This is a genomic window from Mycobacterium sp. MS1601 (genome assembly GCF_001984215.1).
Taxonomy (GTDB): Bacteria; Actinomycetota; Actinomycetes; order Mycobacteriales; family Mycobacteriaceae; genus Mycobacterium.
Map to the genome: position 1 here is coordinate 2040860 of NZ_CP019420.1, position 230686 is coordinate 2271545.

The 230686-nt window shown below is 66.3% G+C and carries 206 protein-coding genes, 5 tRNA genes, 1 other RNA gene and 3 pseudogenes (2 of these 215 cut by a window edge); 107 read left to right on the top strand and 108 right to left on the bottom strand.

All coding sequences use genetic code 11. The features are described from left to right. Nucleotides 1–836 carry the 5' portion of an LLM class F420-dependent oxidoreductase gene (locus BVC93_RS10035; protein WP_083737038.1) on the bottom strand. Its footprint begins 151 nt before the window's first position, so only the first 836 of its 987 coding nucleotides appear in the window; the start codon lies at nt 834–836; its stop codon lies beyond the left edge, outside the window. 36 nt (nt 837–872) lie between these two features. Then, the gene (locus tag BVC93_RS10040) at nt 873–1337 is read right to left on the bottom strand and encodes a GatB/YqeY domain-containing protein (protein WP_083737039.1); all 465 of its coding nucleotides are present in this window, start codon (nt 1335–1337) and stop codon (nt 873–875) included. Between BVC93_RS10040 and BVC93_RS10045 the strand changes: the two genes are divergently transcribed. From BVC93_RS10045 to BVC93_RS10065, 5 genes are read left to right on the top strand one after another with little or no spacing between them, the layout of a single operon-like run. Beyond that, entirely contained in the window at nt 1331–2611 is a 1281-nt protein-coding gene (locus tag BVC93_RS10045) for a hypothetical protein (RefSeq protein WP_442929077.1), read from the top strand. The two genes, BVC93_RS10040 and BVC93_RS10045, sit on opposite strands and share 7 nt — an antisense overlap. 7 nt (nt 2612–2618) lie before the next feature. Further along, nucleotides 2619–3269, top strand: coding sequence for a DUF4129 domain-containing protein (locus tag BVC93_RS10050; protein WP_083737041.1), 651 nt, complete (start codon nt 2619–2621; stop codon nt 3267–3269). Continuing rightward, nucleotides 3266–4405 (top strand): DUF4350 domain-containing protein, encoded by a 1140-nt coding sequence (locus tag BVC93_RS10055; RefSeq protein ID WP_083737042.1) that lies wholly within the window; start codon nt 3266–3268, stop codon nt 4403–4405. Before BVC93_RS10050 ends, BVC93_RS10055 begins: the two co-directional genes overlap by 4 nt. After that, the gene (locus BVC93_RS10060) at nt 4402–5355 is read left to right on the top strand and encodes an AAA family ATPase (protein ID WP_192860252.1); all 954 of its coding nucleotides are present in this window, start codon (nt 4402–4404) and stop codon (nt 5353–5355) included. Before BVC93_RS10055 ends, BVC93_RS10060 begins: the two co-directional genes overlap by 4 nt. Then, nucleotides 5355–6677, top strand: a complete 1323-nt coding sequence (locus BVC93_RS10065; RefSeq protein ID WP_083737043.1) for a DUF58 domain-containing protein — start codon at nt 5355–5357, stop codon at nt 6675–6677. The genes BVC93_RS10060 and BVC93_RS10065 overlap by 1 nt, the downstream gene beginning before the upstream one ends. A gap of 13 nt (nt 6678–6690) precedes the next feature. On the opposite strand, the gene BVC93_RS10070 is transcribed toward BVC93_RS10065, so the two are convergent. Further along, nucleotides 6691–7683, bottom strand: coding sequence for a stage II sporulation protein M (locus BVC93_RS10070; protein WP_083737044.1), 993 nt, complete (start codon nt 7681–7683; stop codon nt 6691–6693). Nucleotides 7684–7743: 60 nt separating this feature from the next. Between BVC93_RS10070 and BVC93_RS10075 the strand changes: the two genes are divergently transcribed. The 3 genes from BVC93_RS10075 to lfrA are packed head-to-tail and all read left to right on the top strand — an operon-like array spanning nt 7744 to nt 10922. Beyond that, nucleotides 7744–8598, top strand: coding sequence for an RDD family protein (locus BVC93_RS10075; protein WP_083737045.1), 855 nt, complete (start codon nt 7744–7746; stop codon nt 8596–8598). 50 nt (nt 8599–8648) lie between these two features. Beyond that, entirely contained in the window at nt 8649–9221 is a 573-nt protein-coding gene (locus BVC93_RS10080) for a TetR/AcrR family transcriptional regulator (protein WP_083737046.1), read from the top strand. A 42-nt stretch (nt 9222–9263) separates the two neighbouring features. After that, on the top strand, nt 9264–10922 hold the full coding sequence (lfrA, locus tag BVC93_RS10085) for an efflux MFS transporter LfrA (protein WP_083737047.1): 1659 nt from the start codon (nt 9264–9266) through the stop codon (nt 10920–10922). Nucleotides 10923–10940: 18 nt separating this feature from the next. Here lfrA and BVC93_RS10090 read toward each other — a convergent pair whose 3' ends face one another. Next, the gene (locus BVC93_RS10090; protein WP_083737048.1) at nt 10941–11279 is read right to left on the bottom strand and encodes a hypothetical protein; all 339 of its coding nucleotides are present in this window, start codon (nt 11277–11279) and stop codon (nt 10941–10943) included. A gap of 67 nt (nt 11280–11346) precedes the next feature. Beyond that, nucleotides 11347–12696 (bottom strand): carotenoid oxygenase family protein, encoded by a 1350-nt coding sequence (locus tag BVC93_RS10095; protein ID WP_083740942.1) that lies wholly within the window; start codon nt 12694–12696, stop codon nt 11347–11349. Between the two features lie 118 nt (nt 12697–12814). On the opposite strand from BVC93_RS10095, the gene BVC93_RS10100 reads away from it, so the two are divergent. The 4 genes from BVC93_RS10100 (at nt 12815) to BVC93_RS10115 (ending at nt 16602) form a co-directional block, all read left to right on the top strand. Then, entirely contained in the window at nt 12815–13525 is a 711-nt protein-coding gene (locus tag BVC93_RS10100) for a GntR family transcriptional regulator (RefSeq protein WP_083737049.1), read from the top strand. A 90-nt stretch (nt 13526–13615) separates the two neighbouring features. Next, the gene (locus BVC93_RS10105; protein ID WP_083737050.1) at nt 13616–15163 is read left to right on the top strand and encodes an NCS1 family nucleobase:cation symporter-1; all 1548 of its coding nucleotides are present in this window, start codon (nt 13616–13618) and stop codon (nt 15161–15163) included. A gap of 54 nt (nt 15164–15217) precedes the next feature. After that, nucleotides 15218–15748 (top strand): PadR family transcriptional regulator, encoded by a 531-nt coding sequence (locus BVC93_RS10110; RefSeq protein WP_083737051.1) that lies wholly within the window; start codon nt 15218–15220, stop codon nt 15746–15748. A 146-nt stretch (nt 15749–15894) separates the two neighbouring features. Continuing rightward, nucleotides 15895–16602, top strand: coding sequence for a PadR family transcriptional regulator (locus tag BVC93_RS10115; RefSeq protein WP_083740943.1), 708 nt, complete (start codon nt 15895–15897; stop codon nt 16600–16602). 37 nt (nt 16603–16639) lie between these two features. Here the strand turns inward: BVC93_RS10115 and BVC93_RS10120 are convergent, their stop codons facing one another. Further along, complete coding sequence (locus BVC93_RS10120; protein WP_083737052.1) at nt 16640–18142, bottom strand: NCS1 family nucleobase:cation symporter-1; 1503 nt, start codon at nt 18140–18142, stop codon at nt 16640–16642. A 189-nt stretch (nt 18143–18331) separates the two neighbouring features. On the opposite strand from BVC93_RS10120, the gene BVC93_RS10125 reads away from it, so the two are divergent. Genes BVC93_RS10125 through BVC93_RS10140 form a run of 4 tightly spaced genes read left to right on the top strand, consistent with a single transcriptional unit; the run spans nt 18332 to nt 22644 of the window. After that, entirely contained in the window at nt 18332–19084 is a 753-nt protein-coding gene (locus BVC93_RS10125) for a class I SAM-dependent methyltransferase (RefSeq protein WP_442929039.1), read from the top strand. 50 nt (nt 19085–19134) lie between these two features. Next, entirely contained in the window at nt 19135–20445 is a 1311-nt protein-coding gene (locus BVC93_RS10130; protein WP_083737053.1) for an MFS transporter, read from the top strand. 17 nt (nt 20446–20462) lie between these two features. Further along, nucleotides 20463–21941: a glutamate--cysteine ligase gene (locus tag BVC93_RS10135; RefSeq protein ID WP_083737054.1), complete on the top strand. Its 1479-nt coding sequence runs from the start codon at nt 20463–20465 to the stop codon at nt 21939–21941. 13 nt (nt 21942–21954) lie between these two features. After that, nucleotides 21955–22644, top strand: coding sequence for a class I SAM-dependent methyltransferase (locus BVC93_RS10140; protein WP_083737055.1), 690 nt, complete (start codon nt 21955–21957; stop codon nt 22642–22644). A 24-nt stretch (nt 22645–22668) separates the two neighbouring features. Here BVC93_RS10140 and BVC93_RS10145 read toward each other — a convergent pair whose 3' ends face one another. After that, on the bottom strand, nt 22669–23157 hold the full coding sequence (locus tag BVC93_RS10145) for a helix-turn-helix domain-containing protein (RefSeq protein ID WP_236950312.1): 489 nt from the start codon (nt 23155–23157) through the stop codon (nt 22669–22671). Between the two features lie 191 nt (nt 23158–23348). Between BVC93_RS10145 and BVC93_RS10150 the strand changes: the two genes are divergently transcribed. Genes BVC93_RS10150 through BVC93_RS10165 form a run of 4 tightly spaced genes read left to right on the top strand, consistent with a single transcriptional unit; the run spans nt 23349 to nt 27758 of the window. Further along, entirely contained in the window at nt 23349–24740 is a 1392-nt protein-coding gene (locus BVC93_RS10150; protein WP_083737057.1) for a purine-cytosine permease family protein, read from the top strand. After that, nucleotides 24737–25705 carry an isopenicillin N synthase family dioxygenase gene (locus tag BVC93_RS10155; RefSeq protein WP_083737058.1) on the top strand — a complete coding sequence of 323 codons (969 nt, stop codon included), beginning with the start codon at nt 24737–24739 and terminating at the stop codon, nt 25703–25705. The genes BVC93_RS10150 and BVC93_RS10155 overlap by 4 nt, the downstream gene beginning before the upstream one ends. Beyond that, the gene (gene add / locus BVC93_RS10160) at nt 25702–26727 is read left to right on the top strand and encodes an adenosine deaminase (protein ID WP_083737059.1); all 1026 of its coding nucleotides are present in this window, start codon (nt 25702–25704) and stop codon (nt 26725–26727) included. The genes BVC93_RS10155 and add overlap by 4 nt, the downstream gene beginning before the upstream one ends. Beyond that, nucleotides 26724–27758 carry an isopenicillin N synthase family dioxygenase gene (locus BVC93_RS10165; protein WP_083737060.1) on the top strand — a complete coding sequence of 345 codons (1035 nt, stop codon included), beginning with the start codon at nt 26724–26726 and terminating at the stop codon, nt 27756–27758. The genes add and BVC93_RS10165 overlap by 4 nt, the downstream gene beginning before the upstream one ends. 81 nt (nt 27759–27839) lie before the next feature. Here the strand turns inward: BVC93_RS10165 and BVC93_RS10170 are convergent, their stop codons facing one another. Beyond that, on the bottom strand, nt 27840–28472 hold the full coding sequence (locus tag BVC93_RS10170; protein WP_083737061.1) for a cyclase family protein: 633 nt from the start codon (nt 28470–28472) through the stop codon (nt 27840–27842). A gap of 26 nt (nt 28473–28498) precedes the next feature. Beyond that, on the bottom strand, nt 28499–29662 hold the full coding sequence (gene mftD / locus BVC93_RS10175) for a pre-mycofactocin synthase MftD (RefSeq protein WP_083737062.1): 1164 nt from the start codon (nt 29660–29662) through the stop codon (nt 28499–28501). Between the two features lie 152 nt (nt 29663–29814). Between mftD and mftM the strand changes: the two genes are divergently transcribed. Then, a complete protein-coding gene (gene mftM, locus BVC93_RS10180) occupies nt 29815–30678 on the top strand; it encodes a mycofactocin oligosaccharide methyltransferase MftM (RefSeq protein ID WP_083737063.1) in 864 nt (287 codons plus the stop codon). Nucleotides 30679–30697: 19 nt separating this feature from the next. On the opposite strand, the gene BVC93_RS10185 is transcribed toward mftM, so the two are convergent. The 7 genes and pseudogenes from BVC93_RS10185 to BVC93_RS10215 form a co-directional block, all read right to left on the bottom strand. Then, nucleotides 30698–31348 (bottom strand): MadR family response regulator transcription factor, encoded by a 651-nt coding sequence (locus BVC93_RS10185; protein ID WP_083737064.1) that lies wholly within the window; start codon nt 31346–31348, stop codon nt 30698–30700. Then, entirely contained in the window at nt 31345–32676 is a 1332-nt protein-coding gene (locus tag BVC93_RS10190; RefSeq protein WP_083740945.1) for a MadS family sensor histidine kinase, read from the bottom strand. The genes BVC93_RS10185 and BVC93_RS10190 overlap by 4 nt, the downstream gene beginning before the upstream one ends. A gap of 5 nt (nt 32677–32681) precedes the next feature. After that, nucleotides 32682–33865 (bottom strand): annotated as a pseudogene (locus BVC93_RS10195) (iron-containing alcohol dehydrogenase). 59 nt (nt 33866–33924) lie between these two features. Then, nucleotides 33925–35445: a VWA domain-containing protein gene (locus BVC93_RS10200; protein ID WP_083737065.1), complete on the bottom strand. Its 1521-nt coding sequence runs from the start codon at nt 35443–35445 to the stop codon at nt 33925–33927. Further along, a complete protein-coding gene (locus BVC93_RS10205) occupies nt 35445–36584 on the bottom strand; it encodes an AAA family ATPase (protein WP_083737066.1) in 1140 nt (379 codons plus the stop codon). The genes BVC93_RS10200 and BVC93_RS10205 overlap by 1 nt, the downstream gene beginning before the upstream one ends. Beyond that, nucleotides 36584–37876 carry an NDMA-dependent methanol dehydrogenase gene (mdo, locus tag BVC93_RS10210; protein WP_083737067.1) on the bottom strand — a complete coding sequence of 431 codons (1293 nt, stop codon included), beginning with the start codon at nt 37874–37876 and terminating at the stop codon, nt 36584–36586. Before mdo ends, BVC93_RS10205 begins: the two co-directional genes overlap by 1 nt. Before the next feature lie 249 nt (nt 37877–38125). Continuing rightward, nucleotides 38126–39490 (bottom strand): cation:dicarboxylate symporter family transporter, encoded by a 1365-nt coding sequence (locus tag BVC93_RS10215; protein WP_083737068.1) that lies wholly within the window; start codon nt 39488–39490, stop codon nt 38126–38128. 113 nt (nt 39491–39603) lie between these two features. Between BVC93_RS10215 and BVC93_RS10220 the strand changes: the two genes are divergently transcribed. From BVC93_RS10220 to BVC93_RS10230, 3 genes are all read left to right on the top strand, one after another. Further along, the gene (locus tag BVC93_RS10220; RefSeq protein WP_083737069.1) at nt 39604–41286 is read left to right on the top strand and encodes a sensor histidine kinase; all 1683 of its coding nucleotides are present in this window, start codon (nt 39604–39606) and stop codon (nt 41284–41286) included. Then, nucleotides 41283–41972 (top strand): response regulator, encoded by a 690-nt coding sequence (locus tag BVC93_RS10225; protein WP_083737070.1) that lies wholly within the window; start codon nt 41283–41285, stop codon nt 41970–41972. Before BVC93_RS10220 ends, BVC93_RS10225 begins: the two co-directional genes overlap by 4 nt. 142 nt (nt 41973–42114) lie before the next feature. Beyond that, entirely contained in the window at nt 42115–42345 is a 231-nt protein-coding gene (locus tag BVC93_RS10230; RefSeq protein WP_157516848.1) for a hypothetical protein, read from the top strand. Nucleotides 42346–42363: 18 nt separating this feature from the next. On the opposite strand, the gene BVC93_RS10235 is transcribed toward BVC93_RS10230, so the two are convergent. The 12 genes from BVC93_RS10235 to BVC93_RS10285 form a co-directional block, all read right to left on the bottom strand. Next, the gene (locus BVC93_RS10235; protein ID WP_083737072.1) at nt 42364–43506 is read right to left on the bottom strand and encodes an ABC transporter ATP-binding protein; all 1143 of its coding nucleotides are present in this window, start codon (nt 43504–43506) and stop codon (nt 42364–42366) included. Beyond that, complete coding sequence (locus BVC93_RS10240) at nt 43499–45214, bottom strand: ABC transporter permease subunit (RefSeq protein WP_192860253.1); 1716 nt, start codon at nt 45212–45214, stop codon at nt 43499–43501. The genes BVC93_RS10235 and BVC93_RS10240 overlap by 8 nt, the downstream gene beginning before the upstream one ends. Continuing rightward, on the bottom strand, nt 45199–46320 hold the full coding sequence (locus BVC93_RS10245; RefSeq protein WP_083737074.1) for an extracellular solute-binding protein: 1122 nt from the start codon (nt 46318–46320) through the stop codon (nt 45199–45201). The genes BVC93_RS10240 and BVC93_RS10245 overlap by 16 nt, the downstream gene beginning before the upstream one ends. A gap of 33 nt (nt 46321–46353) precedes the next feature. Continuing rightward, nucleotides 46354–46680, bottom strand: coding sequence for a VOC family protein (locus tag BVC93_RS10250; protein ID WP_083737075.1), 327 nt, complete (start codon nt 46678–46680; stop codon nt 46354–46356). A gap of 45 nt (nt 46681–46725) precedes the next feature. After that, complete coding sequence (locus BVC93_RS33020; RefSeq protein ID WP_157516849.1) at nt 46726–46989, bottom strand: VOC family protein; 264 nt, start codon at nt 46987–46989, stop codon at nt 46726–46728. Between the two features lie 9 nt (nt 46990–46998). Continuing rightward, nucleotides 46999–47670 (bottom strand): amino acid ABC transporter permease, encoded by a 672-nt coding sequence (locus BVC93_RS10255; protein WP_083737076.1) that lies wholly within the window; start codon nt 47668–47670, stop codon nt 46999–47001. Further along, a complete protein-coding gene (locus BVC93_RS10260; RefSeq protein ID WP_083737077.1) occupies nt 47667–48494 on the bottom strand; it encodes an amino acid ABC transporter ATP-binding protein in 828 nt (275 codons plus the stop codon). The genes BVC93_RS10255 and BVC93_RS10260 overlap by 4 nt, the downstream gene beginning before the upstream one ends. After that, complete coding sequence (locus BVC93_RS10265) at nt 48472–49128, bottom strand: amino acid ABC transporter permease (RefSeq protein ID WP_083737078.1); 657 nt, start codon at nt 49126–49128, stop codon at nt 48472–48474. The genes BVC93_RS10260 and BVC93_RS10265 overlap by 23 nt, the downstream gene beginning before the upstream one ends. Before the next feature lie 8 nt (nt 49129–49136). Continuing rightward, nucleotides 49137–49973 (bottom strand): ABC transporter substrate-binding protein, encoded by an 837-nt coding sequence (locus BVC93_RS10270; protein WP_206780396.1) that lies wholly within the window; start codon nt 49971–49973, stop codon nt 49137–49139. Between the two features lie 35 nt (nt 49974–50008). Further along, nucleotides 50009–50785 carry a maleate cis-trans isomerase family protein gene (locus tag BVC93_RS10275; protein WP_157516850.1) on the bottom strand — a complete coding sequence of 259 codons (777 nt, stop codon included), beginning with the start codon at nt 50783–50785 and terminating at the stop codon, nt 50009–50011. A gap of 132 nt (nt 50786–50917) precedes the next feature. Beyond that, nucleotides 50918–51676 carry an SDR family NAD(P)-dependent oxidoreductase gene (locus tag BVC93_RS10280; RefSeq protein WP_083737081.1) on the bottom strand — a complete coding sequence of 253 codons (759 nt, stop codon included), beginning with the start codon at nt 51674–51676 and terminating at the stop codon, nt 50918–50920. A 196-nt stretch (nt 51677–51872) separates the two neighbouring features. Further along, nucleotides 51873–52757 carry a LysR family transcriptional regulator gene (locus BVC93_RS10285; RefSeq protein ID WP_083737082.1) on the bottom strand — a complete coding sequence of 295 codons (885 nt, stop codon included), beginning with the start codon at nt 52755–52757 and terminating at the stop codon, nt 51873–51875. A gap of 151 nt (nt 52758–52908) precedes the next feature. On the opposite strand from BVC93_RS10285, the gene BVC93_RS10290 reads away from it, so the two are divergent. Genes BVC93_RS10290 through BVC93_RS10325 form a run of 8 tightly spaced genes read left to right on the top strand, consistent with a single transcriptional unit; the run spans nt 52909 to nt 60883 of the window. Then, nucleotides 52909–53181 carry a (2Fe-2S)-binding protein gene (locus BVC93_RS10290; RefSeq protein ID WP_083740946.1) on the top strand — a complete coding sequence of 91 codons (273 nt, stop codon included), beginning with the start codon at nt 52909–52911 and terminating at the stop codon, nt 53179–53181. Then, nucleotides 53178–54587: an FAD/NAD(P)-dependent oxidoreductase gene (locus BVC93_RS10295; RefSeq protein WP_083737083.1), complete on the top strand. Its 1410-nt coding sequence runs from the start codon at nt 53178–53180 to the stop codon at nt 54585–54587. The genes BVC93_RS10290 and BVC93_RS10295 overlap by 4 nt, the downstream gene beginning before the upstream one ends. Further along, nucleotides 54580–55692 (top strand): NAD(P)/FAD-dependent oxidoreductase, encoded by a 1113-nt coding sequence (locus BVC93_RS10300; protein ID WP_083737084.1) that lies wholly within the window; start codon nt 54580–54582, stop codon nt 55690–55692. Before BVC93_RS10295 ends, BVC93_RS10300 begins: the two co-directional genes overlap by 8 nt. Next, complete coding sequence (locus BVC93_RS10305; RefSeq protein WP_083737085.1) at nt 55689–57026, top strand: MmgE/PrpD family protein; 1338 nt, start codon at nt 55689–55691, stop codon at nt 57024–57026. The genes BVC93_RS10300 and BVC93_RS10305 overlap by 4 nt, the downstream gene beginning before the upstream one ends. Next, nucleotides 57023–58222, top strand: a complete 1200-nt coding sequence (locus BVC93_RS10310) for a M24 family metallopeptidase (protein WP_083737086.1) — start codon at nt 57023–57025, stop codon at nt 58220–58222. The genes BVC93_RS10305 and BVC93_RS10310 overlap by 4 nt, the downstream gene beginning before the upstream one ends. Then, nucleotides 58222–59277, top strand: coding sequence for a C45 family autoproteolytic acyltransferase/hydolase (locus BVC93_RS10315; RefSeq protein WP_083737087.1), 1056 nt, complete (start codon nt 58222–58224; stop codon nt 59275–59277). The genes BVC93_RS10310 and BVC93_RS10315 overlap by 1 nt, the downstream gene beginning before the upstream one ends. Then, a complete protein-coding gene (locus BVC93_RS10320) occupies nt 59277–60272 on the top strand; it encodes a dihydroxyacetone kinase subunit DhaK (protein WP_083737088.1) in 996 nt (331 codons plus the stop codon). Before BVC93_RS10315 ends, BVC93_RS10320 begins: the two co-directional genes overlap by 1 nt. A 5-nt stretch (nt 60273–60277) precedes the next feature. Next, complete coding sequence (locus BVC93_RS10325) at nt 60278–60883, top strand: dihydroxyacetone kinase subunit L (RefSeq protein ID WP_157516851.1); 606 nt, start codon at nt 60278–60280, stop codon at nt 60881–60883. Here the strand turns inward: BVC93_RS10325 and BVC93_RS10330 are convergent. From BVC93_RS10330 to BVC93_RS10365, 8 genes are all read right to left on the bottom strand, one after another. Beyond that, nucleotides 60880–62259 (bottom strand): cation:dicarboxylate symporter family transporter, encoded by a 1380-nt coding sequence (locus BVC93_RS10330; protein ID WP_236950313.1) that lies wholly within the window; start codon nt 62257–62259, stop codon nt 60880–60882. The genes BVC93_RS10325 and BVC93_RS10330 overlap by 4 nt on opposite strands. A gap of 2 nt (nt 62260–62261) precedes the next feature. Further along, a complete protein-coding gene (gene egtE / locus BVC93_RS10335; RefSeq protein WP_083737090.1) occupies nt 62262–63383 on the bottom strand; it encodes an ergothioneine biosynthesis PLP-dependent enzyme EgtE in 1122 nt (373 codons plus the stop codon). Continuing rightward, nucleotides 63380–64357, bottom strand: a complete 978-nt coding sequence (egtD, locus tag BVC93_RS10340) for an L-histidine N(alpha)-methyltransferase (RefSeq protein WP_083737091.1) — start codon at nt 64355–64357, stop codon at nt 63380–63382. The genes egtE and egtD overlap by 4 nt, the downstream gene beginning before the upstream one ends. Nucleotides 64358–64369: 12 nt before the next feature. Further along, entirely contained in the window at nt 64370–65050 is a 681-nt protein-coding gene (egtC, locus tag BVC93_RS10345; protein ID WP_083737092.1) for an ergothioneine biosynthesis protein EgtC, read from the bottom strand. Next, on the bottom strand, nt 65051–66340 hold the full coding sequence (egtB, locus tag BVC93_RS10350; protein WP_083737093.1) for an ergothioneine biosynthesis protein EgtB: 1290 nt from the start codon (nt 66338–66340) through the stop codon (nt 65051–65053). Beyond that, nucleotides 66337–67605: an ergothioneine biosynthesis glutamate--cysteine ligase EgtA gene (gene egtA, locus BVC93_RS10355; RefSeq protein WP_083737094.1), complete on the bottom strand. Its 1269-nt coding sequence runs from the start codon at nt 67603–67605 to the stop codon at nt 66337–66339. The genes egtB and egtA overlap by 4 nt, the downstream gene beginning before the upstream one ends. Nucleotides 67606–67700: 95 nt before the next feature. Continuing rightward, nucleotides 67701–68324, bottom strand: a complete 624-nt coding sequence (locus tag BVC93_RS10360) for a sensor domain-containing protein (RefSeq protein WP_083740948.1) — start codon at nt 68322–68324, stop codon at nt 67701–67703. A 16-nt stretch (nt 68325–68340) separates the two neighbouring features. Next, entirely contained in the window at nt 68341–68778 is a 438-nt protein-coding gene (locus BVC93_RS10365; protein ID WP_192860254.1) for an organic hydroperoxide resistance protein, read from the bottom strand. Nucleotides 68779–68987: 209 nt separating this feature from the next. Between BVC93_RS10365 and BVC93_RS10370 the strand changes: the two are divergent. Together BVC93_RS10370 and BVC93_RS10375 are read left to right on the top strand one after the other, a co-directional pair. Then, nucleotides 68988–74434, top strand: a pseudogene (locus tag BVC93_RS10370) (glutamate synthase-related protein). Beyond that, nucleotides 74431–76170 carry a sulfite reductase subunit alpha gene (locus BVC93_RS10375; RefSeq protein WP_083737096.1) on the top strand — a complete coding sequence of 580 codons (1740 nt, stop codon included), beginning with the start codon at nt 74431–74433 and terminating at the stop codon, nt 76168–76170. Before BVC93_RS10370 ends, BVC93_RS10375 begins: the two are co-directional and overlap by 4 nt. 16 nt (nt 76171–76186) lie before the next feature. On the opposite strand, the gene BVC93_RS10380 is transcribed toward BVC93_RS10375, so the two are convergent. Beyond that, nucleotides 76187–76936, bottom strand: a complete 750-nt coding sequence (locus BVC93_RS10380) for an SDR family NAD(P)-dependent oxidoreductase (RefSeq protein ID WP_197687537.1) — start codon at nt 76934–76936, stop codon at nt 76187–76189. Nucleotides 76937–77116: 180 nt separating this feature from the next. Here BVC93_RS10380 and BVC93_RS10385 point away from each other — a divergent pair, with 180 nt between their 5' ends. Further along, nucleotides 77117–77968: a LysR family transcriptional regulator gene (locus BVC93_RS10385; protein ID WP_083740950.1), complete on the top strand. Its 852-nt coding sequence runs from the start codon at nt 77117–77119 to the stop codon at nt 77966–77968. A gap of 12 nt (nt 77969–77980) precedes the next feature. Here the strand turns inward: BVC93_RS10385 and BVC93_RS10390 are convergent, their stop codons facing one another. Further along, on the bottom strand, nt 77981–78232 hold the full coding sequence (locus BVC93_RS10390) for a type B 50S ribosomal protein L31 (RefSeq protein WP_083737097.1): 252 nt from the start codon (nt 78230–78232) through the stop codon (nt 77981–77983). Beyond that, the gene (gene mrf / locus BVC93_RS10395) at nt 78229–79425 is read right to left on the bottom strand and encodes a ribosome hibernation factor-recruiting GTPase MRF (RefSeq protein WP_083740951.1); all 1197 of its coding nucleotides are present in this window, start codon (nt 79423–79425) and stop codon (nt 78229–78231) included. Before mrf ends, BVC93_RS10390 begins: the two co-directional genes overlap by 4 nt. 105 nt (nt 79426–79530) lie before the next feature. On the opposite strand from mrf, the gene rpmB reads away from it, so the two are divergent. From rpmB to rpsR, 4 genes are read left to right on the top strand one after another with little or no spacing between them, the layout of a single operon-like run. Then, on the top strand, nt 79531–79767 hold the full coding sequence (rpmB, locus tag BVC93_RS10400) for a 50S ribosomal protein L28 (protein WP_083737098.1): 237 nt from the start codon (nt 79531–79533) through the stop codon (nt 79765–79767). Then, nucleotides 79767–79937, top strand: coding sequence for a 50S ribosomal protein L33 (rpmG, locus tag BVC93_RS10405; RefSeq protein ID WP_083737099.1), 171 nt, complete (start codon nt 79767–79769; stop codon nt 79935–79937). The genes rpmB and rpmG overlap by 1 nt, the downstream gene beginning before the upstream one ends. 3 nt (nt 79938–79940) lie before the next feature. Next, nucleotides 79941–80246 (top strand): 30S ribosomal protein S14, encoded by a 306-nt coding sequence (gene rpsN / locus BVC93_RS10410; protein ID WP_083737100.1) that lies wholly within the window; start codon nt 79941–79943, stop codon nt 80244–80246. After that, a complete protein-coding gene (gene rpsR, locus BVC93_RS10415; RefSeq protein WP_083737101.1) occupies nt 80246–80491 on the top strand; it encodes a 30S ribosomal protein S18 in 246 nt (81 codons plus the stop codon). Before rpsN ends, rpsR begins: the two co-directional genes overlap by 1 nt. Here rpsR and BVC93_RS10420 read toward each other — a convergent pair. Beyond that, nucleotides 80488–81936 (bottom strand): catalase, encoded by a 1449-nt coding sequence (locus tag BVC93_RS10420; protein WP_083737102.1) that lies wholly within the window; start codon nt 81934–81936, stop codon nt 80488–80490. The two genes, rpsR and BVC93_RS10420, sit on opposite strands and share 4 nt — an antisense overlap. Before the next feature lie 75 nt (nt 81937–82011). Continuing rightward, nucleotides 82012–82383: a hypothetical protein gene (locus BVC93_RS10425; protein WP_083737103.1), complete on the bottom strand. Its 372-nt coding sequence runs from the start codon at nt 82381–82383 to the stop codon at nt 82012–82014. Between the two features lie 177 nt (nt 82384–82560). Here BVC93_RS10425 and BVC93_RS10430 point away from each other — a divergent pair, with 177 nt between their 5' ends. Continuing rightward, nucleotides 82561–82722: a CsbD family protein gene (locus tag BVC93_RS10430; protein ID WP_083740952.1), complete on the top strand. Its 162-nt coding sequence runs from the start codon at nt 82561–82563 to the stop codon at nt 82720–82722. A 151-nt stretch (nt 82723–82873) separates the two neighbouring features. Here the strand turns inward: BVC93_RS10430 and BVC93_RS10435 are convergent, their stop codons facing one another. From BVC93_RS10435 to BVC93_RS10445, 3 genes are all read right to left on the bottom strand, one after another. Next, nucleotides 82874–83941: a DUF4185 domain-containing protein gene (locus BVC93_RS10435; RefSeq protein ID WP_083740953.1), complete on the bottom strand. Its 1068-nt coding sequence runs from the start codon at nt 83939–83941 to the stop codon at nt 82874–82876. Nucleotides 83942–84204: 263 nt separating this feature from the next. After that, nucleotides 84205–85239 (bottom strand): aspartate-semialdehyde dehydrogenase, encoded by a 1035-nt coding sequence (locus BVC93_RS10440; protein ID WP_083737104.1) that lies wholly within the window; start codon nt 85237–85239, stop codon nt 84205–84207. A gap of 2 nt (nt 85240–85241) precedes the next feature. Then, a complete protein-coding gene (locus BVC93_RS10445) occupies nt 85242–86507 on the bottom strand; it encodes an aspartate kinase (RefSeq protein WP_083737105.1) in 1266 nt (421 codons plus the stop codon). 86 nt (nt 86508–86593) lie between these two features. Between BVC93_RS10445 and BVC93_RS10450 the strand changes: the two genes are divergently transcribed. Next, nucleotides 86594–87178 carry a nitroreductase family protein gene (locus tag BVC93_RS10450; protein ID WP_083740954.1) on the top strand — a complete coding sequence of 195 codons (585 nt, stop codon included), beginning with the start codon at nt 86594–86596 and terminating at the stop codon, nt 87176–87178. Nucleotides 87179–87181: 3 nt separating this feature from the next. Here BVC93_RS10450 and BVC93_RS10455 read toward each other — a convergent pair whose 3' ends face one another. Next, entirely contained in the window at nt 87182–87634 is a 453-nt protein-coding gene (locus BVC93_RS10455) for a hypothetical protein (protein ID WP_236950315.1), read from the bottom strand. 34 nt (nt 87635–87668) lie between these two features. Further along, a complete protein-coding gene (locus tag BVC93_RS10460) occupies nt 87669–88682 on the bottom strand; it encodes a hypothetical protein (protein WP_083737106.1) in 1014 nt (337 codons plus the stop codon). Between the two features lie 182 nt (nt 88683–88864). Between BVC93_RS10460 and leuA the strand changes: the two genes are divergently transcribed. After that, nucleotides 88865–90679 (top strand): 2-isopropylmalate synthase, encoded by a 1815-nt coding sequence (leuA, locus tag BVC93_RS10465; protein ID WP_083737107.1) that lies wholly within the window; start codon nt 88865–88867, stop codon nt 90677–90679. A 134-nt stretch (nt 90680–90813) separates the two neighbouring features. Further along, nucleotides 90814–92673, top strand: coding sequence for a YVTN family beta-propeller repeat protein (locus tag BVC93_RS10470; protein ID WP_083737108.1), 1860 nt, complete (start codon nt 90814–90816; stop codon nt 92671–92673). Between the two features lie 10 nt (nt 92674–92683). Here BVC93_RS10470 and BVC93_RS10475 read toward each other — a convergent pair whose 3' ends face one another. Continuing rightward, a complete protein-coding gene (locus BVC93_RS10475; protein WP_083737109.1) occupies nt 92684–93673 on the bottom strand; it encodes a DEDDh family exonuclease in 990 nt (329 codons plus the stop codon). Nucleotides 93674–93805: 132 nt separating this feature from the next. Between BVC93_RS10475 and BVC93_RS10480 the strand changes: the two genes are divergently transcribed. Then, nucleotides 93806–95038, top strand: a complete 1233-nt coding sequence (locus BVC93_RS10480) for a Mur ligase family protein (RefSeq protein WP_083737110.1) — start codon at nt 93806–93808, stop codon at nt 95036–95038. Next, the gene (locus BVC93_RS10485; protein ID WP_083737111.1) at nt 95035–95742 is read left to right on the top strand and encodes a type 1 glutamine amidotransferase; all 708 of its coding nucleotides are present in this window, start codon (nt 95035–95037) and stop codon (nt 95740–95742) included. The genes BVC93_RS10480 and BVC93_RS10485 overlap by 4 nt, the downstream gene beginning before the upstream one ends. Here the strand turns inward: BVC93_RS10485 and BVC93_RS10490 are convergent. The 3 genes from BVC93_RS10490 to BVC93_RS10500 all read right to left on the bottom strand — a co-directional run bounded on the left by BVC93_RS10490 (nt 95739) and on the right by BVC93_RS10500 (nt 97820). Next, nucleotides 95739–96647 carry an endonuclease domain-containing protein gene (locus BVC93_RS10490; RefSeq protein ID WP_157516852.1) on the bottom strand — a complete coding sequence of 303 codons (909 nt, stop codon included), beginning with the start codon at nt 96645–96647 and terminating at the stop codon, nt 95739–95741. The genes BVC93_RS10485 and BVC93_RS10490 overlap by 4 nt on opposite strands. Before the next feature lie 227 nt (nt 96648–96874). Continuing rightward, nucleotides 96875–97486 carry a recombination mediator RecR gene (recR, locus tag BVC93_RS10495; RefSeq protein ID WP_083737112.1) on the bottom strand — a complete coding sequence of 204 codons (612 nt, stop codon included), beginning with the start codon at nt 97484–97486 and terminating at the stop codon, nt 96875–96877. Between the two features lies 1 nt (nt 97487). After that, entirely contained in the window at nt 97488–97820 is a 333-nt protein-coding gene (locus tag BVC93_RS10500) for a YbaB/EbfC family nucleoid-associated protein (protein WP_083737113.1), read from the bottom strand. A gap of 98 nt (nt 97821–97918) precedes the next feature. On the opposite strand from BVC93_RS10500, the gene BVC93_RS10505 reads away from it, so the two are divergent. Continuing rightward, nucleotides 97919–98668, top strand: coding sequence for an Rv3717 family N-acetylmuramoyl-L-alanine amidase (locus BVC93_RS10505; protein WP_083737114.1), 750 nt, complete (start codon nt 97919–97921; stop codon nt 98666–98668). On the opposite strand, the gene BVC93_RS10510 is transcribed toward BVC93_RS10505, so the two are convergent. Continuing rightward, nucleotides 98665–99105 carry an SRPBCC family protein gene (locus BVC93_RS10510; protein WP_083737115.1) on the bottom strand — a complete coding sequence of 147 codons (441 nt, stop codon included), beginning with the start codon at nt 99103–99105 and terminating at the stop codon, nt 98665–98667. The two genes, BVC93_RS10505 and BVC93_RS10510, sit on opposite strands and share 4 nt — an antisense overlap. Nucleotides 99106–99193: 88 nt before the next feature. Here BVC93_RS10510 and BVC93_RS10515 point away from each other — a divergent pair, with 88 nt between their 5' ends. Together BVC93_RS10515 and BVC93_RS10520 are read left to right on the top strand one after the other, a co-directional pair. Then, entirely contained in the window at nt 99194–100573 is a 1380-nt protein-coding gene (locus tag BVC93_RS10515) for an FAD-binding oxidoreductase (protein ID WP_083737116.1), read from the top strand. After that, nucleotides 100570–101883, top strand: a complete 1314-nt coding sequence (locus tag BVC93_RS10520; protein WP_083737117.1) for a class I SAM-dependent methyltransferase — start codon at nt 100570–100572, stop codon at nt 101881–101883. Before BVC93_RS10515 ends, BVC93_RS10520 begins: the two co-directional genes overlap by 4 nt. Nucleotides 101884–101905: 22 nt before the next feature. Here BVC93_RS10520 and BVC93_RS10525 read toward each other — a convergent pair whose 3' ends face one another. From BVC93_RS10525 to ffs, 3 genes are all read right to left on the bottom strand, one after another. After that, entirely contained in the window at nt 101906–103843 is a 1938-nt protein-coding gene (locus tag BVC93_RS10525; RefSeq protein ID WP_083737118.1) for a DNA polymerase III subunits gamma/tau, read from the bottom strand. 53 nt (nt 103844–103896) lie between these two features. Then, entirely contained in the window at nt 103897–105189 is a 1293-nt protein-coding gene (locus tag BVC93_RS10530) for an aminotransferase class I/II-fold pyridoxal phosphate-dependent enzyme (protein ID WP_083737119.1), read from the bottom strand. A 26-nt stretch (nt 105190–105215) separates the two neighbouring features. Continuing rightward, nucleotides 105216–105310, bottom strand: an RNA gene (gene ffs, locus BVC93_RS10535) — signal recognition particle sRNA small type. Between the two features lie 71 nt (nt 105311–105381). Between ffs and BVC93_RS10540 the strand changes: the two genes are divergently transcribed. From BVC93_RS10540 to BVC93_RS10550, 3 genes are all read left to right on the top strand, one after another. Next, nucleotides 105382–105467: transfer RNA gene (locus BVC93_RS10540), tRNA-Ser, on the top strand. A gap of 58 nt (nt 105468–105525) precedes the next feature. Next, nucleotides 105526–106245, top strand: coding sequence for a hypothetical protein (locus BVC93_RS10545; protein ID WP_083737120.1), 720 nt, complete (start codon nt 105526–105528; stop codon nt 106243–106245). 133 nt (nt 106246–106378) lie between these two features. Then, a complete protein-coding gene (locus tag BVC93_RS10550; protein WP_083737121.1) occupies nt 106379–107392 on the top strand; it encodes a S1C family serine protease in 1014 nt (337 codons plus the stop codon). Nucleotides 107393–107395: 3 nt separating this feature from the next. Here BVC93_RS10550 and ligD read toward each other — a convergent pair whose 3' ends face one another. Further along, nucleotides 107396–108454, bottom strand: a complete 1059-nt coding sequence (gene ligD, locus BVC93_RS10555; RefSeq protein ID WP_083740956.1) for a non-homologous end-joining DNA ligase — start codon at nt 108452–108454, stop codon at nt 107396–107398. Further along, nucleotides 108451–109518, bottom strand: a complete 1068-nt coding sequence (locus tag BVC93_RS10560) for an ATP-dependent DNA ligase (RefSeq protein ID WP_083737122.1) — start codon at nt 109516–109518, stop codon at nt 108451–108453. Before BVC93_RS10560 ends, ligD begins: the two co-directional genes overlap by 4 nt. Before the next feature lie 262 nt (nt 109519–109780). Between BVC93_RS10560 and BVC93_RS10565 the strand changes: the two genes are divergently transcribed. From BVC93_RS10565 to BVC93_RS10575, 3 genes are all read left to right on the top strand, one after another. After that, entirely contained in the window at nt 109781–110731 is a 951-nt protein-coding gene (locus BVC93_RS10565; RefSeq protein ID WP_083737123.1) for a sensor histidine kinase, read from the top strand. A 43-nt stretch (nt 110732–110774) separates the two neighbouring features. Beyond that, a complete protein-coding gene (locus BVC93_RS34495) occupies nt 110775–110900 on the top strand; it encodes a hypothetical protein (protein ID WP_257788988.1) in 126 nt (41 codons plus the stop codon). Nucleotides 110901–111180: 280 nt separating this feature from the next. After that, nucleotides 111181–112275: an ATP-dependent DNA ligase gene (locus tag BVC93_RS10575; RefSeq protein WP_083740957.1), complete on the top strand. Its 1095-nt coding sequence runs from the start codon at nt 111181–111183 to the stop codon at nt 112273–112275. On the opposite strand, the gene BVC93_RS10580 is transcribed toward BVC93_RS10575, so the two are convergent. Continuing rightward, nucleotides 112235–113383 (bottom strand): aromatic ring-hydroxylating oxygenase subunit alpha, encoded by a 1149-nt coding sequence (locus BVC93_RS10580; protein ID WP_236950316.1) that lies wholly within the window; start codon nt 113381–113383, stop codon nt 112235–112237. The genes BVC93_RS10575 and BVC93_RS10580 overlap by 41 nt on opposite strands. 70 nt (nt 113384–113453) lie before the next feature. On the opposite strand from BVC93_RS10580, the gene BVC93_RS10585 reads away from it, so the two are divergent. The 6 genes from BVC93_RS10585 (at nt 113454) to BVC93_RS10610 (ending at nt 119043) form a co-directional block, all read left to right on the top strand. Then, on the top strand, nt 113454–114059 hold the full coding sequence (locus BVC93_RS10585) for a TetR/AcrR family transcriptional regulator (protein WP_083737125.1): 606 nt from the start codon (nt 113454–113456) through the stop codon (nt 114057–114059). A 121-nt stretch (nt 114060–114180) separates the two neighbouring features. Further along, the gene (locus BVC93_RS10590; RefSeq protein WP_083737126.1) at nt 114181–114474 is read left to right on the top strand and encodes a hypothetical protein; all 294 of its coding nucleotides are present in this window, start codon (nt 114181–114183) and stop codon (nt 114472–114474) included. A gap of 16 nt (nt 114475–114490) precedes the next feature. Next, nucleotides 114491–115363, top strand: coding sequence for a tRNA glutamyl-Q(34) synthetase GluQRS (gene gluQRS / locus BVC93_RS10595; RefSeq protein WP_083737127.1), 873 nt, complete (start codon nt 114491–114493; stop codon nt 115361–115363). Nucleotides 115364–115407: 44 nt separating this feature from the next. Then, nucleotides 115408–116904, top strand: a complete 1497-nt coding sequence (locus tag BVC93_RS10600; RefSeq protein ID WP_083737128.1) for an ABC transporter permease subunit — start codon at nt 115408–115410, stop codon at nt 116902–116904. Next, nucleotides 116901–117668: an amino acid ABC transporter ATP-binding protein gene (locus BVC93_RS10605; protein WP_083737129.1), complete on the top strand. Its 768-nt coding sequence runs from the start codon at nt 116901–116903 to the stop codon at nt 117666–117668. Before BVC93_RS10600 ends, BVC93_RS10605 begins: the two co-directional genes overlap by 4 nt. A gap of 13 nt (nt 117669–117681) precedes the next feature. Next, nucleotides 117682–119043 (top strand): flavin monoamine oxidase family protein, encoded by a 1362-nt coding sequence (locus BVC93_RS10610; protein ID WP_083737130.1) that lies wholly within the window; start codon nt 117682–117684, stop codon nt 119041–119043. On the opposite strand, the gene BVC93_RS10615 is transcribed toward BVC93_RS10610, so the two are convergent. The 3 genes from BVC93_RS10615 to tgt form a co-directional block, all read right to left on the bottom strand. After that, on the bottom strand, nt 119036–120286 hold the full coding sequence (locus tag BVC93_RS10615) for a cytochrome P450 (RefSeq protein WP_083737131.1): 1251 nt from the start codon (nt 120284–120286) through the stop codon (nt 119036–119038). The genes BVC93_RS10610 and BVC93_RS10615 overlap by 8 nt on opposite strands. A 34-nt stretch (nt 120287–120320) precedes the next feature. Next, nucleotides 120321–122621, bottom strand: a complete 2301-nt coding sequence (locus BVC93_RS10620) for a putative bifunctional diguanylate cyclase/phosphodiesterase (RefSeq protein WP_236950317.1) — start codon at nt 122619–122621, stop codon at nt 120321–120323. A 92-nt stretch (nt 122622–122713) separates the two neighbouring features. Continuing rightward, a complete protein-coding gene (gene tgt / locus BVC93_RS10625) occupies nt 122714–123940 on the bottom strand; it encodes a tRNA guanosine(34) transglycosylase Tgt (protein ID WP_083737133.1) in 1227 nt (408 codons plus the stop codon). A 116-nt stretch (nt 123941–124056) separates the two neighbouring features. Between tgt and BVC93_RS10630 the strand changes: the two genes are divergently transcribed. Together BVC93_RS10630 and BVC93_RS10635 are read left to right on the top strand one after the other, a co-directional pair. Then, nucleotides 124057–124488 carry a lipoprotein LpqH gene (locus BVC93_RS10630; RefSeq protein WP_236950318.1) on the top strand — a complete coding sequence of 144 codons (432 nt, stop codon included), beginning with the start codon at nt 124057–124059 and terminating at the stop codon, nt 124486–124488. Between the two features lie 95 nt (nt 124489–124583). After that, a complete protein-coding gene (locus tag BVC93_RS10635; RefSeq protein WP_083737134.1) occupies nt 124584–125105 on the top strand; it encodes a lipoprotein LpqH in 522 nt (173 codons plus the stop codon). Between the two features lies 1 nt (nt 125106). On the opposite strand, the gene BVC93_RS10640 is transcribed toward BVC93_RS10635, so the two are convergent. From BVC93_RS10640 to BVC93_RS10655, 5 genes are read right to left on the bottom strand one after another with little or no spacing between them, the layout of a single operon-like run. Further along, nucleotides 125107–125565, bottom strand: coding sequence for an NUDIX domain-containing protein (locus BVC93_RS10640; RefSeq protein ID WP_083737135.1), 459 nt, complete (start codon nt 125563–125565; stop codon nt 125107–125109). Further along, entirely contained in the window at nt 125558–126916 is a 1359-nt protein-coding gene (locus BVC93_RS10645; protein ID WP_083737136.1) for a WS/DGAT/MGAT family O-acyltransferase, read from the bottom strand. The genes BVC93_RS10640 and BVC93_RS10645 overlap by 8 nt, the downstream gene beginning before the upstream one ends. Nucleotides 126917–126933: 17 nt before the next feature. Next, complete coding sequence (locus BVC93_RS10650) at nt 126934–127845, bottom strand: M56 family metallopeptidase (protein ID WP_083737137.1); 912 nt, start codon at nt 127843–127845, stop codon at nt 126934–126936. After that, on the bottom strand, nt 127842–128219 hold the full coding sequence (locus BVC93_RS33025) for a BlaI/MecI/CopY family transcriptional regulator (RefSeq protein ID WP_157516855.1): 378 nt from the start codon (nt 128217–128219) through the stop codon (nt 127842–127844). The genes BVC93_RS10650 and BVC93_RS33025 overlap by 4 nt, the downstream gene beginning before the upstream one ends. A gap of 9 nt (nt 128220–128228) precedes the next feature. Beyond that, nucleotides 128229–129395, bottom strand: coding sequence for a L,D-transpeptidase (locus tag BVC93_RS10655; RefSeq protein ID WP_335583131.1), 1167 nt, complete (start codon nt 129393–129395; stop codon nt 128229–128231). A 228-nt stretch (nt 129396–129623) separates the two neighbouring features. Between BVC93_RS10655 and BVC93_RS10660 the strand changes: the two genes are divergently transcribed. Further along, complete coding sequence (locus BVC93_RS10660) at nt 129624–130280, top strand: SGNH/GDSL hydrolase family protein (protein WP_083737138.1); 657 nt, start codon at nt 129624–129626, stop codon at nt 130278–130280. Nucleotides 130281–130310: 30 nt separating this feature from the next. Here BVC93_RS10660 and BVC93_RS10665 read toward each other — a convergent pair whose 3' ends face one another. Next, the gene (locus BVC93_RS10665) at nt 130311–131657 is read right to left on the bottom strand and encodes an NAD-dependent succinate-semialdehyde dehydrogenase (protein ID WP_083737139.1); all 1347 of its coding nucleotides are present in this window, start codon (nt 131655–131657) and stop codon (nt 130311–130313) included. 145 nt (nt 131658–131802) lie between these two features. Here BVC93_RS10665 and BVC93_RS10670 point away from each other — a divergent pair, with 145 nt between their 5' ends. The 5 genes from BVC93_RS10670 (at nt 131803) to BVC93_RS10690 (ending at nt 139932) form a co-directional block, all read left to right on the top strand. Continuing rightward, nucleotides 131803–132738 (top strand): threonine ammonia-lyase, encoded by a 936-nt coding sequence (locus BVC93_RS10670; protein ID WP_083737140.1) that lies wholly within the window; start codon nt 131803–131805, stop codon nt 132736–132738. A gap of 522 nt (nt 132739–133260) precedes the next feature. Next, nucleotides 133261–134943 (top strand): hypothetical protein, encoded by a 1683-nt coding sequence (locus tag BVC93_RS10675; protein ID WP_157516857.1) that lies wholly within the window; start codon nt 133261–133263, stop codon nt 134941–134943. Nucleotides 134944–135291: 348 nt separating this feature from the next. Next, the gene (locus BVC93_RS10680) at nt 135292–137070 is read left to right on the top strand and encodes a hypothetical protein (protein ID WP_083737142.1); all 1779 of its coding nucleotides are present in this window, start codon (nt 135292–135294) and stop codon (nt 137068–137070) included. Nucleotides 137071–137158: 88 nt separating this feature from the next. After that, entirely contained in the window at nt 137159–138910 is a 1752-nt protein-coding gene (locus BVC93_RS10685) for a hypothetical protein (RefSeq protein WP_083737143.1), read from the top strand. Between the two features lie 68 nt (nt 138911–138978). Then, entirely contained in the window at nt 138979–139932 is a 954-nt protein-coding gene (locus BVC93_RS10690) for an alpha/beta hydrolase (RefSeq protein WP_236950319.1), read from the top strand. A gap of 7 nt (nt 139933–139939) precedes the next feature. Here BVC93_RS10690 and BVC93_RS10695 read toward each other — a convergent pair. From BVC93_RS10695 to BVC93_RS10705, 3 genes are all read right to left on the bottom strand, one after another. Continuing rightward, nucleotides 139940–140030: transfer RNA gene (locus tag BVC93_RS10695), tRNA-Ser, on the bottom strand. Between the two features lie 57 nt (nt 140031–140087). Continuing rightward, nucleotides 140088–140540: a nucleoside deaminase gene (locus tag BVC93_RS10700; protein WP_192860255.1), complete on the bottom strand. Its 453-nt coding sequence runs from the start codon at nt 140538–140540 to the stop codon at nt 140088–140090. After that, the gene (locus BVC93_RS10705; protein WP_083737144.1) at nt 140537–141064 is read right to left on the bottom strand and encodes a tRNA adenosine deaminase-associated protein; all 528 of its coding nucleotides are present in this window, start codon (nt 141062–141064) and stop codon (nt 140537–140539) included. Before BVC93_RS10705 ends, BVC93_RS10700 begins: the two co-directional genes overlap by 4 nt. Before the next feature lie 95 nt (nt 141065–141159). Here BVC93_RS10705 and BVC93_RS10710 point away from each other — a divergent pair, with 95 nt between their 5' ends. Then, a complete protein-coding gene (locus BVC93_RS10710) occupies nt 141160–142104 on the top strand; it encodes a prephenate dehydrogenase (RefSeq protein ID WP_083737145.1) in 945 nt (314 codons plus the stop codon). On the opposite strand, the gene BVC93_RS10715 is transcribed toward BVC93_RS10710, so the two are convergent. Genes BVC93_RS10715 through BVC93_RS10735 form a run of 5 tightly spaced genes read right to left on the bottom strand, consistent with a single transcriptional unit; the run spans nt 142067 to nt 146129 of the window. Then, nucleotides 142067–142660 carry a putative glycolipid-binding domain-containing protein gene (locus tag BVC93_RS10715; protein WP_083737146.1) on the bottom strand — a complete coding sequence of 198 codons (594 nt, stop codon included), beginning with the start codon at nt 142658–142660 and terminating at the stop codon, nt 142067–142069. The genes BVC93_RS10710 and BVC93_RS10715 overlap by 38 nt on opposite strands. Continuing rightward, nucleotides 142657–143424, bottom strand: a complete 768-nt coding sequence (locus tag BVC93_RS10720) for an ABC transporter permease (protein WP_157517205.1) — start codon at nt 143422–143424, stop codon at nt 142657–142659. The genes BVC93_RS10715 and BVC93_RS10720 overlap by 4 nt, the downstream gene beginning before the upstream one ends. An 8-nt stretch (nt 143425–143432) precedes the next feature. Then, a complete protein-coding gene (locus BVC93_RS10725) occupies nt 143433–144077 on the bottom strand; it encodes an ABC transporter permease (protein ID WP_083737147.1) in 645 nt (214 codons plus the stop codon). A 3-nt stretch (nt 144078–144080) separates the two neighbouring features. Next, the gene (locus BVC93_RS10730) at nt 144081–145184 is read right to left on the bottom strand and encodes an ABC transporter ATP-binding protein (RefSeq protein WP_083737148.1); all 1104 of its coding nucleotides are present in this window, start codon (nt 145182–145184) and stop codon (nt 144081–144083) included. Beyond that, complete coding sequence (locus BVC93_RS10735) at nt 145185–146129, bottom strand: ABC transporter substrate-binding protein (protein WP_083737149.1); 945 nt, start codon at nt 146127–146129, stop codon at nt 145185–145187. It abuts the gene before it with no gap. A 93-nt stretch (nt 146130–146222) separates the two neighbouring features. Between BVC93_RS10735 and BVC93_RS10740 the strand changes: the two genes are divergently transcribed. Further along, nucleotides 146223–146573, top strand: coding sequence for a LapA family protein (locus tag BVC93_RS10740; protein ID WP_083737150.1), 351 nt, complete (start codon nt 146223–146225; stop codon nt 146571–146573). Here BVC93_RS10740 and BVC93_RS10745 read toward each other — a convergent pair. Further along, on the bottom strand, nt 146570–147373 hold the full coding sequence (locus BVC93_RS10745) for a transglutaminase-like domain-containing protein (RefSeq protein ID WP_083737151.1): 804 nt from the start codon (nt 147371–147373) through the stop codon (nt 146570–146572). The genes BVC93_RS10740 and BVC93_RS10745 overlap by 4 nt on opposite strands. 73 nt (nt 147374–147446) lie before the next feature. Then, nucleotides 147447–148058 (bottom strand): histidine phosphatase family protein, encoded by a 612-nt coding sequence (locus BVC93_RS10750; protein WP_083737152.1) that lies wholly within the window; start codon nt 148056–148058, stop codon nt 147447–147449. 19 nt (nt 148059–148077) lie between these two features. On the opposite strand from BVC93_RS10750, the gene BVC93_RS10755 reads away from it, so the two are divergent. Continuing rightward, nucleotides 148078–149124, top strand: coding sequence for a zinc-binding metallopeptidase family protein (locus tag BVC93_RS10755; RefSeq protein WP_083737153.1), 1047 nt, complete (start codon nt 148078–148080; stop codon nt 149122–149124). Here the strand turns inward: BVC93_RS10755 and BVC93_RS10760 are convergent. Beyond that, on the bottom strand, nt 149114–150991 hold the full coding sequence (locus tag BVC93_RS10760; protein WP_083737154.1) for an alkyl/aryl-sulfatase: 1878 nt from the start codon (nt 150989–150991) through the stop codon (nt 149114–149116). The genes BVC93_RS10755 and BVC93_RS10760 overlap by 11 nt on opposite strands. Nucleotides 150992–151069: 78 nt before the next feature. On the opposite strand from BVC93_RS10760, the gene BVC93_RS10765 reads away from it, so the two are divergent. Beyond that, on the top strand, nt 151070–152368 hold the full coding sequence (locus BVC93_RS10765) for an aspartate aminotransferase family protein (protein WP_083737155.1): 1299 nt from the start codon (nt 151070–151072) through the stop codon (nt 152366–152368). Between the two features lie 62 nt (nt 152369–152430). Here BVC93_RS10765 and BVC93_RS10770 read toward each other — a convergent pair. The 5 genes and pseudogenes from BVC93_RS10770 to BVC93_RS10790 all read right to left on the bottom strand — a co-directional run bounded on the left by BVC93_RS10770 (nt 152431) and on the right by BVC93_RS10790 (nt 159612). Continuing rightward, nucleotides 152431–154301: pseudogene (locus tag BVC93_RS10770) on the bottom strand (ArnT family glycosyltransferase). Continuing rightward, nucleotides 154298–155533, bottom strand: a complete 1236-nt coding sequence (locus BVC93_RS10775) for a bifunctional glycosyltransferase family 2/GtrA family protein (RefSeq protein WP_083737156.1) — start codon at nt 155531–155533, stop codon at nt 154298–154300. The pseudogene BVC93_RS10770 and the gene BVC93_RS10775 overlap by 4 nt, the downstream one beginning before the upstream one ends. 62 nt (nt 155534–155595) lie before the next feature. Then, on the bottom strand, nt 155596–157395 hold the full coding sequence (locus tag BVC93_RS10780; RefSeq protein ID WP_083737157.1) for a glycosyltransferase family 39 protein: 1800 nt from the start codon (nt 157393–157395) through the stop codon (nt 155596–155598). Nucleotides 157396–157439: 44 nt separating this feature from the next. Then, nucleotides 157440–158930 carry a sensor histidine kinase gene (locus BVC93_RS10785; protein WP_083737158.1) on the bottom strand — a complete coding sequence of 497 codons (1491 nt, stop codon included), beginning with the start codon at nt 158928–158930 and terminating at the stop codon, nt 157440–157442. Next, on the bottom strand, nt 158908–159612 hold the full coding sequence (locus tag BVC93_RS10790; RefSeq protein ID WP_083740961.1) for a response regulator transcription factor: 705 nt from the start codon (nt 159610–159612) through the stop codon (nt 158908–158910). The genes BVC93_RS10785 and BVC93_RS10790 overlap by 23 nt, the downstream gene beginning before the upstream one ends. A 163-nt stretch (nt 159613–159775) precedes the next feature. Between BVC93_RS10790 and BVC93_RS10795 the strand changes: the two genes are divergently transcribed. From BVC93_RS10795 to BVC93_RS10815, 5 genes are all read left to right on the top strand, one after another. Continuing rightward, entirely contained in the window at nt 159776–160255 is a 480-nt protein-coding gene (locus BVC93_RS10795; RefSeq protein ID WP_157516858.1) for a hypothetical protein, read from the top strand. 20 nt (nt 160256–160275) lie between these two features. Further along, on the top strand, nt 160276–161025 hold the full coding sequence (locus BVC93_RS10800) for an alpha/beta fold hydrolase (protein ID WP_083737160.1): 750 nt from the start codon (nt 160276–160278) through the stop codon (nt 161023–161025). Nucleotides 161026–161035: 10 nt separating this feature from the next. Beyond that, nucleotides 161036–161395: a DUF1622 domain-containing protein gene (locus BVC93_RS10805; RefSeq protein WP_083737161.1), complete on the top strand. Its 360-nt coding sequence runs from the start codon at nt 161036–161038 to the stop codon at nt 161393–161395. Nucleotides 161396–161410: 15 nt separating this feature from the next. After that, nucleotides 161411–162553: an MFS transporter gene (locus tag BVC93_RS10810; RefSeq protein WP_083740962.1), complete on the top strand. Its 1143-nt coding sequence runs from the start codon at nt 161411–161413 to the stop codon at nt 162551–162553. 75 nt (nt 162554–162628) lie between these two features. Further along, nucleotides 162629–163906, top strand: a complete 1278-nt coding sequence (locus BVC93_RS10815; RefSeq protein WP_083737162.1) for a threonine/serine exporter family protein — start codon at nt 162629–162631, stop codon at nt 163904–163906. Between the two features lie 168 nt (nt 163907–164074). Here the strand turns inward: BVC93_RS10815 and BVC93_RS10820 are convergent, their stop codons facing one another. The 5 genes from BVC93_RS10820 to BVC93_RS10840 form a co-directional block, all read right to left on the bottom strand. Next, nucleotides 164075–165268: an NAD(P)/FAD-dependent oxidoreductase gene (locus tag BVC93_RS10820; protein ID WP_083737163.1), complete on the bottom strand. Its 1194-nt coding sequence runs from the start codon at nt 165266–165268 to the stop codon at nt 164075–164077. Next, nucleotides 165265–166650, bottom strand: a complete 1386-nt coding sequence (locus BVC93_RS10825) for an NAD(P)/FAD-dependent oxidoreductase (RefSeq protein WP_083737164.1) — start codon at nt 166648–166650, stop codon at nt 165265–165267. The genes BVC93_RS10820 and BVC93_RS10825 overlap by 4 nt, the downstream gene beginning before the upstream one ends. Next, complete coding sequence (locus tag BVC93_RS10830) at nt 166647–168062, bottom strand: FGGY family carbohydrate kinase (protein ID WP_083737165.1); 1416 nt, start codon at nt 168060–168062, stop codon at nt 166647–166649. Before BVC93_RS10830 ends, BVC93_RS10825 begins: the two co-directional genes overlap by 4 nt. Then, a complete protein-coding gene (locus tag BVC93_RS10835; RefSeq protein WP_083737166.1) occupies nt 168059–169540 on the bottom strand; it encodes an amino acid permease in 1482 nt (493 codons plus the stop codon). The genes BVC93_RS10830 and BVC93_RS10835 overlap by 4 nt, the downstream gene beginning before the upstream one ends. Nucleotides 169541–169626: 86 nt before the next feature. After that, complete coding sequence (locus tag BVC93_RS10840; RefSeq protein WP_083737167.1) at nt 169627–170397, bottom strand: DeoR/GlpR family DNA-binding transcription regulator; 771 nt, start codon at nt 170395–170397, stop codon at nt 169627–169629. A gap of 186 nt (nt 170398–170583) precedes the next feature. Between BVC93_RS10840 and BVC93_RS10845 the strand changes: the two genes are divergently transcribed. Next, a complete protein-coding gene (locus BVC93_RS10845) occupies nt 170584–171582 on the top strand; it encodes a phosphotransferase family protein (protein ID WP_083740963.1) in 999 nt (332 codons plus the stop codon). A gap of 70 nt (nt 171583–171652) precedes the next feature. After that, complete coding sequence (locus tag BVC93_RS10850) at nt 171653–172414, top strand: SDR family NAD(P)-dependent oxidoreductase (protein ID WP_083737168.1); 762 nt, start codon at nt 171653–171655, stop codon at nt 172412–172414. A 1-nt stretch (nt 172415) separates the two neighbouring features. On the opposite strand, the gene BVC93_RS10855 is transcribed toward BVC93_RS10850, so the two are convergent. After that, nucleotides 172416–173057: a GntR family transcriptional regulator gene (locus BVC93_RS10855; RefSeq protein ID WP_083737169.1), complete on the bottom strand. Its 642-nt coding sequence runs from the start codon at nt 173055–173057 to the stop codon at nt 172416–172418. Between the two features lie 62 nt (nt 173058–173119). Between BVC93_RS10855 and BVC93_RS10860 the strand changes: the two genes are divergently transcribed. Further along, nucleotides 173120–174124 (top strand): 1-aminocyclopropane-1-carboxylate deaminase, encoded by a 1005-nt coding sequence (locus BVC93_RS10860; RefSeq protein ID WP_083737170.1) that lies wholly within the window; start codon nt 173120–173122, stop codon nt 174122–174124. A 66-nt stretch (nt 174125–174190) separates the two neighbouring features. Next, nucleotides 174191–174799, top strand: a complete 609-nt coding sequence (locus tag BVC93_RS10865) for an AAA family ATPase (protein ID WP_083740964.1) — start codon at nt 174191–174193, stop codon at nt 174797–174799. Nucleotide 174800: 1 nt separating this feature from the next. Here the strand turns inward: BVC93_RS10865 and BVC93_RS33030 are convergent, their stop codons facing one another. The 3 genes from BVC93_RS33030 to BVC93_RS10880 form a co-directional block, all read right to left on the bottom strand. Beyond that, nucleotides 174801–177671 carry an Ig-like domain-containing protein gene (locus BVC93_RS33030; protein WP_157516859.1) on the bottom strand — a complete coding sequence of 957 codons (2871 nt, stop codon included), beginning with the start codon at nt 177669–177671 and terminating at the stop codon, nt 174801–174803. Between the two features lie 157 nt (nt 177672–177828). Continuing rightward, nucleotides 177829–177901: transfer RNA gene (locus BVC93_RS10875), tRNA-Arg, on the bottom strand. Between the two features lie 22 nt (nt 177902–177923). Beyond that, a tRNA-Ser gene (locus BVC93_RS10880) sits at nt 177924–178015 on the bottom strand. 88 nt (nt 178016–178103) lie between these two features. Between BVC93_RS10880 and hisC the strand changes: the two genes are divergently transcribed. From hisC to BVC93_RS10895, 3 genes are all read left to right on the top strand, one after another. Next, nucleotides 178104–179153, top strand: coding sequence for a histidinol-phosphate transaminase (gene hisC / locus BVC93_RS10885; RefSeq protein ID WP_083737171.1), 1050 nt, complete (start codon nt 178104–178106; stop codon nt 179151–179153). A gap of 82 nt (nt 179154–179235) precedes the next feature. Further along, nucleotides 179236–179526 carry a hypothetical protein gene (locus BVC93_RS10890; protein WP_083737172.1) on the top strand — a complete coding sequence of 97 codons (291 nt, stop codon included), beginning with the start codon at nt 179236–179238 and terminating at the stop codon, nt 179524–179526. 36 nt (nt 179527–179562) lie between these two features. Then, nucleotides 179563–180387 carry a crotonase/enoyl-CoA hydratase family protein gene (locus BVC93_RS10895; protein WP_083737173.1) on the top strand — a complete coding sequence of 275 codons (825 nt, stop codon included), beginning with the start codon at nt 179563–179565 and terminating at the stop codon, nt 180385–180387. Between the two features lie 13 nt (nt 180388–180400). On the opposite strand, the gene BVC93_RS10900 is transcribed toward BVC93_RS10895, so the two are convergent. Both BVC93_RS10900 and BVC93_RS10905 read right to left on the bottom strand, forming a co-directional pair. Next, a tRNA-Ser gene (locus BVC93_RS10900) sits at nt 180401–180490 on the bottom strand. 18 nt (nt 180491–180508) lie between these two features. Then, nucleotides 180509–181021 carry a MarR family winged helix-turn-helix transcriptional regulator gene (locus BVC93_RS10905; protein WP_083737174.1) on the bottom strand — a complete coding sequence of 171 codons (513 nt, stop codon included), beginning with the start codon at nt 181019–181021 and terminating at the stop codon, nt 180509–180511. A 65-nt stretch (nt 181022–181086) separates the two neighbouring features. Between BVC93_RS10905 and BVC93_RS10910 the strand changes: the two genes are divergently transcribed. Further along, the gene (locus tag BVC93_RS10910) at nt 181087–182070 is read left to right on the top strand and encodes an NAD(P)H-quinone oxidoreductase (RefSeq protein WP_083737175.1); all 984 of its coding nucleotides are present in this window, start codon (nt 181087–181089) and stop codon (nt 182068–182070) included. 3 nt (nt 182071–182073) lie between these two features. Here BVC93_RS10910 and BVC93_RS10915 read toward each other — a convergent pair whose 3' ends face one another. Next, nucleotides 182074–183270, bottom strand: coding sequence for a cysteine desulfurase-like protein (locus BVC93_RS10915; RefSeq protein WP_083737176.1), 1197 nt, complete (start codon nt 183268–183270; stop codon nt 182074–182076). Between the two features lie 308 nt (nt 183271–183578). Between BVC93_RS10915 and BVC93_RS10920 the strand changes: the two genes are divergently transcribed. From BVC93_RS10920 to wzm, 4 genes are read left to right on the top strand one after another with little or no spacing between them, the layout of a single operon-like run. Further along, complete coding sequence (locus BVC93_RS10920; RefSeq protein WP_083737177.1) at nt 183579–184118, top strand: bacterial proteasome activator family protein; 540 nt, start codon at nt 183579–183581, stop codon at nt 184116–184118. Nucleotides 184119–184126: 8 nt separating this feature from the next. Beyond that, entirely contained in the window at nt 184127–184936 is an 810-nt protein-coding gene (gene wzt / locus BVC93_RS10925; RefSeq protein ID WP_083737178.1) for a galactan export ABC transporter ATP-binding subunit Wzt/RfbE, read from the top strand. Next, nucleotides 184933–185823: a galactofuranosyltransferase GlfT1 gene (glfT1, locus tag BVC93_RS10930; protein ID WP_083737179.1), complete on the top strand. Its 891-nt coding sequence runs from the start codon at nt 184933–184935 to the stop codon at nt 185821–185823. The genes wzt and glfT1 overlap by 4 nt, the downstream gene beginning before the upstream one ends. Continuing rightward, complete coding sequence (gene wzm, locus BVC93_RS10935) at nt 185820–186650, top strand: galactan export ABC transporter permease subunit Wzm/RfbD (protein ID WP_083737180.1); 831 nt, start codon at nt 185820–185822, stop codon at nt 186648–186650. Before glfT1 ends, wzm begins: the two co-directional genes overlap by 4 nt. Before the next feature lie 25 nt (nt 186651–186675). Here wzm and BVC93_RS10940 read toward each other — a convergent pair whose 3' ends face one another. The 4 genes from BVC93_RS10940 to BVC93_RS10955 all read right to left on the bottom strand — a co-directional run bounded on the left by BVC93_RS10940 (nt 186676) and on the right by BVC93_RS10955 (nt 190966). After that, entirely contained in the window at nt 186676–187425 is a 750-nt protein-coding gene (locus BVC93_RS10940; protein WP_192860257.1) for an ATP-binding cassette domain-containing protein, read from the bottom strand. Further along, nucleotides 187425–188444 carry an ABC transporter permease gene (locus tag BVC93_RS10945; RefSeq protein ID WP_083737182.1) on the bottom strand — a complete coding sequence of 340 codons (1020 nt, stop codon included), beginning with the start codon at nt 188442–188444 and terminating at the stop codon, nt 187425–187427. Before BVC93_RS10945 ends, BVC93_RS10940 begins: the two co-directional genes overlap by 1 nt. 5 nt (nt 188445–188449) lie before the next feature. After that, entirely contained in the window at nt 188450–189451 is a 1002-nt protein-coding gene (locus tag BVC93_RS10950) for a substrate-binding domain-containing protein (protein ID WP_192860258.1), read from the bottom strand. A gap of 153 nt (nt 189452–189604) precedes the next feature. After that, the gene (locus BVC93_RS10955; protein WP_083737184.1) at nt 189605–190966 is read right to left on the bottom strand and encodes an FGGY family carbohydrate kinase; all 1362 of its coding nucleotides are present in this window, start codon (nt 190964–190966) and stop codon (nt 189605–189607) included. A gap of 122 nt (nt 190967–191088) precedes the next feature. Between BVC93_RS10955 and BVC93_RS10960 the strand changes: the two genes are divergently transcribed. From BVC93_RS10960 to BVC93_RS10975, 4 genes are all read left to right on the top strand, one after another. After that, on the top strand, nt 191089–192096 hold the full coding sequence (locus BVC93_RS10960; RefSeq protein WP_083737185.1) for a ketose-bisphosphate aldolase: 1008 nt from the start codon (nt 191089–191091) through the stop codon (nt 192094–192096). 44 nt (nt 192097–192140) lie between these two features. Beyond that, entirely contained in the window at nt 192141–193232 is a 1092-nt protein-coding gene (locus BVC93_RS10965; protein ID WP_083737186.1) for a LacI family DNA-binding transcriptional regulator, read from the top strand. Next, the gene (locus BVC93_RS10970) at nt 193233–194459 is read left to right on the top strand and encodes an AGE family epimerase/isomerase (RefSeq protein ID WP_083737187.1); all 1227 of its coding nucleotides are present in this window, start codon (nt 193233–193235) and stop codon (nt 194457–194459) included. It abuts the gene before it with no gap. A gap of 96 nt (nt 194460–194555) precedes the next feature. Further along, nucleotides 194556–195245 carry a hypothetical protein gene (locus tag BVC93_RS10975; protein ID WP_083737188.1) on the top strand — a complete coding sequence of 230 codons (690 nt, stop codon included), beginning with the start codon at nt 194556–194558 and terminating at the stop codon, nt 195243–195245. A 15-nt stretch (nt 195246–195260) separates the two neighbouring features. On the opposite strand, the gene BVC93_RS10980 is transcribed toward BVC93_RS10975, so the two are convergent. Further along, on the bottom strand, nt 195261–195695 hold the full coding sequence (locus BVC93_RS10980; protein WP_083737189.1) for a pyridoxamine 5'-phosphate oxidase family protein: 435 nt from the start codon (nt 195693–195695) through the stop codon (nt 195261–195263). Nucleotides 195696–195755: 60 nt separating this feature from the next. Next, the gene (locus BVC93_RS10985; protein ID WP_083737190.1) at nt 195756–196229 is read right to left on the bottom strand and encodes a carboxymuconolactone decarboxylase family protein; all 474 of its coding nucleotides are present in this window, start codon (nt 196227–196229) and stop codon (nt 195756–195758) included. 50 nt (nt 196230–196279) lie between these two features. Here BVC93_RS10985 and pdxR point away from each other — a divergent pair, with 50 nt between their 5' ends. After that, nucleotides 196280–197713: a MocR-like pyridoxine biosynthesis transcription factor PdxR gene (gene pdxR / locus BVC93_RS10990; protein WP_083737191.1), complete on the top strand. Its 1434-nt coding sequence runs from the start codon at nt 196280–196282 to the stop codon at nt 197711–197713. Here pdxR and BVC93_RS10995 read toward each other — a convergent pair. Further along, nucleotides 197705–198328 (bottom strand): HD domain-containing protein, encoded by a 624-nt coding sequence (locus BVC93_RS10995; RefSeq protein WP_083737192.1) that lies wholly within the window; start codon nt 198326–198328, stop codon nt 197705–197707. The genes pdxR and BVC93_RS10995 overlap by 9 nt on opposite strands. Before the next feature lie 231 nt (nt 198329–198559). On the opposite strand from BVC93_RS10995, the gene BVC93_RS11000 reads away from it, so the two are divergent. The 7 genes from BVC93_RS11000 (at nt 198560) to BVC93_RS11030 (ending at nt 212709) form a co-directional block, all read left to right on the top strand. Continuing rightward, on the top strand, nt 198560–198955 hold the full coding sequence (locus BVC93_RS11000; RefSeq protein ID WP_083737193.1) for a GtrA family protein: 396 nt from the start codon (nt 198560–198562) through the stop codon (nt 198953–198955). Between the two features lie 20 nt (nt 198956–198975). Continuing rightward, nucleotides 198976–200337, top strand: a complete 1362-nt coding sequence (locus tag BVC93_RS11005) for an FAD-binding oxidoreductase (RefSeq protein WP_083737194.1) — start codon at nt 198976–198978, stop codon at nt 200335–200337. Continuing rightward, nucleotides 200338–201117, top strand: coding sequence for a decaprenylphospho-beta-D-erythro-pentofuranosid-2-ulose 2-reductase (locus BVC93_RS11010; RefSeq protein WP_083737195.1), 780 nt, complete (start codon nt 200338–200340; stop codon nt 201115–201117). It begins immediately after the preceding gene. Nucleotide 201118: 1 nt separating this feature from the next. After that, complete coding sequence (locus BVC93_RS11015; protein ID WP_083737196.1) at nt 201119–202972, top strand: galactan 5-O-arabinofuranosyltransferase; 1854 nt, start codon at nt 201119–201121, stop codon at nt 202970–202972. Continuing rightward, nucleotides 202969–206202, top strand: coding sequence for an arabinosyltransferase domain-containing protein (locus tag BVC93_RS11020; RefSeq protein ID WP_083737197.1), 3234 nt, complete (start codon nt 202969–202971; stop codon nt 206200–206202). Before BVC93_RS11015 ends, BVC93_RS11020 begins: the two co-directional genes overlap by 4 nt. Before the next feature lie 70 nt (nt 206203–206272). Next, complete coding sequence (locus BVC93_RS11025) at nt 206273–209503, top strand: arabinosyltransferase domain-containing protein (protein WP_083737198.1); 3231 nt, start codon at nt 206273–206275, stop codon at nt 209501–209503. Further along, nucleotides 209500–212709: an arabinosyltransferase domain-containing protein gene (locus tag BVC93_RS11030; protein ID WP_083737199.1), complete on the top strand. Its 3210-nt coding sequence runs from the start codon at nt 209500–209502 to the stop codon at nt 212707–212709. The genes BVC93_RS11025 and BVC93_RS11030 overlap by 4 nt, the downstream gene beginning before the upstream one ends. Here BVC93_RS11030 and BVC93_RS11035 read toward each other — a convergent pair. Next, nucleotides 212706–213341 (bottom strand): TetR/AcrR family transcriptional regulator, encoded by a 636-nt coding sequence (locus tag BVC93_RS11035; RefSeq protein ID WP_236950320.1) that lies wholly within the window; start codon nt 213339–213341, stop codon nt 212706–212708. The genes BVC93_RS11030 and BVC93_RS11035 overlap by 4 nt on opposite strands. A 26-nt stretch (nt 213342–213367) precedes the next feature. Here BVC93_RS11035 and BVC93_RS11040 point away from each other — a divergent pair, with 26 nt between their 5' ends. From BVC93_RS11040 to BVC93_RS11065, 6 genes are all read left to right on the top strand, one after another. Beyond that, nucleotides 213368–214804, top strand: coding sequence for an MFS transporter (locus BVC93_RS11040; protein ID WP_236950321.1), 1437 nt, complete (start codon nt 213368–213370; stop codon nt 214802–214804). A 70-nt stretch (nt 214805–214874) separates the two neighbouring features. After that, a complete protein-coding gene (locus tag BVC93_RS11045; protein ID WP_083737201.1) occupies nt 214875–215534 on the top strand; it encodes a GntR family transcriptional regulator in 660 nt (219 codons plus the stop codon). Next, nucleotides 215531–216790 (top strand): cytosine permease, encoded by a 1260-nt coding sequence (locus tag BVC93_RS11050; RefSeq protein ID WP_083737202.1) that lies wholly within the window; start codon nt 215531–215533, stop codon nt 216788–216790. The genes BVC93_RS11045 and BVC93_RS11050 overlap by 4 nt, the downstream gene beginning before the upstream one ends. Further along, entirely contained in the window at nt 216787–218241 is a 1455-nt protein-coding gene (locus BVC93_RS11055) for an amidase (RefSeq protein ID WP_083737203.1), read from the top strand. The genes BVC93_RS11050 and BVC93_RS11055 overlap by 4 nt, the downstream gene beginning before the upstream one ends. Beyond that, on the top strand, nt 218234–218956 hold the full coding sequence (locus BVC93_RS11060; protein ID WP_083737204.1) for a 5-oxoprolinase subunit PxpA: 723 nt from the start codon (nt 218234–218236) through the stop codon (nt 218954–218956). The genes BVC93_RS11055 and BVC93_RS11060 overlap by 8 nt, the downstream gene beginning before the upstream one ends. A 9-nt stretch (nt 218957–218965) precedes the next feature. After that, entirely contained in the window at nt 218966–219829 is an 864-nt protein-coding gene (locus tag BVC93_RS11065) for an MBL fold metallo-hydrolase (RefSeq protein WP_083737205.1), read from the top strand. Here the strand turns inward: BVC93_RS11065 and BVC93_RS11070 are convergent. The 6 genes from BVC93_RS11070 to pks13 all read right to left on the bottom strand — a co-directional run. Next, nucleotides 219822–220397, bottom strand: a complete 576-nt coding sequence (locus BVC93_RS11070; RefSeq protein WP_236950322.1) for a chemotaxis protein CheB — start codon at nt 220395–220397, stop codon at nt 219822–219824. The two genes, BVC93_RS11065 and BVC93_RS11070, sit on opposite strands and share 8 nt — an antisense overlap. Nucleotides 220398–220427: 30 nt before the next feature. After that, nucleotides 220428–221297, bottom strand: a complete 870-nt coding sequence (locus tag BVC93_RS11075; RefSeq protein WP_083737206.1) for a CheR family methyltransferase — start codon at nt 221295–221297, stop codon at nt 220428–220430. After that, complete coding sequence (locus tag BVC93_RS11080; protein ID WP_083737207.1) at nt 221297–224977, bottom strand: response regulator; 3681 nt, start codon at nt 224975–224977, stop codon at nt 221297–221299. Before BVC93_RS11080 ends, BVC93_RS11075 begins: the two co-directional genes overlap by 1 nt. Next, nucleotides 224964–227603: a two-component system response regulator gene (locus tag BVC93_RS11085; RefSeq protein WP_083740966.1), complete on the bottom strand. Its 2640-nt coding sequence runs from the start codon at nt 227601–227603 to the stop codon at nt 224964–224966. Before BVC93_RS11085 ends, BVC93_RS11080 begins: the two co-directional genes overlap by 14 nt. Nucleotides 227604–227822: 219 nt before the next feature. Beyond that, nucleotides 227823–229379, bottom strand: coding sequence for an acyl-CoA carboxylase subunit beta (locus BVC93_RS11090; RefSeq protein WP_157517207.1), 1557 nt, complete (start codon nt 229377–229379; stop codon nt 227823–227825). Between the two features lie 25 nt (nt 229380–229404). Further along, on the bottom strand, nt 229405–230686 hold the 3' portion of the coding sequence (gene pks13, locus BVC93_RS11095; RefSeq protein WP_083737209.1) for a polyketide synthase Pks13. Its footprint extends 4052 nt past the window's final position; the window shows 1282 of its 5334 coding nt (coding positions 4053–5334); the start codon falls outside the window, past its right edge; it ends in the stop codon at nt 229405–229407.

Consider the following 230686-nt stretch of genomic DNA (forward strand, 5'->3'; position numbering starts at 1 on the left):
TCGGGCCCGCACGGTATCGCCTCGGCGACGTCCTCTGGACGGACGAACTGCGTCGCACCGGCAAACCCCGCGGTGGTCGGCAGGTCGGCGTTCACAGACCATCCGCCGGCAAACCAGCGGAACTGTTCGTGGGCGCGCTGAACTGCCGCCTCGCGGCTGGGATCCCAGCACACCGGGATCTGGCCGACAACGCGTCCGTCACCGGGCAGCCCGGTGCCCTGACGGGCTTCGTGCCACGCCTTGACCCGGTCCGCGGCCGGTTGCACGTCGATGTGGTGGTCGGCCAGCGTCGCGAACCTCTCCACCGCACGGTCTCCGGTCATGGAGATGCCGATACCGATCGGATCTTCCGGAATGTCCCAGATGCGCGCCGAGTCGACCTGGAAGTGGTCGCCGTGCCAGTCCACCAGCGTGCCCGTCCACAGCTCCCGGATGATCTGGATGGCTTCGACGAGCATGTCCTGGCGCGTCTGGATACTGGGCCAGCCCTTGCCGACGACGTGCTCGTTGAGGTTCTCTCCGGTGCCGAGACCGAGGGTGAACCGCCCGTCGGCCAGGATCTGCAGGGTGGCGGCCTGCTGCGCGACGATCGCGGGGTGATACCGCATGGTCGGACAGGTCACATAGGAGTAGAGGTCCACCCGTTCGGTGACGTGTGCCACGGCACCCAGTAGGGTCCAGGCATTCGGAGCGTGGCCCTGCGCTGAGAGCCACGGCGAGAAGTGATCACTGCAGACCTCGAAGTCGAAGCCGACGTGCTCAGCCGAAATGGCATGTTGAACAAGCTCTTTGGGTCCTGCTTGCTCGGTCATGAGGGTATATCCGAACCGGGTCATGCCAGGTCGAATACCCGACCCCTACCGCGACAAACGCTACAACCGGGCCTTGACCGCCGCCGACACCCGCGCGCCGTCGGCTTGGCCCGCGATGATGGCGGCGGCGGCCTTCATCACCAGACCCATCTGACGCATGCCGGGCCGCTCGCCCAGCTCTTCGGCGACCTGCGCTATGGCGGTGTCCACGGCGTACGCGATTTCGTCGTCGTCGAGTTGGGTGGGCAGGTACTCCTCGATGACGGCGGCCTCGGCGCGCTCGTTGGCCGCCAGCTCTCCACGACCGTTGGTGGTGTAGATCTGTGCGGCCTCGCCCCGCTTCTTGGCTTCGCGGGTGAGCACTTTGAGTACCTCTGCGTCGGACAGTTCGCGGGCCTGTTTGCCGGAGACTTCCTCGGCCTGCACGGCAGCCAACAGCATTCGCAAGGTGGCCGTACGAAGCTTGTCCTGGACCTTCATCGCCGCGGTGAGGTCGGTCCGCAGCCGGGCCTTGAGCTCTGCCATGTAGTCGACGCTACGCGGACCGAGCCGACCAGCCGAGCGCGTCGGCTCGTATCGTTGTCTTATCGGGTGGCCATCACCAGGATGGTCACCATGCGCAACGACGGGGGACGCTCACTGTGACCCAGCCGCCGATCGGGCCGGGCTGGCAGCCACCGCCCGGATATCCGCCGCCTGGATATCCACCACCCTCCGCTTATCCCCCTTATCCCCCGCCGGGCTACCCCCAGCAGGGCTATCCCCCGCCGGGCTATCCCCCGCCGGGGTACGGGCAGTACGGGTATCCACCACCTGGCTTCCCGACGCTGCCACCGGTTGCCATGCAACCGGGCATCATCCCGTTGCGGCCACTGACCCTCGGCGACATCTTCAACGGTGCGGTCCGCTACATCCGCGTCAACCCGAAGGCCACGCTGGGACTGGCCGCCGTCGTCGTCATCGTCACCCAGGTCCTCGGGTTGATCCTGCAAATCGGTCCCCTGGCGGCGATGGGCGAGCTCGACGCACTGCGGGGTGAGACCGAGTCGACGGCCGGGCTCATCGGACTGTTCGCCACGTCGGTGGTGGCGGCGCTGATGCAGGCACTGGCAGCGGTGATCCTCAGCGGCATGCTCACCGTTGTCGTCGGGCGTGCGGTGTTCGGATCCTCGATCACCATCGGCGAGGCGTGGGCCAAGATCAAAGGCAGGATCCTGCCTTTGCTGGGTCTGGCTGTGCTCGAACTGCTCGCCGTGATGCTGCTGGGCGGCGTCATCACCCTGATCATCGTCGGCCTGGCCGTCGGCGCCTCCGGTCCGATTGCGGCCCTGGTCGGCATCCCACTGGGGCTGGCGGGCATCGTGGGGATCGTCTACCTGTACACCATGGTGTCGTTCGCCCCGGTGGCGATCGTCCTGGAGCGCATGCCGGTGATGGATTCGATCAAGCGGTCGTTCGCGCTGGTCCGCCACGACTTCGGCCGGGTGTTCGGCATCCGCCTGCTGGCAGGCATCGTGGTGGCCGCGGTGGCCGTTGCCGTCGCGATGCCGTTCACCATCGCGCAGCTGATCGTCGGCACCGCGTCCACCACCGCGATCCTGTTGGGTACGGTGTCCGCCAGCGTCGGCGCCATTGTCGGCCAGGTGATCACCGCTCCGTTCACCGCAGGCGTGGTGGTACTGCTGTACACCGACCGCAGGATCCGGGCCGAGGCCTTCGACCTGGTGTTGCGCACCGGCGCCGCCGCAGGACCCGCCGACACCATGTCGACCGACAACCTGTGGCTGGCGCGGCGCTAGGGACCTGATGCCACCGATAGACATCGATCGTGAATCTGCCCGTGAGGCCGCCGAGAATGAACTCAACAAGCCGATCTATCCGAGGGGTTCACTGACCGATCGGTTCAACGAGTGGTTCCAAGAGCTGATCTTCCGCATCGTCACCAAGGGTGGGCTGCTTCCCGGAGGCTGGTTCACCATCACGGTGCTGGCGATCATCCTGGTGATCGCCGTCGTCGTCGCGATCCGGATCGCCCGGAAGACCATGCGCACCAACCGTGGTGGTGACCGGCAGTTGTTCGGGGCCACCGAACTGTCGGCCGCCCAGCACCGGGAGCTGGCGCGGCAGTGCGCCGCCCGGGGCGACTGGGCGCCGGCGATTCGACATCGTCTGCGCGCCGTGGCCCGTCACCTCGAGGAGGTGGGGGTGCTCACCCCGGTACCCGGCCGCACCGCCAACGAACTGGCCAGGGACGCGGGAGCGTCCCTGCCCCAGCTCTCGGGTGAACTGTCTTCGGCGGCAACTGCGTTCAACGACGTCACCTACGGTGGGTTGCCCGGCACCGAAAGCGCCTACCGAATGATCAGTGACCTCGACGACCACATCGGACGGCAGTCGCTCACCGCGGCGCCATCCGCACCGCACGCACCTGCCGGGGGCTGGGCGGAGGTGCGATGACTTCTGCGGTGACAACAACCAAGACCACCCGGTGGCGAACCGCTCGCTGGGTGGGCGCAGCGGTGGCGCTGATCGTCGCGCTGGCCGCGCTCACCGCGTGGCTGACGGCACCACGACCCGGCGGACACATGGACCCCGCCGCCACCTCCGCTGACGGCACCCACGCCCTGGTGACCCTGTTGCGCCAACGAGGGGTCGACGTCGTGGTGGCCGATACGGTGGCCGACGCCGAAGCGGCGGCTCGGCCCGATTCCCTGACGTTGGTCGCCGAGACCCCGTTCATCGCCGACGACAGCGTGCTGGCCGGACTGGCCGACGGCCCCGGTGACCTCTTGCTGGTCGAGCCCTCCTCGTTCACCCGCGAAGCACTGGCACCCGAGGTGCGGACCGGCCCGTCGGCGACCTACGGTGGCGAGCCCGATTGCACTCTGCCCGAAGCTGATCGAGCCGGAGTGGCACAGTTCGGCCCCACCGGCACCTACGAAGCGGTCAAGGGTTCCTCGGTGGACCTGATCAGCTGCTACTCCGGAGCACTGGTGCGCTACACCGACGGCGATCGCACCGTCACCGTGGTCAGCTCCTCGAATTTCCTGACCAACGCCACCTTTCTCAACGAGGGCAACGCCGCGCTGGCGATGAACCTCACCGGCAGCCAGCCCCGCCTCATCTGGTATGCGCCGCAACGAGCCGAAGGCGAAAACCTGGGCTCGGCAACCATTTTCGACATGATCCCGTACCAGTGGAACTGGGTGGTCTGGCAACTGTGGCTGACGGTTGCACTGGTGGCGGTGTGGAAGGGACGGCGACTGGGCCCGCTGGTGGCCGAACGACTGCCCGTTGTGGTGCGGGCGTCCGAGACCGTCGAGGGCCGTGCCCGTCTCTACCGGGCCCGCAGGGCCCGTGACCGCGCTGCCGACGCGCTGCGGTCGGCGGCCCTGCAGCGCCTCACCCCACGGTTGGGCCTCGGCGTCAACCCCGACCAGACCACCCTGGTCCTTGCCGTCGCCCAACGCACCGGTCTCGATCCGAACACCGTGCACCACACTCTGTTCGGGTCCGCACCGGGCTCGGATGCCGAACTGATGCAACTCGCCCACGCGCTCGACGACATCGAAAGGCAGGTCGCCCACTCGTGACACAGCCAGATTCCGCCCGTTCGGCCCTGCTGGCTCTGCGCAGTGAGATCTCCAAGGCCGTGGTGGGCCAGGATGCCGTGGTCAGCGGCTTGGTGATCGCACTGCTGTGCCGGGGCCACGTGCTCCTGGAAGGTGTTCCCGGCGTGGCCAAGACACTGCTGGTGCGCTCCCTGGCAGCAGCCCTGCAGCTGGATTTCAAGCGGGTGCAGTTCACCCCTGACCTGATGCCGGGCGACATCACCGGGTCACTGGTGTACGACGCGCGCACCGCCGAGTTCGAGTTCCGCGAAGGCCCGGTGTTCACCAACCTGATGTTGGCCGACGAGATCAACCGCACCCCGCCGAAAACCCAGGCCGCGCTGCTGGAGGCCATGGAGGAGCGGCAGGTCAGCGTCGACGGCGATCCCCGTCTGCTGCCCGACCCGTTCATCGTGGCGGCCACCCAGAACCCCATCGAATACGAGGGCACCTACCAGTTACCCGAAGCGCAGCTCGACCGTTTCCTGCTGAAACTGAATGTCCCGCTGCCACCGCGGGATCAGGAGGTCGCGATCTTGAGCAGGCACGCACACGGCTTCGATCCGCGCGACCTGTCGGCCATCCGACCGGTGGCCGGCATCGACGACCTGCGGGCTGGCCGGGAGGCGGCCGCCAGGGTGCTGGTGGCCGACGAGGTACTGGGCTACATCGTCGACATCGTCGGAGCCACCCGGCACTCCCCTGCTCTGCAACTCGGGGTGTCACCGCGCGGCTCCACCGCGCTGCTGGGGACCGCGCGGGCGTGGGCGTGGCTGTCGGGCCGCAACTACATCACCCCCGACGACGTGAAGGCGATGGCACGGCCCACCCTGCGCCATCGCATCGCGTTGCGTCCGGAGGCCGAACTCGAGGGCGCCACACCCGACGGCGTGCTGGACGGGATCCTGGCGTCCGTGCCGGTGCCGCGGTAATGATCCTGACCGGCCGCACCGGGCTGGTGGCACTGGCCTGCATCCTGCCCATCGCTGTATCCCCATGGCCGGCAACAGCTTTCGTGGTTCTGCTGGCAGTTCTGGGGGCGGCGGTCGGGCTGGACGTCGCCTTGGCGGCCAGTCCCCGGAAATTGCAGTACACCCGGTCCGGTGACACCTCGGCGCGACTGGGCGAGCCCGTGCACGTCGGCCTGCTGATTCACAACAGTGGGTCACGAGCTTTCCGCGGGGCGGTGCGCGACGCCTGGGCGCCCAGTGCCCGCGCCACCCCGCGTTCCCATGACATCGCCATTGCCGCGGGCCAACGCCGGCAGGTGGACACCGCGCTGCGTCCCATCCGCCGCGGTGACCAGGTGTCGGCCGCGGTCACCGCACGGTGTATCGGGCCACTGGGCCTGGCCGGTCGCCAGGGCACGCAGCAGGTGCCGTGGACCGTACGCATCCTGCCGCCGTTCCTGTCCCGCAAGCACCTGCCGTCGCGGCTTGCCAAACTGCGCGAGCTCGATGGCATGGTGCCGGTGCTGATCCGGGGCCAGGGCACCGAATTCGATTCTCTACGTGAGTATGTCGTGGGCGATGACGTGCGGTCCATCGACTGGCGTGCCACCGCACGGCGTCACGACGTGGTGGTGCGCACCTGGCGGCCCGAACGTGACCGGCGGGTGGTGATCGTCGTCGACACCGGCCGGACTTCTGCGGGCCGGGTGGGGGTTGATCCCACCGCCGGTGATCCGGGAGGTTGGCCGCGCCTGGACTGGTCATTGGACGCCGCGCTGCTGTTGGCGGCGCTGGCGGCGCGCGCAGGCGATCACGTCGACTTCCTGGCCCATGACCGCACCACCCGCGCCGCCGTGGTCAACGCCTCCCGCACCGAATTGCTGGCGCAGCTGGTCGAGGCAATGGCTCCACTGCAGCCCGAACTCGTCGAATCCGATTCTGCCGCAATGGTCGCCACCATCACGCGCAGGGTTCGGCGCCGAGCACTGGTGGTGCTGCTGACCGACCTCAATGCCACTGCGCTCGACGAGGGCCTGCTGCCGGTGTTACCGCAACTGGCGGCCAAACATCACGTGGTGGTGGCCGCCGTCAGTGACCCACGAGTCGACGATTTGGCTGCAGGCCGGGTTGACGCTGCTGCGGTCTATGACGCGGCGGCTGCGGAGAAGTCACGCAATGATCGCCGCAGGATCGCCTCCCAGCTGCGTGCCGGCGGGGTCGAGGTGGTGGACGCCCCGCCGGAGGATCTGGCTCCCGCGCTGGCCGACGCCTACCTCGCGATGAAGGCCACCGGCAAGCTCTGAGCCCGGTAAACGGTCACGACGTGGGCACCACGTCGGGCGCGTCCTCGGCGTCACCGGTGGCCCCTGCTGCCACTGCCTTGCGGCCGAAGTACACGACGTAGCCCAAGAAGGCGGCTTCGGCCAACACCCCGATCGCGATGCGCACGAAGGTCGGGAACGGCGACGGCGTCACCAGCGCTTCGATCAGGCCGGACAGCAGCAGCACCACCACCAGACCCACGGCTACCGACACCACGGCCCGCCCCTGCTCGGCCAGCACCTGCCCGCGGGGGCGGTTGCCGGGTGCGATCACCGTCCAGCCCAGCCGCATCCCCGCCGCGGCAGCCAGGAACACCGCCGTGAGTTCCAGCAGACCGTGCGGGGTGATCAGGCCAAGGAACACGTCGCCCTGGCCGTGATGGAACATCAGTCCGCCCGAGACTCCGAGGTTTGCCGCATTCTGGAACAACACGTACGGAATCGGGATGCCCAGCAGGATCGCGTAGCCGATGCACTGTGCGGCCACCCAGGAGTTGTTCACCCAGACTCTCAGTGCGAATGACGCCGCCGGGTTCTCGCTGTAATACGCGGCAAACTGGCTGTTGACCAGTTCGTCGATCTCCGAGGGCGTTCCGATGGTGGCCTGCACCTCGGGGTTGCGCGCCACCCAGACCCCGATGATGGCGGCCACGACGAAGAACCCGACGGCCGAACCCAGCCACCAGCGCCAGGCGCGGTACGCGACGACGGGAAAGGACACCGTCCAGAACCGGGCGAATTCGCTCCACAGCGGAGCGTGGGCCCCGGTGACCGCGGCCCTGGCGCGGGCCACCAGCGTCGACAACCGGCCCACCAGCACCGAGTCGGTCGAGGATGACCGCAGCATCGAGACGTGGGTCGAGACGCGCTGATAGAGCTCCACGAGCTCGTCGACCTCGGCGCCGGTCAGCTTGCGACGCTTCTTGACCAGCACTTCGAGTCGGTCCCATGCCGGGCGGTGGGCCAGCACGAACGCGTCGACATCCACGTCCGCCGAGTCTAGTAGCGTCGAAATGTGACCTCCCCGTACCAGCCTTCCCATGGTTCCGTGGTGACCGGAGACGCGGTGGTCCTGGACGTCCAGTTGGCGCAGCTGCCGGTGCGCGCCGCAGGTGCCCTGATCGACCTGACGGTGATGTTCGTCTTCTATCTGCTTGGCCTGTTGATGTGGGCGGCGACGCTGGCCGACTACGACCCGGCGTTGTCGGCTGCGGTGACGATCATCTTCACCGTGCTGGTGCTGCTGGGGTATCCGTTGGTGTTCGAGATGGCGACCCGAGGCCGGTCGCTGGGCAAGATGGCCCTCGGGTTGCGGGTGGTGTCCGAGGACGGCGGCCCAGAACGCTTCCGGCAGGCACTTTTTCGTTCACTGGCGGCAGTGGTCGAGATCTGGATGTTCTTCGGTGGACCTGCGGTGATCTGCAGCCTGATCTCTCCGAAGGGCAAGCGCATCGGCGATGTGTTCGCGGGCACTGTGGTGATCAGCGAGCGCGGTCCGCGCTCGACGCCGCCGCCGCAGATGCCGCCGACGCTGGCGTGGTGGGCCGCGTCGCTGCAGCTGTCCGGCCTGGAGGCCGAGCAGGCGGAGCTGGCTCGGCAGTTCCTGGCTCGCGCCGGCCAGCTCGATCCGGCGCTGCGCGAGCAGATGGCCTACCGGATCGCCGGGGAGGTGACGGCGCGGATCTCGCCGCCCCCACCGCCGGGAACTCCTCCCCAGTTCGTGCTCGCTGCCGTACTGGCCGAGCGTCACCGTCGTGAGTTGGCGCGGCTGGGCAGGCAGGCCGGTCCACCGTCACCGCCGGTGGGACCACCCATGGGCCCGCCGCCGGCGACGTGGGGACCGGCACCGTCGGCTCCCACCGCACCGCCTCCGACCAGCGGGGGATTCACACCTCCGACCTAGAATGAGACACTGGTGTCCCATTTTGGCCGACTTGTGCTATAAATTGAGGCATGGGCGAAGTGGCTTTGATCGAGGGTGGCGCGCGCGGGCGTACGCGCCGCGCGATCATCGAGGCCGCCATGGTGGTGCTGGCCGACAATCCGGCCGCCCCGCTCAGTGATATCGCCACCGCCGCCGGCGTCGGCCGCAGCACCCTGCACCGGTACTTCACCGAACGCGCCGACCTCATCCGCGCCCTGGCACTGCACGTCCACGAGCTGAGTACCGCTGCCATCGTCGAGGCCGAGCCGGAGTGCGGACCCCCACTGGCTGCGTTGCGCCGCGTGGTGGAAGGCCAGCTCGATCTCGGACCGATCGTCGTCTACGTGTTCACCGAGCCGATCGTCAACGCCGACACCGAGTTGATGGCACACCTGGACACCGGCGACGAGGTCATCGCCGAGATGCTGGCCAAAGTGTCCACACAGCCCAGCACTGCACCACCAGGTTGGGCGCGACGCGCGTTCTGGGCCCTGCTGGATGCCGGCAACCAAGCCGCCAAACAGGACGGCACCCCCAAACATCGCATCGTCGACGCCATCATGACCACGCTCACGCAGGGCACCATCAAGTCCGACGTGTAGAGCCCCGCTCCACGTCATCGAAGTTTCACCAGGAGTACACAGATGTCCACGTCCATCGGCCTCGACCGCACGGTCTCGGCCTCCACCCCCCGCAGCGCCTGGTTCGCCCTGGCTGTGCTGATGCTGCCGGTGACGCTCATCGCGGTCGACAACACCGTGCTGACGTTCGCCCTGCCGATGATCGCCCAGGACTTCCAGCCGCCGGCGGCCACACAGCTGTGGATCATCGACGTCTACGCCCTGGTGCTGGCGGCACTGCTGGTGGCCATGGGCGGCCTGGGTGACCGCATCGGCCGCAGGCGCCTGCTGATGATCGGTTCGTCGGGGTTCGCGGTGGTTTCCGTGGCCGCCGCCTTCGCTCCCAGCGCAGAGGCACTGGTGGGTGCCCGCGCCCTGCTCGGTGTCTTCGGCGCGATGCTGATGCCGTCGACACTGTCGCTGCTGCGCAACATCTTCGTCGATGCGTCCGCACGTCGGCTGGCCATCGCCATCTGGGCGTCGGGCTTCACCGCCGGTTCGGCATTGGGACCGATCGTGGGTGGCGCGCTGCTGCAGCACTTCCATTGGGGTGCGGTGTTTCTCATCGCCGTACCGATCCTGCTGCCACTGCTGATCCTGGCGCCACGGCTGGTGCCCGAATCGCGCGACCCGAACCCGGGTCCGCTGGATCTGGTCAGTGTGCTGCTGTCCTTCGCCACCATGCTGCCGTTGGTGTGGGCCATCAAGACCGCCGCCCATGACGGATTCTCGCTGTCCATCGCGGCGGCCGTGGCGATGGGGCTGGCTTCGGGTACCTGGTTCGTGATGCGCCAGAACCACAGCGCCACACCGATGCTCGACATGAAGCTGTTCACCTACGCCCCGTTCACCTCATCGATCCTGGCGAACTTCCTGTCCATCGTCGGGCTGATCGGCTTCCTGTTCTTCATTTCGCAGCACCTCCAGTTGGTGCTGGGCCTGACCCCGCTGACCGCCGGCCTGGTGACACTGCCCGGCGCGATGGTGTCGGTGATGGGCGGACTGGCCGTGGTGCGGTTGGCCAAACGGTACACACCTCAGGCGTTGATGACGTTCGGACTGATCTTGGTCTCCGTCGGGTTCGGATTGATCCTGCTGTTCCGGCACGACTTGACGGTGGTGGCCGTCATCATCTCGTTCGTGGTGCTCGAACTGGGTGTGGGCATCTCGCAGACCATGTCCAACGACACCATCGTGTCCTCGGTGCCGCCGGCGAAAGCCGGTGCCGCATCCGCGGTTTCGGAGACGGCCTATGAGCTGGGCGCGGTCATCGGCACGGCGACGCTTGGCACCATCTTCACGGCGTTCTACCGCAACAACGTGCAGGTGCCCGCAGGCCTCTCTCCCGAACAGGCAGGCGCGGCGACGGAGAGCATCGGTGGTGCCACATCGGTGGCAGCCTCCCTGCCACCGAACCTGGGCGACACCCTGTTGGAATCGGCACGCGTCGCGTTCGATTCGGGAATCGCCCCCACCGCGATCATCGCCGGCACGCTGACGCTGCTGGCCGCCGCGGTGGTCAGTGTGTCCTTCCGGCGCTCATCGGGGGTGGATGCCGACCGGCACCAGGATGCCGAGCAGGGGTGTGTTGGCCCGCACGTGGTTCCACCGTGTCCGCGGACCGTGGTACGCGGCCCGCTGCGTGACCGCCTCACCGGACAGGCGAACGTGGATAAGCAGTAGCAGAGTCTCGCCGGCGTCTCAGGTCTGGAAGCTCACCATGAGCATCACGAGATCTGCAGCCAGCAGCAGCCACGCCACCACCGGCACGACAATCCCTTTCGGTCGCCGGGCGGTGAAGAACGACAGGATCACCGCGGCGGCCGCAACCACCGGCGGCCCGTAGAGCAGCACGGTGAACAGCACCTCCGAGGGCACCTCGCACACCTCGGAGGTGCATGCCGCGCTTGCCATCACCTTGCCGTAGGCCAGGACCACCAGCCCGGCGGCACCCAGGATCGTGGTGAGCGCCAGCACCCAGTTCAGCACGACATTGGCCGGGCGGGTTCGCGGACTCCGATCGATATCAGCGGCGGACATGTCGTACGGCCTACCCGGGAAACGCAACCGCAAACCGGACTACGCCGACCTGGTGGACTTCCCGGCGTCAGGTGGGCTGGCCCGCAATCCAGTTTCCGTGGAAGCCATAGGGTACCCGCCGTGGCAGCCTGATGGTGGCCACGGGGGCGCCGGTGAAGTTCGCGGCGTCCAGGATCACCAGGTCACTGCCGTCGCGCTCGGGGTCGTAGACGTAACCCAGGTGATAGCCGTTGGATTCGTCGGCGGGACCGTCGGCCGACGGCACGAAGACGGCTTCGCCCGGTCGGCCGGTGCCGAACGAATGGCGTTGTGCAGAGCCATCTTCCAGGTCGTAGCGGATCAAGCTGTCACCGGCCACCGAAACGCTGTAGCGGGCCGGTAGCCCGGCCAGGCGATCGTCGATGCGGGGGAACTCGACGGCGACGTCATCGATCTGACGTTCCGATACCGTCCCGGCCGCCAGATCCAGCGTCCAGCTCCACATCACGCCGTCGGCCTCGAAGTCACCGGTGTTTCGCCATAGTTCCGGATAGCGGACAGCCTGCAGCACAAGCGTATTGCCGCGCTCGTACGCGTTGGACACGTGGAAGACATAGCAGGGGTCGATGTCGAACCAGCGGATCTCACCGAACGGGTCATCGCGGCGCAGCACCCCGAGCCGGGCGCCGTAGGCGTCGTCCCACCGATAGGGCATGTCACTCTCGCCCGCCAGGGCGATGTCGAGGTTGAACACGATGGGCAGGTCCATGAAGATCACGTGTCCGGCAGTCATCGCGAAGTCGTGCATCATCGTCAGGGCGGGCACCTCGACGGGCCGGTTGATGACGAGATCGCCGTTGGCGTCGGCGCGGTGGTAGGTGACGTGTGGGGCGAAGATGTTGCCGTAGCCGAAGAAGTGCAGTTCCCCGGTGGTGGGGCAGATCTTCGGGTGCGCCGTCATCGAGTCCACCAGCTTGCCGCCGAAGTCCCAGGCACCGAGGGTCTGCAGGTCGTTGGAGATCTCATAGGGCAGCGACGACTCGACCAGGGCCAGGGTCCTGCCCGCGTGGTTGACGACGTGGGTGTTGGCGACACTGGAGTGCAGGTTGCGGGTGCCGTCGGCGTTGTAGAGCGGGAAGTCGTTGTTGAAGCTGTCGGTCTGCACCCACCGGTTGCGGTACCACTTGGCCTGCCCGTCCTGGATGCGGACACCGTGGATCATGCCGTCGCCGGTGAACCAGTGGGCGGTGGCCTGCCGCGGGTTGGGTCCGTTGCGCAGGTACCAACCGTCGAGGTCCGGCGGGATGCATCCCTGCACCACCAGGTTGTCGTCGGTCAGTTCGTCGGGGACGGGGGCGTAGTTGCCGGTCCGGAAGAACTGGCCGTCGTCGGGCAGGTTGCCGCGGGCATCGGTCCGGATCTCGGATGTGTCGGTCATGTCGAAGACTCCTGGGCTGGATTCGGTGACTTCTCCACCCTGACACTCCATCAGTGACCTGTCAATAGTGGAATGTCGTTGTCTCACGCTCAGCCGCTCGACGTAGGAAGATCGGACAATGCTTGATCGTCGCCACTCCGCCGCATTGTTCCGGGCGGTGCTGGGCCGCGACGGCAGTTCGCAACAGCACATTGTCGACGAACTGCGCCGGGTCATCCTCGACGGCGCGGTGCCGCCCGGCACGCCCATCCCGGTCGGCGAGATTGCTGAGATGTTCCGGGTGAGCCATATCCCGATCCGGGAGAGCTTGAAGACACTGACCGCCGAAGGCCTTGTGCAGCACCGGCCGAACTCCGGGTACGCAGTCGCACAGCTGACTACCAGCGAACTCGCAGAAATGTATCTGGTTCGTGAGACGCTCGAGACCGCGGCCATGGCCGCAGCTGTGCACTCAGCCGGCGACGCAGATCGGAATCTTCTCGCAGAAGTCCACCACACGCTGGAACAATCGCTGAAATTCGATGACGCACAGGCCTATCATCGACACAGCCGTCAGTTCCACATGGCTCTGAGCCGGCCGTCGCGGATGCTGCGCCTGGTACACATGCTCGAATCTGCCTGGAACATCACCGAACCCGTACAGCTGATGGTGCACGTCGAATCCGAGCAGCGCGCATTGTTGCACGACGATCATCGAATTATGCTGGACGCGTTCCTCGCTCGTGACAGTGATGCTTTGCTGGCGGCCGCCGCCGTCCACAACAAACGCCTCAACGGCGTGGTGGCCTCACTGCCCACCGACACCGGCCTCATCATCGACGACCAATGACGTTGCAAATATATCCTCGGCGCAACGGACCGGAAACAGGGCCTTATTACCTTGCCTGCATTGACCAAGGCATCAAGCAGGAGTGTGGCCATGACAGATACCACCCGTGATCTCCCACCTGGCGCCACTGTCGGTGCCGGCGACATCGTCGAAGCCTCAGGACATCCCGTCGGCGGCGGCGTCATCAAACCCGGCTACGACCTACGGCTGACCAACGAGGATCTCGCCCCGCTGGGTAAGCAGAGTTGGACGTCGTACAACATCTTCGCGTTCTGGATGTCCGACGTGCACAGCGTCGGCGGCTACGTCACCGCCGGATCGCTGTTCGCGCTCGGCCTGGCCAGCTGGCAGGTGCTGATCGCGCTGCTGGTCGGCATCGTGATCGTGCAGTTCTTCTGCAACCTGGTGGCCAAACCCAGCCAGCAGGCCGGGGTGCCGTATCCGGTGGTGTGCCGCAGCAGCTTCGGCGTGCTGGGCGCCAACATTCCAGCCATCATCCGCGGCCTGATCGCGGTGGCCTGGTACGGCATCCAGACCTATCTTGCCTCGGCGGCACTGGATGTGGTGCTGCTCAAGCTGTTCCCCGGCCTCATGCCCTACGCCGATCCCGAGCAGTACGGTTTCACCGGCCTCTCACTGCTGGGTTGGTGCAGCTTCGCGCTGCTGTGGGTGCTGCAGGCGTGTGTGTTCTGGCGCGGCATGGAGTCCATCCGCCGATTCATCGACTTCTGCGGTCCCGCTGTGTATGTCGTGATGTTCATCCTCTGCGGCTACCTGCTGTACCGCTCCGACTGGCATGTCAGCCTCAGCCTCGGTGGCGAGAAGGAGGGCAACACCATCGCCATCATGCTCGGCGCCATCGCGCTGGTGGTGTCGTACTTCTCCGGCCCCATGCTGAACTTCGGCGACTTCTCCCGCTACGGCAAGAGCTTCGCTGCGGTCAAGAAGGGCAACTTCCTGGGTCTGCCGGTGAACTTCCTGGTCTTCTCGCTGCTTGTGGTCGTCACCGCGGCCGCCACCGTCCCGGTGTTCGGCGAACTACTCACCGATCCGGTGGAGACCGTCGCCCGCATCGACAACACCATGGCGATTGTCTTGGGGGCGTTGACCTTCACCATCGCCACCATCGGTATCAACATCGTCGCCAACTTCATCTCACCGGCATTCGACTTCTCCAATGTCAGCCCGCAGAAGATCAGCTGGCGGATGGGCGGCATGATCGCCGCCGTCGGCTCGGTGCTGCTGACCCCGTGGAACCTGTACAACAACCCCGAGGTCATCCACTACACGCTGGAAGTCCTCGGCGCCTTCATCGGCCCGCTGTTCGGTGTGCTGATCGCCGACTTCTACCTGATCCGCAAACAGCAGATCGCCGTTGACGACCTGTTCACCATGAGCCCGACCGCCAACTACTGGTACAAGAAGGGCTACAACCCGGTGGCCGTGGTTGCGACACTCGCCGGCGCTGTCCTGGCCGTCATCCCGGTGCTGCTCGGCGGCTCGATCAGCGCCATGGGCGTCGCCGCGCAGTACAGCTGGTTCATCGGCTGCGGTGTGGGCTTCGGGTTGTTCTATCTGCTGGCCACCCGCGGGCCGTGGAAGATGACGCCGCTCCGGCAGGCCGAAGCGGCAGTATGACGTCACGGCCCCGATATTCCACTGTTGGAGTATCGGGGCCGTAGCATTTCTGCCGTGAGTTTGCGCTTCGCCACCCTCGGCTTGTTGGCCCAGCACCCCGCCAGCGGCTATGACCTGTTGAAGCGCTTCGAGGCGTCGATGGCCAATGTCTGGCCAGCCACCCAGAGCCAGCTCTACGGCGAGCTCAACAAACTGGCCGCCGACGGCCTCATCGAAGTGACGGCTGTCGGTGCGCGCGGCCGCAAGGAATACGGCATCACCGACAGCGGCCGGGCCGAACTGTTGGATTGGATCGCCCGGCCGCGTGACAACACCCCGATCCGGCGGCCCGATGTGCTGCGGGTGTTCCTGCTGGGTGAGTTGCCTGTCGATGACGCCCGCACCTATCTCGACGGGATCGCACGCGCCGCCGACGAGACCTTGGCGCACTACGAGGACATCCGCGATTCGGTGCCGTGGCAGGACTGCCCGGAGGACTTCTATGCCAGGGCCGCGCTGGAGTACGGATTGCGCAGTGCGGCAATGGAAGCCGATTGGGCGCGCTGGCTGATCGGTCAGATCGACCCCACTTCTCGACGCGTCTGACGCTGTCGCCCTCGAGCCGGTAGCGCGCGTTGTCGCCACCGGTCGGGAACAAACCGTTGCATCTCGATAGTTATCGATATATCGTAAACGTATCGGAAGCGGTTATCGAGCTTCCTTCACCGAAAGAGAGACCCCATGAACACCCCATTCACTCCCCCAACAGCCCATTCGGCGGACCCCACCGGGGCCCTTTCGAAGGCCAGGACGGCCCCGGGTTCGGCTTCATCCCAGGTGATCGTCGCGCCCTGCACGAACACCGTCGTGCCGCCCGCCGAGAGTTCCGCGAGAACGTCCGCGAACACGGCGGTCCCGGCTTCGGTCCCGGTTTCGGCCGCGACTTCTCCGGCTTCGGCCCCGGCTTCGGTTTCGGCCCCTTCACCGGCCGAGGGGGCCGTCGCGGACCCGGGCGAGGCGGTCGCGGCAAGCGCGGTGACGTGCGCGCCGCGCTGTTGACCCTGCTGGCCGAGCGGCCCATGCACGGCTACGAGATGATCCAGGAGATCGCCGAGCGCAGCAACGGCCTGTGGAAGCCCAGCCCCGGCTCGGTGTACCCCACGCTGCAGTTGCTCGAAGACGAAGGACTGATCACCGCCGCGGAAGCCGATGGCAGCAAGAAGCTTTTCGAGCTCACCGCTGAGGGGCGGGCCGCCGCGGAGAAGGTCGAGACCGCACCGTGGGATGAGATCAACGAGAACGCCGATCCCGCCGCGATGAACCTGCGTTCGGCCACCGGCCAACTCTTCGGCGCCGTCGCGCAATCCGCGCACGCGGCCTCCGAGGAACAGCAGAAGCGGATCATCGAGATCCTCAACAACGCCCGCCGCGAGATCTACCAAATCCTCGGCGAAGACTAGGGTTTTCGGCGTGATTCCCGTCGCTGAGCGACGGGAATCACGCCGAAATCGCCTTTTTGACCGGCTGGGTGCGCATCACCAGCCAGTGCAGCACCGCACCGAGCAGCGCACCCAGCACCCAGGCGAAGCCGGCCAGCGCATGCAGGGCGGGCACCCAGACCGCGGCCACCGCGAAGACAGCGGCGATGCCAAACGCCCACAGCGCCCGCACATTCCAGCCTCTGGTGAAGTAGTAGACGCCACCGGGATTCATCGAGTACAGGTCCTGGGTCTCCAGCTTCTGCTTCCGGATCAGGAAATAGTCGGCGATCATCACGCCGTACAACGGGGCCAGCACCGCACCGAGAGTGTCGACGAACTTCGGCAGGCCGGCGTTGCCGATCACCGAAACCCACAGCGCGCCGATCACGAAACCGGCTGCTGCGGTGATGAATCCGGCCACCCGGAAGTTCAGCTTCTCCGGCTTGAGGTTCACGATGTCGTAGACCGGCGGGATGAAGTTGGCCACCAGGTTGATGCCGACGGTGGCGATGAAGAACGTCACCGCGGCGATGATGCTCAGCCACACGTTGCCGACCTGCCCCACGATGTCGGCGGGGTTGGTCAGCGGATCACCCTGGCCGTCCTGGTAGACGATGTAGGCGCCCGCGGTGATGAACAGCGATAGAAAGGTGAAGAACGCCAGGCTCACCGGCAGTCCCAGGAAGTTGCCGAGCTTCATCTCCTTGTCGCTGCGGGTGAACCGGGCGAAGTCACCGAAGTTGATGATGACCGCCGCGAAGTAGGCGATCATGGTGCCCACGACGCCGACGAAGGCGCTGACTGCGGCCATGCCCGATTTCTCGCCCGCGAACAAGTCGCCGACACCGCTGAGCAGACCTGTTCCGGCCTGCCACCAGATGGCGATCAACAGCAACACCATCACCACGTACACAGCGGGTCCGGCGAAGTTCAGGAACTTGACGATGCCGTCGAGACCTCGCATGAACAGGAAGATCTGGAATCCCGCGACCACGGTGTAGGACACCCAATCCACCCACGTCATCCCCAGCAGGGTTCCCGTCGGGGCTGCGCCGAGGATCGCATTGATGGCCAGTGCCACCGCCGTCGAGGCGAAGTAGGTCTGCGCGCCGTACCAGAAGATGGCGACGATGCCGCGGATGGTGGCGGGAAACATGCCGCCCCGCACCCCCATCGACGCCCGCGCGATCACCGGGTACGGCACACCGTATTTCACACTCGGCTGGCCGGACCAGTTGACTAACACCATGACCAGAGCGCCGGCCAGGATGATCGCGGCCAGTACAAACCACCCGTTGATTCCGGCAGTGATGAACAGGCTGGCGGCCAGGGTGTAGCCGGCCAGACTCTGCACGTCGTTGGTCCACACGTTGAAGATCTCGAACCAGCCCCACTTCCGCTCCGACGGCGGCGTGGGCGCGAGTTCCGCGTTGTGCAGACTGCCGTGAGCGTCCTTGATCACGAAATCGTCGACGCGCACTGCTGCCGGCGATGAAGCGTGGACATGTGGTTCGGTCACGTGTTCCCCTCCCAGGACCTGCCTGTGAACGTGCTGTGAATGAACTCACGCTAGGAGCCGAGCGTTACTTCGATGTAAGTGACGGGTTTCGTCGTGATGATCGGGAAAATATATGGGCCTCAGCACCGCGATCCCGGCCGCATGTCGATTGCTGCGGCGCTCAGCCGGCATCCGTCCATGATGGACTGCATGGATTCACCAACCGCGCAGATCGCGAACATGCCCCGCGGCGGGCCGGACGCGTCCTGCCTGGATCGGCTGCTGGAGACCGACCGCCTGGAGTACCTCGACCGCGACGACATCGACGACTCGGTGAAGCGCAGAGTCATTGGTGCGCTGGACTGGAGCGGACGGGTGTTCGGCAATCATCGACGATTCGCAGAGATCGCGCTGGCCGAGATCGCCGACGTTCCGGATCCGAGGATCCTCGAGCTGGGCGCCGGGCACGGCGCGGTGTCGAAGCTGATGCTGGAGAACCACCCGACAGCCTCTGTGACCGTCACCGACATCAATCCCGAGTGGGTGGCCGGGATGGCCGGGTTGGGCACCGACCCCCGGGCCACCGTGCGACAGATGGATGCGACGGCCATTGACGCGGCCGACGGCGCCTTCGACTTGGCTCTGTTCGCACTGTCCTTCCATCACCTCACGCCGACGCAGGCGGTGCAGGTGTTTGCCGAGGGCACCAGGGTGGCCACCAAACTGGTGGTCATCGACCTGCCGCGACCGCCGGCGCCCCTGCACGTGCTGCAGCTGGCCACCATGGTGCCGTTCGCGCTTCTGCACCCCTTCGCCCATGACGGTGTGATCAGTTCGATGCGCAGCTACAGCCCGTCGGCGCTGCGCGCGCTGGCCGCCGCTGCCGGCCCGAACATCGAGGTCACCCTGCGTCGCGGGTTCACCTCACCACAGGTGGTCGTCGCGCGCCGGTTCAAATCGTGATGAGCGAAACCCTGGTGTGAACCACTGTGCGGGCGGCTACATAGGGCAGCGTGACCGTCGCCGACCCGCCACACGCGCAAGCCACCGACCCCAAGAAGGTGCGCACCGCGCTGTTGGCCAGCCTGGTCGGCACCACCATCGAGTGGTACGACTTCTTCCTCTACGCCACCGCCGCCAGCCTGGTGTTCAACCAGGCGTTCTTCCCGGACCAGAGCTCGTTCGTCGGGACCATGCTGGCCTTCGCGACGTTTGCGGTGGGCTTCGTGGTGCGTCCCATCGGCGGATTCGTGTTCGGCCACATCGGAGACCGCATCGGCCGCAAGCGCACGCTGGCGCTGACGATGTTCCTGATGGGCGGCGCGACGGCTTTGATGGGCATCCTGCCGACGGCCGCGCAGATCGGAGTGTTGGCTCCGATCCTGTTGTTGCTGCTGCGTGTAGTGCAGGGCTTCGCGCTCGGCGGCGAATGGGCAGGGGCGGTGCTGCTGGCCGTCGAACACAGCCCGGCGCATCGAAAAGGCTTCTCCGGCAGCATTCCGCAGGTCGGCTTGGCACTCGGTCTGGCGCTGGGCACCGGCGTGTTCGCCTTCCTCCAAGTCGCCATGTCCGACGAGGCGTTCCTGGCTTACGGCTGGCGGATCGCGTTCCTGGTCAGCATCGTGCTGGTGATCTTCGGCGTGGTGGTACGCCTGAAGGCCGACGAAACCCCGGCCTTCGAGAAGATCCGCGCCGAGGAGGGTCGCTCCGAGGTCCCCATCAAGGAGATCTTCCGCCCACCGGTGCTCAGGACGACCGTGCTGGGCATGCTGTCGCGCTGGGGTGAGGGCGCGGCGTTCAACACCTGGGGCGTGTTCGCCATCTCCTACGCAACGGCCACACTCCACTTCGACAAGGTGCCGGTGCTGGTGGTGGTGACGGTGTCGGCGCTGCTGATGGCCGTGCTGCTGCCGGTGTCGGGCATGTTGGTGGACCGCTACGGCGCGAAACTGATCTACGGCATCGGCATCACCGCCTACGCCGTCGCGGTGTTCCCGGTGTTCGCGTTGTTCAACACTGCCAGCTTGGTCGCGTATGCCATCGGCATGGTGCTGGTGTTCGGCGTCATCCACGCGTTGTTCTACGGCGCGCAGGGCACGCTGTACGCGTCCCTGTTCGACACCCGGGTTCGCTACACCGGCCTGTCGACGGTGTACCAGCTGTCAGGTGTGTACGCCTCGGGTCTGACGCCGATGATCCTGACCGCACTGATCGCCGCCACGGGCGGGACGCCGTGGCTGGCCTGCGGCTATCTGGTGGGCACCGCACTCATCAGCATCATCGCCACCTGGCTGCTGAAACCACGGGCGCTGTCCGAGTTGTAATCACTACCATCAGGGGCGTGGGCGAAGAGGTCACGCAGACCGAGTTCAGCGGAGCGCACCGTCAGGAATACCGGCGCAAGGTGCAGCTGTGCCTCGACGTGTTCGAGGACATGCTGCAGCAGGCCAGCTTCGATTTCGACCGACCGCTGACCGGCATGGAGATCGAGTGCAACCTGGTGGACGGCGACTATCAGCCGGACATGTCGAATTCCGACGTGCTGGCCTCCATCGCCGATCCTGCGTATCAGACCGAATTGGGCGCTTACAACATCGAATTCAACGTGCCGCCGCGCCCGCTTCCCGGCACCTCCGGCCTCGAACTCGAGACCGATATCCGTGCCAGTTTGAATGCCGCTGAGAGCAAAGCCAATTCCAGCGGATCCCACATCGTGATGATCGGCATTCTGCCGACGCTGATGCCCGAGCATCTGGCGTCCGACTGGATGAGTGAGTCCACCCGGTACCAGGCGCTCAACGACTCGATCTTCACCGCCCGCGGCGAGGACATCATGATCGACATCGCCGGACCCGAACCCCTGAGTCTGCAGTCGCCGTCCATCGCTCCCGAATCCGCCTGCACCAGCATGCAATTGCATCTGCAGGTCTCCCCCGGCGAGTTCGCCGACAACTGGAATGCCGCCCAGGTGCTGGCCGGACCACAGCTGGCCCTGGGGGCCAACTCACCGTTCTTCTTCGGCCACCAGTTGTGGGCAGAGACCCGCATCGAACTGTTCGCCCAGGCCACCGACACCAGGCCCGACGAACTGAAAACCCAAGGGGTGCGGCCCCGGGTCTGGTTCGGCGAACGCTGGATCACCTCGATCTTCGACCTGTTCGAAGAGAACGTGCGCTACTTCCCGTCACTGCTGCCGGAGCTGTCCGACGAGGACCCGGTCGCCGAGCTGGCGGCCGGGCGCACGCCCACGCTTTCGGAGCTGCGGCTGCACAACGGCACCGTGTACCGCTGGAACCGCCCCGTGTACGACGTGGTGAATGGCCGGCCTCACCTGCGGGTGGAGAACCGGGTGCTGCCCGCCGGGCCCACCGTTGTCGACATGCTGGCCAACTCCGCCTTCTACTACGGCCTGCTGCGCACCCTGTCGGAGGAGGAGCGGCCGATCTGGACCAAGCTGAGTTTCGCTGCGGCAGAGGCGAATTTCCAGTCCGCGGCCCGCGAAGGGATGGACGCCCGGCTGTATTGGCCAGGCGTTGGGCAGGTGACGCCCGACGAGCTGGTGCTGCGCCGGCTGCTGCCGATGGCACATGAGGGCCTGCGGCGGTGGGGCGTGGCGACCGAGGTGCGTGAACGGTTCCTCGGCGTGATCGAAGGGCGTGCCAAGACGGGTCAGACAGGTGCGACGTGGCAGGTCGCGACGGTGCGGGCCTTGCAGGAGCGCGGGTTGACCCGACCGCAGGCGCTGGCCGAGATGCTGCGGCTCTACTGTCAGCGCATGCACAGCAATGAGCCTGTGCACACCTGGGACGGCCCGGCGTGAGTAGCGTGGTGGCATGCCCGACAGCACCTCTGGAATCGACTGGGACAGCGCCTACAAAGGTGAGAGCGGTTTCGAAGGGCCGCCGCCCTGGAACATCGGCGAGCCACAGCCGGAACTGGCGACGCTCATCGCCGACGGCAGGATCCGTGGCACCGTGCTCGACGCCGGCTGCGGCTACGCCGAACTGTCACTGACCTTGGCCGCGCAGGGTTACACCGTGGTCGGCATCGAACTGACCCCCACCGCAGTGGCCGCCGCGCAGAAGGCTGCGCAGGAACGCGGACTCGACAGTGCGACGTTCGTGCAGGACGACATCACCACGTTCACCGGGTTCGACGGCCGCTTCGACACCATCGTGGACAGCACGTTGTTCCACTCGCTGCCAGTAGATGCGCGCGACGCCTACCAGCAACGGGTGTTCGCGGCAGCCGCGCCGGGCGCGTCGTACTTCATCCTGGTGTTTGCCGTCGGCGCCTTCCCGCCCGGCCTGGAGCAGAAGCCCAACGAGGTCACCGAGGCCGAGCTGCGTGAGGCCGTCGGCAAGTACTGGGCCATCGATGAGGTGCGTCCGGCATTCATCCATGCCAACGCGCCCAACATCCCCGGTGTGCCGGAGCTGCCGTTCGACCGCGATGAGTTGGGCCGGATGAAGCTCCCGGCGTTTCTGCTGACGGCACACAAAGCGCAGCAGAATCAGCTGTGATGTCCGGGGACACCTCGGGCTGACCTATTCGACGATGACCAGCAGCGCATCGGCCGGTTGATTGTCCACCAACAGCCACCGGTGCCGTAGCGGCGAGGGATGGGTGATGAGGTCCCCGGTGGCGATCCGGTAGGTCCCGGCGCCCTCCACGACGACGTCGAGTTGGCCGGACATCATGTACATGGCCAGCAGGCCCGGCGTCTGGAACCATTCGCCGATGTACTGGTCGCGCTCGATTCGGTACTCGACGATCTGCAAGCGCTGATCCGGGCTGAACACCAGCACCCGGCCCAGCGCCGCGTCCGGGCGATCCGCCACCGGCAGCATCCTGCCCTCCGTGCTGCGCACCACGGTCACCTTCGATTCGGTGCTGGTGGGCAGCAGGTCGCCGGGCGTGACGGCCAGGGTCTCCGCCAGCCGGTACACGGTGATCATCGACGGCATGCTCTGTCCGCGTTCGATCTGGCTGAGGAACGGCTGGCTGATCCCAGCCCGGCTGGCGACCTCACGCATCGATAGACCTGACTTCTCGCGTATCGCACGGATCGCACCGCCCGTGCGGATCGCCAGAGCCTGTTCATCCAAGGCGGTCATTAACGTCCTCGCAACACCATTTTGATAACTCTGACATATCGAAAGGCAATTCTGATTGCCGTCACTTATCACCACGTTGACGTCATCATCTCGACGACAGGATTCAGCCGATGACCACGATAGATCAGGATCCGCCTGATGAGCAGATAGGCCTCAGCAATCAGCACGGCCTGCGCGTCGAGCGCCGCGGTGTCGAGTTCATCCCCGAGGCAGAACGTCACGGCAAGCCGTGGCAGCTCGGTGCCATGTGGTCGGGACTGGTGCTCAACGTCCTCACCGTCGTCTACGGCTCATTGCTCGTCACCATGGGCCTGAACTGGTGGCAGGCCCTGCTGGCCATCGTGTTGGGGAACCTGACCTGGATCATCGCCGGTCTGGTGTCCGTCGCCGGTCCCGCAGCCGGGACCACGACGTTCGGCGTGTCCCAGTTGTTGCTGGGACGCCACGGTGTGCGCCCGGTCGCGTTCTTCAACTGGATCATGATGCTCGGCTTCGAGGTGCTCGACTTGGTGGTGATGGTGCTGGCCACCAACGCCCTGTTGGGTATGGCCGGGGTGGAGGTGTCCGCGGGCGGCCAGGTGGCGATCGTGGTGGCACTGTCGATCCTGCAGGCTGTGCTGCCGTTGCTTGGCCACGCGGCCATCACCAAAGTGCTTCGGCTGCTGGCTGTTCCGTTCGCACTGATCTTCCTTGTCATGGCCGCGCTGGTGGCCGACGACGTGCAGTTGACCGACAGTGCTCCCGGCTCGTGGGCGCTGTTCCTCGGTGGTATCGCCTTGGCCGCCAGCGGTTCAGGCCTCGGGTGGGCATCGACGGCCGCCGACTACTCCCGCTACCTGCCCAGCGCGACACCTCGGTGGCGCATCGTCGCGGCGGTGGCACTGGGCGGTGGCATTCCACAGATGCTGCTGATGACACTGGGGGCGGTCATCGCGATCGCCATGCCTGACGCAAGCGATCCCGTGTCGGGTCTGTCCACGGTGTTCCCGACGTGGCTGGTGGTGATCTACCTGGTGCTGGTGATCGTGCAGATGGTGTCACTCAACGGTGTCGACCTATACTCCTCCGGCGTCACGCTGCAGGCGCTCGGCGTGCGGATCTCACGTTGGCAGGCCGTTCTGGTCGACGGTGTGCTGTGTGGAATCGTGGGTGCCGCGGTAGTGCTGTCGGGCAGCTTCTATCAGTTCGTGAGCAACTTCCTGCTGTTCATGATTGTCTGGTTCGCACCGTGGGCCGGCGTCTTCCTGGCCGATCTGGCACTGCGACGCGGCCGTTACCCTCGCGCGTCCGAGGCTGTGCTGCAGAGCTTTTCACGACCCGGCGTCGCGGCGCAGGTGCTCGGCATGGTGGCCTCGGCTTTGTGCATCAGCACTACACTGTTCGTCGGTCCGGTGGCCGCAGCCCTCGGCGGCGCTGACCTCAGCGTCTTCGCCGGGCTTCTGGTCGGCGCGCTCACCTACCTGATCCTGACTACCCTCGCACCCAAAGGAGAATCCGCATGAGCAGTCCCAGCATCCCTCTCGTCGACCTCGAGTTGTGGCGGTCCGGTTCGGCCGACGACCGGGCCGCGTTGGCGGCCACCGTGGATCGGGCGCTGATCGAGAGTGGATTCCTGATGGTCAGCGGCCACGGGGTGGCCCCGGCGTTACGCGCCGGGATCCGCGATGCGGCGCGCGACTTCTTCGGCCTCGGCGCCGCCAAGGAGCCCTACGCCACCACCGTCGGTGGTCGCGGTTGGATTCCGCCGGGCAAGGAGGCCAACGGCTATCTACTGGCTGGCCAGGAGCTGCCCCCGGACCTCAAGGAGACCTTCGTCTCCGGATACGAGTTCCACAGCGGCGACGCCGACGTCGACGCCGAGTGGTACATGCCCAACGTCTGGCCCATCGAAGTTCCTGCGCTCCAGGAACTCTGCGTCACCTACGCCCACACCATGCGTGAGCTCGCCGCAGATCTTCTGGAGCTGCTCGCCACGGCCGCGGGCCTGGAGCCCACCTGGTTCACCGACCGCTGCATGGAGTCGCCGCATTCGTTCAACATCAACCGCTATCCCGCGCTCAATCGGACCGGGCCCGTCGCCGAGGGACAGTACCGCATCGCTCCGCACACCGACTTCGGGACCATCACCATCCTGGACCGCGAAGCCGGCTACGGCGGACTGCAGGTGTGCACCCGCGATGGCGAATGGATCGACGCACCTGTCATTCCCGACGCGTACACCATCAACATCGGTGACCTGATGGCCCGCTGGACCGGTGACCGGTGGACCTCCACCATGCACCGGGTGCTGCCGCCCAGCCCTGACGCCCCCGACGAAGAACTGATCTCGCTGATCTTCTTCTTCGAGGCCAACCTCGAGCAGCTCATCGAATCCTTCCCACCGCCGTTGGGCCGGGACAACGACTACCAACCCGTCACCGCCGGCGACTACCTGCGATCGCGCTACGCGGCCATCTCGGTGCCATGATCAGTCACGCAGTGGCCCAGTCCATTCCGAAGGTGAGTTTGCACTGTCACCTCCTGGGGTCGGTGCCTGCAGCGACGGCCGTGGAGATGGCTGCGCACAGCGGCGTCGCCCTGCCCGGTGACCCCGGACCCGACACCGTCTACGACAGTGCCGCCTACGAGGACCTCGGGGAGTTCCTGTCGATCTACGATCTGATCGGAGCGTCGTTGCTTCACCGCGACGACTACCGGCGGATCACCTACGAATCGCTGACGGTGTTCGGTTCCGACCACAACGTCTGGTACCGCGAAATCTTCGTGACCCCGCAGCCCAGTCCGCTGCCGTACGCCACCGCCTTGGCCGGGATCTTGGACGGGATGCGTGATGCACAGGCCGACACCGGCATCGAAAGTCGCATCATCGTCGCGATCAACCGGGAACACACGGTGGCCGAGGCTGTGTCGCTGGTGCAGGAGGTGATCGACCACCGCGTCGACGAAGTGGTGGGCATTGGCCTTGACTATCAGGAGATCCTGGGGCCGCCGGCGCCGTTTGCACCCGCGTACGCGCTGGCCGAGCAGGCAGGCCTGCACCGCACCGCCCATTCCGAGAGCGGACCGCCGTCCCATATCGACACCATCCTCGACGAACTGCATTGCAGCCGAATCGATCACGGCTATCACGTGGTAACCGACGAGCGTGTCACACAGCGCTGTGTGCAGGAACAGATCCCGTTCACCTGTACACCCGTGAGCTCCGACATCGGACGCTACAGCGGTTCCGGTGATGGCTCCCATCGCAGGATCCGACAGATGGTGGACGCCGGACTGAAGGTCTGTATCGACTCCGACGATCCGCCGATGTTCGGCACCGACCCGTCACACGACTACTTCGCGGTGGGAAACGCACTGGGGTATGAGGTCTCCGACCTGACCCAGTTCACCGCCAATGCCATCGACGCCTGCTGGCTCGACGACACCGACAAGGCGCGGTTGCGGCAGCGCCTTGCATCCTGGAACCACACCACAGGGAGCGATCCATGACCAGTTTCGAAGTTCCGGCCATCAACATCACCCCGTGGGTGGACGGGTCCGATCCGGAGGCTGTCGCCAAGGCAGTCGACGATGCCTGTGCGCGTGTGGGTTTCATGCAGATCTTGGGGCACGGCATCCCCACTGACGTACTGAATGGACTGGGCTCCGCCATGGACGGGTTCTTCGGGTTGGACGTGGAGGTGAAGAACAGCTATCGGATCACCGGCGCCAACCGGGGTTACAGCCCACCGAAGAGTGAGTCGCTCAGTTTGTCCTTGGGTGTCGAGTCAGCCACCCGGATGAACGACTTCTTCGAGGCGTTCAACATCGGTGCCGAGGCTCGTTCGTTCGACGGTCTGGAACTCGACGAAGCCGACTACGGCATCAACGTTTTTCCTGCTGAGGTGCCATCGTTCGAGTCCGCCGTGTCGGCCTACTTCGCCGAGGCCGGTCGGGTGGCCCGGGTGCTGACCGATATCTTCTGTGCGGCCCTGGACCTCGAGCCCGGTTACTTCGAGAAGATCACCGACCATTCGGTGGACGTGCTGCGGATGAACAACTACGCCCTGCCGGAGGGCACCGTCACCTTGGACGGTGATCTCACCGGTATGGGTGAGCACACCGACTTCGGCATCGTCACGGTGTTGTGGGCCGACCAGGTGGCCGGCCTGCAGGTGCTCGGGACCGACCAGCGCTGGCACGACGTCGCACCCATCGACGGTGCGCTGCTGGTCAATCTGGGGGACTTGACCGCGCGGATCACTAACGACTACTGGATGTCGACACTGCATCGGGTGAAACCACCCATCGTCGATGGCACCATCAAGCGGAGGCGTTCGGCGGCGTTCTTCCACGATGGCAACGTGGACGCCGTGATCAGCACCGCACCGGGATACTTGGACGCCGACGCTGGGCTGGCGTACGAGCCGATCACCGTCGGCGCACATATCGCAGCGAAGCTGGCCGGCTCGCGGCAGGGCAAGGCCAATGTGGCCGCTGTACGCGAGGCGGCCAGAGTGCTTTCGGCGCAGCAGAACTGAGGAAGGTCAGCGCACTCATCGCCGACCGGTTCCTCCCGGCCCAGGAACCACCACCATTGCCGCAGTTCTGCTTACACCGAGCTATCCGTCGGCCAACGCCACCGCGCGTACCGGCGAGCCGTCGCACGCGCCCAGCCGCAACGGGAGTCCGAAGAACGTGAAATCCGCACTCGGAATCGCCGCCAGGTTGGTCAGGTTCTCGTAGATCACCCCACCCGCGCCCAGGAAGACCTGGTGGAACGGCAGCGATGTCGAGCACCCGCCCGTCGGGTCGGGGCTCATCAGATCCACGCCCACCGCGGTGACCCCGAGTTCGAGCAGCCGGTGCGCCACCGCCGGCGCCAGGTGCGGGTGACTGAGATAACGCGGAGTACCGAAGTGACGGGACCAACCGGTTGCGATCACCACGATCGTCCGGCCGTCGACACCGTCGAGATCAAGGTCATCGATCGTCGCGCCGGCAGGTGGTTCGGGCACCGACACCATTCGCGCCTGCCCGTGAAACCGGGACAGGTCGAGCCCGTCGAGAGTGGCTGCGCCGTCGACGAAGTGCGAGGGCGCATCCACGTGGGTTCCGCTGTGTGAGCCCAACCCCAGTGCGGTCACGGCAAACCCGTCGGCGGCCACGGTGGCCGCGGACGTGAACGTCACCTCCGGATCGCCCGGATACACCTGGAGGCCGGGCACCATGCGATGGCTGAGGTCGATCAGCATGGGAGCCAGTATCCTCCTGGCGGAGCTCAGAGTCCCAGGTCGCGCCGAAAACCGTCGGGCATCAGGACGCTGGCCGGTTCGAGCTCCTGTACCGAGGACAGCCCGAGGCCAAGCAGTGCGGAATCGATACCGCCGCGCAGGATGTCGAGGACGTTCTCGACGCCGGCCTGCCCGCCGGCGGCCAGGCCCCACAGGTAGGCCCGACCGATCATCACCGCGCGGGCGCCCAGTGCCAGCGCCTTCACCACGTCACTGCCTCGCCGGATGCCGCCGTCCAGCACGATCTCGACGTCGCTGCCGACAGCCTCGGAGATGGCCGGTAGCGCCCTGATGGGCGCCGGGGTTCCATCCAGGTTGTTGCCGCCGTGGTTGGACACCGAGATGGCCGAAACGCCCGCGTCGACTGCTCGTTTGGCGTCGTCGACACGCATCACACCCTTGAGCATGAAAGGCCCGCCCCACTGCTGGCGAAGCCAGGCGATGTCCTCCCAGGTGGGCAGCGGAGTACCCATCCACTCGCCGTAGGCACCGAAGAAGGTCGGGGCAGGACCACCGTCGGCGAGGTTGGGCGCGGTGAGGTCGGGCACCTTGCCGGTCTTGGCGAAGTCGAGGAGCCAGCGCGGCCGTCGCAGCCCTTCTGGGGCGAACCGTGCCATGGCCCGCAGATCCATCTTCTCGGGGATCTTCGGGCTGCCCCAGTCACGTCCGTTGGAGAACGACCAGTCGGTGGTGATGATCAGGCCGACGGCGCCCGCAGCGCGGGCGCGTTCCATCCTGGCGACCAGCTTGTCCCGGCTGCCGGTCCAGTACATCTGAAAGAACGTCTGCGGATTGGCCGCCGCAACCTCTTCGACCGGTTTGGATGCGAACGACGACAGACCGATTGCGGTGCCGCGCGCCGCGGCGGCCCTGGCCACGGCAACTTCACCGTCGGGGTGCACGGCCTGCACACCCGTCGGCGAGATGAACACAGGCAGTGAAATCGATTGTCCCATCACGGTGGTCGCCAGGTCACGCTTGGATGACAGCCCGGCAACGTGCGGCGCGAATCCGAGCTCACCGAAGGCGTCGAGGTTGTCGGAGACGGTGATGCCCTTCTCGGAACCGGCGAGCAGGGCCGCATATACGCTCGGAGGCAGGCGCTTCTTGGCGCGGCGTTGAGCGTCGGCAACGGTTTCGAACCAGGTCATCGTATTCTCCTCTACAACTGCACCGAGATTATGGCACCGAGTGCCATTGAGGCACTGGCCATTCGGGTAGTCACCCACCCCTCCGGGCGGCGCCGGATTGTGCCCTTTCGGGGATCGCGGCGCGATCGGTGCGCTCAATAGCGTTGTCCAACATGGCTATCCTGCTCGATCCATTGGCGCCCGCACCCCGCGGACAATGGAGCGGCCACGGTGTCCGGGTGCGCCGCCGGACCAGCAGTGATCATCACGGTCACGGCGTGTGCACCCCTCGATTCTGTACACACCGCGATGGCACCGCCCTGACGGTGGAACACGACGTCACCCCCGACGAACTGTCCGACGAGTTGGCCGTTCTGCTGGCCGACGACCTGGTCTCCTCCGGCGCATTGCTCGGGCAGGACGAGTTCGAGTTGGTGTTCACCGGCGTGGTGCGCTCCACAGTCGACGGCGGCGCCCCCGCTTGGCTACGGTTCTACCGAAACTCTCTGGCCCGGTTGGAGTCCGGTGACACCGCGTTCGCCCCGGTGCACCAGCGCGCCGAGGAACTCCTCACCGGCACTCAGGTCGTCGACCTCGGGTCCTGCTTCGGCTTCTTCCCATTGCGGTTGGCACATCACGGTTTCGAGGTGACAGCTACCGACCTCAGCGCCCCCACCATGCGACTGCTGGACCTGGCGAGCCGGGCCTTGCGCCGACCATTGCGGACCGCGGTCTGCAACGCTGCCGGGGTGCCGCTGCCGGACCACAGCGCAGACACGGTCACGGCTCTGCATCTCTTGGAGCACCTGGATGACGGCACCATCGGCGCCGTACTGTCCGAGGCGCTACGGTTGGCCCGACGTCGGGTGGTGGTGGCAGTACCGTTCGAAGAGCACCCGCAAGAGTGTTACGGGCACATCCAACGCTTCTCGTCGGCCCGGCTTCAGCAGCTGGGCACCAGACTGTGCGCCGAACATCCCGGCCTGACCGCCACGGTCGACGAATTCCATGGCGGCTGGCTCACTCTCGATCTCTGAGCGGCCCCGCCAGGCAGCCTCATATCAGGCCGCGCTTGCTGGCTGCATACACCGCCTCGGCGCGACGGCTGACTTCGAGCTTGCGCATGATGTTGCTGACATGGAACTTGGCTGTGGTGGCCGAGATGAAAAGCGTTTCACCGATCTTGCTGTTCGACAGCCCGCTGGCCAACAGTCTCAGCACTTCGACCTCGCGGTCGGTGAGCTGCTGCTGCGGCTCGGCCCGCCCGGACAGCGACCGCACCACCGCCGCGGCGCTGCGCGAGTCAAAAGCACTCTCCCCCATCGAGATGGCGCGGATGGCTCGCACCAGTTCCGTCGTATCGACATCCTTGACCACATAGCCTTTGGCACCGGCATGCACGGCACGCATCACCAGACTCTCGTCCAGGAACGTCGTCAACACCAGCAGTCCGCACTCAGGATGGGCGCCGGACAGCTTGCCGCACAACGACAATCCCTCGAAGTCCGAACCCGCCGACAGTTTCAGATCCAGCAGCACCACGTCGGGGCGCATGCTGGCCACCACCGCCTCGGCCTCTGCCTCCGATGCCGCCTCACCCACCACCTGCAGATCGGGTTCACGTTCCAGAATCGAACGCAGCCCCTGTCGCAGAATGGCGTGATCGTCCACCAGCACCAGCCGGATGGTCTTCGTCGTCACTGTCATGCGAGAACTCCTCCTGCGATGGGCCGGGGAATCCTGGCCGTCACCCGCACCCCGCCGATGCGGGAGCGGTACACCTCGAAGGTGCCACCATGCTCGCGGGCCCGGGCCCGCATGTTCGCCAACCCACGGTGATGGCCGTCGACATCGGCAGCCTCGGCCATGCTCAACATCAGCCGCAACCGGTCCGGGTCACCGATGCCGTCATCGGAGATAGACAAGGTGACCGCGGATTCGCCATAGGTCACCCCCAGAATGGCCCGGGTGGCGCTGCCGTGCATGGCGGTATTGAACAACGCCTCCCCCGCGATCCTCAACAGGGCATGTTCGACGTCGCTGGGCAGTTCCACCGGCTTGCCAGATACCCGCAGCTGCACTCGCAGATCCTCGGGCATGTGCACCGTCGCCAACTGCCCCAGCATCTCGGTCAGGCTGGAGCGATCAGCCTCCCCCGGATGGTTCAACGCGTAGATGGCCGATCGCAGCTGCTCGGTGGCCGAGCGAGTCAGATCCTTGGCCAGATCAAGCCGGCTCGCGATCTCCGGGGCATCCACCTCACTGCGGCACACCTCGATCAGCATGCCTGCCGACAGCACGGTCTGAGCCACACTGTCGTGCAGTTCGCGGGCGATGCGGTGACGTTCGTCGTCGAGCACCTGGTGCCGTTGCACCGCGCCGAGTTCTCGCTGGGTGGCCAGCAATTCGGCATTACGTGCCTCCGATTCGGTCAGAAGGTTGACCGATTTGGAGAACAGTGACGAATTCTGCAGAGCCACCGCGGTCTGGCTTGCCAGGATGCGCATCACCGCGGCGTCGGTGGCATCCAGGGTGCGCGGCGGCGCCGTCCACGCGGCGAAGGCACCCATCACCTCGCCGTCGAGTTCGATCGGGACGTGCGCGTGGTGGCGCTCGATCACCGGAAGCCGGAACGGCGCCAACTGGCCACGCAGGATGTCGTTGAGCCGGTTCAGCACGGCGTCCGGCAGGTGCGGTCCGGGATCGTGGGCGTCGAAGAGTCCTTCGAACGCATACGCGCGCCCCGCGGAGTCCAGGATCAGATGCCGCGGATGTGCATCCGGCAAGGCGCCGTCGGCCAACGCCAGCACCACCCACTCGGCGTCCAGGTGCACCCGGGCCGCTTCGGCGACGGCACGCACCAGGTTCTCCGACCCGTGCACCGTCTGCACCAGCGCCCGCGAGATCGTGTCCAGCGCCGCCACCACTCGGTCCAATCGCATTGCAGTAGAGCGGAATTCGCTGTAGAACGATCCTTTTCCCGAACGCAGTCCGGTCAGCCGCTCCAGTTCAGTGGCGGTGACGCGGTCCGGCATGGCACTCACATGGCCGCCCGGAACAGCGCCTGCATCTGCTGCTCGTCAGCCGGGCGCGGGTTGGTGGTCATACAGGCGTCGTGCAGCGCGTTCTTGGACAGGATCGGCACATCGGTGTCACTGACACCGAGCTGAGCCAGCCCGCGCGGCACACCCACCTCGGCGGCCAGGAGGTCGATCCGCTCGGCCAACGCTTCAGCCGCCTCCCGCGCAGGCATCCCGGGGTCGGAAACCCCTAGCGCACAGGCGATCACAGCGTACGGTTCCGGGTCGGCCTCGGCGTTGAACCGGATCACGTGCGGTAGTAGCACCCCGTTGATGACACCATGCGGCAGATCCAGCAGGCCACCCACCTGGTGACTCATGGCGTGGGTGGCGCCCAGGATCGCGTTGGTGAACGCCAGCCCAGCCTCCAGTGCGGCCTGGGCCATCAACACGCGGGGCGGCATGTCGGTGGGACGTTCGATGGTGGCCACCAGATTCTCGGTCACCATCTGTACAGCGCGCAGGGCGTGATGATCGGTCAGCTGGTTGTGCCCCAGCGACACAAAGGCCTCGATGCCGTGCGTCAGTGCATCCAGACCTGTTGCCGCATTGAGGCTTTCGGGCATAGTGGTGAGCAGTCTGGGGTCGATCACGGTGACATCGGGCACCAGGGCGCGCCCCAGGATGCTGATCTTGACGTTGCGGGTGGTGTCGGTGACGATGCAGAACTGCGAGACGTCGGCGCCGGTTCCTGACGTCGACGGCACCACCACCAGCGGCGGGATCGGGACGTGGGCCTTGTCCACGCCCTCGTAGTCGAGGATGTGCCCGCCGTTGGACGCCAGGATCGCGACTCCCTTGGCGGCGTCGATCACCGAGCCGCCCCCCACGGCTAGCAGGACGTCACAGCCACGCTCGACGTACATCTGGTAGCCGGCGGCGATCTCGTGGTCCTTCGGGTTGGGGGTCAACCCGCTCCACACCTGCGCCTCGACGTGTTGCTCGCGCAGATGCTCCAGCATCTCGTCCACCCAGCCGGCTTCGATCAGACCGGGGTCAGTGATCAGCATCGGGCGCAACGCCCCGAGCCGGAGCGCGGCGTGCGCGGCCTCCACCATCGAGTCCACCCGAAGACGATCTCGGGCGCGTGGAACTTGAGGACACGAGTGTCGCTGCTGCGTCGTGTGTGAAGTCTCGCCACCATCCCGCTCTGCCTGTGTGACCCGGATAACATTGTCGGTTCCACAGTACGGCCCCAGCGGGTCATCGGCCCACTGCTTCCGCGGCGAACTCGGCCGCGGTGTGCTCCAGTCCGGTCAGGTCGCGCACCACACGCACTCGGTCACAATATTCTGCGTATCGCGGCAGGTCACAGCCACCCAGGCCCCAGGAGTACCGCGGCTCGGGGGTCAGCCAGATGGTCTCGCGGGCGCGGCGGGTGATCTCCTCGAACGCGGCCAGATTCGGATCCTTGCCGTTGTTGCGACCGTCGCCGAGCACCAGCACCGTGGTGCGCCGCGACAACGCCGACGAGTGCTCGGCGACGAACTCCCCGAACACCGCTCCGCAGTCGGAGTTCGCGTCCACATCGAGCACATCACCACCGAAGATCAACCCCAGCGCACGCTCGCTCGGATAGTCCCGGAACAGCTCGGTCGTCTCCACTACCTGGTCGACGAACGCGAACGATCGAACCTGGGTGAACAGGTCCTGCAAGCCGTGCACCAGATTCAGGGTGAACCGCGACGTGGCCCGCACCGACAAGCTGACGTCGGCCAGCACCAGCAGCCGCGGCCGATCCTCGGACCGGCGGATGGTCACGGGCATGAACGGCACCCCGTCGAAGCGCATGTTGCGTCGCATCGTCTGGCCCGGGTCCACCCGGCCGGCGGCGGAGATCCTGCGGCGATGAGTCAGCGCACCGTGCAGGGAGCGCGCGAGGCGGCGCAGGGAATCCTCCAGATCCGCGCGCTCGGTCTCGGCGATCCGGTCGACTTTCGCTTCCCGTTGCTCGCGTTCTTCGATGATCTTGTTCTCCAGCGCCAGCAGCGCCTCGAGGTGACGCTTGAGCGCTTGCGGAAGGTTCTCCAGCACCCCGGTGAGTCGACGCCGGAGCGCTGCGGCGTCGGATTCGTCGCCCTCGGCGTCCTCGATCTCGTTCAGCCAGCCAAGCAGGGCATCCTGTTCGGCGATGGTGAGATCGGCGTCGACGTTGGTGCCGCCACCTGATGCGAGATCTCCCGGGGGACCCGCCCCGTGCAGGCGATCGGCGGACAGTTCGACGCGGTAGGAGTTCGCGTCGTCGCCCACTTTGTCCTTGGAGAACACGATCTGATCCGTCAACGCCGCCAGATCGATCTTGTTGGCCTCCTGGTGCAGGTTGTACTGCTGGGCGAGGTCCTCCTGTTTGAAGTACTCCCGGATGCTGTGCGGTTTGCCGTGTTCGTGCCCCTCCTGGGGCTTGTCGCTGGGCTCCTCCGACAGCGTGAACGACTCCAGTTCCCCGGTATCGACCAGATCGTCGTGGGCGTGTGAGTGCCCGTGGGCGTCGTCATCGGGGCCGACGCGCACCAATGAGAAGAACGCGTCGAAGATCTGGTCGAACACCGGTTCGTCGCGGTGGTCTTTGACCAACGCGACGCGCAATGCGGTACGCAGGACAGCCCGGGAGGTCAACACACCGGGCTGCCCTGCGCATCGCATCGCGTCCAGCGCCTCGGGAATCGAGACGCGCAGTCCCGCCAGCCGCAGGAGCCGGACGAACCGGTGCAATGTCGCTTCCATCAGAACGGCCTTCGACGACCCAACGAAGCGGTCTTCGGGGTGCCGTAGTACCCGTCTTTGAACCGTCCCGGCTGATCCTTGGCCTCTCGGACCTCCTTGCCGTCGGGCTCGTCGTGATGGTCGTGTTCGTGACCATGGTCGTGACCGTGGCCGTGGTCATGGTTGTGGCCGTGGTCATGACTGTGCGAGTGTCCGTTGTGGTGATGATGCAGCGAATCAGGCACTTTCGCGTTTGGGTCCACCAGCTTGGGCAGCGCATCCAGTGCTTTGCGGACGTCCTTGTCGTACTTGACCACCACCGACACCGTGTCGGCCAGCACTTTGGCGTTGAGTTCGTCGACACCCAGAACCGCCAGGGTGCGGGCCCAGTCGATGGTCTCTGAGATGCTGGGCGACTTGCGCAGGTCGAGTTCGCGCAATCCACGCACCACGTCCACCAGTTGGGTGGCCAGCGACTCGGAGAGGCCCGTGTCCTTGGACCTGACGATCTCCAGTTCCCGTTCCGCGGCAGGGTAATCCAGGAACAGATGCAGGCAACGCCGTTTCAACGCGGCGGCCAGGTCGCGGGTGTTGTTCGACGTCAGGATCACGTACGGGGCGTGCCTGGCCGTGAACGTCCCGACTTCGGGCACCGAAACCTGATACTCACCAAGCAATTCCAGCAGGACTGCTTCCAACGCCTCATCGGCACGGTCGATCTCGTCGATCAGCAGCACCACCGGCTCTTCGGAGCGCACGGCCTCCAGCAGCGGTCGCGGTGCCAGGAACCGGTCGGAGAAGAACACGCTCTCCTGCTTGCCGATCCGCTCCACCGCTTCGTCCAAGGTGCTCGCGTCCGCGACCAGCTGACCGATCTTCTCCTTGAGGATCTGGGTGTACAGCAGTTGCTTGCCGTAATCCCACTCGTAGAGCGCCTTGGTCTCGTCCTGGCCTTCGTAACACTGCAACCGAAGCAGCCGGCGGCCGGTCGCAGCCGCCAGCACCTTGGCCAGTTCCGTCTTGCCGACGCCGGCCGGGCCTTCGACCAGCAGTGGCTTGTCCAGGCGGGTTGTGAGGAAAATCGTTGTCGCGAGCCGCTCGTCGGCGATGTACCCCTCGCCGGCGAGCGTCTCACGAACCTCTTCTACGGAAGCGAACATCAGGACAGCAGGTCGTCCAGGTCGCCGTTCATGCAGTGCTCGACGACGGGGCGGACCAGGTCGAAGGTGCACTCCTTGGCGTTGCCGGGGGTGCACGCGTCGCCCAGGACGTGGTTGGTGATGCGGTCGACGTCGGCCTTGTCGCCTTTGATCACCGGCGCGTTCTTGTAGAACTCCGTGGGGCCCTGGCCGAGGCGGTTCTTCGAGTAGCTGTCCTGCTTGACGTCGACGAAGCGCTCGATGATGTTCACATCGCGCAGCAGGCGGATCGCGGCAGCCAGCGCCGCGTCGGCGGCCTGCACGTCGGTCATGCCGTAGGTGTCCACGCCCATCGCCTGCGCGATGTCGGCGAAGCGCTTGTAGGCCACCGGCATGTTGAACGCCCACACCCGCGGCAGGGCGATCGCGTTGTTGAGGCCGTGGTGGGTGTCGTAGAACGCCGAGACCGCATGCGAAATGGAGTGGATGATGCCCAGGCCGCCGGAGTTGAAGGCCTGTGCGGCAATGTATTGCGCGTACATCATGCCCTGGCGGCCGGCCAGGTCCTGGCCGTTCCAGGTGGCTTCACGCAGGTTCTCGGCGGTCAGCTTGATGGCGCGGATGGCGTTGCCCAGCGACGGCTCGAAGTTCAGCCGGGAGACATAAGGCTCAGAGGCGTGCGCCAGCACGTCGAATCCGCACTGTGCGGTGTAGTCGGTGGGGCAGTCGTAGTAGAGCACCGGATCGTCGACGGCCAGGGTGGCCACGCAGGCGTCGTCGAAGGCCACGTACTTGTGCGGGTTGTTCGGGTCGGTGGTGGTGTCGGTGATGACGTAGGCCCACGAGGTTTCCGAGCCGGTGCCCGCGGTGGTGGAGATGGCGATGTGCGGCGGGTTCTTCGGGTTCTCGCTCATGTTGAAGCCCTCGAAGTCGTTGACGTTACGACCGTCGTGAGCCACCGAGATGCGCGCGCCCTTACAGGCGTCGTGGGTGGAGCCGCCACCGATGGAGATGAAGCTGTCGCACTCGTTCTCCTGGTACAGCTTCACCGAGTCCATCACGTTGTAGTCCTTGGGGTTGGACTCAACCTGGTCATAGACGACGACCTCGAGGCCATGCCATTTCAGGGATTCGGCCATGTTGTGCACGATGTCGGTGCCGCGCAGGCCCGAGCTCATCAGCAGGGTGCGCTTGAAGCCCATCTTGAGCGCTTCCGGGCCCACCATCTCGTGGGCGCCGGGACCCATCATGGCGCGCGGGAAGGGGTGGAACTCCTTGATGGGGAACGGCTTGAGCAGATCTTCGACCTTCATGGGCGGGGCCCGTCCTTTCTCCGATGCAGCAATCGGGTGTCGGACACCAGCCTCATGCACCGGATGTGACCCACGGAACAGCTGCGGGCAGATCCCCCTCGCCTGGCAGTGAAAGTCGGCACGACCGGACAGTGCGATACCTACCCGATCGGGCAGGTCCTCTATGCCGAGCAGACGCAAAAACTGGCCGAAAAAGTGACCGAGCGCCGGCCCATTTCGGGCCGGCGCTCGGCTGTCAGGGGGAGGGTGTCAGACCCCGACGGGCTCCTTCTTGTCGGCCGCAGGCGCCGGGTGGTCGTCGACCATGGTCTGCTCGTCGAAGGGTGCCCTGCCGTCGAGCACCTCGTTGATCCGCGCCTTGTCCAACGTCTTGGTCCAGGTGCCGATGAGGATGGTGGCCACTGCGTTGCCGGAGAAGTTGGTGACGGCGCGGGCTTCGGACATGAAGCGGTCGATGCCGACGATCAGGCCGATGCCGTCGAGCAGCTCCGGGCGATGGCTCTGCAGGCCGCCGGCCAGGGTGGCCAGACCCGCGCCGCTGACACCGGCGGCGCCCTTGGAGGCGACGATCATGAACACCAGCAGCGACAGCTGCTCGGCGATCGACAGCGGGTTGCCCATCGCGTCGGCGATGAACAGCGAGGCCATGGTCAGGTAGATGGCGGTGCCGTCGAGATTGAACGAGTAGCCGGTCGGCACAACGATCCCCACGGTGGTGGGCTGCACGCCGGCGTGCTCCATCTTGGCAATCAGCCGCGGCAGCGCCGACTCCGACGAGGACGTGGCCACGATCAGCAGGTACTCGCGGGCCAGGTAGCGCACCAGTTTGAAGATCGACACGCCGGACACCATGCGCATCAGGCCGCCGAGCACACCGAAGACGAACAACACGCAGGTCAGGTAGAACGCGCCCATCAGCACACCGAGCTGGACCACTGCGGCGAAACCGGTGTCACCAACCACCTTGGCGATGGCGCCGAAGGCACCGATCGGCGCCAACCACAGGATGCCGGCCAGGATGCGGAACACCAGCTTCTGAATCAGACCGATAGCGCGCAGGATCGGCTCGCCGACGTCGCCCATGGCCTGCAGACCGAAACCCACCAGCAGCGCGACGAACAGCGTTTGCAGCACACTGCCCTCGGTCAGCGAACTCAGCAGCGATGTCGGGATGATTCCGGCGATGAAGTCCATGGTGCCGCCGGCTCCGTGCGCCTTCTCTGCCAATTCAGCGCCCGCACTGGGATCCGCTGCGACGTTCAGACCGGTTCCGGGGCTGATCAGGTTGCCGACCACCAAGCCGATCGCCAGCGCCGCGGTGGACATGGCCAGGAAGTAGAGCAGCGCCATGCCGCCGACCTTGCCGACCGATGCCGCTTTGCGGACCGATCCGATGCCCAGCACGATGGTGCAGAAGATCACCGGCGAGATCATCATCTTGATCAGACTCACGAAGAGGGTGCCCAGGATGCCGAGGTCAGATCCGGTGTCCGGGGCGACGAGGCCGACGGCGATGCCGCCGAGTACGGCGATGATGACGCCGATGTAGAGCCAGTGGGTGCGGTCGCGCTTCTTGGATTGTTTCGAAGGCGGTGTGACGGCGGTGTCGGCCATGTCGGCGCTCCTGTGTTGGGGGTCACGTGTGCTGGAGATGACTCTCAGCCCAGAGGTGATTCAAGTCACCAATAAGTTCATTGATTTCAGTTCGCGGGCTTAATCTCGTCACGATGACGACCGACCGGAGTGTCGACAGCTCGACTCCTCAACCGCCTCGTACCTCGCCGGCCTCGTCGTCTCGCAGTGCCGAAAGCTCGACTCCTCAACCGCCTCGTACCTCGCCGGCCTCGTCGTCTCGCAGTGTCGCCGGAGAGCTGTTCGGCTGGCAGTTGGCACTGCTACTGATCTTGATTCTGGGGGCCGGTGGAGTCGCCGTTCTGGACGCCCGGCGCGACGCCGACGAGCTGACCACCCAGAAAGTCATCGCGGTCACCGAGTCGGTGGCCCTGATGACATCGACGGCCGAGGCCATCGGCTCTGCTGACCCGACGGCGCTCCTGCAACCGCAGACCGAGGCCATCCGCAAGGCCACCGGCATGGATTTCATCGTGGTGATGGCGCCGGACCGCACCCGTTTCACCCACACGGACACCACCCGCATCGGCGGCCAGTTCACCGGCAACATCGACCGCGCGTTGGCCGGCGAGACGTTCACCGAGACCTATCCGGGCACACTCGGTCCGTCCATCCGTGCCGTTGCACCGGTACGCGATGCGCAGGGCGCCATCATCGGGTTGGTCTCCGCCGGTGTCACCCGCACCAAGATCTCGCAGTCCGTGATGGCGACGCTGCCCGCCATCGGAATCGCCGTGGGCACCGCACTGATTCTCGCCTTGGCCGGGGCCTACCTGTTGGAACGACGGTTGCGACGACGCACGCTGGGCCTGTCGTTCGGTGACCTGTCCGCGCTGTACGAACAGCGCGAAGCGGTGCTGCACGCCATCGGTGAAGGACTTCTGCTGTTCGACAACGACGGCCGCGCCGAAGTGGTGAACGACGAAGCACGACGGCTGCTTTCGCTTCCCGACGGGCCGGTGACCCGCGCGCAGCTCCCGGGGTCGTTGGGCAGTTCCGGCGGGGAGACGCTGACCGACGAAACCCATGTCACCGCCGACCGGGTCCTGCTGGTCAATCAGCAGCCGGTCTTGTGGGAGGGACGCACCGTCGGCACTGTCATGACCCTGCGGGATCGCACTGATCTGCAACGGGTGTCCGGTGAACTCAGCTCGGTCACGCAGTTCGCGGAATCGCTGCGCTCGCGCGCGCACGAGGCCGACAACCGCCTGCACACCGTCATCACCATGGTGGAGCTGGGCCGTACCGATCAGGCCGTCGAGTTCGCCACCGCGGAACTGGCTGTGTCGCAACATCTCATCGACCGGTTGATGGCCACAGTTGGTGAACCGGCATTGGCCGCGCTGCTGTTGGGAAAGATCAGCCAGGCCCGCGATCACGGCGTCGACCTCACCGTCACCGAGGACTCCCTCCTCGACGACCCCAGCAGCCTCGCGCTCAAGCAGGGCGAACTCGTCACTCTGGTGGGCAATCTTGTGGACAACGCCATCGAAGCCGCGCGGTCGTCGAGCCCCGGGGGGCCTGCCTGGGTGGAGGTGACTGTGCGCGGGACAGCCGACGAGCTCACGGTCATCGTCGCCGACAGCGGTCCCGGGATGACGCCGGACGCCTTCGAGCGGGCCCGGATGCGCGGCTACTCCACAAAGGCGGATGAACCTGGCATGGGAAGGGGACTGGGTCTGGCACTGGTGTGGCAGGTGATCGCCGCGCACGGTGGCACCGTCACCTCGCAGAACACCTACGGCTCGGTCATCACCGCCACGATCGGACGCCGATGATCCGGGTCCTCATCGTCGACGACGAACCCCTGATCGCCGAGGCGCACCGCGCCTACGTCGAACGCATCCCGGGTTTCGCCGTGCACGGGGTGGCAGGCACGGGCAACGCGGCGGTGCGCACCGTCGCCAATGCGGCAGCCGGCGACTCCCCGATCGACCTGGTACTGCTGGATATCGGACTGCCCGACGCCAGTGGCATCGATGTCGCGTCCGCGCTCAGTGGCATCCGCCCCTCCCCCGACATCATCGCCATCACCTCGGAGCGGGATCTGGAGGTGGTGCGCTCGGCAGTGGCCCACGGAGTGGCGCTGTATCTGCTGAAACCGTTCACGTTTGCGGCTTTTCGCGACAAGCTGGAGCGCTACCAGCAGTACCGCGACGCCCTCGGCGCCGGCGGGGCTGCCGCCGGGCAGCACGAGATCGACCGGGCCATCAATGCCCTGCGCACAGCCGACCAGAAAGCCTCGACTCCCAAGGGCGTCTCCGCCGACACGCTGGACTTGGTGGCCGCGGCGATCCGGGGGGCGCCGGCTGGCCTGAATGCCTCGGAAGCAGCTGCCCAAGTGGGGATTTCACGGGTGACGGCGTGGCGATATCTGGAGCGGCTGGCCGACGACGGCGTGGTGGCCAGGTTGACCGAGTACGGCAAGGCAGGCAGACCGCAGGTGCGCTACCGGTTGAGTTAGTCGGCCGGATCGAGGCCCGATCAAGCTCACTCCATGCTGTGCATTACCGGTGGTGTAGCTGATGTTCGCCGTACGGAACGAACACGTCGACCCAGTGTGCGTCCGCCCGCGCACTTCACTGAGCACGCCGCGCGGGTGCCAGATGATCGCACTGACCAACTACCGCGGACAGAAGATCAGCGAGTTGGCGGATGTCGAAATCATCGTCGCCGCTCCCGACGACCGTATTCGCCCGGAAGCGGCCTCCACCCGCATCGCCCACCTCGCCGTTATCGACGCGTTGTGTGTAGCCCTGGCGATGAGAAATCCGTCTGCCGCCAGCGCAGCTCTCGTGGTCGACGACCAGACCAGCGAGGAACTCGGCGAAGCCTGAGTCACACGCTGGGACATCTCATCTGACCGCCTCAGCCTCCAGCTCTTTCACACTGTTGACCTGGTCCTGGTTGGCGCCGAAGAAAACGAGAGTCCTTGCGGAAGTGTAGGAAACATCGACATCACTACCTTCGGGCAGTACGTCGTGCGCGCCGGAGTCGACGGCGTGGAGCCGCTGCCCATCGGCCAACACCAGGCTGTAGCGGACCCAACCACCCCCGAAGATGGTGGAGTCGATGCGCGCGCGGAAACAGGCTGCTGCCGCAGCGCCTCCGAGCGGCCGAACCTGGAGTTCCTCGGGGCGCAGGCCGATGGTGGCTGGTGTTCCGCGACTTGCGTGTACATCTGTCGACGCCTCCACGTCGGTCCCACCGGCGCTCACGGTGACCGACTCGTTGTCGCTGCTGACAACTGAACCGGTCAGGACATTGAGATCACCCAGGAACGTCGCAACGAAGAGATCGGCCGGGTTTCGGTAAATGCGTTCCGGGGTGTCCACCTGCAGGATATTGCCTTCCCGCATCACCGCGATGCGACTGGACAGGACGAACGCTTCCTCCTGATCATGAGTCACGTAGATCGTGGTGATGCCGAGTTCCCGCTGCACACGCCGTATCTCGAGTCCCAGCTGCTGGCGAAGCTGTCGATCGAGGGCACCCAACGGCTCGTCGAGAAGCAGCACCCGCGGCTGGAAAGTGATGGCGCGCGCCAATGCGACACGCTGTTGCTGACCACCACTGAGCTCCGCAGGATGCCGGTGGGCGAGCTCATCCAGGCCCACCAGTTCCAGCGCCTGGCCGACTCTTTCTCGGACAGTTCGCCTGTCCATACGGCGCATTTCCAAGGGAAAAGCCACATTTCGCTGGACTGTCATATGTGGGAAGAGGGCATAGTTCTGGAAGACAAACCCCATGTCGCGACGTTCGGGCGGCAATCCTCTGAGCGGATTGCCGTCGACGGTGATCTCGCCCTGGCTGGGCTCGATCAGACCACCGATGGCCTGCAGCAGAGTCGTCTTTCCCGAGCCACTCGATCCCAGCAGGGTCATGAACTCCGCAGGCTGGATGTCGAGATCGACGCCTTTGAGAGCGTGGAAGCCGCCATAGTGATGGTCGACATTGCGGACGTGGACAGCTGCGCCGCTGATCTTGGACTCAGACATGGCTTGACATTCCTTCGCGACGGTCGAGGTGGCCGCGCCACGCGCGCAGCACGAGCCGCGTCCCCTGGGTGAAGGCGACGTAGGCCAGGAGTGAGGCGAGCAACAACAGCGTTCCCACGGCAGCCACCGTCGGAAGTAGTTGGGAACGAACAAAGATCAGGTACTTGACAGGCAGACTCTGCTGATCGACAGTGAGGAACAGACTGACCACCGCCTCGTCCCAGGAGATCAGGAAGCTGATGAGGGCGGCTGCACCGAGACTGGCACTCACCGCGGGAACAGTGATGCGCACGAACACCTGCAACTGATTGGCCCCCAGCGTCCGTGCCGCGAGTTCGACGTTGCGCGAACTCGAACTCAGTGCGTTGGTCAGGATGATGACGGTCACCGGCAGGGTGAGCACCACGTGTCCGATCACGAAACCCGTGAGAGTACCGGTCATACGCTCACGCACCAGGAGTCCGAAGAGGGCACCGCCGACCAGCACCACCGGAACGATCAGCGGCATGTAGAAGAACGTCGTCGCAACACCTTTGAACGGGAGGCCGCCCCGCACGATCCCGAACGCCGCGCCGAGCCCGAGCGCGGTGGCGATGAGCGCGGTCATAACACCGATCTTGACGCTGAGCCAGGCGGCGTTGAACCACCCACTGTCGGAGAGCACCTCGCGGTACCACCTCAGGGAGTAGCCCGACGGTGGGAACTGCAGGTACGACTCGGAGGTGAACGACGCCCACACCACGAGGACCAGCGGCAACATCAGGAACAGCACCACCGCCGAGGACCACAGGCCCAGGGCAACGTTGCCTCGGGTCCAACGGAACGTTCCTGTGCTACTCGCGCCCTTGCCCGAGCTTGCGGTCACCACCGTCGACAGGCTGAGGGCCCGGCCGGACACCACGAACAGCACCAGAGTTGCCACCAGCAAGGTGATGCCGACAGCACTGGCCGCACCCCACTGATACTGACTGATCTTCTGCTGAATGTAGGTCGACACAACCTGTTTCGTTGGATCGCCGAGGACCGCGGGGGTGAGATAGAAGCCCAGACTCGTCACGAAGACGAAGAGGGTGGCTGCCACCAGTCCCGGCCGTGACAACGGGAACAGCACCCTGGTGAAGACGCGTATCGGTGATGCGCCCATGGTCCTGGCCGCCGGGCCCAGGTTCGCGGGAATCGCAACCATGGCCGCATACAGCATCACGATCATGAACGGCAGCAGATAGGCCACCATTCCCACCAACGCACCCGTCGCTGTCCCCTGCAGTCCGAGCGGGGTCAGCACGGCCTTGAAGGCGTAGAGCCGCACCAGAATCGAGCTGAAGTACGGGATCATGACTGCCAGCAACAGGATCCGGGCGACCTGCCGCGGCGCGCGACTGAGGAAGTAGGCCATGGGATACGCAGCGATCACGGTGATCACCGTGGACCCTGCCGCCAGCACCAGGGTGGCCCGCAGCATCGTCCAGAAGGTGGAATCGGCAAACGCGGAGCTGAAGTTCGCGATGGTCAGTGCCGAGAGATCGAGAGTCGGATCACCAGCAGAATGCAGGCTCCGCAGCAGCAGCTCCCACAACGGGTAGACGAAGAAAACACCCAGAAACGCAACAGCAGGCAGCAACATCCACGCCGTCCGGGCGACCCGCCCCTGCGTCGCAAGCCGGGGGCGGGTTTGCCGAACCGCGGTGGTGGTCATTGCGCCAGCCATGCGTTCCATCGTTGAGTGGCCGACTCCATGTTCTCGGTCCACCAGCCGTCATCTTGGGGCACGACGGTTTCAAGGTCGGCTTCGGTGATGACGTACGGTTGGGCCTGCGGTGATACCTCTGGCAGTGTCTTGAGGAATGCCGGCATACCGGCCAACCTATCGATGTAGTCGACCATCGAGGCGTCGTCGGTCAGCATGAAGCGCAGAAGTGCCATAGCCACTTGAGGATTCGGTGCGTGCTTGGGAATCCCGATCGGCGACGACGACATCATGGCGCCATTCTTCACGTATCCCACCGAGAATGTCGGGTTCTGCTGCGCCATGGCGATGGCGTCACCCTGAGCTCGCATCGTCATGGTGCAGGTGCCGTTGAGGAGGTTCTGGACTGCCTCGGCGCCGCTGGACACAAAGATGGTTTCGCTTCGAATCTGGTCCAGCTCGGCAAGGATGGCGTCGAGGTCCAGCGGATACACCTCGTCGGGGCGCTTTCCGGTGTGCAGGCTGGCTGCCTCGAAGGCCCCGTTGTACTGAGGGTTCGTCAGCAGGCAGCGCTTACCTGGGAACTCGGCGGTGTTGAAGATGTCGACGGTCGACGTCGGCTGTCCGTCGGGGAAGGCATCGGCATTGAACAGCAGCCCCTCGACGTACGGCGTAGCGTCGAAACCGAACTCCGTATAGGTGTTGTCCACCAACACGTCGACCGGGACCAGCTGCGGGTCGATCTCCTGCAGCAGTCCCTGCTGTATCGCCATCAGGTAGTCGGCGGGTGTACAGAAGATCCACAGTGAGGAACTGACGTTCTGGGCCTGCACCATGCCGGCAAGTTTGGTGGTGCCGCAGTCATCGGTCTGTACGGTCACCGTTGCACCGGTGACTTCCTCGAAGGCGGCGACGGTGGTATCCATTTTGGCCTGTACGTCGACACCGCTGCATCCGGCGCAGGTCCACTGGATGGATTTCCCGCTCAGATTGTCGTAGAGGTTCTCGATGGTGAGATCGGTTGGAAGAGCGTTGTCTTCACCTCCCTCGCTCGAACCGCCGCCGCACGCGGCGACGGTCAGCGCGACGGTGAGAAGCGCTGCAGCGCCCGTGAGTGTGCGATTCATAACGGAGCCAATCTGTGGTGGGCTGGGATGTGGTCAGTTCTTGAGGTGGTCGGGTAACTCGCAGAGTTCGACCCGGATGCCGTCCGGGTCTTTCATGTACACGACTTTGAAGCCGGCGTACGGTCCCTGGTCCGCAGTCTGCACGGGAGACACCGAGGTGGCGCCTTGGGCGATCAGTTTCTCGTAGAGGGCATCGAGGTCCCGCACGTAAATGCAGAAGTGCGCGGTCCCCGGGTGGGCGGTCGCCGGATCGATGGGCGTCCGGGGAACCTTGCGGTACTCGAGGATCTCCAGCATGGCCGTCGAATTGGGGATGTCCATCTCGATGATGTACATCTCGACGTCCGGGAAGTAGCCCACCAGCTTCTGGACATAGGGCTGGTTGCGCAGGACGCCGGGCCCCCGTCACTTGAAGCCGAAGCTCTCGTAGAACCTCGCCGACACTTCCGCGTCCCGGACCTGGATCCCGACGTGGTCGAAGCTGAGCGTGAACGGAGAGCCATCCAGGGATGTCTGCTTGATTCCTCCGGTTGGGGAGCCGCACATGGTTTTTGATTTTCCCTTCTGGTTGTGATTGGTTGTCAGATTGATATTCAGAACTCGTCCAGGGCCAAGCGTCGTGCCTGCCACCCGATCTGTCCATACGGTTGACGCGATATCGAGCATCACGATTCGAGATCATCGAGCCGACGCCTCCGCCACGCCCGGGATTCGTCGGCTCACATAGCGCAGTCCGTACTCAGCGGCAAGATTGATGGCGATGAAGATGGCGCCGGCGATGGCGTAGATGGCGAGTGGTTGGTTGATCGTGTTCACACCCAGCCGCGCTTCGAAGAGAACTTCTTCGACCCCGATCAGGAACAGGAATGTCGTCGACTTGATCTGCAGGATGACGAAGGTGGTCAACGGCGGAAGTACCGTTCCAAGCGCCTGGGGCAGAACCACTTTGGTGAAGGCTTGGCGAAGTCCGAGGCTCAGCGCCATCGCAGCTTCAATCTGGCCGTGGGGGACGGTGGTGAGCCCGGCTCGAAGAATTTCGGCCGCGTAGGCAGCGCCTGAGATCGCAAGCCACAGGACTCCGGCGACTTCGGGCGAGAGGTAGACGCCGAACTGCGTGAGACCGAAGTACAGAATGAAGATCTGGATCAGCTGTGGGGTTCCGCGAATCAGTTCGATGTAGACGATTACAACCGCTCGGACAGGCGCTGGAGCGTGCATCCTGCATACCGCCACCAGTGCGCCGCCCACGAGGGCAAGAGCAGTGCCCGCCGCTGCCAGCCACAATGTGGTCGGGACGGCGTGCAGCATCCGTTCGGCGTAGAACCAGACGTCGGTTTCGGCGCCGTTCACTTCGAATCATCCCACTGCCCGGTCGGCGACTCCGGGAGCGCGCCCGACGGGTCGTGATAACGAAGCACACGGCGCAGAAAGGCCTGCGCCCGCTCCGATTTCGGTTGGCGCAACACCTGGTCCGCGGACCCCATCTCGGCAACCCGGCCGTCCGCCATGACGATGATGGTGTCGGCCACTTCTCTGGCGAACTCGATCTCGTGCGTCACGAGTACCGTCGTCATACCCTCGGTGACGAGGCGTTTGATCACATCCAGGACATCTCCGACGAGTTCGGGGTCGAGCGCGGACGTCGGTTCGTCGAACAGCATGACCTTGGGTCCCATCGCCAACGCGCGACAGATCGCCGCCCGCTGTTGCTCACCACCAGACATGTTCTTGGGCAGAGCGTCAATACGGTGCGAGAGTCCGACGGTGTCCAGCAGCTCAGCGGCTTTGGCGTCGGCATCAGCGGCAGACATACCGAGAACCTTGCGCGGTGCCAAGGTGATGTTCTCACGAACGGTCAGATGCGGAAACAGGTTGAAGCCCTGGAACACCATCCCGACGTCCTTACGGATCGCGTGGAGGGTCTTACGAGACGGCTTCGGTTGATCTGGTTCCTCCGTGCCGTACAGAGCATGGCCGAGAACGTCGATCCGTCCTTGTTCGAAGGGGGTCACCTGGTTGATGCATCTGATCAGGGTGCTCTTGCCGGAACCGCTCGGGCCGATGATCGCCACGACCTCACTGCGATGGACCTCGACCGACACCTCGCTGAAGATGGTGCGGTCACCGAACCGCTTGGTAATGGCGGAGATGTCAATTGCGACGTCGTGCGACATGAAGTTCCCATCGGGCCAGAACACGAGAAATCAACAGGTACAAAGCAAAGTAGAAGAGCGCGGCGAGCCCGTACATCTCGAGCGGCTCGTAGGTGTCTCCCGCGGCTTCCGCGGCCGCCGAGGTCAGTTCAGCCACCCCGAGGACGAACACCAGCGAGGTGTCCTTGATGACGTCGGCGACGGTGTTCGTGGAAGGCAGCAGGATCGGCACAAAGGCCTGGGGAAGAACGATCTTCTTGAGACGTTGAAAGGCACTCAGACCCAATGCATCTGAGGCCTCCCATTGGCCACGATCGACGCTCTGCACACCCCCGCGGAAGATCTCGGCGAAGATCGCGCCATGAAACGCGCCCAGTGCAACGACTCCCGCCCAGAATGCGGGCAGCAGAATTCCCATCTCACCCAGCCCGAAGTAGGCGAAGAGGATTATCAGCAACAATGGGGTCGCCCGGACCAGCACGATGTAGCAGGACGCCGGCACACGCAGCGCGGGGTGGCTGCTCAACTTGCAGACCGCCAGCACCGCCCCCAAAGCCACAGCCAATGCCACACTGCAGGCGGTCAACTGCCCCGCCACGAGCAGCCCGTCCCAGAAGAGCCCCAGGTAGTTCCCCCACTGGTTCAGCAGTGTCATTGCCGGACTCAGGGTTTGGCCAGCCCGGGCACATCTGAGGCTTCACAGATTCCGTCGAAGAAACTGGAGTCGGTGACGTCGTAGCGCGCCATGATCGTTTCGAGTGTCCCGTCACATGAGATGTCCTTGAGGTACACGTTGAGCTTCTCGAGGAACGTCTGTGAATACGTGCCCTTTGCGACGGCGAAGTAACCTCGTACCAACTCAGGAGCCGGAGGATCCTGCAACGGTGCGGGACCCAACAAGGCAACGTCGTTTGCAGCCGAACCTGCCCAGGTCGAAATCGCCACGCTCGAGTTCAATGCCGCGTCCACCCGTCCCTGCTTGAGCGCTCCGAGCAGATCGGGCTCGCCGCTGAACTTCACCACTTCGACACCGGGGATCCCCTCGGCTTGATCGACGTAGATGGTGCCGGCGATCACGCCGACCTTCTTGCCGTCCAGCCCCTCGAAGGATGCGCTCCCCACAAGGGGATCAGACCCTCGCACTGCGACACCGTCGACGAAGTTGCCCATCGGGCGACTGAAGTCCATCGCATTGGCCCTGCCTTCGTTCCAGTAGATTCCCATGGAAACGTCGGCCCTCTTCGACTGCACTGCCTCCAGCGTCGCATCGAAGGGAAGAGCAATGAATTCGGGTGTTGCGTTGAGCGTTTCGGCGAATCCCATAAGGATGTCGACGTCATAGCCGGTCCACGATCCGTCGGGGTTCTGGAATGCCTGGGGCGGTCCCGCGAACACGGCCATCCGCAACTGGTGGCCCTCGACACGCTCCAAGAGTGTGGTGTCGTCCGAGGAGCCGCACGCGCTCAAGGCGGCGCCCGTCAGAACCGCCAGTGCGGCCATTGCCCATGCGCGGAGCCGGGGTCTGTTGGCAGGTGTCATCGCCGTGTTTCCTGTTCGTCCGAATCGGTCTGGTTTTTCGGCTCGAGCAAAGGGAGTTGCTCTGGCCAGGGAAGCGAATGCAGTGGGTGATCCGGCGCCTCGACTCGTTCGCCGATCTGGGCAAGCGCTGCCCACATGGTCGCCTGGAGTGAGCCTATGACAGGGATGCCGTATTCAGCACTGAGCTCAGAAAGTAGGTGCCGCAAGCGAAGTGAGATGCAGCTGATGAACATCACCGAGGCATCGCGGCGATACACCTGCGCTGCAATGGCTCTGATCTGATCGTCAGTGGCGTCGTCGAGCGGTTCGATGGTGGTGGTGGGGATCGGCGGGACCTCGAAGCCCGCCTCGGCGAGGAACTGCTGCAACAGCAGGTTCTGTCCGTACTTGTACGGTGTGCCGACCGCGATCTTGTGCGCACCGAGGGCGGTGAGCGCGCCGATCACCGCACCGCTGGCCGTGAGCGCCCGGCGGGCTCCAGCATTCAACATCGAACTACGCAGGGCTGCTTCACCTTTGAGACCTTCGCGATGGCTTGCGGCCGTGCAGTTGAACACCACGATGTCTGGATCGATGCTGGGCAGATTAGGGCAGCTGATCAGGGATCGGACTGCGGGTTGGACTGTGTCGCGGCTGGCGAACAGCTTGTCGATGGTCAGGGGGTCCTCGGTACCGGCGAACGGTATCTGAAGCCTGGTGATGAACGGCACCACGCGGTCAGGACACCATTGCCACATTTCGGCATCGAGGCCGGTATCGGGCGTCACCAGCATGCCGACCCGACCGGTGACCGTGGACGGAAAGGTCTGTGTAGCCATACAAAATCCCCTTCGGGTCCGCCGAATTCATGAGCGCAGTGGACGGCCTTCATCGCCGTTGCGCCCATGAATTCGGGATCAAGGACGTCAGGCGGTATAGCCGCCGTCGATCGAGAGGCTGGCGCCGGTGATGAAGCTCGCGCCGGGGCTGGCTACATAGACAACGAAATCGGCGATCTCATCCGGGTGTGCGAACCGACCGAGGGCCGTGCGTGATCGCGTGAGTGCCCCGGCGTCGCCTTCGTCAGGATTCATGTCGGTGTTGGTGGGTCCGGGCTGGACGTTGTTGACCGTGATTCCAAGTGGACCGAGGTCGCGGGACAGCGCCTTGGTGAGTCCTGCGACTGCAGCCTTGGTCATGGCATACAGGCCACCGCCGACGTAGGGAATGTAGTCGGCGTTGATACTGCCGATGTTGACGATGCGGCCACCTTCTCTGAGGTGCTTGACGGCTGCCTTCGTCGCGACGAACAGGCCTTTGACGTTGATGTCGACGGCCCAGTCGAAGTCGTCGAGCGTAGTCTCCTGAACCGACTTGTACAGGAAGACGCCGGCCGCGTTGACCAGGATGTCGAGCTGGCCGTAGGTGGCCACGGTCTCTTCGACGGCCGCCTCGACGGCTGCGGAATCTCGCGCGTCAGCGTGGATCGCGCGGGCCTTGCCGCCCGCCGCTTCGATGTCCTTGACGGTCGCCGCCGCGCCGTCCGGGGTCGCGCTGTACGTGAGCGCGACCGCCGCACCTTCTCGTGCCAGTCGCTTCGCGATCGCGGCGCCGATACCGCGGGAACCGCCCGTGACCAGGGCGACCTTCCCCTGCAGGGTGCCGGCGTCGGTGGTGGTGGACATGTATCTCCAATGCTCTTCGAAGGTCAACTGAGCGCGGTGTTTCTGCTCACAACCGCGTACCGCAAGCGTCGCCTCTGATCAGCCATCTGTCCATACGGTTGTCGCGATATCGATTATCGCGAATCAAGATTGCTGAAATCATCGTCCACCGGCAATGAAGAAGAAACACGGTGGACACATCAGGCCGAAAGTTGGTCTATCGCATAGCTTCGGCCACGAGGAAGCGAAGGAACTCCTCTGCCGCAGGCGGATACCGCCGACCTCGCCGCCAGGTGAGCACCACCGCCGGCGTGATGGGCGGGTTCAACGGTCGCATCCACACCTCGGACGGCGCTTCCACAAGGAACGCCCGAGGCAGCACCGCCAGACCATGACCGTGGCGTACGAGACCGAGCAGCATCGGCAGCTCATTGGATTCGGTCATCACCTTCGGGCTGACGTCCAGGCGGGCCAGTACGGCATCCACCGCAGCCCGCAGTCCGGCGCCGCGCCGGAACCCCACCATGGGTTCTGCGTCCAGCTCACCGATCTCGATGCGCTCATGGTGCTCCAGGCGATGACCGGCTCTACCCGCAACCACCAGGTCATCGCGGTCGACCACGACGCCCTCGAGTCCGGGTGGGAGATCACTCAGTTCGGAGGCCACCACCGCCATGTCGGCGACGTCGTTCTTGACCATCTCGAGGAGCTCGACCCTGGTGCCCTCCCGCAGGCTCACCCGCACCGCAGGGCGATGAGAGCGGAATCGAGCCAGGATCTCGGGAATGTCCAGCGAGGCCGCGGGAAACGTCGCCCCGAAGGTCACCTCGCCGACCGTCTGCCCGCGAAGGCTCAGCACCTCCTCGCGAGCGGCGGACAGTTCGGCGAGCACCCGGGTGACCCGCCCGACAAAGAGCACGCCGGCATCCGTGGGACGAATGAGTGGGCGTTGCCTATCCAGAAGGCGGACGCCCAACTCATCCTCCAGCTTGGCCACCTGGTGCGAGACGGCGGACTGGGCGACGTCGAGGCTGGCGGCGGCTTTGGTGAAGGATCCGGCCGCCGCCACAGCGACGAGGTATTCGAGCTGACGTATTTCCATCGTGATTCACGATATTCGATATCTGCTCAACCGTATAGACAGATTGCAGACTTCTTCGCGACCCTTGATGGGTGCTGGATACGACGCGGCCGGCAAGTCCGACATGGGCTCGCCGCACACGCAGATGCGCTATGCGCCAGGGAGTTACGCGATGACGCCAGCAAGCCGGGGCGGTGAGGTGCAACTCGAGATCGACGGGGTGGTCACACACGCGTCATCAGGCCAAACCATTGCGGCCCTGCTCATCTCACGAGGAACGGTCTCCTGGCGCGTGACACCGGCGGGTGAGCCGCGTGGTGCGTTCTGCGGTATCGGCGTGTGCCACGACTGCGTGGTGACCGTCAACGGTGACGCAGGCGTCAAGGCCTGCCTGACCCCCGTCCGCGACGGCATGCAGATCCTGACGCAACGGCGGACATCATGACACCCGAAGATGTGGACGTTGCGGTGATCGGTGCAGGACCGGCCGGTCTCGCCGCCGCACGCGCGTCTGCGTCGGCCGGTGCGGGGACTGTTCTTCTCGACGCGAACCCTAGGCCCGGTGGACAGTACTACCGGCAGCCCGGACGCACCGGCGTGGCGCCGACGCGGTCACAGCGTGAGGGACAGGCCCTCTTCGAGGACGCCGTCGAGGCGGGCGCGGAGCCTCGGCTGGGAGTGTCCGTCTGGTCCGCCACGCACCGATACGGCCGGGTCGAACTGGACACCCATTCGGCGAAGGGTGATCGCGGCCGGGTACGCGCACGCTGCACCGTCGTCGCCGTCGGCGCCCACGAGCGGTTCGTCCCGATTCCGGGCTGGACCCTGCCCGGGGTGTTCTCCGCCGGAGGTGTGCAGACGTTCCTCAAAGAGCAGGGTATCCCGGTCGGCTCGCGCGTCGTCCTCGGTGGCACCGGCCCACTTCAACTTGTCGTCGCAGCCGAACTCGCTCGTCATGGAGTCGATGTGCCGGCGCTGTTCGAGCTCGCACGGCCGGTGTCGCACGCCCTGCGGCACCCGACCGCCGTCCTCACCGGAGCCTGGGGCCAGTGGGCCCGGATGTCCGAGGGTGCACACGCCGCAATCACGCTGGCCCGAACGCACTGCCCGGTCCGGGTCGGGTGGACGATCACCGAGGTACTCGGAAGCACCCGGGTCGAAGGGATCCGCGCCGCTCCTGTGGACAGCGGAGATCAGCCGATCACGGCGCGAGCGATCGAGATCGACTGTGATGCAGTGGCATTGCATCACAGTCTGGTGCCCAACACCGAGTTGCTGCGACTACTCGGCGTCGAACTGCAGCTCCAGCCGGGAACGGGTCACTGGGTGCCGCGCCGAACCACCGACCTCGAGACCTCCGCCGACAACGTCTTTGCCGCCGGCGACGGTTCCGGCATCGGAGGTCTGGCACTGTCGCTCGTTGAAGGTGCCATCGCAGGCCAGTCGGCGGCAGCCAAGGCACTGGCACAACCGACCCGAATAACCCGGACTATGGCCGTCCGCCTCCGGCGTGAGCAGCGATTCCAGCGCCTCTACGCCGAGCTGTTCCGGATCCCCGATGCGCTCGTCACCGCCCTCTCCACTCCAGAGACCACAGTCTGCCGCTGTGAAGGTGTCACCGCGGGCGACCTCGACTGCGCGATCGCCCAGGGCGCCGCGACGTCGTACCTGGCGAAGGCTGTCACCCGTGCCGGCATGGGTCCGTGTCAGGGGAGGCTGTGCGCCCCGACAGTGGACGCTCGCCTTCGTTCGTCCGGCGCCGAACCCCGTCCGCTGTCACGCGCCGTCCGCGCACCACTCACAGCGCTGCCCATGCGCGCCCTCACGAAAGACATCCAGTCCGATGACTGACGCCGTGGTAATCGGAGGTGGAGTGGTCGGCTCCAGCGTCGCGATGCACCTCGCCGACGCAGGCCTGTCGGTGATCGTCGTGGAGAGAAGCGGCGGCCCGGTGGAAGCCTCCACCCGCAACGGCGGCGGCGTGCGTGCACAATGCCGGAATCGGCCCGAACGGCTACTCGCCATGCGCAGTCAGCAGCTGTGGCGACAACTCGAACTCGACAACGGTGTCGACTTCGAGTACCGGGTCTCCGGGAATGCGCGGCTGGCCTATTCGGATGCTGCCCTGGACAAGTTGCGTGCCGAACAGCTCGAGGAGCACGCCGACGGCCTGCATACCGAGATCTGGACCCGCGAGCAGCTCAACGCCCAGATGCCGTTCCTGTCTCCGGATGTGTTGGGAGCCAAGGTGTGTCCGTCGGACGGGCACGCCAACCCGATTCTCGCGACGTGGGCCGTCATCGCGGCTGCCAAGCGCTGTGGCGCTCGATATCTGACCGACACCACCGCGGTGGCCATCGGCACCGTCGGCGGAATGGTGGATTCAGTGGTGGTCCACGACTCCCGTGAGGGGTGCACCGAGATCGCGACCCCACTGGTGGTCCACGCCGCCGGAGCATGGAGCAAAGACCTGGCCAGTCACGTGGGGATCGACCTGCCGCTGGTCCCCTCACGCAACGCGATGATGATCACCGAGTCCCTTCCGCCGATGTTCGATGCCTTCCTCTCCTCGCACGAGAAGCAGGTGTACCTGCGTCAAGCACAGAAAGGCCACGTACACATCGGCGGCGTCTTCGACATTCCGGGAACATTCGATCAGAGCGTCGGAGTCGACGAGATGGAAAAGCTCGCCCGCGCAGTCGAACTGGTCCCGGCGCTGAAGCAGGCCCGCATCCTGCGGACGTGGGCAGGTACCCTCGACTACACCCCGGATCACCTGCCTCTGGTCGGCCCGGTCGTTGGTCTGGGCGGGTACGTCGTGGCAGCCGGCTTCAGCGGACACGGATTCTGCCTCGGCCCCGTCGTCGGGGAAGCGGTCGCCGACCTGGTGCTGGATCGCCCACCCCACGTAGATCTGTCTGCACTGTCCCCGTCCCGGCTGGAGATCGCGGCATGACCGAACATGTCATCGACGTGCTCGTCGACGATCTTTTGACCCGGCGAGACAAGTACACCCCGGCAACACAACAAGCGGGCCGCCGCTGTCTTGCTGACGCAATCGCTTGTGCCGCAGCCGGTTCTGGTGGGCCGACCTACAGTCTGATCTACACGGCAATAGGACCGATCCTCGGTGGGGCGCCACAGGCGACCGTCTGGTTCGGAAACCGCCGTGCGAGCCTGGCCGAAGCAATGCACATGAACTCGACGGCTGTCGCCGCCGACGATCTCGACGACGGCAACCGCTCGGCGATCGGCCATCCCGGGGGGGCCGTCATCCCGGCCGTCCTCGGCTACGCTGAAGCACTGGGCTACAACGGAGATCTGTTGATGCCCATCGCCTTCGGGTACGACGCCGCGGTAACGGTGGCCGGGGGGCGCACCGCGCACCGTGTTCCCACGATGGCCACCGGCCGGTGGGCAGCGTACGGTGTTGCCGCCGCCATCTGGGCGATGTCCGGAGCAAGCCGCGAAGTCCTGACGCGTGCTCTGGCCCACGCGGCATCACTGTCGCCGCAACTGGTGCACCCGGTTGCAACCGCTCCCGATGGCCTGAAGGAGGGCACCGCCTGGGCCACACTCGCCGGGTTGGCGGCGTTCCGACTTGCCAACTCCGGTGTGGACGCCCCACTACACGCCCTGGACACCCACCCCGACTTCGATCCTGGCTGGTTCCGCTCCACTGGGACAGAGCCTGCGATCCAGGAGACCTACTTCAAGCGATACGCCTGCTGCCGGTGGATTCACCCCGCGCTCGACCTCATCTTCGAGCTACGCCGGCGTGGTGAAATGCCGGACCCCGCGAGCATCGAGGCGATCGAGATCCACACGTTCGAGCGATCACTCTGGTTGCCCAACAACCCTCGCCCCGCCTCGCTGGAATCGGCTCACTACAGTTTTCCGTTCTGCGTGGCACTGGGCGTCTTCGCCGAACCCGCCGAGTTTCTCCCACTCACTCCGGCGGTGCTGGGCCACCAGTCGGCCCTGTCGCTGGCGCAGCGGGTCCGGGTGATCGAAAGTGCGGAATTGACAGCGGCTTTCCCCGCACGCACGCCGATCGAGCTGACCATCACCGCCAGTGGCACCTCGATCGATCTGAACCTGCCCACCGCCACCGGCGACCCATCACTACCACTGTCCGACGATCAACTCGCCGGCAAGCACGCGATCCTGCTCCACCACCACCCCGGTGTCCGCGCCGAACTCAGCAGGGTTCTTCGCGGCAGCGGTCCGCTCACACTCACCGATCTGCCTGTAACGCTCGATCAGTCTCCTGGAAAGGATCTTTCATGACGCTCTCCGACATCGGCAGTGATATCGGCGATGGCCTGCACGTCACCGCTTCCCGTGGGAACCAGCAGGCGTTCCCCCGCAAAGAATTCGACGACCGGGTGCAGAACATCCAACACGACATGGCAGCCCTAGGCCTCGACGTGCTGCTGGTCCACACACCCGAGAATATCTGTTATCTCACCGGATACGAGACCTCAGGCTACTTCGAGTACCAGGTGCTGGCGATACCGGCCTCCGGTGTGCCGCGCCTACTGGTGCGCAATGTCGAGCAGCTCAACGTCGACGAGTACACCTGGCACCAGGACGCCTTCGTCTGGCGTGACGGCACCGATTTCTTCGAGGCAACCGCGCGACTGGTCGATTTCCTGGGAGCACCCATACCGGCCCGCATCGGGCTGGAGAACCACTCCTGGTTCGTCACTGCCAGAGTCAGTGCCGAGCTGGCGGCGCGGTTGCGCGGTCGCGAGATCGTCGATGCGGGCAGGCTGGTGGAGAGACGCAGACTCGTGAAGAGTCCTGCCGAACAACTCTACGTCCGAGCTGCCGCCGCGATCGCCGACCGGACAATGGCCGCAGCCATCAAGGCGGCAGGCGCCGGTCGCAGCGAACTCGATGTCGCTGCAGCCGCCCACCACGAGTACATCCTGGCCGGGGGCGAGTACCCCGCGTTGCCGCATTACGTCTCGTCCGGAAAGCGCAGCGAAGTCGGTCACGCCACCTGGAGCGAGAAGGTGCTCGTCGCCGGGGAGACCCTCAAGATGGAGTTCCTCGGCGTGAAGCGGCGCTACCACGCCGGCCTGACCCGCGCCGTCCACGTGGGCCCCGCGTCACCGGAGGTTCGCGCCGCCGCGGACATCGCCTTCGATCTGCAGCAGCAGGTCTTCGATGAGCTGAAGCCCGGTGCCACCACCGACGAAGTGACCAGGCACGCGCGTGAGCGCCAAGCAAAGGCACTCGGCCACAAGCCGATCAAGCTTCGACTCGGCTACTCCATGGGTATCGGCTTTCCCCCCATCGCGGGCGAAGGACAGACCGCCGACTTCCGCGAGGGCTCCCCGTGGGTACTGGAGCCAGGCATGGTGTTCCACATGCTGTCGGTGGTGCGCATCGACTTGACCTTCAGCGACACCGTGCTGATCACCGCTGACGGTTGCGAGCGCCTCACCCAGACGCCGCGAGAACTGACGGAGGTGTGATGCACACCTTCACCGGGGACAGCTACACCCGAGGACTACAACACGGAATTGCACTGGCACAGGCGATCACCCGACGAATTGACGAGTCACTGCCTTCCAGACTGGACAGCGCCGCGCGTGGTCACATCGCCCAACCATGGATCGACGCAACCGAGCAGCTCGATATCCAGTTACTCCAGGAGATGGCCGGGATCGCCGAGGGTTCGGGATCGTCCCTGGTCGATGTGGTGCTGCTGAACGCCTTTGAGGCCTTTGACTTGGCCGCCATGGTGGAGAAGGGGGGCTGCACCGCCATCGCCGTCACCGACCAGCGCGGCCACACGGTGCTGGCTCAGAACTGGGATGCCAATCACCAACTCGGATCCAGTCTTTCGGTGCATCTCCATCGTGATCCGGTCGGCACGGACGTCGCAGTCCTTGCCTCGCCCGGCGGCCTCGGCTGGGTCGGCATGAACGAACATGGGCTCGGGTTGGTGAACAACGACCTGCTCGGCGGCCCCACCGCGTCCACGGCACCCAGTCAGGTGATCCGCCGCGCCGTTCTCAAGAACACGGACGCCACCGCGGCCGCGGCTGCCATGCGGGCCATCGCCCACCCCGCACTTCGCAGTTACCTGCTGGCCGACCGGTCCGGTGTCATCGAGGGCGTCGAGGTACTTCCGTACCAGGAACCGGCGACCATGGAGATTCCCGCCGCAGGAATAGCTCATGCCAATCACGCCATTTCCACGCCTGCGCTGTACATCGAGGACAGGGCCGCTCAAGAACGGGTGTATCCGTCGTCGGCCCACCGCGCCGAACGCGCCACACTCCTGTTGGAGCAGACCCGCGGTAACAGCGACCAGAACACCCGCGCACGCCGCATTCTCGGGGACCACGACGGGTTGCCGCTGTCGATCTGCCGCCACAACTCGCCACTCGAATCCACCTGTACTGCAGCGTCGGTGATCTTCGACTGCACCGCCCTGCGTGCGGAGTTCTCACTCGGGCTCGCATGCACGCCAGGCACCAGTCACACCGTTGACTTCACAAGCCACGAACCCAGGAGTACCTGATGCAGAAGTTCCTCAACGATCCCGACGAGTTCGTCGACGACGTGCTTCACGGCGTCCTCGCTGCCCATCCTCGGCATCTGACAAGCGGAACCGCGGCCCGTAGTGTCATCCGAGCCAACCCGCCCCGAGATCAGGTGCCCATCGTCACGGGCGGCGGCTCCGGGCACCTTCCGCTGTTCTTCGGTTACGTCGGCGACGGGTTGGTGACGGCGGCCGCGGTCGGCGGAGTGTTCAACTCCCCCAGCGCGGATCTCGTGCTGTCCTGCATCCGCGATGTCGACAACGGCTCGGGCGTCCTGCTGCTGTACGGCAACTACGGCGGTGACGTCATGAACTTCGACCTCGCCGCCGAACTTGCCGCGGCGGAGGGCATCCGGACAGTCACCATGTTGGCTGCCGACGACGTTGCCTCTGCCCCTCTCGCGGAACGTCATCGCCGACGCGGCGTGGCCGGCATCGCCCTTCTCTACAAACTGGCCGGCGCCGCCAGCGCACGGGGCGATTCGCTGGATACCATCTCCAGCCTGCTACAGCGCGCCACAGACCGTCTGGTGACCGTCGGAGTGGCCTTGTCTCCGTGCATCCTGCCTGCCGTGGGGCGTCCCACCTTCGAACTACCCGCCGGACAGATGGAAATCGGTGCCGGTCTGCACGGCGAGCCCGGCGTTCGACGCGAATCCCTCACGCAGGCATCTGTGATCGTCAATCAGGTGTTGGAGCTGCTGCTCAACGACAATGGTCCCGTTGCCGGTGACCGGGTGGCGCTTCTGGTCAACGGCCTCGGCTCGACACCGCTCGAGGAGTTGTATCTGATCTCCGGGATCTGCCACGACCAACTCCGCAAAGCCGGTATCGAGGTCGTCGTTCCCTTCGTCGGGAACTTCGCCACCAGCCTGGAGATGGGCGGCGCCTCGGTCTCTCTACTGCCGGTCGACGATGAGATGCAGACGCTGCTGGGTGCCCCGTGCCACGCACCGGTGATGACCCTGTGGTGACCGCGATGTGGGATCGTGTCCGTCAGCTGGCCGGCTACCTCGATGCGCACATCGACGAGCTCACCGCATTGGATTCGGTGGCCGGTGACGGCGACCTCGGCCTCACCGCCAAGAAGGCGCTGCAGGCCGTTACCAGCAACGCCGACGTCATCGAAACTCAGGCTGTGACAGAACAACTGACCAGGATTGGGCGGATTCTGGCAAGCGAGGTTCCCTCAACATCGGGAACGCTGGTCGCATTCGGCTTTCTCGGTGCCGGGAAAGCCGACATCTCGGATGGCCCGGACGCGCAGCACCTCGCTGACATCCTCACCGCGCTCGGGACGACTATCGCGACCCGGGGCAAGGCCGAACCAGGCGACAAGACCATGCTGGACGCACTCATCCCCGCAGCCGACGCCGCACAGCGCTCAGCTGCAGACGGGTCCGACCTTGACAACGCACTGTCAGCCGCGGCCGAGGCCGCCGAGGCGGGTGCCGCAAACACGCCGGCGATGATTCCGAAGTTCGGCAGAGCCGCCTGGCTGGCCGATCGCTCTGCCGGCAACATCGATGCCGGCGCCCGTCTGGTCGCAGTGCTACTCCGGGGCTTGTGCGCGGATCGCAACTAGCTCTTCTCCGAGCGGGACATAGCCGGTTCGCGGTCGGGGGAGTCGTCGACCATGGTCTGCTCGTCGAACGGGATCTCACCGTCGAGCACCTTGTGCATCCGGTCCTTGTCCACGGTGTCGGTCCACGACCCCACCAGCACGGTGGCCACGGCATTACCCGAGAAGTTGGTCAGCGCACGGGCTTCGGACATGAACCGGTCGATACCGACGATGAGGCCGATGCCGTCCAGCAGTTCCGGGCGGTGCGCCTGCAGGCCACCGGCGAGAGTGGCCAATCCGGCGCCGCTGACCCCCGCCGCGCCCTTGGACGCGATGATCATGAACACCAGCAGCGAGAGTTGCTCACCGATGGTCAGCGGATCCCCGAGAGCATCGGCGATGAACAGCGACGCCATCGTCAGGTAGATCGCCGTGCCGTCCAGGTTGAACGAGTACCCGGTCGGGACGACGATGCCGACCGTGGTGGGCTGCACACCGGCGTGCTCCATCTTGGCGATCAGGCGCGGCAGCGCCGACTCCGACGACGACGTCGCGACGATGAGCAGATACTCCCGGGCCAGGTAGCGAGCGAGCTTGAAGATCGACTGGCCGGCGATCAGCCGGATCAACACCCCGAGCACCCCGAACACGAACACCACACAGGTCAGATAGAACGCACCCATCAGCACAGCCATCTGGATGACCGCCTGGAAGCCGGTGTCGCCCACCACTTTTGCAATGGCACCGAACGCCCCGATGGGCGCCAGCCACAGGATGCCGGCCAGGATGCGGAAGACCAGCTTCTGCACCAGGCCGATACCGCGCAGCAGCGGCTCACCCGCCCGGCCCATGGCCTGCACCGCAAAACCGACCAGCAATGCCACGAACAACGTCTGCAACACATTGCCTTCGGTGAGCGAGCTCAGCAGCGACGTCGGGATGATTCCGGAGATGAACTCCATGGTCCCGCCTTCGCCTTCGGCCTCAGCGGCCAGTTCGGCTCCGGCGGCGGGATCGCCGGTGGCGTTCAACCCGTCACCGGGGTGGATGATGTTGCCCACCAGCAGGCCGATGGCCAGGGCGAAGGTGGACATCACCAGGAAGTACCCGAGCGCCAAGCCGCCGACCTTGCCGACGGACGCCGCTTTGCGCACCGACCCGATGCCGAGCACGATGGTGCAGAAGATGACCGGGCTGATCATCATCTTGATCAGGTCGACGAACAGGGTGCCCAGCACTCCCAGTGCAGCACCGGTGTCGGGCGCCACCAAGCCGACGATGATGCCGGCGACGATAGCCACCAGCACCGCGATGTACAGCCAGTGCGTACGGTCCTTTTTGGTCTTCTGCTCGACCTCAGCCACCTTGGCCGTGTTCCCAGAAGTGGTGCGGCTCACACCTATACTTCGGCAGTGGCGTCCGTGAGCGCCGAGGCAAAGCCCTCCAGGTCCTCGGAAGTGACGTCGACGTGCGGCGATACCCGTAACACCGGACCGGTCAATTCAAAGGGTGCGCGGGCCACTTCGGCAGCGGTGGTGACGATGCCACGATGCTCGATGAGCCACTGCCGCACAGTCGCGGGGTCGACACCGGGCGGCGGGCGCAGCGTGGTGATGGCGGTGGGTTCGTCGACGGGTTCGCTCACCTGCCAGCCGGCCACCCCATCCAACGCTGTACGCACCGTCTTGCCGATCTGGGAGAGCCGGGCCCGCATCTGGTCGGGACCGGCGGCCAGATACTCACCAACTGCCAGAGAAAAGCCCACGCGAGCAGCGACGTTGGCCTCGACGTGGTCGAAGGATTCGAGCACCCCGACCGGCACGTCCCACGACGCCGGCGGCGTGCGCCGAACCAACCGGCGCGCAAGCCCAGGTTTGACCGCCAGGAATCCGACACCCCGCGGGCCGGCCATCCACTTGCGCGACGACGAGTAGACCGCATCTGCGCCCACCGCACAGTCGATCTGCCCCAGTGCCTGCGCCGCGTCGAGCACGAGCGGGATACCCAGAGCGCGGCACGCCGCCGTCAGTTCTTCCACGGGTTGGGCCACGCCGCGGTGGCTCGCGACACCGGTCAGGTGCACCAGGCTCGGGGGCGCAGCGGTCAGCATGGTGGCAGCCGCCTCGACCACGACGCGTCCGTCGGCGTCCACCGGAAGGGCACGTACGTCAAAACCGTTGGCCGCCATGATGGCCAGATTGGGGCCGAACTCGCCGGGCACACACGCCAGGGTCCGCCGGCCTGGCCATACACCAAGCAACAGATCGAGCGCGTGATTGGAACCGGTGGTGAAGACCACGTCGTCGGCCGTCATCGCCGTCAACGCCGCGATGGCACTTCGGCCGGCGTCCAACACGGGTTCGGCCGCTACCGCGGCCATGTAGCCACCCACCTCGGCTTCGTGGCGGGCGTGTTGCGCGACGGCTTCGATGACGGCGAAGCTCTGCCGCGAGCACGCCGCCGAATCCAGATGGATGCCAGCAGGTTCCGGTCGGGCTGCCCGCCACTGTTCCACGCTCATTTGACCGCCAGGGACAGTCCGAAGTCGCCCGGGGCATCGGTCCACCACTGGGTGAGCCGCAGTCCGGCAGAAGCCAACTCACGAGCCACTCCGTCGGCGCGGAACTTACACGACACCTCGGTCAGCATTTCCTCGCCGGGGTCGAAGTCCACCGTCAGATCCACGTCTGCGATGCGCACGTGTTGTGCGGTGACAGCGCGCAACCACATTTCGATGCGTTCCTCGGCGGGGTTCCATTTGGCAACGTGCGCAAAGGCTTCGAGATCGAAGTCGGCGTGCAGTTCCCGGTTCACCACCGCCAGCACATTGCGGTTGAACGCCGCGGTAACCCCGGCGCTGTCGTCATACGCGCGGACCAGGCGACCTGGGTCCTTCACCAGGTCGGTACCCAGCAGCAGGGTGTCTCCGGCGTTCATCACGGCCGCCAGCGACGACAGGAACTGTGCCCGCGGCCCGGGTGTGAGGTTGCCGATGGTGGAGCCCAGGAATGCGAAAAGCCTTCTTCCACCTCCGGGAATCTCACCCAGGTGCTCCTCGAAATCGCCACACACGGCGTCGATGTCCACCCCCGGGTACTCGGCTGCCAGTGCCGCACCTGCGGCCACCAGCACCGAGGAGTCCACGTCGAAGGGGATGAAGCGGCGTAACGCGCCGCGGTCCCGCATGGCGTCCAACAACATCCGGGTTTTCTCCGAGGTGCCGCTGCCGAGTTCCACCAGGGTGTCGGCGTCACTGGCGGCAGCGATCTCGGCTGCGCGATCGGCCAGGATGGAGGCCTCGGCCCTGGTGGGGTAGTACTCGGGCAGCCGGGTGATCTGATCGAACAGATCGCTGCCCACGGCGTCGTAGAACCATTTGGGCGGAAGCGATTTGGGGTTGGCACTCAGGCCCGAGCGGACATCGTGGCGCAGGGCCTGGGCGGCGTGGTCAGCGGCCAGGTGGTTGGCGACCGATACCGTGGTGTGGCTTGTCATGGATGTTCCCTTCTACAGCGCGGTGACGGTGACGGTGCCGTCTCGGACGTCGACGAGGTGGCAGTCCGGGATGTCCTCCCACTCCGGGTCGTCGTCGTAGGGTTCACTGGCCAGGACCACACCGTCTCGGCGACGCAGCACCGACAGAGTGTCACCCCACGTGGTGGCCAGCAGTCGAGAGCCGTTGGCAGCCAGGATGTTCAGCCGCGCGCTCGGATCAGCGGCACCCACCTCGGCGATCGTGGCCCCCAGCTGATCCAGCCCGTTGCGGAAGATCAGTGCCGCCAACAGCGCGCTGTCCACCACCGACTCGGCGCCCGGTGCAGCCGGCACGACGGACCGGTCCACCACCCCGTTGTGCGACAACAGCCAGTGCCCGTCGGTGAACGGCGCCGCGGCACTGACGTCGATGGGCATGCCGATGGTGGCCGACCGGACCGCGGCCACCACACATGAACTCGACAGTGCCGGGGCCACCGAGGCGAACGAGGCGTCACCCCACAGCGGGCAGGCCCCGCGCCAGCGTCGCGGCACCGCACCGTCAAAGAAGCCGACACCCCAGCCGTCGGCGTTCATGGTGCCGTGCTTCTGCCGCCGCGGCGCGTACGACTGCACCCGCAGGCCATGCGGTGGCTCCAGGATCAGGCTGGACACGGACACCGGCGTGCCGAGCCAGCCGAGATGACGACACATCTACAGGTCCCAGGCCAATCGGACACCAGAGAAGATCTGGCGCCGGATCGGGTGATCCCAGTTGCGGAAACTGGGGCGCAGGATGTCGGAGGCCACCGCCCATGAGCCGCCGCGGAGCACGCGGTAGTCCCCGTCAAAGAACGGCTCGCTGTAACGGTCGTAGATCATCGGTGTGAAACCCGGCCACGGCCGCAGCGGCGAGGTGGTCCACTCCCACACGTCACCCAGCATCTGCTCGGCGCCGTACGCCGACGCACCGCCGGGGTAGGCACCCACCGGTGCTGGGCGCAGCGACTCACCGCCCAGGTTGGCCAAACCGGCCGACGGCAGCGCCGATCCCCATGGGAAGCGGCGTCGACGGCCGACGGCGGGGTCCCACGCCGCCGCTTTCTCCCACTCGACTTCGGTGGGCAACCGGGCACCGGCCCACCGGGCGTACGCCTCGGCTTCGAAGAACGTGACGTGCTGGACGGGTTCGTCGTCGGGAACCGTCTCGACGTGCCCGAACCGGGTGCGGGTGCCCGGCAACTCTTCGCCGTTCCAGAACAGGGGCGCCACCAGATCCGACTGGGTGCGGTGCTCCCAGCCGCGGGACGACCACAACTCAGGGCGCCGGTAGCCGCCGTCGTCGATGAACGCGCGCCATTCGCCGTTGGTGACGGGCACCCGGCCGATCCGGAAGTTGGGAACGAACACGGTGTGTGCCGGCCGCTCGTTGTCCAGGGAGAACGGTTCGTCGGCGGTGTCGACACCCAGTACGAACTCGCCGGCAGGCACGTCGACGGACGTGCCCGCCAGACCGGGGCGACCCGGCGGCAGCGGCACCGCGGAGCTCAGCAGCGGAGTACCGACCCGCAGGCTCAGCGCCTGCAGCATGGTCTCGTTGTGCTGGTTCTCGTGGCTGATCACCAGGCCGAACCGGAAGGCGTCCTCGGCAGGGTCGGGTCCCAGGACGTCCAACGCATCCAGGGCCTTGGCACGCACGGTGTCGAGATACCGATGGGCCTGCACCGGCGACAGCAGCGGCAGGTCCACCCGGCTGGCGCGTGAGTGCACGAACGCGTCGTAGAGTCCCTCTACATTGGCGGGCAGCAGCCCGGGAACGTCGAGGCTGCCGTCGCGCAGCAGCCACAGCTCCTCCTGCTGGCCGATGTGCGCCAGATCCCACACCAACGGGCTCATCAGCGGGTGGTACTGGCGGCGCAGTTCGTCATCCTCGAAGGCCACCAGGGCGCGGGTGCGCTCACGGGCGCGGGTGAGGCCGTCGGCCAACAACTCTCGTGTGCTCACGGGTGCTCCTGCCACAGGTCGGCGATGGCGGCGTTGATGCCCAGGCGCACCGCGGCATCGGAGAACTGGTCTCCGGCGCTGCGGCCCTGATCCACCAAGTCGACCAACAGCTGCATCGTCTCGATCAATTCCTGAGGCGCGCGATCCGCGGCGATCTGCACGCACCGGCGGGCTGCCTCCCCCAGGTGCCGGTCAGCCAGCCCGGCCCGCGCCGCGGTGTCCCATGCGGCGGCAACCGGTTCCACCGTCTCCGCGGCCAGGTCAGCGGCCACCGGGTCATCGAGCAGCGTGGTCATGGTGTGCGCCACCGCAGGCCACAGCGCGTCCGGCAGGCTGTCGAGATAGCGGATCTCCAGCCAGCGGCGCGGACGCACGGGCGGGAACAGCGTGGTCAGGTGATAGTCGAGATCGGCGGTGGTGGGACGCCGGCCCGCGAGGGGGATGCTGCCGTCGGCCCACTCGGCGAACGGCGCCCAGTCCAGAACCGGGCTGGCCTGCTCACCGGAACGCACCAACATCACCGGCGCCTTGAGCGCGTAGCGCGCCCATTCGGAGGCCGGGTCATCGGCGCTCAGACCCAGGATGGGACCGCAGCGCGCCGAGTCGAGTTGCCCCCACACCTGCTGGCGCGAGGACACCCAGCCGGTGAAGTGTCCGCTGCGCAGTGGCGAATTGGCGGCAATGGCGATCATGGTGGGCCCGAGGGCGTGTGCCAATCGAACCCGTGCCGCCCAGCCGGAGCGCGGCCCTGCGTCGAGATTGACCTGGATGGAGGCGGTGGACGTCATCATGGCGGCACCAGCTTCGGCGGTGCCGCTGGCGGTGAAGAACTGTTCCATGGCCTGGTACCGCGGACCGGGGTTGACGCGATGCGGCGGGCGCAGCGGGTCGGCGCCCAGCAGCACGAGCCCCAGGCCCGCGTCGGCGAAGGCCGCGTCGAGGACGGCGCGGTCAGCGGCCATGGCCGTGATGGCGGGCAGCGCTCCGGCCAGCGGCGGGCCGGACAGTTCGACGGCACCGCCGGGCTCCACGGTGACCGCGCTGCCACCGGGCAGCGTGGGCAGGTTGTCGATGACGGCGGTGATCTGCTCCCAGGACGGACGGCGGCGCAGGTCAGCCCGGTCGAAACAGTGCGCTTCGATCTCGAGACCCACTCGACCCAGCGGAGCGTCGGCGAAGCTGCCTTCGGCGATGTACTGGGCTGCGTCGGCGGAGTCCACCAGCGGCCGCGAAGCCGACTGCACCGAGGTGACGACAAACGTCATGGTTCCATCTTGAGCGAGGGCACCGACAAGTTCGCGGGTTTAGCAGCTGACATTGTGCTGACAGATACCCCGCCACAGACCAGCCAACCAGCAGATTATTGGCCCAGACTGTTCTGGATGGCTCCTGCCAGCACATTGACGGCAGGGCCACCGTTGCCCGACTGACACACTTTCGCCTGCAGCAGAACATTCTCCCGCAGTCGGGTCGTGGTGAAGCACCGACGGTCGGTGCCCGCTTCCTGTTTCACCCACGACGCCTCTGCCGCCCCCGGCGCGCCACCGGTGAAGCTCCACACCTGCGAGGTGCCGTTGCCGAAACCCATCACCGCAGTCTGCCCCGAACATCCGACAGTGCGGTCGGTGACTCTTCGAAAGGCTGCCGACGCCGCGTCATTGTTGGCGAACACCCCGACAGCCTGTTTGACCAGGTGTGTGACGTCGGTGGCCGACGTCTGCGTGGTGGCGCCGTTGAACGACGCCAGATCGGGGTCGTTGAACACCTCGGGAAGGCCGATATCGGCCCAGTTGTTGCAGGCGGGAATGTTGACCGTGAAGGCCTGGACCGGGTTGGTGAAGACCGACTCGAACGTCATGGGCGCGCCGACGATGTTGCCCACCGAGCCCTTGCCCATGACGGCGTAGTTCACCACCCCGGGGTCCGACGGCCGTGCGGCGGCCGGAGCCGCCAGCATCAGCGGAAGGACACCCAGGGCAGCCATGGCGACGCCGCGCACGTCAGACCTTCGCAGTCAGCGTCACGTCGATGTTGCCGCGGGTGGCCTTGGAGTACGGGCAGACACCGTGCGCCTTCTCCATCAGGTCGTCGGCGACGTTCTGCTCCAGCCCAGGTAGGTAGCCCACCAGGTGCGCGGTGAACCCGAACCCGCCCGCTGGGTCGTCTACGGATTTGCCGAAACCGATCTGGGCCGTGATCCCGCTGGCATCGTCGATGCCGATCTTCTCGTTCTTGGCGACCAGGCGCAGTGCACCCAGGAAACACGCCGCATAACCGGCGGAGAACAGCAGCTCAGGGTTGACGCCCTCACCGCTACCACCCATCTCCTTGGGCGGACGCGTGTCGAGATCGATCTTGCCGTCCGTGGACTTCACGTGGCCGTCGCGGCCGCCGCCGGAGGCTGTTGACTCTGCGGTGTACACCACTTCGATGCTCATGTTTTCGATCATGCCAGCTACGCTCGGACCCGGTTCTCGTCTCCGGGCCCGCGACCAGCGCGCACCCGGCCCGGAATCGTGCCCTGAAGTTAGGCTAGGCTCGCCTGGCCGTTAGGCGGCGATGGTTGCTGCCTGCGAAGGGCGGCGCAACGGCGCGCACCACCTCGACGGATGTGTCGTCCGCGCTGGATTTGGCAGGAGAACCTGGCTTGAGCGGTTTGTACAACCCCGATACCGAGCACAGCAGCTGCGGTGTCGGCTTCCTCACCCGCAAAGATGGCGTGCAGACCCATGAGGTCGTCCGCAAGCTGCACGAGGCACTGTGCGCAGTACCCCACCGCGGCGGCATGTCATCCGAAGGTGTCGGCGACGGCGCCGGGGTCAACCTCGATCTGTCCCTGCGATTCTTCAGCGAACTGACGTCGCGCCCCGATCTGCGGTTGGGTCAGTTCGGCGTGGGCAACTTCTTCCTGCCCACCGATCCGGCCTTCCACGATGAGGCCGAGGCCGTGATCGAGGCGGCTCTGGAGACGCACGGCCTCGAGATTCTTCTCAAACGCGATGTGCCCGTGGACAACTCCGCCATCCGACCGGCCGCCGTGAAGTATCAACTCCCCATCCGGCAGTGGGTCTTTCTCACCACCTCGGACCGCGACATCCACGACGCGCTGATGGCCATCGAGGCCATCGCCTACACCCGCGCCGAATTACTGGGCCTCTACCCGCTGTCGCTGTCGGCCCGCACCCAGGTGCTCAAGGGCCGCCTGAACTCAGGCGAAGTGGTGCCCTACTTCACCGACCTGTCCGACCCGCGGATGGAAGTGCACTCGATGTTCTTCCACACCCGCTTCTCCACCAACACGGTGCCCAACGCCATGATGGCCCAGCCGTTTCGGTTGATGGCCCACAACGGCGAACTTAACACCGACAAGAAAAACCGGCTGTCCGACAACGCGATCGCCCGCGCCCGCAACCGGTCCATCGTCCGACCGCTGGGACAGTCCGACAGCTGTCGCCTGGATCAGACGCTGCAGAACCGGGTCTACGAGGACGAGCTGGACGTGGTGTCCGCCGTGGTCGCCATGATGCCGCCGGCGTGGGAGAACGACAGCACGCTGTCCCCGCAGGTGCGCGCGATGCTCGAGTTCTTCAGCCTCTACGAGGAGAAGAACGACGGGCCCGCCGCCCTGATCTTCGGCAACGGCACCATCATCGGCGCCCGGCTGGACCGGCTGGGACTTCGACCGCTGCGCACCGTGGAGACCGCCGAGTACCTGGGCGTGATGTCCGAGGCCGGCCAGGTCTACTTCCCCCCGAAGAAGTGCTCACCCGCGGGCGGATCGAGGCCGGCGGCATGCTGTACTACGACCACAGCGCGGGCCGCTCCTACAGCACCACTGAAGCGCTGGAAATGCTTGCCGCGCGCGATGATTACCCCACCCTGTTGGCCGAGGCGCGGGTGAACCTCGCCGACCTGCCGCCGGTGCCGCCGGAGGATCAGCTGTCCCCGGCACGCTACAACGGCGACCTGAACCGCCACCAGCGTTACGTGGCGTACTCGCTGAACCAGGAGAGCTTCAAGTTCCTGATGGATCCCATGCTGGCCACCGGCCAGGAGAAGATCTCGGCGATGGGATACGGCGCCGCCATCAACGCACTGTCCAACCACGAGGGCGGCATCGCCCGCTACTTCTCGCAGAAGTTCGCGCAGGTGACCAACCCGCCGCTGGACAGCATCCGTGAGGCCGACGGCATGACGCTGCGGGTCGCGCTGGGCGCCAAGCCCAACAGCGGCGCCGCCCCCGCGCCGCAGATCGTGGTTCCCTCGCCGATCCTCACGCATCTGGAGATGCTGAAGATCCGTGATCAGAAGCAGACTCCGGTGCAGCGGTTCGGGATGCGATACCGGATCGATCTCGACGACCCGGCAGCCAACGCCGAGGCGTTGGTACGTGCCATCGACGCGCTCTGCGATGACGTGGAGGCATTCGCCAGGGAAACCGGCGGCATTGCCGTGGTTTCCGACCGGCACGTCGAAAGTGTGCGTGCCGCAATGCCGTTGACCATCGTGATGTCGGCGATCAACCAGCGCCTCATCGAAGAGGGTTTGCGGTTGCGGGTGTCGGTGATCGCCGAGAGCGGTCAGATCTGCTCGTCGCACCACGTGGCCACGGCGCTGGGCTTCGGCGCCTCGGCGGTGTACCCGCTGGGTGTGCAGATGCGCGCGGAGGAGAAGTTCGGGCCGGACGACGACAGCATCAAGAAGGCCTTCAAGCGGTTCGCCAAGGCCGCCGAGAAATCGCTGATGAAAACCATGGGCCGGGTTGGCCTATGCACCGTCGAGAGTTACATCGGCGGCGAGTTCTTCGAGCCCAACTACCTCGACACCGGCGACCCGGTGCTCAAGCGCTACTTCCCCAACGTCGTGTCTCCCGTCGCGGGCGTGGGTTTCACCACCCTGGCCGACACGGTCGCCGAGTGGCACACCCGTGCACTGGCGGTTGCCGACGAGAAGGACGTACCACTGCTCGGCCTGTTCAAGGAACGCGCCGAAGGTGCCGGGCACTCCTATGGCACCACCGCGGTTCGTGGATTCGTCGACATGACCGAGGAGTCCATCAGCTTCGACGACGAAGCCCGTCCCGACAATCCGGGCATGGCCGACCCCGCATTCCTGCGTGGGCTGCCACTGCACCAATTGGAGGGGGCCTTCGGTCTGAACGACGAGGCCTATCGCAACAACAGCTTCGAGGAGTTGACGCCGCGGGCCATCAACAGCTTCGACATCACACCGGGCTACCGTGCCTTCGTCTTCGCGATGAACGCCGAACGCACCCGCAGGCCTGCGGCTCTGCGCGACGTCTTGGCGCTGCCCGCCGACGTGAACTTCCTGCACACCGCCGACGAGTTCACCTCGGAGATGGGACAGTTCGCGCAGGGCGGCAACAACACCTTCCAGGTGCGCGGTTTGAGCTGCGAGAGTCACGGCGACGAGTTCACCCTGCGGCTGAGCCAGGGCCCGCAACGGCTCGACGCATTGGCCTTCTCCCTGGCTGAGCGTTTCGACGACGAGATCCTCGACAGCGAAGTCATCGGCGACCGGCTGTGGCTTCGCGCCACCGGCGCGGCCGCCGAGTACCTGCGCAGAATCCGCAGCGCCCCGGACTCCATCCCACTGTCAGAGGTGCAGCCCGCCAACGAGATCGCCGCGACGCTGACCTCCGGCGCGATGAGCCACGGCGCTCTGGTGGCCCCGGCCCACGAGGCGGTGGCTCACGGCACCAACATGGTGGGCGGGTTGTCCAACTGCGGTGAGGGCGGTGAACACATCACCCGCTACGGCACCATCCGCGGCTCGCGGATCAAGCAGTTCGCCTCCGGCCGTTTTGGCGTGTGGGCGGGCTATCTGGCCGACCCGATGCTGCGTGAGCTCGAGATCAAGATCGGCCAGGGCGCCAAACCCGGTGAGGGCGGCCAGCTTCCGGCACCCAAGGTGACGGTTCAGATCGCCGCGGCGCGCGGTGGCACTCCCGGTGTCGAGCTGGTGTCTCCGCCGCCGCATCACGACACCTATTCCATCGAGGACCTGGCACAGCTGATCCACGACTGCAAGGCCGCCCGGGTTCGGGTGATCGTGAAACTGGTGTCGTCGGAAGGCATCGGCACCATCGCCGTCGGCGTCGCCAAGGCAGGTGCGGACGTCATCAACGTCGCGGGCAACACCGGCGGCACCGGCGCAGCGGCTGTCACCAGCCTCAAGTACGCGGGGCGCTCCGCCGAGATCGGTGTGGCCGAGGTCCATCAGGCGTTGTGCGCCAACGGTATCCGGCAGAAGGTGGTGCTGCGCTGCTCCGGTGCACACCAGACGGCCAGTGACGTCATCAAGTCCGCGCTGCTGGGAGGCGACAGCTTCGAGTTCGGCACCACCGCGCTGATGATGCTCAAGTGCGTGATGGCCAAGAACTGCAACATCAAGTGCCCGGCCGGCCTGACCACCAATGCCGAAGCGTTCGAAGGTGATCCACGAGCACTGGCGCAGTACCTGCTGAACATCTCCCACGAGGTGCGCGAGATCCTGGCCACCCTGGGTCTGCCATCACTGCGCGCCGCCCGCGGCCGCAGCGATCTGCTGCATTTGCTCGAGCATCCCTCCAGCATCGGTCGCCTGGACCTGCGCGCCATGCTGGAGGTGGCCGAGGAGTTCGTGGTCGAGAACCCGATCTACATGGAGAAGGACTACACGGTCGACGATTCGCTGCTGAGCAGGTTGTCGCTGGACGGGGTGGCCTTCGACCCGGTGGCGCTGACCAACGGCGACAAGAGCGTCGGCGGGCAGTTGGCCATCGACATCGAACGGATGCTCAATCACGAAGGTGCGCAGGGTTCTGCGGTGTTCACCGATGACCGCGGCCGGAGGTATCTGGCGCCCGACAGCGTGCTCATCACCACCACCGGCTCCGCGGGCCAGAGCTACGGTGCGTTCTGCAACGACGGAATGACCATGACCCACACCGGCACCTGCAACGACGGGGTGGGCAAGAGCGCCTGCGGCGGCACCATCACGGTGCGCTCTCCCGGCGGCGGCGCGGAGACCCCGGGCGGCAACGTGCTGGTGGGCAACTTCGCGTTGTTCGGTGCCTCCGGAGGACGGCTGTTCGTCGAAGGTGAGGCCGGTGACCGGTTCGCGGTGCGCAACTCGGGTGCCACCGCGGTGGTCGAGGGTGTCGGCGAATTCCTCTGCGAATACATGACCAACGGCGCGGTGTTCAACATCGGCGAGTTCGGCAAGGGTGTCGCCAACGGCATGAGCGGCGGCTTCCTCTACCAGTACGACCCCGCCGGCGAACTCGCCACCAAGGTCAGCTCCGACTCGGTGGTGCTGGCGCCGATCAGCGAGGCACCCTTCCACGAGGTCGCCGCGCGCACGCTGCTGGAATGGCATGCCGAAGCCACCGGATCCACCAAAGCCAGGGCGCTGCTGGAAGGTTGGGCCACCACCCGCCAGCATGTCGTGTTCGTGATGCCGCGGGCGCTGCTGCAGTACCAGGACTCCGATGCCATCCTGTCGGCCAAGACCCGCAAGGAATTGCTCGATGAGCTGGCGACCGCGCTGGCCGGCTATCAGGTGCACAAGTTCAAGAGGTCCTACCGCGACCAGAAGCTGGTGCACGGCGGATCGGTGCCGGGGTACGGCGACACGGACACCGAGGAGATGTTCGCGCTGCTCAACACTTACACGGTGCTGAACATGGCTCAGCAGCTGGCACTCGTGCGCACACCCGGTGTCACCGACGTCACCGACCCACGAATCGGCAAGGCGGTGCGCAACCTGGTGCTGACCCAGGACTTCTTCCTGGTCAACAAGCTGCAGAAGTACGCCCGCGAAGCCATCGAGATCTTCCCCGACGAGGACCTCGCGGTGCTGATAGCCAACAAGCGCATCACCGACTACAAGGAAGCGTTGACCCAGCGCAACGTGTTGTCGATGGACAGCCCCGGCACCTACGGCTGGATCCTGCACCAGACCGCGAAGAACATCGAGAAGATCGGCAGGCTGCCGTCCTTCGAGGAGCTCTTCGCCTGTAAGACCATTCCGACCGTCGCAGCGGGATTGGCACCCGAGACTGCGGCGAAAACCCCCGTGAAGGTCCCATGAAGATCGCCTACATTCCCGAAGACGCCCCGTTCAACGAAGACCAGCGCGCCTGGATCTCGGGATTCCTGGCAGGTCTGCACTCTCGTGTAGCCATGAACATGACGGCGCCGCCGCCGGTCACCGGCGAGGTCGAAGGACCCCGCCCACCGCTGCGGATCCTCTACGGCACGCAGACCGGCAACGCCGAGGGAGTGGCCAACGACGCTGCTGCCGCGGCCAAGTTGCAGGGGTTCGACGTCACGGTCAGCGGCCTCGACGAGATCGAACTCGACGAGTTCGCCGGACTCAATCACGTGCTGATCGTCACCTCCACCTACGGCGAGGGCGAGATGCCCGACAACGCCGAATTGTTCTGGGAGGCACTGTCAGCCAGCACCGCACCGCGGCTGGAGAGTGTGTCCTACGGGGTGCTTGCCCTCGGCGACACCAGTTACGACGGGTTCTGTCACGCGGGCAAGCTGTTCGACACCAGACTCGAGCAGCTCGGCGCCACCCGCCTGGTGGGGCGCGTCGATTGCGATATCGACTACGAAGCTCCGGCCGCCGAGTGGGTGCAGTCCGCGGTGGGCAGTCTGGTCAGCCTCACCGGTGCCAGCGGCATACCCAGCACACCGCCGCCCAGCATCGCGGCCCGCTCCGGATGGACCCGCAAGAACCCCTTCCCGGCCGAAGTGGCTGTCAACCGCTTGTTGTCGGGACCGCAGTCGGACAAGGAGATCCGGCACTTCGAGTTCGCGCTTGCCGACAGTGGCATCACCTACGAAGCCGGCGACGCGCTGTCGGTGATCCCGGAGAACGACCCGGCCCTGGTGGAAGCAATCGCCGATCACTTCCGGGTGTCGGTGGACACCCTGGTGGACGGGGAACCCCTTGGCGAGCTGCTGGGGAATCGCTACGAGATCAGCGCACCGTCGAAGGATCTGTTGGGCGAGGTGGAGAGCCGCGCCGAGAACGAGGAGTTCTCCTACGTGCTGCGCGGCGGCGTGAAGGAGACGTTGGATCGCTGGCTGTGGGGCAAGGACATCCTCGACATCCTGCGCATCGGCGGTGATCAGCTGAGTATCGAGGAGTTCATCGGACTGCTCAAACCGCTTCAGCACCGGGCGTATTCGATCTCCTCGAGCCCGCTTGCCCACCCCGACCGCATCCATCTGACCGTCGCCGCGGTGCGCTACCAGAGTGCGGGCCGAGAGCGTGGTGGTGTCTGTTCGACGTTCCTGGCCGACCGCGGTACGGGAGCCAAGATCTTTCTACAGCCCAACAAGTCCTTCCGCGTGCCCGCCGACGACAGCGCGCCGATGATCATGGTGGGCCCCGGCACCGGCATCGCCCCGTTCCGCGCCTTCCTGCAAGAGCGGGAACGCCGCGGTGCCAATGGGGACAACTGGCTGTTCTTCGGAGATCAGCACCGAGAGCACGACTACATCTATGCCGACGAGCTGACCGGCTGGAGCGACTCGGGTCTGCTGAACCGCCTGGATCTGGCCTTTTCTCGCGATCAGGCCCAAAAGGTGTACGTGCAGCACCGGATGCTGACCCACGGCGCCGATCTGTTCGCGTGGTTGCAGAACGGCGGCCATTTCTACGTCTGCGGTGACGCCACCAGGATGGCCAAGGACGTCGACAAGGCGCTGCATGACATCATCGCCGAACACGGCAGCATGACCGACGAGCAGGCCACCGAATACGTCAACGACCTCAAGCGCGAGAAGCGTTACGTCCGCGACGTGTACTGACGGCGGTTCGAGATCTTCAGACGGCGAGTCGGCCACCATCAACCGGCAGTAGGGCGCCGTGGACCATGCCGGCTTCCGGCGATGCGAGAAAGACGATAGCCCGCGCGATGTCCTGCGGCGTGCCAACGCGGTTGGCAGGCGCCTGCGCGGCGGTCGCTGCCAGCATGTCGTCGTGGCCGGCCATCGCCTCGGTGCGGGTTGGCCCGGGACATACGGTGTTGATCCGGACCCCGGCGGCGCCGAACTCCGCAGCCCAGGCCTTCGTCAGTGCCTGCAGTGCAGCTTTGCTGGAACCGTAGAGAGGAAACCCGGACATGCCGAGGTTGGCCACGATGGTGCTGACATTGACGATTGCGCCCTGCCCTCGTCCGACCATTCCTGGAGCCAACGCACCAACCAACAGCAGCGGTGCCAGGACGTTGACGGCCATGACGCTGTTGAAGTCAGGCGAGCGGACATCTGTAGTGGGTTCCCGCGTGATGAGGGCGGCGTTGTTCACCAGGACATCGACGTGGCCGTCTCCGATGCCGATTGCCTGACGAGCGAGTGAGCGCACATCATCGGCGGCGCCAAGGTCTGCGGGGAGGAAGTTCGCCACCCCACCGCGGTCGGAGATCGCGGCGACGGTCTCCTCACCGCGGGTCGAGTTCCGGCCGGTGACGATGACACGGGCACCGCGTTCCGCGAACTGACAGGCAGCTTCTCGGCCGATGCCGCTGGTCGATCCGGTGATCAGAACGGTCTTGCCGGCGAAGTCCTTGAGCACGGTGAGTTCTCCTTCAACACTGCACGGACCCCCACCATGCAGTGTTGGACCGGCTCACATCCAAAGCCTGATCCGTATCGCACCATCCGATTCGGGCATAACCGCACGTCAGCGCGACGACGCCGACTACCCCGGTACCCTGCTGGAGTGGACGATGGGCCGGCGAGGCTGGATCTCGACATGCGGCTGGTGCGGTACTTCACCGTCCTGGCGGAGCAACGCCGATTCACGAGCGCCGCCGAGCAGTTGCACATCACTCAGCCCTCGCTGAGCCGGCAGATCCGCAGCTTGGAGAGGCAGATCGGCGTCCGACTCTTCGACCGCACCCCCCGCGGAAGCCGGCTCACCGAAGCGGGCGAGGCGTTCCTACCCCATGCCATCGCACTTCTGCACTCCGCCAATCGGGCTGCAGCCGCCGCGCGCGCTGCGGAACCGAGCCGGATCACTATCGGATACACCGGCGACCTGCTCATCACCCCGGCCGTACAGGCGCTGCGGCAGTGGACTCCGGACAGCGAGGTCCACACCTTGCACGTAGGTTGGGACCGGCCTCGCGAAGCACTGCTCGATCACAGCGTGGACGCTGTGGTCACGCGTACGCCAGTGAGCACCAGCGGGTTACACCAGACGATCTTGTTTGCCGAGCCGCGTGCCCTTGTGGTGTCCGTCGGCCATCGCCTGGCCGGCCGCGCGGCGGTCACCATCGACGACATCGCCGACGAACCAATGCCCCAGGTGTCAGACGCTGCATGGAACGCGTTCTGGCGCATCGATCCCCGCCCCGACGGACGAGCTGCCCCCACCGGGCCCTTGGCTCGTGCACCCGAGGACAAGATGGAATTCGTCGCCACCGGAGAGGCTGTGGCGATCGTGCCGGCCACCGTCCGCCTACGCCCCGATGTTGTGATGATTCCCCTGCTCGGCGTTGACCCCAGCCATGTCGTGCTGGTCACTCGTGAAGAAGACCGCAACGCCCTGCTGACAGCGTTTCGCCACTGCGTACAGTCGCACCTTGCAGATCACATGGGTTGAGACGCTTCCGTCTCAGGGCTTTCGGCGTTCCCCGAATCGCTTGCGGAACTTCTCCACCTGTCCCGCCTTGTCGAGGATGCGGGTTCCCCCGGTCCAGAACGGATGGGAGTCGGAGGTGACGTCGACGATCACCAACGGGTAGGTGTGCCCTTCCCATTCGATGGTGCGAGTGCTGGTGACCGTCGATCGGGTGAGGAATGTCTTGCCGGTGGTGGCATCCTGGAAGACCACCGGGTGGTAGTCGGGATGGATATCTGCTTTCATCGGTCTCCTTCGGAGGTGCGTAGGCCTTCGGTAGCCAGATCGGATGTCGTTGCGTCGGAGCAGGGTTCGGCATGCCAGTCACCGAACGGATCCTCGTAGTCGGTCCAGCCGTTCGGCCGGTTCATCTCGTCATCGGTGAGCAGCGCATTGTGTAACGAAGCCAGTATTTCTGCGGGGTCGGCGCCACAGACCAGTACGGCCATCGACGTGTGCCGGTCGCCGAAGCGGTATTCCCACATCAGGTCGGCAAACGCACGGCGTTCCGGGTCCACGTAGGCCACCTCACTGGAAGTCATTGCCGCCAGCCACTTCCCGGCGTTGCTCACCCGAAGCCCCCCACCTGCGGACTCGAGGTACATGGCATGCTCGGAGCGGTTGGCCAGCCACAGCCGCCCTCTTGCGCGAACCACACCGTCGAGCAGCCGGTCCAGGGCGTCGTGTAGGCGACGGGGGTGGAACGGGCGTCGTGCGGTGAACTCGACCAGCTTCACCGGCCCCTCGGCCGCCAAGGGCGGCTGCCCCGCCAGCAGCGGCCCGTGCGGATGATCGCTGCGCCCGCAACGGCTGTCCGGTTCCAGGTTGGCCAGCGCCATCTCCACACGGTCGGCGCCGCTGGTGATCCGCGCCCTGGGCGACAGCCGCCGCAGCACCGCGAGCTCTACCGGCTGCGGACGCTCCACCACCAGCACGTCCGCGAACTCCGCCTGGCACACCACCACCTGAGCCTCGGTGCGGCCGTCGGGCAGCTCCTCGTCACCGAGCGACTTGGCCAACCAGGTGTCGGCGTCGATGCAGACCACGACGGCATGGATTCGAACATCACGTGCGGCCGGCCCGTCGAGGTAGCCGGGTCCGACTCGCACCGGCACGCGGTTGATCGCGAAGCACACCGGCTCGGGTTCCATCTCCGGCGGCAGTTGCACAACGATGCGGGCCACGTCCTCGCGGCGATGCAGCCTGCGCAGCAGGATCAACAGATCGTTGCGGATGGTGCAGGAGACGCAGCCGTGTGCCAGTTCCAGCGCCGCTTCCGCAGTGGTCAGGATGCCATGCTGACTGGTGGTCAGGCTGCGCCGGACGACATGGCCGTCGAATCGGTGCGTCACCGCCAGTGTCCCCGACTGCTGCAGCAGTACCCCCGTCGTCGCATCGGCGTCACCCAGACCCGCGACCAGCACCACCGGCGTCCGCATACCCACCTCCATTATCGGGAATCATTTTCATCTGACCGGCGTTCACGTTACAGTGCACTGCGACGCTTGTCGAAAACGATTCTCAATAAGTGAGGTGACGGACTGATGTCCGCGATCTGCCAGGTCACCGGACGCGCACCGGCGTTCGGGAACACCGTGTCGCATTCACACCGGCGCACACGTCGGCGCTGGACCCCGAACATCCAACTCAAGACGTATTACCTGCCGTCGGAAGATCGCCGAATCCGGCTGCGGGTCAGCACAAAAGGCATGAAAGTGATCGACCGCGACGGCATCGAATCCGTGGTGGCCCGGTTACGCAACGAAGGGCAGAAGATCTGATGGCATCCAAGAGCACCGACATCCGGCCGGTGGTGAAACTGCGCTCGACCGCCGGCACTGGCTACACCTACGTGACACGCAAGAACCGCCGAAACGATCCCGACCGCCTGGTCATCCGCAAGTACGACCCGGTGGTGCGCCGCCACGTCGAATTCCGCGAGGAGCGCTGATCCGTGGCCAAGCTGTCCAAGATCGTCAAGAACGAGCAACGCCGGGTGATCGTGGCCCGCTACGCGGAGCGGCGCGCCGAGCTCAAGCGGATCATCAAGTCCCCGAACACCTCTGCCGAACAGCGGGCCCAAGCTCAGGCCGAGCTGGCTCGCCAGCCCAGAGATGCCAGTGCGGTCCGCGTGCGCAACCGCGACGTCGCCGACGGCCGCCCACGCGGACATCTGCGCAAGTTCGGGTTGTCCCGCGTCCGGGTGCGCGAAATGGCCCACCGGGGCGAACTGCCCGGCGTCCGGAAGTCGAGCTGGTGATGGCTCGCAGACCCCGCCCCGCCCCGGATACCAAGCGGCCCAGGAAGAATCTACTGAAGAGCATGGGCCTGGAGTCCGTTGACTACAAGGACACCAACGCTCTGCGAGTGTTCATCTCCGAGAAGGGCAAGATCCGCTCACGTAACGTCACCGGACTGACAGTGCAGCAGCAGCGCCAAGTCGCTACCGCGATCAAGAACGCGCGCGAGATGGCGCTGCTGCCGTACGCCGGTCAGGACCGCTAACTCGGATTACGCACGCCGTCCTCGATCTTCTTACCCAGATCGGGGTCGACGTTGCGCCAGTACTCGAACACCCGTGACAGCACCGGCTCCTTGACACCCTTGGAGACGTGGCCGATGATGTTCTGCGCCAGTCGGTCTCGTTGATCGTCGTCGAGCACGTCGCGCACCAGTGTGCCGGCCTGACCCCAGTCGTCATCCTCGGCTCGCAGTGTGTATGCCGTCCGCACCATGTCACCGTCGGAGACCCAGTGCGCTTCGGCAGCACGCCGCGCATCGGCCACCGGTCCTCCCATCGAGTTCGGTGCATACACCGGATCTGTTGCGTTGCGAATCCGCATCGCTCCGTCCTTGCTGTAGCTGTGCACCTCGACGTGGGGTTCGTTGACGGGGATCTGCTTGTAGTTGACCCCGAGCCGGGCACGGTGCGCGTCGGCGTAGGAGAACCCGCGCGCCAGCAGCATCTTGTCCGGGCTCAAGCCGGTGCCGGGAACGATGTTGTTGGGCTCGAAGGCCGCCTGCTCGATCTGCGCGTGGTAGTCCTCGACATTGCGATCCAGCACCAGCTTGCCGACGTCGATCAATGGGTAGTCTCCGTGCGGCCACACCTTGGTGAGGTCAAAGGGGTTGAAGCGGTATGTCTTTGCCTCCTCGAACGGCATGATCTGCACCTTCAGCGACCAACTCGGGAAGTTGCCACCCTGGATCGAGTCGTAGAGATCACGCTGGTGGTAGTCGCCGTCCTCACCGGCCATCTGGTCGCCCTCGTCCTGGGTCATGAACTCGACGCCCTGGTCGGTCTTGAAGTGGTACTTGACCCAGAAGAGTTCGCCATCGGCATTGACCCAGCTGTAGGTGTGGCTGGAGTAGCCGTTCATGTGGCGCCACGACTTCGGGATGCCACGGTCTCCCATCAGCCACGTCACCTGGTGCGCCGATTCCGGCACCAGCGTCCAGAAGTCCCACTGCATGTGGTGGTCACGGAGATTGGTGGCTTGCATGCGCTTCTGGCTGCGGATGAAATTCTGGAACTTCATCGGATCCCGCAGGAAAAAGACCGGGGTGTTGTTTCCCACCATGTCGAAGTTGCCCTCGGAGGTGTAGAACTTCAGCGCAAAGCCGCGGGGATCACGCCAGGTGTCTGGGCTGCCACGCTCGCCGGCCACCGTCGAAAACCTGATCAGGGTGTCGGTCTTGGCGCCCGGCTGCAAAAATGCCGCCCTGGTGTACTTGCTGACATCGCCTGAGACCTCGAAATGCCCGAACGCACCCCCGCCCTTGGCGTGCGGCTGGCGCTCCGGGATGCGTTCGCGGTTGAAATTGGCCATCTGCTCGATCAGGTAGTGATCCTGCAGCAGCAATGGGCCGTCTGGTCCCACCGACAGTGAGTGCTCCACACTCGGTACCGGAGCACCCCCGTCGGTGGTCGCGATCTTCTGCTCGGACAAGGCTTCGTCTCCCTAGCTCGTGGTGGGCTGTCCACGCCCGGAGGGGTTACCCCAAAACAGCCCGTTCACACGAAGTCAGGGACGCTGCGGCGGACTCGGCGGCGGCGACACCGGCCCGGGTCCGATATTGCCTGGTCCGGGACCTTCCATCCCCTGACCCGGACGCATCATCGGCGGTCCGGGCGGGCCGTCGCGGAACAGCATCTCATGGTGTGGGCGAGGCCCTTCGAAGTTCGGGATTCGCGGGCCGGACTGCTTGCCGAGGATGAATCCGGAGAAGAAGACCACAGCCACGATGAACACCACGCCGGCCACGATGCCCACCCAGGCAGCGGCCTGGACCACCCGATTCGACTTTGGCTCCTGGGCGACCACCACTGTCTCGGTCGCAGGTGAGGTGGCTACCGGGGCGACGGGCTGGGTTGCCGGTTCTGATGTTTCACTCATGCCTTCGATGATGCTCGTGTCGACCCCAGCGTGGGCTAGGTCCCGGCTATGCGGTGGCTGTGAGCAGCTCGATCCATCTCACAGTAGAAACGTGTTTCAACTCCGGGCTTGGGGAGGTATCCCTGAGCCAGGTTCAGCACGAGCCGGTTTCCACCATCAGCGATGAAGGAGAATTCCATGAGCGCCGAAAACAAGATCGACGACCTCGGCGGCAAGGTCAAGGAAGGCCTCGGCAAAGCGACTGGCGACAAGAGCACCGAGAACGAAGGCAAGCTCGACCAGGCCAAGGCCGGCGTCAAGGACGCCGCCGACAAGGTGAAAGACGTCTTCACGAAGTAATCGGTTTGTCCGGAGACGGGACGGCTATCCGCACGGTGGGCCCCGCTGCTCTATCGACGCACAATCCAGAGCATGGCCCAGCGAAGCCCCGCAACGCGAGTGTTGAGAGACCAGCACTCAGCGATGCGGGGCTTCGTCTTGTGCCTCGCCGTCAGCGAAGGGGATTGACCGCGAACTGGATCACCCGATACGGGGCTCGCTCGCGCGACTCGGTGTTCCACTGGCTGACGAACACCCGCACCTCCTCCAGGGTCGAACCCGGGGCGATATAGCCGCCGTACGGCTGAGCCAGTTGGTTGACTTCCGGCGGCGGCAGGCTCTCGGCAGGTTCCGGCCAAGCGTAGGCGCGCACCACGGTGGTGACCGGCGCCTGGCCCAGACCGGTGGGATCGTCGGCCACTCGGATCTCCATGTTGCCGGTGCTGGCGTTGAAGTACGACAGCACCGTCTTGCCGTCGAGTTGGCGCACACTCATCTCACCGATGCGGTCACCCCACAACGGTGCAGGCGGCGTCCCCCAACCCGCGGGCGACCAGCCCTGCCACCGTGCCCGGTCGGTGAACTCCGCCGGCGGCACCCGATACAACGTCACCGGCGCACTGCGGTCGAAGTTGTTGGTCACGATGTACACCCAACCGGTCTCCGAATCCGGCCTCGGGATGGGGTCGTAATAGCCACTGATCTGGGACTGCCGCCCCTGCGCGTAGCCCGCGTCGCGTTCCGACCCGGGCACCGTGACCCAATGATCCTGCGCAGCTTCGGCTTTCACCAATCGCGAGGACTGCGGTCGCAGGCTGGCGGTGGTGGTCACCATCAGCCAGTTCTCCCGATTGATCGACACGACGCCGGCGGGCAGCTGCGACGAACCTGGTGGGGTCGAGTCAGCGAGCAGCGGGGTGTGCACACCACTGACCCCGGTGTAGCGCACACCTCCCGGCTCGTCGAGCGACGCGCCGTCAACGTGCAGCGCCACCGGTGAGTACCAGCCGCCGAAGCCAACCCCCTGACCGGCGAAGCTGTCACCACACACCTGCAGCAGCTCAGTGGTGAACTCCATGAATTCACACAGATCAGTGGCCCCGATGCCGTAATCAGCTGTCGGCGTGCCCGTTCCGGCAATCGGGCCGATGCGGACCACCTGTCCGGGCTGCAGCGCGGGCAAGCCGACCTCCGGCGCGGCGTGCGCAACCGGACCCACCAGCAGCGGCAGCACAGCCATCGTCACAACCACAGCCTTCGAGCTCACGCAGCTACTGTAATGTCGGACCGGCGACCGATGCAGGGGCCACATGGCCATTGGCTGGCGCCCCAGACTCTCCCAGCCCTGTTCACTGCGTTCAGTCTGTGCAATGCGGATGTGCTCTGGACCCGGGTGCAGATACTGACCGTTGGTGGTGCCGGCAGCAAACACAACGACCGTGACCTGGACAAGTCAGGTCACGGTCGTGGGCAATGCGCCGCCGTAGCGGCGGTCGAGAGGTTCTACAGTTGCGCGGCCAGCAATTCGGCGATCTGTATGGTGTTGAGCGCCGCACCTTTACGCAGATTGTCTCCGGAGACGAACAAGGCCAGCCCCCGGCCGTCGGGCACACCCGGATCCTGGCGGATGCGACCCACCAGCGACTCGTCGACTCCGGCAGCCGCCAGCGGCGTCGGCACGTCGGTCAGCTTCACACCCGCCGCGTCGGCCAGCAGCTCACGGGCCCGGTCCGGCGTGATGGGCTGGGAGAACTCGGCATTGATGCTCAGCGAGTGACCCGTGAACACCGGAACCCGGACACAAGTGCCAGAGACCAGCAGCTCCGGGATACCGAGGATCTTGCGGCTCTCGTTGCGCAGCTTCTGATCCTCGTCGGTCTCACCAGTTCCGTCGTCGACCAGCGAGCCGGCCAGCGGGATCACGTTGAACGCAATGGGCGCAACGTATTTCACCGGCGCCGGGTACTCCAGCGCCGATCCGTCGTGCACCAACTGCTCGGCACCATCGATCACCGCACGTGCCTGCGACGCCAGTTCCTCCACCCCGGCCAGCCCGCTGCCGGACACCGCCTGGTAGCTGGACACGATCAGCCGGGTCAGGCCCGCCTCGTCGTGCAACGGCTTGAGCACCGGCATGGCAGCCATGGTGGTGCAGTTCGGGTTGGCGATGATGCCTTTGGGGCGGTTACCCGCATCCCTGTCGAAGTTGACTTCCGAGACCACCAACGGCACATCCGGGTCCTTGCGCCACGCCGACGAATTGTCCACCACCACAGCGCCTGCCGCGGCGAACCTCGGTGCCTGCACCCGGCTCATGGTGGCTCCGGCGGAGAACAGCGCGATGTCGATACCCGACGGGTCAGCGGTCTCGGAATCCTCGACCTCGATCTCCTGACCGCGGAAGCTCAGCTTCTTGCCCGCCGAGCGCGCCGAGGCGAAGAACCGCACGCCGTCGGCCGGGAAGTCACGCTCCTCCAGCAGGGTCCGCATGACCTGGCCCACCTGGCCGGTGGCACCCACTACTGCGATGTTGACCATTTCTAGCGTCCCGTTCCGCCGTAGACGACAGCCTCTTCGTCACTGCCGAGACCGAACGCCTCATGCAGTGCCGCGACGGCCTTGTCCAGTTCAGTGTCCTTGACCAGCACCGAGATTCGGATCTCGGAGGTCGAGATCAGGTCGATGTTGACGCCCACCTCGGCCAGCGCCTCGCAGAACTTCGCGGTGACGCCGGGATGGCTGCGCATACCGGCACCGATCAGCGACACCTTGCCGATGTGGTCGTCGTACAGCACCCGGGTGAAGCCGATCTCGCTCTGCAGCGACGTCAACTTCTCCACCGCGCCGGGTCCGTTGTCGCGAGCACAGGTGAAGGTGATGTCGGTCTTGCCGTCTTCGATCTTGGAGATGTTCTGCAGCACCATGTCGATGTTGACGTCGGCGTCGGCAACGGCGCGGAACACCTTGGCCGCATATCCGGGTACGTCGGGCAGACCGACAACGGTGACCTTGGCCTCGCTGCGGTCGTGGGCAACTCCGGTGAGAATGGCGTCTTCCATGGCGATGTCCTCGATCGATCCTTTGACGATGGTGCCGTGCTTGTCGGAGTACGACGAACGGACGTGGATGGGCAGGTCATAACGGCGGGCGTACTCGACGCAGCGCAACATCAGCACCTTCGCGCCGCACGCCGCCATCTCCAGCATCTCCTCGAAGCTCACGGTGTCGAGCTTCTTGGCATTGGGGACGATGCGCGGATCGGCGGTGTACACCCCGTCGACGTCGGTGTAGATCTCGCAGACATCGGCGCCCAGCGCCGCGGCCACCGCTACCGCGGTGGTATCGGAGCCGCCGCGGCCCAGCGTGGTGACATCCTTGGTGTCCTGACTGACGCCCTGGAAGCCGGCGACCAGCACGATGTGGCCCTCGTCGAGCGCCGAACGCAGTCGGGTGGGCGTGACATCGATGATCTTGGCGTTGCCGTGGGTGCCGGTGGTGACCACACCGGCCTGCGACCCGGTGAACGAGCGGGCCTGCGCACCGAGAGACTCGATGGCCATGGCAACCAGCGCATTGGAGATGCGCTCACCCGCGGTCAGCAGCAGATCGAGCTCGCGAGCCGGCGGCGCCGGAGACACCTGCTTGGCCAGGTCCAGCAGGTCATCAGTGGTGTCGCCCATTGCCGAGACCACCACGACGACATCGTTGCCCGCCTTCTTGGTCTCGACGATGCGCTCGGCGACGCGTCGGATCCGCTCGGCGTCTGCCACCGAGGATCCGCCGTATTTCTGCACGACGAGCGCCACTGTCTGCCCTTCCACACCGGAGTCTTGATCCCAACAAGGATAAGGGAGGAGAGCACGTGGTTTTTCCCGCCGGTAACCTCGCCATGATGCCTGAGCAGCCCACCGACCGGTCAGCCCTCACCGGCGTCCCGATTCACCCCGACATCGCCGCGCGCTGGAGTCCCCGGGCCTTCGACCCCGAGGCCGTAATCGACGACACTGATCTGCTGGCGCTGCTCGAGGCCGCGCGATGGGCTGCGACCTGGGGTGCACGGCAACCGGTCCGCTTCGTGGTGGGCCGACGCGGCGAGAGGCCGTTCGACGATCTGGCGGCGCAGTTGCGGCGCGGCAACGCCTACGCCAAGGCCGCCAGCGCCCTGATCCTGGTGTGCGCCGACGACGGCGAGGACGCCAACACCGCCCAGTACGCCCGGGTGGACGCGGGTGCGGCGATGGCGAACCTGGCCATCGAGGCGGTATCACGCGGTCTGCAGGTGCACCCGATGGCCGGCTTCGACGTCGACGGCGCTCGGCAGACCTTCGACCTTGCCGACGGGCTGGCCCCGCTGGCCATCGTCGCCGTCGGCCGCCTGGGCGATTACTCGCAGGTGCCCGAAGAGATCGTCGAGCGAGACAGTCGTCCACGTAGCCGTCGCCCCCTGTCGGAGGTCGTTCTCAACTGGCCGCTCTGACCGTCAGTTGACACATGCGGCGGTCAGTTCCGCCGTTTCCTGACTGATCCGGGCATTGAGGAAGTTCATGTCGTTGACCACGTCCGGAGTGGGCGCACCCGGGCTGTGCGTTTCGGCCGCGGCCCGCATCAGCGGCAGCTTGGAGACGAACTGGGAGGCCAGGTCCGCCAACCGGATCGCAGTGCCGCTCAGATTGGGGTCGTTGATCTGCTGGGCGCGCTGCGCCAGTCCATCCGCCCACTGCTGATAAGCCGCGTCCTCGGCGACCGTCGGGAGACCGTCTGAGGCATGCGAGGCGATCTGCTCACTCTGGGCCTTGTTGAACTCCAGCAGGTCCACCACCGGGCGGCACTCCTCGGATGTCCCGCGGTAGAAGAGCTCCGACACCACGATCGCCACCACTACGACGGCGACGGCAGCGATCGCCACCCACCAGCGTCGGTCCAGGCTTCTCACCGGCGCCACTGTAGCGGTGGCCCGGCGCCACGCGTCATCGGAACAGCCCGGCGGCTCGAACGGCCACCTGTTCTGCGAGGGTGTTTCCGGTACACGGTGCTTGCTTGCCGCTGACCTCCACGGTCGGCCTGATCGAGATGTCGCCGGTGTCCGCCAGGGCGCCGTTGCCGAGGCGCCGCTGCAGGTCCGGGCCGACGAACACCAGTGCCGAACAGGACCGGCGATCCAGATAGACGTCGGCGCCGGTGTGCTCGCGACCCTCGACAGCGGCGTCGACCAGCCGCGGCCGCAATGACAGCACCATCGGTACCGTGCCGCCGTCCGGGCCGCTGTCGATCCCGAACTCGCAGCGGTACGGACCGGTGCCCGGGACGTTCCAATAGCCGATGTCCCCGGCAGGCAACGCGGCGAGGATCTCGCAGGGATCACGCTCGGCCAGTGCAGTGGTGTACGCGGCGGCGCCATCACGCACCGGCAGCGACCCCCCGGCCACGCGTTCGGCGATCACCGACGCCACGCGGCGCACCGTGGCGCAGTCGGATTCGGCGACCATGCTGACCCGCAGATGGGGTTGCTCGGGCCCGAACAGCGGACTGGCACCGGGCAGGTCGGCCAGGTTCACCGGGATCAGGTACTCACAGGCTCCGTCGTACGCCTCCGATACCGGCAGGCTCTCGACAGTGAGAATCTCCGGACCGTGCGGCGTCGTGAGTTCGAGGGCCGCGCTGATGTAACTGGGCGCCGCGCGGCCCGGCACCTTGACTTCGACGTCGCACTGATTCAGCGCGAAAAGTGAACCCAACGACTGGATTTCACCCACTCGCGACAATGCTGCGCGGTCCACCAGCCCGCAGACGTCGATGCGGCGCAGTGCGCGTAGGTACGTCAGCCGGATCCTGTCGGGCGAACTCACCCGCTGCCCGAAGGACGCCGCCGGGCCGTCGAAGAAAACCGTCGGGTCGTCAGCCGCCGGCAGGGGCACCCCACTGACGGCACCGCACCCGCTGAGCAGGGCCGCGGCCAGCAGACCGCCCCCCAGCCACTTCACGGTCACAGTCTGGCAGCTGGAGGTGGGTTTTGGCAGCGCGGGAGACAGCGGTACAGTGGGCTCGTGCAGCGGGTGCTCCTTCTCGGACGCCGCGACGGGGTCTGATCCAGACTGGCCTCCCGTCGCGGGTGTTTCGCGATGCGCCGGTCTGATGTCAATCCAGACGAATCCGGAGCAAACCCATGACCGAGAATTTCAACCCCTCGACCGATGCCTTCAGCTCGGTACGCACCATCAACACCCCCGCCGGTGCCCCCAACCCCGGCCAGCCCGCCTGGAACACCCAGCGCGCATCCTCGATGCCGGTGAGCCGGTACCGCACCTTCGCCGAAGAAGTGGAAGACGTCGCCCTGCCGGACCGCACATGGCCGGACAAGGTGATCACCACCGCTCCGTCATGGTGTGCCGTCGACCTGCGTGACGGCAACCAGGCGCTGATCGACCCGATGAGCCCACAGCGCAAGCGGCGCATGTTCGACCTGCTGGTCCGGATGGGCTACAAGGAGATCGAGGTCGGCTTCCCGTCGGCGTCGCAGACCGACTTCGATTTCGTCCGCGAGATCATCGAGCAGGGCGCCATCCCCGACGACGTCACCATCCAGGTGCTGACGCAGTGCCGCCCCGAGCTGATCACCCGCACATTCGAGGCCTGCCAGGGCGCCCCGCGCGCCATCGTGCACTTCTACAACTCGACGTCGATCCTGCAGCGCCGGGTGGTGTTCCGCGCCGATCGTGACGCGGTGAAGAAGATCGCCACCGACGGCGCCCGCATGTGCGTCGACGAGGCCAAGAAGTACCCCGACACCCAATGGCGCTTCGAGTACTCGCCGGAGTCCTACACCGGCACCGAGCTGGAGTACGCCGTCGAGGTGTGCAACGCCGTCGCCGAGATCGTGGCACCCACCCCCGAGGTGCCGCTGATCGTCAACCTGCCCGCCACTGTGGAGATGGCCACCCCCAACGTCTACGCCGACTCGATCGAGTGGATGAATCGCCATCTGGCGCCGCGGGATTCGATCATCCTGAGCCTGCACCCGCACAATGACCGCGGCACCGCCGTGGCCGCCGCCGAGCTGGGCTACCAGGCCGGCGCCGACCGTATCGAAGGCTGTCTGTTCGGCAACGGCGAGCGCACCGGCAACGTGTGCCTGGTGACGCTGGGACTGAACCTGTTCAGCCGCGGCGTCGACCCGCAAATCGACTTCTCCAACATCGACGAGATCCGCCGTACCGTCGAATACTGCAACCAACTGCCTGTGCACGAGCGTCATCCCTACGGCGGTGACCTGGTCTACACGGCGTTCTCCGGCAGCCACCAGGACGCCATCAACAAGGGCCTGGACGCCATGAAGGTCTCCGCCGACGAGGCGGAAGCCGACGTAGACGACATCCTGTGGCAGGTGCCCTACCTGCCCATCGATCCCAAGGACGTCGGCCGCACGTATGAGGCCGTCATTCGGGTGAACTCGCAGTCCGGCAAAGGTGGCGTCGCGTACATCATGAAGGCCGACCACGGTCTGGCGCTGCCGCGGCGACTGCAGATCGAGTTCAGCCAGGCGATCCAGAAGATCACCGACGGTGAAGGCGGCGAGGTGTCGCCGAAGGTGATGTGGGACGCCTTCTCCGAGGAGTACCTCAAGCCCATCCGGCCGCTGGAGCGGATGCGCCAGAAGGTGGATGCCGCTGAGGTCGACGGCGGTACCGACACCATCACCGCCACGGTGAAGGTCGACGGCGAAGAGCGCGAGATCGTCGGCGCCGGCAACGGCCCGCTGGCAGCGTTCTGTGATGCGCTGGGCGCCATCGGTTTTGACGTCAACGTCCTGGACTACTCCGAGCACGCCATGTCTTCCGGCGAAGAGGCCCAGGCCGCCGCCTACGTCGAGGCGTCCATCGGCGGCAAGACGGTCTGGGGAGTGGGCATCGCGACGTCGATCACCACCGCGTCACTGCGGGCTGTGGTCTCGGCCGTGAACCGCGCCGCCGCGCGGGGCTAGTCAGCCGGCCGCTCTGTCGGTCGATCGGACGAATTCTGTCAGATACTAACGTCACGGTGCACCAGGCAGCCGGAGGCCTGATACAACCACCTCAGCGACAGCACCATGCATTGCGCGGGGCGGAGGAATCACCGATGGGCAACCGACGATCTGAGAAGCACGCGAAGCGGGCGGGGGCACGGGAACCCTATCGATGGTTAGGTGCCGGTGCCGTCACACTCGGTATCGGCGCAGCACTTGCCGTGGGTACCGGTGTGGCGCACGCCGAGGATTCCGCTACAGGCACATCCGCCGACTCCACCAGCAGCACTTCCACCGGTGACGCTGCGTCGGACCCTGCGTCCGACTCTAAGGACAGCGACGACCGCGCCGGGGATCGACCGTCTAATCACGACGGATCCCAGAGTTCGGACGCCGATGCGGAGGCCGACACGGACACCTCGGAGACCCCGGCGGAGAAGCGCTTCGGCTCTGGCAAGGACGTCGAGGGTACCTCGGCAGATACAGCAATCCACGCTGTCGAGGCAGCGTCAGATGAACCCGCCGAGGACGAACCCGATACGCCGCCGTCCGTCGACGTCGACGCGCTGTCAGTGCCCTCGGAGCCCTCGGAGCCCTCGGAGCCCTCGGAGCCCGGGGTTCCTCTGGAAGGGGCAGGTGTGGTGGCGGTGATGGCCGGCGTTCAGCGCCGAGAGATCACCGAACTCGACTCCCGCAACGTCGAGGTGGAGTACACCCACGCTGCCGTACAAACGGCCGCCGTCGCGGACTCCGCGCCCGCCGTGATCGAGAGTATCGCCGTGGGTGCAGGTCCGATCTCGGTGGAGATCAGCTCCGACGGCAAGCGCCTCTACACCACCAACGCCGGCGAGCACTCCGTGACGGTGATCGATACCGCCACCAACAATGTGCTGGCCACCATCCAGCTCGATGTCATTAGCAGCGACAGTGTCGTCGCGGTGAGCCCAGACAACAACCGTATCTACGTCAGCACGAACCACACCGTCACGGTGGTCGACACCACCAGTTATGCCGTCATCGCCACCATCCCTGTGGGGTCGGATCCCAACGGCTTGGCGGTTAGCCCGAACGGCCGACGCGTGTACGTGACCAATTCCGGCGACGGCTCGGTGTCGGTCATCGACACTGCCACATTGGCGACGATCGCCACCGTCCCTGTCGGCGATTTCCCCCTCCGGGTGGAGGTCAGCCCCCCAGGTACGCACGCCTACGTCACCAACGCGAATGGCAACACGGTGTCGGTTATCGACACCGCAACCAACACCGTCACCGCCACGATCGAAGTTGGCAGCGGTCCGCTCTGGTTGGACTTCAGCCCCGACGGCTCCCGAGTCTATGTCGGCAATTCTCGCAGCAATTCGGTGTCGGTGATTGATACCGCAGCCGGCATGGTCGTCGCCACGATCACCGTCGGCGGTTTTCCCGATGGCGTGAGATTCAGCCCCGACGGCAAGTACATCTATGTCACCAACGCTGCCGACGACACGGTATCGGTGATCGATGGCTCCACCTATTCCGTCGTGGGCAATCCGATCGCCGTGGGTGGTTGGCCAGACGGTCTGGCGGTGAGTCCGGACGGAACGCGCATCTACACCGCGAACAACAGCTCGAATACGGTGTCGGTAATCAATACCGGTCTGCCACCGTATGTTCCGAGCACCGGCGGAGGTGCTCGGTCACCATGGGATGACTTCTGGACAGGCGTCGGCCACATCGTCCGCGAGATACCGTCAGCCATCGAACTGGGCCTCAAGCAGGTACAGCGCGACATTGCGAAAAGAGTCGAAGATGCAGGCCGAATCGCCCGAGTCGCTTTAGGTGGTTTGGCGCAGGCGGCAGACAATGTGGTGAAAGCCCTCAAGCCGGTGGGCGAGGCCGTGGACACGGCCGTCAAGGTGGCGCGCAAGGCAGGGCCAATAGGCGCCGCAATCGGGTTCGTCTGGGATGTCTTCAACGGCCCTCCGGTCAGCTGACGACGCTGCCTCAGAAAAGAGCGAACTGGTCACCGTCGACGGTGGCATCGGTGAACTGATCCACGCCGGTGCCACCGACGACACCGGTCACGCGCTCCATGAACTCGACGTCCGAAACGACGGGCACACCGAGTTCACGGGCCAGGAAGCCCTTGCCCTGCTCAGGGGTGGCCTCGTTGCAGATCACCAGTGACGTCTCGGGATCCACCGAGTCGCAGTACGCCAGCCCGGCAGCCAGGATGCGCTCCACCAGCTCCTCGTGGGTGCGGCGAACCTCCGACGACAGGGCCACCCGCATGCCCTGTACCAGCGGACGGCCACTGACGTAGCGGCCCGGGTTCTGGTACGGGCAGGGCATCCGGGCGGCCAGCATCTTCAGCGGGCGCAGCTCGTCGTGGGTGACGCGTCCGTTGGGCCACGTGCGGCGGGTAACCGGGCGGATCGGCAACCAGATGCCACGATCACGCGCGCGGTGCAGCGCCGGCTGCAACACCTGGGCCAGCACCGAGGCGTCGTCGAACGCATCGTGGGGTCGCAGCTGCGCCACCCCCCAGTGCCGGGCCAGGGTCTCCAACCGGAAGTTCTCCAGCTCCAGGCCCAGTCGACGGGAGAGTTCGACGGTGCACATCACGGTTTCGGTGGGCAGTTCGGCGCCGACCAGCTCAGCCTCGGCAGCCAGGAACGAGTAGTCGAACGCCACATTGTGGGCGACCAGCGTGCGTCCTTTGAGCAACTGGGCGACGTCGGTGATGATGTCACCGAAGGTGGGTTGGTCTTCCAGCATCTCCGAGGTGAGGCCGTGCACGTGTGTGGGGCCGGGGTCGACACCCGGGTTCAAGAGGCTGACCACCGACTCTTCGACGTGACCCGCACTGTCCAGGGCCAGTGCTGCGATGCTGATGACGCGGGCCTGACCGGGGCTGAATCCGGTGGTCTCGAGATCCACCACCACCCAGCCTTCGCCCGCGTCTGCCGCCGGTCGGCCCCATTCATGCCTCACGCAGCCAGGATGGCACGCGGCTCCGACAATCCCCGGTCTTCGCCGCGCTGTGGAAAACCGTGTCGATCCAGCCCGGTCGCCGATGCGGCCGGGGACACAGGGCCAGGCTGCAGCGGAACTAGACTCACCCGGGTGATCTCACCCCGCGGACGTGTCGCCTTGGCCGCCGGCGCCGGCGCGCGCTGGGCATCGAGGGTGACCGGGCGCGGCGCCGGAGCCATGATCGGCGGCCTGGTCTCCATGACCCTGGACCGCTCCATCCTGAGCCAGCTGGGCCGTGGCCGTCGCTCGGTGGTGGTCACCGGCACCAACGGCAAGTCCACCACCACCCGGATGACGGCCGCGGCGCTGGCCACCATGGGCCCCGTCGCCACCAATGCCGAAGGCGCCAACATGGACGCCGGGCTGATCGCGGCGCTGGCAGCCGAGCGCACCGCGGGTCTGGCTGCACTCGAGGTCGACGAGATGCACGTGCCGCACGTGTCAGATGCGGTGGAGCCCGCGGTGATCGTGCTGCTCAATTTGTCGCGCGATCAGCTGGACCGCGTCGGCGAGATCAATCACATCGAACGGACGTTGCGCGCGGGGCTGGCCCGGCATCCGTCGGCCGTGGTGGTGGCCAACTGCGACGACGTGTTGATGACATCGGCGGCCTACGACAGCCCGAACGTGGTGTGGGTGGCCGCAGGAGGTGGCTGGGCCAACGACTCGGTGAGCTGCCCGCGCAGCGGCGAGATCATCGTCCGCGACGGGTCCGACTGGCACTCGACCGGCACCGACTTCAAGCGACCCAGCCCGCAGTGGTGGTACGACGACGACTCGCTGTACGGACCCGACGGGCTGGTCTTGCCGATGTCCCTGGCGCTGCCCGGCACGGTGAACCGGGGCAATGCCGCCCAGGCCGTCGCTGCGGCAGTGGCGTTGGGCGCGTCGCCTGCCGAGGCGGTGGCAGCGGTGTCACTGGTGGACGAGGTGGCGGGCCGCTACCGAACCGTACGGGTGGGCGCGCACACCGTGCGGGTGCTGCTGGCCAAGAATCCCGCCGGCTGGCAGGAGGCGCTGTCGATGATCGACAAGCAGACTGCGGGCGTGGTGATCGCGGTGAACGGGCAGGTGCCCGACGGCGAGGATCTGTCCTGGCTGTGGGATGTGCGGTTCGAGGAGTTCGAAGCGCACTTCAACACGACTCCAGTGGTCGCTGCCGGTGAACGCGGCACCGACCTCGCGGTCCGACTCGGCTACGCCGGCGTCGAACACACCCTGGTCCATGACACCTTGGCCGCCATCGCGTCGTGCCCACCGGGGCACGTCGAGGTGGTTGCCAACTACACCGCGTTCCTCGCCTTGAATCGGGTCATCGGATGACGGTGCGCATCGGGTTGGTGCTGCCCGACGTCATGGGCACCTACGGTGATGGCGGCAACGCCGTGGTGCTGCGGCAGCGGCTGCGGCTGCGTGGCATCGACGCCGAGATCATCGAGATCACGCTGGCCGACCCGGTGCCCGCCGAGCTCGACCTCTACACCCTGGGCGGTGCCGAGGATTACGCGCAGCGGCTGGCCACCAAACACCTGCTGCGCTACCCGGGCTTGCAAAAAGCTGTTGCCCGCGGCGCACCGGTGCTGGCGATCTGCGCGGCCATCCAGGTGCTCGGCCATTGGTACGAGACCTCGGCCGGTGAGCGCGTCGAGGGCGTCGGGCTGCTCGACGTCACAACGTCACCGCAGCAGGCGCGCACCATCGGCGAAGTGGCATCCACGCCACTGCTCGACGGCCTATCCCAGCCGTTGACGGGCTTCGAAAACCACCGCGGCGGAACGATTCTGGGCTCGGCCGCCCGGCCGCTGGCCGCCGTCACCAAGGGTGCGGGCAACCGCGCAGGCGACGGCTATGACGGGGCCGTGCAGGGCAGCGTCGTCGCCACCTATCTGCACGGGCCGTGCCTGGCCCGCAATCCCGAGCTGGCCGATCACCTGCTGTCGCAGGTGGTGGGTGAACTGCCGCCACTGGAGCTGCCCGAGGTGGATCGGTTGCGTCGCGAACGGCTTGCGGCCCCACGCCGGGTCTAGGCCGACTTCCGAGACGTAAACGTGTGCGACGTCTTTCGGAGTGTCGTCGCAGATCGTTCAGTGTCGCGCAATCCACGTTGGTGCAAGGCGGCCCGAACCCGTGCGACGATGTCGTCGTCGCTGTCCTCGGCGATCACCCGGATGACGATCCATCCGGCATGTTCCAACCTGCGCAGTCGCGCCTGATCGCGCACGTACTGCCTGCGATCGGATCTGTGTTGATCGCCGTCGTACTCGACGGCCACCTTGAGCTCAGGCCAGCCCATGTCGAGAAATCCGATCAGGTGACCGTCGGCGGCGGCTGGAATCTGCGTCTGCGGGCGGGGAAACCCCTGGTCGATCAACAGCAATCGGAGCCAACTCTCCTTCAGAGAAGCCGCGCCGGGGTCGACCAGCGGCAGCAACTTGCGCAGTTGGCGGAGTCCTCGTACACGTGGATGCAGGCCACAGAGCGCCTCGACCTTCGCCGTGGAGAACGCCGTCGCTCTCTTCAGCGCGTCGAGTCGCCCCAATGCCTCTGCTTCGGGGCAGTGGCGGCCGAGGTCGAAAGCTGTGCGCACCGGCGTGGTGGCCACCACGCCGCATGAGCGGCCTATCTCCGCCTCGGTGACGGATTCGTTGCGCGTGATGATCCCCGAGGGCGGGTTGGTGTTCTGAGAGATCAGCTCGATGGGAACGTCATCGTCAACCCAGTCCGACCCGCGTAGGGCCGCTGCCGCCAAACCCGCAATGACGCCCCGTTCTCGCGACCACTTCCACGCCCCGACTGTGCGCATACGCAACGATGGCATCGCGAAGTTGGCCATGTAGATACCTGGGTAGAGGGAAACAAAGCCGGAACGCAGCTCGTACGGCGTGAGCAGCCCCTCGTGTACTGCTCGACTGCCGATGAAAACGTCATCCATGCCGCGAAATGTGCCAGCCGAGGCCGACAGTTCGTCGAGACGTAAACCTTTGCGATGCCGGACGGCGTGTTGTCGCAGCAGGTTACGTGTCGCGAAAAGAGCCTCGGAATCAGGCCCCAACCCCAGCCCGACCTCCTTCGCCTGGCTCCTCCGTCGCCAGCCTCGGAATCAGGCCCCAACCCCAGCCCGACCTCCTTCGCCTGGCTCCTCCGTCGCCAGCCTCGGAATCAGGCCATCGCGCGGCGGCCGGCCAGCGCTCGGCCCAGAGTCAGCTCGTCGGCGAACTCCAGGTCACCGCCCATCGGCAGACCCGAGGCGATTCGGGTGACGGACAGCCCCGGGATGTCGCGCAGCATGCGCACGAGGTAGGTGGCCGTAGCCTCGCCCTCGGTGTTGGGGTCGGTCGCGATGATGACCTCGGTGATGTCGACGCCGTCGACGCGCTCACCGATGCGGTTCAGCAGCTCACGGATCCGCAGCTGCTCGGGCCCGATGCCCGACAAAGGGTCCAGCGCCCCGCCGAGCACGTGGTAGCGACCGCGGAACTCGCGGGTGCGTTCGACGGCCTGGACGTCCTTGGGCTCCTCGACCACACACACCAGCGTGCCGTCACGGCGCGGATCACTGCAGATCCGGCATCGCTGCGCGTCGGAGACGTTGCCGCACATGTCGCAGAAGGTCACCCCGTCGCGGATCCGGCCCAGCACCGCGGTCAGCCGATCGATGTCCGGCGGCTCCACCGACAGCAGATGAAACGCGATGCGCTGCGCGCTCTTCGGACCGACGCCTGGCAGCTTGCCCAGCTCGTCGATCAGATCCTGGACCGGTCCTTCGAACAATTCAGAAGCCCGGGAGACCCAGAGCGTCGCCCATCCCGGCCAGCCCACCGAGGCGACTCTTGGCAAGGGCGGCCACCTGGTTGGACGCATCGGCGAGCGCGCCGACGATCAGGTCCTGCAGCGTTTCGACATCCTCGGGGTCGACGACCTTGGGGTCGATGGAGACACCGACCACCTCGCCGCTGCCCTTGACGGTCACCTGAACCAAGCCTCCGCCGGCCTGTCCGTGTACCTCGGCGTTCGCCAACGCCGCCTGAGCCTCCATCACCTGCTGCTGCATCTGCTGTGCCTGCGCCAGCAGTGCCGACATGTCCGGCGTGCCTCCGGGTTGCATGACAGTCCCCTTGCATCTTGATTTCGTGTTGGTCTCGACTGCGCCGTGATGGGCTTTTGCCCTTTCAAGCCTAGACGCCCTGCCGCTACGGTGACGCCGTGCCAGTCCCAGCCTGCCTACGTGTCGGGGCCGCGACGATCACCGGCGCGCTCGTTGCCGCCTCCGTCCTGATCGCGCCCCTGGCTGCTGCCGCGCCCGCGGGCCTCGCCGGCAAGATCGTGTTCCTCGATCCCGGCCACAACGGCGCCAACGACGCATCCATCAGCAGGCAGGTACCGACCGGCCGCGGCGGCACCAAGGACTGCCAGGCCAGTGGCACCTCCACCGACGAGGGCTACCCCGAGCATTCGTTCACCTGGGAGACCACGCTGCGGATCCGGCAGGCGCTCAGCGCGCTGGGCGTCCGCACGGCGATGTCCCGCGGCGACGACACCGGGCTCGGCCCGTGCGTCGACGAACGCGCTGCCATGGCCAACGCACTGCAGCCGGATGCCATCGTGTCGATCCACGCCGACGGCGGTCCAGCCAACGGCCGCGGTTTCCACGTGCTCTACTCGTCGCCGCCGCTCAACGCCGCGCAGGCCGGGCCGTCGGTGCGCTTCGCCCAGCTGATGGCCAACCAACTGCAGGGCTCGGGCATCCCAGCATCGAACTACATCGGTCAGAACGGCCTGAACCCCCGCTCCGACATCGCCGGGCTGAACCTGGCTCAGTATCCGTCGATCCTGGTGGAGCTGGGCAACATGAAGAACCCGGCCGACAAGGCGTTGATAACCACCCCGGAAGGGCGGCAGAAGTACGCCGACGCCGTGGTGCGCGGGATCGCGGCGTTCCTGCAGACAGGCTAGCTCTTCTCGACTTCCTTCTTCAGGTTCTCCAGCACCTCGGCCTGGATCTTCTTCAGGCCCAGCGGCGCGAAGGTCTTCTCGAAGAAGCCCTTGATGCCGCCGGCCCCGGTCCAGGTGGTCTTGGTGGTGACCGTCGACCCGGTTCCCGCTGGAGCAACCGTCCAGTTGGTGATCAGTGACGAGTTCGCATCTTTCTCGATCACCGTGCGTCCTGCCACGTCCACAGTCGACTTGACCACCCGCGACCGGGACTCGGTGGCCTGCAGTTTCCAAGTGACGACGGTGCCTGCCCCCTGCCCACCCTCGAGTACCTGGTACTCGCTGTAGTGCGAGGACAGAATCTTGGGCCGAACTCCTCGGTAGTCGGCCACAGCGGCCAGAACCGCCTCCGGCGTGGCGTTGATCAGGACCGTGCTGGCCGCGCTGACCTGTCCCATCAGGTAAAACTCCTCTGTCGCGAAATCGTGACGCTCGATGCACCGCTGAGCGGTCGCATCGGCCGTAGACGCGGACTAGCGTATATGCGTGTCCGTTCCTGTAGCTGATGCGCGTTCTGCTCACGCTGCCGGTGTTGAGCGGTTGCTCGCTAGCTATCGCGCCATCCCGCCCGCCGCCACCGTCCGTTTGGCAAAGCCGACCTCGAACCTGTTCCGCGCGCGGGCCAAGCGGGATGCCCCCGGTCTGGACACATCCGGGCTGACCGACGTCATCTCGGTGGACCCGGCCGCCCGCACCGCCGAGGTCGCAGGCATGTGCACCTACGAAGACCTGGTGGCAGCGACGCTGCCCTACGGCCTGACACCGCTGGTGGTGCCGCAGCTCAAGACGATCACCCTCGGTGGCGCTGTCACCGGGCTGGGCATCGAATCCACCTCTTTCCGCAACGGGCTGCCGCACGAATCAGTGCTGGAGATGGACATCCTCACCGGCACCGGCGAGATTGTCACCGCATCAGCCGAGCTGCACCCGGACCTGTTTCGGGCGTTCCCCAATTCCTATGGCACGCTTGGCTACTCGGTACGGCTGAAGATCGAGCTGGAGCAGGTCAAACCGTTTGTCGCGCTCACCCATCTCCGATTCCACAGTGTCGCTGAGTTGATCTCGGCAATGGAACGCATCATCGAGACCGGCGGTCACAACGGCCAGCGGGTGGATTACCTCGACGGTGTGGTTTTCAGCGCCGACGAGTCCTACCTCGTCCTCGGGATCGGCACTGCCACACCAGGTCCTGTCAGCGATTACACAGGAATGGATGTCTACTATCAGTCCATTCGGCACCCCGCCGGCGAAAAGCACGACCGCCTGACCATCCATGACTATCTGTGGCGCTGGGACACCGACTGGTTCTGGTGCTCACGAGCTTTCGGCGCCCAGAACCCACGGATCCGTCGATTCTGGCCGCGCCGCTACCGCCGTAGCAGCTTCTACTGGAAGTTGATCGGCTACGACCAGCGCTTCGACATCGCAGACCGCATCGAGAAGCGCAACGGCCGCCCGCCGCGGGAACGGGTGGTGCAGGACATCGAGGTGCCGATCGAACGCACCGCCGAGTTTGTGAACTGGTTCCTCGATGAAGTTCCCATCGAGCCGATCTGGTTGTGTCCCTTACAGTTACGCGGAAACCAGAGCTGGCCCCTCTACCCGATCCGGCCTGGGCACACCTACGTCAACGTGGGTTTCTGGTCGTCGGTGCCGGTGGGTCCCGAGCCGGGGTACACGAACAGGCTGATCGAGAAGAAAGTCAGCGAACTCGACGGGCATAAATCGCTGTACTCCGATGCTTATTACACCAAGGATGAGTTCGACGTCCTGTACGGCGGCGAGGCCTACAAGACTGTGAAGAAGACCTACGATCCTGATACACGGTTGCTCGATCTGTATGCGAAGGCGGTGCAACGACGATGACGCTCTTTAAAGACCCCGCTCCGGCCAAGGCCGGAAAGCTGACCTTGGCCGAGATCCTCGAGATCCTCACCGCCAGCGGCGAACTGCCGTTGAAGTTCACTGCCTATGACGGCAGCACCGCCGGACCCGCGGACGCGGACCTCGGCCTGGACCTGCTGACCCCTCGAGGGACCACCTATCTGGCCACCGCACCCGGCGATCTGGGCCTGGCCCGCGCCTACATCTCCGGCGACCTCGACGCCCGCGGCGTGCATCCCGGTGACCCGTACGAACTGCTCAAAGCAATGGCCGACAAGCTGGAGTTCAAGCTGCCACCAGCTCGCACCCTGGCCGGCATCGTCCGTTCCATCGGTATCGAGCACCTCAAGCCCATCGCCCCGCCGCCGCAGGAGGCACTGCCGCGCTGGCGACGGGTTGCGGAAGGTCTGCGGCACAGCAAGTCCCGTGACGCCGAGGCCATCCACCATCACTATGACGTGTCCAACACCTTCTACGAATGGGTGCTTGGACCGTCGATGACCTACACGTGTGCCTGTTACCCCCACGCCGACGCTTCTCTGGAAGAAGCCCAGGAGAACAAGTACCGACTGGTCTTCGAGAAGCTGAGACTCAAACCCGGGGACCGACTGCTGGACGTAGGTTGCGGCTGGGGCGGGATGGTGCGCTATGCCGCACGTCACGGCGTCAAGGTAATCGGAGCGACGCTGTCGGCTGAGCAGGCAGCGTGGGCACAGAAAGCCATCGTGGACCAAGGCCTGTCGGATCTTGCCGAAGTCCGCCACACCGACTACCGCGACGTCATGGAATCCGGGTTCGACGCGGTGTCGTCGATCGGACTCACCGAGCACATCGGCGTCCACAATTACGCGGGCTACTTCCGGTTCCTGCAGTCGAAACTGCGCACCGGCGGACTACTGCTCAATCACTGCATCACCCGGCCGGACAACAGGTCGACAGCGGCGGCCGGAGGCTTCATCGACCGCTACGTCTTCCCCGACGGCGAACTGACCGGTTCGGGGCGCATCATCACCGAGGCCCAGGACGTCGGGCTCGAAGTGGTGCACGAGGAGAACCTGCGCCACCACTACGCGATGACACTGCGCGACTGGTGCCGCAATCTCGTCGAACACTGGGACGAGGCCGTCGCCGAGGTGGGCTTGGCCACCGCGAAGGTCTGGGGTCTGTACATGGCCGGCTCCCGGCTGGGATTCGAGACCAATGTGGTGCAACTGCACCAGGTGCTGGCGGTCAAGCTGGACGACAAGGGGTCCGACGGCGGACTTCCGCTGCGCCCATGGTGGACTGCCTAGGTCCTCTGTAGCCCGGCCCGGACTACCCGTCGATTTTGCGGGCGCCCAGTTCGTTCTGCAGCAGTTCCAACGCCACTTCCTCGGGATCACGCCGCGGCCCTGCCGAGGTGTCAGCCGCCTCGGCCATCATCGCGTCTTCCTCGGCGCGCACCTCGGCCTGCCGCTCCACCTGCACCTCGGGAGCTTGCGCAGGGGCTGACGTGGCAGCAGGACGAGCCCCTGCCGGACCGCCGGGTTCACACCGCACCCGCCAGTTGACACCGAGCGCGTCTTTGAGTGCCTCCCGGATGACGTCGGTATTACGTTGCTCACACAGTCTTTTCGCCAACGGTGCGGACTCGTGCGACAACACCAGGGTGTCACCGTCGATGCCAAGCACGGTGGCCCCGGTGAGCATCACCTCGGTGGTACGGCTGCGCTGGCGGACCTTCTCACGCACGGTGGTCCACATGCTGCGGACCGCCGCCGCATCGGGTTCACCGGTGGCCGACGCCGCGGCAGCGGGTTTGGGGGCGGGAGCCGGCGGCGGTGCCGGGGCAGGCTCAGGCTCGGGTTCCGGCTCGGGCTCCGGCGGCAGCGGGGGCTCGTCCACCCGCGGCTGCGGGACCACAGGGGCCGGCTCCGGGCGCGCCGGAGGGGACGGCACAGGAGCAGGCTCGACCGGCGGGGGCGGGGGTGCCGGCGGAGCCGTGGCAGGAGTGGGCTCGGGGGCCGCAGGCGGCTCGGTCTGCGCACTCTTGCGCACGAACTGCTTGCCACTGGGGGCCGGGGGGTGCCCCACGGCCGCTTCGCCGGCAGGGATCGACATATCCAGACGCGTCTCGATGCGCTCGACGCGCTGCAGCAGGGCGGCCTCGGTGTCGCTGGCCGACGGCAGCAGCAGCCGTGCGCACACCACCTCGAGCAGCAGCCGGGGCGCGGTGGCGCCACGCATCTCACCCAGGCCGGCGTGCACCACCTCGGCGTAGCGCGTCAGCGTCGCCATGCCGATCCGGCTGGCCTGTGAGCGCATCTTCTCCAGCTCGTCTTCGGGGGCGTCCACCACTCCACGTGCCGCAGCATCTGGAACTGCCTGCAGCACAATGAGATCGCGGAACCGTTCCAGTAGATCGGTGCCGAAACGCCGAGGGTCGTGGCCGGCATCGATCACCGCTTCCACAGCTCCGAACAGCGCCGCGGAATCGTCGGCGGCCAGCGCTTCCACGGCATCGTCGATCAAGGCGACATCGGTGGCCCCCAGCAGCGACAGCGCGCGCTGGTACACCACCCGGTTGCCCTCGGCGCCGGCCAGCAACTGGTCGAGCACCGACAACGTGTCGCGGGGTGAGCCGCCCCCTGCGCGAATCACCAGCGGGTACACCGCGTCGTCCACGGCCACGCTCTCGCTGGCACAGATGCCCTCGATGAGGGTGCGCATGGTGCGCGGTGCCAGCAACCGGAACGGGTAATGGTGCGTGCGCGATCGGATGGTGGGCAGCACCTTCTCGGGTTCGGTGGTGGCGAACACGAAGATCAGGTGGTCCGGCGGCTCCTCGACGATCTTGAGCAGCGCGTTGAAGCCCGCAGTGGTGACCATGTGCGCTTCGTCGATGATGAAGATGCGGTAGCGGGACTGAGCGGGAGCGTAGAACGCCCGGTCACGCAGCTCGCGGGTGTCATCGACACCGCCGTGGCTGGCTGCGTCCAACTCGACCACGTCCACATTGCCCGGGCCGTTGGGCGCCAGCGCGACACAGGAGTCACACACGCCGCACGGCGTGGGGGTTGGCCCGTCGACACAGTTCAGCGACCGCGCCAGGATGCGCGCCGAGGACGTCTTTCCGCACCCGCGTGGCCCGGAAAACAGGTACGCGTGATTGATGCGACCGGCTTCCAGCGCAACGGACAACGGTGCGGTGACGTGTTCCTGGCCCACCACTTCGGCGAAAGTCGCCGGTCGATACTTGCGATAGAGAGCCACGGGAGCAGGCTACCTACAGTCCCCGACGAGTTCCGTTGTAGCCCGGCGCTGCACTAGTCACGCGCCAGCAGCGACTCGGTGGCCGCCAGCAGCGTGCAGGTGGCCAGCCCGTCGATGGCGTTGCGCAGATCGGTCTCGTTGGGGAACGTGGGCGCGATCCGGATGTTCTTGTCGTCGGGGTCTTTTCGGTACGGGAACGACGCCCCTGCCTCCGTCACCGCGATACCGGCGTCCTTGGCCAGCGCCACCGTGCGCTTGGCGGTGCCCGGCAGCACGTCCAGGCTGACGAAGTAGCCGCCCTTGGGGTCCGTCCACGACGCGACCTTGGAATCACCGAGCCGGTCTTCGAGGATCTCGGCGACCGCTGCGAACTTGGGCGCCAGCAGCTGCTGATGCTTCTGCATGTGCAGCCGCACGCCGTCGGCGTCGCCGAAGAAGCGCAGGTGCCTGAGCTGGTTCACCTTGTCCGGGCCGATGGTCTTCTTGCTGGCGTGCTGCAGGTACCAGGCGATGTTGCCCAGCGAGCCGCCGAAGAAGCTGACACCGGCGCCGGCGAAGGTGATCTTCGACGTCGACGCGAACACGTACGGCCGGTTCGGGTTGCCCGCTGCGGCCGCCAGTCCGAGGATGTCGATCTGGCGCAGGAAGTCATGGGTGAGCGTGTGCACCGCGTACGCGTTGTCCCAGAACAACCGGAAATCGTTTGCGGCCGTGCGCATCTGGACCAGCCGGCGGACCACTTCCCAGGAGTACACCGTGCCGGTGGGGTTGGAGAACACCGGCACACACCACATGCCCTTGATGGCGGGATCGGCGGCCACCAGCTCTTCGATCAGGTCGACGTCCGGGCCGTCCTCACGCATGGGCACCGGGATCATCTCGATGCCCAGGGTCTCGGTGATCGCGAAATGGCGGTCGTAGCCCGGTGACGGGCACAGGAACTTCACCCCGGTACCGCCCTCGAGCTCTCTTATCCAAGGCCGCGGCGAGTCCACCCCACCGTGCAACAGCGAGAACACCACCACGTCGTGCATGAATTCCAGGCTGGCGTTGTTGCCCGCGATCAGGTTCTGCACCGGGATGCCGAGCAGCTCGCCGAAGATCGCCCGCAGCTCGGGTAGCCCGTGCAGCCCGCCGTAGTTGCGGGTGTCGGTGCCCTCGCCATCGCGGAAGGAGTCGTTGCCCGGCAACTCGAGCAGCGCGTTCGACAGATCGAGCTGGTCGGCCGACGGCTTGCCGCGGGTCAGGTCCAGCGAGAGCTTCTTGGCCTGCAGTTCGGCGTAGTTGCGCTGCTGCTGTTCATGCTCGGCAACCAACTCGTCGCGGCCGAGGGAGTGGAACGACACCTGGGGCCTTTCGCGGCGGGATTGAGAAAAGGGGACCCCGCGCACCCGCTAGAGCCCGTTGACCCTTGCTGCCTTCCGGCCCTGGGGGAGTTCACAGGATGGACGCCGCGCGGGGTCCGCCACGAGTGTAATACCCGGGGTCACCCATCAACGATTCTGGCCTTCGGGGGTGACTCGGCTACCATGACCGACGGAGGATTCGCCTAGTGGCCTATGGCGCTCGCCTGGAACGCGGGTTGGGTTAACAGCCCTCAGGGGTTCAAATCCCCTATCCTCCGCACTCGGTTCCGGGGTGTCACCTACCGTGACACCCCGGAACCCAACCCAAGGAGGGGTATGCGCCGCGGGATTGCCTTGTCATGGCACGGAGTGTCTTTCCTGGTCGCAGCGGTCCTTTACTTCATCTTCGTCCTACCGCGCTGGTGGGAGTTGATGGGCGATGTCTCCCACACGGTCGGCACCGTTGCGCGCATCGTCACCGGCGTGCTCGTCGGCCTCAGCGCTCTGCCGGTGGTGCTCAATCTGCTCAAGGCCCGCAGGCCCGAGTTCGGCACACCCCAGCTGGCGCTCACCCTGCGGCTGTGGTCGGTCATCGGCCACGTGCTCGCCGGTGTGCTGATCGTCGGCACGGCCGTCACCGAGATCTGGCTGAGCCTCGACGACGCCGGCCAGTGGCTGTTCGGGATCTACGGTGCCGCCGCAGCCATCGCGGTGCTGTCTGCCGGGGCCTTCCACCTGGCCTTCGTCGCCGAGATGCCTCCGCCTCCGCCGAAACCGCTGAAGTCGAAGAAGGTCAAGAAGGCCAAGGCGGTCGAGGAACCCGAGGCCAAGGTGCAGACCGTCGAGGACTCAACGGACTCCGAGAACTCCGCAGAGACCGACGGCGAAGTGACCGACGAAGCCAGCACCGACGAACCGGCGTCCGACGAGCCCGACCAGCCCGTCGAGGTCACCCCCGCCGAGGATGAGCCCGCCGGCGGCCGGCTGCGTAATCGTCGCCCGTCCGGCAAGAGCCGCACCCGGTCCCGCGGCGGCGTCGCCGTGTCCGACGACTAGTTTTCCCACGGTCACGGCGAAGACCGATTTCCGGCCCCGCAAGGCGGTGCCGCAGTAGCTGGCCGCGTTTGCGTCGGGGCTGCCAGGCAATATGGGTGGTAACAATTCGACCCTCTGCCCCGAGAGGCAAGTGATGGCCGCATATCGATCCCTGCTCCTGACGCTGGGTGCCCTGGTGGCGCTTGTCGTCCCGCTGCACGCAGCCCCTGTCGCGTCGGCAGAACCGCTGCCGGTGGACAACAGCCTGGTCCAGATCACCACCCGGGTCGATTTCCAGGGCATCGTCGGCAACGGCACCGGGATCGTGCTGACCCCGGAAGGGGTGGTGCTGACCAACCACCACGTCATCCAGGGCGCGGACTCCATCCGCGGGCTGGCCCTGAGCAACGGCCAGACCTACGACGCCGACGTGCTCGGTTATGACCGCAACGACGACGTGGCGGTGATCCAGCTCCGTGGCGCGTCCGGACTGATCCCGGCGCCGCTGGGTGATTCTGCGACACTCCGGGTGGGTGAGCCGGTGACCACGTCCGGCAACGCCAACGGCACCGGCAACCCGCTGACCCGCGAACAGGGCGCCGTCACCAAACTGGGCGCCACCATCAGCGCCGAAGACGAGCTCACCGGCAGCTCACACAGCCTGGACAATCTCATCGAGTCCTCGACCAACCTCCGATCCGGCGATTCCGGCGGCGCACTCGTCAACAGCGCCGGCCAGGTGGTCGGCCTCAATGCCGCGGCCACCTACAACTTCCGGCTCAACGGCGAATCAACACCCGGCGGGCAGGGCTATGCCATCCCCATCAACGACGCCATGGGCATCGTCAACCAGATCCGCTCCGGCCAGGGATCCGCCGAAGTGCACATCGGGCCATCGGCAATCCTGGGTGTCGGCGTGAACGCGGTCGAGGAGGGCGACGGCCTGGCCATCCAGTCCGTGCTGCGCGGTGGCCCCGCCGAGATGGCGGGGGTGCGCCCCGGCGACACGCTGCTCCGCATCGACGGCACCCCCATCACGTCCGCCAATGCGCTGACCGGTGTGCTGGACCAGCGCTATCCGGGCAACACCATCGAACTCTCGTGGCGCGACCGCATGGGTGTGGAGCGCGTGGGTCGCGCGGTGCTGACCAGCGGCGCCACCAGCTGACACTCAGTCGGATTCGACGCGGTTGCCGTCCGCGTCCCAGTGCGCCGCAACCTTCTTGCTCGGCTGCACCCGCGGCGGTTCGCCCGGCATCTTCGGATAGCTCGGCGGATACGGCATGTCGCCGAGCCCACGTTCTTCATCGGCGGCCACCATGTCCAGCAGCGGCTGCAACGACTGCGCAACGTCTTCCATCGACGCCCACGGATCATCACGACCGGCAACCAGGTCCGGCACCGTTTCCATGGTGTAGTCATCGGGGTCGGCGCCGGCCAGTTCTGCCCAGGGCAGCGGGGTCGACACCGTGGCGATGGGCGTCCGTCGCACCGAATAGGGCGAAGCCATGGTGCGGTCGCGGGCGTTCTGGTTGAAATCGATGAAGATCCGCTGACCGCGCTCTTCCTTCCACCAGGACGTGGTCACCAGTTCCGGAGCACGACGCTCCACCTCGCGGGCCAGCGCGATCCCGGCTCGCCGCACCGCGATGAAATCCCAGTCGGTGGCGATGCGCAGGTACACGTGCACACCGCGACCACCGGAGGTCTTGGCGTAGCCGACCAGTCCGAGTTCGTCGAGCAGTGGCTTGAGCACGTCCACCGCCACCCGCGCGGCTTCTTCAAAGCCGGTGCCGGGCTGCGGGTCCAGATCCACGCGCAGCTCGTCGGGATGTTCGACGTCCGGGCAGCGCACCTGCCAGGGATGAAAGGTGACAGTCCCCATCTGCGCGGCCCAGACGATGGCTGACGGATGAGTGACCTTCAGCGCGTCCGCGGTTCGCCCCGACGGGAACGTCACCTGACATGTCTGCAGATAGTCGGGATGCTTCTGCGGCACCCGCTTCTGGTAGATCTCCTCACCCTCGATGCCGTCCGGGAAGCGCTGCAGGTGTGTCGGCCGATCACGCAACGCGTTCATCATGGGTCCGGCCACCGAGACCGCGCGGTAATACTCGACCAGGTTGGCTTTGAGTCCGTTCGATCCCAGCGCCGGGAAATAGGGTTTGTCCGGGCTGGTCAAACGCACCTTCGTACCGAGCACGTCGAGTTCTTTCGCCGCTGTCATCAGGCAGACTCCAGACCGTTGGTTTCCAGAACATCGGACAGGTCGTAGTTCAGCGGCACGTCCAGCTGACCGAAGGTGCAGCTCGACGGATCCCGGTCCGGACGCCACCGCCGGAACTTCACCGCGTGCCGGAACCGCTTGCCGTGCAGCGTGTTTCCCTCCATTTGGTCATAGGCCACTTCGGCGACCTTCTCCGGCCGCACCGGGATCCAGCGTTTGTCGGCGGCGGAGTTCCACCGGCTGGGGTCACCGTCACGGATGTCGCCGTCGCGCAGCGGTTCCAGCTCGGCCAGCAGTGTCACCCGGTCCTTCACCGAAAACGACGCCGCCCCGCCCACCATCTGCAGTTCACCGTCGTCACGATAGAGCCCGAGCAGGATCGAACCGACACCTTCACCGCTCTTGTGGATGCGGTAGCCGATGGCCACGCAGTCCGCGTCACGTGCGTGCTTGACCTTGACCATCTCCCGCTTGCCGGGCTGATAGCCACCGTCGAGGCGTTTGGCAATCACGCCGTCGAGTCCGGCGCCCTCGAATGTCGTCAACCACTCCTGCCCCAGCACCGGGTCCTCGGTGGTGCGGGTGACGTGACACCAGGTCTTCTGGTGCACCGAATTCAGCAGCACCTCACGACGGTTGGTGAACGGCTCACCGAGCAGGGAGCGGTCGCCAGTGGCCAGCGCGTCGAACCCGATGAAGTGCGCCGGGGTCTCGGTTGCAAGGAGCTTCACCCGGCTCTCGGCGGGATGGATGCGCTGACTCAGCGACTCCCAGTCCAGCCGAAGTCGGCCGTCGACCTCGCGCGGTACCACCACCTCACCGTCCAGCACACAGCGCGGGGCCAGCTCGTGGCGCAGAGCGTCGACGAGCTCCGGGAAGTAACGGCCCAGATCTTTGCCACTGCGCGAGATCAAGGACAGCGATTCGCCGTCACGGAAGACCAGCGCCCGGAAGCCGTCCCACTTGGGCTCATAGGACCACACCCCGGGGTCCGTGGGAACCTTGGCCGCTGCCTTGGCCAGCATGGGTTCGAGGGGAGGCAGTACCGGGAGCTCCATGGTGTTCATCCTCACCTAGACCCGTGTACCCCGACAATGTCATCGGAGTCCCGCGGTTTCGTTGCTGTGGACCTCCGCGGAGTGGGCGTATGGTGACCAGACGGCGGACTTCGACGGTAAAGTCGGCCTGGCACTACGGATACCGCACGTGCCTGCCGCCAGGGATACTGATTCAACTACTGCGCCGGAGCTGCACGATGACTGCCGATACCGCGCTGCGGATGCGTCCGCACGGCGACGCCTGTGGGCCGCCGGTCGGTGTGGTGACGCCATGAGGGCCGGGGTATCGGCCGGGTACACCGGGCATTTCCACGAAGCCGGCTTCTACGGCAGTGACGACGAGTTACTGGATCTGGTGGTTCCGTTCGTCCTCGAAGGAGTTGATGCCGGCGAGCCGTCGGTTCTGAGTTTCGACGAGCACGGCACCACCCTGTTGCAGGAACATCTGCCGGCCTCGGAGCTGGTGACCTTCCTGGCCGGCGACGACAATTACACGACGCCAGCCCGGGCGATTGCCAACTACCGCAAGCTGTTCGCCAAGTCGCTCTCTTCAGGTGCCGGGCAGGTCCGCACATCGGGGCAGGTACCGCTGCAGGGCACGGCAGGGCAGTTCCGCGGCTGGGATCGTTACGAGTCCGCCGTCAACACCGTCTACGACGACTTCCCTCTGCTGAGTCTGTGTGTGTACGACACGACCACGATGTCGTCGGATGTCCAGGATGTCGTCGAGCGCGCCCACCCGAATCTGCTGACCGCGCCCGGTGTGCACTCGGTCAGCCCGCGGTATCAGGATCCGACGTCGTTCGTGCTGGCACCGGTGATTGCCGACCCGCTGGAGTTCTCGGCGCCGTTGCTGGACATCCCGGACATCACGGCTGCCCAGTCCAGGGAGGTCGTCTGCGAGATCGCTGCCCTGCACCTCGATGACGTCACCGTCCACGATCTGGTGCTGGCCGCCTCGGAGACGGTGACAAACGCACTGGTGCACGGCAAACCACCAGCCGGTTTGCGGGTATGGGCGCAGGACGGTCGGGTTGTGCTCCATGTGCGCGACGCCGGCCGGGGGCCGCTCGGGTGTCTGGCCGGCCTGATGCCGGTGGACAGCGAACTCGGGGCCGGGCTGGGCCTGTGGCTGATCCACCAACTGGGTATCGACGTGGATCTGATTCGGGGTGACGACGGGTTCACCGTCCGCCTCTGCGCCACCGCCGCGGGACGCTGAGTCACCGCAGAAGAACTGGGCGTTGGTGCCGTGCTCCTCGTCGATGCGGGCCACCGCGGAGCCACTGATCACCATCACCGACTCGTCGCAGTTGTGGAAGTGCTCGGGGATGGCCGCGCCGGGGGGAAACGCGGTGATGCCGTTGAGGAAATCCCTGGCGCCCACCTGACGGGACACCATCGGCAAGGTGCGCGCCCCGCCGACACGGGCGCGCGGGGTGATCTCGGCGGGCCGCAGGATTGCGGCACTGCGTCCATCGCGCAGCGCAGCGGGCTTCTCGGCGGCAGCGGTATCGGTCATGGGTGAAGCATCAACTGGTCGAGGTGATTCTCACCCGGCACGCCATCGAATTCGGGATCGGGCTGCGGGCTTGCCCACTGGCACGGGTGGTCCCTGCGCGTCAGCGTGTACCCGGCCGGCGGCAATCCCGCAGGGGCGAAGATGGCCAAATGGACCTACCCGTGTTGCCGCCGGTGTCGCCGATGCTGGCCAAGGCCGTCACCGACATTCCACCCGACTGTTCGTACGAACCGAAATGGGACGGCTTCCGGTCGATCCTCTTTCGCGACGGCGACGAGGTCGAACTGGGCAGCCGCAACGAGCGACCGCTGACGCGGTACTTCCCCGAACTCGTGGCTGCGGCTCGCGCCGAGTTGCCGGAACGGTGTGTCGTCGACGGTGAGATCGTCATCGCCTCGCCGGCCGGTCTGGACTTCGAGGCATTGCAGTTGCGCCTGCATCCGGCGGCCAGCCGAGTGGCCATGCTGGCGGACAAGACGCCTGCGGCGTTCATCGCGTTCGACCTGCTGGCGCTGCGCGACGAGGACTACACCGCACGGCCGTTCCGCGAGCGACGGGCCGCGCTGGAGCAGGCGCTACGTGACACCGGGCCGTCCATCCACCTGACCCCGGCCACCTCCGATGTCGAGACTGCCCGCCGCTGGTTTCACGAGTTCGAGGGTGCGGGCCTGGACGGGTTGATCGCCAAGCCGCTGCAGCTGACCTACCAGCCGGACAAACGCCTGATGTTCAAGGTCAAGCACCAACGCACCGCCGATTGTGTGGTGGCCGGCTATCGGTTGCACAAATCGGGGAACGACGCGGTGGGATCACTGATGCTGGGGTTGTACGACGACGACGCCAAGTTGGCCTCGGTGGGCGTCATCGGCGCGTTCCCGATGGCCACCCGCCGCCAACTGTTCACCGAATTGCAGCCCTGGGTAACCACTTTCGACGGTCATCCGTGGAACTGGGCCGCACACGTGACGCCGGAGAGCACCGCGAAGCACGGTGGTTCGCGGTGGAACGCGGGCAAGGATCTGTCATTCGTGCCGCTTCGACCCGAGCGGGTGGTGGAGGTGCGCTACGACCACATGGAAGGCGAACGATTCCGCCACACAGCACAATTCAACCGGTGGCGGCCGGATCGCGATCCGCGCTCGTGCACCTATGCCCAGTTGGAGCAGCCTGTGACTTTCCGTCTCGACGACATCGTGCCCGGTCTCACTGCAACGCCACGCCCAGCTCCTGGGCAAACACCTTGATCATGTGCTGAACGCCGATCTCGTTGCGGCCGATGATCATATGGTCGTGCTGACCATGCCGGACCCCTTCGCCGCACTGAGGAAGCATCGCGAAATCCTCGTCACGCACCGCGGCATGCACCCCTTCGAAGATGGTGTCATAGCCGGCGCGCATGTCCTCGGAGTCGGCCGGCACCTTGGCCATCCAGCTGTGCCGTACAGTGCAGCGGGTTGGTTCCCCGGCCGGCAGGATGTCGATGATCTCCACGCCGACGGGGCTGTTGGCCAGGATCAGGTTCGGGTAGACCCAGTAGATGACACCCATGTTGTGATGCGGATCCCACGAACCCGCGGGATTCCCGGCAAGGCCAGTGATCCAGTTGAACGGAAAGCCGATGCGGTGGTGTTTGCCGTACTCGTCGTAGACACCGGTGTTGGCCAGGGTGTTCTGACCGATCAGACTCTCCCCGTGAACAAATGGGAAGTGATAGCCCTCGGCGAAGGCTTCCAGCGCGCCCTTCCACGACACCTGTGATTCGAACTCCTTCTCGGCGTGATAGCCGTAGGAGGCATAGTCGAACATCGCCAGTTCCGGCCCCAGAGCACCGAGGTGGGTGTCGACGTCGATGGCGGCGGCGGCGGTGAGTACCGCCCAGATGAACCCGTGACGTTCCTGGTTCGGCAGTTCCACCAGGCCGTAGTCCGACTTGTCGATGGAGTCGAAGCCGGCTTTGCCTGGCACGGTGAACAATTCGCCGGTGTTCTTGTAGCTCCAGGCGTGATACGGGCACACGAACCGCGAGGCGTTGCCCGATCCGCAGGCGGGCATGGCGCCACGATGGCGGCAGTAGTTCAAGAACACATGACTTTTCCCGTCACGGTCACGGGTGACCAGCAGTGAGTCGCCCAGCACCGAACGCACCACGTAGTCGTTGGCCGAGGCGACCTGCGCCGACGGCACGATCGCCAACGGCACCCGGCGCAGTACCTGCGATTCCTCGATCTCGGTGATCTTGGGGTCGCGGTAGTAGTGCAGCGGCACCCGCAGTTCACGCTCGGCCATGTCGGTGGTCTTGTCGACCGCATGCCGCAGTGCGCGCCGCGTCAGTCCTTCATCCCGGTTGTCCATAGCGTTGACCATACATTGATTGTCATTTGTATTGTCAGAATCGGGGCAAGCGACATGACACGATGCCAAGGTGCGCAGACACGGCTGGGCCGGGAACATCCCGGACGACGACGCGGAGGCCATCGACCGCATCGTCGGGGCCGCCAGGGCGTCCATCGATGCCAGGGGCACGGTGAGCGTGTCCGAAGTCGCGACGACGCTGGGCATCACCCGCCAGACGGTCTACCGATACTTCCCCACCGTGGAGGCACTGCTGGCCGGCACGGCACTGTCGGCGGTGGGCGACTTCCTGGACCGACTCGCCACCGACCTGCAGTCCATCAGCGATCCCGGCGACGCCGTGGTCGAAGGCATCGCCTACACGCTGGAGCAGCTGCCGCACGACCGCTACCTGGGTCTGGTGATGCAGCCGGGCAAGGCCAGTGCGTTCACCGCGGGTATCACCTCGGAGATGGCGATCTCGTTCGGCCGTTCGATCCTGGAACGGTTCTCCGTCGACTGGGCAGCCGAGGGTTTCCGCGGCGACAGCCTCGATGAGTTGGCGGAGTTCATGCTGCGCACGCTGCAGTCGTTCCTCCTCGACCCGGGCGACCCGGGCCGGCGCGGCAGCGAACTCCGGGGCTATCTTCGACGCTGGGTCGCGCCCGCCGTCCAGGCCCGAATGACACGCTTGTAATTCATCCACAGTGTGGATAACCCCTGTGGATAACTTCGGCCGATCAATTTCTGCCAGTGGAAATTGCAGGCGGTGGGTCGCTGGTTTGAACCATCAGACCCGAAACGAGAGAACACCCACGATGAAGAAGCTCGGATTTGCCGCACTGGCCGCAGGCGCACTGACCGCAGGGACGCTGGGACCGGCCACGCCGGCGACGGCCGCTCCCGCCGTGGCCGGCAGCGCCCAGGACACCATCACCTCGTTGGAGGCCGAGGGATACGACGTGATCGTCAACCGACTCAGCACCACCCCGCTGGAGCGGGCCAAGGTGGTCTCGCTGGGCCGCGGTCAGAGCTTTGCACTCGCGGCGGCCGGCAACACGCACACATCCGGTCCCGTCACGCAGTCCACGGTGTACGTCAACGTGCAGTGAGCGTTACATTGCGACCATGACCCGCCCCGAACCCGCAGGCAGGTTTGCCCCCAGCCCATCGGCTGATCTGCACATCGGCAATCTGCGCACCGCGGTGCTGGCGTGGTTGTTCGCCCGCTCGACCGGACGACGATTCCTGGTGCGGGTCGAAGACCTCGACGATCGCGCATCCCCCGATATCGCCGGCCGGCAGCTGGCCGACCTCAGTGCAATCGGTCTGACCTGGGATGAGACCCCGCAGCACCAGACTGCCCACGAAAGCCGCTACGACGCGGTGATCAGCGAGCTCACCGACCGCGGTCTGACCTACGAATGTTATTGCAGCAGAAGAGAAATTCTGCAGGCGCCGCGCGCGCCACACGCCCCGGAAGGGGCATATCCGGGCACCTGCCGAGACCTGACCGAAGCCCAACGACAACAGCAGGACCGGCCACCGGCACTGCGCTTGCGCGCGGATACCTACAGCTACACCGTCAACGACCTGCTGCACGGCACCTACACCGGCGTGGTGGACGACCTGGTACTGCGCCGCGGCGACGGAGTGCCCGCCTACAACCTGGCTGTTGTGGTCGACGATGCCGCCCAGGGTGTTGACCAGGTGGTGCGCGGCGACGACCTCCTTGCCTCCTCACCCCGGCAGGCCTATCTGGGGGCGCTGCTGGGCTACTCCGCGCCGGTCTACGCGCATGTTCCGCTGGCGCTCAACCGCGAGGGCAAGCGCCTGGCCAAACGCGACGGCGCGGTGACGCTGGCCGAGATCGGTGTCGAGGCGGCGTTGGCGCAGATCGGGCAGTCGCTGGGGTACACGTCCTCGAGCCTCACCGACTTCTTGGCAGAGTTCGACCCACAGCGTCTTCCGCGCGAACCGTGGGTATATCAGCCCGCGTGAGGAAAACCCTGTACCGGTGCAATCCCGGTTGGTACTTTCCGCCGATGCTCGGATACTTCCGGCGGGCTCTGCTTGCCGTCATCCTCGTCGCCGCGGTGATCTTCGGCGCGGCCGGCTGCGGCGCCTCCGAGAACAGCAGCGACACGCCGATCAAAGCCGCCGGAGTTCTGCGCGTCGGCACCGAGGGCACGTATTCGCCGTTCAGCTACCACGATCCGGCGACCGGTGAACTCACCGGGTACGACGTCGACGTGGCTCGGGCCGTCGGCGAAACGCTCGGTGTCCCGGTCGAATTCGTCGAGACCCCCTGGGACTCGATTTTCGCCGCGCTGGAGGCAAACCGCTTCGACGTCGTGGCCAACGAGGTCACCATCAACCCGGAGCGCCAAGCCAAGTACGACCTTTCGACGCCGTACTCGATCGGTGAAGGGGTGATCGTCACCCGCGCCGACGACGATTCCATCACGTCGCTGGACGACCTGGCCGGCAAGATCACCGCCCAGTCGATCACCAGCAACTGGGCGCAGGTCGCCCGCGATTCCGGCGCCACCGTCGAGGGCGTGGAAGGGTTTGCACAGGCCATCACCCTGCTCAACCAGGGCCGCGTCGATGCGACGGTCAACGACAGCATCGCCGTCTACGCCTACCTTGCCGAAACCGGTGACACGTCAGTGAAGATCGCTGCCGAAACCGGCGAAAGGAGCGAACAGGGCTTCGCCGCGCGTAAGGACAGCGGCTTCCTGTCCGAACTCAACCGTGCGCTCGAAGAACTGCGCGCGAACGGGAAGCTGAGCGAGATCTCGCAGAAGTATCTCAAGGCCGACGCCACTGGCACCGGCGCCCCGCAAGCGGCAGAAGGCCAGAGGCCGCCGCAGGTCCGCTCCACGTTCGAATTGGTGGCCGACAATCTGTGGCCGCTGGCCAAGGCAGCGCTGACGATGACGATCCCGCTGACGATCATCAGTTTCGCCATCGGTCTGGTGTTGGCATTGGCGGTGGCGTTGGCCCGGCTGTCCTCGAACGTGATCCTCACCAACGTCGCACGTTTCTACATCTCGATCATCCGGGGCACACCGCTGTTGGTGCAGCTGTTCATCGTGTTCTACGCGCTACCCGAATTCGGGGTGAAGATCGATCCGTTCCCGGCGGCGGTCATCGCGTTCTCGCTGAATGTCGGCGGGTACGCGGCCGAGATCATCCGCTCGGCGATCCAGAGCATCCCGAAGGGCCAGTGGGAGGCCGCCGAGACCATCGGCTTCAACTACGTCGGCGCACTGCGGCGGATCATCCTGCCGCAGGCCGCGCGAGTGGCGGTGCCGCCGCTGTCCAACACCTTGATCTCACTGGTGAAGGACACATCGCTGGCGTCGACCATCCTGGTCACCGAATTGCTGCGGCAGGCCCAGATCATCGCCGCGCCGACGTTCGAGTTCTTCGCCCTGTACGGCACCGCGGCGATCTACTACTGGGTGATCTGCCTGGTGTTGTCCTTCGGCCAGAGTCGGCTGGAACGCCGGTTGGAAAGGTATGTGCTCCGATGACTTCCGACGAGATCGAGTACCGCGTCGTCGCGCAGGGCGTGGAGAAGGCGTTCGGCGACAACAAGGTTCTCAAGGGTGTCAGTTTCGAGGTGCCCACCGGCACCGCGACAGCGATCATCGGCCCGTCCGGATCGGGCAAGACCACGCTGCTGCGCACGTTGAACGCCCTCGACCGGGCCGATGCCGGTGTGATCCGGGTGGACGACATCGAGATCGACTTCTCCACGCCCACACCCAAACCCGAGATCCGCAGGTTCCAGTCGCGCAGCGGCTTCGTTTTCCAGGGGCACAACCTGTTCCCGCATAAAACAGTGCTGCAGAACATCATCGAGGGCCCGGTGATGGTGCAGAAGCATCCGAAGGACCAAGCGATCGCAGAAGCAGAGGTGCTGCTGGATCAGGTCGGGCTGGCCGAGAAGAAAGACCAGTATCCATACCAGCTCTCGGGTGGGCAGCAGCAGCGCGTCGGGATCGCCAGGGCGTTGGCGCTCAAACCCAAGCTGGTCCTGTTCGACGAGCCCACCTCGGCGCTGGACCCCGAACTGGTCGGCGAGGTGCTCTCCGTGATCAAGGACCTGGCCGTCGAGGGCTGGACGCTGGTGATCGTCACCCACGAGATCCAGTTCGCCCGGCAGGTGTCCAGCCAGGTGCTGTTCACCGATCGCGGCGTGATCCTGGAAAAGGGCTCGCCGGACGAGGTCATCGGAGACCCGAAAGAAGAGCGGACGCGCCAGTTCCTGCAGCGGATTCTGAATCCCTTGTAGCAGGATATCGGGCATGTCAGCCACAGAAGCAGATGTCGTCATCGTCGGAGCCGGTCTGTCGGGGATGATCGCCGCCCGCACGGTACTGGCGGCGGGTCTGCGTCCGGTGGTGCTGGAGGCCGACGAACGGGTGGGAGGTCGCATCCTCACCGAGGAGGTGCTGCCCGGAGTGCCGGTGGAGATCGGCGCCCAGTGGATCGGCGATACCCACCAGCGGATGTTCGCCCTCGCCGCGGAATTGGGTGTCGAGACCTACCCCCAGTACGACGAGGGCGAGACGTCCTACGAGATGGTGGGCTCGGGGGTGTTGCGCGAGAACGAGTTCCACACGCGTTTTGCCGATGAGCTGGCCGAGCTGGAACGTGTGCTGAGGGTTCTCGACGAACTGGCCGCCGAAGTGCCGGTGGAGGCACCCTGGTTGGCGCCACGGGCACTGGAATGGGATGCCATCACCGCGGGGTACTGGTATGACACCCAAGGACTTTCACAGGTCGCACGCACGCTGGTGGAGATCTGCACCGTCGGAATCCTGGCCGTTCCCACCGCCGAGGTGTCCTTCCTGCATCTGCTGTTCACCATCCAGACCTGCGGGGTGACCTCGGAACTGTTCGCCGAATCCGAAGGTGGCGCACAGACCACCCGGTTTGTCGGCGGCACCGGCGAGATTCCCCGCCGGCTGGCGGCATTGATCGAAGAACACATCGTGCTCAGCGCTCCCGTGCAGTTGATCGAGCACACCGCCGATAGCGTCACCGTGAGTTGCCGAGGCGGACTGGTGGTCCGCGGGCGCCGGGTCATCGTGGCGATCTCACCCACCCTGGCCGGACGCATCATGTACGACCCTCCCCTGCCGGGGGTACGCGACCAGCTGACACAACGCATGCCCAACGGTTCGGCGATGAAAGCCTTCTTCGTCTACGACGAACCCTTCTGGCGTGCAGACGGTTTCAACGGGCAGTTGATCTCCGACATCGGCCCGGCCCGAATGTCCAACGACACCTGCATCCCTGGCGTCGACCAGGGGGTGATCCTGATGTTCCTCGAAGGCGACCAGGCCCGCAGCTACGGCAAGCTGCCACAGGAGCAGCGCCGCGGGCTTCTCACTGACGAGTTGGTGCGCCACTACGGCGCTGCGGCCGCGCAGCCGGTGGCCTACGTCGACGGGGAATGGTCAGATCGACAGTGGACGCGCGGTTGTTACAACGCCAACCACGGACCACACGTCTGGACCACCTACGGCCCCGCGCTGTCGGCGCCCCTGGGCGTCATCCACTGGGCGTCCACCGACACTGCCACGTTCTGGAGCGCCTACATGGAAGGCGCGGTCGACGCCGGCGAGCGCGCCGCCCGCGAGGTGATCGACGCGCTCAGCTGACCGCCACACGCTGGCTGGCCAACCCACGCAATGTGAGGTTCGGTTTGTACTCTCCCACCCCGTCCAGCCGTGCGTCCGGGAACCGTGCGGTCACCATGGTCAGCGCCAGTTGCGCCTCCAGCCGCGCCAGTGGAGCGCCCAGGCAGAAGTGCGGGCCGTGCCCGAACGCCAGGTGCTTGATGCCGGCGCGGTCCGGGTCGAACACGTCCGGATCCACAAATGTCGCCGGATCCCGTTGTGCTGCAGCAAGAAGCAGCATCACGGTGTCCCCCTTCGGCACCACAACCTCCCCTTCGTCGACCTCCCCCGCTTTGATGCGCAACTCCTCGGCCGCCACCCGGCCCACCAACTGCACCGGTGGGTCGTAGCGCAGCGTCTCCTCGATGATGGCTCCCGCGTGCGTCGGGTCGGCGGCCAATGTGCGCCAGTGTCGTGGCTGCCGCAGCATCGCCAACACCGCATTGGCGATCAGGTTGACGGTGGTCTCATGGCCGGCGATCAGCAGCAGGTTGCACGTGGCGATGATCTCGTCCTCGGTGAGCTGATCACCGTCCTCCTCCGCTGCGATGAGCCGCGACATCAGGTCCTCACCGGGTTCGGCACGCCTGCGCTCGATGAGGCCGTGTAAGTACTTCCGCAGCCACAAGCCGGCCTGCAGACGCTCATCCATATCGTCGGGCACCTGGCCGGTGAAGGTGATGAACGGATCCAGCGATCGCGCCAACAACGCCGAGGCATGGGAGAATTCGGGCTCGTCCTCCAGCGGTACCCCGAGTAGTCGGCAGATCACCGCCACCGGCAGCGGATACGCCAGATCGGCAATCACGTCGAAAGACCCTGCCGCGGCGGCCTTGTCCAACAGATTGTCGACCAGCGTGGCGATCTCCGGTTCCAGTGCCTTGACCACCTTGGGTGCGAATGCCTTTTGGGCTAGCTTGCGCAGCCTGGTGTGGTCAGGCGGATCCAGGAACAGGAAGCCAGGGGTGCCGAACGGCCGCACCGTTTCCCCGTTGGCGATGGCGCGCTGGGCAGCGGTCGATTTTGTCCTGTCGCTGGCCGAGTCGGGATGGCGCAGCACGGCGTGGCAGTCCTCGTAGCCGGAGAACACCACCAGGTTCATCTCCGGCAGCAGCAGCGGCCCGCGTTCGCGGATCTGCGCGTACAGCGGGTAAGGGTCGGCGCGGTTACCCGGATCGAGCAGCCGCACCAGGAGCTCCTGAGGATCTGTGAGGACGCCGGCCATGCCCTTATTGTGCACGGGTCCAAGAAGGCGCTGGTCACATGCGATGCCGACTACCCACAACCAACTCGGGAATACCGTCCGCGGCCATCGGTTTGGCGAAGTGATACCCCTGCGCTATGTCGCAGCCCTGATCACGCAGCCACTCGGCGGTCTCCGCATCCTCGACCCCCTCGGCGACCACACTGAGCCCCAGTTCGCGACCCAACCCGATGACGGCCCGCACCACCGCGGCGGCCTTGACGTCGCAGGTCACCGAACCGATGAAATGCCGGTCCAATTTGACCTCGTCGATGGGCAGGTCACGCAGATACGCCAATGCCGAGAATCCGCTGCCGAAGTCGTCGATAGCCACTCGGATCCCCGATTCGCGGACCCGGCTCAACACCTTGGCGGCGCGGCCGAATTCACCGAGCACCACGTCCTCGGTGATCTCGATGGTCAACATATCGGTGGGCAGATCACGTCGACGCAGAGCCAGAGCCAACTTCTCGGGCAATTCGCTGTCCCGCAAGACCGGTGGAAAGAGGTTCACCGCGACCGGCACCCGCAGGCCGGCGGCGGCCCAGCTCGCGGCGCCGTCGAGCGCCTTGTCCAGCACCAGTTCCGTCACCGGCCCCATCAACCCGTGCTGGCGGACCAGCGGAAGGAACACATCGGGGTTCAGCACACCATGCACGGGATGGGGCCAGCGCAACAACGCCTCCACCCCGACCACACGGCCGGTACTGAGCTCCACCTTCGGCTGATACACCACCTCCAGGGCTCGCGCATCGACGGCATCGCGGAGTTCGCCCAACAGCCGGACCTGTGCGGCTCCACCACCGGCACGCTTGGGCTGCTCCAGCACGTCGCCTTCGGTCCTGCCCATCTGCGCGGTGAAGGTGTGCACACCCGGCACACGTGAGCGTTTCGCGGCGTACATCGCGATGTCCGCACGTCTGACCAGCTCTTCGGGGTCGAGATCCGGTTCGTCGGGCGCCAGCAGCGCCATTCCGACGCTGGGCCGCACGGGCACCGACTCCCCTCCGACGGTGAACGGCTCGTCGAAGGCGGTGACCATACGTTCGGCCACCAGGTGTGCAGTCTCTGCCGAACCCCTGAGCACCAGCAGAAATTCATCGCCGCCAACCCGTGCCACGGTGACGTCGGGCCGCACGCGCGCCAGGAGTCGCCTGCCCACAGCCACCAGAAGGGCGTCGGCAACCGGATGGCCCAGGTTGTCGTTGACCAACTTGAAGTCGTCGAGGTCCAGCGACACCACTGCCACCGTTGTCGCGACCTGTTTCCGGCGAGCCATCGCCTCGGCCAACCGCTCGTGGAACACGGCGTGGTTGGCCAGCCCGGTGAGTGGATCCCGCGATGCCTGGTCCGACGCCGCGGCAAGCAGCTGGCGGTTCTCCCACGCGTCAGCTGCCTGTCTCAGACACACCGCGGTGACGATCAACGGCACCAGGAAACGTTCGGAGCCGGTCATCACCATCAGTGGTCCCACCGTGCCTGCCATCAGCAATGGCAGATAGGGCATCCAGAGCCGTGCGCTGAACGTGGGCGGTGACGCAGCCGGGGGCGGTCGACGACTGTGCAGTGCCGCCGCGGCGAAGACGATCAGTGCCGCAGCCCAGCCCATGTCGATCAACGTCGCCGTCTCGAATCGGCCGCCGGCCACCAGGACGGCGTATGCACTGTGGGTGAGTGTGATCAGCGCGATCCCGACGATGAGCCGACTCAACACGCCGCGTCGGCTGCCCGTACCCCGCAGAACCACCAGAACCGCGGTGGTCAACACCGTCATGTCACCGACGGCGAACACCAGCGACAGCACCGGTGTCACGTGTCCGGACTGATAGCTCTCGTACAGCGGCCGCAGCGAGATCACCCAGAACAGCAGGAACAGGCACAGCGCCACGGTCACACCGTCGAGGACCATTCGCATCCGGGCGGGGCGCGTCGAACTCTTGGGAAACAGCGCCAAGGCCACAGCCGCGAACACGGTGAACGCGAGATAGGTGAAATCCGGCAACCCCGGGAACGAACCCGCGCGGTGATGCAGCACAACGTGCGCCGCCCAGACCGCATCTCCGAGGGAGAACGTGGCCAACGCCACTGTCATGGTCGTCCAGGCGACGCGATCGCGCCCCCGCGCCGACCGCGCCGCAGCGCCGGCGCACGCGGTGGCATAGAGAGCCAGGACCAGCACCGTCAGGTTGCTGTGAACCCGCACGACGTGCTCGCCACCCACCCGGAACACCAGGACAAATGCCATGAGAGCGGCCAGGCACACCGGTATGGACAGCGCGGGAGCGACCGGTGGCAATTTGCGGCGAACGTCTCGCACCTACACCTCGAACTCCAGCACGTCTTCACCCGGCTGGCGAACACGGGTTGAGGCTCCCATTTCAGGGTCGGGACGGCAAATGGGGCAGCCGGTCAGGCGCTGCGGTAGTAGCGGCCGAGAACGTGGTCACGCAGCTCGTCGAAGGTGCCATCCGACACCGCCGCGCGGATCTGGTCGACCAGTCGGATGATGAACCGCTCGTTGTGGATGGTCGACAGCATCGAGGCCAGCATCTCCTTGGCCTTGAACAGGTGGTGCACGTAGGCCCGGGTGTAATGCGCGCAGGTATAGCAGTCGCATTCGGGATCGAGTGGGGTGAAGTCACGTTTGTAGCGGGCCCCGGTGATGTTGTAGCGGCCGGTCGCCGAATAGATGGCGGCGTTCCGGGCCACCCGCGACGGTGACACACAGTCGAAAGTGTCGGCACCGGCCTCCACCGCCGCGAACAGGTCGTCCGGCTCACTGATCCCGAGCAGGTGCCGCGGCTTGTCCTCGGGCAGTTCATCGGTGACCCAACCCACGATGGTGGCCAGGTTCTGCTTCTCCAGCGCTCCGCCGATCCCGTAACCGTCGAAGCCCCTGCCCTCGGGATCACGCAGCCCCACGAGCCCTCGGGTGGCCTGTCTGCGCAGATCCTCGTACTGCGCGCCCTGCACCACGCCGAACAACGCCTGCGCCGGTTTGTCCGCGCGGTCGTTCTCCAGCCTGCGGTGCTCGGCCAGACAGCGAATGGCCCAGTCGTGGGTGCGTTGCACCGAGGACTCCTGGTACGCACGGGTGTTGACCAGGGTGGTCAGCTCGTCGAAAGCGAAGATGATGTCGGCCCCCAGCTGGTGCTGGATCTGCATCGACACCTCAGGAGTGAAGCGGTGGGTGGATCCATCCAGGTGCGAAGTGAAAGTGACGCCGTCGTCGTCCACCCGGGCCAAGCGGTCCTTGCCCTTGGCAATGATGTCGTCGGCCTGCACCCGCGTAGTGTCCATCGCCAGCACCTTGCGAAAGCCCGACCCCAGCGACAGCACCTGAAAGCCGCCGCTGTCGGTGAACGTGGGCCCACCCCAGTTCATGAACGCGCCCAAACCACCCGCCTCGTCCACGATCTCAGGTCCGGGCTGCAAATACAGGTGGTAGGCGTTGGCCAGAACTGCTTGTGCACCAAGCGATTTCATGGTTTCCGGCAACACCGCTTTGACGGTGGCCTTGGTGCCGACGGCCACGAACGCCGGGGTGTGGATGTCACCGTGTGGGGTGTGGATCACTCCTGTTCGGCCCCGTCGACCCGGGAGGACATCGTGTACCGAGAAGAAGCCGTCCGTCACAACACGTATTCAACACTGCACGTGGCGACGAGGCTGCGGTGCGGGGGCACGGCCGGCGAAGCGAGGGGCGCGAGCAGGTGCTATCCAACACCGACCCGCCGCGCTACATTCTTCGGGTGAGGTGCGCTGCGTGGGGACTGGCGTTGCTGTTGGCCGCTGTGGGCTGTTCGTCGGGTCCCGAGCAGCAACCGTTGCCCGCCGGCGCACTGACTCCGGGCACCGCGAACATCACGATCAACGGCCACGATCTGGACGACGTGGACTCGGTGTCGTGCAGCGCAGCCGGGCCGTTGATGACCATCAACACCGGGGACGACAGCTCCGGCACCACCTCGGTGGTGTCGAACGCCGACGGCCTCAGTGCGCAGTCGGTCTACATTCGCGACTTGGGCGGATTCACCGGCAGTTACAACCTCGACCTCAGTGGTGATGCGAAGGTGGAGATGACGGGCAGCACCTACTCGATCAAGGGCAGCGCCGACGGATTCGACACCGACAACCCCAGCTTCCGCACCGAGGGCACCTTCGAGATCACCGTGGCCTGCTGACATTTTGCGCAATCGCCGCAACGGGTAGACCACAGCGAACCATACTGCTGAGAGCCCGGCCAACGACGGCGGGGCGTGGGAGAAGGAGTACACCGGTGAACCGTGCCTTGGTAGTTGCCGTCGGCGGCGCCGCACTCGCGATCGGACTGTCCGGTTGCGGAGGGAAATCAGCAGAGGACACCGCCAGCTCGGCTTCCGAGACCGTGGAGAGCGGCGCCAGCTCGGCCACCAGCGTCATCACATCGGCCACCGATGCCGCCAAAGGCAATCCGCCACCCGGTTCGGCCACCGTCACCATCGACGGGCAGGAACAGAGCATCGAAGGCCAGTCGGTCTGCACCAATCTCGGTGGCAACATCCAGATCGCCATCGGCAACGCCACCCAGGGCATCGGCGCACAGGTCACCGAGGCCGACCCGCCCGTGGTCAAGCAGGTGGGGCTGGGCAACGTCAACGGTGTCGCACTCGGATACGCCGAAGGTGTGCCAGGAGGTGAGGCGACCGCCGAGAAGGACGGCAACACCTACAAGATCAGCGGCAGCGCAACGGGTGTGGACATGGCCAACCCGATGCAGCCCATGACGAAGACCTTCGAGATCGCCGTCACCTGCCCATAGATCAGCCGACTGCGTCCGGCAACCGGTCCAGGAAGGGCAGCTGACTCTTGAGCAGCTTGGTCCGCGCCACGTCAACCGGAACCCAGGCAGCACGATCCACTTCGGGGAACTCCTGCATGCGACCCGACCGGGGTGGCCATTCCATCTCGAAGGTGTTGCTGCGGGTGTCGGTGATGTCGAGATCGGCGCCGACGGCGAAGGCTGTCACCACCTTGCCGGACTGACGCACTTCACCGAGTTCGGTGCGTGGCCCCTGGGGCACGTCCAGTCCGAGTTCCTCCGCGAACTCGCGCTGCGCGGTGCTCCAGGGATCCTCACCGATGTTGTACTCCCCCTTGGGAATAGACCAGGCACCGTCATCCTTGCGCGCCCAGAACGGTCCGCCGGGGTGGACGATGAGGACCTCGAGGCCGGCATCACCACTGCGGTAGAGCAGCAGCCCGGCGCTGAGTTTAGGCACCGACCGCCCGTTCCAGGTCTTTGAGGGCATCCTCGAGATGTCCCAGCAGGCGCTGCAGGTGCGGGACGCTGCGACGGCAGCCCACCAGTCCGAAGTCCAGGTTGTCGCCGTTGTTGGCCATGGTGATGTTGAGCGCCTGCCCGTCCAGCGCGATGGACAGCGGGTAGTTGCCGTCCAGCCGAGCTCCGTTCCAGTACATGGATTTACGCGGCCCGGGCACGTTGGAGATGACGATGTTGAACGGCGGCCGGGTGGTGCCGACGAAACCGGGCACCATTGCCAGCCCCAGTGCCCCGATGTTCACCGCCGACAGCGCCAGCGCCTGCACCTTCGGCAGTTGCGAGAACACCTTTTTGTTGCTGCGCATCGAGTCGCTGATGACACCCAGGCGGGCCGCGGCATCCTCGACGTCGGTACCGAGGTTGCACAGGATGGCACCCACCTGGTTGCCCCCGGTGTCGGCGTCGTCGTCACCGCGCATGCTCACCGGCACCATCGCGATCAACGGGGTCTCCGGCAGCGCACTCTGCTCGGTCAGGTAGGCACGCAGCGCACCGGCGCACATCGCCAGGATGGCGTCGTTGACCGTCACACCCGCTGCCGTCTTGACCCGCCGGATGCGGTCCAGCGGCCACGACTGCGCGGCCACACGCCTGGCCCCGCCGATGTTGACGTTGAACATCGTCTTCGGAGCAGCGAACGGCAGCGTCAACTGCTGCTCCAGCAGCGCCGCCCGCGCCAACCCCAGCGTCGAAGGCACAAGTGCAGCAAGCGATCCCGCGGCCCCGAGCACGTCCGGCAGCAACGCCCGGCCAGGGCTTCTGGGCCGGACACGATGCGGCAGATCCCACGGCACCCGCACCTCGGTGTCCTCCGGGTCCTCGCTCAGCGTGCGCTCGACGAGCTTGAGCGCCGACACCCCGTCGATGAGCGCATGGTGGCATTTGGTGAGCACGGCGAAACGCCCGTCCGCCAGTCCCTCCACCACGTAGGTCTCCCACAGCGGCCGGTGCCGGTCCAGCAGGCTGCCGTGCACTCGGGAGGTCAACTCCAGCAAGTCGCGGATCCGGCCCGGCTGCGGCAGCGCCGAGCGACGCAGGTGATAGTCGATATCGATGTCGTCATCGAAAGCCCAAGCGAGATTGGCGATCCCGCCCAGTATCGTCGACGGGTGCTTGCGGAACATCGGTGCGAATTCGGTGTGCGCGATCATCTGCTGGTGCAGTTCGCGGACGTAGTCGGGGCCGGCGCCGGCGGGCGGGCGGTAGAGCTGCAACCCACCAACATGCATGGGGTGTTCGCGGGATTCACCGACGAGAAAGATCGCATCGGTCGGCGAGATCAGTTGCATAGCTCACAGTAGAGCCTTCAGGGGTGCGGCAACATCAACATCGCCACAGGCACCACGATCAGCGCTGTCAACGTGGCCGACAGCAGGATCTGCTGGCGCACCCGAGCGGCCACCGGAACGGGGTCGGCCAGCCGCAACGCCCTGGCCACCACCGCGGTGTCCCCGGCGGCCAGGGCGGTGCCCGTCGCACGAGGCTGGCCTGCCAGCGCCACCAATCCGTTGAGCAGAGCCACGCTTCCGTGCCTGCGGGCGGCGGCGTCGTCGGCCGACATCTCCACCAACCGCGCCACCGCACGGGTCCCCTGGCGCACCAGAGGAATCCAGGGCAGCGCCCCGGCAAGCGCGTTGAGCACCATGAGCAGCTGCGGGTGACGGCCGCGCAGATGTGCCCGCTCGTGGGCCAGGACCGCGTCGAGTTCGTCGGCGTCCAGGCTGGACACCGCCCCCGAGGTCACCACGATGGCCGACGGACGGCCCGCCACACAGTAGGCGGCACGCTGCTCGGAGGTCACGATCACCACACCGTCGCGCACCCCCAACATGCGGGCGGAGTAGGCGTGTTCGCAGCTGCGTTCCGACAGCCGGCGCACGGTGCGTACGATCCGACGGGTCACCATGGCCGTGCCGAGCACCGCGGCGGCGGCGACGCCGATCAGGACCAGATCACCGATCCAGCCGAAGCGGTGCATCGCCAGCAGCACGTCCATGCAGTACCGCACGGGGTCCGCGGCGCCGTGGGAGACGACGAAGTTCACCATCAGCCCGGCGCCTGCCACCACCCAGACGACAGCGGCGACCACGATGGCCGACAGCCACAGCAGCACGGACAGCCGTGGGCTGGCACCGTTGCGGGTGATGCGGTCCAGCAGTGCGGGACTCACCCACGCCAGTCCGGCTCCGTACATCAGCAGACAGGCCGTGCCGGTCACGACACCGGCCGCCCGCGTGAGACCTTGCGCAGCGCCGCCCGCAGCGCGTCCGATTCCTCGGGGTTCATCTTGTCCAAGAAGAAGCTCAACACCAGGTCGGTGTCACCGCCGGAGTGGAAGGCGTCGGTCATCAGGTTGGCCGAACGTTCTTCACGCGACATCGCCGCCCAGTAGCGGTAGGCCTTTCCGTCGCGCTCGCGCTCCAGCCACCCCTTTCGATGCAGGTTGTCCATCGTCGACATCACCGTCGTGTAGGCGATGTCGCGGTGTGCGGCCAGCTCGACGAAGACGTCGCGCACGGTGACCGCATCGTCGCAGGCCCATACCTGGTCCATCACGACGGCTTCGAGATCACCGAACCCACGCTGTTGCACGGTGTGAGGCTAACCGTTGGCGAGCTGTTGTAGCGCGCTGCCGGCCAACCACGTGTCCCAGGGGACGCTCCAGTCACCGTTCTGCCACTGCTCCAGCGGAGCGCCGCCGGTGTTTCGGACCTCGACCACGTCACCGGGCTGCGCGAATTCGTAGAACCACTCGGCGTTCTCGGCCGACAGGTTCAGGCAGCCCGCCGAGACGTTCTGACTTCCCTGCGCCCAGACGGTGCCTTCACGCTCGTGCAGATAGATGCCGTCGGGGCTGATCCTGACCGCGTGCGCGACGCTGACCTTGTAGCCGGCCGATGCGCTGGTGGGCAGTCCGTAGGTGGACGAGTCCATCAGCACCGGGTTGGCTTTCTCCTGCACGGTGTAGATGCCGGGCTGGGTCCAGAACGCGATGGTTCTGCCGCCGACCGTGGTGGTGCCACCGCGGCCCATCGATGTGGGCATGGTTCGCACCAGTTTGTCGTCGACGAAGACGCTGACCTGTTTGGTGACGTCGTCGGCGATGGTCACGTGCTTGGGTCCGATGACGAAATCGACTGCACTGTCTTCGAGTCCGTAGACGCCGCCACCCAGGTCGACGCCGTAGATGTCGGCGTTCACTCTCACCTTGGTGCCCGCCGGGAAGTACTCCTTGGGCCTCCAGTGCGCCTTGCGGTCGTTGATCCACATCCACGCGCCCTGCACCGGCGGCGAGGTGGTGACCTTCAGCTGTCGTTCGGCGGCGGCACGGTCGGGGATGTCGGTGTCGAACTGCGCGACCACGACGGTGCCGACGCCGTAGCTGGCGCCGTCGACCAGGCGGGAGCCCAGGGTGCTGCGCAGTGAGACCGATGCCTGCTGTTGAGGAACGGCGGTGGAGAACGTCGACGTTCGGGTCACGGTGGCGGCGTCCGCGCCGAGGCCGGTGGCGGTCACGGTGTAGGTGCGTCCGTATCCGAGGGGTTCGGCGGGCATCCATTCGGCGCGGTCGCGGGACAGCACGCCGTCGACCACCTTGCCGGATTCGTTGGTCATCACCACGTCGGTGAGGGTGCCGGAGCTGGCCTTCACCCGGACGGCGTTCACGGGGGCGACGTCGCGCTGGTCGGATGCCGGTTCGATCGTCATGGACAGCGGCTTCGGGGGTGCGACAGCCTCGGGCGCCTGAGTGACCTCCGGCGCAGCCACCGAATCCACCAAACGTGTTGCAGATGAACCAGTTTGGACAGCGGCGACTGCCACGATCACCAGCCCTACGCCGAAGGCCACCCGATTTCGTCGGCGATCGAAGAACAAGAAACAACTCCGGAGGTCGGTGCACTACGCGGTCGGGGGTACAGCAAGGTCTACGCACCAACATAGTAGGTGGGAACGGACGGTCGCGCGGCCTCGTGACGTGACCGTAGCCTGACCGGTATGAGCACCAGACGGATCCTGTGTTTCGGCGACTCACTGACGTGGGGATGGATCCCTGTCGAAGAAGGTGTGCCCACCGAGCGGTTCCCGCGTGACGTCCGGTGGACCGGCGTGCTGGCCGACCTGCTGGGCGACCGCTACGAGGTGATCGAGGAAGGCCTGTCGGCGCGCACCACCACCGCCGAAGACCCGGCCGACCCCCGGCTCAACGGTTCGCAGTATCTGCCGTCGTGTCTGGCCAGCCATCTGCCGCTGGACCTGGTGATCCTGATGCTCGGCACCAACGACACCAAGGCGAATTTTGGCCGCACCCCGTTCGACATCGCCACCGGTATGGGAGTGCTTGCCACGCAGGTGCTCACCAGCGCCGGTGGCGTGGGGACCAGCTATCCCGCGCCGCAGGTGCTGATCGTGGCGCCGCCGCCGCTGGGCGAGCTGCCCCACCCCTGGTTTGACCTGGTGTTCTCCGGCGGCCGTGAGAAGACCGCCGAGTTGGCCCGCGTGTACAGCGCGCTGGCGTCGTTCATGAAGGTGCCGTTCTTCGACGCCGGCTCGGTGATCAGCACCGACGGCGTGGACGGGATCCACTTCACCGAGGCCAACAACCGCGACTTGGGCGTCGCCCTCGCCGAGCAGGTGCGTGCCCTGCTCGGCTGAGCGCCGCCTCGTCGACCCGGCTGGCCGTGTCTAGCCCGCGATGCGGATCAGCTTCTTGTTGACGAACTCGTCGATGCCGAAGCGGCCGAGCTCGCGGCCGAAGCCGGACCGCTTGACCCCGCCGAACGGGAGCTCGGCGCCTTCGGCACCGACGGCGTTGACGAACACCATGCCGGCCTCGATCTTGTCGGCAACGCGCTTTGCCTGCTCGGAGTCGGTGGTGAACACATAGGAGCCCAGCCCGAACGGGGTGTCATTGGCCAGTTCGATGGCCGCGTCCTCGTCGGCAACCTTGTAGACCGTGGCCACGGGCCCGAACAGCTCTTCCTTGGCAGACGCCTTGTCCGGCGACACCCCGGTCAGCACGCCGGGCGGGAAGAACGCCCCCTTGCGCTCGCCCACGGAAGTCAGCGTGGCACCGTCGGCCACCACCCGCTGGACCTGTTCTTCGAGCCGCTCTGCCGCGGCAACCGAGGACAGCGGGGCCAGCCCCTCCGCTTTGGCCAGCACCTTCTGGGTGAACTTGTCGATGAACTCGTCGTAGACGTTCTCGGTGACGATGATCCTCTTGGCGGCATTGCAGGCCTGGCCGGTGTTCTCGAAGCGGCCGTCGACGGCGGCCTCCACCGTGGCGTCCAGGTCGTCCGCGGACAGCAGGATGAACGGGTCGGAACCGCCGAGTTCGAGTACCACCTTCTTCAGGTTCCGTCCGGCGATCTCGGCAACGGCGGCGCCGGCACGCTCGGAACCGGTCAGGGACACACCCTGCACCCGCGGATCGGCGATGACCTCGGCAATCTGTTCGTTGGTGGCGTAGACGTTGACGTAGGCCCCCTCCGGATAGCCGGCGTCGAGGAAGATCTTCTGCAGCGCAGCCGCGGACTCCGGGCATTGCGGTGCGTGCTTGAGCACGATGGTGTTGCCCAGCACCAGGTTCGGGCCGGCGAAGCGTGCCACCTGGTAGTAGGGGTAGTTCCACGGCATGATGCCCAGCAGTACACCCACCGGCCCGCGCCGAATCAGCGCGCTGCCTTCACCGTCGAGCAGGTCGATGGGCTCGTCGGCCAGGAACTTCTCGGCGTTGTCGGCGTAGAACTCATAGATCGACGCGCTGAACTCGACCTCACCCACCGACTGGTCCAGCGGCTTGCCCATTTCGCGCTGGATGATCGCGCCCAGTTCGTCCTTGCGCTCGTTGTGCAGGTCGGCGACCTTGCGGATGAGCTCGGCCCGCTGCGCGACGGTGGTGGACTTCGACCACTCCTTGAAGGCCTTGGCAGCCGATGCCACCGCCGCCTCGATCTGTTCACCGGTTGCGGTGGGGTACTCCTGCACCACGTCACCGGTCGCCGGATCAACAACCGCGTACAGACTCATGCCCTGCCCTTCGTCGTCTTTTCAAGTTTTGGACGCGGATTCTGTACCCCAGACGCCATCTGAGGAACCGAATCCGTCTCCGCTCCATCCTTCGCCGGAATGCGACGTTGCGCCAGCGCTTGGACAAATCGGGGACAATCCCACCATGCAGCTGGTCACCGTCGACGACATCCGCGCAGCGGCCGAGCGGATCCGGGAGTCGGTGGTGCGAACCCCGCTGGTCCCCGCGTTGTGGGCCGCCGATCTCTGGCTCAAGCCCGAGAGCCTGCAGGCCATCGGCGCGTTCAAGGTGCGGGGCGCGTTCAATGCCATCGGCAGCTTGGACCCCGCCGTCCGGGCGCGCGGGGTGGTTGCCTACTCCAGCGGCAACCACGCGCAGGCCGTCGCCTACGCGGCCGCGCAGTACGGCATCCCGGCGCACATCGTGATGCCGGAGGAGACGCCCAACATCAAGGTCCAGGCCACCCGCGACCACGGTGCCGAGGTGCTGCTCTGCGGCGCAGGGCAGCGTGAGAAGGTGGCCGCCGAGGTGGTCGAACGCACCGGCGGCGTGCTGGTTCCGCCTTTCGATCACCCCGCGATCATCGCCGGGCAGGGCACGGCCGGCTTGGAGATCGCCGAGGACATGCCCGATGTCGAGACCGTGTTGATCCCGGTCAGCGGCGGCGGGCTGGCCTCCGGCATCGGGACCACAATCAAGGCGTTGTGTCCACAGGCCAGTGTCTACGGGGTGGAACCGGAGTTGGCCGCCGATGCCGCCGAGAGCCTGCAACTGGGCCGACGGGTGGAGTGGTCCATCGAGGACCGCAACCGCACCATCGCCGACGGACTGCGGTCGGTGCCGTCGGAACTAACGTTCACGCACCTGCAGCACGTACTCGACGGCATCATCACCGTCACCGAGGACGAGATCCGCGATGCGGTCCGCGAGCTGGCCTTGCGCGCGCACCTGGTGGCCGAGCCCAGCGGAGCTGTGTCGCTGGCAGCCTTTCGCAAGTCGTCGATCCCCTTCGGTCGGACCGTCATTGTCGTCTCGGGCGGGAACATCGAGCCGACGCTGCTCAGCGAGATCCTGAGCTGAGCCCCACAGCCAAGGTGTGATCCTCGTCAATCTGATGTGTCCGTGTGGTTGCCATCACGAAAACAAGATTGCTGGTAGGTAACCGACGCACTGCCCCACAACCGGCGACGCCGGCATATTCAAGTTATGCAGAGGTTTACCTCGTTAACGTCAATTGATCTGCGTCAATATTCTTTGGACGCTGATTTGGCAATGTTTACCTAGCTCAACTAGATTCCACATATTTAACGCTATGGTTCGTTTGCTATGGATGCCTACCAGGCTTGGGTCGGAACGAATCTGCACGTTTGCATCCATCTCAAAAAAACTCTTACCCAGGAATTTTGCTAGTTTCCTTAACGCAACCTGAGATCCGGCTTACGATCTCTCACACAGCCCATCCGTAACTCAAGGGGGACCCCGACCATGCAAATCTCGCTTCGCTCCTACCTGACTGCCGGCGTATCGCTAACTGCAGCCACTGCCATCGCCATGACCCCGCTCGCCATCCCTGCAAACGAGCGTGCAATCACGATCCCCAACGTGTCGATCTCTGACATCCAGCTGACCGTGACGCCGGCCGAGATCGTCGCGTTCTTCGACAACCTGCAGGACGAACTGGCCGACTTCAACGCCGGCATCGCCGAGCTTCTCGGGATTCCGGGCGTAACCCTGGCCGACGGCCTGCAACTGGCCATCGACACCAACGAGGAGTTCTTCGCGACGCTGAGCGGGCTGACCGACAACCCGAATCTCATCGCGATCCTCGATGCGCTCGAACTCGGCGTCAACGACGGACTCGAGTCTCTTCAGGGCGCCGTGATCGATGCCAACTCCAACCTGGTGCTGACCACCCGGAATCTGGCCGATCTGCTGACCAGCACCATCACCGGCTCGCTGTCGAACGTGCTCTCCACGTTCGTGGGCGTGCTGAACAACCCGCTCGACGTCAGCGCCTACGCCGCTGTGCTGAGCACCGGAGTGGTGGGCACCGGCCAGCTGTTCGCCAGCAACGGACTGTCGGCGATCCAGGAAGTCGGCGACTCCGGCTTCGACTTCGCCTGGACCGGTTTGGATCTGGCCGACTACCAGATCTACAACGCCCTCTACACCGTGGGCGACCTGCTGGATGCGACCAGCGCCGCGACCGGTAGCGACCTGATCGTCGCCATCAACGACGCCATCCAGAGCATCACCCTGGCACCCGCCCAGGCCATCCGTGCCGTTGCCTTCGACACCACGTTCGACGTCCTCGACGGCGCGTGGACCGGATTCGACCAGATCTTGGGCGGCCTGAACAACGGCTACACCTACATCGACCCCGAGACCGAGGAGGAGATCTTCGTTCCCGGCCTCGTCAGCATCGTCGGTAACTCGCTGCGGCTCGCCATCAATGTGGTGGGCCAGGCCCCGCTGAACCCGGCCAACTACCTGGAAGCCGGCGGCGTTCTGATCGCCGGCGGCTTCGACGGCTTCAACAGCAGCGTCCGCACCGTCGGCAACGTCGCCCAGATCCCGTTCAACGTGGGCATCGAGATCACCGGGGACATCACCCAGACGATCACCGGCCTCACCCTCGGCTTCGCCACCGCGCTCAGCGACATCCTGACCGCGCTGGGAATGCCTGCCGAAGTCGCGAACCTGCCGGTGGCCCTGGCCGACGGCCTCAACGAGGTGATCGCCGGCGGCGCCGCCGCGTTCGCGGGCGGGCTGGGCATCGCCTCGGCGCTGATCGAAGGCGGTGCCACCACCGTCATCAACATCTCGAACGACATCGAGCAGGCCATCTTCGGGGTCATCACCGACCCCGATCCCGAAGAGGCTGCGGGCGCCACCATGCTGTCCGCTCCTGGTGGTGCTTCGACGCAGAAGGTCGCCACCGAGCCGTCCGAGGACCCGGCGCCCGTCGCCGAGGACAACACCGAGGAGGAGACTCCCGCCGAGGACGCCACCGACGAGGAAGCCCCCGCCGAGGAGGACGCCACCGAGGACGAGGCAGAAGCACCGGCCGACGACGCCACCGAGGACGATTCCGAAGCCCCGGCCGACGACGCCTCGGCCGACGACGATTCCGACGCCAAGGAAAGCCCGTCCTCTGCCAGCGAGAAGACCGAGCGCGGCACCAAGAAGGCCGAGCGTGACGCCGAAAAGGCCGAAAAGTCGGACAACAGCAGTTCCAATTCCGGCGGCGGTTCGGACTCCGATAGCGGTTCGGACTCCGAGTAGCACCCACCTCACCGAACGGGCCCATTCCCGCAGGGAGTGGGCCCGTTTGAGTGCGGCGAGGTCGGATGGCTACTCGCGAATTCTTCTCGCGAACGTCAATTACCTTGCTGAAGCGCTTCACTGCCCAGAACTAGCAACTTTGCAGATCGGCTAGAAGCGCACCTAGCCAGCCAAACCCTTTCCGTTTGCTAACTATCATCCACCCGGGACGCGAGCCTTGAAATCGCGAAAGCTAGCGCATCGCATTAGCGTCTCAAACTGGGAATTTACCGCTTTCCTTAACGCAACCTGTGAGCTAACCTACACTCGTCAACGATTCAGCCCGTTAACTTGAGGACGCTCACACCCATGCAGATCACGGCCCGCTCATACCTGACCGCCGGCATTTCGCTAACTGCGGCCACCGCTTTGGCCCTCACCCCCATCGCGATCCCTGCAAACGAGCGGGCCATCACCGTTCCGAAGGTGACGACGGCGGACGTCCAGCTGGCGGTAACCCCGAGCGACGTCATCGAGTTCTTCGACAACCTGCAGTCGGAGATCGCAGCGTTCAACGCGGCCGTCGCGCAGCTTGCGCTGATCCCGAGTCAGAGTGTGGTCGACGGTCTGCAGGCGGCCATCGATCTGAACAACGATATCTACAACACCCTGATCAGCTCGACTGACAACCTGACGTTGCAGGCGCTGTTCGAAACCCTGCAGATCAGCACCGACAACAGCCTCCGGTACGTGCGTGATGCGGTCGGATACAACGGCGAGGTCGTCGTCTACTCCCACGAGGAGATCGCCGACCTGCTCAGTGGCATCGTGACCGGCTCCATGTCGAACGTCCTGGCCGCCGTCGTCGGCGTGCTGAACGACCCGCTGACATTCAGCAACTACGCCAACCTGGTGAATTCGGGTATCGCCTCGGCGGCGCTGCTGGGTAACAACTCCGGGGAGATCGTCCGCAGCGCCACCGACATCCCCTTCGAGCTCACCTACACCCAGCTTCACCTGGCCCAGAGTGAGATCAACAACGCATTCCGCACCGTCTCCGGTCTCGTCAACGTCGGGGCGATGGCCACCGGAAGCCAGCTCATCCAAGCTGTCGCCGTCGCGGTCGAGAGCATCACGCTGCTGCCCGCGCAGCTGGTCGTCAACGCGCCGTTCAGCCTGGCCAACAACACGATCGGCGCGGTGGACGAGGGGCTCACCGCGATCCTCGACGGCATCGTCGGCTACGACGCCGGCGACGGCCTGCGCGCCCCCGGACTGATCACCATCGCGTCCACGGTGCTCCAGATCGCCGTCACACAGATCGGCCTCAACCCGCTGGACCCCCAGCGCTATCTCGAGGCGGGCGGTGCCCTGATCGCCGGCGGGTTCGATTCGTTCAACCTCACGGTGGACACCGTCGGCTCCGTGGCACGCGTCCCGGGCAACTTCGTCTACAACCTCTTCACCCCGGAGCCAGGAACCGAAAGCCTGACGTTCTCGGTGATCCGGATGAACGACCTCATCGCGAACTCGATCGCCGGCGTCCTGTTCGAACTGGGCCTGCCCGACGACATCGTGAACGTGCCGCGGGTCATCGCCACACAGATCAACAATGTCATCACCGCCGGCGCCAACCTGGTGGTCGGTGGCGTCGAGATCGCCGACACCGTGATCGGGGAGACCACCAGCTTCCTGATCACCGTGTCCAACGACATCGAGAACGCACTCTTCGGCGCCCGTCCGCCACAGCAGGAAGAGAACTTCAGCGCGCTCGCCGCTGCGGCCGACGAATCGGATTCCAAGCCCGCCGACAACCGGTCAGGTGACGTCGTGCTGGCCGTCGACGACCAGACCGATGAACCGGTCGAAGAAGTCGCCGAAGAGGAAACGCCTGTCGAAGCCGAGGCTCCTGTCGAGGAAGTGCCGTCCGACGAAGACGTCGATGACACCGAGCCCGTCGACGAGGAGGAGCCGGCGGACGAGGAACCCGCCGAGGACGACACCGCCGCTGACGACGAAGCCACCGACGATGCTCCTGCCGATGACGCCGGCGCAGACGAGGGCGCCGACGACACCTCGGGAAGCGACGACACGAAGTCCGAGAAGTCCGACACTGCAAGCACTTCGGACTCCAGCGACTCCGAGTAATCGGACATAGCACACCGGATGGGCCCGCTCGGGGGCGGGCCCATCCGTTCATCACCAGCCTCACCACCGAGCCAGGAACCCCCACACCATGCAGATCTCAGCCCGTTCGTATCTCACCGCAGGCGTCTCGCTGACCACGGCGGCCGCCTTGGCGCTGACGCCCGTGGCGGTTCCCACCGCCGACCGCGCCCTGCCCATCCCGAAGGTCACCGTTTCCGACGTCAACCTGACCGTCACCCCCGGCGAGATCGTCGAGTTCTTCGACACCCTCAGAACCCGGATCGACGAGTTCAATGCGTCGGTCGCCGACGTGGCGGCCATTCCCGGCCAGACGGTGGTCGACGGGATCGTGGCCGCGATGGGACTCAACGACTCGTTTTTCGAGTCCCTGGTCAGTGCCGTCGACAACCCGACGTTGATCGCTCTCCTGCAGACCATGGAGATCATCAATGAACGCGCGCTGCGTGAGCTTGCGTTCTACGTGGATCACAGCAACCAGACGATTGTGCTGGCGGGCCAGGACATCGCTGATCTGCTCGCCGGGATCATGACCGTCTCGCTGTCGAACATCCTGTCTGCTGCCGTCGACGCCCTGAACAATCCGTTGTCGTTCGAGAAGTACGCCCACGTCTTGGCGGCAGCCGTCGGAAACGGCTTCCTGGCCGTCAACGGCAGCAGCCTGATTGCGCAGAAGGCCGGCAACGCCGGATTCGACCTGACCTTCGGCACAATCGAATTCGTTCGCGCCGAGGTCACCACGGCACTCGATGCCGTGCGCCGGCTCTCCTACTTCGCTTCCGGTGCCACCGGAAGCCAGCTGGTGCAGGCCGTCGTCGCGGCCGTGGGCACCATCGGCCTCGCTCCCGCGTACCTGGGGCTGCGTCTGCCTGCCAGCCTGGCCGAGGAGACGGTGCTGTCGGCACAGTCGGCGTTCAACACCGTGTTCAACAGCATCGCCGGCTACCGAGATGTCGAAGGCCAGTACGTCCCCGGTGTCGTCACCGCGCTCGGCGAGGCGGTGCGGGGAGCCATCGACGAGATCGGTCACGGACCGCTGAACCCACAGCGCTACCTCACGGCCACGGCCCTGATGATCGCCGGCAGCTTCGACGCCGCGAACATCTCCATCAACGCCGCCGGAGCGCTGGCCCAGGTGCCGTTCACCTACGGGATCAACCTCATCGCTCCCGACGCCCTGCGCCCCAACCTGACCTCGACTGTGGTGGCGCAGAACATCCAGATCGCGAACGCACTGTCGAACCTGTTGCGCACGGCGGGACTTCCCGACGACATCGCCGACCTCCCCTTCAACGTCGCACAGCAGGTCAACGACGCGATCATCGGCACGGCCTACACCGTCGCCGATGGGCTGGCCAACGTCAACGCCGCCATCACCAACGGCACCGACCTGGCCATCACCGTGTCCAACGACATCGAGAACGCGATCCTGGGGGCACTGTCTGCAGAGGAGCCCGACCCGCCCGCCTCGGGTGGCGACGACGAGCCCGCCGACAACGAGCCCATCATCATCGTGCCGCCAGTCGACGACAACACCGACGACGAGGACAACACCGACGACGGGTCCACCGATCCTGACGATTACATCGTCGACGACGGGGATGACACTGACTGGGACGACGACATGTTCGGCGCTGCCGACGAGTCCGATGCTGACGACGAGGAGCTCGCTGACGAGATTCCTGCCGAGGACGAAGCTCCCGCCGCGCAGGACGCCACCGACAGTGACGCATCCACCTCGGACAGCGACGACACCACATCCGAGAAGTCCGAGAAACCCGACAACGATGGCGATTCCGCTGCCGGCGACGCCGCCGCCTGACCCCTGATCGAGATAATGGGCCCGCTCGCAAGAGTGGGCCCATTTGTCTCGGTGGCACAGTGGTGGTCGTGACCTACGTCGAGTCCAGTGACCACCCCGAGCTTTTCGTCGAACACGCCTTCCCCGAACAACTGGTGGATCTCGGTGAGATCCGGATGAACTACGCCGTCGCCGGTGACGCCGCCAATCCGGCGCTCCTGCTGATCCCCGGGCAGAGCGAATCCTGGTGGGGCTACGAGGAAGCGATGGGCCTGCTGGCCGACCGCTTCCAGGTGTTCGCCGTGGATCTGCGCGGACAGGGCCGTTCCACGTGGACGCCGGGGCGCTACAGCCTGGACCTGTTCGGCGGCGACCTGGTGCGGTTCATCGACCGGGTGATCGGCCGTCCCACAGTGGTGTGCGGCTTGTCCTCAGGCGGGGTGATTGCCGCCTGGCTGTCGGCTTTCGCCGCTCCGGGGCAGGTCCGCGCTGCCCTCTACGAAGACCCTCCACTGTTCTCGTCACAGACCACTCCCGCTGTGGGGCAATCGATTCGACAGGGCGTGGGGGCCGTCTTCCGGATCTGGCACAAATGGCTGGGCCCGCAGTGGAGCATCGGCGACTACGCCGGCATGCAGGCCGCGATGGGCCGCGAACTACCCGAGTGGATGCTCCGGATGCAATTGGCCGCAGGGGCCTCCAACAATGCCGGCGAACCCCCGCAGAACCTACTCGAATACGACCCTGAATGGGGCGACGCCTTCGTCTCCGGCCGGGTGGCGCTGAACTGTGATCACGAGGCGATGCTGCAGCAGGTCAAGGTGCCGGTGCTGTTCACCCACCACTTCCACTACGTCGACCCGGACACCGGCAATCTGCTGGGCGCCATCAGCGAGCAGCAGGTGAACCACGTCCGGAAACTGGTCGAGGGCACCGGCAACTCGTTCACGCTGCGGGAGTTTCCGGAGATGCCGCACTCGATGCACGGCACCGCGCCGGCGACCTATGTCGCGACGCTGACGGAGTGGCTGGCCGGGCTCTAGGTGAAGATGGCGGTGGCGGAGGGATTTGAACCCTCGGACGGGGGTTACCCGTCACACGCTTTCGAGGCGTGCTCCTTAGGCCGCTCGGACACGCCACCGTGTGGCAGCTTACCGGTCACCTGCTCCCCGCCCTAATCGCCTGCTGACCAGTGATCTCACCGCTGCCGCGCGAAGAACTCCTCCATCAGCGCGGCGCACTCGTCGGCCAACACTCCCCCGCGCACCAGCGGCCGGTGGGTCAGCCGACGGTCGCGCACCACGTCCCACAACGACCCCACGGCGCCGGTCTTCGGCTCCCACGCGCCGAACACCACCCGTGCCACCCGCGCCATCACCAGCGCGCCGGCGCACATGGTGCAGGGCTCGATGGTCACCGCCAGCGTCGTACCCTCCAGCCGCCACCCGTCACCATGAGCAGTGGCCGCTGCCCGCAACGCCAGGATCTCCGCGTGCGCGGTCGGATCGCCGAGCACCTCGCGGGCATTGGCGGCGCGAGCCAGTTCGATACCGGCGGCGTCGAAGACCACCGCGCCGATCGGCACATCCAGCGGACCCACCTCTGCGGCAGCGTCCAGTGCCGCCCGGATGGCGTCGTCGTCAGAGATCACCGATCGAGTTTGTCCAGCACCGCCGACAGCTCATCGGCGAAGCCCATCTCCCGCGCGATGCGCACCAACTGTTCGTCGGCGTACAACTCGGTGTCGGCGAGGATCACACCGAGCACCCCTTCGGTCAGCCCCAGATCGGCGAGCACGCCGAGGTCACCCTCTTCGAACGGGTCGGAATCCTCGAGTTCCTCCTCGTCGACCTCGATGTCCAGCCTCTCCAGGACTTCGTAGGCGAGGTCGTAGTCCAGCGCGGCGGTGGCATCGGAGAGCAGTAACCGGATCGCGCCGGGCGCCGGGCGCAGGATGACGAAGAACTCATCATCGATATCGAGGAGACCGAATACCGCTCCGCTGCTGCGCATTTCACGCAGTTCGGTCTCCGCCGCCTTTACGCTGCCCAGTGCCGCCGATGTCAACGCCGTACAGCGCCATTTGCCGTCCTCCCGCACGACGGCCACTCCGAAACCGTCCGAGCCGTCGAGCGCTTCCGGTACATCCTGCTTCGAAGCGCGCTGCGGTCCCATGCTTGGTAACGCTACTGCGCACACACCACAGTTGACCAGGGCATCACCACCTGACCCCATCGGTGTGCAACGCTGACAGCGTGAGCGGTCCAGCGGTGTGTGTCCTCGGCCTGGGATTGATCGGCGGTTCGCTGATGCGGGCGGCGGCAGCCGCGGGCCGGACGGTGTTCGGCTACAACCGCTCCGTCGAAGGCGCCGATGCCGCCACCTCCGACGGATTCGACGCCTCGATCGACCTCCAGGCGACGCTGGAACGCGCTGAGGCGGTCCGGGCGCTGGTGGTGATCGCCGTCCCGATGCCCGCCGTACCGGACATCCTCCGGGCCATCGCCGCGATTGCCCCGCACTGTCGGCTGACCGACGTCATCAGCGTCAAGGGGGCGGTGCTGGAGGCGGTGCGCCAGGCCGGTCTGCTGGACAACTACGTCGGCGGCCACCCCATGACAGGCACGGCGTTCTCCGGTTGGGACGCCGGAGACGCCGGATTGTTCGCCGGAACTCCGTGGGTGGTGTCGGTCGACGACCACGTGGACGCCGGAGTGTGGACCGACGTGACCCAGCTGGCGTTGGACTGCGGCGCATTCGTGGTGCCGGCCCGCGCCGACGAACACGACACCGCCGCTGCCGCGATCTCACATCTGCCGCATCTGGTCGCCGAGGCGGTCGCCGCCACGGCCGCTGATATCCCCCTGGCGTTCGCCTTGGCCGCGGGGTCCTTCCGCGACGGCACCCGGGTGGCGGCAACCGCTCCGGGTCTGGTGCGGGCGATGTGTGAGGCCAATGCCGAGGACCTGCTCACGGTCCTGGATCGCACCCTCGACCTGCTGACCGCGGCGCGCAGCTCGCTGGCAGAGAACCGCTCAGTGCAGACACTGGTCGAAGCCGGATATGCCGGGCGTACCAGCTACGACGCGTTCACCAGGCCCGATATCACCTCGATCACCGTCGGTGCGCACGGATGGCGCGCCGACCTGGCCGCGGCGGGCCGGGCCGGCGGGGTGATCAGATCCGCTCTGCCAGCCCTGGGTAGTCGAGGATGAACCCGTCGGAGTCCACCGTCACGGTGGTCTCGGCGACCGGTGAGTGCAGCTTGATTCCGTCGGGGCCGCTGGCATAGCTGATGGTGGCCGGGGCCACCTCCAGTTCGGGGATGCGCACGTAGACCACCTGCAGGTTCACCGACTCCGAGTGCTCGTAGAGCCCGGTGCGCCGGATCGGCAGCGCATTGAAGAACGGGCTGAACACCACGTCGACGTCGAGCGCACCGTCGAACTCCGAGCGCGACGTCTGCCCGGAGTGGTGCTGGATCACCCACATGTTCTCTTCGTCGCGGGCGATCGACAGCTGGCGCTCGCGCTCGGCTGACGTGACGGTCAACGACAGCCGGTTGGTGGCGCCCTTTTCGTCGGTCACCAGGTCATAGGACGCGCTGAACGCCGGCGTGGTGTCGTCGGCGGCCGAGACGATGCGTCCGTAGGCCTTGATGCGCTTGCCGGCCAACTGCACCCGCACCGATTCCATGCGCGCCGCAGTGTGGGCACGCCACGTCAGGATCCTCGGCCAGGCGCTGTCGCCTTGAGCGGTGGCTGCACTCATTCTTCTACCGTAGGCGACGGGCCGCCGCGTTCGTAGCCCGGTTGCCCACTTGAATGCGATTCCAGCGCCACCTCGTCGTCCAGCAGAGGTTGGGGAACCCGCCGGAACCGGCCTGTCCCAGGTACCGATGCCCACACCGCCAGCGCCAGCAACCCGTCGAGGATCAGCGCCAGCAACGTCACCAACAACGCCCCCACCAGGGCCAGGTAGAACTCACGGACCTTGATGCCGTCGATCAGGTAGCGGCCCAGCCCGCCCAGGCTGGCGTACGCGGCCACGGTGGCCGTCGCGACGATCTGCAGGGTGGCCGTCCGCAGGCCGCCCAGGATCAACGGCAGGGCGTTCGGCGTTTCGACCCGCAGCAGGATCCGCGATTCGGTCATTCCCATGGACCGGGCGGCGTCGACGACGTCGCGGTCGACGTTGGCGATGCCCGAGTACGTGCCGGCCAGCAGAGGCGGGATGCCGAGCAGCATCAGCGCGACCGTCGGCGGCACCAGACCCAGACCCCAGAGCAGCACCCCGAGCAGCAGTACGCCCAGGGTGGGCAGCGCACGCAACGCGTTGACACCGGTGACCACCAGGAAGGTGCCGCGGCCGGTGTGCCCGATCAGCATGCCCAGCGGGATCGCAACCAGCGCGGAGAAGAACACCGCGACCGCCGTGTACTGCAGGTGCTCGAGGATGCGGGCGCCCAGTCCGGCAGGGCCACCCCAGTTGGCGGCGGTGAAGATGAAACTCAGCGCGTCGGTGAGGAACGCCATGGGACCCATCAGGCACCTGCCTTCACACGGGCCCAGGGAGTGATGGCGCGGCCCGCCACCATGATCAGGGTGTCGATGATGATCGCCAGCACGAATATCGCGATGATGCCCGCGATGATCTGGTCGCTCTTGTTGGACTGGTAGCCCTCGGTGAACCAGGTGCCCAGGCCGCCGATGCCGATCACCGAACCCACCGACACCATCGAGATGTTGGTGACCGCCACCACGCGAACACTGGCCACCATCACCGGAATTGCCAGTGGCAGTTCAACTTTCAGCAGACGAGTGATGGGCTTGTAGCCTACGGCGGTAGCCGCGTCCAGCACCGCGGGCGACACCGCGTCCAGCGCCTCGGGCACCGCGCGCACCAGCAGCGCCACGGTGTAGAGCGTCAACGCCACGATCACGTTGGCCTCGTCGAGAATGCGGGTCGGGATGATCAACGGCAGCACCACGAACAGCGCCAGTGACGGGATGGTGAAGATGACGCTGGCCGTCACCGTCGTCAGTCGCCGCAGGAAGGTGGTACGCCGCACCAGCGCGCCCAGTGGCACGGCGATCAGCAACCCGATGACGATGGGCACCAACGACAGCCGCAGATGGATGACCGTCAGTGTCCACAGGTCGTCGAGGTGGGTGAACAGGTAGTTCACGGCTCAGCCTCGACTCGACCGCTGTGATTCCAGGGCCATCAGCACGTCATCGGCTTTCACACCGCCGGCCACCTGCTCGGCGGCGTCGACGGCCACCCCGAGACCCGCCGGTGACGACAGTGCGGCGTCAAGCGCCTGGCGCAGGGTGCCGTCGGGGCGGAACAGGGATCCACCGGCAATGGTGCTGTCGTACAACGAGCTTCCGCTGCGGTGCAGCTTCACCCCTTCGGCGTCGATCCAGGCGTACGGCTTGCCGTCGTCTTTGGTGACCAGCATCCACTCCCCGTCGGAGAGGGTTAGCGCGTCGATGCCGGCTTCGGTGACGTGGTTCAGCGGGTGCAGGGGAACCCCGGTGGCACCGAAGAACTGCAACCCACGGTAGCCACGATCGGCGCCCACAAACGCGGCCACGGCGTCATTGGCGGGGTTGGACAGCAGTCGCGAGGGCTCGTCGTACTGCTGCAGCACTCCGCCGCGGCCGAACACCGCCACCTTGTCGCCGAGTTTGATGGCCTCGTCGACGTCGTGGGTGACGAACACGATGGTCTTGCGCAACTCGCTTTGCAGGCGCAGGATCTCGGCCTGCAGGTCCTCACGGACCACTGGGTCGACGGCCGAGAACGGTTCGTCCATCAGCAGGATGGGCGGGTCGGCGGCCAGGGCGCGTGCGACGCCGACGCGCTGTTGCTGCCCACCGGAGAGCTGCGACGGGTAGCGGTTGGCCAGCTTCGGGTCCAGCCCCACCCGTTCGAGCACCCCGTAGGCGGCTTTGCGTGCGTTCCTTCGAGATTCGCCGCGCAGCACCGGAACGGTGGCGACGTTGTCGATCACCCGCTGGTGTGGCATCAGGCCGGCACTCTGGATCACGTAGCCGATCCCCAGCCGCAGCTTCACCGGGTCGACCTTGGTGACGTCCTTGCCGTCGACGGTGAGCGTCCCGGACGTCGGGTCGATCATGCGGTTGATCATGCGCATCGAGGTGGTCTTGCCGCAGCCGGACGGGCCGACGAACACGGTCAGAGTGCCCTCGGGCACTTCGAGATTCAGCGTGTCGACGGCGACAGTGCCGTCCGGGTACTGCTTGGTCACCTGGTCGAAGGTGATCATCTAGCCTCCGAGAGGTTGGTCGAAGCCGTTGTCCTGCACCCACTTCTGCGCGGCCTCATCCGGGTCGACGCCCTGATTGCCCTCCACCGCGGTGTTGAGATCGATCAACCCCTGGGTGGTCAGCTTGGCCGACACCGCATCCAGAATGGTCTTGAGCTCGTCGGACATCTTCTGCGAACTCACCACCGGCACCACGTTGGCGGCCGGGAAGTTGTTCTTGGGATCCTCGAGTACCACCAGGTTGTTCTGCGGGATCGCCGGTGACGTGCTGAAGATATCGGCCGTGGTGACGGTGCCGTCGACCAGTGCCCGCACGGTGGCCGGTCCTCCACCGTCGCTGATCGCGATGAAGTTGTTGGGTGCGATGTCCAGCCCGTACTTCTCCTTGAGCCCCGGCACGCCCTCGGCGCGGTTGAGGAACTCCGAGGGCGCCCCGAGTTTCACCTCGGGCGAGTACCGGGCCAGATCCTCGATGGTCTTGAGGTTCCACCGTTGCGCGGTCTCGGCGGTGACGGCCAGTGTGTCGACATCCTCAGCCGGCGATGGCGTGAGCATCGACAGGGCCCCCGGCAGCGCCCGGTGCAGGGCCAGCTCGACGGCCTCGGGTGTGGTGGCGGTGGTCTCCGGGTCGAAGTACTTCAGCAGGTTTCCGGTGTATTCGGGCACCAGGTTGATCGAAAAATCCTGCAGCGCGGGAATGTAGGTCTCGCGGCTGCCGATCCCGAACTGGCGGGAGACGGTGAAGTCGTTGGCTTCCAACGCCTGGGCGTAGATCTCGGCGATGATCTTCGACTCCGGGAAGTCCGCAGAACCCACCGTCAGGGTTTTCAGATCACCGGATATCTCACCACCACCGAGTGGATTGGAGCTGCCACAGGCCACCAGCGCGAACGCCGTCCCCACCACCGTCACCAGGATCCGCATGCGCGCTCGCAGCGTGGTCATCTGGCCGACCCTAGCCTGATGTGTCCGGCGGTGACATGTTTTAACCCAGGCGAAGCGGTTTGCTTCCGTCCCTTTACGGGCAAAGATGGGCCTATGAGCATCGACCCCACCGTTCCGTCGCCGGAACCGTTCGAACCCCTGGCGGATCCCGCGCCGGCCACCAAACCGGCGCCTCCGGAGTCCGCGGTGAAGTTCACCCGTGCCGCGGCGCTGTGGGGATCACTCATCTTCGGCTTCCTCGTGCTGATCGTGCTGCTGATCTTCATTGCGCAGAACACCGAGTCGGCAGAGTTCGCCTTCCTGGGGTGGCATTGGAGCCTGCCGCTGGGCGTGGCGATCCTGTTCGCCGCGGTGGCTGGCGGTCTGCTGGCCGTGGCCGTGGGCGCGGTACGGATCTTCCAGTTGCGCCGGGCGGCGAAGAAGAACCTGAAGGCCGGGCTCTAACGAATCGAGACCAGCTGGTCCACCGAGTCCCTGGGCAACTCGCCGTCCACCACCGCGGTGACGACGGCGTTGTTGAGGGTGATCGCACCCTTGTGGTTGTCCAGGAATGCGGTGTCGGCGGCGTCTCGACCCGTCGCGATGCGCACCATGGCCTGGCGCGGTGCAAGACATGTGGCGTCTACTACCCGCCAGTGTCCGTCGACAAACGCTTCGGCGACGGCGTGGAAGTCCATCGGTTCACAGCCCGGGGCATAGACGGCCACCAGACGGGCGGGCACGTTGACCGCGCGCAGCAGCGCGACGGTCAGATGGGCGTAGTCGCGGCACACGCCTGCCCCTGCGAGCAGGGTGTCGACGGCGCCGTCGATGGGGTCGCTGGACCCTGGCACATACGACAGCCGGGTGCCCACCCAGGACGACACCTTCTCCAGGATGGTCACCGAATCCGCGTACTTGCCGAACTCGGTGGCGGCAAATCCGAAGAACTTGTCCGCCTCGGCGTAGCGGCTGGGCCGCAGGTAAGTGGACAGGTCGATGTCGGTGACCGCCACGGGGTCGGCTTGGCCGATGACGGACGCCGAGTAGCTGGCCTTCAGGTTCCCGACGCCGGCCTCGAACTTGTGGATCCGGTTGCCGTGCTCGCCGATGATCTCTCGAGCCGCAATTTCCTTGCCGTCCAAGGTGAACGACAGCTCCTCGGTCACCTGGGCACCGGGTTGTGGCGCGACGGCGATCTGAAACTCGAGGGTGGTGGGTTCGGTGATCTCCACGTCGAGCTCTGCACCGACGTCACGCTTCATCTCGGCACGCTTTCTTTTGGGTAGTCGCAGGGGCACGCCGCTATCTACCCATGTCCGCACGCCCGCAAACCAGTCACGCCCAGCGCCGGTTGCGGGGCAACAGGTCCCACACGTGTTCGGTGCCGTTGACGGCGACAACCGTGGCCTGACCGGCGCGCGAGTACAGCAGCCGGGTCACTGACACATAGTCCACCGGGAAGGACAGCAGCCGCGTGGTCCCGAGGATCTCGTGCAGCAGGACGTTGATCACCCCGCCGTGGCTGAACACCGCCACGGTGTCCTCGTGGTTGGCGACGGCCACGATATCGGCCACGGCGGCACCGATCCTGGCGCGGAAGGCACCTTCGTCCACCCCGCCCGGCAGGTGCCCGTCGGCCATCCTGGCCCAGTCCTCGGGGCGTTCGGATCGCAGCAGCTCCACCGGTATGTAGGCGGCCATATCGCGGTCGTATTCGGCCAGGCGGTCGTCGACCTCGACCGTCATGTCGAGGGCAGCGGCCAGCGGGCCGGCGGTCTGGACGGCACGCCGCTGGGGGCTGCTGACCAGCCGGGCCAGTGGAAATCGCTGCAACGCCTCGGGCAACCGCTTGGCCTGCTCGATGCCCTCGGCAGCCAGATCGGGGTCGGAACCCTGTCCGTGTTCGGTGCGCTGCGGCAGCGCATGCCGGATCAAAAGCAGTTGCATGCGTGCAACGATATGGCCCATGCGTGCCTTCGCCTGCCCGGTGTGTCGCGGATTCACGCCGTTCGAGAGCGACCGCTGTCCGAACTGCCAGGCCGGCGTGGGTCTGCACCTGCCCACCAAGACCATGCTCGCGGTCACCGACAACGGGGTGGAGGTCGACGGCCGCCGCTGGGTCCGCTGCACCCAGTCGCAGACCCTGGACTGCAACTGGCTGACACCCGCCGAGCACACCGATGCGGCCGTGCGGGGCCGCTGCCTGGCCTGCTCACTGATCCGCCGCGAACCCGCTCCGGATGACACCCTGGCCCGCGAGAAGCTGGTGCCCACGGCGCAGGCACTCCGCAGGCTGGTCTATCAGCTCGAGGACATCCAATTGCCCATCACCCCGTGGTGGCGCGCCGACGGCGGGTTGGCCTTCGATCTGCTGTCCAGTTACACCACCGGGCAGAAAGTGGTCATCGGGCACGCGAACGGCGTCATCACCATCGACCTGGTGGAGAGCCTGGACGCCTATCGGGAGCAACTGCGGGTCACCCTCGGTGAGCCGTACCGCACCATGTTGGGTCATTTCCGCCACGAGGTGGGCCACTACTACCAGAACATCCTGGTGGAACGCCCAGGCGGAACGCTGCTCGACCGTTGCCGCGCTCTGTTCGGTGATGAAACAAGAAGTTACGCCGACGCGATCAACCGGCACTACCGGTTCGGCGCGCCGGACGGCTGGCAGGCGTCGTTCATCTCGGAGTACGCGACGATGCATCCGTGGGAGGATTTCGCCGAGTGCTTCGCGCACTACCTCCACATCACCGACACCATCGACACCTGCCGGGAAGCCGGCTTGGTGCTGCGCGCCGATCAGGTGCGCTTCTTCGGACCTCGTGACATCGTGGCGCTGGAGTCCTACGCCGAGGCACCGATCGAACAGCTGCTTTTCGACTGGAAATGGTTGGCGCTGTTCTTCAATCGGGTCAACACCGCGATGGGCAAGAGTCCGCTCTACCCGTTCGAGCTGCCACCGCCGGTGGTGACGAAGCTCGGTTTTGTGCACACCGTCATCAGGGGGTGACGATGTTGAACGACGGGTCCGGCCGATCGAGCACACTCACCAGCTGTTGCAGCACCGCCGGATCACCCCCGATCTCCAGGCCCGGCGAGGTGAAATCGCCGGCCACCAGCGCCAGGATCCGCACCTTGCTCGACAGCGTCAGCGTCGCCCCCGCTGTTGCGGCGTCGGCGGGGACCAACCGGTGCACCAGTACCCCGTTGCGCAGCGTCACCCGGTAGTTGGAACCCAAGTCGGTGAACGTGATGTCCACGGCCAGGTCCAGATCCCAGGCGTTGGGCCCGTTGATGCTGATGGCCAGCGCGTCGAAGATCTGTTCCGGGCTCAGCTGGGAGAGCAGCGTCGGCGCGTTGGCCGTGGTGGGGGTGCCGAAGTTGCCGACGCGTAGTTCGGTGGTGCCGGCCAGGAAGAAGTTGCGCCAGGTGGCGCATTCGGCTCCATAAGCCAGCTGTTCGAGGGTGTCGGCGTAGAGTTCGCGCGCTGCGGCATGGTTTTGGTCCGTGAAGATCACGTGGTCCAGTAGTGTTGCCGCCCAACGGAAATCGCCGTCATCGAAGGCCTGTCGGGCCACCTCGACCACCCGGTCCGGACCTCCGATAGCGGCGACGTATCGGGGGCCGATGGCCTCCGGCGGATGCGCCCACAGTCGCGCCGGGTTGCCGTCGAACCAGCCCATGTAGCGCTGGTAGACGGCCTTGACATTGTGACTGACCGAGCCGTAGTACCCGTGTGCGTGCCAGGCCTTCTCGAGCGCGGGCGGCATGGCGAACGTCTCGGCGATCTCGATGCCGGTACTGCCCTGGTTCAGCTGACGCAGCGTCTGGTCATGCAGGTAGGCGTACAGATCACGTTGCAGGCCAAGATATTCCAGGATGCGATCGGCACCCCAGGTGGGCCAGTGGTGCGACGCGAACACCACTTCGGCGCGGTGTCCGTAGCTGTCGATGGCCTCGGTGAGATACCCCGACCAGCCATGCGGGTCGCGGACCAGCGCTCCGCGCAGGGTCAGCAGGTTGTGCAGGTTGTGGGTGGCGTTCTCGGCCATGCAGAGTGCGCGGAAACCCGGGAAGTAGAAGTGCATCTCGGCGGGAGCTTCGGTACCGGGCGCCATCTGGAACTCGATTTCGACGCCGTCGACGGTGTGTGTCTCGCCGGTGGTGGTGATGTCCAGCGTCGGGACGATCACCGCCACCTCACCGGTGGACGGGGTCTGCCCCAGTCCGCAGCCGACCTGTCCTTGCGGCCCGCGGTCGAGCACGGTGCCGTACATGTAGGAGGCCCGGCGTGCCATGGCGGTACCGGCATAGACGTTCTCCTGCACGGCATGTTCGATGAAGCCCTGGGGGGCGATGACGACAACTCTGCCCGCGTCGACATCGGCTTGGGTGGTGACGCCCAGGACGCCGCCGAAGTGATCCACGTGGCTGTGCGTGTAGATCACGGCGACCACCGGACGGTCACCACGATGCGCGCGGTAGAGCTGCAATGCGGCTGCGGCGGTCTCGGTGCAGACCAGCGGGTCGATGACGATGATCCCGGTGTCGCCCTCGATGAAGCTGATGTTCGAGAGGTCGAGTCCACGCACCTGGTAGATGCCCTCGACAACCTCGTAGAGACCTTGCTTGGCAACCAGCGTGGACTGCCGCCACAGGCTCGGATGCACCGATGTGGGCGCATCGCCGGAAAGGAATGTGTAGACGTCGTTGTCCCACACCACGCGGCCGTCGGCGGCGGTGATCACACACGGTTGCAGCGCACCGATGAAGCCGCGGTCCGCATCGGCGAAGTCGGCGGTGTCCTCGAACGGCAACGTCGTCAGGTGCTGTGCGTGGGCGGCTTCGATGATGGCTGTCGGCGGCTTCTGCTTCATGGCGGCGACTGTCCCTCTAGCTCGGCTGCTGAACGTGCGGCCATCACAGTAGTCCGCGCGCACCTAGCATGGTTGAACATGGAGCGAACGAAGGACTTTTGGGCCGATGTCGACCGCCATGTGTTGCGTTACGGGGTGTCGTTCGTCCCACGAATCATCGAGCGCGGCAAAGGAAGCTACGTCTACGACGTCGACGGCAACGCCATCCTGGATTTCACGTCCGGCCAGATGAGTGCAGTGCTGGGGCATGCGCACCCGGAGATCGTGGCTGCGGTGTCCGGAGCTGTGGCCGCACTCGACCATCTCTACAGCGGCATGCTCAGTGCCCCGGTGGTCGATTTGGCCCGCACCCTGGCCGCGACGCTGCCCGACTCGTTGTCCAAGGTTCTGCTGCTGAGCACTGGCGCAGAGTCCAACGAGGCGGCCATCAAGATGGCCAAGCTGTACACCGGCGGCTACGAGATCGTGTCGTTCGACCGGTCTTGGCACGGGATGACCTCGGGTGCGGCGTCGGCGACCTACAGTGCCGGGCGGCGTGGGTACGGCCCTCCGATGCCGGGCAGCCTCACCCTGCCGACGCCCAATGCCTACCGCTCCCCCTTCCGCCGCGCCGACGGCTCATACGACTGGGAAGCCGAACTCGCCTACGGCTTCGCCTCGCTGGACGCGCAGTCCAGCGGCAGCCTGGCGGCTTGTCTGATCGAGCCCATCTTGTCCAGTGGCGGGATCATCGACCTGCCCGACGGGTATCTGCGCCGGCTCAAGGAGCTGTGCGCCGAGCGCAAAATGCTGCTGATTCTCGACGAGGCCCAGACCGGGATAGGGCGTACCGGGTTGATGTATGCCTTCGAGCGCGACGGGGTGGCTCCGGACCTACTCACCTTGTCGAAGACTCTGGGTGCGGGATTGCCGGTGGCGGCGGTGGTCACCAGCGACGAGATCGAGAGCGTCTGCCACGAACGTGGCTTCCTCTTCTTCACCACCCACGCCTCGGATCCGCTGGCGGCGACGGTGGCGCTGACCGTTCTCGAGGTTGTCGAGCGGGAGAAGCTGGTGGACCGCGCCGCTGAGTTGGGTGAGCAACTGGGTGCGCGGCTGGCCAAATTCCGGGACCACTACGAGCAGGTGGGCGACGTCCGTGGTCGCGGCCTGCTGCAAGGACTCGAGTTGGTGGCCGACAAGACCTCGAAGGCCCCCGCCGACGCGCTGGGAGCCCGGGTGACCGCCGCCTGCCTGGAGCGGGGTCTGCACATGAACATCGTGCAGTTGCCCGGCATGGGCGGCATCTTCCGGATCGCGCCGCCATTGACCATCAGCGACGACGAACTGCATTCCGGTCTCGACATTCTGGAGTCGGCGCTGGAGGACACGCTCTGACGATCGAAACGGAGCTCAGACAACTGATTCGGTGAAATCCGTCGTCTGAGCTCCGTCTCGCGTCAGGAGCTGAGGTCGTAGACCGTGGTCCCGTCGATGGTCTGGGAGGTGAAGTTGTCCTTCACCCACTGCGTGATCTGAGCAGCCTCACTGTCACCGTCACGGCCGCCGGGACCCCGATCATTGGCCAGGAAGTAACCCACCTGGCCGTCGGCGACGTACTGCTGGAACTGCGCCAGCGTGGGCGCGGGATCGCCACCCATGAACCCGCCGATCGCCATCACTGGCTTACCGGTCTCCAGTTGCACGCTGCTGGACTGCATGGACCCCACAGCTGCTGCGGCCCATCGACTTTCGCTACCGGAGACCAGATTCGCGACGGCCTCGGAGCTGCCGCCAAAGCCACCCGGGCCGCCGCCACCGCCGGGGAACGCCATGTCGTGGCGGGCCGGGCCCGAGGTCGGGATGGGCCCGGTGGCACTGTTGCCCACGGTCTGCACGGTGTACGCACCGGGGGCTGCGAGTCCGCACAGCAAACCCGCGAAGGCCAACACGGCGGTGTAGCGGCCCAACTGATGCCCACCCACGATCAGCACCGCGGCCACCACGATGGCACCCACCAGCACCACCCAGCGCAGAAACGGCAGCCACTCGGGGTTCGGTTGAGCAGCACGAAGTTCCACACACCGGTGGCGGCGAGCATGAGCGCCAACGGGATTCGCGCCGACAGATGCGCGCGTCCCTGCCACAGCTTGGTCACCGAGATCGCGGCCACCGCAGCAACACCCGGTGCCAGCGCCACGGTGTAGTAGGGATGCATGATCCCCTTCATGTAGCTGAAGATCAGCGCCGTGACCACGGTCCAGCCGCCCCACAGCAGCAGCGCGGCGCGGGTGCGGTCGGTGCGTGCGGCGCGGCGGGTGAACCACAGTCCGACCACCAGGCCGATCAGCGCGGCGGGCAACAGCCAGGAGATCTCCGTGCCCATCGACTGCCCGAACATCCGGGTGATACCGGGATCACCGCCGAACATGGCGTTGCCGCCACCGCCGGGCGGGCCGCCGACCGCCGAGCCGTTCTCGGCGCCCGCGGTGGGGTTGCCGTCACCGCCGAACACACGGCCGAGGCCGTTGTAGCCCAGCGCCAGTTCCAGCAGGCTGTTGTCGGTCGAGCCACCGATGTAGGGCCGAGAGTCGGCCGGCCAGAGACTGACCAGCGCGACGAACCAGCCACCGGAAACCACCATCGCGGCAAGGCCGGACATCAACGCACCCAGGCGTTTCCACACACTGCCCGGCACGGCGACCAGCACCACCAGCCCCAGTACCGGCACGATGAGGAACGCCTGCAGCAACTTGGCGAGGAAGGCGAAGCCGAGCGCCACACCGGCCAGGGCGCTCCAGCGCACCGCCGCACCGTCGAGCGCGCGGACAATGCAGTAGGCCGCCACCACAAGCAGCAGCACCAGGAGCGCGTCGGGGTTGTTGAATCGGAACATCAACGCCGCCACCGGGGTCAGCGCCAGGGCGAGGCCGGCCAGCAGCCCCGCACCGGGCCCCGAGGTCCGCTTCACCGCGGCATACAACAACGCCACCGACGCCACACCCATCAAGGCTTGTGGCACCAGCATGCTCCAGGAGCTGAACCCGAAGATCTGCCCGGACAGTGCCATCACCCACAGGGCGGCAGGCGGCTTGTCGACGGTGATGACGTTGCCCGGATCCAGCGACCCGAACAGCAGCGCCTTCCAACTCTGCGAACCCGCCTGCACCGCGGCGGCGTAGAACTCGTTGGCCCAGCCGAGTGAGCCCAGCGCCCACAGGTACAGCACGGCGGTGCCGGCGAGCAACGCCAGCAGGGCCGGCCGCTCCCAGCGGCGCGCGGGTTTCGGTTCGGGTTCGGTGAGGTTCACCGGAGCTTCGAGCACGGTCATGATGTTTCCTTCTCGGCTCGGCGGGGGTTGAACACCCAGCCGCGTAGCAGGACGAAGCGGACGACGGTGGCCAACAGGTTGGCACCCACCAGCACCAGGAGTTCGACAGCGCGCGACGGCTCACCGACGGCGTGCAACACCGCCAGCGATCCGCTGGTCAGGGCGAGCCCGATCGCGAACACCAGCAGACCCTCGAACTGGTGCCGTACCACGCGCACGCGCCCCCGGACCCCGAAGGTGAAGCGGCGGTTGGCCGCGGTGTTGGCGATGGCGGTGACCAGTAGTGCCACCAGGTTGGCGCCCTGGGCGCCGAGCGGACGCAGCGCCAGGAACAGCACCAGGTAGGCCAACGTCGACAACACACCGATGGTGGCGAACCGGACCACCTGCCGCAGCAGCGACGGCGGCGGCTCGGCGGCCGGGGTCAGCTGGGCGCCGATGGCGGCCACCGGGATGCGACCGCCGGCGAACCCGGCCAGCAGGCGGGCAATCCCTTTGAGGTCGGCGATGGCGGTAGCCACGATGTCGACCCGGCTGTCGGGGTCGTCGATCCAGTCGACCGGCACTTCGTGGATGCGCATGCCGCTGCGTTCGGCCAGCACCAGCAGTTCGGTGTCGAAGAACCAGCCCTTGTCATGCACGTGCGGCAACAGGCGGGCCGCGGCGTCGGCGCGGATGGCCTTGAAACCGCACTGGGCGTCGGTGAAACGCGCCGCCAGGGTGGAGCGCAGGATCAGGTTGTAGCAGCGGGAGATCACCTCGCGCTTGGCGCCGCGCACCACGCGGGATCCGCGGCCCAGCCGAGTGCCGATGGCCAGGTCGGAGTGACCGGAGATCAGCGGCGCCACCAAGGGGGCCAGCGCGTTCAGATCGGTGGACAGGTCGACGTCCATGTAGGCGAGCACCGGCGCGTCCGAGGTGGTCCACACGTCGTGCAGTGCTCGACCGCGGCCCTTGAGTTCGAGCCTGCTCACCTGCACCTCGTCGAACTCGTCGGCCAGCTGCGCGGCGATCTTCGGAGTGTCGTCGACGCTGGCGTTGTCGGCGATGGTGATGCGGAACGGGAACGGGAACTCCGTACTCATGTGACGATGTAACCGGCGCACCGAGTCGGCGAGCTGGTCCTGTTCGTTGTAGACGGGAACCACGACGTCCAGCACGGGAACTCCACGGTCGGCGGCCAGCAGTGCGGCATTGCGAGAGGCGACTCGCGGCAGGTCCAAGCAACTCATATCTTCATCGTGGGTGTCGGTCGTGGGCCGGACGTGAGCCCTTCCTGTGTGCGGGCTATGAGTCATGCGGACAGGTCGTAAACCGTGACGCCGTCGACGTCCTGGCTGGGAAAGTTGGCGTGCACCCAGTCCGCGATCCGATGGGCCGAGTCGGATCCGCTGGACTCCGACCCCATCATGCGCAGCGTCGCGGAATCCATGAAGTAGTGGATCTGCTTGGCGGCCACCAGTTCCTGGAAGCGTTGCAGTGTCGGGGCGGGGTCGGTGCCGTTGTAGCCGCCGACCGCCATCACCGGCAGCCCGCTGCTGAGCTGATAGCCGGCGGCGTTGTTCGAACCGACGGCGGCGGCCACCCAGGTGTAGTCCTGCGAATCCTGTTGCAGCAGAGCAACCATGGCAGCACTGGATGGCTCGGCGTCAAGCAGACCCGGCGGTCCGCCGAAGCCGGGGGACGGACCGGATGAGGGGATGGCGCCGCTGTGCGTGGTGGCTGCGGTGGCAATGCTGAATGCCGCGGGCGCGGCCAGCATCGCGGCCAGTGCGACCGTGGCCACCACCGTGGCCGTCCGGGCCGGGAATCGGCCGACCACCAGCATCAGCAACCCGGCGGCCAACCCGGCCACCAGCACCGTCCACCGCAGCCACGGCAACCATGTCGAATAGCGCTGCAACAGAAGGAAAGCCAGGACAGCGGTGATCAGCACGGTGCCGGCCAGTACGATCGCCACCCTCGGGTCGTGGCGGCGCTGCCACAGTGCTGGCAGGCCGATACCCAGGCAGGCGGCGATCGCGGGGGCCAGCGCCACGGTGTAATACGGGTGCACGATGCCGTGCATGGCACTGAACACCGCTGCGGTGCACACCAGCCAGCCGCCCCACAACAACAGGGAGGTGCGTGCGGCACCGCGGGTGCACCACACTCCGGCCACCAGGACGATCAGCGCGGCGGGCAGCAGCCAGCCGATCTCGCCGCCCATCTGTCCGCCGAGCAGACGCGCCCATCCGACGTCGTGGTTCATGTTGCCCAGGCCGCCCACCTCGTCACCGGTCAACCGTCCGAGTCCGTTGTAACCCAGCGTCAGCTCCAGGATCGAATTGTCCTGCGATCCACCGATGTACGGCCGGGCATCCGCAGGCCACAGCTCGACCAGAAGCAGATACCAGCCTGCGGACACCACCAGGGCCGCAGCGCCCGCGCTCAGCCGCCGAACCCGTTGCCGGACAGGTTGTTCGGCGGCGATCAGATAGACCACTGCGAACACCGGCGCCACCAGCAGGGCCTGCAGCATCTTGGCCAGGAACCCGATACCCAGGGCGGTTCCCGCCGCGACCATCCACCACGGTGAGCCGTCCAGTGCGCGCAGCACGCAGTAGGCGGCCACCACCAGGCTGAGCACCAGTAACGCATCGGGGTTGTTGAACCGGAACATCAGTGTCGCGACGGGGGTCAGGGCCAGGACGGCACCGGCGAGCAGTGCACCGGGTGGCCCCGAGACCCGTCGCACCGCCGCGTAGAGCACTGCCACCGCGGCCACACCCATCAGCGCCTGTGGCACCAGCACGCTCCAGGCGTTGAACCCGAAGAGACGTGCCGACAGACTCATCACCCACAGCGCGGCCGGGGTTTTGTCGACGGTGATGGCGTTGGCGGCGTCACTGGACCCGAACAGCCATGCCGTCGCGTCCTGCGAGCCCGCCTGCACGGCGGCGGTGTAGAAGCTGTTGGCCCAGCCGCTGGCGCCCAGGTTCCACAGATAGAGCACCGCGGTGACCGCCAGCAGCACCGCCACCGCGATCGGCTCCTGCCAGGACCTGGTGTGCGTCGAAGCGGCGGCAACAGGTCGCGGCACAGTGAGGGTCACCTGGCCAGGGTGCTGGGCCAGCGTGGACGCACCATGGGTGTCGGCTATGTCCCAGCTGTGAAAGGCAACCTCACACTCACGATCGTGCTGCCCGGCCTGCTGCTCAGCTCGATGTGCCCACCGTGCGCCTTGACCACCGCGGCCACGATGGCCAACCCGAGGCCGGTGCTGCCGCCCTTGCGTGAACGCGACGAGTCGCCGCGGGCGAACCGCTCGAACACCTCGGACTGCAGATCCGTCGGGATACCCGGGCCGTCGTCGGCCACGCTGAGCACCGCGCCGTCGGGGTCGGCGGTCAGCGACAGGGTGACGGTGGTGCCGGGCCCGGTGTGTGTGCGGGCGTTGGCCAGCAAGTTGGTCAGCACCTGCTGCAATCGGGCGGCGTCGCCGGTCACCATCACAGGCTCGTCGGGCAGGTCCAGATTCCACTGGTGATCGGGTCCGGCGATGTGGGCGTCACTCACCGCGTCGACGGCCAACTGCGACAGGTCCACCTGTTCACGTTCCAGTGGCCGGCCCGAATCGAGCCGGGCCAACAACAGCAGATCCTCGACCAGATGGGTCATCCGCTCGGCTTCCGACGCCACCCGGCCCATGGCGTGGGCCACCTCGTCGGGCACCTCGTCGCGGCGGCGTTGCGCCAGCTCGCTGTACCCGCGGATGGCGGTCAACGGTGTGCGCAGCTCGTGGCTGGCATCGGCGACGAACTGCCGCACCCTGGTCTCGCTGGCCTGCCGCGTCGACAGCGCCGCAGAGATGTGGTCGAGCATCCGGTTCAGCGCCGAACCCATCTGTCCCACTTCGGTATTGGGATTGGCATCTTGTTCGGTCACCCGCACCGGCAAAGCCACCTCACCGCGGTCCAGCGGAAGGTTGGCCACCTTCTGCGCCGTGTCTGCGACGCGGTCCAACGGCGCAAGGGCACGCCGGATGATCACCACCCCCAACGTGATCGCGACGCCGACCGCCAGCACGGTCACCACCGCGAACACCAGCAGAACGCGCAGCATGGTGCCGTTGACGTCGTTCATCGGCAGCGCCACCGCGATCACCTCACCGAATCGGTTGTAGGTGGCCACGGTTCGGTAGCTGCCCAGCCCGTCGAGGTCGATGGTGACCGCACGCCGGTGTGGGGCGACGCCGCTGAGTTGCGCCTGCGCTGCGTCACTGAGCTCCGCGCGTTGACCGAACGTGGTCAAGACGCCGGCCTTGACCTCGCCTCCTTGCCCGAACACCGCCGCCACCATGCCCACCGGCTGTCCGGGCGCGTCCAGGAAGTCGGGGCCCGGCCCTGGTCGAGGACGGGGCCCGACGCTGCTGCCGGGTATCGGCGGTGGCGGCGGCAAACCCGACATCATGGCCGAGCGGCCGGTCGCGTCGACCAGCTGGCGGTCCAGCTGGTGCATCAGATATTGGTACAGCGCCAGTTCGGTCGCGGCGCCGATCCCGACGCACACGAGCACCAGCAGCAGGATCTGGCCCAACAGCAGGCGCCGACGCAGCGACCAGGAGCTAGGAAGCCGGTTTGAGGACATACCCCGCCCCGCGCAGCGTGTGGATCATCGGCTCGCGGCCGCTGTCGATCTTCTTGCGCAAGTATGAGATGTAGAGCTCGACGATGTTGGACCGGCCGCCGAAGTCATAGCTCCAGACCCGGTCCAGGATCTGTGCCTTCGACAGCACCCGCTTGGAGTTGCGCATCATGAAGCGCAACAGTTCGAACTCGGTCGAGGTCAGGGTGATCGGCTCACCACCACGGGTCACCTCGTGGCTGTCCTCGTCGAGCACCAGGTCACCGACCACCAGTTGGGCGCCGCTGTCCTCGGTGGTGACGCCGGTGCGGCGCAGCAGGGCGCGCAGCCGCAACACCACCTCTTCGATGCTGAACGGTTTGGTGACGTAGTCGTCACCGCCTGCGGTGAGACCGGCGATCCGGTCTTCGAGCGCGTCCTTGGCGGTGAGCAGCAGCACCGGCAGCTGCGGGTTCTGTTCGCGTAGCTTGCGCAGCACGTCGAGCCCGCTCATGTCGGGCAGCATCACATCGAGCACCACGACGTCGGGTCGGTTGCCCCGCGCGGCGGTCACGGCCGAAGCCCCGTCCGCGGCGGTGGTGATGTTCCAGCCTTCGTAGCGCAGCGCCATCGACACCATCTCGGCAAGCACCGTCTCGTCGTCCACCACCAGCACGTTGATGGGGTTGCCGTCGGCTCGGCGCATGACGACACGTTCGGCAGCTCCAGACATCATGGCTCCCAGTATTTGGTTTCCCGATGGGCCGACCCTGTGTCGATCCTATGCGCCGGCTGTGAGCGGCGGGCGCATAACCGCCACTGATCGGCCGCACAGCCGGCGCACAGACTCTCGGGCCACCGTGGTCGGCATGGAAACCCAGAGCGATCACGTATGGGGAGCCCCGCAGACCGAGCCCGCCCACTGGTCGCTGGGCAAGACACTGGCTGCCGTGGGCATCGCGGTGGTGTTGGCCGGCGCGGGAGCCGCGGTGATCTACGCAGCGTCGGGAACCACCACCCAGGGCATGGGTGGGCCAGGGTTCGGCGGTCCGCCGCCGGGCGGGTTCGGGGGCACCCAGTCCAGCGTGTCCGACTCACTGCACGGCGAGTTCGTGGTTGCCGACGGCAGCGGTGGTTACGCCACCGAGCTCACCCAGACCGGCGTCGTCACCGAGATCTCCGACACCGCGGTGACCGCCCGCAGTGAGGACGGTTTCAGCCGGACCTACGTGATCACCACCGACACCAGGCAGGGACGTGAGCCGGTCGAGGTGGGTGACACCGCCAGGATCCGGGCCGTCTCCGCCAACGGCGTCGACACCGCGACGGTGATCTCGCCCGCGGAGTAGGTGGGTGCGAGGATGGCGCCATGCCCATCGTGTTCGTGCACGGCAACCCCGAGACGTCCGCCATCTGGGAGCCGCTGGTGGAACAGCTGGGCCGCGATGACGTGGTGTTGTTGTCACCGCCGGGTTTCGGCGCCCCGATTCCGGACGGCTTCGGCGCCACCCACCTGGAGTACCGGGACTGGCTGGAAACAGAGCTCAGCCAGTTCACCGGGCCTGTCGACCTGGTGGGCCACGACTGGGGCGGCGGTCATGTCCTCAACGTCGTGATGCACCGGCCAGAGCTGGTGCGCAGCTGGGTCAGCGATGTGGTGGGGATCTTCGACACCGACTACGTATGGCACGACCTGGCGCAGGTCTGGGCCACGCCCGGCGCAGGCGAGCAGCTGATCGACGTGATGCTGGGCGGCACCGTTGCCGAACGCGCCGAACGCAACGAGAGCCTCGGTATGCCGCCCGAGGTCGCGGTACGGGTGGCCGCCGGCCAGGACGAGGCGATGGGCCGGGCCATCTTGGCGCTGTACCGGTCGGCGGTGCAACCGGTGGTGTCCGAGGCCGGGCGCAACCTCGACAACGCGGCGGCCAGGCCCGGTCTGGCCATTCTCGCGTCCGAAGACCACTTCGTCGGCACCGACGAGATGCGTCGCCGCGCCGCCGGCCGCGCCGGCGCCAGGGTGGAGGTGCTCGAGGGGTTGGGTCACTGGTGGATGTTGCAGGATCCGGCACGCAGCGCAACGGCGTTGACGCGGTTCTGGGGCGCGCTGCCGCATTAATCTGCCCCTCATGACGTTCATCGAGGCAGTCGAACTCGTCGGCACCGTCATCGACGGTGTCGGGGTGGCAGTGATCGCGGTGGGCGGTGTGATCGCGGCCGTTGTCGCAGTGCGACGGCTGCTGCACAGGCAGCCCGGTACCTATTGGAAGTTCCGCGAGCAGCTGGGCCGCTCGATCCTGCTCGGCCTCGAACTGTTGGTGGCGGCCGACATCATCAAGACGGTGGCCGTCACGCCGACGTGGGAGAGTGTCGCCGTGCTCGCTGGCATCGTGGTGATCCGGACCTTCCTCAGCTGGTCGCTGGAGGTCGAGATCAGCGGCCGCTGGCCCTGGCAGAAACCCGCGTCGAACACACCCGAAAGCGCTTGAGCCGTGGCGCCGTTGATGCCCCTGTACGCGGCGGGGTTTGTCACGGCCTTCGGCGCCCACAGCATCGCGGCCAGCCTCGGCAGTTTCACGGGAAACCAGGATCTGCTGACCCTCGGCTTGCTGTTGGCCGTCTACGACGGCGCCGAGGTGCTGCTCAAGCCGGTGTTCGGGGCGCTGGCCGACCGTGTGGGTGCCCGCCCGGTGCTGCTCGGTGGACTGGTGGCCTTCGCAGCGGCGTCGGCGGCGTTTGTGATCGCGGGCAACCCGGCCGGGGTGGGGCTGGCACGGTTCGGTCAGGGTGCGGCAGCGGCGGCGTTCTCCCCCGCTGCCTCGGTGCTGGTGTCGCGACTGACGCCGGCCGGCGCCCAGGGCCGCGGGTTCGGCCGTTACGGCGCCTGGAAAGGCCTGGGCTATACATCGGGTCCGGCGCTGGGCGGGATATTGATCCACGGCGGTGGTTTCTCGCTGCTGTTCTCCACCTTGGCGGTGTTGGCCGCCGCCGTCGCGGTGTGGGCGTTGGCGGTGGTGCCGTCAGTGGCACCGCTGCCCCGCACCCGCCAGACGGTCGCCGACCTTGCCCGTAGGCTCACCAGCTCCGGATTCGCCCGTCCCACATCGGCATTGGCGGCAGGCACGGCAGTGCTGTCGGTGGGTGTCGGGTTCCTGCCGGTGGCCGGCGCCGAGCGCGGGCTCGGCCCGCTGGCCACCGGTGTCATCGTCTCGGTGCTGGCGGCCACCACGGCACTGGTGCAGCCCCGGATCGGACGCCTACGCGACGACGGACGGCTGCAGGATCGGTTCGGCATGGCATCGGGTCTGGCGCTGACCGCGTTGGGCTGTGCGGCCGTGCTGATTCCCGGTGTCGCCGGGCTGGTGGTCGCCGCCGTGGCCATCGGTCTCGGCGTCGGCATCGTCACTCCGCTCGGTTTCGCTCACCTGGCTGCGACGTCCCCCGCCGAGCGTCTGGGACAGACCATGGGGTCGGCCGAGGTGGGCCGCGAACTCGGCGATGCGGGCGGGCCGCTCCTGGTGGGCGGGCTGGCGACGGCGCTGACCCTGACGCCGGCTCTGCTGGTGTTCGGCGGGTTACTCGCCGCGACCGCCGGACTGCTGAGCCACCAGCCACGCCTGCCCCCACCGGTTGCAGAGGCGGGATAGCCGGCGGGCACGCGCGGCATCCGTTGGCGCGCCTGTCGGCCATTCCCCCAGGTTACTGAGCGACAATCTCGGGCTATGAGTGATTCCCGGGTGACGCGCGGGTTGCGCCGGTTCCGCAAAGACCTGCCCGCCCCGCTCGGTGAGCCGGACACCTATGACCTGGCCGATATCGCGGCGATGCTGCGCGAGCTGGGGATCGCCCTGGTAGAGGTGGAGCAACCCACCAATCAGATCGCGGTGCGGCTACGCAAGATCGCAGCGATGTACACCACCGAGAAGCTCAGCGTGGTGGTGCTGCCGACGGTGTTGATCATCCAGATCGGCACCGCGGCCTACGAGGTGGACGTGACCACCCGCATCACCACGCAGTTGAACCTCGCGGGCAAGATCGACGCCATTGCCGAGCTGGCCGATGCCGGTGCCATTGCACCGCTGGAAGCGGTGGAGGCCGTCGCGGCTGCCCGGCAGACGCCGTATCGATTCGGCCCGGTCGCCGGAGTGGTCGGGTACGCGGTCACCACACTGGGTTTCGGACTGGTGATGAACCCGACGTGGGCGTCGCTGTGGGGGTACGTGTTCCTGGGCACCGTCGTCGGCGCCATCGTGATAGCGGCGCGGCCTTACCCGTCGCTGAAACCGGTGGTGCCGCCGCTGTCGGCGTTGGTCGTCACGCTGCTGGCCACCTGGTTTGTCGCCGACGCCGCCAATGACGGCCTGCTGCGGGTGATCACGCCGGCCTTGGTGGCGGTGCTGCCCGGTATCGCATTGACCATCGGGGCACAGGAGCTGGCCAGCTCCGCGATCATCGCCGGGTCCAGTCGCGCGATCTTCGGCGTGACCCAACTCGGGTTGATGGTGTTCGGGCTCGCGATGGGACTGCACATCGCGGGTCCGCTTGCCCCGCAACAACCGTCGGCCCAGATGGGCTGGTGGTCGCTGTACCTCGCGATCATCGTCATCGCAGTGGGCCTCTATCTGTATCTGTCCGCGCCACCGGGGACGCTGATCTGGTTGATGGCCGCTGTCGCGGTGGCGCTGCTCGGTCAGCAATTCGGCGGACTGTTCCTGTCGAACTCCCATTCCGCCGCGGTGGGCGCCTTTTTGGTGGTGCCGTTTGTCATGGTGGTGCGCCACATCAAGGGGGGCCCGCCCAGCATCGTGATGATGCTGGTGGCGTTCTGGACGTTGGTACCGGGGGCATTGGGATTCGAGTCCCTGTCAGAGGTGACCACCCACGTCGACCCGGATGTCACCACCCTGGGTGTGACGATAGCGGCGATCTTCTCCATCGCCCTGGGGACTCTGATCGGGTGGAGCGTCTTCCACGCCCGGCTGCGCCGCAACGAGATCTAGCTCGGCGCCGGTTTCAGATCCAGCAGGGCGTCAACGTCCAGGTCGGCGAAGGACCGGGTCGGAGAAGCAGTTGTCGACCACCACGCTCCCCGAGCCGGTTCCGATGATCACCAGGTCGTGGTGACGCACGCGGTGTTTTGTGCCCGGCCCGGGTGACCTCCAACCGTCTCAGGTGGCCCCGTCGATCTCGATCATCACCGGGCCGCCCCGGCGGTCAGCCCCGTCGAGCAAACTCGACGGGATGCGGAACACCCGCCCGGGTGCGGCCGGCCAGGGCAGTCGCCGGTGGCCGATGACCTTTCCAGCCTGCAGCGCAACCACTTTCGGGGTATGGATGTACTCGTCGGTCCAGGCCAACAGTCGGTGTCGGGCCGGGGCCGGATCTCCCGGGCGCAGCAGTGACGGCGCGATCCAGCGCAGCGGCGCTGCCACCTGGACCGCGATGCCGTCCTGCGACGCCTGCCGTCCACCCAGATGGTTACGCACCTGCGCGGCGACGTGCCTGCCGTCCAGGGCAGCCACGTCGGCGGTGTCGACGGGGTGGCACAGGTTGCCGATGGCGAACACCCCCGGACGACTGGTGCGCAGGGCGGTGTCCACCGTGGGCCCCAGGGTGCCGGCGTCCAGCGCCAACCCACCGGAGCGCACGAGTTCGTGGTCGGGGATCCAGTCGCCGGTGAGAACCACGGTGTCGCAGTCGACGATGCGCCTGGCTCCGGTGTCGAGGTTCTCGATCTCGACAGCCTCGACGGTCGGCTTTCCGAGGATCCGCGTGACGCGGGTGCGGGTGGCGACGTGCGTGCGCTGGAGCGTCGAGCGCTGTTCGGTGGTCATCAGCACCGTCTTGCAACCGGCGTGACGCAGCGTGAGCACCGCCGAGTAGCTGACCAGTTCGGCCCCCACCACCACCGCACGCGTACCGACCTTGCCGTGTTTGAGGTGGACGACGTTCTGCAGGTGGCCCGTGGTGTAGATGCCTGCGGAACGGTCGCCGGGGATCAGTCGCGCGGACCGGGGCCGTTCACGCGCGCCGGTGGCCAACACCACCGCGTGCGCTGAAATCTGCTCGCGCCCTTGGGGTGACGTGATCTCCAGAGTCCGCTCGTCGGCCCACCCCGTGACCATGGTGTTGGTGCGGACAGCTGCCCTGGCCGCCTGGGCGACCAGCCGGCGGGCATACTCGGGGCCGCTGACGAACCGCTTCATGTCGCGGATGCCGTAGCCGGGGTGATCACTGTGCCGCGGGATCCCGCCCGCCTCATTCTCTCGTTCCAGCACAACAACATTCAGGTCGGTAGCCAGTTCGGCGGCGGCAGTCAGGCCCGCCGGTCCCCCTCCGACGATCACGACGTCGTAGGTCATCGGTTGGCCTCGATCTCACAGTTGTCGTTCATCAGTGCCTGCACTTCGGCGCCGCAGAAGAAGGCCTGGCAGCGTCCGTTCATCACCCGGGTTCGTCGCCGCAGCCCGTCGAGCGCGGCCGGTGGAATCACCGAGTGGCAGGCATCGCGGATCTCACCCTCGGTGACGCGTTCACAGAAGCAGACGATGCGACCGTACGCCGGGTCCTCCGCGATCATCTCAGGCCGCTGGTACGGACGCGGGAACGCCTCGCCGAGGTTGGGCATGACCGGTGGCGCGGGAAGATCGTCACTAGGTACCAATTCCATTCCAGCGGAGGAAAGTTGGTCATGCACATACTCGGCGACAGCCATTCCTGAGGTCAGACCGGTGGACCGGATACCGCCCACCAGCAGGTAACGCTGCGCTGGATCAGCTTCGATCAGGTAGTCCGAATGGTCGATGGCCGCGCGCAGACCCGCGTAAGTGGCCGTCACCTCCTCGTCGAGCAGCCGCGGCATGAGGGTGCGCCCCTTCTCGAGGAGGAACTCGAAGCCGGCCTCGGAGGTGCCCGTGGCGGTGCGGTCCTGCAGGTCCTCGGATGTGGGTCCGAGCATGACGTTGCCGTAGATGGTAGGGCTGACCAACACCCCTTTGCCGCGCGACGTCGGCACCGGTAGCACGATCTTGTCGACCAACGGGCGGGCCAGTTTGTCGTAGACGATGAGTTCACCGCGCCGCGGGGTGACCGTGAAGCGGCTGTATCCGAAGAGGGCGTCGATCTTGTCGGCACCCAGTCCGGCGGCATTGACCACCCAGCGAGCCTGCACCGGCCCCTTGACGGTGTGGACGGTGGTGAACTCCGCACTGCTGTCGATGGATTCGACACGACGGCCGGTCAGCAACGTGGCGCCGCGGTTGACCGCATCGGTGGCCAGTGCCAGGTTGACCGTCCAGGTGCAGATGATCGACTCATCAGGCACCGTCAGGCCACCCAGTGCACCGGGGCCGAGGTGGGGAACCTGCTGGTACACCTCCTCGGAGCCCACCAGCACGCACTGGTGGTAGCCGTTCTCCTCGGCCTTGTGTAGCAGTGCGGGCAGCGCATCCAGCTGCTCCTGGTCCCAAGCCACCAGGATCGCGCCGGTGTGTTCCACCGGAATGCCGGTGTTTACCGCGTATTTCGACAGCAGCTGGTAACCGCGTCGCACCATCTCCGATTCGAGCGTTCCGGGTTTGGCGTCGAATCCGGTGTGCAGGATGGCGGTGTTGGCCTTGCTGGTGCCGTCGCCCACGTCGTCGCGTGCCTCCAACAGGGCCACCGACACGTGGTGGCCGGAGAGCTCACGGGCAATTGCCGAGCCGACGATGCCGGCCCCGATGACGGCCACATCATAAATCACTGGAAAGTCCTATCAGCTAAAAGTCGCCACTGCGAACGGAATTCGGCGGCACGGTCGTTGCTCCACGCCGGCTCGTAGGTGGCCGCCGGCGACCAGTCGGGAACCACCTCCCCCAGCGCTCGGGTGGGGTCGAGACTCAGTTTGGCCAATGCCGCCGCTCCGAGCGCAGTGGCGTGTGGTGAGGGATAGACGTCCACCGGAACCTGGGTCAGGTCGGCGCAGGCCTGCATCAGGATCCTCGACCGGGTGAGACCGCCGTCGACCCGAAGCCGGGTCAGGGGCGCGGCGCTGTCGGAGTTGATGGCGGTGACCAGCTCGGCGATCTGCGCGGCGATGCCCTGCAGCACCGCGAGCACCAGATGTCCACGTCCTGTCGACAGGGTCATCCCGGCCAGCACGGCTCTGGCCTGCGACTTCCACCACGGTGCTGCCAGCCCGGCCAACGCGGGCACACACAGCACTCCCTCGGTGTCCGCGGCGGCCACCCGGTCCATCTCCTCGGCGCCGGAGATGACGCCCAGTGAGATCAGCCATTTCACTGCTGAGGCTGCGGTGTAGACCTGGCCGTCGACACAGAAGGTGTCCTGCCCCGCAACCCGCCAGGCCACCGAGGAGGTCAGCCCCGCGGTCGATCGCACCCCGCTGCCGCCGGTGTTGGCCAGCAGGAAGGCACCTGTTCCGAGGGTGCACTTCGCCGTGCCGGGGTCCAGACAGGATTCTGCGAGCAACGCGGCCTGCTGGTCGACCACCACTCCGCCGACGGGTACCTCCTCTCCGAAGAGCTTTGTGGTGCCGATGATTTCGTCGTTGGCGACGATGGCGGGCAGCCGTTCCTGGTCGAGTCCGAACAGTGCCAGCAGCTCAGTGCTCCAGCCCTGGTCACCCAGCTCGGCCACCAGCGACCGACTGGCGGTGGTGGCGTCGGTGACGAATGCTCCGGTGAGCTGGTGCAGTAGCCACGTATCCGTCGTGGTCACCACACCTGCGGTGGTGACGTTGCGCCGCAACCAGGCCATCTTGGGCGCGGAGAAATACGGATCGAGCACCAAGCCTGTCCGTGCTGCCAACTCGACAGCATGGTCTTCCACAGCGGCGCAGATGCTTTCGGCACGCCGGTCCTGCCAGACGATCGCCGAGCCCAGTGGTCGGCCGGTGTCGGGGTCCCACGCCAGCACAGTTTCACCCTGGTTGGCCAGCGACACCACGTCGATGCGTCGTCCCGCTTCGGCGACGGCGGCGCGGCCGGCGCCGAGCACGGACTCCAGGAGTTCACCGGGGTCCTGCTCGACGCCGCCGTCCGTGAGATACACCGGGTGCACCGGGATCTCGGCGAGCCCCACCACTGCACCGGAGTCGTCGACCACGATGGCCTTGGTCCCCGAGGTGCCCTGGTCGATGGCGAGAACTGTCAACGTGCGCCCTGGTTGTCGAGTTCGGCGTCGATGGAGTGCATATCGGGCATCTTGAGACCGTCCTTACCGCGGGTCACCAGAAGATAGCCCAGGTAGCAGGCGCCGATGGCCACCATCACCAATACGTAGAGCCACGGATCGCGGAACGAGGCGTCCCGGAACAGCGACAGCGCGAACACCAACCAGATGACGGCGACGACCATGATCGGCACCTCCCAACGGCCCAGGCTGAAGCCCGCACTCGGCGGCAGCTTGCGACGGGTGGCGATGTAGAGAACGACGGTGATGGCGTAGATGACCGCAGGCAGCAGTGTTGCCGCACCGAAGAGTTTGAACAGTGCGTCGGTGCTGGTGGAGAAGATCCCGAGGATCACAGCCGATATGGCGGTGAGCGCGATCGTCGCGTTCAGCGGGGTCTTGGTCTTCGCGTTCACCTTGTTGAGCACCTGCCAGCCGGGGAAGCGCTGGTCACGGGACATGGCCCAGACCAGGCGGACACCGGACAGCAGGATCACCAGACCGCAGGCGAAGATCGCGATGGCCACCAGCACCAGCAGGGCCGTGCCGACGAAGGAGCCGAGGATGTCGCGGATGACGTCGGCGATCGGGGTGCCCGATTCGGCCAGCGCCACCGGATCGTCGACCGCGGCCGTCACGACGAGCAGGAACAGGAAGCCCAGCACACCGGAGGCCAGCACCGCCTGCCACATGGCCCGCGGCACAACGATTTCCGGTCGCTTGGTCTCCTCGGCGAGGTTGGCTGCGGATTCGAAGCCGACGATGGTGAACGCGCCCAGCAGGAAACCGAGCATCCACGGACCCGCCGCAGTGGCGGTGCCGAAGCTCCAATACCCTTCGGCGGGAACAGCTCCGGTGGAGAACAGGTTACCCACCGACAGCTTGTGCGCGGCCACTCCGACGATGAACAGCAGCACCACCAACGCCACCATGCCGACCAGTTCGGCCGTCACGGCGAAGTTGTTGACCCGTTCGGTCCATTTCATCGACAGCCCGACCAGCATCGCCTGCAACAGCAGCACGCCTGCGGTGATCAGGAAGGCGGTGGCGGGGGTGCCCTCGAAGTCGAACAGGGCGGGCACCACGGTAGAGGCGACGGTGTAGTCGACGGCGACCACGACGATGGCCAGGAAGGTGAACGAGATCCACCCGGTGATCCAGCCGAGGATCGGGTTGGCCAGTCGCGACACCCATTGGTAGGCGTAGCCGGTGACGGGGATGCGCGCGGCCAGCGAGCCCAGCAGCAGGGCGACGGCCAGCTGCCCGACGATGACGATGGGCCAGGTCCAGATGCCCATGGGGCCGGAACTGCCCAGCACGCTGCCGTAGGTGGTGAAGATGCCGGTGGCGATGGAGACGAAGGCGAACGCGACGGCGAAGGACGCGAAGCGTCCGGTGGAACGTTCGAGGCTCTCGGTGTAGCCGAACTGAGCTACCGAACTTCTGGAAGAATCTGTCATTGGATCGGGCTTTCTGACTGAAGTTGACTGTTCGGAAGGATTTGTCTGGTCCCGCGGGCGGCGCTGCAACGCCGCCCGCACCCGTCTCACGGGCGTGCTGACAGCACCGCACCTCCCGTCTCCTCGAATGCGGCGGCCACACCCGCGTCGGTGTTGGCGTCGGTGATCAGGCCGGTGACCGCGCTCAGCGGGCACACCCGATACGGCGCAACCTGGCCGACCTTGGACGAGTCGGCCAGGATGTAGCTGCGCGCGCTGTTGGCGATGATGGTGCGGCGCACGTCGATCTCGTCGAGGTGAAAGTCGGTCAGACCTGCTTCGGCGTGCACTCCGCCGGATCCCAGCAGTGCGATGTCGGCGTAGATGTCGACGAAGAACGCTTTGGCGTGGGCACTCGAGCAGGCCAGGTCACCCGGGCGTACCCGGCCGCCGGCCAGCAGCACTTCGACGTTCGGGCGGTCGGCGAGCTCGACCGCGACGGGCAGTGACGGCGTGACGACCGTACCGACGAACCCGCGCGGGATGGCCTGGGCAACGGCCACCGCGGTGGTGCCGATGTCGATGACGACAGTCTGCCCGTCCTCGAGCAGGCCCGCTGCCAGTCGCGCGAGCTGGGCTTTGGCCTGGTGCCGGATCATCGAGCGCTCGGTGTACGACGGCTCGATGACGCGGCGGCTCTCCACTGGCGCAGCGCCGCCGTGCACCCGTCGCAGTGCGCCCTTCTCCTCGAGCAGCGCCAGGTCACGGCGCACGGTCTCGGCGGAGACTCCGAGGCGGCGGACCAGTTCATCGGTGCTGACGGCCTGCGCAGCAGCGACCGCTTCGACAATCGCTTCATGGCGTTCGACCGGGAGCACGTCAGATGACCGTTTGTGTGGAACTGTGACCGCGCATGACTGTAAGTGTGGGATGTGGTGGGTCACTCGTCAACCGGAAGAACCGAGCGATCCGCCGGAATCACGCGTTAAGGACCTGGCACGGACTCCGACCAACCGTACGGTAGGTTCGCGACTGTGGATGCCCCCGAAGCGCTGGCCCCGTGGATGTCCGCCCACGGCCTGGGCGACGGGCCGCTGACGAACGTCACTCCGATCACCGGCGGCACCCAGAACGTCATGCTGCGGTTCGAGCGGTCCGGCCGTCCCTATGTGTTCCGCCGCGGGCCACTGCACCTGCGCCCGGTCAGCAACAAGGTGATCCTGCGTGAGACCACGGTGCTACAGGCACTCGCCGACACCGACGTCCCACACCCCGGCCTGATCGCCGTGTGCGACAGCATCGACGTCCTCGGTGACGCGGTCTTCTATCTGATGGAACCGATCGACGGCTTCAATGCCGGCGCCGCGCTGCCGGAGCTGCACGCCTCCGATCCGCAGATCCGTCATCAGATGGGACTGTCGATGGCCGACGCGCTGGCCCGCCTGGGCGCGGTGGACCACGTGGCCGTCGGGTTGTCCGACTTCGGGAAACCGGACGGATTCCTGGAGCGCCAGGTACCGCGCTGGACTTCCGAACTGGAGTCCTACCAAGATTTCGACAACTACTCCGGCGCCGAGATCCCCGGCTTCACCGATGTCGGAGCGTGGCTGCAGGACAACGTCCCCACAGCCTGGACGCCGGGCATCATGCACGGCGACTACCACTCCGCCAACGTCATGTTCTCGCCCACCGGACCCGACGTGGTGGCGATTGTCGACTGGGAGATGTGCACCATCGGTGATCCGTTGCTGGATCTGGGCTGGATGATGGCCACCTGGCATCTACCCGGCGAGAGTGAGGTCCTGGACCACGCGCTGATGAAGGCCGGTGGTCTGGCCACCCACGCGGAGATCCTCGAACGCTACGGCCGTGGCAGCACCCGCGACCTGTCGAACATCAACTGGTATGCGGCCATGGCGTGTTTCAAACTCGGAGTCATCCTCGAAGGCACCCATGCCCGAGCGTGTGCGGGCAAGGCGCCCAAGGAAATCGGCGATCTGCTTCACGCCGCGACACTGCGGTTGGTCGACCGTGCCCACACGTTCATGGACGGCGCTCTGTGATCGACGCCGAGATCCCCGATGCGCACGCAGTCGAGTACACCATCGCCCACCAGGCCCTGAGGAGCCCGTCATGACCGTTCTGGATTCCTTCCGACTCGACGACAAGGTCGTCATCGTCACCGGCGCCTCCTCCGGCCTCGGCGTCGCGTTTGCCCAAGCCTTCGCCGAAGCCGGGGCCGATGTCGCGCTCGGCGCGCGCCGCGTCGAAAGGCTTTCCGACACCGCCGCTTTGGTGACCGCGACCGGCCGCCGGGCGGTGACCGTTGGCACCGACGTGGCGGATCCGGCGGCCTGCCAGGCGCTGGTGGACGCCACCATGGAGGCGTTCGGGCGCGTCGACATCCTGATCAACAACGCCGGCATCGGCACCGCCGTCCCCGCCACCCGGGAAGCGCCGGAGGAGTTCCGCAAGGTCATCGACGTCAACTTGCACGGCTCCTACTGGATGGCGCAGGCGTGCGGGCGCGTGATGGAGCCGGGCAGCTCGGTGATCAACATCTCCAGCGTCCTGGGCATCACCACAGCCGGGCTGCCGCAGGCCGCGTACGCCGCGTCGAAGGCCGCCGTCATCGGCCTGACCCGTGACTTGGCTCAGCAGTGGGGCTCCCGCAAGGGAATTCGTGTCAACGCGCTGGCTCCCGGGTTCTTCAAGTCCGAGATGACCGACGAGTACAAGCCCGGTTACCTCGACACCCAGATGCCGCGGGTGGTGCTGGGCCGCACCGGCGACCCTGCCGAACTGGCGGCCACCGCGGTGTGGCTGGCCTCGCCCGCGGGCGGTTACGTCACCGGCCAGACCATCGCCGTCGACGGCGGGTTGACCATCACCTAGCTCAGCTGGGGTCCAGCGTCATCCAATTCAGCCGCGCGGCATGCGCGGCGCCATCGGCATCACCCGACTCCGCCCGATCGGCGATCTCGGCGTGCTGCGCCACCGATGACCGCCCGACCAGTGACGAGAACCGGACCCTCTCCATCCGGCGCAGCAGCGGCGTGTGCTGATCCAACACTGCCTTGGCTGCCGCATTGGCGCTCAGATCCACTGCCACGGCATGGAACTCGTCGTCCGCGGCAATGGCGCCGTCCACATCCTTGGTGCGCAGGGCCAGCGCGAACCGCTCATTGGCCAGCCGCATTGCCGCGATGTGGTCGGCAGTCATGATCGGAACCGCCTCGCGCACCGCCAGTTCGTGCATGGCCGCCACCACCGACTGCGCATCCTTCATCGCCCGCGTGTCCAGCGGGCTGACCATCGTGAAGCGACCGGGCTTCGTCTGCACCAGCCCGGCCGCCTCCAACCGCGCCAGCGCCTCCCGGATCGGGGTGCGACTCACCCCGAGCCAGGCACTCAACTCGGCATCGACCAGCTTCTCCTCCGGTTCCAACGTGCCGTCGACGATGGCCGCACGGATAGCGGTGAAGGCGTCATCACGGAGCAGCTGCCGCTTGGGCGCTGCCTTTTGGGGCACCGGCATACAGAATTTCTGCCTTCCACATGCACTTTTGTCAACTGCATCAGTGCGATATATTGCATTTCATGGCCATCGCAGACTTCGCTCGCTATCCCCTGACCTTCGGGCCCAGCCCCGTCCACCGCCTGGAACGGCTCACCGCGCATCTCGGTGGCGCACAGATCTGGGCCAAGCGTGAGGACTGCAACTCCGGCCTCGCCTTCGGTGGCAACAAAACCCGCAAACTCGAGTACATCGTCCCCGACGTACTCGCCCAGGGTGCCGACACACTGGTGTCCATCGGTGGCTACCAGAGCAACCACACCCGCCAGGTCGCCGCCGTCGCCGCGAAACTCGGCCTCAAGGCCCGACTGGTCCAGGAGAAGTGGGTGGACTGGGACGACCCGGTCAATGACAAGGTGGGCAATATTCTGCTGTCGCGCATCATGGGCGCCGACGTGCGCCTGGACCCCGCCGGGTTCGACATCGGTATCCGCTCCTCCTGGGAGGACGCCATCCGCGAGGTCGAAGAGTCCGGCGGCAAGCCCTATCCCATCCCGGCCGGCGCTTCCGAGCACCCGCTTGGCGGGCTGGGTTTCGCCAACTGGGCCCACGAGGTGCAGAAGCAGGAGGCCGAACTCGGCATCTTCTTCGACACCATCATCGTCTGCACGGTGACGGGTTCCACCCACGCCGGCATGATCGCCGGATTCGCCGGGCAGGACCGCCCGCGTCGCGTGCTGGGTATCGACGCCTCCGCGACTGTCGACAAGACGCGCGCTCAAGTAGCGCGAATTGCCCGGCACACAGCCGAATTGATCGGGCTCGACCGCGACCTGCGTGACGACGAGATCACCGTCCTCGAAGGCTGGGCCGGTGACCTGTACGGCATCCCGGTGGAGTCGACCCTGGAGGCGATCAAGCTCTCCGGTCGGCTCGAGGGCATGATCATCGACCCGGTGTACGAGGGCAAGTCGATGGCCGGGCTGATCGATCTGGTGAAAGACGGCACGATCCCCAAGGATTCGAATGTCCTCTACGCGCACCTGGGTGGACAGCCCGCGCTGAACGCCTACTCCGGGGTCTTCTGAACCGCTTGGAGTCCGGCCCTCGGTTCCAGGCCGAAGTGATGAGTGCGCTTCTGTACCGTCGAACGGGTGTTGATCTGGATCAACGGGGCCTTCGGCGCAGGTAAGACCCACAGTGCCCACGAGTTGCACCGAAGGCTGCCCGGCAGTGAGGTCGCCGATCCCGAACTCATCGGGTTCGCGATGCACAAGATGCTGCCCGCCGCGGCGCGCCGTGACTTCCAAGACCTCCCGGGCTGGCGCGCTGCGGTGGTGGCGACGCTGCGCGAAGCCGAACGCACCGCCGACGGGCCGGTGATCGTGCCCATGACACTTGTACGTGACGACTACTTCGACGAGATCGTCGGCACCTTGCGGGCGGACATCGAGGTCCGACATGTCACGCTGGTGGCCTCACCGGCGACACTGCGGGCACGGTTGGGCACGCGTCTCGAGGCACTCGGGAGCCGGGTGTTCGGCGGCGACGGCACGTGGGCCATGCAGCAGATCGACCGGTGCGTCACTGCGCTGGCTGATCCCAGGTTCGCCAGCCACATTCCCACCGATGGCCGTTCACTCGACGAGGTGGTGGAGACCGTCGCCGCCGAGGTCGGGCTGAAACTCAGTGGCCCACGGTTGTCCCCGTTGCGTTTTCAGCTACGCCGCCTGTCTGTGGCAGCCCGGCACATTCGCCTCTGAGCTAGCTGCTCGAGCCCGGCATCCTCTGGACCACGACGTATCCGAGGTCCTGCATGATCGCGAGCATCAACGGGCTCAGGGTCCGATCACCCGGGCCGCGATCAATACCAGGATTCATCAGATCGTCGATCGTGTCGTCGTCGACATGGGCGACGTTACTGGCCGTCCACGGGTCCTCGGCAAACAGCGGGACCAGACCACCATGTACCGCAACAGCATTGGGGCCGGCATAGAACAAGCCCCCGTTACCGCCAGTGAGGTTCGGGTCCAGTTCGCGCCTCCAGGTGAGGTCGCGCCCGATAGCCCGGGCTCCGGAACTGTCGACCAGGAAGCTGTCATACACGGTCCAGTACGTGCCGGTGTTGGCACCTGGGGCCTGCACCATGGAGATGAACCCGAAGGAGTGCATCAGTTCATGCATGGCGACCGTGCTGAAGTCGAGTTCGTTGGGCCCCACCGACGTTCCCAGTGCCCACGGGTAGGCAAAGTTCCAGGTGATGAACCCGTCTGCGGCAGCACCGTTGGGATCCGTACCGGTGCGGAGCTTGTTCTGCACCCAGGTCTGCAGGAAGGCGTCGCCGGTGACGGCCAGTCCGCTGCTGGCGGTGGCCAGAATGGAGGTACTCGCCGAGTCCCAGCCGGTGACCTCGTAGTCCAGGGTGACGGCCTTCTCCACGATGATGTTGTCGGCGAAATATCTTGCTGCCGAATTCAATTCGGCTCGCCGTTCGGTCGTCCAGTGCTCTGCGCCCGTGGTGTAGGTGAATTCGAAGCTGACCGCCCCCTGGTTGACCAGCACCGAGGAGCGGGTACCCGATGACCACAACAGGTCGAGAAGGTTGACGTGCGGGCCCGTGTCGTCGGCGACGATGACAAATGTGTCCACCCCGCCGAAACCCGCATCGGGTACGTACGTCCACGAGCCGTCAGCTCCGAGCACCACCGTGCCTGCCGTCGGCCGCTTGGACAGCCGATAGACGACGGCATCCCCTTCCGGATCGGTTGCCTGCACGTGTCCGACAATCGATTCGCCCGCCGCACCACCGGTGATGACGGTGCCACCGACAGTCGGTGCCTGATTGAACAGCGACTGTCGCACCGCTGCGGGCAATGTGGCGACGACACCCCGCACCAGGTTCTCGACGGGATCCCGGCTTGGCGATGGGCTTTGTTGTGTCGCCCATGGCCGATCGGAACCGATGACCGCGGCCTGCGCCGCCCACCGCGCGGTGGGGGTGTTCGGCGGGACCACGACGTAACCGAGGTCAGCCAGGATCCCGAGCTCGATGGGACTGAGTGCGTGCAGCCCGGGACCCGCGACCGTGCCGGCGTTCATCAGCAGCCTGTCGATCCCGGTGAAGGTGTGGTCATCCAGGTGCGATCCCGAGCTGCCTGACGCCCAGGGATTGGGCGTGTAGAGCGGCACCGGCGCGCCGTACGCCGCAACGGCATTGGGGCCGCCGAAGTACAGGCCGCCATTGCCGCCGGTCAGGTTGGGATCAAAGGCGCTGTTCCACTGGCCATCTGCACCGATCACCACGGTGCCGTCCGCCGTGGTGATCCATCTCTCGAAGTCCGCCCGATTCGGGTTGGAGTTCTCACCCGCCGCGTCCACGCTGCCCGCGAAACCGAGCGAGTGTGTCAGTTCGTGCAGCGCCGTGGTCCGGAAGTCGAGCTGCGTCGGCGTCGCAGTACCAGTCAGAGCCCAGTCGCGACCGAAGTTCCAGCTGATCCATCCATCAGCCTGGTCACCGTTGGCGTCGGCCCCCGTCTGCAGTTTGTGTTGCACGATGCCGGGAAAGAAGCCGGCAGTCTCGGTGTCGATCAGTTGACTGAAGCCCGTGGCCAGAGTGGGCGAATCCCAGTCCTCGTAGGCCTCGACGTCATAGGTGAGCGTCACCGGTTTGGTCACCAGGAAGTAGCCCATCAGTGCGTCGGCAGCATCACGCAGTGCAGCCTGTCGCTCCGGAGTCCAGTGTTCGGCCCCGGTGGTGTAGTTGAAGGCGAAGTTGACGGCACCCTGGTTGACCAGCACGTCGGCGCGGGTTCCGAGCGGGCGGAACAGGTCTGCCAGGTTCACGTGCAGGCCGACGTCGTGCGCCGCGACGGTGAAGGTCGCAACGCCATCGAAGTCCGTGCCGGGCGTGTACGTATAGGTGCCATCCGGATTGATCTGCACAATGCCCGATTCCGGGCCGCGCACCAGTCGATAGACGAGGCGGTCACCGTCGGGATCGACGGCATCGATCCGCCCGGTAACCGGTCCGGACGACCCGGCAGTCAACGTCACCGGCGCGACCACCGGCGCCTGGTTGAGAAAGGTCCGGCGCACGAAGTAGAGCCCGCCGTTCAACAGGTCCTTCACCGGCTCACCTACCGGCAGGGACTCGATGGCCTGCTTCGACGATTCGGTGAACGCCTCGATCTGTCCGGCGACGTCCTGGCGGCGTTCGGTATCGCGCCCCTCGGTCCGGGTGGCCCAGCGCTTGACGGGCTCAGCGACGTCATCCTCAGCATCGAGAAGATCGTCGGTGTCGGAGGTTTCCGAAGTTTCCAGATCTTCGGGCTCGTCGTCGTCGGACTCGTCGTCGGACTCGTCGTCTTCGAGCTCAGGCTCGGAGTCGTCGGGCTCGGGCTCGGAGTCGTCGGGCTCGGGCTCGTCAGTGTCGGGCTCGGGCTCGTCGCCGGCGTCGGTCTGTGCGGCCGCGCTGGAGGAGGGCTCGGAGTCAGAGGATGCCGAAGACTGCGCCGACGCCGACGTGCTCTCGGTCTCGGCGGCGGCCACGCCGATCTCCGGCGCCAGGGTCGAGAACCCCAGCAACGCCGCACTGACACCCGCAGAGGCAGCCCCCAGCTGCAGCCACCGGCGCACGCGGAAACTCTCAGATCGACGAACAGGGCGAGTACCAGTCCGACCCGCCACGTTTTACCTCTCCGCAAATTTTAGGAGAGCTCAAGATAGCGCACCGCCAACCGCAGTGCAGCTAATCGATTGTGAACCCGGCGAGCCGCCGGAGGTGTGTGCTGAGTGCGCCCGAAGGGATTCGAACCCCTAACCTTCTGATCCGTAGTCAGATGCTCTATCCGTTGAGCTACGGGCGCTTGGTCCAACTATTCAGTTATGTGGCGGAGGCGAGAGGATTTGAACCTCCGGTCCGCTTTAAGGCGGACAACTCATTAGCAGTGAGTCCCATTCGGCCGCTCTGGCACGCCTCCTTGAACGTCCTTGGAGATTACCGGACCGTCTTGGTAGCACCGGAACCGCCGAGGCAAGAGCGTACAGCCACTCACATATGCTGACCAAATGACCGCCCGCTTGCGCCCGCTGATGGCCGACCTTCCGGCCTATACACCGGGCAAGACAGTGCCCGGCGCCATCAAGCTGGCCAGCAATGAAACCGTCGACGGCCCACTGCCGAGCGTGCGCGCAGCCATCGAGAACGCCACCGACAATCTGAACCGCTACCCCGACAACGGGTACGTCGAGCTCAAGGAACACCTGGCCAAGCACGTGGGTTTCGCTCCGGAGAACATCGCGGCCGGCTGCGGATCGGTGAGCCTGTGCCAGCAACTCATCCAGATCACCGCCACCGTCGGCGACGAGGTGATGTTCGGCTGGCGGGCTTTCGAGGTGTACCCGCTTCAGGTTCGAGTGGCCGGCGCCACGCCGGTCCAGGTTCCGCTGAAGGATCACACCCATGATCTGGACGCGATGCTGGCCGCCGTCACCGACCGCACCCGGCTGATCTTCGTCTGCAACCCGAACAACCCCACGTCCACCGTGGTGGACCCGGACAAGCTGGCCGCCTTCGTCGCGGCAGTTCCCAACGACATCCTGATCGCCATCGATGAGGCCTACGTGGAGTACATCCGCGACGGCCTGGTGCCCGACAGTCTCGGGCTGGTGCGCAACCACCCCAACGTGGTTGTGCTGCGCACGTTCTCGAAGGCCTACGGGCTGGCGGGCGCCCGGGTGGGTTACGCGGTGGGCGATCCGGACATCATCACCGCGCTGGGCAAGGTCTATGTGCCCTTCACCGCGACCAGCCTGAGCCAGGCGGCCGCCATCGCCTCCATCCAGGCCTCCGACGAACTGATGGCCCGCACCGACGCCGTGGTGCTCGAACGGGCTCGGGTGTCCGCCGCGCTGCGTGGCGCGGGCTACGAACTGCCGAACTCCCAGGCCAACTTCGTCTGGCTGCCCCTGGGGCCGGAACGCACCGCAGACTTCGTGGAACAGGCTGCCAACGCCCGGGTACTGGTTCGCCCCTACGGCACCGACGGCGTTCGCGTGACCATCGGTGCGCCGCACGAGAACGACACGTTCCTGGAGTTCGCTCTCGGCTGGATCTGAGGGGTCCAGGCCACCCGGCGGCCCGCCGCTGTTGATCGGGGCTGGCTATGCCGCGCCGTAGACAGGCACTACCGTCGACACGATGAAGGCATTCGCGGTCGCGGTCGCCGCCGTGGCGGTTGTCCTGTCGGGCTGCACCAACACCGTCGAAGGCGTGGTGGCACAGACCACCGAACCGGTGGCCGTGGACGGAATGACATGCGAAGACTTCACCGCCTTGAGCGACCGTGACCGTCGGGCCGTCATCGACGAGATCCTGGCCGACAAGACGGTCGACCAGCCGGTGTTCGTGGCCGGGCTGGCGCAGGTGATCTGCCAGGCCATCCCGGAGGCCGATCTGAAGGACGTCCTGCTCGGATTCGCCGGACGCTGACCCGCGAGTCCCGACCAACCGGTTAGCCTGGCGTCCATGGGTGACGTTTACGAATCGCTGTCCGTCGAGATCAAGGACCGCGTGGCGCAGGTGACGCTGCTGGGCCCGGGCAAGGGCAATGCCATGGGCCCGGCGTTCTGGGCCGAACTGCCGGTGGCGTTCCGCGCACTGGACGCCGACCCCGACGTCCGGGCCATCGTGCTGACCGGATCCGGCAGGAACTTCAGCTACGGACTGGACCTGGCCGCGATGGGCAACGTCCTCGGGCCCATGATGGCCGACGGTGCACTGGCGGGTCCGCGCGCCGATTTCCACGCTCACCTCAAGACCATGCAGGACGCCATCACCGCAGTGGCCGACTGCCGTACACCGACCATCGCCTCGGTGCAGGGTTGGTGCATCGGCGGAGGTGTCGACCTGATCAGCGCCGTGGACATCCGGTACGCCAGCGCCGACGCGAAGTTCTCGGTGCGCGAGGTCAAGCTGGCGATCGTCGCCGACGTCGGCAGCCTGGCTCGGTTGCCGCTGATCCTGAGTGACGGACACTTGCGGGAACTGGCATTGACAGGCAAGGACATCGACGCGGCACGGGCCGAAAAGATCGGCTTGGTCAACGACGTCTACGCCGATGCGGAGGCATCCCTGGCCGCCGCGCATGCCACGGCCGCCGAGATCGCCGCCAATCCCCCGCTGGTGGTCAAGGGCATCAAGGACGTCCTCGACGAGCAGCGCACCGCCGACGTCGCGGCGAGCCTGCGTTATGTGGCGGCGTGGAACTCGGCATTCCTACCGTCGAAAGATCTGACCGAGGGCATCTCCGCGATGTTCGCCAAACGGCCGCCGGAGTTCACCGGCCAATGACCCGGCCGCCCCATGGCGGTGGCGGAGGGATTTGAACCCCCGGACGGTGTTAGCCGTCTCTCGCTTTCAAGGCGAGTGCATTAGGCCGCTCTGCCACGCCACCGCCGACAAGCGTAGCGGCTCAGGCGCGGCCGAACTTACCCGGACGTTCGACGTGCTTGAGTGCGGTGCTGATGCGGCGGCAGTTCTCGCCCATGGCAGCCATCTGCGGACGCGAAAGCTGCCCCAGGAAGTGCGTGCGCACCCCTTTGCAGTAGGTCACCATCGCCTCGCGGACCACCTGGCGGCCCTCGTCGGTGATGGCGGCCAACACCCCGCGGCCGTCGTCCGGGCTGGCCATCCGCCGCACGAAGCCCTGTTTCTCCAGCCGTCGGATCTGCCGCGTCACCCGACTGGGCAACGACAGCAGTACCTGAGCCAGATCCCCCATCCGGGCCGAACCGGTGGGCGAGCGGTCGAGTGTGTCGAGCAGCCGCACGTCACTCAGCGTCAGCTGATGTGAGTCAGTGAGCCCCCGGTTCAATGCGGCATACATTCGCAATGCCGAATCGAGGAAGTGTTGCCACGCCCTCTCCTCGGCAATATCGAGCCCGGGCATATCGCTTGCGGTGCGCCCGGCAATCATCCCCTCCATGCGCTGATGGTAAGCGATGACGCCTTCCCAGGTAGTCCAAACCTGCAGGTAGTAGCGTGACGAATATGCGTGCGATTGTCGCAGAGTCGTCCGAGGAGCTGATTTGGCGCGACGTGCCCGATGTAGCGCCAGATCACGGGGAAATACTGATCAAGGTGGCTTGCGCGGGCGTCAATCGCGCCGATTTGCTGCAGGCCGCCGGCAAGTATCCGCCGCCGCCCGGCGCGAGCCCGATTCTGGGCCTCGAAGTTTCCGGAACCGTGGTGGGGCTGGGCGGTTCAACCACGGACTGGCAGATCGGGCAAGAGGTGTGCGCTTTGCTGGCCGGTGGTGGTTACGCCGAGTACGTCGCCGTTCCGTGCGGCCAGGTTCTCCCGCTCCCGGACGGAGTCAGCGTGTATGACGCGGCGGCCCTGCCGGAGGTCGCCTGCACGGTCTGGTCCAACCTGGTGATGACAGCGCACCTGTCGGCCGGGCAGTGGGTGCTGATCCACGGCGGCGCCAGCGGCATCGGCACCCACGCCATCCAGGTGGCCAGCGCGCTCGGCGCCAGGGTGGCAGTGACCGCAGGTTCGCGCGCCAAGCTCGACCTCTGCCGCGAGCTCGGCGCCGAGGTCGTCATCAGCTACCGAGACGAAGACTTTGTCGAGCGCATCAGAGATGCCTCCGCAGGCGCGGGCGCGGACGTCATCCTCGACATCATGGGTGCCTCCTACCTGGACCGCAACATCGATGCACTGGCCAACGACGGGCAGCTCATCGTGATCGGCATGCAGGGCGGAGTCAAGGGCGAACTGAATCTGGGCAAACTGATCAGCAAGCGGGCCAGGGTGATCGGCACCGCCCTGCGCGGACGGCACGTCGGGGGCGCGACGGGTAAGAGTCCGATTGTGCACGCTGTGGCGGAGTCGGTGTGGCCCATGATCGCCGACGAACAGGTGCGCCCGATCATCGGCGCGACGTTCCCCATCGAGGAAGCGGCCGACGCCCACCGCCTGCTGGAGTCGGGCCAGGTGACCGGGAAGATCCTGCTGACCGTCCAGCGCTGAGACTCAGCCGAGACTGGCGAGCGCGCGAACCAGCTGGTCCACCTCGTACATCGTCGAGTAGTGCGCCAGGCCCACGGTGACCGCACCGCCGACGTCGTTGACCCCGATGACGTCCAGCACCCGGGAGTTGGCGTTGGGAATGGCGAGCACGCCGTTGTCGGCCAACCGCTGCACCACCCGCTCGGCGGGCACGTTCTGCACGGCGAAGCTGACGACAGGTATGCGGTCATCCGGTGCGCCCAGCACCATCACCAGCGGCAGCGAGCGCAGCGACGTCAGCAGGTAGTCATAGATCCGGTCCAGATACGCGGCCGCGGATTGCATTGACACAGAGAGTCTTTCGCGCCGACTGCCCACAGCGGCCTCGTCCAGGCCGGCCAGGTACTCGATGCTGGCGACCACACCGCCGAGCAGACCGTACTGGTGCCCGCCCATCTCGAGGCGGGCCGGGCCGGTGGCATACGGGTTCATCGACACCGAACCGAAGCTGTCGATCAGGGCGGGGTCACGGAACACCAGGGCTCCGATCGGCGGGCCGCCCCAGCCGATGGCGTTGAGGGCTACGACGTCGACGTCTGATTCCTGGATGTCGATCAGCCGGTACGGCGCGGCAGCAGTGTGATCGACCACCACCAGACCGCCGATCTCGTGGGCGAGCTTGCTGACCGGACTCAGGTCGACGACGGTGCCCAGAGTGGCCGACGCCGACGCGATGGCCACCAGCCGGGTGGGCTTGGTGATCAGACCTTCCCACTGCCACTCGGGCAGCTCACCGGTCTCGATGTCGACCTCGGCCCATTTGACCTTGGCGCCATAGCGGTTGGCCGCGCGCAACCACGGCGAGATGTTCGCCTCGTCGTCCAGTCGGGTGACCACTAGCTCATAGCCCAGCCCCGCGCGCGACGACGAGGCGTCTGCCAACGACGTCAGCAACACTGCCCGGTCGGCGCCGAGCACAACGCCGTTCGGGTCGCCGTTGACCAGATCCGCGACCGCCTGCCTGGCGGCGTCCACCAGAGCGGCGCTGCGCCGTGCCGACGGATGGGGGCTGGATGCAGTGGCCATCGAGGTGCGAAACGCCGTCGACACCGTGGTGGAGACCGAGTCGGGCACCAACATGCCGGACTGCGCATCAAAATGCACCCAGCCGTCGCCCAGAGTCGGATGCAGACCACGCACCCGGGCGACGTCAAATGCCATGCCAGCCACCTTAGAAGGTCTACACAAGTTCTGGGTATTGGTCCGGTCGGGAGGCAGAGGGGTTTGACACACACCGCTGCTGACCGAACCGGGGTCACTGGCGAGCAATACTAGTCCAGTGTCCTCTGAGATCGGAGCGCTAACACCGCAGTTGTTGCTGGGCTACGGAAGACAAATTCCAGGGTGCACTATGGCGTTTGCCAGCAGTTGTGGATCACCGGCGAAAACGGCCGCTCCCGACAGCAGTCGACAGTCGTACTCCGGGGCCTGAGCCCCCACGGACTAGTGTCGCTAGACAACAGCGACCCATGGCGCGAAGGAACAGAGAAGAAGACGTGAGCACGGACGACGACAACATCGAGATCATCGGCGCGGATCCACAGCAGGCCGGCCCCGCAGACGGCGATGAAGACAAGTCGGTGACCGATCTGGTGCAGCAGCCCGCCAAGGTGATGCGGATCGGCACCATGATCAAGCAGCTGCTCGAAGAGGTGAAGGCCGCTCCGCTGGACGACGCCAGTCGCAACCGGCTCCGCGAGATCCACAAGACCTCCATCGCCGAACTCGAAGACGGCCTGGCGCCGGAACTGCGCGACGAGCTCGAGCGGCTGGCCCTGCCGTTCACCGAGGACACCGTGCCCTCGGATGCCGAACTGAGGATCGCGCAGGCCCAGCTGGTCGGCTGGCTGGAAGGTCTGTTCCACGGCATCCAGACCGCCCTGTTCGCCCAGCAGATGGCAGCCCAGGCACAGCTGGAGCAGATGCGCCAGGGTGCACTGCCGCCTGGTGTGAGCGCGCCGGGACAGCAACGCGGCGGCCAACATCCCGGCACCGGGCAGTACCTGTAGTCACCGCTGTGAGTTCTCCTACTCGGCCGCATATCGAGACCCGCAACGCGTGGGTCGAGTTTCCGATCTTCGACGCCAAGTCGCGTTCACTGAAGAAGGCGTTCCTGGGCAAGGCCGGCGGCACCATCGGGCGCAACGAGTCCAACGTCGTCGTCATCGAAGCGCTGCGCGACATCACGATGTCGTTGGAGATGGGTGACCGGGTGGGCCTCGTCGGCCACAACGGGGCAGGCAAGTCCACCCTGTTGCGGCTCCTGTCCGGGATTTACGAGCCCACCCGCGGATTGGCGACGGTGCGCGGCCGGGTGGCGCCGGTGTTCGACCTCGGTGTCGGCATGGACCCCGAGATCTCCGGCTTCGAGAACATCATCATCCGCGGGTTGTTCCTGGGCCAGACACGCAAGCAGATGCTGGCCAAGGTGGACGAGATCGCCGACTTCACCGAACTCGGCGAGTACCTGTCGATGCCGCTGCGCACCTACTCCACCGGCATGCGGGTTCGTCTGGCGATGGGCGTGGTGACCAGCATCGACCCCGAGATCCTGCTGTTGGACGAGGGCATCGGCGCCGTCGACGCCGAGTTCCTCAAGAAGGCGCAAACCCGGCTGGCCGCGCTGGTGGAGCGTTCCGGAATCCTGGTCTTCGCCAGCCACTCCAACGAGTTCCTGGCGCGACTGTGCAAAACCGCGATGTGGGTGGACCACGGCACCATCCGGATGAGCGGCGGCATCGAAGAGGTGGTGGGCGCATACGAAGGTCCCGACGCCGCCCGCCACGTCCGCGAGGTGCTCGAAGAGCAGGCACGGGACCGCGCATGACTGACACGGTCTACGCCGTGGTGGTCACCCATCGTCGTCGCGAGCAACTCGCGGAGTCCTTGGGTGTGCTGTCATCACAAACCCGGCCGCTCGACCACCTGATCGTCGTCGACAATGACGACGACTCCGCGGTGCGCGATCTGGTTGCCGCCCAGCCGGTGCCGACCACATACCTGGGTTCGCGCCGAAACCTGGGCGGCGCAGGCGGTTTCGCTCTCGGCATGCTGCACGCACTGGCCGCCGGCGCCGACTGGATCTGGCTGGCCGACGACGACGGCCGCCCACTGGGGCCCGACGTGCTGGCCACCTTGATGGCGTGCGCGCGCAAGCACGGATTGGCCGAGGTGTCACCGATGGTGTGCGACCTCGACGACCCCTCCCGCCTGGCCTTCCCCCTGCGCCGCGGGCTGGTGTGGCGCCGCCGGGTCGACGAGCTGCGGGTGGACGGCGGCGACCTGCTGCCGGGCATCGCCTCGCTGTTCAACGGCGCGCTGTTCCGGGCAGCGACATTGGAAGCCGTTGGTGTGCCGGATCTTCGGCTGTTCGTCCGCGGCGACGAGGTGGAGCTGCACCGGCGGCTGGTGCGCTCGGGTGTGCCGTTCGGCACCTGCTTGGACGCGGTGTACGTGCACCCGCAGGGCGGCGACGAGTTCAAGCCCATTCTCGGCGGCCGCATGCACACGCAGTTCCCCGACGATGCCACCAAACGCTTCTTCACCTACCGCAACCGCGGCTACCTCTTGTCGCAGCCAGGCCTACGCAAACTGATACCGCAGGAGTGGGTGCGGTTCGGTTGGTTCTTCCTGGTGTCGCGGCGCGACCCGGCCGGCCTGCGGGAGTGGATCAGGCTGCGGCGGCTGGGCAGACGGGAAAGGTTCGGGCGATGACGATCATCGACGCGGCAGCGCAATCCAAGACGCTCTCACGGGCACGACGCGACCTGGTGGACGGCTTCAACAAGCGCGAGCTGTGGCTGCACCTGGGCTGGCAGGACATCAAACAGCGCTACCGGCGCAGTGTGCTGGGCCCCATCTGGATCACCATCGCCACCGGCACCATGGCGGTGGCGCTGGGCGGGCTGTACTCCAAGCTGTTCAATCTCGAACTGTCCGTGCACCTTCCGTACGTGACGCTGGGGTTGATCATCTGGAATCTGATCAACGCCGCGATTCTCGAGGGCGCGGACGTGTTCGTGGCCAACGAGGGGTTGATCAAGCAGCTACCGACGCCGCTGTCGGTGCACGTCTACCGGCTGGTGTGGCGGCAGGTGTTGTTGTTCGCGCACAACATCATCATCTTCGTGATCATCGCGATCATCTTTCCGCAACCCTGGTCGTGGGCCGATCTGGCATTCATCCCGGCGCTGGCGTTGATCGTGCTCAACTGCATATGGGTGGCACTGTGTTTCGGCATTCTGGCCACCCGGTACCGCGACATCAGCCCACTGCTGTTCAGCCTGGTGCAGCTGCTGTTCTACATGACGCCGATCATCTGGAACGACCAGACGCTGCGCGATCAGGGTGCCGGTAGCTGGGCCAGGATCATCGAGTTCAATCCGCTGCTGCACTACGTGGACATCGTGCGCGCACCGTTGTTGGGCGCCGATCAGGAACTGCACCATTGGGTGGTGGTCATCGTCTTGACCATCGTCGGGTGGACGGTCACCGCGTTCGCGATGCGGCAGTACCGGGCCAGGGTCCCTTACTGGGTCTGATCCGGACCAGACCACCGCGGCGGGCTCAGGTGAACGCGCGCGCTCCGGTGACCTGCGCAACCAGTTCGGCGCCGGTGACGTCAGCGGTACGCGCTCCCGACACCACGCTTCCGGCACGCATCACCCACACCTGCTGCGACAGTCGCATCACCTGTTCGAAGTTGTGACTGATGATGAGAACCGACGTGCCTGCGCCCACGATGCGCCGGATCAGATCTTCGACCTGGGTGGTCTCTCGCAGACCGAGCGCCGCGGTGGGTTCATCCATGATCACGAACTGGTTGGACCACATCACCGCACGCGAGATGGCCACGGCCTGACGTTGCCCACCCGAGAGTCGCTTCACCGTCGACGTCACGTTGGGGACGTTGACAGCCAACCCCGAGACCAGTTCGTGGGCTCGTCGCCGCATCTCGGCGCGTCTGATCAACCTCAATGGCCCGATTCCCCGGGTGAGTTCGCGATTGAGAAAGATGTTCTGCCACACCGTCAACTGATCAGCCAGAGCCAGGTCCTGGTAGACGGTCTCGATCCCGGTTCGACGGGCATCGAGCGGCGAGCCGAAGTGCACCGGTTCACCGTCGACGAGGATCTTGCCGCTGTCAGGTGTGTGGTAGCCCGCGAGGCACTTGATCAGGGTGGACTTGCCGGCGCCGTTGTCCCCGACGATCGCGGTGACCTCCCCGGGCTTGGCGTACAACGACGCACCCTTGAGCGCTTCGACATTGCCGAAGGATTTGGTGAGGTCGACGACCTCGATCTTGTTGTCGGCCATCATTTCCTCCCGCGCATCAGGGTGGCCGCCGCGAGTACCACGACACCGACGACAGCGGGTTCGAAGAACGCTTCGACCCCGACCATGGTCAGTCCGGTCTGCACCACGGTGAGCAGCACCGCGCCGAGCATGGGCCCCCAGACCGTGGCGCGCCCGCCGAACAGACTGGTACCACCGAGCACCGTGGCGGCGACGGCCTTCATCACGTAATCGGTGTTGACCGCGGGTTGGGTCGATCCCACGTACAGGATCAAGAAGATGGCCGCGGTACCGGCAAGGGCACCGCCGATCATGTATCCGACGAGCTTGACCCGCGATACCCGGATGCCCATCGCCTTGCTCGCGTCCATGCTGTCGCCGACGGCGAGCAGGTGAGTACCGAGCGCGGTGTAGGTGAGGAAAACATGAAGCGCCACTCCGATGACCAGCACGATCACGAAGTTCCACCGCAAGAACGCCACCGATTCCCTGGCGATGGTCTGCAGCGCCTCATCAGCGATCGGTACCGGGATACCGCGTGACACCACCAGGCCGATGCCCATGACCACGCCCATGGTGCCAAGGGTCACGATCATGTCCGGGATACGCACGCGGCCGACAAAAAACCCGTTGGCGGCCCCGACAACCACTCCCACTCCGATCGCAAGCAGGCAGGCGACGAGCAATCCCCAGCCGGCCTGATAGGCCAGGCCGAACACCACGCTGGCCAGCGCCAGCGTGGCGGCCATCGACAGGTCGATACCCGCGAGCATGACGGCGAACGTCATGCCCACTGCCAACAACACGGGGATTGCGGCGTCGGCCAGCATGGCGTTGACGTTGTGCCAGGTCGCGAAGTTCGGTGCGGCGACGGAGAAGGCCAGGAATGCGATCACCAGCGCCATCGGCGCGGTGGCCTTCGTCCACGTCTCCTCCAGGCCGACCACGCGGAGTAGCCGTTGCCGGCGGGACGGTCCAACCGTCCCGCCGGAATCGACCCGCCCGCCGGTGGCAGCTCTGCGCGCGATTCCGCTCGTCATCCGAGTCAGCCCTCGAAGGGGTTCGGCACGGTGAAGCCGGCCGGAGGAGCAGGTGCGGTGGCCAGTGCGTCGGCTGCGTTGGATTTGTCGACGATCAGGACCGGGGTGTCCACCCGCTCAGGTAGAGCCTTGCCCTCCGAGGCAGCAAGACACGCCTGCACCGCCTGGTAGCCCATGAGGTAGGGGAACTGTTCGACGGTCGAGGCCAGCTTGCCGTCGACGATCGATTGGAGCTCTTCCTCGGTGCCGTCGATGCCGACAACCACGACATCTCCAGTGCGACCTTCCTGTTCGATCGCTTCCTGAATTCCCAGCGCCTGGGTGCCGGCGGGAGTGAAGAACCCCTTCACCTCCGGGTTGGCCCGCATGATCGCGGCAGCCGAGTTCTTGGCTTTGACGCGGTCTGCGTCTGCAGAGACCGTCTGAACGGTTTCCAGCTTGCCGTCGACGACGCTGTGAAAGCCCTTCTGCCTGGCGATGTTTCCCGCATCCTGGGCCAGCGTGCCGATGACCGCCACCTGCGAGCCTTCCGGGACCAACTTCAGCAGTGCTTCGCCACCGGCGGCACCCGCCTGCTCGTTGACGGTGCCGATGTAGGTCTGCACGTTGACACCCTGGGCCTTGGCCGCGTCGAGATCGGCCTCGAGGTCGATGTTCACCACGGTGGCGTCCCCGGCCTGCGCCAGCGGGGTGAGCAGATTCGTCGGGCTGGTCGGGTTGATCACGTAGCAGTCGTAGCCCTCAGAGACCAGGGTCGACAGCTTGGACGCCTGCCCGGTGTCGTCCGACACGTTCTGGGCGGCCTGCACGTTCAGTTCGACACCGAGCTTGTCGGCGGCGGCCTCGGCACCGGTGACCATGGCGCCGAAGTACGTGTTGTCCAGCGGCTTGGTCACGAAGGCGACACGCACCCCGCCCTGACTGTCGGCACCGGAGTCACCGGCGGTGTCGCCGCTGGTCCCGGAGGAACACGCAGCAAGACAGGTGGTCGAGACGAGAACGAACATGGTCAATAACGGTCCACGCCGTGAGGTCGAGCTTCGCATCGGGCTTTCCTTACTCTTCACTGAGTTGACTTGCTGGTGATGGAGGGCACATGGACATCCATGCTGTAACCGACATCATTCACAAGTCTGACAACGTTGTCTAGATGTTGGTCGTCAGTTGCCCGATCCGACAGGTGCCGGAACTGGTCTCGTGTCGTTTCCGGGCATCGCTGCGGCAATCGGCCACCAACCCAGCTGAGCGCCGGTGATGGCGGCAGCACCGCGAGTCACGGTCTCCGTGATGTTCGAGACGACCTGCGGATGCGTGCCGAACCACCGCTTGGCCGCCATCCAGCGCGGCGATCGCGTTCCACCACCGGTGAGCACAGTGCGCCCGAGGGCACCACTGACGGCGCGCAGGGCCGCTTCCCGATCGGCCGCCATCCGGGCGTAGTGGTCGATGACACTGGCCCACGTCACGGCATCACCGACGTGTTGGCCCAGGTCACCGCGCTCGAGCTGCAGCGAATCGCAACGCTGCAGCTCGGGGGCGACACCGGGGGCGGGAGCGGCGGCATCGAGCTCGGCCCTGTCGGCCACAGCCGCCCCGAGGAGTGTCTGCAAGGCGAGCCCCGGCCGCAGCCCTTCTGCCATCACCAACAGGTCATCGGCACCTGGCCAGGTCTCGATGGTGAAGCCGGCGCGAACCAGCCGGGCCGCACCCCCCACCGCGGCGAGTCGTCCACGGGAGATCGACACCAACAGCCCCTCGCTGGTACCCACCGAATGCACCACGTCGCCCGCCAGCGCCCCGCTGCCCACCGCGGCAACGGGATGGTCGTGACCGGCGACCAGCACGCGACAGCTCGAACTCAGGCCCAGTGTCCGGGCCAGGACAGTCGAGGCTGACTTCCCGGCGCCTGCGGGTGCGACCACGGGCGTGCTGACGAACCCCAGTCCGGCGTTGTTCCAGGGCATACGCATGTAGCGCGACCGCACGGGATCGAACGCACCGCTGGTCGATGCCAGCCCCGCTTCCTGAACCGCGACGCCGGTCAGTCGCCATGCCAGAGCTCCGGCCACACCCAGGAAGGTGCCCGCCGGGCAGCCCCGATACCGGGCCAGCCAGCCCAGCTTGGCGATTGTCGAGGTGGTGCGGGCGTGCCCACCAGTGACCGCCGCCAACTCCCCGACGGGCCTGGCCGACTCCAGCGCGGCGATGATCTCAGCGCCGCGCTCGTCGTACCAAGCTGGAAAGTGCAGGTCAGCCAATTCTCCGTTGACCAGGACAGTGCCGACCTCGCCCATCGAGGCAATTCCGATTCCGGCCACCGAGCCAACTGCGGCGATCACCTCCGAGAGCGCCTGCTCAGCTGCGGAGAGGAGTTCGAGGATCGGGAAGTCGAGCCCGTCCTCGGACCGATTCATCGGGGTCGGCACCACTCGCGCCTCGACGACGCTGCCCGCACGGTTGTAGGCCAGCACCTTTGTGCCGGAGCTACCGATGTCGATTCCCACCACAACGTCGTCTCGCATCGAACCTCCGTCGAATGACCTGGGACCACGGTTTCCTTCTGGCAATTGTCGCAGTAGTCTGTCTATCGTTGTCAGAGATGACAAGGCGAACAATCCGCCGAGCGAACTTCCCAGGAGAATAAATGACGCTCATCACCCTTCGAAGTGCTCTAGATGCCGCCCGCCGTGGCGGCTACGGGATAGGGGCGTTCAACGTCACCGATCTGGTGCAGGTCGAGGCAGTTCTGGACGCAGCAGAACAGACCAACTCGCCGGTGATCGTCCAGACGCTGGCGGGCTCCTCTGCCTTCGGCTCCGACGAGCTGTTCTGGGAGATGATGCTGCGGACAGTGGATCGGTACCCTTCCGTTCCCACCGTGGTGCACCTCGACCACGGCCCCGACGCAGCCACCTGCCGACGTGCTGTCGAAGCGGGCTTCAGCAGCGTCATGATCGACGGCAGCCTCGACCCGCAGACCCACCAGCCGGCCAGCTTCGCGGCCAACGTCGCCGTCACCGCAGAGGTGGTGGAGTTCGCGCACGCCCGCGGGGTCTCGGTCGAGGGCGAACTCGGCACGATCGGAGGTTCCGAAGATGGCGGAACCCACCGCGAGATCGTGCTTGCCGACCCCAACGAGGCGGAAGCCTTCGTGGCACAAACCAACGTCGACGCACTCGCGGTGGCGATCGGAACCTCGCACGGCGCCTACAAATTCGCGAGCCCACCCGATGGTTCGGTACTGCACATGGGTCTGATCTCAGAGATCTCGGCGAAGGTGCCGGACACCCATCTGGTGATGCACGGCTCGTCCTCGCTGCCCGCGGATCTGCGCGCGGTGATCAACGCCCACGGTGGAACCCTTCCAGAATCCTGGGGTGTCCCCGAAGAGGAGAAGGCCCGTTCCACCAAGCTCGGCGTCACCAAGATCAACCAGGGAATGGACTCCCATATGGCGTTCATGGCGGCTCTGCGAAGCAGCTTGGCCGCCGATGGCATAACGGTGGATCCGGCTCCGGCGCTGCGCGGCGCCCGAGAAGCGATGCGCGACATCATTGCCGAGCGCATGGTGGTGTTCGGGCAGGCGGGGCACGCCGGTGAGTTCGCCGACACCGCCCCCTTCGTCGCGGCCTCGGCTCTGGTGCGGGGCTGATCCACCCGTCGGAGATGATCGGAAGCTCGTAGCCGGGAGGGAAGATGACAGAGACCGATCGTCCGCGCGGATTTCAACGCCCGCCGCGGCTGACCGACATCGCGCAGCGCGCCGGGGTGTCCATCAAGTCAGTCTCGCGGGTGCTCAACGACGAGCCGTACGTCACCGAGGAGCTGCGCGCCAAGGTGCTCGTAGCGGTCGAGGACCTCGGCTATGTCACCGACAACCGAGCCCGGGTGCTGCGCACCAACAAGTCGGGGTTCCTCGGCATCATCGTTCCCGACATCCGCAACGGCTTCTTCGCGGGTCTGATCCATCAGTTCGAGAAGCGGCTTTCGGTGAGCGGCCAAACGATGCTTCTGGGGATCTCGGGGGAGCGCCCGGAACGCGAGGAAAAGTATCTCAAGCTGTTCCGCCAACAGCGGGTGGATGGGCTGGTGGTTCTCCCGACAGGTGCACCCAGCCTCGCAGATGTCGCCACGCGCGTGCCCACCGTGGTGCTCGACCGCACCCACGAATCCATCCACAACAGCGTCGATCACGTCCTGGTCCGCAACAAGGAAGCGGCGTACACCCTGACGCAGCATCTGATCGACAAGCGCGGGCTGCAGCGGGTCGCGATGGTTACCGGCGAGGCGACGATCTCCAGCGTTCGGGAGCGCCAATTGGGTTATCTGGAAGCCATCGAAGGGGCCGGACTCGAGCCGCTCATCAGCGCCGGACACACCTCGCGGGAGGCTGCGGCCGAGGGTGCCATAGACCTGATGTCGCGGATCGAGCCGCCGTTCGGGGTGCTCGCCACCGGTAACCGGATGTTCTGGGCGGTGATGACGGCGGCCAACCATCTGCGGCTTTCGGTTCCCCGCGACGTCGCGGTGGTGACCTTCGACGGTATCGGTGACACCTCGTCACCGGGATTGCCGCCCACACAAGCGGTCCTGCCGGTCCCGACGATGGTAGCCAGGGCGTTGCAATTGCTGACCGAGCGGGAGAACGATCCCGGCCGCCCCTACCAGTCGGTGTCGCTGGATTGCGACATCGAATACGGCGTCACCTGTGGGTGTATCGAACCCGTGTCCGCCTCCGGCGGGCCGCGCACCGCCCGCCGCCGCTCCGCGGGCGTTCGGGGGCATTAGGTGCCGTCGACGCTGCCCGCACACCGGGCGTGGCTCGACCGCGAGCGCAGCCGCCTGTTGGCATTCGGCCGGCGGGTCGGACTCGATGGCGGAGGTGCCGCCTATCTGGGTGACGACGGTGAACCCGCACCGGAGTTCGGGGTCCAGACCTGGATCACCGCCCGGATGGTGTACGTGTACAGCCTCGGGCACCTACTGGGCGCCCCGGGCAGCGGTCCCATCGCCGATGCCGCGATGGCAGGCCTGACCGGGCGCCTACGCGACCGCGAGCACGGTGGCTGGTTCCGTGCACTGGACGCGTCGGGAATGCCGGACGCCGCCGCGGGGAAAAGCTGCTATGACCACGCGTTCGTGATGCTGGCGGCCTCCGCCGCGGTGCTTGCCGAACGACCGGGTGCGCAGTCACTGCTCAGCGACGCGACGGAGATCTACCTGCAGTACTTCTGGGACGCGACCGTTGGCCTGCCGGTCGACACCTGGGATGTGACCTTCACCCGCGCAGACGACTACCGCGGCGTCAACGCCACCATGCACTCGGTCGAAGCGCTGCTCGCCGTCGCCGACTCCGTGCCTGCCGAGGACGCCCACGCTTGGCGCGCGCGTGCGCTATCGGCGGTGCAGTTCGTCATCACGATGGCGCAGGCGCACGCCGACCGGATCCCCGAGCATTACAGCGCTTGCTGGCAGCCGGACCTGAACCTCAACCAGGACAACCCCGGCGACCAGTTCAAGCCGTTCGGTGCCACCCCGGGCCACGGGCTGGAGTGGGCGCGGTTGATCCTGAACACCGAGGCTGTGACGGGGACAGATCCCGAACTGGTGGTGGCAGCCACACGATTGTTCGACCGCGCGGTCGCCGACGGCTGGGCCGCCGACGGAGCGGAGGGCTTTGTCTACACGACCGACTGGGACGGTGTGCCGGTGGTGAGTCAACGCATGCACTGGGTGCTCGCCGAGGCGATCAACTCGGCTGCGGTGCTGTACAGACGCACCGCGGACCCACGATTCGCCCAGTGGTACACCACCTGGTGGGACTACGCGCGGCGCCACCTGATCGATGTCGAGCGAGGGTCATGGCTGCACGAACTCGACTCCGCCAACAGACCGGCGGCCACGGTGTGGCCAGGAAAGCCGGACCTCTACCACGCGTTTCAGACGACTCTCATCCCCCAGCTGCCGCTGGCTCCGACGCTGGCCCGGGCGCTTCGGGAGGGGCTGTTGCGCTGAACGGTGACCGGGGCGAGGGCTTCTGCTCGTCACATCATCAGATCGAGTTCACCTGGGCGCCACCGGAGATTGACGAGCGGACCGTTCAATGGCCCTATGAGTGAGACCGACACCCAGCCCGCCCCGAGTGAGGAACTGGACGCTGCCCGCGAGCAGCTGATCGTTGCCGAGATCGTCGACGACGCTGACGGGGACCGCGTGGACTTCGACGAGGACTTCGACGACGATGACGCCGACGAGGATGACGAGGAGTACGAACGTGCCGTCATCGTGCTGCGCGAAGTCATCGAGCGTCAGCTCATCGCATGCCGCACGCTCAGCGCGCAGCTCACGGACACGGCCACCGACGTCACCGCCGCGCTGGTCGAATCGCCTGCCAAGGTGATCGAGGCGGTGCGCGAGGGCACCACACTGCCGAGCGCGGTCAGCCTGACCGCTGACGCGGTGACCGACGCGGCCATCCAGGCCGGCAGCCGGATCCGGGCGGCCGTCGGCTCCTACGTCAACTCGCAGGCGGCGCTGCCGGACGCGCTGATCATCGGCGCCGCCGAGGTCGCCGGCTCGGCGATCAGGGCGCAGGGCACGGTGGCGTCCTCGGCGTTCGACGCCGCCTTCATGGTCGCGACCACAGCAGCCAGGGGAGACGACGTGCGCGACGCGTTCGACGAGGAATGGCAAGGCCTGCTGGCGACGGTGTCGTCGGTGCGCGACGACGTGGACGACACCGTCAGCGCCGCCCGGCGCCGCGTCCGCGACGCCCTACCGGTCATCCTCAACGCAGGCTGACATCAGCCTGCGGGATCATCCCGGAAAGGCCCCGACGTCGGGCTCTGGCCCGAACACGAACCGCCTGCCGGTGATCTCGGTCGGCGCCACGCGGACGAACCGCAGCTTCTGCGTGGCGATCCACGGGTAAAGCCCGGCCTGCTCGGCGTCATGGATCTCGTCAGCGGCGAACAGCACCTTCGCAGAGCCGCGGATGATCACGCTCCAGCCTTCGGCGACGTTGTGGTCGTCGGCTTCGAACAGCACCTGATCGTTGGTCACCGCCCCGAAGAGCTTGGTGCCCTCGGCGGTCCGGAACAGCACACTGCGCCGTTGCACCACAAAATTCACGGGGAAGATCTCGGCGCGGCCGTCGACGACGGTCACCAGCCTGCCCAGGTGCACCCCGGAAATCAGCTTCCAGCTGTCCTCGTCGTCGAGTGCGGTCACCGGTTGGTCCATGCACCCCATCCTCACCGATCGGCCCCGCCACCTGGAAGGGCCTCAGGGCACTCGGTGAGATTACGAAGGTCAGTGGCGGTGCGGGGGGCTCACCCGGGTGCTGACGCTGATCCGATTCCACGCATTGATCACGGTGACCATGGCGATCACCTGACCGAGCTCCTGTTCGGTGAAAACGGCTGCGGCCCTTGCATACACCGCGTCGGAGACATGCCCGCCACGGGTCAGGTCGGTCATGTCCTCGGTGAGCGCCAACGCGGCCTGCTCCTGCGCGGTGTACAACTCGCCTGCCTCTTCCCACGCCGACAGCAGGTAGATCCGCTGTTCGGTTTCGCCCTTCTTGCGGGCGTCGTGGCTGTGCATGTCGAGGCAGAACGCGCAGTGGTTGAGCTGGGAGGCCCGGATCTTGATCAACTCGGCGAGTGTGGGATCGATGTCCTTCTCCGCGGCCGCCGAGAGCGCCATCATGGCTTCGTAGAACTCCGGGGCCACGCGGTTGAGGGTGAGGCGGGTGAGCTTCTGGGGGTCCAGTACCTGTGTCATGTCCTCAAACCTAGGACGGAAACGGCCCGTGATGCTGGTTCAATTCAGACATGACTTCGTGGGCCAATTCTCGCGACCTGCACTTGGACCTGCAAGCCGCCCTGACGCCGGGCGCCCGCGGTGTTCGCGAGGATCTCGTGACCGCCCTGCGTGACGCCGTGCGCGACGGCCGGCTCACGGCGGGCACCGTGCTGCCCTCGTCCCGCGCGCTGGCGGTCGATCTTGGCGTGGCTCGCAACACCGTTGCCGACGTTTACGCCGAACTGGTTGCCGAGGGCTGGCTGGCCTCCAAACAGGGCGCGGGCACCTGGGTGGGGGACTCCGAACACCTCCGTCGGCACCGGAGCGTTCCGGCGCGCCCCAGGGGCGCGATCGCGCCGCCCCGGCACAACCTGATGCCCGGTTCGGGAGACGTCGCCCAGTTTCCTCGCACCGCCTGGCTGGCATCGGTCCGCCGTGCGTTGACCAACGCCCCGACCGAGGCCTTGCGGATGAACGACCCCCGCGGCCGGCCTGAGCTGCGGAACGCCGTCGCCGATTACCTGGCACGCGCCCGCGGCGTGCGGGCCAGCTCGGACTCTGTCGTGATCACCGCGGGCACAAGACATTCGGTGGAGATCATGGCGCGGCTGTTCGGGCCCACCCGTCCCATAGCCGCAGAAGCCTACGGGCTGTTCATCTTTCGCGACTGCATCACGGCGGCGGGCGGTGCGACGGTGCCCATCGGTTTCGACGACCTGGGCGCGTCCGTGGACGATCTCGCCAAGGTGGACGCCCCCGCTGTCCTGGTGACACCGGCGCACCACTACCCCCACGGTGTGCCGCTGCACCCCAGTCGGCGCACCGCGATGGTCGAATGGGCCGAGCGCACGGACAGCCTGGTACTGGAGGATGATTACGACGGCGAGTTCCGCTACGACCGCCAGCCGGTAGGCGCACTGCAGAGCTTGGATCCACAGCGCGTGGTGTATCTGGGATCGACGAGCAAGAGCTTGACGCCGGTGCTACGGCTGGGCTGGATGGTGGTACCCACCGCACTGGTGGACGACGTGGTGTCGGCCGCCGGCGGCAACCAGTGGTACGTCGACGGCATCAGCCAGCTGACCATGGCCGACTTCATCGTTACAGGCAACTACGACAAGCACATTCGCCGAATGCGCAACATCTACCGGCGTCGCCGCGACACCCTGGTGCAGCGTCTGGCACCATTGGCGCCCGCCGTCACCATCACCGGCCTCTCGGCGGGTCTGCACCTGCTGCTGATGCTGCCCGAAGGCACTGAACCCGAGGTGCTGCGCCGCGCCGGCGAGGCCGGCGTCGGCATCGAAGGACTGTCACGGCTGCGACATCCGTTGGCGAGCAACAGCATTCCACGGCCCGACGGTATCGTCGTCAACTTCGGCACCCCGGGTGAGCATGCGTTCTCACCTGCCGTGGACGCGTTGCTCGGTGTCCTGACCGACACTCTGCGCCGGTCAGCGTAACGACGCCAGCTCCGCGTTCATGTTGGCCACCGCCCTGGCCTCCCACTCGCGACGCGCCAGCGGGGTGCGGTAGAGACCGGGCCCGGCCAGCAGCGCCTCGATGACGCGGGCACGCGCGGCGCGGAAATCAGCGTCGGACACGTGGGCGTACTCCTGGCGGATCAGCGCGGAGTTGCGCTGATACAACTCCCGCGGCAAGGCCAGTCCGGCCAGGTCGGCGTCGGACAGTGCCTCGGCGTTGGTGTCGCCGGCGGCAGGGTTGTGCTCGAGGGTCATCCGCACCAACCGGGCCACCTCGGCCACCAGGTCCGCGTCGACGCCGAGGGCGGCCAGATCGGACTCGGCCAGCTGGGCACTGCGTTCCTCATCGTCGGAGCGTCCGGCGTACACCGCGTCGTGATACCAGGCTGCCAGCCGCACCGCGTCGGCGTCGGCGGCATAACCGCTCAGTTCTTCCACCGAGGCCAGGATGGCCCGTAGATGGGCAAGATCGTGATAGCGGCGGTGCGGTTCGGCCCAACGCGCCAGCAATGCCTGGCCGGCGACCGCGACGTCCCCGGTATGACTGGTGTGACGCGCCAGCAGCGCATCCCACGCCTCGAGCAGATCCTGCACCCAGCCATTCTTGCAGCCGGCTGCCCGGTCGACGACGCGGCGAGGAACGAGCCGGGGAGAGAGGGCCGGGCCATGCCAGCTGCCCGGTCGACGACGCGGCGAGGAACGAGCCGGGGAGACAGGGCCGGGCCATGCCAGCTGCCCGGTCGACGACGCGGCGAGGAACGAGCCGGGGAGAGAGGGCCGGGCCATGTCATCTGCCGTAGGCTTCCGCCGATGGCCGAGCCTCCTATGCCGCCCAACCTGAGCCTCGCCACCCAGGTGTGGCGATTCCTCGTCACCGGCGGGCTGTCGGCAGTGGTCGACTTCGGCCTCTACCTGCTGTTCCTCGAACTGGACTGGCACGTCAACGTCGCCAAGACCGTGAGCTTCATCGCAGGCACCACCACGGCCTACCTGATCAACCGACGGTGGACCTTCCAGGCCTCGCCCAACCGGGCCCGCTTCATCGCCGTGATGGTGCTGTACGCGCTGACCTATGCGGTGCAGGTCGGAATCAACTACCTCTTCTATACGGAGTGGGACGACAAGCCGTGGCGGGTGCCGGTGGCGTTCGTCATCGCGCAGGGCACAGCGACTGTCATCAACTTCGTGGTGCAGCGCGCGGTGATCTTCCGGCTCAAGTAGAGGCAGGTACCCTCGTCTCGATGTTTGTCACGAGCACGCGCCAGCTGAGCGGCTGGGGACGCACTGCGCCCTCGGTCGCCGAAGTGCTGTCGACCCCGGACGTCGAAGAGATCGCCAAGGCCGTCAGCCAGGCCGGACCGCGCGGCGTCATTGCCCGCGGACTGGGCCGCTCCTACGGCGACAACGCGCAGAACGGTGGGGGTGTCGTCATCGACATGCCCGCGCTGAACCGCATCCACTCGATCAGCGCCGACGACGCCACCGTCGATGTCGATGCCGGCGTCAACCTGGATCAGTTGATGAAAGCGGCCCTGCCGTTCGGGCTGTGGGTGCCGGTGCTGCCGGGAACGCGGCAGGTCACCATCGGCGGCGCCATCGCCTGCGACATCCACGGCAAGAACCACCACAGCGCGGGCAGCTTCGGCAACCACGTGCGCTCGATGGAACTGCTGACCGCCGACGGACAGATCCGCCATCTGACGCCGGACGGCGAAGACTCCGCACTGTTCTGGGCCACCGTCGGCGGCAACGGTCTGACCGGCATCATCCTGCGCGCCACCGTCGCGATGACGCCGACGGAGACGGCGTACTTCATCGCCGACGGCGACGTGACGGCCAGCCTGGACGAGACCATCGCGATCCACAGCGACGGCAGCGAAGCCAACTACACCTACTCCAGTGCCTGGTTCGACGCCATCAGCGCACCCCCGAAACTGGGCCGGGCGGCGATCTCGCGCGGGTCGCTGGCCAAGCTGGACCAGCTGCCGGAGAAACTGCAGCGCAACCCGCTGAAATTCGATGCGCCACAACTGCTCACGTTGCCCGACCTGTTCCCGAACGGGCTGGCCAACAAGTACACCTTCGGGCCCATCGGCGAGCTCTGGTACCGCAAGTCCGGCACCTACCGGAACAAGGTGCAGAACCTGACGCAGTTCTACCACCCGTTGGACATGTTCGGTGAGTGGAACCGCGCCTACGGTCCCGCCGGGTTCCTGCAGTACCAGTTCGTGGTGCCCACCGAGGCCGTCGACGAGTTCAAGGCCATCATCGGCGACATCCAGGCCAGCGGGCACTACTCGTTCCTCAACGTCTTCAAGCTGTTCGGCCCGGGAAACCAAGCGCCGCTGAGCTTCCCGATCCCCGGCTGGAACGTGTGTGTCGACTTCCCGATCAAGGCCGGCCTGAACGAGTTCGTCACCGAACTGGACCGCCGGGTCCTGGAGTTCGGTGGCCGCCTCTACACCGCCAAGGACTCGCGCACCACCGCCGAGACCTTCCATGCCATGTACCCGCGGATCGACGAGTGGATCGCGGTGCGCCGCAGCGTCGATCCCGACGGTGTGTTCGCCTCCGACATGGCCCGACGTTTGGAGTTGCTCTAGATGGTGTTCGACGCAGTGGGGAACCCGCAACGCATCCTGTTGCTCGGCGGCACATCCGAGATCGCCCTGGCCATCGGCGCCCGCTACCTGCGCGACGCCCCGGCCCAGATCGTGCTGGCGGATCTGCCCGGCCACCCGCGCAAGGACGCCGCGATGGAGCAGATGCGCAGCGCCGGAGCCAAGACCGTCGAGTGGATCGACTTCGACGCCCTGGACACCGACAACCATCCAGCGGTGATCGACGCGGCATTCAGTACTGATGTCGACGTTGCCGTGGTGGCCTTCGGTCTCCTCGGTGACGCCGAGGAGCTGTGGCAGAACCAGCGCAAGGCCGTCCAGATCGCCGGGATCAACTACACCGCAGCAGTTTCCGTCGGCGTGCTGCTGGGCCAGAAGATGCGTGCGCAGGGATCGGGGCGCATCATCGCGATGAGCTCGGCGGCAGGTGAACGGGTGCGTCGCTCCAACTTCGTCTACGGCTCCACCAAGGCCGGCCTGGACGGTTTCTACCTGGGACTCGGCGAAGCGCTCAAAGAGCACGGCGTCCGGGTCCTGGTGATCCGCCCCGGTCAGGTGCGCACGACCACCACCATCGAGCACTGGAAAGCCACCGGCGCCAAGGAGGCTCCGCTGACCGTCGACAAGGAGGACGTCGCCGAACTGGCCGTCACCGCGTCGGCCAAGGGCAAGGACCTGGTGTGGGCCCCCGGCGCGTTCCGGTTCGTGATGATGATCCTGCGGCACATCCCGCGGCCCATCTTCCGCAAGCTACCCATCTGACATGAGGAACGCGCTGGTCAGCATCACCCAGATGGTGCTGGCGGCTCTGCTCGCCACGGTGGTGTCGGTGGTGGCGCTGCTTGCGATCGGCCGGGTGCAGTGGCCGGCATTCCCGTCGTCCAACCAGCTGCATGCGCTGACAACCGTCGGCCAATTCGCTTGTCTGGCAGCACTGTTCGCCTCCGGCTGGGCCTGGGTGCAAGGACGGCAGAAACTGGCCACCGGCACCGCATTGGTGGCACTGCCCGCCTTCGTGGTGGCCACGCTGGGAATGCCGCTGGGCGCCACCAAGCTCTACCTGTTCGGCATCTCGGTGGATCAGCAGTTCCGCACCGAGTACGTGACCCGGCTGACCGACAGCCCCGCGCTGCGCGACATGACTTACGCCGGGCTGCCGCCGTACTACCCGCCGGGCTGGTTCTGGATCGGCGGCAGGGCGGCGGACCTGGCCGGTGTCCCGGGGTGGGAGATCTACAAACCCTGGGCCGTCACGTCCATCGCGATTGCCGTGGCGCTGGCATTTGTGTTGTGGTCCAGGCTGATCCGCTTCACCCACGCCCTGATCGTCACCACGGCCACGGCTGCGGTGACCATCGCCTACGCCTCCCCCGAGCCCTACAGCGCCATCATCACGGTGCTGCTGCCGCCGGTGTTCGTGCTGGCCTGGTCGGGACTGCGCCGGGCTTCCTCACACGGCTGGGCCGCCGTTGTCGGCACCGGGATCTTCCTGGGTGTCACCGCAACCTTCTATACGTTGCTGTTGGGCCTGGCCGCGATGACCGTGACCATGATGGCGCTACTGCTGGCGGTGTCACGCCGCAGCATCGCGCCGCTGGTCAAACTCCTCGTGGCCGGCGTCATCGCGATCGCCATCGCGTTGATCACATGGGCGCCGTTCCTGCTGCGCAGCCTCAGCGAGCCGATGAGCGGCACCGGCAGCGCCATGCACTATCTGCCCAACGACGGCGCGGTGCTGACGTTCCCGATGCTGCAGTTCAGCCTGCTGGGAGCGCTGTGCATGCTGGGCACCATCTGGCTGATCGTGCGGGCCCGGTCCTCGGTGCGCGCAGGGGCGCTGGCCGTCGGGGTGATGGCCGTGTACCTGTGGTCGCTGCTGTCGATGCTGACCACCCTGGCGGGCACCACATTGCTGAGCTTCCGGTTGCAGCCGACGCTGACGGTCCTGCTAGCCACCGCCGGCGCGTTCGGCTTCCTCGAGGTCAGCCTGGCTTTGTCCAACCGTTGGGGCCGCAAACTGATCCCGGTGGCCGCCGTGGTCGGGCTGGCCGGCGCGATGGCCTTCAGCCAGGACATCCCCGACACCCTGCGCCCCGACATCACCGTCGCCTACACCGACACCGACGGCGCCGGCCAGCGTGGCGACCGCCGCCCGCCCGGCGCCGAGCAGTACTACGCCGAGGTCGACGCCGCCATCACCGAGCGCACCGGCCGCCCGCGCGACGAGACCGTGGTGCTGACCGCCGACTACAGCTTCCTGTCCTTCTATCCGTACTTCGGTTTCCAGGGCCTGACCTCGCACTACGCCAACCCGCTGGCACAGTTCGACGCGCGCTCCGCCGAGATCGAGAGCTGGGCGGACCTGGACAGCAGCGATGATTTCCTGGCCCGACTCGACGGGTTGCCCTGGGAGCCGCCGACGGTGTTCCTGATGCGCCAGGGCGCGGGCACCGGTTCGGGTGCCACCTACACGCTGCGGTTGGCCGAGGACGTCTACCCGAACCAGCCCAACGTCCGGCGCTACACCGTAGAACTCGACTCGGCGCTGTTCGACAGCCCCGAGTTCGACGTGCAGACCATCGGCCCGTTTGTGCTCGCCATCAGGAAGTCGCCGTGACAACCGGGCAATTAGCATCTAGCTCCGTGACTGGAGCCAGTTACCGGACGGCCAAGCTGGTCGCCGTCGTGACCGGGCTGCTGGGCACGCTGCTGGCGGTGGCGACGCCGTTTCTTCCGGTCAACCAGACCACCGCGCAGCTGAACTGGCCCCAGAACGGCCAGCTCGATTCCGTCACCGCGCCGCTGATCGGCTACGTCGCCACGGACCTGACCATCACGATTCCCTGCCAGGTGGCCGAGGGGCTCACCGGACCCGCCAACGTCGGGCGCACCACGCTGGTGTCCACCGTGCCCAAACAGGCCAAGAACGCCGTCGATCGCGGTCTGCTGATCGAACGCGCCAACAACAACCTGGTGGTGGTCGTCCGGAACACCCCGGTGGTGGTCGCACCCATGAGCGCGGTACTGGGCCCGGACTGCCAGGAACTGGTGTTCACCGCCCAGGCCGATCGCGTGACCGCCGAGTTCGTCGGACTCACCCAGGCAGTCTCACCGTCCTACACCGGCGACGAGCCGGACGCGCCGCTGCGCGGTGAACGCGGCGGCTATGACTTCCGCCCGCAGATCGTGGGGGTGTTCACCGACCTGAGCGGCCCCGCTCCGCCCGGCCTGGAGTTCTCCGCGACCATCGACACCCGCTACAGCAGCTCACCGACGGTGCTGAAGCTGGTGGCGATGATCGTCGGCGTGCTGCTGACCCTGGTGTCGCTGGTGGCCCTGCACCGCCTGGACACCGCCGACGGCGTGCGTCATCACCGGCTGCTGCCGCCGCGCTGGTGGTCCATCGGCTGGCTCGACGCGCTGGTCGCGACGGTGCTGGTGTGGTGGCACTTCGTGGGGGCCAACACCGCCGACGACGGCTACATCCTGACCATGGCGCGGGTGTCGGAGAACGCCGGTTACATGGCCAACTACTACCGCTGGTTCGGCACCCCGGAAGCGCCCTTCGGCTGGTACTACGACCTGCAGGCGCTGTGGGCGCACGTCTCCACCACCAGCGTCTGGATGCGACTGCCCACGCTGCTGATGGCACTGGCCTGCTGGTGGATCATCAGCCGCGAGGTCATCCCCCGCCTCGGACATGCGGTGAAGCGCAGCCGCGCGGCGGCCTGGACCGCGGCGGGCATGTTCCTGGCAGTCTGGCTACCCCTGAACAACGGGCTGCGGCCCGAGCCCCTGATCGCCCTCGGCATCCTGCTCACCTGGTGCTCGGTGGAGCGCGCGGTGGCCACCAGCAGGCTGCTGCCGGTGGCGGTGGCCTGCATCATCGGGGCGCTGACGCTGTTCTCCGGGCCCACCGGCATCGCGTCAATCGGTGCGCTGCTGGTGGCCATCGGCCCGCTGCTGACGATCCTGCGTCGTCGCTCCAAGCAGGTGGGCCTGGCCCCGCTGCTGGCGCCGATCCTGGCGGCGGGCACGGTGTCGATCTTCCTGATCTTCCGCGACCAGACGTTCGCCGCCGTGGCCGAAGCCAGCTCGTTCAAGACCCTGGTGGGCCCGAGCCTGGCCTGGTTCGACGAGCACACCCGCTATGAGCGGCTGTTCATGGCCACCCCCGACGGGTCGATTGCGCGCCGGTTCGCGGTGCTGGCCGTGCTGCTGGCGCTGGCCGTCTCGGTGGCGATGTCCTTGCGTAAGGGCCGCATTCCCGGCACCGCGGCCGGACCGAGCCGACGCATCATCGGCATCACCATCATCTTGTTCCTGGCCATGATGTTCACCCCGACCAAGTGGACGCATCATTTTGGTGTGATCGCCGGACTGGCCGGATCACTGGGTGCGCTGGCGGCAGTGGCCGTCACCGCACACGCCATGCGCTCCCGGCGCAACCGCACCGTCTTCGGCGCCGTCGTGCTGTTCATGGTGGCGTTGTGCTTCGCCAGCGTCAACGGCTGGTGGTACGTGTCCAACTTCGGCGTGCCGTGGTCGAATTCCTTCCCCGAGTACAGGTTCGGCTTCACCACCATCCTGCTGGGCTTCTCGGTGCTGACGTTGATCGTCGCCGCGGTGATGCACTTCTCCGGCCGCGGGGAACGCCCGTGGCGACCGACGAAACTCGGCCGACTCCTGCACTCACCACTGGCCATCGCGGCGTGGGCGCTGGTGATCTTCGAAGTGGTGTCGCTGACCGCGGCCGTGGCGATCCAGTACCCCGCCTGGACGGTGGGCCGGTCCAATCTGCAGGCGTTGACCGGCAAGACCTGCGGCCTGGCCACCGACGTGATGGTGGAACAGGACCCCAATGCGGGCATGTTGACGCCCATCGACGAGCCGGTGGGAGACGCGCTGGGCGCGGTGACGTCAACGGGCTTCTCCCCCAACGGAATTCCCACCGACGTCTCGCCGGACCCGGTGAGCGACGAGCAGACCAGCGACAACTTCGCCGACTCCGACGCCAACTCCGACGAGACCGGTCAAGCCGGTACCGAAGGCGGCACCACCGCCACCACCGGCGTCAACGGGTCCCGGGCGCGGCTGCCCTTCGAACTGGACCCGGCGACCACGCCGGTATTGGGCAGCTGGCGCGCCGGGGTGCAGCAGCCGGCGTTCCTGCGCTCGGCCTGGTACGCGCTGCCGGACCGCGATACGGCCGGACCACTGCTGGTGGTGTCGGCGGCGGGCCGCTTCGACCAGAGCGACATCCAGGTGCAGTGGGCGGGCCCCGACGGGGATCCGGCCGGCCAGATCGGTTTCGCCGACGTCGGCGCCGCCCCTGCCTGGCGCAACCTGCGGGTGCCACTGAGCGCCATCCCCACCGACGCCACCCAGATCCGGCTGGTGTCCACCGAGGACGACCTGGCCCCCGACGCCTGGATCGCGGTAACCCCACCGCGCATCCCGGTACTGCGGAGCCTGCAGGACGTCGTCGGCTCTACCGACCCGGTGCTGCTGGACTGGCTGGTGGGACTGGCGTTCCCGTGCCAGCGGCCGTTCGGCCACCAGAACGGTGTCACCGAGGTGCCACGCTGGCGCATCCTGCCGGACCGCTTCGGCGCCGAGGCCAACTCCCCGGTGATGGACTACCTGGGCGGCGGCCCGCTGGGCATCAGCGAGCTCTTGTTCCGCGCCGAGACGGTGCCCACCTATCTGCAGGATGACTGGTCCCGCGACTGGGGCACACTGCAGCGGCTGGTGCAGTTCTATCCGAACGCACAACCGGCTCGGTTGGAGCTGGGCACGGCGACCCGCAGCGGGTTGTGGAGCCCGGGACCGCTGAGACTGTCCTAGCTCTACTGATAGCGCGCCGCCCGGCCTGGCGACGCGGACCACACATGTACGTCGCCTAACATCGAGCCTCGTGCCCGCACACCGCCTAGCCCGTCTCATCGCTGTTGTGGCGGGCATCGCCGGGCTGGTCCTGTGCGCTTTGGTCCCCCTGCTGCCCGTCCGACAGACCACCGCGACCGTGCTGTGGCCGCAGGGCCTGGGGCCGGACGGCTACGTCACCGACGTCACCGCCCCCCTGGTGTCCGGCGCCCCGCAGTCTCTGGACATCTCCATCCCCTGCGTGGCTGTCGCGACGCTGCCCGCTGACGGCGGCGTCGTCGTCTCGACCGTCCCGGCCGCCGGCATCGACGCCGGGCGCAACGGCCTGTTCGTCCGTGCCAACGCCCGGTCGGTGTTCGTCGTCGTCCGGGACACCGTCGCCGCCGTCGCACCGCGTGAGGCCGTCGAGACCGGCGCGTGCAGCGTCATCCACATCCGCGCCGACATCAGCGGCGTCATGGCCGAGTTCGTCGGCATCCCCGTGGCCGCGGGCACCCAGCCCGCGGAGAAGCGCCCGCAGGTGGCCGGCCTGTTCACCGACCTGGAGGTGGCCCCGCAGGACGGGCTGTCGGCCCGGGTGGACATCGACACCCGCTTCATCACCACGCCCACCGCGCTGAAGATGATCGCGATGGTGCTCGGCACCGCGTGCGTGATCGCGTCGCTGGTCGCGCTGATCCTCCTGGACCGCCGGGTGCCGCGAGTGCGCAGCCGCTTCCTGAAGGCCGGCCTGACCACGTGGATCGCCGATGTCGGGGTGATCGGCACGCTGGCACTGTGGCACCTCATCGGTCCACAGACCAGCGACGACGGCTACAACCTGACCATCGCCCGGATCTCCGGCGAGGCCGGCTACTCGGCCAACTACTACCGCTACTTCGGCGCCACCGAGGCGCCGTTCGACTGGTACCAGTCGGTGCTCGCCCACCTGGCCGCCATCAGCACCGCAGGGGTGTGGATGCGGCTGCCCGCGCTGCTGGCCGGCATCGCCACCTGGCTGATGCTCAGCCGCTGCGTCATCCCGCGGCTGGGCCGCAGCCTGGCCGCCAACCGGATCACCATCCTGACCGGCGCCGCGGTGTTCCTGGCCAGCTGGCTGGCGTTCAACAACGGGCTGCGCCCCGAACCGCTGATCGCCTTCGGTGCCGTCGCGGTGTGGATGCTGATCGAGAACAGCATCGCCACCCGCAGACTGTGGCCGGCGACGCTGGCCATCGTGGTGGCCGTGTTCTGCGTGACGTTGGCTCCACAGGGCCTGATCGCCATCGCGCCGCTGCTGGTGGGCGCACGCGCCATCGCCCGGGTGATGACCGAGCGCCGCAACACCGTCGGGGTGCTGCCCCAGCTGGCCCCGCTGCTGGGCGCGGGCTCGCTGCTGTTCGTGGTGGTGTTCCGCGATCAGACCCTGGCCACCGTCGCCGAATCGGCCCGCATCAAGTACGTCGTGGGCCCCACCATCGCCTGGTACCAGGATTTCCTGCGGCCCTACTTCCTGACCGTCGAAGACAGCATCGACGGCTCGCTGACCCGTCGCTTCGCCTTCTTCGTCCTGATGCTCTGCCTCTTCGGCGTGCTGGCGGTGCAGTTGCGCCGCGGCCATGTCCCAGGCGGGGCCCGCGGTCCGGTCTGGCGGCTGCTGGGCACCACCTTCGTCAGCCTGCTGCTGCTGACCTTCACCCCCACCAAATGGGCCATCCAGTACGGCGTGTTCGCCGGGCTGGCCGGCGCACTGGGCGCCGTCACCGCGTTCGCGTTCTCCCGGGTGGGCCTGCACAGCCGACGCAACCTGGCGCTCTACATCACCGCACTGCTGTTCGTGCTGGCGTGGGCGACATCGGGCTGGAACTCCTGGTTCGACGTCGGCAATTACGGCGTGCCGTGGTTCGACCGGCCGCCGGTGATCGCCGGCCACCCGGTCACCACGATGTTCCTGGTGCTGGCCATCGTCGGCGCGCTGATCTCGGCCTGGCTGCACTTCCGGATGGACTACGCCGGCCACACCGAGGTCGAGAACAACAAGCGCAACCGGGTGCTGGCGTCGACACCGCTGTTGATCGTCGCGACCATCATGGTGGTCCTCGAGGTGGGCTCCATGGTCAAGGCCGCGGTGCAGCGCTACCCGGCCTACACCAATGCCTCGGCCAACATCGCCGCATTGACCGGAACCAGTTGCGCGCTGGCCGATGCCGTGCTGGTGGAACCGGACACCAATGCGGGCATGTTGGAGCCCGTCCCGGGCCAGGAGTTCGGCGAATACGGCCCCCTCGGCGGCCAGGACCCGGTGGGCTTCACCCCGAACGGCGTCAGCGACTCGCTCGACCCCGTGGAACCCACCTCCATCAAGCCCGGCACCCCGAACTCCGACGGCTCGCCCAACAAACCCAACATCGGCGCCGGTTACCAGGCGGGCACCGGCGGCGGCTACGGACCCGAAGGCGTCAACGGCTCGACGGTGTTCCTGCCGTTCGGCCTCGACCCCGCCACGACACCGGTGATGGGCAGCTTCGGCGAGAACACCGTGGCGGCCAAGGCCACGTCGGTCTGGTACCAGCTGCCCCCGCGCACCGAGGACCGCCCCCTGGTGACCGTCGCGGCCGCGGGCGCCATCTGGAGCTTCAACGAAGAGGGCGAGTTCAGCTACGGCCAGGACCTCAAGGTGCAATGGGGTGTCCGCGGCCCGGACGGTTCGTACACCGAACTCGCCGAGGTCGGCCCCATCGACGTGGCCAATCAGCGGGCCTGGCGCAACCTGCGCTTCCCGCTGGCGTGGGCCCCGCCGGAGGCCAACGTGGTTCGCATCGTCGCCGATGACCCCAACCTGTCCGAAGACCAGTGGTTCGCGTTCACCCCACCGCGGGTGCCGGTGTTGCAGACCGCCCAGGAGTTCCTGGGCGAGACGACACCGGTGCTGATGGACATGGCGGTGGCCGCCAACTTCCCGTGCCAGCGCCCGTTCGCGGAGCGTCTCGGTGTGGCCGAACTCCCGGAGTACCGCATCCTGCCCAACTTCTCGCAGATGCAGGCGTCGTCGAACCTGTGGCTGTCCGCCGAGGACGGCGGGCCCTTCCTGTTCATCCAGGCACTGCTGCGCACCTCGACCATCCCGACCTACCTGCGTGACGACTGGTACCGCGACTGGGGTTCCATCGAGAGCTACGAGCGGGTGGTGCCGGCCGACATCGCGCCCGAGGCCGTCATCGAACAGGGTTCGACACAGGTCTCCGGCTGGAGCCGCTCCGGACCGATTCGAGCGCTGCCATGACCGAAGCGTTGAAGGGCCACAACGTAGCCCAGGATGTGAAGGCGGCCCGCTGGGTCGCGATGATCGCCGGCTTCCTCGGCTTCGTCTTCGCCGTCGCCACGCCGCTGTTACCGGTGACGCAGACGACCGCGAATCTGAACTGGCCGCAGCAGGGTCAACTGTCGAACGTCACCGCTCCCCTGATCTCGCAAGTGCCGGTGTCGATGACGGCGACGGTGCCGTGCTCGGTGCTGCAGTCCATGCCCGCCGACGGCGGGTTGGTGCTCGGTACCGCGCCGGCCGAGGGCAAACAGGCCGCGCTCAACGGCCTGTTCGTCAACGTCACCGAGGAGCGTGTCGACGTCACCGACCGAAACGTCGTGGTGGCCAGCGTCTCTCGTGAGCGCGTCGCCGGTTGCTCCGACCTGAGGATCACGTCCTCGGAGGACGGCACCTTCGCCGAGTTCGTCGGACTGACCCAGGTCACCGGTCCGGATGCGGGGCAGCCGCAACGCACCGGTTTCGCCGACCCCAATCTGCGCCCGGCCATCGTCGGTGTGTTCACCGACCTCACCGGACCCGCACCGCCGGGGTTGAGCTTCTCCGCCGAGATCGACACCCGGTTCACCACCTCGCCGACCACGCTGAAACTGCTGTCGATGGTCTTGGCCATTGTCTGCACCGTGATCGCGCTGCTGGCGCTGTGGCGCCTGGACCGCATCGACGGCCACCGCGCCCAACGCCTGATCCCCACCCGGTGGAAGACCTTCACCCTGGTCGACGCCGTGGTGGTCGGCCTGTTCGGGCTCTGGTACATCGGCGGGTCCAACTCCTCCGACGACGGCTACATCCTTCAGATGGCCCGGGTGGCCGAGCACGCCGGTTACATGTCCAACTACTTCCGCTGGTTCGGCAGCCCCGAAGACCCGTTCGGCTGGTACTACAACCTGCTGGCGCTGATGAGTCAGGTGAGCACGGCCAGCATCTGGATGCGGCTGCCCGACCTGGTGTGTGCCCTGGTGTGCTGGCTGCTGCTGTCACGCGAAGTGGTGCCCCGGCTGGGGCCCGCGGTGGCCGCCAGCCGGCCCGCGCTGTGGGCCGCCGGGCTGGTGCTGCTGGCGGCCTGGATGCCGTTCAACAACGGCCTGCGTCCGGAAGGCCAGATCGCCACCGGCGCCCTGATCACCTACGTCCTGATCGAACGCGCCGTCACCGGGCGGCGGCTGCTGCCGGCCGCCCTGGCCATCATCACCGCGGCGTTCACCCTGGGGATCCAGCCCACCGGGCTGATCGCGGTGGCCGCCCTGCTGGCCGGTGGCCGGCCCATCCTGCGCATCATCGCCCAGCGCCGCCAGCTGGTGGGCACCTGGCCGCTGTTGCTGCCGCTGCTGGCGGCGGGCACCGTGATCCTTCCGGTGGTGTTCGCCGACCAGACGCTGGCAACGGTGTTGGAAGCCACCAGGATCCGGACCGCGATCGGCCCGAGCCAGGAGTGGTACACCGAGAACCTGCGGTACTTCTACATGATCCTGCCGACGGTCGACGGCTCGCTGTCACGGCGGTTCGGCTTCCTGATCACCGCCACCAGCCTGTTCGCGGCCATGTTCATCATGTTGCGGCGCAAGCGGGTTCCCGGGGTGGCCCGCGGACCGGCCTGGCGCCTGATGGGCATCATCTTCGCCACCGTGTTCTGTCTGATGTTCACCCCCACCAAGTGGGTGCACCACATGGGCCTGTTCGCCGCGGTGGGCGGCGCCATGGCGGCGCTGGCCACGGTGCTGGTCTCACCGCTGGTGCTGCGCTGGGCCCGCAACCGAATGGCGTTCCTGGCCGCGCTGCTGTTCATCCTGGCGCTGTGCTGGGCCACCACCAACGGCTGGTGGTATGTGTCCAGTTACGGTGTGCCGTTCAACAATTCGATGCCGAAGATCGGTCCGGTGTCGGTCAGCACCATCTTCTTCGCCCTGTTCGCGGTGACGGCGCTGTACGCGCTGTGGCTGCACTTCGCCCCGCGTGACCGCGGCAACGGACGCATCGCCGCCGCGGTGACCAAGGCACCGATCCCGGTGATCGCCGGCTTCATGGTGGCGGTGTTCGTGGCCTCGATGGCGATCGGCGTGGTGCGCCAGTACCCCACCTACTCCAACACCTGGTCGAACCTGCGGGCGTTCACCGGCGGCTGCGGCCTGGCCGACGACGTGTTGGTGGAGCCCGACAGCAACGACGGTTTCCTGGCGCCACTGCCGGGTGACTACGGGGCGCTGGGACCGCTTGGCGGTGTGGACCCGGTGGGCTTCGCTCCCGACGGGGTGCCGGAACACATTGTGGCCGAAGCACTTCGGCAACCATTCCCGATGCCGGGCACCGACTCCGACTGGGACGACCCGGTGCGCCTCGACCAGCCGGGAGTCAACGGTTCGACCGTGCCACTGCCCTACGGCCTTGACCCCGCCCGAGTTCCGGTGGCGGGCAGCTACAACCTGGGCCCACAGCAGCAGAGCATTCTGAACTCGGCGTGGTACCGACTGCCGCCGCGGGACGACGCCCATCCGCTGGTGGTGGTGACCGCTGCGGGAACCATCACCGGCAACAGCGTGTTCAACGGCCGGACCGTTGGCCAGACCGTCGAATTGGAGTACGCCACAACAGGTCCTGATGGTGTGCCGGTGCCCGCCGGACGGGTGGAACCCTACGACCTGGGTCCGATCCCGTCCTGGCGCAACCTGCGGTATGACCGCGCGGATATCCCCGACGATGCGACTGCGGTACGCATTGTCGCCGAGGACCTGTCACTGACGCCGGGCGACTGGGTGGCCGTGACACCGCCGCGAGTGCCCGAGCTGCGGTCGGTGCAGGAGTACGTGGGCTCGCAACAGCCGGTGCTGATGGACTGGGCGGTGGGCCTGGCCTTCCCCTGCCAGCAGCCGATGCTGCACGCCCACGGCGTCACCGAGGTGCCGAAGTACCGGATCACGCCGGACTACAACGCCAAACGCCTGGATACCGACAGCTGGGAAGACGGCATGAACGGCGGCCTGCTCGGCATCACCGACCTGCTGCTGCGGGCCCACGTGATGTCGACGTATCTGTCGCGGGACTGGGGTCGCGACTGGGGCTCGCTGCGCAAGTTCGACACCATCGTCGACGCGTCCGTGGCGACGTTGGACTTCGGCACCACCACACACTCGGGGCTGTACTCGCCGGGCCGTATCCGGATCGGGCCCTAGCCAAGCCCTTCGGAAAAGCCCGTGCGCAGCGCGTCGAACAATTTCTCGACGCGGGCGCGGTGGTCAACCGCCAGGTTCGGTGTTCCCGCGATGACCTTGCGGGCGGTTTCGGTCAGGACGGTGGTGTAGCCGGCGATCACGAATGCAGCCAGCAGCGTGCTGTCCGCGTCGAACACGGTGTCCCGCTCGAGCTCCTGGCGCAAGGTGGCCTCCAGTTCCGCCGCGATCTCCCTACTGCGGGCAATCAACGCCGGCGACGCAGCGACGGTGCGGAAGAAGGGTGCCGCGCCGTCGGCGATGCCGGACAGTGCGTGCTGCTGGTCGGTGAGTTGGCGCGCCAAGGCTCGAAGTGACGTCAGTACGTCGACGCCCGGTGCACGGTTGCGAATGGCCGCACGCAGGAGGTCTGCGGTCTCGTCGGCGCGGTCCAGCAGCAGATCCTCCTTGCGCGGGAAGTGATTGAACACCGTCACGCTGGAGACGCCGGCAGCCTTGGCCACCTGCGCCACGGTGACGGCGTCGAAGCCCTTGTCGATGAACATCTGCGTCGCAATGTTCGAGATCCGGGCCCGTGTCTTGGGCCCGCCGCGTTCACCGGTGCGTGGCACTTCGACCTCACTATCTTGTGTCACTAAGTTTAGTCAGTTAACTTAGGCTCGTGTTCCCTACATCTTCGCGCTCCCCCCGCTCACTGCGTGAGGGGTGGCCCGCACTGTTGGGCTTGAGTGCGGTGTTCCTGGTCGAGATGCTGGACAACTCCATCCTCAATGTCGCCCTGCCCACCATCGGCCGGGAGTTGCACGCCTCGGCTACGTCCCTGCAATGGGTCACCGGCTCCTACGCCGTGGTGTTCGGCAGCCTCATGCTGTTCTTCGGCGCCGTCGCCGACCGGTTCGGCCGGCGACGGATCATGCTGACGGGCCTGGTGATGCTCGGGCTGGCCAGTCTGGCAACAGGTTTCGTGACCAATACCGCCGAGCTGACAGCAGTGCGGGCGGCGATGGGCGTGGCAGCCGCGATGACGACCCCCGGCTCGATGGCGCTGGCGTTCCGGTTGTTCGCCGACGACGCCCTGAGGGTGCGGGCCATGACGCTGATCTCGACAGTGGGGCTGGTTGGGCTGGCGGTCGGCCCCACCGTGGGCGGCCTGGTGCTCGCCGTCGCACCCTGGCAAGTGCTGCTGCTGGTCAACGCGCCGATCGCGGTGGTGGCACTGGCGGGAGTGCGATTCGGCATCGCAGCCGATCATGACCTGCACCGCGCACCATTGGACCTGGCCGGGGCAGCGCTGGCCACCACGACAATCGTGGCCGCGCTGGTGGCGCCGACACTGTTCGTCTCCGGCACCCCGCTGGCCTGGGTGGTGCTCGCGGCCGCCGTCGTCGGGGCGGGTTTGTTCTTGCTGCGGGAACGGTCGGCCCGACATCCGCTGCTGGACCTTGCCCTGGTCGCCCATCCCCTGGTGGCCGGCGGGCTGGCGTTCAAGGCCGCAGCCGGATTGGCCACCGCAGGGCTGAGCTATCTGGTGGCGCTGCAGTTGCAGCTCGACTGGGGCTGGCCACCCGCACTTGCCGCGCTCGGCATGGCGCCGCAGGTGGTGGTGCTGATTGCCGGCGGGTTGTTCGTCAACCCGTTTGTGCAGCGGGTCGGACTGGAGCGGGCCGGTTACCTCAGTGCCGTCGCGGTGGTGGCCGGGTTGGCCGTCTACGGGGCGCTCGGCAGATTCGGTTATGGATGGGTGGCGATCTCGCTGGCACTGGTGGCCGCCGGGCTGCGGGTAGTGGGCGTGGTGGCCGCCGTCAACGTGATGCGCGGCTTGCCCGAGAACCGGACCACCATCGGCGCCGCCCTCACCGATACGGTCACCCAGGTGAGCTCCGGCACCGGTGTCGCGGTGGCCGGCACCGTGCTGGCCGCCATCTTCGCCGGGAGCCTCACGGCATCCGGATGGACAACCGCCCAGACCGGGCAGTTTCACTTGGCCGTCACCGTGGCGGGGCTGACGCTCACTGCTATGGCGGCCGCGTTGGTCGGCTGGGGGTTCCTGCGCACCCGAGCCGTTAACACGATCGCTACACAGCCAACAGCGCCGTAACTTCTCCGGACCCTAACGTTCAGTGTGATCACACATCACTGATTACACAGTTCGGCGGCGGGAGCCCTGCATGCAACCACATCCGATCCAGGTGGCGACCGTGGGCGACGAGGTCTACCGCCGCCTGCGGGCGGCGATCACCGCCGGCACCGTGGCTCCCGGCACCAAGATCTCCATCCGTTCCCTGGCCGACGCCTTCTCCGTCAGCACCATGCCGGTACGAGAAGCGCTGCGCCGTTTGGAATCCGACGGGCTGGTGGTATTCGGCCGTCGCAGCATCACCGTGGCCAACATGACCGCCGAGCAGGTCACCCAGGTCTTCCGCATCCGCCTGCAGCTCGAGACGCTGGCCAGCGAATGGGCCATCCACCAGGTCACCGACGACGACGTTGACGACCTACGCGACATCCTGACCAAGATGGACCGCGACGACATCGCAGTCGACGAATGGCGTTCACTCAACCAGGATTTTCACCGCCGGTTCTATGACTGCGCCCGCAGCCCGGACCTCCTGGAACTCATCGGCCGGGTGTGGGACAAGGTCGAGCCGTTCATGGCCATCTACGCCTCCAGCGTCGAGGACTTCACCGAGGCGCACCGCCAGCACCTCGAGATCCTCGACGCCATCGCCGCCCGCGACACCTACACGCTGCTGGTGAAAACCGCGGAGCACTCCGAATACACCTCGCGCACCGTCACGGCCGCGCTCGCCTCGAAAGACGAATCATGAACAGTGAATTCGAATCTGAACCCGTACCCGTAGCCGCCCGCCGGTCACTGTTCTCGGTGGCCAGCGTGTGGGCCGGCTTCCCCATGATCATCACCGCCGCCGTCACCGGCGCCACCCTGGTGCACGGACTGGGCTTCGGCGGCGGCATGGCCGCCATCGGGCTGGGCAATCTGTTGCTGCTGCTCTACGTCGGAACGCTGAGCATGCTGGCCGCCCGCACCGGAAAGAACTTCTCGCTTCAGGCCAGTGACACGTTTGGCCGCAACGGCTATGTGGTGTGTTCGGGGCTGCTCTCGACGCTGGTACTGGGCTGGTTCGCAGTGCAGACGGGCCTGGTCGGCGAGAGCGTGGCCGGCGTCTACGACGTCAACAAGACGCTGATCGTCCTGGTCGCGGGGGTGGCGTTCACCCTGTTCACCCTGTTGGGCATCCGGGCGCTGTCGCTGATCGGCCAGATCTCGGTGCCGCTGTTCCTGATCCTGGGTGTCATGGCCGCAGTGCAGGCCGCCGGGGACAGCGACGTCGACATCCTGGGCTACGCCGGGGATCCCTCGATGTCCCTGGCGCTGGGTGTCGGCGTCACGCTGGTGTTCGCGCTGTTCGCCGATTCCGGCACCATGACAGCCGATTTCACCCGCTGGGCGAAGAGCCCGCGGGATGCATGGATCGCGACGGCTGCGGCCTTCCCCATCGGCAACGGTGTCGCCATGGTCATCGGCGGGTTCATCGCGGCGGCAGCGGGTGGCTCGGGAGACGTGTTCAGCATCCTCGCCGAGAACGGCGGCCTGCTGGGCGTGATCGCGGTGGTGTTCCTGTTCATCAACCTGGGCTCGGTGTGCACCCACTGCCTCTACAACGCCGCGGTCGGCTGGTCCACCATCCTGGGCAGCCGGATGCGCATCCTCACCGTCGTTCTCGGCGTCATCGGCATCGTCGCCGCCGCGGCGGGCATCTGGGATTTCTTCATCAGCTGGCTGAACCTGCTCGGCATCATCGTGCCGCCCATCGGCGCCATCATCATCGTCGACCAGCTGCTGGCCCGCCGCGAAAGCTCGGGAATCACACCTGCTTTCAGGTGGCAGCCGTTCGTGGCCTGGGCCATCGGCTCGGGTATCGCCCTGCTGGTGGACAAGCAGGTGCCGGCGCTGTGCACGGTGCTGGTGGGCCTGATCACCGCCGGTGTGGCCATCGCCATTCTCAACAAGGTCGCCACGTCGACGCCTTCGGCGCCGGTGGCACAAGGAGCACTCCGATGAACTTCGACGAACTGACCATCGCAGATCTACATGCCGGATTCCGTTCCGGAACCATGACCTCAGCCATGGTCACCCAGTGGTACCTGGGCCGGATCGCCGACTCCGAACTCAACGCCGTGGTCACGGTGAACCCGGCCGCGCTGGAGGAAGCCGCGTCCGCCGACCGCCTCTTCGCCTCCGACGGTATCACCGGTCCTCTGCACGGGGTTCCCGTCTTGGTCAAAGACCAAGCCGAAACAAACGGTATACCAACAAGTTTCGGCTCCCAGCTGTTCGCCGACCACCTACCCACCCGGGACGCCACCGTGGTGGCCCGGCTGAGGGAGGCCGGAGCGGTGATCCTGGCCAAGACCACGATGTGCGACTTCGCCGCCGGTTGGTTCTCGTCGTCGTCACGCACCGGACACACCTCGAATGCCTACGCTGTCGAACGCGATTCGGGCGGATCCAGCGCGGGAACGGGATCTGGCGTGGCCGGCAACCTCGGCCTCGTCGGTGTGGGAGAAGACACCGGCGGCTCCATCCGCATTCCCGCGTCGTTCAACAATCTGTTCGGCCTGCGGGTCACCACCGGCCTGATCAGCCGCACCGGATTCTCGCCCCTGGTGCATTTCCAGGACACCCCCGGTCCGATGGCCCGGACCGTGGCCGATCTCGCCGTGCTGCTGGAGGCCATGGTCGGATTCGATCCCGAGGACCCGTTCACCGCCGTGGCCGCCACCGCACCCCGCGCGCCCTACGTTGCCGAACCGGCGTCGTCATTGTCCATGCGGATAGGCGTACTCGAATCCGGTTTCGGCTCCGACGGCGACGTCCGCTGTTCCCCGGTCAATGCCGTTGTGCGGGAGGCCGTCTCCGAACTGGAGAAGCTGGGCGCCGTGCTGATCCCCGGCCTGGAGATCGCGGACCTGAAGGAGGCCATCGCCGAGACGTCGGTGTACGTCAAACAGTCCAAAGCCGACCTGACCGGTTTCCTGTCGAAGCGCAACGGACCCGTGCAGTCCTACGAGGAGATCTACGCCCGCAGCGCCTTCCACCCGGAGAACGACCTGTTCCACGGCATGATCACCGGACCAGACGACCCGGACTCCGACCCGGAGAACCTGCGATTGCGGCTCAACCAGCAGCATTTCCAGCGTCGGGTGCTCAACATGTTCGCCGCATCCGAGCTGGACGTGATGGTGTACCCGTCGGTGCAGGTGGTGCCGCCCACCCACGACGAGCTGGCCGCAGGTCTGTACACCGCGCTGACATTCCCCACCAACACGGTGATCGCCTCGCAGGCCGGACTGCCCGCGATCAGCGTGCCCGTCGGATTCACCCCTGATGGCCTGCCGGTCGGTCTCGAGGTGCTGGGTAAACCGTTCTCGGAGAACGTTCTACTGCGTTTCGCCGCGACCTGGGAAGCTGCGGCCAAACCTCGCAAGGCACCGGCCGTCACGCATGTCTGAGCGCCACCTGGACGTCAACGCCGACCTGGGCGAGAGTTACGGCTGGTACCGGTTCGGCGTCGACACCGAGTTGATGGGACTGATCACCTCTGCCAACGTGGCCTGCGGATTCCACGCCGGCGATTCTCACACGATGCGCACCACGGTGGATCTGGCGGTCAGTCACGGCGTTCGGGTGGGTGCCCACATGGGCCTACCGGACCGACTGGGCTTCGGCCGCAGGGAGATGGAGATCTCCGGTGACGACGCCTACGACTACTCGCTGCACCAGATCGGTGCGCTGAACGCCTTTGTTGTGCGCAGCGGGTCCACCCTGCACCACATCAAGCCGCACGGCGCGCTGTACATGATGGCCGCACGCGATCCCGAGATCGCCGACGGCATCGCGCGTGCAGCCGCCGAGCACAACCCCGGCATCGCCGTGTACGCGATGCCGGGGACAGCACTGGCCAAGGCCGCAGGGAGCTACGGACTGCCGGTGGTGGGTGAGTTCTTCGCCGACCGGCCGTACGTCGGTGGGCACGTGGTGATGTTCGGCTGGACGCTCGAACAGATCGGCTCGCCGGCTGATGCCGCGGCCCGTGTGCATGCCGTGCTCGATAACAGCGACATCGCCACGGTGTGTGTCCACACCGACACTCCCGGCGCCGTGGACATGATGAGCGCGGTGCGCGACATGCTCGATGCCGCGGGAATCGTGGTCGCCGCACCGTAGGCTCACAGGATGTCGGTCCGCCTCGGTCACGCCGTCGTCAGCCGGGCAGTCGAACTGCAGGTCGAGATGCGCACCGGGCTGTTCGCACAAACGCCTCCCGAGGCCTGGCACCAGAACGCGGCGCTGCTGGCACCCACGTTCTGGAACCCGGACACCGACCAGTGGCGAATCGCCATCCAGACCTGGGTCATCGAGGTCGACGGCCTGACCGTGCTGGTGGACACCGGCGTGGGCAATGACCGCGACCGCCCCCACATGCCGCCGCTGGATCATCTGCGGACCGGTTTTTTGGCCGGCCTTGGTGTGGCCCCGCAAGACGTCGACGTCGTGGTGAACACACATCTGCACACCGATCACGTGGGCTGGAACACCCACCTGGTCGACGGCGCCTGGGTTCCGACATTCCCCAATGCTCGATACCTGATGCCCGAGGCAGACCACCGCTTCTTCGCCCCCGACGCTGCGACCACCAACGACGGCATGCGAATGGTGTTCGCCGACAGCATCCTTCCGGTGTCCGCACAGACCGAACTCTTCAGCGGTGACCACCGCATCAGCGACTCACTGTGGTTGCGACCCGCCGCCGGGCACACCCCCGGCTCGTCGGTGTTGTGGCTGGATGCCGGAGTACCCGCCGTGTTCGTCGGCGATCTGACACACTGTCCCATCCAGATCCCCCGCTCGTCGGATCCCTGCGCATTCGACGTCTCCCCCGATGAGGCCGCGGCCACCCGCAGACGGATCTTCACCGAGGCGGCCCGGCGGCGTGCCGCGGTGATACCCGCGCACTATCCGGGCCGCGGGGCAGCTCGACTGGTGGCCCGGGGCGACCGGTTCGCCGTCGACGATTGGTTGGAGTTCGAACCTATCTGAGCCGGGCCGACAGCCACTCGCCGATACCGCGCGGGTCAGCCACATGGTCGGGTTGGACCAACCGCAGTGCGGCATTGACGGCTACGGGCGCCTCGCAGGTGGCCGGGTCCTGGATCACCACACGCCCACCGGCCGCCCGGATCGCCGCACACCCCGCGGCGCCGTCTTCGTTGGCACACGAAAGAAGCACGGCGGTCACGGGATTGGGAAGCTGCGCGGCGCTGGAGAACGTCACGTTCAGTGAGGGACGGGAGTAGGCCACCGGGGCATCCAACGACAGGTGCGCGCGCACACCGGATGCCGGCTCGTACTGCCCGACGGACGTCTGCGGCTGCGCCGACACCCGACGACCCGGCCCGAGCAGCAGATGGTAGCCGCCGGGGGCTACCGTCAGCGCACCCCTGGGACACTGCCAGGGGCTGTCACTCGGTTCCCACACCGGGATGTCGGTGTAGGTCTGCAGCACTTCGATCAGCGGAGAGTAGTCAGGTGCACGGTGCAACACCACAGCACCGATGGCCTCACCGATGCCGGGCAGGGTCTCCAGAATGCCCCGCAGCGCCTTCATCCCCCAGCGCTGCCGCCGATGACGACGACCTCAGGGCCGGGCACGCTGGCGGTGGTTCGTGGCGTAGATCCCCAGCCGGCGGTCCAACGGGGCGAACATCGTGGCGCCGTCGCCGGTGAGAGCCTCACGAGGGCCGATCACCAGATTGCCGAACGGAGCCAGACTTTCGCGGAAGATTCCCTCGGCGCGGCGTTGCAGGGTGTCCTCGAAATAGATGAAGACGTTGCGGCACATGATCAGATTGAATTCGCCGAAGGCACTGTCGGTGGCCAGATTGTGCGAGAAGAACTCGAGTCGCGAACGCAGGTGCGGACTCAGGATGCACCGGTCGTACTTTGCGACGTACCAGTCCGAAAACGGCCGCTGTCCGCCGCTGGCGTGGTAGTTGCGGGTGGCACGCACCATGGCATCGGCGGGGTAGATCGCCGAGGTGGCCACCCGCAGCGAGTCACTGTCGATGTCGGTGGCATAGATGGTGCTGCGGTCCAGCAGGCCGGCCTCGTCCAGCAGGATCGCCACGGAGTACGCCTCCTCCCCGGTGGCGCAGCCCGCGATCCAGATCCTGATCCGCGGGAACGTCGCGAGCCTGGGCAGCACCTCCGCGCGAATCTTGGCGAACACCGCTGGATCCCTGAACATCTCGGTGACATTCACCGTCATGGTGGACAGCAGCGCCGCCAGCAGGTCGGGCTCGCGCAGCACCCGTCCCTGCGCTTGCGAGATGGTGCCGAGCTTGTACCGCTCCACGAACGCCGTCAGACGTCTGTTGCGCGAGGCGTCACTGTAGTGCCGGAAGTCGTATCCGAGGTACTCGAAGACCGTGTAGAAGAACGCCTCTGCCTCGATCAGGGTGAGTTCCCTGGTCCGCTCCGATTCCGGCCGCTGTGCAGACTCAGGCATCAGTTCTCGGATGGCTCGCGCTGCGTCCGCGGTCGACTCGCCAGCCAGACCCGGAGCACCGAGGTCAGTTGGTCCATGTCGACGGGTTTGGTGACGTAATCGGAAGCGCCTGCGTCCAGGCACTTCTGGCGGTCGCCCTTCATGGCCTTGGCGGTCAGCGCCACGATGGGAAGGTTGCGCCAGCGCCCGTCCGCCCGGATACGCCGCATCGCCTCATACCCGTCCATGACTGGCATCATGATGTCCATCAGCACCAGCCCCACCTCCGGGTGAGCGGCCAGGTTGTCGAGCCCCTCCTGTCCGTTGCGCGCGGGCACCACCGTGATGCCATACCGCTTTAGTGCACTGCCAAGGGAGAACACGTTGCGGACATCATCGTCGACCAGCAGGACGGTGTTGCCCTCGAGGGACTCGTCGACACGCCTGGGGTTGGAGAGGATCTCCCGCGCCGAATCCGGCATCTCCGTGGCGACCCGGTGCAGGAACAACGCCGTCTCATCCAGCAGTCGCTCAGGCGATTTCGCGTTCTTCAGGACGATCGCCGCGGCCAGCGCCTCGAGACGCTCCGTTTCTGCCGATGTCAGCTCACGGCCGGTGTGCACGATCACCGGCAGGCTCTTCTGCTTGAGCTGGTCCTTGATGCGCTCGATCAGATCGATGCCGTCGATGTCCGGCAGACCCAGATCCAAGACCAGGCAGTCATAGGTGGTGGGCCCTGCCAGTTCGGCCAGCACCTGCGCTCCGGTGCCCACGGTGGTGATGTCGATGTCGTCGCTCTCGATCATGTGCTTGACCACCTGCCGCTGGTTCGCGTCATCCTCGGCCACCAACACGTGACGGGGACCCGGCTTCAGGAAATCGGCGATGCCGGCGAACATCGAACGCAAATCGGTGATATCGGCGGGTTTGTGCAGTGTCTGGATGGCCCCCATCCGCCGACCGCGGCCGTCGTCATCGGCTCCGGACACCACGTTGACCGGGATGTGGCGGGTCGCGAGATCGTGCTTGAGGACGTCGAGCACCACCCACCCGGCCATGTCCGGCAAGCCGATGTCCAAGGTGATGGCGGCCGGCCTGCGCTCCTTGGCCAGCGCCAAAGCCATTCTGCCGCTGGCGGTGACCACGGAGGCGAAACCGGCCTCCGAGGCCAGCTCGGCCAACATCCGGCCGAAGGTCGGATCATCCTCCACGATCAGCAGGACGGGCCGGCTGCCTTCGGGCCAGGCGACCGACGAGGTGTCCACCGTTCCGAACCTGGTGTCGGAGTCCTCCCCCTCGACCGTCTCCGCAATCGGAGCCGGCTCCTGCGGCGCAGCCGTTTTCGGCGGCTCGAGGGCAGCCGCAGATGCGGGTGCCGATATCGCAGTACCGATGGGCAGGTAGCAGGTGAACACCGAACCCTCACCCAGCGCGCTGCGCAGTGTGATGTCACCGCCGAGATGGCGGGCCAGCTCACGGCTGATGGCCAGTCCCAGACCCGTGCCGCCGTACTGTCGCGCAGTGCCGCGGCCGGCCTGCTGGAACGATTCGAAAATCAGGTTGTGGTCGTTCTCGTCGATGCCGATGCCCGTGTCCACCACTGCCATCGAGAGGAACTGGTTGCCCGGACCTCCCGAGGCGTCACCACTTGCGTTGAGCCGCACCGTCACCGACCCCCGGTCGGTGAACTTGACCGCATTGGCCACCAGGTTCTTGGCGATCTGCTTGACGCGCGTGTAGTCACTGGTCAACTGCCGCGGTGCAGCGCTGTCGACCACCACACCGAACTCCACGCCCTTGGCCCCGGCGACAGGCCCGAACGTGCGCTCCAGGAAGCTCACCAGATCGGAGACGTTGATCAGCTCCTGCTCGAGGTACATCGAACCCGACTCCACCTTGGCCAGGTCCAGAACCTCGTCGATGAGGTTCAGCAGGTCTTTGCCGGACTGCTGGATGGTTTCGGCGAACTCGTGCTGTTTCTCGGTCAGCGGATCATCGGAGTCCGTGAGCAGTCCCGCCAGGATCAAGATGCTGTTCAGCGGCGTCCGCAACTCATGGCTCATGTTGGCCAAGAACTCCGACTTGTACCTCGAGGAGACCGCCAGTTCCTCGGCCCTGGCCTCCAGGGATCCGCTGAGCCGCTCCAGTTCCTCGTTCTTGGCTTCCAATGTCTGGGCCTGGAACTCCAGCCGTTCGGAGCTGGCCCGCAGCTCCTCCTGCTGCGTACGCAGTTCCTCGGTGGTCTCCTCGAGTTCGGCGTTCTGGGCGGACAACAGGTCTTCGCGCTGGGACAGCTGCTCGTTGGCCGCCCGCAGCTCCTCCTCCTGGGTCTGCAGCTCCTCGGTCTGCGCCTGTGACACCTTCAGGAGCTCGCGCGTCCGCTGGGCGGACTCGATGGCGCTCAGCGCCGCTCCGACTCCCAGAGCGATGCTCTCCGCCATCTCGGTGTCCTCGTCGGTGAACAACCGCAACGCGGCCAGCTCCATGACACCGAGCACGTGTGTCTCGAACTTGATCGGTACCAGCAGCAGCGCCACCGGTTCCGTCCTACCCAGCCCCGACACGATCTCGACGTAGTCGCCGGGAGCGCCGGTGACCTCGATCCTGTTGCCCTCCAACGCACATTGACCCACCAGACCGTCGCCGAGGCCGAAGGAGTTGGGCAACCCCTTGCGGCGGTGGAAGGCGTACGACGCGGTGAGCGCATACCTGTCGGGGTCGTCGGGCTGCTGCAGATACAGCGCTCCGTGGTTGGCGCCCAGCGCCTGCGCGGTGCGCGAGATGATGAGCGAGCAGGCGGCCGCCGGCTCGGACACTCCCTGCACCTCGGTCATCAGATCTGCCTGAATCTCCTTGGCCAAGCGTGCCTTTTCACTCAGCTTGGCCTGATCGGCGAGGCGTTCGTTCGTGACGTGGAGGTTGGCGCGCATGGTTTCCGCCGCGCCGGCCAGCACCGCGATCTCACGCGGACCCACGCGGCGAATCGCGCGGTCCCCGGCGCCGTCGGCAACCGCGGTCACGTCTTCCAGCACACTGGTGACCGGCCGGGTCAGCAGCCGGCGCGACATCCAGACGGCGGCGACCACGACGAACACCAGCAGAGCCGCGGACACCGCCTGGGCGATGTTGGAGAACAGCTGCGCGGCGCCCACCCGCTCCAGCTGGGCATCGATCAGCTGCTCGGTGCGGTTCTGCAGATCAGTCAGCCGCTCCCGCAGCGTGTCGAAAAGGCTCTTGCCCAGCTGGGTCATCGCTTCGGTCTGATCTTGGGTCAGGGGGCCGGCACGCCGAGCCGTGATCTGGGGTTCGCCGGCCTGAGCAACCCAGTCCGTGGCGGCCGAGACCACCTCATCGAGCTGCCGGTTCCCTTCGGCGTCGCCGGCCAGGATGACACGAAGCTCGCTCACCAGCTGATCCGCGGTGTCCTTGCCCTCTTCGTATGGCATGAGAAATGCCGGGTCAGCTGTGAGCAGGAACCCGCGTTGGCCGGTTTCCTGGTCCACGTACGCTGCGCTCAAGTCGGCGGCTGCGGCCTGCGCCGGCAGCATCCGCTGGCTGAGTTCACCGACGGCGCTGGCCACCGTGATACTGCCGGCGACCGTGACCACCAGGGACAGGACAAAGACGGAGGTGACCATGCCCAGCAGAATCCAGATCAGCTGTCGGATAGACAGCTTGGTGCTGATCTCACTGCCCGCCATGCACGCTCACCTTAGCTTCAGCCGGTGCCGTTGCCGGGCCGAACCGCCGTCCGATTTCCACATACGCGCTCAGATCGGTGGCCTCGATCGGGCGGGCATACAGAAAGCCTTGCTGTAGAACACATCCCGCGTCGCGTAGCCAATCGGCCTGCTCTTGGGTCTCGACGCCTTCGGCGATCAGGTCGACCTCCATGGTGGCCGCCACCGCGATCTGGCTGCGCACCAACCGCTGCACCCGATCATTGGTGTTGACCTCGGCGATAAAAGACCGGTCGATCTTGAGCCAGTCCACCGGAACGTGCATCAGATTCGACATACTCGAGTGCTCCACCCCGAAATCATCGATGGCCAAACTGAATCCGATCTCGCGGGCGCGCCGCAACGCCTCGTGCGCGGGGGTGGGGTCACCGGAGAACGCGCCCTCGGTGAGTTCCAGGCAGACCCGCTGCGGGGCGATTCCGTTGTCCCGCTGGGCGGCGACGAGGTGGTCCAGGAAGCTGGTGTCGAGCACCTGGTCCGGCGACAGGTTGACGTGGAGTTTGAGATCATCGCGGCCCAGCGCCACGAAGTCCGCAAAACTGCGGGTCACGATCCACCGGCCCAGCGGCCCCACCTGACCGGCATCCTCGGCCAGCGCGATGATCTCTCCTGCCGGGATCTCCTCGTCACCGACGCGCCAACGCACCAGCGCCTCCAAACCGAACAGGGTGCGCGTCCTCGAATCCACGATCGGTTGGTAGGCCATTCGGAAATCCGATCGCGCAATGGCGTCGGACACCTCGGCCCGCAGATATACCTTGCCCTGGTGTTGCGAGCCGATCATCTCGGTGTAGAGCACACACTCCTTGGATCGGGTTTTCTTGGCCTCGAACATGGCCATGTCCGCCTGCGTCAGCAGTTCCTCGGGAGTGTGCGCGGTGGCCCCCAGACAGGCGATGCCCATGCTCAGTGACGGCTGGATCGTGACGTTCCTGCACCGCACCGGTTCCGACTGCGCCGCAGCCAGGATGCGGTTGCCCGCGGCCACCGCCGCCGTGGTGGACGACACGTCCTCGAACACGAGGATGAACTCGTCGCCGCCGACCCGGCACACCAGGGTGTCACCGCGCACCGCCGAACGCAGCCGGCGCGCGATCTCCACGAGGAGCTCGTCTCCGGTGTCGTGTCCGTAGGTGTCATTGACGGTTTTGAAGTGGTTGACGTCGAGGTAGAGCATCGCCACCAGGCTCGAGCCGGCGACCCGGTGCCGCGCCAGGAGCGCCAGCCGTTCGTTGAGCTGTCGGCGGTTCGCCAGATTCGTCAGTGGATCGTGGCTGGCGAGGTGCCGGATCTCGGTCTGCGCCTGCTTGATCTCGGTGAGGTCGTGAACCACGGCGGCCACATGCAGATCCACCGATCCTCCGATGGGCGACAACGTGATCGTCACATCGACAGGACGGCCGTCATGCGCACACAGCGTCATCTCCAAGGCGATCTCCTGGAGTGTGGTCACCGTGATGTCGATCTGCTCGCGCAGGCGCTCGCGATGGCCCTCGGCTGCCAACTCCACGATGGACCGGCCGATCAGGGCGTCACCTTGCCCGCTGAACAGCGCGGTGGCGGCCTTGTTGCAGCTGCGGATCTCACCGGAGGCGTCGACGGCCAGGATCGCGTCACCGGTGGCCTGCATGACGGCTGCATACTCGGCGGCCACCCGGTACAGCGTCGCGTTGGAGACCGCCAGCGCCGCCGCCACCGACGCCCCGCGGAACAACGCGGCATCCGACTCGGAGAAGTCCGCGTTCCGCCCGACACAGACGACGCCGACCTGCTGGCTCCTGGCGGTCATCTCCTCCACCAGCACGGCCGGGTGTGATGCAGTGGCGGCTCCCCCGGCCATGTGCTCGACAAGCCAGGCCCGCAGCCGGTCCGGATTGCCGCCGGCGGGCGCCAGCGAATAATTCCAGCCCTGCTCAGGACTCGGCAACCGCAGCACACAGTCGGCGCCGAACATCGAGCTCATCTCCGCGACGATGGTCTTCTCCAGGGACGCCAGGTCGATGCTGGCCTCGGCGAAGATGTTGGTGAGCCGCTCGCGGCGGCGGGTGAAGGCCAGCTCTTCCCGCTGGCGAATCTCGGCGCCCCGGGCCACCTGCAGCTGTTGCTCGTGCAGCTTGGCCGCCTCCTGGCGGAGTCGCACAAAGGAGTGGTCCAGCTCCAGCAACGCCTTCACCTTGGCGTAGAACACCTGCCGGGAAACCGGTTTGACCAGGAAGTCGACAGCGCCCAGATCGTAGCCTCGGTGTAGGTCAGCCGCCTCGGCCTGCCCGGTCAGGAAGATGATCGGTGTGGAGGCGAGTTCCTCGACGTCGCGGATCAACTGCGCCGTCTCGAAACCGTCCATACCCGGCATGTTGATGTCGAGGACGATGACCGCAACCCGTCGCCGCAGCAGCAGCGTCAGCGCTTCTTCTCCCGAACCTGCCTGGACGATCTCGCATTGGAGCGGTGTCAGAACGGTGGCCAGCACGTCGCGTAGTCGAGCGTCGTCGTCGACGACCAGGACCACCTGCTGATCCTGCGAGACCACACCGGTTTCCGACGTCGAGATCCGCGAATCCTGACTCGCCACTTCCGGTACAAGCACCCCGACTTCCACCCGCCTTGGTCTCGAACGAGATGCCCACCACCCCGGCCCGCTAATCCGCGTCGGCGAAGCGATCCGCGAGGGACAGCCTAACGGGAATCCCAGGAGATGGCAGCCGACCTCGCGAGAAAGAGCCTGCTGCCGACAGCCGCCCGGCCTCGGTTCCGCTGACTTCAGCGAACTGCAGAACCGACGTCGACACCCCCGCCCGCGGCCGGTCTAGATCGGGATGAGGCCGTGCTTACGCTGCACGCGGGTGATCTGCTTGTCGCGCAGCAACCGCATGGCGCTGCGCAGCTTCAGCCGGGTCTCGTGCGGCTCGATGACCGCATCGATGTAACCGCGCTCGGCTGCGATGTACGGGGTGGCCAGATTCAGGTTGTAGCCCTCGATGAAGTCCGCCTTGATCTTCTGCACCTCCGGCGCAGTGGGATCGGGGAACCGCTTCACCAGCAACTGCGCCGCGCCCTCGGCGCCGATCACCGCGATGCGGGCGGTGGGCCAGACGAAGTTCATGTCGGCGGTCAGCTGCTTGGATCCCATCACCGCGTACGCGCCACCGTAGGACTTGCGGATGGTGATGGTGACCTTCGGGACGTCGGCCTCGACCACCGAATACAGGAAGCGACCGCCGCGCTTGATGATGCCGTTCTTCTCCTGCTGTACACCGGGCATGAAGCCCGGGGTGTCGACGACGAAGACCAGCGGGATGTTGAACGAGTCGCAGAACCGCACGAAGCGGGCGGCCTTGTCGGATTCCTCGTTGTCGATGGCGCCGGCGTTGTACATCGGCTGGTTGGCGATCACGCCGACGGTGCGGCCGTCCACGCGGGCATAACCGGTGATGATCGCCTGCCCGGCTTGTGCTGCCACGTCGAGGAATTCGCCGTCGTCGAAGATGCGGATCAGGATCTCGTGCATGTCGTAGCCCATGTTGTCGGCGTCCGGCACGATGGTGTCCAGCTCGAGGTCATGGGGCGTGATCTCGGGCTCCAGCCCGGGGTTGACCACGGGCTCTTCGTCAAAGGTGTTGGGCGGCAGGAAGCTCAGGTAGTCGCGGACGTACTGGAAAGCCGCCTTCTCGTCCTCGACCACCTGGTGGATGTTGCCGTAGCGGGCCTGCTGATCGGCGCCACCCAGTTCGTCGAGTGAGACGTCCTCACCGGTGACGTCCTTGATCACGTCGGGTCCGGTGACGAACATGTAGCCCTGGTCGCGCACGGCCACGATGAGATCGGTCTGGATGGGCGAATACACCGCTCCGCCGGCACATTTGCCGAGGATGATGGAGACCTGCGGCACCAGCCCGGACAACAGCTCATGCCGACGTCCCAGCTCGGCGTACCAGGCCAGCGAGGTCGCGGCGTCCTGGATGCGGGCGCCGCCGGAGTCGTTGATGCCGATGATCGGGCAGCCCACCATGGCCACCCACTCCATCAGCCGGGCGACCTTGCGGCCGAACATCTCTCCGACGGTGCCCTGGAACACCGTCTGATCGTGGCTGAACACCCCGACCGGGCGCCCGTTGATGGTGGCGTGCCCGGTCACCACACCGTCGCCGTAGAGCGCTGCGGGGTCACCCGGAGTCTTGGCCAGCGCGCCGATCTCGAAGAAGCTGCCCGGATCGACCAGGTCGTAGATGCGGGCGCGGGCGCTGGGAATGCCCTTCTTCTCGCGCTTGGCAACGGCTTTGGCGCCGCCTGGCTCCTTGGCCAGCTCCAGCTTCTCGCGCAGGTCGGCGAGTTTCTCCGCCGTGGTCGCAGGAGCCTGCTTCACCGGGTTCTCGTCCGTCACGCCGCGCTCACTTTCCCTGGTTGGCTTGGATCTGGTTGATGGCCTGGCTCAGGTGCGCGCCGACCTTGGCAATGTAGGGCTCGTCGATGGCCTGGATGTGCTCACCGCCGATGTTGACCACCTCGAGGTCGGACACGTACTCGCCCCAACCTCCGTCGGGCTGGCGGGTGGCGTACGCGGGTTCGAAGGTGATGGCGTCATCGTGGTAGCGGTCGGCCATGTACAGCGTGACGTGCCCGTCGTAGTGCTTGATCTCGGCGACGTCGAGAGCCCGCTGATCGAGGTAGGACGTGCGCTGGTGCTCGATGATGCCGCCGGGGATCTGTACACCGGAATCCTTGACGGCATTGAGGACGAACTCGACCTGCCCTGCGTCGTCGAGCTTTTCGAGCTCCTCGTACGGGATCGCGGGGATCTGCACGTTGAACGTCTTCTCGGCGAACTTGGCGTAGCGGTCCCAGCGGGCGCGGGTGCCTTCGGTGGACGTGTCGATCGGCACGCCGGGGCGCACGCAGTCGATGAGCCCGACGAACCGGACGTCGGCACCGGCCTCCTTGAGCCCGATGGCGCAGGCATAGGACAGCGCCCCACCCAGACTCCATCCGGCCAGGATGAACGGCTTGTCCCCATTGAGTTCGAGGAGCTTCGGCACGTACACCGCGGCGCGTTCCTCGATGGTGCCCTCAACGCGCTCCAGGCCGATCATCGGCGTGCCTTCCGGCAGCCGGTTGAGCAGCGGCTCGTAGACCACCGTGGACCCACCCGCGGCGTGGAACACGTAAACCGGCACCTGGGCGTCGTTTTCGGGCTTGCGGATGGTGCGCACGAAGCCGTCGAGCTCGCCGGCTTCGAGGAACTCGCGCACCGTGGTCGACAGCGCCTCGATGTTCGGCGCCGAGGTGACGTCCTCGGCGGTGATGGTGCCTTCGGCGCGCTCCGAGAGCCGCTGCGCCAGTTTGGCCGCGGTGGCGTCGTCGAGGGCGGGCAGCTGGTTGAAGATGCCGCCGGGGCTCTTGCCGGTGACGATGGCCCAGGTGGCGAAAGTCAACCGCTCGGCCGCATCACGCGGTGGCACATCGGAATTCAGTGCCTCGGCGATGGCCTGCTGGTTCAGTGCGGCCGCTGCCGCAGCCAGATCGGGCTGGCTCCGGTTCTGACCGGTGGGATCGGTGGGCGGGGGCGGTAGCGGCTTGTCGCCCAGAGGGTTGGTGGGTGGCGGCGGGATGTCGGCAGGGGTGGTGTCCGCCGTGGCCGCCGCCTTCTCGTTGAGCTCCTCGGCCTCGGCAGCG

Excerpts from the sequence above, each read along its gene's own strand:
- BVC93_RS10040 (WP_083737039.1), bottom strand. The coding sequence starts at position 1,337 with ATGGCAGAGCTCAAGGCCCGGCTGCGGACCGACCTCACCGCGGCGATG.
- BVC93_RS10050 (WP_083737041.1), top strand. The coding sequence starts at position 2,619 with ATGCCACCGATAGACATCGATCGTGAATCTGCCCGTGAGGCCGCCGAG.
- BVC93_RS10055 (WP_083737042.1), top strand. The coding sequence starts at position 3,266 with ATGACTTCTGCGGTGACAACAACCAAGACCACCCGGTGGCGAACCGCT.
- BVC93_RS10065 (WP_083737043.1), top strand. The coding sequence starts at position 5,355 with ATGATCCTGACCGGCCGCACCGGGCTGGTGGCACTGGCCTGCATCCTG.
- BVC93_RS10080 (WP_083737046.1), top strand. The coding sequence starts at position 8,649 with ATGGGCGAAGTGGCTTTGATCGAGGGTGGCGCGCGCGGGCGTACGCGC.
- lfrA (WP_083737047.1), top strand. The coding sequence starts at position 9,264 with ATGTCCACGTCCATCGGCCTCGACCGCACGGTCTCGGCCTCCACCCCC.
- BVC93_RS10090 (WP_083737048.1), bottom strand. The coding sequence starts at position 11,279 with ATGTCCGCCGCTGATATCGATCGGAGTCCGCGAACCCGCCCGGCCAAT.
- BVC93_RS10095 (WP_083740942.1), bottom strand. The coding sequence starts at position 12,696 with ATGACCGACACATCCGAGATCCGGACCGATGCCCGCGGCAACCTGCCC.
- BVC93_RS10100 (WP_083737049.1), top strand. The coding sequence starts at position 12,815 with ATGCTTGATCGTCGCCACTCCGCCGCATTGTTCCGGGCGGTGCTGGGC.
- BVC93_RS10105 (WP_083737050.1), top strand. The coding sequence starts at position 13,616 with ATGACAGATACCACCCGTGATCTCCCACCTGGCGCCACTGTCGGTGCC.
- BVC93_RS10125 (WP_442929039.1), top strand. The coding sequence starts at position 18,332 with ATGGATTCACCAACCGCGCAGATCGCGAACATGCCCCGCGGCGGGCCG.
- BVC93_RS10140 (WP_083737055.1), top strand. The coding sequence starts at position 21,955 with ATGCCCGACAGCACCTCTGGAATCGACTGGGACAGCGCCTACAAAGGT.
- BVC93_RS10145 (WP_236950312.1), bottom strand. The coding sequence starts at position 23,157 with ATGCGTGAGGTCGCCAGCCGGGCTGGGATCAGCCAGCCGTTCCTCAGC.
- BVC93_RS10150 (WP_083737057.1), top strand. The coding sequence starts at position 23,349 with ATGACCACGATAGATCAGGATCCGCCTGATGAGCAGATAGGCCTCAGC.
- BVC93_RS10155 (WP_083737058.1), top strand. The coding sequence starts at position 24,737 with ATGAGCAGTCCCAGCATCCCTCTCGTCGACCTCGAGTTGTGGCGGTCC.
- add (WP_083737059.1), top strand. The coding sequence starts at position 25,702 with ATGATCAGTCACGCAGTGGCCCAGTCCATTCCGAAGGTGAGTTTGCAC.
- BVC93_RS10165 (WP_083737060.1), top strand. The coding sequence starts at position 26,724 with ATGACCAGTTTCGAAGTTCCGGCCATCAACATCACCCCGTGGGTGGAC.
- BVC93_RS10170 (WP_083737061.1), bottom strand. The coding sequence starts at position 28,472 with ATGCTGATCGACCTCAGCCATCGCATGGTGCCCGGCCTCCAGGTGTAT.
- mftD (WP_083737062.1), bottom strand. The coding sequence starts at position 29,662 with ATGACCTGGTTCGAAACCGTTGCCGACGCTCAACGCCGCGCCAAGAAG.
- mftM (WP_083737063.1), top strand. The coding sequence starts at position 29,815 with ATGGCTATCCTGCTCGATCCATTGGCGCCCGCACCCCGCGGACAATGG.
- BVC93_RS10185 (WP_083737064.1), bottom strand. The coding sequence starts at position 31,348 with ATGACAGTGACGACGAAGACCATCCGGCTGGTGCTGGTGGACGATCAC.
- BVC93_RS10190 (WP_083740945.1), bottom strand. The coding sequence starts at position 32,676 with ATGCCGGACCGCGTCACCGCCACTGAACTGGAGCGGCTGACCGGACTG.
- BVC93_RS10200 (WP_083737065.1), bottom strand. The coding sequence starts at position 35,445 with ATGGAAGCGACATTGCACCGGTTCGTCCGGCTCCTGCGGCTGGCGGGA.
- BVC93_RS10205 (WP_083737066.1), bottom strand. The coding sequence starts at position 36,584 with ATGTTCGCTTCCGTAGAAGAGGTTCGTGAGACGCTCGCCGGCGAGGGG.
- mdo (WP_083737067.1), bottom strand. The coding sequence starts at position 37,876 with ATGAAGGTCGAAGATCTGCTCAAGCCGTTCCCCATCAAGGAGTTCCAC.
- BVC93_RS10215 (WP_083737068.1), bottom strand. The coding sequence starts at position 39,490 with ATGGCCGACACCGCCGTCACACCGCCTTCGAAACAATCCAAGAAGCGC.
- BVC93_RS10220 (WP_083737069.1), top strand. The coding sequence starts at position 39,604 with ATGACGACCGACCGGAGTGTCGACAGCTCGACTCCTCAACCGCCTCGT.
- BVC93_RS10225 (WP_083737070.1), top strand. The coding sequence starts at position 41,283 with ATGATCCGGGTCCTCATCGTCGACGACGAACCCCTGATCGCCGAGGCG.
- BVC93_RS10230 (WP_157516848.1), top strand. The coding sequence starts at position 42,115 with ATGATCGCACTGACCAACTACCGCGGACAGAAGATCAGCGAGTTGGCG.
- BVC93_RS10235 (WP_083737072.1), bottom strand. The coding sequence starts at position 43,506 with ATGTCTGAGTCCAAGATCAGCGGCGCAGCTGTCCACGTCCGCAATGTC.
- BVC93_RS10240 (WP_192860253.1), bottom strand. The coding sequence starts at position 45,214 with ATGGCTGGCGCAATGACCACCACCGCGGTTCGGCAAACCCGCCCCCGG.
- BVC93_RS10245 (WP_083737074.1), bottom strand. The coding sequence starts at position 46,320 with ATGAATCGCACACTCACGGGCGCTGCAGCGCTTCTCACCGTCGCGCTG.
- BVC93_RS10260 (WP_083737077.1), bottom strand. The coding sequence starts at position 48,494 with ATGTCGCACGACGTCGCAATTGACATCTCCGCCATTACCAAGCGGTTC.
- BVC93_RS10265 (WP_083737078.1), bottom strand. The coding sequence starts at position 49,128 with ATGACACTGCTGAACCAGTGGGGGAACTACCTGGGGCTCTTCTGGGAC.
- BVC93_RS10270 (WP_206780396.1), bottom strand. The coding sequence starts at position 49,973 with ATGGCCGCACTGGCGGTTCTGACGGGCGCCGCCTTGAGCGCGTGCGGC.
- BVC93_RS10275 (WP_157516850.1), bottom strand. The coding sequence starts at position 50,785 with ATGCTGGTGACGCCCGATACCGGCCTCGATGCCGAAATGTGGCAATGG.
- BVC93_RS10280 (WP_083737081.1), bottom strand. The coding sequence starts at position 51,676 with ATGTCCACCACCACCGACGCCGGCACCCTGCAGGGGAAGGTCGCCCTG.
- BVC93_RS10285 (WP_083737082.1), bottom strand. The coding sequence starts at position 52,757 with ATGGAAATACGTCAGCTCGAATACCTCGTCGCTGTGGCGGCGGCCGGA.
- BVC93_RS10290 (WP_083740946.1), top strand. The coding sequence starts at position 52,909 with ATGACGCCAGCAAGCCGGGGCGGTGAGGTGCAACTCGAGATCGACGGG.
- BVC93_RS10295 (WP_083737083.1), top strand. The coding sequence starts at position 53,178 with ATGACACCCGAAGATGTGGACGTTGCGGTGATCGGTGCAGGACCGGCC.
- BVC93_RS10300 (WP_083737084.1), top strand. The coding sequence starts at position 54,580 with ATGACTGACGCCGTGGTAATCGGAGGTGGAGTGGTCGGCTCCAGCGTC.
- BVC93_RS10305 (WP_083737085.1), top strand. The coding sequence starts at position 55,689 with ATGACCGAACATGTCATCGACGTGCTCGTCGACGATCTTTTGACCCGG.
- BVC93_RS10310 (WP_083737086.1), top strand. The coding sequence starts at position 57,023 with ATGACGCTCTCCGACATCGGCAGTGATATCGGCGATGGCCTGCACGTC.
- BVC93_RS10315 (WP_083737087.1), top strand. The coding sequence starts at position 58,222 with ATGCACACCTTCACCGGGGACAGCTACACCCGAGGACTACAACACGGA.
- BVC93_RS10320 (WP_083737088.1), top strand. The coding sequence starts at position 59,277 with ATGCAGAAGTTCCTCAACGATCCCGACGAGTTCGTCGACGACGTGCTT.
- BVC93_RS10325 (WP_157516851.1), top strand. The coding sequence starts at position 60,278 with ATGTGGGATCGTGTCCGTCAGCTGGCCGGCTACCTCGATGCGCACATC.
- egtE (WP_083737090.1), bottom strand. The coding sequence starts at position 63,383 with ATGAGCGTGGAACAGTGGCGGGCAGCCCGACCGGAACCTGCTGGCATC.
- egtD (WP_083737091.1), bottom strand. The coding sequence starts at position 64,357 with ATGACAAGCCACACCACGGTATCGGTCGCCAACCACCTGGCCGCTGAC.
- egtC (WP_083737092.1), bottom strand. The coding sequence starts at position 65,050 with ATGTGTCGTCATCTCGGCTGGCTCGGCACGCCGGTGTCCGTGTCCAGC.
- egtA (WP_083737094.1), bottom strand. The coding sequence starts at position 67,605 with ATGACGTTTGTCGTCACCTCGGTGCAGTCGGCTTCGCGGCCGCTGGTG.
- BVC93_RS10360 (WP_083740948.1), bottom strand. The coding sequence starts at position 68,324 with ATGGCTGCCCTGGGTGTCCTTCCGCTGATGCTGGCGGCTCCGGCCGCC.
- BVC93_RS10365 (WP_192860254.1), bottom strand. The coding sequence starts at position 68,778 with ATGAGCATCGAAGTGGTGTACACCGCAGAGTCAACAGCCTCCGGCGGC.
- BVC93_RS10375 (WP_083737096.1), top strand. The coding sequence starts at position 74,431 with ATGAAGATCGCCTACATTCCCGAAGACGCCCCGTTCAACGAAGACCAG.
- BVC93_RS10385 (WP_083740950.1), top strand. The coding sequence starts at position 77,117 with ATGCGGCTGGTGCGGTACTTCACCGTCCTGGCGGAGCAACGCCGATTC.
- BVC93_RS10390 (WP_083737097.1), bottom strand. The coding sequence starts at position 78,232 with ATGAAAGCAGATATCCATCCCGACTACCACCCGGTGGTCTTCCAGGAT.
- mrf (WP_083740951.1), bottom strand. The coding sequence starts at position 79,425 with ATGCGGACGCCGGTGGTGCTGGTCGCGGGTCTGGGTGACGCCGATGCG.
- rpmB (WP_083737098.1), top strand. The coding sequence starts at position 79,531 with ATGTCCGCGATCTGCCAGGTCACCGGACGCGCACCGGCGTTCGGGAAC.
- rpmG (WP_083737099.1), top strand. The coding sequence starts at position 79,767 with ATGGCATCCAAGAGCACCGACATCCGGCCGGTGGTGAAACTGCGCTCG.
- rpsR (WP_083737101.1), top strand. The coding sequence starts at position 80,246 with ATGGCTCGCAGACCCCGCCCCGCCCCGGATACCAAGCGGCCCAGGAAG.
- BVC93_RS10425 (WP_083737103.1), bottom strand. The coding sequence starts at position 82,383 with ATGAGTGAAACATCAGAACCGGCAACCCAGCCCGTCGCCCCGGTAGCC.
- BVC93_RS10430 (WP_083740952.1), top strand. The coding sequence starts at position 82,561 with ATGAGCGCCGAAAACAAGATCGACGACCTCGGCGGCAAGGTCAAGGAA.
- BVC93_RS10435 (WP_083740953.1), bottom strand. The coding sequence starts at position 83,941 with ATGGCTGTGCTGCCGCTGCTGGTGGGTCCGGTTGCGCACGCCGCGCCG.
- BVC93_RS10440 (WP_083737104.1), bottom strand. The coding sequence starts at position 85,239 with ATGGTCAACATCGCAGTAGTGGGTGCCACCGGCCAGGTGGGCCAGGTC.
- BVC93_RS10450 (WP_083740954.1), top strand. The coding sequence starts at position 86,594 with ATGCCTGAGCAGCCCACCGACCGGTCAGCCCTCACCGGCGTCCCGATT.
- leuA (WP_083737107.1), top strand. The coding sequence starts at position 88,865 with ATGACCGAGAATTTCAACCCCTCGACCGATGCCTTCAGCTCGGTACGC.
- BVC93_RS10470 (WP_083737108.1), top strand. The coding sequence starts at position 90,814 with ATGGGCAACCGACGATCTGAGAAGCACGCGAAGCGGGCGGGGGCACGG.
- BVC93_RS10485 (WP_083737111.1), top strand. The coding sequence starts at position 95,035 with ATGACGGTGCGCATCGGGTTGGTGCTGCCCGACGTCATGGGCACCTAC.
- BVC93_RS10490 (WP_157516852.1), bottom strand. The coding sequence starts at position 96,647 with ATGGATGACGTTTTCATCGGCAGTCGAGCAGTACACGAGGGGCTGCTC.
- BVC93_RS10500 (WP_083737113.1), bottom strand. The coding sequence starts at position 97,820 with ATGCAACCCGGAGGCACGCCGGACATGTCGGCACTGCTGGCGCAGGCA.
- BVC93_RS10510 (WP_083737115.1), bottom strand. The coding sequence starts at position 99,105 with ATGGGACAGGTCAGCGCGGCCAGCACGGTCCTGATCAACGCCACGCCG.
- BVC93_RS10520 (WP_083737117.1), top strand. The coding sequence starts at position 100,570 with ATGACGCTCTTTAAAGACCCCGCTCCGGCCAAGGCCGGAAAGCTGACC.
- BVC93_RS10545 (WP_083737120.1), top strand. The coding sequence starts at position 105,526 with ATGCGCCGCGGGATTGCCTTGTCATGGCACGGAGTGTCTTTCCTGGTC.
- BVC93_RS10550 (WP_083737121.1), top strand. The coding sequence starts at position 106,379 with ATGGCCGCATATCGATCCCTGCTCCTGACGCTGGGTGCCCTGGTGGCG.
- BVC93_RS10560 (WP_083737122.1), bottom strand. The coding sequence starts at position 109,518 with ATGAACACCATGGAGCTCCCGGTACTGCCTCCCCTCGAACCCATGCTG.
- BVC93_RS10565 (WP_083737123.1), top strand. The coding sequence starts at position 109,781 with ATGAGGGCCGGGGTATCGGCCGGGTACACCGGGCATTTCCACGAAGCC.
- BVC93_RS34495 (WP_257788988.1), top strand. The coding sequence starts at position 110,775 with ATGCGGGCCACCGCGGAGCCACTGATCACCATCACCGACTCGTCGCAG.
- BVC93_RS10575 (WP_083740957.1), top strand. The coding sequence starts at position 111,181 with ATGGACCTACCCGTGTTGCCGCCGGTGTCGCCGATGCTGGCCAAGGCC.
- BVC93_RS10580 (WP_236950316.1), bottom strand. The coding sequence starts at position 113,383 with ATGGACAACCGGGATGAAGGACTGACGCGGCGCGCACTGCGGCATGCG.
- BVC93_RS10590 (WP_083737126.1), top strand. The coding sequence starts at position 114,181 with ATGAAGAAGCTCGGATTTGCCGCACTGGCCGCAGGCGCACTGACCGCA.
- gluQRS (WP_083737127.1), top strand. The coding sequence starts at position 114,491 with ATGACCCGCCCCGAACCCGCAGGCAGGTTTGCCCCCAGCCCATCGGCT.
- BVC93_RS10600 (WP_083737128.1), top strand. The coding sequence starts at position 115,408 with ATGCTCGGATACTTCCGGCGGGCTCTGCTTGCCGTCATCCTCGTCGCC.
- BVC93_RS10605 (WP_083737129.1), top strand. The coding sequence starts at position 116,901 with ATGACTTCCGACGAGATCGAGTACCGCGTCGTCGCGCAGGGCGTGGAG.
- BVC93_RS10610 (WP_083737130.1), top strand. The coding sequence starts at position 117,682 with ATGTCAGCCACAGAAGCAGATGTCGTCATCGTCGGAGCCGGTCTGTCG.
- BVC93_RS10615 (WP_083737131.1), bottom strand. The coding sequence starts at position 120,286 with ATGGCCGGCGTCCTCACAGATCCTCAGGAGCTCCTGGTGCGGCTGCTC.
- BVC93_RS10645 (WP_083737136.1), bottom strand. The coding sequence starts at position 126,916 with ATGCAACTGATCTCGCCGACCGATGCGATCTTTCTCGTCGGTGAATCC.
- BVC93_RS10660 (WP_083737138.1), top strand. The coding sequence starts at position 129,624 with ATGAGCACCAGACGGATCCTGTGTTTCGGCGACTCACTGACGTGGGGA.
- BVC93_RS10665 (WP_083737139.1), bottom strand. The coding sequence starts at position 131,657 with ATGAGTCTGTACGCGGTTGTTGATCCGGCGACCGGTGACGTGGTGCAG.
- BVC93_RS10670 (WP_083737140.1), top strand. The coding sequence starts at position 131,803 with ATGCAGCTGGTCACCGTCGACGACATCCGCGCAGCGGCCGAGCGGATC.
- BVC93_RS10680 (WP_083737142.1), top strand. The coding sequence starts at position 135,292 with ATGCAGATCACGGCCCGCTCATACCTGACCGCCGGCATTTCGCTAACT.
- BVC93_RS10685 (WP_083737143.1), top strand. The coding sequence starts at position 137,159 with ATGCAGATCTCAGCCCGTTCGTATCTCACCGCAGGCGTCTCGCTGACC.
- BVC93_RS10705 (WP_083737144.1), bottom strand. The coding sequence starts at position 141,064 with ATGGGACCGCAGCGCGCTTCGAAGCAGGATGTACCGGAAGCGCTCGAC.
- BVC93_RS10715 (WP_083737146.1), bottom strand. The coding sequence starts at position 142,660 with ATGAGTGCAGCCACCGCTCAAGGCGACAGCGCCTGGCCGAGGATCCTG.
- BVC93_RS10720 (WP_157517205.1), bottom strand. The coding sequence starts at position 143,424 with ATGGCGTTCCTCACCGACGCGCTGAGTTTCATCTTCACCGCCGCCAAC.
- BVC93_RS10730 (WP_083737148.1), bottom strand. The coding sequence starts at position 145,184 with ATGATCACCTTCGACCAGGTGACCAAGCAGTACCCGGACGGCACTGTC.
- BVC93_RS10735 (WP_083737149.1), bottom strand. The coding sequence starts at position 146,129 with ATGACCACGCTGCGAGCGCGCATGCGGATCCTGGTGACGGTGGTGGGG.
- BVC93_RS10740 (WP_083737150.1), top strand. The coding sequence starts at position 146,223 with ATGAGCATCGACCCCACCGTTCCGTCGCCGGAACCGTTCGAACCCCTG.
- BVC93_RS10745 (WP_083737151.1), bottom strand. The coding sequence starts at position 147,373 with ATGAAGCGTGACGTCGGTGCAGAGCTCGACGTGGAGATCACCGAACCC.
- BVC93_RS10750 (WP_083737152.1), bottom strand. The coding sequence starts at position 148,058 with ATGCAACTGCTTTTGATCCGGCATGCGCTGCCGCAGCGCACCGAACAC.
- BVC93_RS10755 (WP_083737153.1), top strand. The coding sequence starts at position 148,078 with ATGCGTGCCTTCGCCTGCCCGGTGTGTCGCGGATTCACGCCGTTCGAG.
- BVC93_RS10760 (WP_083737154.1), bottom strand. The coding sequence starts at position 150,991 with ATGAAGCAGAAGCCGCCGACAGCCATCATCGAAGCCGCCCACGCACAG.
- BVC93_RS10765 (WP_083737155.1), top strand. The coding sequence starts at position 151,070 with ATGGAGCGAACGAAGGACTTTTGGGCCGATGTCGACCGCCATGTGTTG.
- BVC93_RS10775 (WP_083737156.1), bottom strand. The coding sequence starts at position 155,533 with ATGAGTTGCTTGGACCTGCCGCGAGTCGCCTCTCGCAATGCCGCACTG.
- BVC93_RS10785 (WP_083737158.1), bottom strand. The coding sequence starts at position 158,930 with ATGTCCTCAAACCGGCTTCCTAGCTCCTGGTCGCTGCGTCGGCGCCTG.
- BVC93_RS10790 (WP_083740961.1), bottom strand. The coding sequence starts at position 159,612 with ATGCGCCGAGCCGACGGCAACCCCATCAACGTGCTGGTGGTGGACGAC.
- BVC93_RS10795 (WP_157516858.1), top strand. The coding sequence starts at position 159,776 with ATGGAAACCCAGAGCGATCACGTATGGGGAGCCCCGCAGACCGAGCCC.
- BVC93_RS10800 (WP_083737160.1), top strand. The coding sequence starts at position 160,276 with ATGCCCATCGTGTTCGTGCACGGCAACCCCGAGACGTCCGCCATCTGG.
- BVC93_RS10805 (WP_083737161.1), top strand. The coding sequence starts at position 161,036 with ATGACGTTCATCGAGGCAGTCGAACTCGTCGGCACCGTCATCGACGGT.
- BVC93_RS10810 (WP_083740962.1), top strand. The coding sequence starts at position 161,411 with ATGCCCCTGTACGCGGCGGGGTTTGTCACGGCCTTCGGCGCCCACAGC.
- BVC93_RS10815 (WP_083737162.1), top strand. The coding sequence starts at position 162,629 with ATGAGTGATTCCCGGGTGACGCGCGGGTTGCGCCGGTTCCGCAAAGAC.
- BVC93_RS10820 (WP_083737163.1), bottom strand. The coding sequence starts at position 165,268 with ATGACCTACGACGTCGTGATCGTCGGAGGGGGACCGGCGGGCCTGACT.
- BVC93_RS10835 (WP_083737166.1), bottom strand. The coding sequence starts at position 169,540 with ATGACAGATTCTTCCAGAAGTTCGGTAGCTCAGTTCGGCTACACCGAG.
- BVC93_RS10845 (WP_083740963.1), top strand. The coding sequence starts at position 170,584 with ATGTCCGCCCACGGCCTGGGCGACGGGCCGCTGACGAACGTCACTCCG.
- BVC93_RS10850 (WP_083737168.1), top strand. The coding sequence starts at position 171,653 with ATGACCGTTCTGGATTCCTTCCGACTCGACGACAAGGTCGTCATCGTC.
- BVC93_RS10855 (WP_083737169.1), bottom strand. The coding sequence starts at position 173,057 with ATGCCGGTGCCCCAAAAGGCAGCGCCCAAGCGGCAGCTGCTCCGTGAT.
- BVC93_RS10860 (WP_083737170.1), top strand. The coding sequence starts at position 173,120 with ATGGCCATCGCAGACTTCGCTCGCTATCCCCTGACCTTCGGGCCCAGC.
- hisC (WP_083737171.1), top strand. The coding sequence starts at position 178,104 with ATGACCGCCCGCTTGCGCCCGCTGATGGCCGACCTTCCGGCCTATACA.
- BVC93_RS10890 (WP_083737172.1), top strand. The coding sequence starts at position 179,236 with ATGAAGGCATTCGCGGTCGCGGTCGCCGCCGTGGCGGTTGTCCTGTCG.
- BVC93_RS10895 (WP_083737173.1), top strand. The coding sequence starts at position 179,563 with ATGGGTGACGTTTACGAATCGCTGTCCGTCGAGATCAAGGACCGCGTG.
- BVC93_RS10905 (WP_083737174.1), bottom strand. The coding sequence starts at position 181,021 with ATGGAGGGGATGATTGCCGGGCGCACCGCAAGCGATATGCCCGGGCTC.
- BVC93_RS10910 (WP_083737175.1), top strand. The coding sequence starts at position 181,087 with ATGCGTGCGATTGTCGCAGAGTCGTCCGAGGAGCTGATTTGGCGCGAC.
- BVC93_RS10915 (WP_083737176.1), bottom strand. The coding sequence starts at position 183,270 with ATGGCATTTGACGTCGCCCGGGTGCGTGGTCTGCATCCGACTCTGGGC.
- BVC93_RS10920 (WP_083737177.1), top strand. The coding sequence starts at position 183,579 with ATGGCGCGAAGGAACAGAGAAGAAGACGTGAGCACGGACGACGACAAC.
- glfT1 (WP_083737179.1), top strand. The coding sequence starts at position 184,933 with ATGACTGACACGGTCTACGCCGTGGTGGTCACCCATCGTCGTCGCGAG.
- wzm (WP_083737180.1), top strand. The coding sequence starts at position 185,820 with ATGACGATCATCGACGCGGCAGCGCAATCCAAGACGCTCTCACGGGCA.
- BVC93_RS10940 (WP_192860257.1), bottom strand. The coding sequence starts at position 187,425 with ATGGCCGACAACAAGATCGAGGTCGTCGACCTCACCAAATCCTTCGGC.
- BVC93_RS10945 (WP_083737182.1), bottom strand. The coding sequence starts at position 188,444 with ATGACGAGCGGAATCGCGCGCAGAGCTGCCACCGGCGGGCGGGTCGAT.
- BVC93_RS10950 (WP_192860258.1), bottom strand. The coding sequence starts at position 189,451 with ATGTTCGTTCTCGTCTCGACCACCTGTCTTGCTGCGTGTTCCTCCGGG.
- BVC93_RS10955 (WP_083737184.1), bottom strand. The coding sequence starts at position 190,966 with ATGCGAGACGACGTTGTGGTGGGAATCGACATCGGTAGCTCCGGCACA.
- BVC93_RS10960 (WP_083737185.1), top strand. The coding sequence starts at position 191,089 with ATGACGCTCATCACCCTTCGAAGTGCTCTAGATGCCGCCCGCCGTGGC.
- BVC93_RS10965 (WP_083737186.1), top strand. The coding sequence starts at position 192,141 with ATGACAGAGACCGATCGTCCGCGCGGATTTCAACGCCCGCCGCGGCTG.
- BVC93_RS10975 (WP_083737188.1), top strand. The coding sequence starts at position 194,556 with ATGAGTGAGACCGACACCCAGCCCGCCCCGAGTGAGGAACTGGACGCT.
- BVC93_RS10980 (WP_083737189.1), bottom strand. The coding sequence starts at position 195,695 with ATGGGGTGCATGGACCAACCGGTGACCGCACTCGACGACGAGGACAGC.
- BVC93_RS10985 (WP_083737190.1), bottom strand. The coding sequence starts at position 196,229 with ATGACACAGGTACTGGACCCCCAGAAGCTCACCCGCCTCACCCTCAAC.
- pdxR (WP_083737191.1), top strand. The coding sequence starts at position 196,280 with ATGACTTCGTGGGCCAATTCTCGCGACCTGCACTTGGACCTGCAAGCC.
- BVC93_RS11000 (WP_083737193.1), top strand. The coding sequence starts at position 198,560 with ATGCCGCCCAACCTGAGCCTCGCCACCCAGGTGTGGCGATTCCTCGTC.
- BVC93_RS11005 (WP_083737194.1), top strand. The coding sequence starts at position 198,976 with ATGTTTGTCACGAGCACGCGCCAGCTGAGCGGCTGGGGACGCACTGCG.
- BVC93_RS11010 (WP_083737195.1), top strand. The coding sequence starts at position 200,338 with ATGGTGTTCGACGCAGTGGGGAACCCGCAACGCATCCTGTTGCTCGGC.
- BVC93_RS11015 (WP_083737196.1), top strand. The coding sequence starts at position 201,119 with ATGAGGAACGCGCTGGTCAGCATCACCCAGATGGTGCTGGCGGCTCTG.
- BVC93_RS11030 (WP_083737199.1), top strand. The coding sequence starts at position 209,500 with ATGACCGAAGCGTTGAAGGGCCACAACGTAGCCCAGGATGTGAAGGCG.
- BVC93_RS11045 (WP_083737201.1), top strand. The coding sequence starts at position 214,875 with ATGCAACCACATCCGATCCAGGTGGCGACCGTGGGCGACGAGGTCTAC.
- BVC93_RS11050 (WP_083737202.1), top strand. The coding sequence starts at position 215,531 with ATGAACAGTGAATTCGAATCTGAACCCGTACCCGTAGCCGCCCGCCGG.
- BVC93_RS11055 (WP_083737203.1), top strand. The coding sequence starts at position 216,787 with ATGAACTTCGACGAACTGACCATCGCAGATCTACATGCCGGATTCCGT.
- BVC93_RS11060 (WP_083737204.1), top strand. The coding sequence starts at position 218,234 with ATGTCTGAGCGCCACCTGGACGTCAACGCCGACCTGGGCGAGAGTTAC.
- BVC93_RS11065 (WP_083737205.1), top strand. The coding sequence starts at position 218,966 with ATGTCGGTCCGCCTCGGTCACGCCGTCGTCAGCCGGGCAGTCGAACTG.
- BVC93_RS11070 (WP_236950322.1), bottom strand. The coding sequence starts at position 220,397 with ATGAAGGCGCTGCGGGGCATTCTGGAGACCCTGCCCGGCATCGGTGAG.
- BVC93_RS11075 (WP_083737206.1), bottom strand. The coding sequence starts at position 221,297 with ATGCCTGAGTCTGCACAGCGGCCGGAATCGGAGCGGACCAGGGAACTC.
- BVC93_RS11080 (WP_083737207.1), bottom strand. The coding sequence starts at position 224,977 with ATGGCGGGCAGTGAGATCAGCACCAAGCTGTCTATCCGACAGCTGATC.